At 41.1% G+C, this 230,686-nt stretch carries 212 protein-coding genes, 21 tRNA genes, 1 other RNA gene, 2 pseudogenes, 2 riboswitches and 5 other annotated features; of the genes and pseudogenes, 186 read left to right on the forward strand and 50 right to left on the reverse strand.

Annotated elements, in window-relative coordinates:
- The first annotated feature begins 3 nt into the window (after positions 1-3).
- From KHA99_RS22775 to KHA99_RS22895, 25 genes are all read left to right on the forward strand, one after another.
- Positions 4-79, forward strand: a tRNA-Thr gene (locus KHA99_RS22775).
- Between the two features lie 104 nt (positions 80-183).
- A tRNA-Lys gene (locus KHA99_RS22780) sits at positions 184-259 on the forward strand.
- A gap of 9 nt (positions 260-268) precedes the next feature.
- Positions 269-353, forward strand: a tRNA-Leu gene (locus KHA99_RS22785).
- A gap of 10 nt (positions 354-363) precedes the next feature.
- A tRNA-Gly gene (locus KHA99_RS22790) sits at positions 364-438 on the forward strand.
- A 5-nt stretch (positions 439-443) separates the two neighbouring features.
- Positions 444-532 (forward strand) — tRNA-Leu (locus KHA99_RS22795).
- 14 nt (positions 533-546) lie between these two features.
- Positions 547-623, forward strand: a tRNA-Arg gene (locus tag KHA99_RS22800).
- Between the two features lie 15 nt (positions 624-638).
- Positions 639-715, forward strand: a tRNA-Pro gene (locus tag KHA99_RS22805).
- A 16-nt stretch (positions 716-731) separates the two neighbouring features.
- A tRNA-Ala gene (locus tag KHA99_RS22810) sits at positions 732-807 on the forward strand.
- 21 nt (positions 808-828) lie between these two features.
- A tRNA-Met gene (locus KHA99_RS22815) sits at positions 829-905 on the forward strand.
- A gap of 25 nt (positions 906-930) precedes the next feature.
- A tRNA-Ile gene (locus KHA99_RS22820) sits at positions 931-1,007 on the forward strand.
- Between the two features lie 17 nt (positions 1,008-1,024).
- Positions 1,025-1,117: transfer RNA gene (locus KHA99_RS22825), tRNA-Ser, on the forward strand.
- 169 nt (positions 1,118-1,286) lie between these two features.
- Positions 1,287-1,360: transfer RNA gene (locus tag KHA99_RS22830), tRNA-Met, on the forward strand.
- A gap of 3 nt (positions 1,361-1,363) precedes the next feature.
- Positions 1,364-1,440 (forward strand) — tRNA-Asp (locus KHA99_RS22835).
- A 37-nt stretch (positions 1,441-1,477) separates the two neighbouring features.
- A tRNA-Phe gene (locus tag KHA99_RS22840) sits at positions 1,478-1,550 on the forward strand.
- A 24-nt stretch (positions 1,551-1,574) separates the two neighbouring features.
- Positions 1,575-1,650: transfer RNA gene (locus KHA99_RS22845), tRNA-His, on the forward strand.
- Between the two features lie 7 nt (positions 1,651-1,657).
- A tRNA-Gly gene (locus KHA99_RS22850) sits at positions 1,658-1,731 on the forward strand.
- 4 nt (positions 1,732-1,735) lie between these two features.
- A tRNA-Ile gene (locus KHA99_RS22855) sits at positions 1,736-1,812 on the forward strand.
- A gap of 9 nt (positions 1,813-1,821) precedes the next feature.
- Positions 1,822-1,896 (forward strand) — tRNA-Asn (locus tag KHA99_RS22860).
- Positions 1,897-1,899: 3 nt separating this feature from the next.
- Positions 1,900-1,990, forward strand: a tRNA-Ser gene (locus KHA99_RS22865).
- Between the two features lie 3 nt (positions 1,991-1,993).
- Positions 1,994-2,065 (forward strand) — tRNA-Glu (locus KHA99_RS22870).
- Positions 2,066-2,469: 404 nt separating this feature from the next.
- On the forward strand, positions 2,470-4,419 hold the full coding sequence (glgB, locus tag KHA99_RS22875; protein WP_213119808.1) for a 1,4-alpha-glucan branching protein GlgB: 1,950 nt from the start codon (positions 2,470-2,472) through the stop codon (positions 4,417-4,419).
- A complete protein-coding gene (locus KHA99_RS22880; protein WP_213119809.1) occupies positions 4,361-5,506 on the forward strand; it encodes a glucose-1-phosphate adenylyltransferase in 1,146 nt (381 codons plus the stop codon). Before glgB ends, KHA99_RS22880 begins: the two co-directional genes overlap by 59 nt.
- A gap of 75 nt (positions 5,507-5,581) precedes the next feature.
- Positions 5,582-6,613: a GlgC family sugar phosphate nucleotidyltransferase gene (locus KHA99_RS22885; protein ID WP_213119810.1), complete on the forward strand. Its 1,032-nt coding sequence runs from the start codon at positions 5,582-5,584 to the stop codon at positions 6,611-6,613.
- Entirely contained in the window at positions 6,610-8,061 is a 1,452-nt protein-coding gene (glgA, locus tag KHA99_RS22890) for a glycogen synthase GlgA (RefSeq protein WP_213119811.1), read from the forward strand. The genes KHA99_RS22885 and glgA overlap by 4 nt, the downstream gene beginning before the upstream one ends.
- A complete protein-coding gene (locus KHA99_RS22895) occupies positions 8,051-10,447 on the forward strand; it encodes a glycogen/starch/alpha-glucan phosphorylase (protein WP_213119812.1) in 2,397 nt (798 codons plus the stop codon). The genes glgA and KHA99_RS22895 overlap by 11 nt, the downstream gene beginning before the upstream one ends.
- Before the next feature lie 130 nt (positions 10,448-10,577).
- Here KHA99_RS22895 and KHA99_RS22900 read toward each other — a convergent pair whose 3' ends face one another.
- Positions 10,578-11,516 (reverse strand): 1,4-dihydroxy-2-naphthoate polyprenyltransferase, encoded by a 939-nt coding sequence (locus KHA99_RS22900; RefSeq protein WP_213119813.1) that lies wholly within the window; start codon positions 11,514-11,516, stop codon positions 10,578-10,580.
- 347 nt (positions 11,517-11,863) lie between these two features.
- On the opposite strand from KHA99_RS22900, the gene KHA99_RS22905 reads away from it, so the two are divergent.
- The 5 genes from KHA99_RS22905 to KHA99_RS22925 all read left to right on the forward strand — a co-directional run bounded on the left by KHA99_RS22905 (position 11,864) and on the right by KHA99_RS22925 (position 18,209).
- Complete coding sequence (locus KHA99_RS22905; RefSeq protein WP_249366874.1) at positions 11,864-13,264, forward strand: isochorismate synthase; 1,401 nt, start codon at positions 11,864-11,866, stop codon at positions 13,262-13,264.
- 1 nt (position 13,265) lies between these two features.
- Positions 13,266-15,017: a 2-succinyl-5-enolpyruvyl-6-hydroxy-3-cyclohexene-1-carboxylic-acid synthase gene (menD, locus tag KHA99_RS22910; protein WP_213119815.1), complete on the forward strand. Its 1,752-nt coding sequence runs from the start codon at positions 13,266-13,268 to the stop codon at positions 15,015-15,017.
- The gene (menH, locus tag KHA99_RS22915) at positions 15,014-15,850 is read left to right on the forward strand and encodes a 2-succinyl-6-hydroxy-2,4-cyclohexadiene-1-carboxylate synthase (RefSeq protein WP_213119816.1); all 837 of its coding nucleotides are present in this window, start codon (positions 15,014-15,016) and stop codon (positions 15,848-15,850) included. The genes menD and menH overlap by 4 nt, the downstream gene beginning before the upstream one ends.
- Positions 15,840-16,658 carry a 1,4-dihydroxy-2-naphthoyl-CoA synthase gene (menB, locus tag KHA99_RS22920; RefSeq protein WP_213119817.1) on the forward strand — a complete coding sequence of 273 codons (819 nt, stop codon included), beginning with the start codon at positions 15,840-15,842 and terminating at the stop codon, positions 16,656-16,658. The genes menH and menB overlap by 11 nt, the downstream gene beginning before the upstream one ends.
- 63 nt (positions 16,659-16,721) lie before the next feature.
- Positions 16,722-18,209 carry an o-succinylbenzoate--CoA ligase gene (locus KHA99_RS22925; RefSeq protein WP_213119818.1) on the forward strand — a complete coding sequence of 496 codons (1,488 nt, stop codon included), beginning with the start codon at positions 16,722-16,724 and terminating at the stop codon, positions 18,207-18,209.
- A gap of 30 nt (positions 18,210-18,239) precedes the next feature.
- Here KHA99_RS22925 and KHA99_RS22930 read toward each other — a convergent pair whose 3' ends face one another.
- A complete protein-coding gene (locus KHA99_RS22930; protein WP_213119819.1) occupies positions 18,240-18,398 on the reverse strand; it encodes a DUF1540 domain-containing protein in 159 nt (52 codons plus the stop codon).
- Between the two features lie 122 nt (positions 18,399-18,520).
- Positions 18,521-19,456 (reverse strand): metal ABC transporter solute-binding protein, Zn/Mn family, encoded by a 936-nt coding sequence (locus tag KHA99_RS22935; RefSeq protein ID WP_213119820.1) that lies wholly within the window; start codon positions 19,454-19,456, stop codon positions 18,521-18,523.
- Between the two features lie 196 nt (positions 19,457-19,652).
- Between KHA99_RS22935 and KHA99_RS22940 the strand changes: the two genes are divergently transcribed.
- Positions 19,653-20,225: a beta-class carbonic anhydrase gene (locus KHA99_RS22940; protein WP_213119821.1), complete on the forward strand. Its 573-nt coding sequence runs from the start codon at positions 19,653-19,655 to the stop codon at positions 20,223-20,225.
- Here KHA99_RS22940 and yidD read toward each other — a convergent pair.
- Complete coding sequence (yidD, locus tag KHA99_RS22945; protein ID WP_213119822.1) at positions 20,222-20,461, reverse strand: membrane protein insertion efficiency factor YidD; 240 nt, start codon at positions 20,459-20,461, stop codon at positions 20,222-20,224. The genes KHA99_RS22940 and yidD overlap by 4 nt on opposite strands.
- Before the next feature lie 140 nt (positions 20,462-20,601).
- Between yidD and KHA99_RS22950 the strand changes: the two genes are divergently transcribed.
- Entirely contained in the window at positions 20,602-21,075 is a 474-nt protein-coding gene (locus KHA99_RS22950) for an S-ribosylhomocysteine lyase (protein ID WP_213119823.1), read from the forward strand.
- Between the two features lie 38 nt (positions 21,076-21,113).
- Here the strand turns inward: KHA99_RS22950 and ytzI are convergent, their stop codons facing one another.
- A complete protein-coding gene (gene ytzI, locus KHA99_RS22955) occupies positions 21,114-21,272 on the reverse strand; it encodes a YtzI protein (RefSeq protein WP_307852198.1) in 159 nt (52 codons plus the stop codon).
- A gap of 117 nt (positions 21,273-21,389) precedes the next feature.
- The gene (locus tag KHA99_RS22960) at positions 21,390-21,647 is read right to left on the reverse strand and encodes a DUF6154 family protein (protein ID WP_213119825.1); all 258 of its coding nucleotides are present in this window, start codon (positions 21,645-21,647) and stop codon (positions 21,390-21,392) included.
- A gap of 223 nt (positions 21,648-21,870) precedes the next feature.
- On the opposite strand from KHA99_RS22960, the gene KHA99_RS22965 reads away from it, so the two are divergent.
- On the forward strand, positions 21,871-22,191 hold the full coding sequence (locus KHA99_RS22965) for a hydrolase (protein ID WP_213119826.1): 321 nt from the start codon (positions 21,871-21,873) through the stop codon (positions 22,189-22,191).
- A gap of 81 nt (positions 22,192-22,272) precedes the next feature.
- Positions 22,273-22,752, forward strand: coding sequence for an RNA deprotection pyrophosphohydrolase (gene ytkD / locus KHA99_RS22970; protein WP_213119827.1), 480 nt, complete (start codon positions 22,273-22,275; stop codon positions 22,750-22,752).
- Positions 22,753-22,774: 22 nt separating this feature from the next.
- Here ytkD and KHA99_RS22975 read toward each other — a convergent pair whose 3' ends face one another.
- The 3 genes from KHA99_RS22975 to KHA99_RS22985 are packed head-to-tail and all read right to left on the reverse strand — an operon-like array spanning position 22,775 to position 25,376.
- Positions 22,775-23,581, reverse strand: a complete 807-nt coding sequence (locus KHA99_RS22975) for an ABC transporter permease (protein ID WP_249366875.1) — start codon at positions 23,579-23,581, stop codon at positions 22,775-22,777.
- The gene (locus KHA99_RS22980) at positions 23,562-24,338 is read right to left on the reverse strand and encodes an ABC transporter ATP-binding protein (protein WP_213119829.1); all 777 of its coding nucleotides are present in this window, start codon (positions 24,336-24,338) and stop codon (positions 23,562-23,564) included. The genes KHA99_RS22975 and KHA99_RS22980 overlap by 20 nt, the downstream gene beginning before the upstream one ends.
- A gap of 21 nt (positions 24,339-24,359) precedes the next feature.
- Positions 24,360-25,376, reverse strand: coding sequence for an ABC transporter substrate-binding protein (locus KHA99_RS22985; protein ID WP_213119830.1), 1,017 nt, complete (start codon positions 25,374-25,376; stop codon positions 24,360-24,362).
- Between the two features lie 106 nt (positions 25,377-25,482).
- Here KHA99_RS22985 and KHA99_RS22990 point away from each other — a divergent pair, with 106 nt between their 5' ends.
- The 4 genes from KHA99_RS22990 to KHA99_RS23005 all read left to right on the forward strand — a co-directional run bounded on the left by KHA99_RS22990 (position 25,483) and on the right by KHA99_RS23005 (position 28,110).
- Positions 25,483-26,271, forward strand: a complete 789-nt coding sequence (locus KHA99_RS22990) for an alpha/beta hydrolase family protein (RefSeq protein ID WP_213119831.1) — start codon at positions 25,483-25,485, stop codon at positions 26,269-26,271.
- A gap of 41 nt (positions 26,272-26,312) precedes the next feature.
- Positions 26,313-26,555, forward strand: coding sequence for a DUF2584 domain-containing protein (locus KHA99_RS22995; RefSeq protein WP_213119832.1), 243 nt, complete (start codon positions 26,313-26,315; stop codon positions 26,553-26,555).
- A 99-nt stretch (positions 26,556-26,654) separates the two neighbouring features.
- Positions 26,655-27,179 carry an RNA polymerase sigma factor gene (locus KHA99_RS23000; protein ID WP_213119833.1) on the forward strand — a complete coding sequence of 175 codons (525 nt, stop codon included), beginning with the start codon at positions 26,655-26,657 and terminating at the stop codon, positions 27,177-27,179.
- Positions 27,160-28,110: a hypothetical protein gene (locus tag KHA99_RS23005; protein ID WP_213119834.1), complete on the forward strand. Its 951-nt coding sequence runs from the start codon at positions 27,160-27,162 to the stop codon at positions 28,108-28,110. The genes KHA99_RS23000 and KHA99_RS23005 overlap by 20 nt, the downstream gene beginning before the upstream one ends.
- 48 nt (positions 28,111-28,158) lie before the next feature.
- Here the strand turns inward: KHA99_RS23005 and pckA are convergent, their stop codons facing one another.
- Positions 28,159-29,745, reverse strand: coding sequence for a phosphoenolpyruvate carboxykinase (ATP) (gene pckA / locus KHA99_RS23010; protein ID WP_213119835.1), 1,587 nt, complete (start codon positions 29,743-29,745; stop codon positions 28,159-28,161).
- A gap of 263 nt (positions 29,746-30,008) precedes the next feature.
- Positions 30,009-30,141, forward strand: a riboswitch (SAM riboswitch).
- Between the two features lie 265 nt (positions 30,142-30,406).
- Here pckA and metK point away from each other — a divergent pair.
- On the forward strand, positions 30,407-31,609 hold the full coding sequence (gene metK, locus KHA99_RS23015; protein WP_213119836.1) for a methionine adenosyltransferase: 1,203 nt from the start codon (positions 30,407-30,409) through the stop codon (positions 31,607-31,609).
- A gap of 232 nt (positions 31,610-31,841) precedes the next feature.
- The gene (gene asnB, locus KHA99_RS23020) at positions 31,842-33,740 is read left to right on the forward strand and encodes an asparagine synthase (glutamine-hydrolyzing) (protein WP_213119837.1); all 1,899 of its coding nucleotides are present in this window, start codon (positions 31,842-31,844) and stop codon (positions 33,738-33,740) included.
- A 25-nt stretch (positions 33,741-33,765) separates the two neighbouring features.
- Here asnB and KHA99_RS23025 read toward each other — a convergent pair whose 3' ends face one another.
- Complete coding sequence (locus KHA99_RS23025) at positions 33,766-34,290, reverse strand: gamma carbonic anhydrase (RefSeq protein WP_213119838.1); 525 nt, start codon at positions 34,288-34,290, stop codon at positions 33,766-33,768.
- Between the two features lie 153 nt (positions 34,291-34,443).
- Between KHA99_RS23025 and KHA99_RS23030 the strand changes: the two genes are divergently transcribed.
- Both KHA99_RS23030 and tbcS read left to right on the forward strand, forming a co-directional pair.
- Positions 34,444-35,247 carry an alpha/beta hydrolase gene (locus KHA99_RS23030; protein WP_213119839.1) on the forward strand — a complete coding sequence of 268 codons (804 nt, stop codon included), beginning with the start codon at positions 34,444-34,446 and terminating at the stop codon, positions 35,245-35,247.
- Positions 35,248-35,264: 17 nt separating this feature from the next.
- A complete protein-coding gene (gene tbcS / locus KHA99_RS23035) occupies positions 35,265-36,350 on the forward strand; it encodes a tetraprenyl-beta-curcumene synthase (protein ID WP_213119840.1) in 1,086 nt (361 codons plus the stop codon).
- 32 nt (positions 36,351-36,382) lie between these two features.
- Here tbcS and mnmM read toward each other — a convergent pair whose 3' ends face one another.
- Together mnmM and mnmL are read right to left on the reverse strand one after the other, a co-directional pair.
- Positions 36,383-36,955, reverse strand: a complete 573-nt coding sequence (mnmM, locus tag KHA99_RS23040; protein WP_213119841.1) for a tRNA 5-(aminomethyl)-2-thiouridylate-methyltransferase MnmM — start codon at positions 36,953-36,955, stop codon at positions 36,383-36,385.
- Complete coding sequence (gene mnmL, locus KHA99_RS23045; protein ID WP_213119842.1) at positions 36,952-37,914, reverse strand: tRNA modification radical SAM protein MnmL/YtqA; 963 nt, start codon at positions 37,912-37,914, stop codon at positions 36,952-36,954. Before mnmL ends, mnmM begins: the two co-directional genes overlap by 4 nt.
- Positions 37,915-38,113: 199 nt before the next feature.
- Between mnmL and KHA99_RS23050 the strand changes: the two genes are divergently transcribed.
- From KHA99_RS23050 to KHA99_RS23070, 5 genes are all read left to right on the forward strand, one after another.
- Positions 38,114-38,395 carry a YtzC family protein gene (locus tag KHA99_RS23050; protein WP_213119843.1) on the forward strand — a complete coding sequence of 94 codons (282 nt, stop codon included), beginning with the start codon at positions 38,114-38,116 and terminating at the stop codon, positions 38,393-38,395.
- Positions 38,392-38,571 carry a glycogen biosynthesis protein GlgD gene (locus KHA99_RS23055; protein ID WP_213119844.1) on the forward strand — a complete coding sequence of 60 codons (180 nt, stop codon included), beginning with the start codon at positions 38,392-38,394 and terminating at the stop codon, positions 38,569-38,571. The genes KHA99_RS23050 and KHA99_RS23055 overlap by 4 nt, the downstream gene beginning before the upstream one ends.
- Positions 38,572-38,756: 185 nt before the next feature.
- Positions 38,757-39,944, forward strand: coding sequence for an MDR family MFS transporter (locus tag KHA99_RS23060; protein ID WP_213119845.1), 1,188 nt, complete (start codon positions 38,757-38,759; stop codon positions 39,942-39,944).
- A 141-nt stretch (positions 39,945-40,085) separates the two neighbouring features.
- Positions 40,086-40,306, forward strand: a binding site (T-box leader).
- Positions 40,307-40,347: 41 nt separating this feature from the next.
- Entirely contained in the window at positions 40,348-42,765 is a 2,418-nt protein-coding gene (gene leuS / locus KHA99_RS23065; protein WP_213119846.1) for a leucine--tRNA ligase, read from the forward strand.
- 51 nt (positions 42,766-42,816) lie between these two features.
- Positions 42,817-43,122 carry a rhodanese-like domain-containing protein gene (locus tag KHA99_RS23070; RefSeq protein ID WP_213120635.1) on the forward strand — a complete coding sequence of 102 codons (306 nt, stop codon included), beginning with the start codon at positions 42,817-42,819 and terminating at the stop codon, positions 43,120-43,122.
- A gap of 26 nt (positions 43,123-43,148) precedes the next feature.
- Here the strand turns inward: KHA99_RS23070 and KHA99_RS23075 are convergent, their stop codons facing one another.
- Positions 43,149-43,673 carry a ferric reductase-like transmembrane domain-containing protein gene (locus KHA99_RS23075; protein WP_213119847.1) on the reverse strand — a complete coding sequence of 175 codons (525 nt, stop codon included), beginning with the start codon at positions 43,671-43,673 and terminating at the stop codon, positions 43,149-43,151.
- A gap of 210 nt (positions 43,674-43,883) precedes the next feature.
- Between KHA99_RS23075 and KHA99_RS23080 the strand changes: the two genes are divergently transcribed.
- Positions 43,884-44,069: a sporulation protein Cse60 gene (locus KHA99_RS23080; RefSeq protein WP_213119848.1), complete on the forward strand. Its 186-nt coding sequence runs from the start codon at positions 43,884-43,886 to the stop codon at positions 44,067-44,069.
- A 21-nt stretch (positions 44,070-44,090) separates the two neighbouring features.
- On the opposite strand, the gene KHA99_RS23085 is transcribed toward KHA99_RS23080, so the two are convergent.
- Positions 44,091-45,353, reverse strand: a complete 1,263-nt coding sequence (locus KHA99_RS23085) for a BaiN/RdsA family NAD(P)/FAD-dependent oxidoreductase (protein WP_213119849.1) — start codon at positions 45,351-45,353, stop codon at positions 44,091-44,093.
- A gap of 205 nt (positions 45,354-45,558) precedes the next feature.
- On the opposite strand from KHA99_RS23085, the gene KHA99_RS23090 reads away from it, so the two are divergent.
- The 5 genes from KHA99_RS23090 to KHA99_RS23110 all read left to right on the forward strand — a co-directional run bounded on the left by KHA99_RS23090 (position 45,559) and on the right by KHA99_RS23110 (position 49,812).
- Positions 45,559-47,190, forward strand: coding sequence for a putative polysaccharide biosynthesis protein (locus tag KHA99_RS23090; RefSeq protein ID WP_213119850.1), 1,632 nt, complete (start codon positions 45,559-45,561; stop codon positions 47,188-47,190).
- Positions 47,180-47,899: a pseudouridine synthase gene (locus KHA99_RS23095; RefSeq protein WP_213119851.1), complete on the forward strand. Its 720-nt coding sequence runs from the start codon at positions 47,180-47,182 to the stop codon at positions 47,897-47,899. Before KHA99_RS23090 ends, KHA99_RS23095 begins: the two co-directional genes overlap by 11 nt.
- Positions 47,900-48,009: 110 nt before the next feature.
- Complete coding sequence (locus KHA99_RS23100; protein WP_213119852.1) at positions 48,010-48,492, forward strand: sigma-70 family RNA polymerase sigma factor; 483 nt, start codon at positions 48,010-48,012, stop codon at positions 48,490-48,492.
- A 4-nt stretch (positions 48,493-48,496) separates the two neighbouring features.
- Positions 48,497-49,519 carry an anti-sigma factor gene (locus KHA99_RS23105; protein ID WP_213119853.1) on the forward strand — a complete coding sequence of 341 codons (1,023 nt, stop codon included), beginning with the start codon at positions 48,497-48,499 and terminating at the stop codon, positions 49,517-49,519.
- Positions 49,504-49,812 carry a hypothetical protein gene (locus tag KHA99_RS23110; protein ID WP_213119854.1) on the forward strand — a complete coding sequence of 103 codons (309 nt, stop codon included), beginning with the start codon at positions 49,504-49,506 and terminating at the stop codon, positions 49,810-49,812. The genes KHA99_RS23105 and KHA99_RS23110 overlap by 16 nt, the downstream gene beginning before the upstream one ends.
- Before the next feature lie 44 nt (positions 49,813-49,856).
- Here the strand turns inward: KHA99_RS23110 and KHA99_RS23115 are convergent, their stop codons facing one another.
- Positions 49,857-50,291: a Dps family protein gene (locus tag KHA99_RS23115; RefSeq protein WP_213119855.1), complete on the reverse strand. Its 435-nt coding sequence runs from the start codon at positions 50,289-50,291 to the stop codon at positions 49,857-49,859.
- Between the two features lie 92 nt (positions 50,292-50,383).
- Positions 50,384-51,637 carry a TolB family protein gene (locus KHA99_RS23120; RefSeq protein WP_213119856.1) on the reverse strand — a complete coding sequence of 418 codons (1,254 nt, stop codon included), beginning with the start codon at positions 51,635-51,637 and terminating at the stop codon, positions 50,384-50,386.
- A gap of 190 nt (positions 51,638-51,827) precedes the next feature.
- Between KHA99_RS23120 and speD the strand changes: the two genes are divergently transcribed.
- Together speD and KHA99_RS31275 are read left to right on the forward strand one after the other, a co-directional pair.
- Positions 51,828-52,634 carry an adenosylmethionine decarboxylase gene (speD, locus tag KHA99_RS23125; RefSeq protein ID WP_213119857.1) on the forward strand — a complete coding sequence of 269 codons (807 nt, stop codon included), beginning with the start codon at positions 51,828-51,830 and terminating at the stop codon, positions 52,632-52,634.
- Between the two features lie 398 nt (positions 52,635-53,032).
- Entirely contained in the window at positions 53,033-53,155 is a 123-nt protein-coding gene (locus KHA99_RS31275; RefSeq protein WP_261363826.1) for a hypothetical protein, read from the forward strand.
- Positions 53,156-53,318: 163 nt separating this feature from the next.
- On the opposite strand, the gene KHA99_RS23130 is transcribed toward KHA99_RS31275, so the two are convergent.
- Entirely contained in the window at positions 53,319-54,071 is a 753-nt protein-coding gene (locus tag KHA99_RS23130) for an AAA family ATPase (RefSeq protein ID WP_213119858.1), read from the reverse strand.
- 105 nt (positions 54,072-54,176) lie between these two features.
- On the opposite strand from KHA99_RS23130, the gene KHA99_RS23135 reads away from it, so the two are divergent.
- On the forward strand, positions 54,177-54,614 hold the full coding sequence (locus KHA99_RS23135) for a DUF2935 domain-containing protein (protein ID WP_213119859.1): 438 nt from the start codon (positions 54,177-54,179) through the stop codon (positions 54,612-54,614).
- A gap of 62 nt (positions 54,615-54,676) precedes the next feature.
- On the opposite strand, the gene KHA99_RS23140 is transcribed toward KHA99_RS23135, so the two are convergent.
- Positions 54,677-56,047, reverse strand: coding sequence for an amino acid permease (locus KHA99_RS23140; protein ID WP_213119860.1), 1,371 nt, complete (start codon positions 56,045-56,047; stop codon positions 54,677-54,679).
- Positions 56,048-56,267: 220 nt separating this feature from the next.
- Entirely contained in the window at positions 56,268-56,489 is a 222-nt protein-coding gene (locus KHA99_RS23145; protein ID WP_173058944.1) for a DeoR family transcriptional regulator, read from the reverse strand.
- 456 nt (positions 56,490-56,945) lie between these two features.
- On the opposite strand from KHA99_RS23145, the gene dat reads away from it, so the two are divergent.
- The gene (gene dat, locus KHA99_RS23150) at positions 56,946-57,800 is read left to right on the forward strand and encodes a D-amino-acid transaminase (RefSeq protein ID WP_213119861.1); all 855 of its coding nucleotides are present in this window, start codon (positions 56,946-56,948) and stop codon (positions 57,798-57,800) included.
- A 220-nt stretch (positions 57,801-58,020) separates the two neighbouring features.
- On the opposite strand, the gene cysK is transcribed toward dat, so the two are convergent.
- Positions 58,021-58,950, reverse strand: coding sequence for a cysteine synthase A (gene cysK, locus KHA99_RS23155; RefSeq protein ID WP_307852145.1), 930 nt, complete (start codon positions 58,948-58,950; stop codon positions 58,021-58,023).
- Between the two features lie 147 nt (positions 58,951-59,097).
- On the opposite strand from cysK, the gene thpR reads away from it, so the two are divergent.
- From thpR to KHA99_RS23175, 4 genes are all read left to right on the forward strand, one after another.
- A complete protein-coding gene (thpR, locus tag KHA99_RS23160) occupies positions 59,098-59,667 on the forward strand; it encodes an RNA 2',3'-cyclic phosphodiesterase (RefSeq protein ID WP_213119862.1) in 570 nt (189 codons plus the stop codon).
- Positions 59,668-59,684: 17 nt separating this feature from the next.
- The gene (locus KHA99_RS23165) at positions 59,685-60,668 is read left to right on the forward strand and encodes a diacylglycerol/lipid kinase family protein (protein WP_213119863.1); all 984 of its coding nucleotides are present in this window, start codon (positions 59,685-59,687) and stop codon (positions 60,666-60,668) included.
- Positions 60,655-62,790 (forward strand): type I pullulanase, encoded by a 2,136-nt coding sequence (gene pulA, locus KHA99_RS23170; protein ID WP_213119864.1) that lies wholly within the window; start codon positions 60,655-60,657, stop codon positions 62,788-62,790. The genes KHA99_RS23165 and pulA overlap by 14 nt, the downstream gene beginning before the upstream one ends.
- 192 nt (positions 62,791-62,982) lie before the next feature.
- Positions 62,983-63,756, forward strand: a complete 774-nt coding sequence (locus KHA99_RS23175) for a phosphotransferase family protein (RefSeq protein ID WP_213119865.1) — start codon at positions 62,983-62,985, stop codon at positions 63,754-63,756.
- Here KHA99_RS23175 and KHA99_RS23180 read toward each other — a convergent pair.
- Positions 63,753-64,031, reverse strand: coding sequence for a YtzH-like family protein (locus KHA99_RS23180; RefSeq protein WP_213119866.1), 279 nt, complete (start codon positions 64,029-64,031; stop codon positions 63,753-63,755). The genes KHA99_RS23175 and KHA99_RS23180 overlap by 4 nt on opposite strands.
- Positions 64,032-64,187: 156 nt before the next feature.
- Between KHA99_RS23180 and trmB the strand changes: the two genes are divergently transcribed.
- Positions 64,188-64,847, forward strand: a complete 660-nt coding sequence (gene trmB, locus KHA99_RS23185) for a tRNA (guanosine(46)-N7)-methyltransferase TrmB (protein ID WP_213119867.1) — start codon at positions 64,188-64,190, stop codon at positions 64,845-64,847.
- A gap of 72 nt (positions 64,848-64,919) precedes the next feature.
- Complete coding sequence (locus KHA99_RS23190) at positions 64,920-65,759, forward strand: YtnP family quorum-quenching lactonase (protein WP_213119868.1); 840 nt, start codon at positions 64,920-64,922, stop codon at positions 65,757-65,759.
- 46 nt (positions 65,760-65,805) lie between these two features.
- Here the strand turns inward: KHA99_RS23190 and KHA99_RS23195 are convergent, their stop codons facing one another.
- A complete protein-coding gene (locus tag KHA99_RS23195; RefSeq protein ID WP_213119869.1) occupies positions 65,806-66,135 on the reverse strand; it encodes a PepSY domain-containing protein in 330 nt (109 codons plus the stop codon).
- Between the two features lie 182 nt (positions 66,136-66,317).
- Here KHA99_RS23195 and KHA99_RS23200 point away from each other — a divergent pair, with 182 nt between their 5' ends.
- The 12 genes from KHA99_RS23200 to ccpA all read left to right on the forward strand — a co-directional run bounded on the left by KHA99_RS23200 (position 66,318) and on the right by ccpA (position 78,771).
- On the forward strand, positions 66,318-67,391 hold the full coding sequence (locus KHA99_RS23200) for a M42 family metallopeptidase (protein ID WP_213119870.1): 1,074 nt from the start codon (positions 66,318-66,320) through the stop codon (positions 67,389-67,391).
- A 64-nt stretch (positions 67,392-67,455) separates the two neighbouring features.
- Positions 67,456-67,977, forward strand: coding sequence for a DUF84 family protein (locus tag KHA99_RS23205; RefSeq protein WP_213119871.1), 522 nt, complete (start codon positions 67,456-67,458; stop codon positions 67,975-67,977).
- A gap of 163 nt (positions 67,978-68,140) precedes the next feature.
- Positions 68,141-68,716 (forward strand): hypothetical protein, encoded by a 576-nt coding sequence (locus KHA99_RS23210; RefSeq protein ID WP_213119872.1) that lies wholly within the window; start codon positions 68,141-68,143, stop codon positions 68,714-68,716.
- 221 nt (positions 68,717-68,937) lie between these two features.
- Positions 68,938-69,252, forward strand: a complete 315-nt coding sequence (locus KHA99_RS23215) for a thioredoxin family protein (protein ID WP_213119873.1) — start codon at positions 68,938-68,940, stop codon at positions 69,250-69,252.
- Positions 69,253-69,339: 87 nt separating this feature from the next.
- Entirely contained in the window at positions 69,340-70,134 is a 795-nt protein-coding gene (locus tag KHA99_RS23220; RefSeq protein WP_249366877.1) for a DUF1444 domain-containing protein, read from the forward strand.
- 509 nt (positions 70,135-70,643) lie between these two features.
- A complete protein-coding gene (locus KHA99_RS23225) occupies positions 70,644-72,863 on the forward strand; it encodes a DNA translocase FtsK (RefSeq protein ID WP_443677945.1) in 2,220 nt (739 codons plus the stop codon).
- Positions 72,864-73,348: 485 nt separating this feature from the next.
- Complete coding sequence (gene murC, locus KHA99_RS23230) at positions 73,349-74,650, forward strand: UDP-N-acetylmuramate--L-alanine ligase (RefSeq protein ID WP_213119875.1); 1,302 nt, start codon at positions 73,349-73,351, stop codon at positions 74,648-74,650.
- Between the two features lie 177 nt (positions 74,651-74,827).
- Positions 74,828-75,289 (forward strand): DUF948 domain-containing protein, encoded by a 462-nt coding sequence (locus KHA99_RS23235; protein WP_213119876.1) that lies wholly within the window; start codon positions 74,828-74,830, stop codon positions 75,287-75,289.
- Positions 75,290-75,309: 20 nt separating this feature from the next.
- A complete protein-coding gene (locus tag KHA99_RS23240; RefSeq protein ID WP_213119877.1) occupies positions 75,310-75,774 on the forward strand; it encodes a YtxH domain-containing protein in 465 nt (154 codons plus the stop codon).
- Positions 75,775-75,860: 86 nt separating this feature from the next.
- Positions 75,861-76,193 (forward strand): bacillithiol system redox-active protein YtxJ, encoded by a 333-nt coding sequence (gene ytxJ, locus KHA99_RS23245; protein WP_213119878.1) that lies wholly within the window; start codon positions 75,861-75,863, stop codon positions 76,191-76,193.
- Positions 76,194-76,481: 288 nt separating this feature from the next.
- Positions 76,482-77,558, forward strand: coding sequence for a bifunctional 3-deoxy-7-phosphoheptulonate synthase/chorismate mutase (locus KHA99_RS23250; RefSeq protein WP_213119879.1), 1,077 nt, complete (start codon positions 76,482-76,484; stop codon positions 77,556-77,558).
- A gap of 208 nt (positions 77,559-77,766) precedes the next feature.
- Complete coding sequence (gene ccpA / locus KHA99_RS23255) at positions 77,767-78,771, forward strand: catabolite control protein A (protein ID WP_213119880.1); 1,005 nt, start codon at positions 77,767-77,769, stop codon at positions 78,769-78,771.
- Positions 78,772-79,269: 498 nt separating this feature from the next.
- On the opposite strand, the gene KHA99_RS23260 is transcribed toward ccpA, so the two are convergent.
- The 3 genes from KHA99_RS23260 to KHA99_RS23270 are packed head-to-tail and all read right to left on the reverse strand — an operon-like array spanning position 79,270 to position 81,761.
- The gene (locus KHA99_RS23260; RefSeq protein WP_213119881.1) at positions 79,270-80,442 is read right to left on the reverse strand and encodes an acetoin utilization protein AcuC; all 1,173 of its coding nucleotides are present in this window, start codon (positions 80,440-80,442) and stop codon (positions 79,270-79,272) included.
- Positions 80,439-81,086, reverse strand: a complete 648-nt coding sequence (locus KHA99_RS23265) for an acetoin utilization AcuB family protein (RefSeq protein ID WP_213119882.1) — start codon at positions 81,084-81,086, stop codon at positions 80,439-80,441. The genes KHA99_RS23260 and KHA99_RS23265 overlap by 4 nt, the downstream gene beginning before the upstream one ends.
- Before the next feature lie 42 nt (positions 81,087-81,128).
- Positions 81,129-81,761 carry a GNAT family N-acetyltransferase gene (locus KHA99_RS23270; RefSeq protein ID WP_213119883.1) on the reverse strand — a complete coding sequence of 211 codons (633 nt, stop codon included), beginning with the start codon at positions 81,759-81,761 and terminating at the stop codon, positions 81,129-81,131.
- Positions 81,762-81,956: 195 nt separating this feature from the next.
- On the opposite strand from KHA99_RS23270, the gene acsA reads away from it, so the two are divergent.
- Positions 81,957-83,675, forward strand: coding sequence for an acetate--CoA ligase (gene acsA / locus KHA99_RS23275; RefSeq protein WP_213119884.1), 1,719 nt, complete (start codon positions 81,957-81,959; stop codon positions 83,673-83,675).
- Positions 83,676-83,732: 57 nt separating this feature from the next.
- Here acsA and KHA99_RS23280 read toward each other — a convergent pair whose 3' ends face one another.
- Together KHA99_RS23280 and tyrS are read right to left on the reverse strand one after the other, a co-directional pair.
- On the reverse strand, positions 83,733-83,927 hold the full coding sequence (locus KHA99_RS23280) for a DUF6954 family protein (RefSeq protein ID WP_213119885.1): 195 nt from the start codon (positions 83,925-83,927) through the stop codon (positions 83,733-83,735).
- A gap of 106 nt (positions 83,928-84,033) precedes the next feature.
- Positions 84,034-85,293, reverse strand: coding sequence for a tyrosine--tRNA ligase (gene tyrS, locus KHA99_RS23285; RefSeq protein ID WP_213119886.1), 1,260 nt, complete (start codon positions 85,291-85,293; stop codon positions 84,034-84,036).
- A 43-nt stretch (positions 85,294-85,336) separates the two neighbouring features.
- Positions 85,337-85,550, reverse strand: a binding site (T-box leader).
- 146 nt (positions 85,551-85,696) lie between these two features.
- Here tyrS and KHA99_RS23290 point away from each other — a divergent pair.
- The gene (locus KHA99_RS23290) at positions 85,697-88,444 is read left to right on the forward strand and encodes a transglycosylase domain-containing protein (RefSeq protein WP_213119887.1); all 2,748 of its coding nucleotides are present in this window, start codon (positions 85,697-85,699) and stop codon (positions 88,442-88,444) included.
- Between the two features lie 188 nt (positions 88,445-88,632).
- Here KHA99_RS23290 and rpsD read toward each other — a convergent pair whose 3' ends face one another.
- A complete protein-coding gene (gene rpsD, locus KHA99_RS23295; protein WP_213119888.1) occupies positions 88,633-89,235 on the reverse strand; it encodes a 30S ribosomal protein S4 in 603 nt (200 codons plus the stop codon).
- A 453-nt stretch (positions 89,236-89,688) separates the two neighbouring features.
- On the opposite strand from rpsD, the pseudogene KHA99_RS23300 reads away from it, so the two are divergent.
- Positions 89,689-89,889 (forward strand): annotated as a pseudogene (locus KHA99_RS23300) (PLP-dependent transferase); the annotation flags it as partial.
- A gap of 25 nt (positions 89,890-89,914) precedes the next feature.
- Here KHA99_RS23300 and msrC read toward each other — a convergent pair.
- The gene (gene msrC / locus KHA99_RS23305; protein ID WP_213119889.1) at positions 89,915-90,394 is read right to left on the reverse strand and encodes a free L-methionine (R)-S-oxide reductase MsrC; all 480 of its coding nucleotides are present in this window, start codon (positions 90,392-90,394) and stop codon (positions 89,915-89,917) included.
- A gap of 153 nt (positions 90,395-90,547) precedes the next feature.
- Between msrC and refZ the strand changes: the two genes are divergently transcribed.
- From refZ to rarD, 7 genes are all read left to right on the forward strand, one after another.
- On the forward strand, positions 90,548-91,180 hold the full coding sequence (gene refZ, locus KHA99_RS23310; RefSeq protein ID WP_213119890.1) for a forespore capture DNA-binding protein RefZ: 633 nt from the start codon (positions 90,548-90,550) through the stop codon (positions 91,178-91,180).
- Between the two features lie 247 nt (positions 91,181-91,427).
- Positions 91,428-93,116 (forward strand): septation ring formation regulator EzrA, encoded by a 1,689-nt coding sequence (gene ezrA / locus KHA99_RS23315; protein WP_213119891.1) that lies wholly within the window; start codon positions 91,428-91,430, stop codon positions 93,114-93,116.
- A 218-nt stretch (positions 93,117-93,334) separates the two neighbouring features.
- On the forward strand, positions 93,335-94,480 hold the full coding sequence (locus tag KHA99_RS23320) for a cysteine desulfurase family protein (protein WP_213119892.1): 1,146 nt from the start codon (positions 93,335-93,337) through the stop codon (positions 94,478-94,480).
- Positions 94,477-95,685 (forward strand): tRNA uracil 4-sulfurtransferase ThiI, encoded by a 1,209-nt coding sequence (gene thiI / locus KHA99_RS23325; RefSeq protein ID WP_213119893.1) that lies wholly within the window; start codon positions 94,477-94,479, stop codon positions 95,683-95,685. Before KHA99_RS23320 ends, thiI begins: the two co-directional genes overlap by 4 nt.
- A 97-nt stretch (positions 95,686-95,782) precedes the next feature.
- Positions 95,783-95,989, forward strand: a complete 207-nt coding sequence (locus KHA99_RS23330) for an alpha/beta-type small acid-soluble spore protein (protein ID WP_213119894.1) — start codon at positions 95,783-95,785, stop codon at positions 95,987-95,989.
- A 137-nt stretch (positions 95,990-96,126) separates the two neighbouring features.
- A complete protein-coding gene (mbcS, locus tag KHA99_RS23335) occupies positions 96,127-97,710 on the forward strand; it encodes an acyl-CoA synthetase MbcS (protein ID WP_213119895.1) in 1,584 nt (527 codons plus the stop codon).
- 150 nt (positions 97,711-97,860) lie between these two features.
- Positions 97,861-98,790: an EamA family transporter RarD gene (rarD, locus tag KHA99_RS23340; protein ID WP_213119896.1), complete on the forward strand. Its 930-nt coding sequence runs from the start codon at positions 97,861-97,863 to the stop codon at positions 98,788-98,790.
- 791 nt (positions 98,791-99,581) lie between these two features.
- On the opposite strand, the gene KHA99_RS23345 is transcribed toward rarD, so the two are convergent.
- The gene (locus KHA99_RS23345; RefSeq protein ID WP_213119897.1) at positions 99,582-100,382 is read right to left on the reverse strand and encodes an NAD kinase; all 801 of its coding nucleotides are present in this window, start codon (positions 100,380-100,382) and stop codon (positions 99,582-99,584) included.
- Positions 100,383-100,538: 156 nt separating this feature from the next.
- Here KHA99_RS23345 and sppA point away from each other — a divergent pair, with 156 nt between their 5' ends.
- The 9 genes from sppA to KHA99_RS23390 all read left to right on the forward strand — a co-directional run bounded on the left by sppA (position 100,539) and on the right by KHA99_RS23390 (position 108,742).
- Entirely contained in the window at positions 100,539-101,549 is a 1,011-nt protein-coding gene (gene sppA / locus KHA99_RS23350) for a signal peptide peptidase SppA (protein WP_213119898.1), read from the forward strand.
- A gap of 11 nt (positions 101,550-101,560) precedes the next feature.
- Positions 101,561-101,998: an RDD family protein gene (locus KHA99_RS23355; RefSeq protein WP_213119899.1), complete on the forward strand. Its 438-nt coding sequence runs from the start codon at positions 101,561-101,563 to the stop codon at positions 101,996-101,998.
- Between the two features lie 70 nt (positions 101,999-102,068).
- The gene (locus tag KHA99_RS23360; RefSeq protein WP_307852149.1) at positions 102,069-102,764 is read left to right on the forward strand and encodes a DUF2953 domain-containing protein; all 696 of its coding nucleotides are present in this window, start codon (positions 102,069-102,071) and stop codon (positions 102,762-102,764) included.
- Between the two features lie 17 nt (positions 102,765-102,781).
- Entirely contained in the window at positions 102,782-103,261 is a 480-nt protein-coding gene (ytfJ, locus tag KHA99_RS23365; RefSeq protein WP_213119900.1) for a GerW family sporulation protein, read from the forward strand.
- Positions 103,262-103,455: 194 nt separating this feature from the next.
- Positions 103,456-103,956: a thiol peroxidase gene (gene tpx, locus KHA99_RS23370; RefSeq protein WP_213119901.1), complete on the forward strand. Its 501-nt coding sequence runs from the start codon at positions 103,456-103,458 to the stop codon at positions 103,954-103,956.
- 310 nt (positions 103,957-104,266) lie between these two features.
- Positions 104,267-105,250, forward strand: coding sequence for a class I SAM-dependent methyltransferase (locus tag KHA99_RS23375; protein WP_213119902.1), 984 nt, complete (start codon positions 104,267-104,269; stop codon positions 105,248-105,250).
- Positions 105,251-106,091: 841 nt separating this feature from the next.
- Positions 106,092-107,285 carry an acetate kinase gene (locus tag KHA99_RS23380; protein ID WP_213119903.1) on the forward strand — a complete coding sequence of 398 codons (1,194 nt, stop codon included), beginning with the start codon at positions 106,092-106,094 and terminating at the stop codon, positions 107,283-107,285.
- 105 nt (positions 107,286-107,390) lie between these two features.
- On the forward strand, positions 107,391-108,233 hold the full coding sequence (locus tag KHA99_RS23385) for an EcsC family protein (protein WP_213119904.1): 843 nt from the start codon (positions 107,391-107,393) through the stop codon (positions 108,231-108,233).
- Positions 108,230-108,742, forward strand: a complete 513-nt coding sequence (locus KHA99_RS23390) for a MogA/MoaB family molybdenum cofactor biosynthesis protein (RefSeq protein ID WP_213119905.1) — start codon at positions 108,230-108,232, stop codon at positions 108,740-108,742. Before KHA99_RS23385 ends, KHA99_RS23390 begins: the two co-directional genes overlap by 4 nt.
- Positions 108,743-108,812: 70 nt before the next feature.
- On the opposite strand, the gene KHA99_RS23395 is transcribed toward KHA99_RS23390, so the two are convergent.
- Together KHA99_RS23395 and KHA99_RS23400 are read right to left on the reverse strand one after the other, a co-directional pair.
- A complete protein-coding gene (locus KHA99_RS23395) occupies positions 108,813-109,127 on the reverse strand; it encodes a hypothetical protein (protein WP_213119906.1) in 315 nt (104 codons plus the stop codon).
- A 117-nt stretch (positions 109,128-109,244) separates the two neighbouring features.
- On the reverse strand, positions 109,245-109,697 hold the full coding sequence (locus KHA99_RS23400; RefSeq protein WP_213119907.1) for a universal stress protein: 453 nt from the start codon (positions 109,695-109,697) through the stop codon (positions 109,245-109,247).
- A gap of 103 nt (positions 109,698-109,800) precedes the next feature.
- Here KHA99_RS23400 and KHA99_RS23405 point away from each other — a divergent pair, with 103 nt between their 5' ends.
- Both KHA99_RS23405 and ald read left to right on the forward strand, forming a co-directional pair.
- Entirely contained in the window at positions 109,801-109,959 is a 159-nt protein-coding gene (locus tag KHA99_RS23405; protein WP_213119908.1) for a hypothetical protein, read from the forward strand.
- A gap of 1,187 nt (positions 109,960-111,146) precedes the next feature.
- The gene (gene ald / locus KHA99_RS23410; RefSeq protein ID WP_213119909.1) at positions 111,147-112,265 is read left to right on the forward strand and encodes an alanine dehydrogenase; all 1,119 of its coding nucleotides are present in this window, start codon (positions 111,147-111,149) and stop codon (positions 112,263-112,265) included.
- A 98-nt stretch (positions 112,266-112,363) separates the two neighbouring features.
- On the opposite strand, the gene ssrS is transcribed toward ald, so the two are convergent.
- Positions 112,364-112,560, reverse strand: a non-coding RNA gene (gene ssrS / locus KHA99_RS23415) — 6S RNA.
- 55 nt (positions 112,561-112,615) lie between these two features.
- Positions 112,616-113,713 (reverse strand): M24 family metallopeptidase, encoded by a 1,098-nt coding sequence (locus KHA99_RS23420; protein WP_213119910.1) that lies wholly within the window; start codon positions 113,711-113,713, stop codon positions 112,616-112,618.
- A gap of 174 nt (positions 113,714-113,887) precedes the next feature.
- Between KHA99_RS23420 and KHA99_RS23425 the strand changes: the two genes are divergently transcribed.
- The 3 genes from KHA99_RS23425 (at position 113,888) to KHA99_RS23435 (ending at position 116,303) form a co-directional block, all read left to right on the forward strand.
- Complete coding sequence (locus tag KHA99_RS23425) at positions 113,888-114,568, forward strand: metal-dependent hydrolase (protein WP_213119911.1); 681 nt, start codon at positions 113,888-113,890, stop codon at positions 114,566-114,568.
- Positions 114,569-114,630: 62 nt separating this feature from the next.
- Positions 114,631-114,867: a hypothetical protein gene (locus KHA99_RS23430; protein WP_213119912.1), complete on the forward strand. Its 237-nt coding sequence runs from the start codon at positions 114,631-114,633 to the stop codon at positions 114,865-114,867.
- Between the two features lie 119 nt (positions 114,868-114,986).
- On the forward strand, positions 114,987-116,303 hold the full coding sequence (locus KHA99_RS23435) for a CBS domain-containing protein (RefSeq protein ID WP_213119913.1): 1,317 nt from the start codon (positions 114,987-114,989) through the stop codon (positions 116,301-116,303).
- 49 nt (positions 116,304-116,352) lie between these two features.
- Here KHA99_RS23435 and KHA99_RS23440 read toward each other — a convergent pair whose 3' ends face one another.
- A complete protein-coding gene (locus KHA99_RS23440; protein WP_213119914.1) occupies positions 116,353-116,661 on the reverse strand; it encodes a YtpI family protein in 309 nt (102 codons plus the stop codon).
- Positions 116,662-116,759: 98 nt separating this feature from the next.
- Here KHA99_RS23440 and KHA99_RS23445 point away from each other — a divergent pair, with 98 nt between their 5' ends.
- Positions 116,760-117,692, forward strand: coding sequence for a DHH family phosphoesterase (locus tag KHA99_RS23445; protein ID WP_213119915.1), 933 nt, complete (start codon positions 116,760-116,762; stop codon positions 117,690-117,692).
- A gap of 144 nt (positions 117,693-117,836) precedes the next feature.
- On the opposite strand, the gene ytrI is transcribed toward KHA99_RS23445, so the two are convergent.
- Together ytrI and ytrH are read right to left on the reverse strand one after the other, a co-directional pair.
- Entirely contained in the window at positions 117,837-118,340 is a 504-nt protein-coding gene (gene ytrI / locus KHA99_RS23450) for a sporulation membrane protein YtrI (RefSeq protein WP_213119916.1), read from the reverse strand.
- A complete protein-coding gene (gene ytrH / locus KHA99_RS23455) occupies positions 118,337-118,675 on the reverse strand; it encodes a sporulation membrane protein YtrH (protein WP_213119917.1) in 339 nt (112 codons plus the stop codon). Before ytrH ends, ytrI begins: the two co-directional genes overlap by 4 nt.
- Positions 118,676-118,835: 160 nt before the next feature.
- Here ytrH and dnaE point away from each other — a divergent pair, with 160 nt between their 5' ends.
- The 7 genes from dnaE (at position 118,836) to pyk (ending at position 129,261) form a co-directional block, all read left to right on the forward strand.
- The gene (gene dnaE / locus KHA99_RS23460) at positions 118,836-122,201 is read left to right on the forward strand and encodes a DNA polymerase III subunit alpha (RefSeq protein WP_213119918.1); all 3,366 of its coding nucleotides are present in this window, start codon (positions 118,836-118,838) and stop codon (positions 122,199-122,201) included.
- Positions 122,202-122,316: 115 nt separating this feature from the next.
- Positions 122,317-123,555 (forward strand): NADP-dependent malic enzyme, encoded by a 1,239-nt coding sequence (ystJ, locus tag KHA99_RS23465; RefSeq protein ID WP_213119919.1) that lies wholly within the window; start codon positions 122,317-122,319, stop codon positions 123,553-123,555.
- A gap of 55 nt (positions 123,556-123,610) precedes the next feature.
- Positions 123,611-124,177 (forward strand): FadR/GntR family transcriptional regulator, encoded by a 567-nt coding sequence (locus KHA99_RS23470; RefSeq protein ID WP_249366923.1) that lies wholly within the window; start codon positions 123,611-123,613, stop codon positions 124,175-124,177.
- Between the two features lie 190 nt (positions 124,178-124,367).
- The gene (gene accD, locus KHA99_RS23475) at positions 124,368-125,255 is read left to right on the forward strand and encodes an acetyl-CoA carboxylase, carboxyltransferase subunit beta (RefSeq protein ID WP_213119920.1); all 888 of its coding nucleotides are present in this window, start codon (positions 124,368-124,370) and stop codon (positions 125,253-125,255) included.
- Positions 125,240-126,217 (forward strand): acetyl-CoA carboxylase carboxyl transferase subunit alpha, encoded by a 978-nt coding sequence (gene accA / locus KHA99_RS23480; protein WP_213119921.1) that lies wholly within the window; start codon positions 125,240-125,242, stop codon positions 126,215-126,217. Before accD ends, accA begins: the two co-directional genes overlap by 16 nt.
- Positions 126,218-126,520: 303 nt before the next feature.
- Complete coding sequence (gene pfkA, locus KHA99_RS23485; RefSeq protein ID WP_213119922.1) at positions 126,521-127,480, forward strand: 6-phosphofructokinase; 960 nt, start codon at positions 126,521-126,523, stop codon at positions 127,478-127,480.
- A 20-nt stretch (positions 127,481-127,500) separates the two neighbouring features.
- Positions 127,501-129,261, forward strand: coding sequence for a pyruvate kinase (pyk, locus tag KHA99_RS23490; protein ID WP_213120640.1), 1,761 nt, complete (start codon positions 127,501-127,503; stop codon positions 129,259-129,261).
- 243 nt (positions 129,262-129,504) lie between these two features.
- Here pyk and ytvI read toward each other — a convergent pair whose 3' ends face one another.
- Positions 129,505-130,608 (reverse strand): sporulation integral membrane protein YtvI, encoded by a 1,104-nt coding sequence (gene ytvI, locus KHA99_RS23495; RefSeq protein ID WP_213119923.1) that lies wholly within the window; start codon positions 130,606-130,608, stop codon positions 129,505-129,507.
- Positions 130,609-131,236: 628 nt separating this feature from the next.
- Between ytvI and citZ the strand changes: the two genes are divergently transcribed.
- From citZ to thrS, 17 genes are all read left to right on the forward strand, one after another.
- A complete protein-coding gene (citZ, locus tag KHA99_RS23500; RefSeq protein ID WP_213119924.1) occupies positions 131,237-132,355 on the forward strand; it encodes a citrate synthase in 1,119 nt (372 codons plus the stop codon).
- 136 nt (positions 132,356-132,491) lie between these two features.
- Positions 132,492-133,760: an NADP-dependent isocitrate dehydrogenase gene (gene icd / locus KHA99_RS23505; protein ID WP_213119925.1), complete on the forward strand. Its 1,269-nt coding sequence runs from the start codon at positions 132,492-132,494 to the stop codon at positions 133,758-133,760.
- Positions 133,761-133,852: 92 nt separating this feature from the next.
- Positions 133,853-134,791: a malate dehydrogenase gene (gene mdh / locus KHA99_RS23510; RefSeq protein ID WP_213119926.1), complete on the forward strand. Its 939-nt coding sequence runs from the start codon at positions 133,853-133,855 to the stop codon at positions 134,789-134,791.
- An 87-nt stretch (positions 134,792-134,878) separates the two neighbouring features.
- Positions 134,879-135,355 carry a MaoC/PaaZ C-terminal domain-containing protein gene (locus KHA99_RS23515; protein ID WP_213119927.1) on the forward strand — a complete coding sequence of 159 codons (477 nt, stop codon included), beginning with the start codon at positions 134,879-134,881 and terminating at the stop codon, positions 135,353-135,355.
- 728 nt (positions 135,356-136,083) lie between these two features.
- Positions 136,084-136,800 (forward strand): response regulator transcription factor, encoded by a 717-nt coding sequence (locus tag KHA99_RS23520; RefSeq protein WP_213119928.1) that lies wholly within the window; start codon positions 136,084-136,086, stop codon positions 136,798-136,800.
- Positions 136,797-138,221, forward strand: coding sequence for a two-component system histidine kinase PnpS (pnpS, locus tag KHA99_RS23525; RefSeq protein WP_213119929.1), 1,425 nt, complete (start codon positions 136,797-136,799; stop codon positions 138,219-138,221). Before KHA99_RS23520 ends, pnpS begins: the two co-directional genes overlap by 4 nt.
- Positions 138,222-138,225: 4 nt before the next feature.
- Positions 138,226-140,862 (forward strand): DNA polymerase I, encoded by a 2,637-nt coding sequence (gene polA, locus KHA99_RS23530; RefSeq protein ID WP_213119930.1) that lies wholly within the window; start codon positions 138,226-138,228, stop codon positions 140,860-140,862.
- Positions 140,863-140,889: 27 nt separating this feature from the next.
- Positions 140,890-141,747, forward strand: coding sequence for a DNA-formamidopyrimidine glycosylase (mutM, locus tag KHA99_RS23535; RefSeq protein WP_213119931.1), 858 nt, complete (start codon positions 140,890-140,892; stop codon positions 141,745-141,747).
- Between the two features lie 75 nt (positions 141,748-141,822).
- Positions 141,823-142,458 (forward strand): sporulation membrane protein YtaF, encoded by a 636-nt coding sequence (gene ytaF / locus KHA99_RS23540; RefSeq protein WP_213119932.1) that lies wholly within the window; start codon positions 141,823-141,825, stop codon positions 142,456-142,458.
- 26 nt (positions 142,459-142,484) lie between these two features.
- Complete coding sequence (gene coaE / locus KHA99_RS23545) at positions 142,485-143,096, forward strand: dephospho-CoA kinase (RefSeq protein ID WP_213119933.1); 612 nt, start codon at positions 142,485-142,487, stop codon at positions 143,094-143,096.
- Between the two features lie 168 nt (positions 143,097-143,264).
- The gene (locus KHA99_RS23550) at positions 143,265-144,296 is read left to right on the forward strand and encodes a glyceraldehyde-3-phosphate dehydrogenase (protein ID WP_213119934.1); all 1,032 of its coding nucleotides are present in this window, start codon (positions 143,265-143,267) and stop codon (positions 144,294-144,296) included.
- 100 nt (positions 144,297-144,396) lie between these two features.
- The gene (locus KHA99_RS23555; RefSeq protein WP_213119935.1) at positions 144,397-144,795 is read left to right on the forward strand and encodes a hypothetical protein; all 399 of its coding nucleotides are present in this window, start codon (positions 144,397-144,399) and stop codon (positions 144,793-144,795) included.
- Positions 144,796-144,897: 102 nt separating this feature from the next.
- Positions 144,898-145,359, forward strand: a complete 462-nt coding sequence (gene nrdR, locus KHA99_RS23560) for a transcriptional regulator NrdR (protein ID WP_213119936.1) — start codon at positions 144,898-144,900, stop codon at positions 145,357-145,359.
- A gap of 48 nt (positions 145,360-145,407) precedes the next feature.
- Positions 145,408-146,796 (forward strand): replication initiation and membrane attachment family protein, encoded by a 1,389-nt coding sequence (locus tag KHA99_RS23565; RefSeq protein ID WP_213120641.1) that lies wholly within the window; start codon positions 145,408-145,410, stop codon positions 146,794-146,796.
- A gap of 16 nt (positions 146,797-146,812) precedes the next feature.
- The gene (gene dnaI / locus KHA99_RS23570) at positions 146,813-147,742 is read left to right on the forward strand and encodes a primosomal protein DnaI (RefSeq protein ID WP_213119937.1); all 930 of its coding nucleotides are present in this window, start codon (positions 146,813-146,815) and stop codon (positions 147,740-147,742) included.
- 115 nt (positions 147,743-147,857) lie between these two features.
- The gene (ytxC, locus tag KHA99_RS23575; protein ID WP_213119938.1) at positions 147,858-148,736 is read left to right on the forward strand and encodes a putative sporulation protein YtxC; all 879 of its coding nucleotides are present in this window, start codon (positions 147,858-147,860) and stop codon (positions 148,734-148,736) included.
- Positions 148,737-148,823: 87 nt separating this feature from the next.
- Positions 148,824-149,083: a binding site (T-box leader), on the forward strand.
- Between the two features lie 47 nt (positions 149,084-149,130).
- On the forward strand, positions 149,131-151,062 hold the full coding sequence (thrS, locus tag KHA99_RS23580; RefSeq protein ID WP_213119939.1) for a threonine--tRNA ligase: 1,932 nt from the start codon (positions 149,131-149,133) through the stop codon (positions 151,060-151,062).
- Positions 151,063-151,615: 553 nt separating this feature from the next.
- On the opposite strand, the gene KHA99_RS23585 is transcribed toward thrS, so the two are convergent.
- A complete protein-coding gene (locus tag KHA99_RS23585) occupies positions 151,616-152,524 on the reverse strand; it encodes a nuclease-related domain-containing protein (protein ID WP_372447634.1) in 909 nt (302 codons plus the stop codon).
- A gap of 237 nt (positions 152,525-152,761) precedes the next feature.
- Positions 152,762-152,893: a sequence feature (ribosomal protein L20 leader region), on the forward strand.
- A gap of 109 nt (positions 152,894-153,002) precedes the next feature.
- Here KHA99_RS23585 and infC point away from each other — a divergent pair.
- The 6 genes from infC (at position 153,003) to KHA99_RS23615 (ending at position 156,085) form a co-directional block, all read left to right on the forward strand.
- A complete protein-coding gene (gene infC, locus KHA99_RS23590; protein WP_261363831.1) occupies positions 153,003-153,506 on the forward strand; it encodes a translation initiation factor IF-3 in 504 nt (167 codons plus the stop codon).
- A 16-nt stretch (positions 153,507-153,522) separates the two neighbouring features.
- Positions 153,523-153,723: a 50S ribosomal protein L35 gene (gene rpmI, locus KHA99_RS23595; protein ID WP_213119942.1), complete on the forward strand. Its 201-nt coding sequence runs from the start codon at positions 153,523-153,525 to the stop codon at positions 153,721-153,723.
- Between the two features lie 38 nt (positions 153,724-153,761).
- Entirely contained in the window at positions 153,762-154,121 is a 360-nt protein-coding gene (gene rplT / locus KHA99_RS23600; protein WP_213119943.1) for a 50S ribosomal protein L20, read from the forward strand.
- Positions 154,122-154,179: 58 nt separating this feature from the next.
- Positions 154,180-154,440 (forward strand): DUF1294 domain-containing protein, encoded by a 261-nt coding sequence (locus KHA99_RS23605; protein WP_213119944.1) that lies wholly within the window; start codon positions 154,180-154,182, stop codon positions 154,438-154,440.
- Between the two features lie 2 nt (positions 154,441-154,442).
- The gene (locus KHA99_RS23610; protein WP_213119945.1) at positions 154,443-154,934 is read left to right on the forward strand and encodes a dUTP diphosphatase; all 492 of its coding nucleotides are present in this window, start codon (positions 154,443-154,445) and stop codon (positions 154,932-154,934) included.
- Positions 154,935-154,999: 65 nt separating this feature from the next.
- Entirely contained in the window at positions 155,000-156,085 is a 1,086-nt protein-coding gene (locus KHA99_RS23615; protein WP_213119946.1) for a M42 family metallopeptidase, read from the forward strand.
- A gap of 57 nt (positions 156,086-156,142) precedes the next feature.
- Here KHA99_RS23615 and KHA99_RS23620 read toward each other — a convergent pair whose 3' ends face one another.
- Entirely contained in the window at positions 156,143-156,286 is a 144-nt protein-coding gene (locus tag KHA99_RS23620) for a hypothetical protein (protein WP_213119947.1), read from the reverse strand.
- 2 nt (positions 156,287-156,288) lie between these two features.
- Entirely contained in the window at positions 156,289-156,498 is a 210-nt protein-coding gene (sspI, locus tag KHA99_RS23625) for a small acid-soluble spore protein SspI (RefSeq protein WP_213119948.1), read from the reverse strand.
- A 229-nt stretch (positions 156,499-156,727) separates the two neighbouring features.
- Here sspI and KHA99_RS23630 point away from each other — a divergent pair, with 229 nt between their 5' ends.
- The 3 genes from KHA99_RS23630 to pheT all read left to right on the forward strand — a co-directional run bounded on the left by KHA99_RS23630 (position 156,728) and on the right by pheT (position 161,296).
- A complete protein-coding gene (locus KHA99_RS23630) occupies positions 156,728-157,483 on the forward strand; it encodes a TrmH family RNA methyltransferase (RefSeq protein WP_213119949.1) in 756 nt (251 codons plus the stop codon).
- 348 nt (positions 157,484-157,831) lie between these two features.
- Complete coding sequence (gene pheS / locus KHA99_RS23635) at positions 157,832-158,869, forward strand: phenylalanine--tRNA ligase subunit alpha (RefSeq protein ID WP_213119950.1); 1,038 nt, start codon at positions 157,832-157,834, stop codon at positions 158,867-158,869.
- 12 nt (positions 158,870-158,881) lie between these two features.
- Complete coding sequence (gene pheT, locus KHA99_RS23640) at positions 158,882-161,296, forward strand: phenylalanine--tRNA ligase subunit beta (protein WP_213119951.1); 2,415 nt, start codon at positions 158,882-158,884, stop codon at positions 161,294-161,296.
- A 44-nt stretch (positions 161,297-161,340) separates the two neighbouring features.
- Here pheT and KHA99_RS23645 read toward each other — a convergent pair whose 3' ends face one another.
- Positions 161,341-161,631, reverse strand: coding sequence for a 4a-hydroxytetrahydrobiopterin dehydratase (locus KHA99_RS23645; protein WP_249366879.1), 291 nt, complete (start codon positions 161,629-161,631; stop codon positions 161,341-161,343).
- Positions 161,632-161,651: 20 nt separating this feature from the next.
- On the reverse strand, positions 161,652-162,620 hold the full coding sequence (gene rnhC, locus KHA99_RS23650; RefSeq protein ID WP_213119952.1) for a ribonuclease HIII: 969 nt from the start codon (positions 162,618-162,620) through the stop codon (positions 161,652-161,654).
- Between the two features lie 104 nt (positions 162,621-162,724).
- On the opposite strand from rnhC, the gene zapA reads away from it, so the two are divergent.
- The 15 genes from zapA to KHA99_RS23725 all read left to right on the forward strand — a co-directional run bounded on the left by zapA (position 162,725) and on the right by KHA99_RS23725 (position 179,816).
- Positions 162,725-162,985 (forward strand): cell division protein ZapA, encoded by a 261-nt coding sequence (zapA, locus tag KHA99_RS23655; RefSeq protein ID WP_213119953.1) that lies wholly within the window; start codon positions 162,725-162,727, stop codon positions 162,983-162,985.
- 4 nt (positions 162,986-162,989) lie between these two features.
- Positions 162,990-163,526, forward strand: coding sequence for a CvpA family protein (locus KHA99_RS23660; RefSeq protein WP_213119954.1), 537 nt, complete (start codon positions 162,990-162,992; stop codon positions 163,524-163,526).
- Between the two features lie 278 nt (positions 163,527-163,804).
- A complete protein-coding gene (locus KHA99_RS23665; RefSeq protein ID WP_213119955.1) occupies positions 163,805-164,791 on the forward strand; it encodes an SSO2105 N-terminal domain-containing protein in 987 nt (328 codons plus the stop codon).
- A gap of 118 nt (positions 164,792-164,909) precedes the next feature.
- Complete coding sequence (locus tag KHA99_RS23670; protein ID WP_213119956.1) at positions 164,910-165,260, forward strand: hypothetical protein; 351 nt, start codon at positions 164,910-164,912, stop codon at positions 165,258-165,260.
- A 357-nt stretch (positions 165,261-165,617) separates the two neighbouring features.
- Positions 165,618-167,333 carry a DNA polymerase/3'-5' exonuclease PolX gene (gene polX, locus KHA99_RS23675; RefSeq protein ID WP_213119957.1) on the forward strand — a complete coding sequence of 572 codons (1,716 nt, stop codon included), beginning with the start codon at positions 165,618-165,620 and terminating at the stop codon, positions 167,331-167,333.
- A gap of 18 nt (positions 167,334-167,351) precedes the next feature.
- Positions 167,352-169,715, forward strand: coding sequence for an endonuclease MutS2 (locus tag KHA99_RS23680; protein ID WP_213119958.1), 2,364 nt, complete (start codon positions 167,352-167,354; stop codon positions 169,713-169,715).
- Positions 169,716-169,827: 112 nt separating this feature from the next.
- Entirely contained in the window at positions 169,828-170,235 is a 408-nt protein-coding gene (locus KHA99_RS23685) for a DUF350 domain-containing protein (RefSeq protein ID WP_213119959.1), read from the forward strand.
- 340 nt (positions 170,236-170,575) lie between these two features.
- A complete protein-coding gene (locus KHA99_RS23690) occupies positions 170,576-172,282 on the forward strand; it encodes an AMP-binding protein (RefSeq protein WP_213119960.1) in 1,707 nt (568 codons plus the stop codon).
- Positions 172,283-172,446: 164 nt separating this feature from the next.
- Positions 172,447-173,031 carry a fatty acid metabolism transcriptional regulator FadR gene (fadR, locus tag KHA99_RS23695; RefSeq protein ID WP_213119961.1) on the forward strand — a complete coding sequence of 195 codons (585 nt, stop codon included), beginning with the start codon at positions 172,447-172,449 and terminating at the stop codon, positions 173,029-173,031.
- 24 nt (positions 173,032-173,055) lie between these two features.
- Positions 173,056-173,829, forward strand: a complete 774-nt coding sequence (locus tag KHA99_RS23700) for an enoyl-CoA hydratase (RefSeq protein ID WP_213119962.1) — start codon at positions 173,056-173,058, stop codon at positions 173,827-173,829.
- A 113-nt stretch (positions 173,830-173,942) separates the two neighbouring features.
- Positions 173,943-174,716, forward strand: a complete 774-nt coding sequence (locus tag KHA99_RS23705) for an electron transfer flavoprotein subunit beta/FixA family protein (protein ID WP_213119963.1) — start codon at positions 173,943-173,945, stop codon at positions 174,714-174,716.
- Positions 174,717-174,757: 41 nt separating this feature from the next.
- On the forward strand, positions 174,758-175,735 hold the full coding sequence (locus tag KHA99_RS23710) for an electron transfer flavoprotein subunit alpha/FixB family protein (RefSeq protein WP_213119964.1): 978 nt from the start codon (positions 174,758-174,760) through the stop codon (positions 175,733-175,735).
- 295 nt (positions 175,736-176,030) lie between these two features.
- Entirely contained in the window at positions 176,031-176,345 is a 315-nt protein-coding gene (gene trxA / locus KHA99_RS23715) for a thioredoxin (RefSeq protein ID WP_213119965.1), read from the forward strand.
- A 130-nt stretch (positions 176,346-176,475) separates the two neighbouring features.
- Positions 176,476-178,251, forward strand: coding sequence for an excinuclease ABC subunit UvrC (gene uvrC, locus KHA99_RS23720; RefSeq protein WP_213119966.1), 1,776 nt, complete (start codon positions 176,476-176,478; stop codon positions 178,249-178,251).
- Positions 178,252-178,317: 66 nt separating this feature from the next.
- A riboswitch (Lysine riboswitch) is annotated at positions 178,318-178,495 on the forward strand.
- 103 nt (positions 178,496-178,598) lie between these two features.
- On the forward strand, positions 178,599-179,816 hold the full coding sequence (locus KHA99_RS23725) for an aspartate kinase (protein ID WP_213119967.1): 1,218 nt from the start codon (positions 178,599-178,601) through the stop codon (positions 179,814-179,816).
- Between the two features lie 95 nt (positions 179,817-179,911).
- Here the strand turns inward: KHA99_RS23725 and KHA99_RS23730 are convergent, their stop codons facing one another.
- Positions 179,912-180,358, reverse strand: a complete 447-nt coding sequence (locus KHA99_RS23730; protein ID WP_213119968.1) for a YslB family protein — start codon at positions 180,356-180,358, stop codon at positions 179,912-179,914.
- A gap of 420 nt (positions 180,359-180,778) precedes the next feature.
- Between KHA99_RS23730 and KHA99_RS23735 the strand changes: the two genes are divergently transcribed.
- From KHA99_RS23735 to yihA, 20 genes and pseudogenes are all read left to right on the forward strand, one after another.
- Positions 180,779-181,387 carry a succinate dehydrogenase cytochrome b558 subunit gene (locus KHA99_RS23735; RefSeq protein WP_213119969.1) on the forward strand — a complete coding sequence of 203 codons (609 nt, stop codon included), beginning with the start codon at positions 180,779-180,781 and terminating at the stop codon, positions 181,385-181,387.
- A 59-nt stretch (positions 181,388-181,446) separates the two neighbouring features.
- On the forward strand, positions 181,447-183,198 hold the full coding sequence (gene sdhA, locus KHA99_RS23740; RefSeq protein ID WP_213119970.1) for a succinate dehydrogenase flavoprotein subunit: 1,752 nt from the start codon (positions 181,447-181,449) through the stop codon (positions 183,196-183,198).
- A 21-nt stretch (positions 183,199-183,219) separates the two neighbouring features.
- A complete protein-coding gene (gene sdhB, locus KHA99_RS23745) occupies positions 183,220-183,981 on the forward strand; it encodes a succinate dehydrogenase iron-sulfur subunit (protein WP_213119971.1) in 762 nt (253 codons plus the stop codon).
- A gap of 478 nt (positions 183,982-184,459) precedes the next feature.
- The gene (locus KHA99_RS23750) at positions 184,460-186,757 is read left to right on the forward strand and encodes a glycoside hydrolase family 3 protein (protein ID WP_213119972.1); all 2,298 of its coding nucleotides are present in this window, start codon (positions 184,460-184,462) and stop codon (positions 186,755-186,757) included.
- A 164-nt stretch (positions 186,758-186,921) separates the two neighbouring features.
- Positions 186,922-187,518, forward strand: a complete 597-nt coding sequence (srtD, locus tag KHA99_RS23755; protein WP_504740126.1) for a class D sortase, LPxTATN-specific — start codon at positions 186,922-186,924, stop codon at positions 187,516-187,518.
- Between the two features lie 174 nt (positions 187,519-187,692).
- On the forward strand, positions 187,693-187,917 hold the full coding sequence (gene gerE, locus KHA99_RS23760; protein ID WP_019154738.1) for a spore germination transcription factor GerE: 225 nt from the start codon (positions 187,693-187,695) through the stop codon (positions 187,915-187,917).
- Positions 187,918-188,062: 145 nt separating this feature from the next.
- Positions 188,063-189,353 (forward strand): annotated as a pseudogene (hmpA, locus tag KHA99_RS23765) (NO-inducible flavohemoprotein).
- Positions 189,354-189,523: 170 nt separating this feature from the next.
- Positions 189,524-189,973, forward strand: a complete 450-nt coding sequence (locus KHA99_RS23770) for a MarR family winged helix-turn-helix transcriptional regulator (protein ID WP_213119974.1) — start codon at positions 189,524-189,526, stop codon at positions 189,971-189,973.
- A 105-nt stretch (positions 189,974-190,078) separates the two neighbouring features.
- A complete protein-coding gene (gene racE / locus KHA99_RS23775) occupies positions 190,079-190,873 on the forward strand; it encodes a glutamate racemase (RefSeq protein WP_213119975.1) in 795 nt (264 codons plus the stop codon).
- Positions 190,874-191,017: 144 nt separating this feature from the next.
- The gene (locus tag KHA99_RS23780) at positions 191,018-192,070 is read left to right on the forward strand and encodes a GerMN domain-containing protein (protein ID WP_213119976.1); all 1,053 of its coding nucleotides are present in this window, start codon (positions 191,018-191,020) and stop codon (positions 192,068-192,070) included.
- A 131-nt stretch (positions 192,071-192,201) separates the two neighbouring features.
- Positions 192,202-192,960 carry a ribonuclease PH gene (gene rph / locus KHA99_RS23785; protein ID WP_213119977.1) on the forward strand — a complete coding sequence of 253 codons (759 nt, stop codon included), beginning with the start codon at positions 192,202-192,204 and terminating at the stop codon, positions 192,958-192,960.
- Positions 192,961-192,971: 11 nt separating this feature from the next.
- The gene (locus tag KHA99_RS23790; protein WP_213119978.1) at positions 192,972-193,583 is read left to right on the forward strand and encodes an XTP/dITP diphosphatase; all 612 of its coding nucleotides are present in this window, start codon (positions 192,972-192,974) and stop codon (positions 193,581-193,583) included.
- The gene (locus KHA99_RS23795; RefSeq protein ID WP_213119979.1) at positions 193,580-194,092 is read left to right on the forward strand and encodes a metallophosphoesterase family protein; all 513 of its coding nucleotides are present in this window, start codon (positions 193,580-193,582) and stop codon (positions 194,090-194,092) included. Before KHA99_RS23790 ends, KHA99_RS23795 begins: the two co-directional genes overlap by 4 nt.
- Before the next feature lie 103 nt (positions 194,093-194,195).
- Positions 194,196-194,272: transfer RNA gene (locus tag KHA99_RS23800), tRNA-Arg, on the forward strand.
- A 103-nt stretch (positions 194,273-194,375) separates the two neighbouring features.
- A complete protein-coding gene (locus KHA99_RS23805; protein WP_213119980.1) occupies positions 194,376-195,404 on the forward strand; it encodes a tetratricopeptide repeat protein in 1,029 nt (342 codons plus the stop codon).
- Between the two features lie 165 nt (positions 195,405-195,569).
- Complete coding sequence (gene tig / locus KHA99_RS23810) at positions 195,570-196,856, forward strand: trigger factor (protein WP_213119981.1); 1,287 nt, start codon at positions 195,570-195,572, stop codon at positions 196,854-196,856.
- A gap of 376 nt (positions 196,857-197,232) precedes the next feature.
- The gene (gene clpX / locus KHA99_RS23815) at positions 197,233-198,495 is read left to right on the forward strand and encodes an ATP-dependent protease ATP-binding subunit ClpX (protein ID WP_213119982.1); all 1,263 of its coding nucleotides are present in this window, start codon (positions 197,233-197,235) and stop codon (positions 198,493-198,495) included.
- 369 nt (positions 198,496-198,864) lie between these two features.
- Positions 198,865-200,532, forward strand: coding sequence for an ATP-dependent protease LonB (gene lonB, locus KHA99_RS23820; protein ID WP_213119983.1), 1,668 nt, complete (start codon positions 198,865-198,867; stop codon positions 200,530-200,532).
- 240 nt (positions 200,533-200,772) lie between these two features.
- Positions 200,773-203,100, forward strand: a complete 2,328-nt coding sequence (lon, locus tag KHA99_RS23825) for an endopeptidase La (RefSeq protein ID WP_213119984.1) — start codon at positions 200,773-200,775, stop codon at positions 203,098-203,100.
- Complete coding sequence (gene yihA / locus KHA99_RS23830; protein ID WP_213119985.1) at positions 203,097-203,678, forward strand: ribosome biogenesis GTP-binding protein YihA/YsxC; 582 nt, start codon at positions 203,097-203,099, stop codon at positions 203,676-203,678. The genes lon and yihA overlap by 4 nt, the downstream gene beginning before the upstream one ends.
- 39 nt (positions 203,679-203,717) lie before the next feature.
- On the opposite strand, the gene KHA99_RS23835 is transcribed toward yihA, so the two are convergent.
- Positions 203,718-204,206 (reverse strand): LiaF transmembrane domain-containing protein, encoded by a 489-nt coding sequence (locus KHA99_RS23835; protein WP_213119986.1) that lies wholly within the window; start codon positions 204,204-204,206, stop codon positions 203,718-203,720.
- A gap of 214 nt (positions 204,207-204,420) precedes the next feature.
- On the opposite strand from KHA99_RS23835, the gene hemA reads away from it, so the two are divergent.
- The 9 genes from hemA (at position 204,421) to ysxE (ending at position 214,150) form a co-directional block, all read left to right on the forward strand.
- On the forward strand, positions 204,421-205,755 hold the full coding sequence (hemA, locus tag KHA99_RS23840) for a glutamyl-tRNA reductase (RefSeq protein WP_213119987.1): 1,335 nt from the start codon (positions 204,421-204,423) through the stop codon (positions 205,753-205,755).
- A gap of 15 nt (positions 205,756-205,770) precedes the next feature.
- A complete protein-coding gene (locus KHA99_RS23845) occupies positions 205,771-206,604 on the forward strand; it encodes a cytochrome c biogenesis protein (RefSeq protein WP_213119988.1) in 834 nt (277 codons plus the stop codon).
- A 14-nt stretch (positions 206,605-206,618) separates the two neighbouring features.
- Positions 206,619-207,554 (forward strand): hydroxymethylbilane synthase, encoded by a 936-nt coding sequence (gene hemC, locus KHA99_RS23850; RefSeq protein WP_213119989.1) that lies wholly within the window; start codon positions 206,619-206,621, stop codon positions 207,552-207,554.
- On the forward strand, positions 207,551-208,330 hold the full coding sequence (locus KHA99_RS23855; RefSeq protein WP_213119990.1) for a uroporphyrinogen-III synthase: 780 nt from the start codon (positions 207,551-207,553) through the stop codon (positions 208,328-208,330). Before hemC ends, KHA99_RS23855 begins: the two co-directional genes overlap by 4 nt.
- Positions 208,331-208,420: 90 nt before the next feature.
- Positions 208,421-209,401 (forward strand): porphobilinogen synthase, encoded by a 981-nt coding sequence (gene hemB / locus KHA99_RS23860; RefSeq protein ID WP_213119991.1) that lies wholly within the window; start codon positions 208,421-208,423, stop codon positions 209,399-209,401.
- A gap of 24 nt (positions 209,402-209,425) precedes the next feature.
- Positions 209,426-210,712 carry a glutamate-1-semialdehyde 2,1-aminomutase gene (hemL, locus tag KHA99_RS23865; protein ID WP_213119992.1) on the forward strand — a complete coding sequence of 429 codons (1,287 nt, stop codon included), beginning with the start codon at positions 209,426-209,428 and terminating at the stop codon, positions 210,710-210,712.
- A 258-nt stretch (positions 210,713-210,970) separates the two neighbouring features.
- Positions 210,971-211,735 (forward strand): ribonuclease H family protein, encoded by a 765-nt coding sequence (locus KHA99_RS23870; protein ID WP_213119993.1) that lies wholly within the window; start codon positions 210,971-210,973, stop codon positions 211,733-211,735.
- 147 nt (positions 211,736-211,882) lie between these two features.
- Positions 211,883-213,004: a stage VI sporulation protein D gene (spoVID, locus tag KHA99_RS23875; protein ID WP_213119994.1), complete on the forward strand. Its 1,122-nt coding sequence runs from the start codon at positions 211,883-211,885 to the stop codon at positions 213,002-213,004.
- 93 nt (positions 213,005-213,097) lie between these two features.
- Complete coding sequence (gene ysxE / locus KHA99_RS23880) at positions 213,098-214,150, forward strand: spore coat protein YsxE (RefSeq protein ID WP_213119995.1); 1,053 nt, start codon at positions 213,098-213,100, stop codon at positions 214,148-214,150.
- A gap of 26 nt (positions 214,151-214,176) precedes the next feature.
- On the opposite strand, the gene KHA99_RS23885 is transcribed toward ysxE, so the two are convergent.
- Positions 214,177-214,365: a YszA family small membrane protein gene (locus KHA99_RS23885; protein WP_213119996.1), complete on the reverse strand. Its 189-nt coding sequence runs from the start codon at positions 214,363-214,365 to the stop codon at positions 214,177-214,179.
- Between the two features lie 191 nt (positions 214,366-214,556).
- Here KHA99_RS23885 and KHA99_RS23890 point away from each other — a divergent pair, with 191 nt between their 5' ends.
- The 4 genes from KHA99_RS23890 (at position 214,557) to KHA99_RS23905 (ending at position 222,106) form a co-directional block, all read left to right on the forward strand.
- Positions 214,557-215,882 (forward strand): O-antigen ligase family protein, encoded by a 1,326-nt coding sequence (locus KHA99_RS23890; protein ID WP_213119997.1) that lies wholly within the window; start codon positions 214,557-214,559, stop codon positions 215,880-215,882.
- A 113-nt stretch (positions 215,883-215,995) separates the two neighbouring features.
- Positions 215,996-216,228 (forward strand) — a binding site (T-box leader).
- A gap of 52 nt (positions 216,229-216,280) precedes the next feature.
- Positions 216,281-218,923 carry a valine--tRNA ligase gene (locus KHA99_RS23895; protein ID WP_213119998.1) on the forward strand — a complete coding sequence of 881 codons (2,643 nt, stop codon included), beginning with the start codon at positions 216,281-216,283 and terminating at the stop codon, positions 218,921-218,923.
- A gap of 67 nt (positions 218,924-218,990) precedes the next feature.
- Entirely contained in the window at positions 218,991-220,313 is a 1,323-nt protein-coding gene (locus tag KHA99_RS23900) for a bifunctional folylpolyglutamate synthase/dihydrofolate synthase (protein WP_213119999.1), read from the forward strand.
- A 71-nt stretch (positions 220,314-220,384) separates the two neighbouring features.
- A complete protein-coding gene (locus KHA99_RS23905) occupies positions 220,385-222,106 on the forward strand; it encodes a sensor domain-containing diguanylate cyclase (protein ID WP_213120000.1) in 1,722 nt (573 codons plus the stop codon).
- A 60-nt stretch (positions 222,107-222,166) separates the two neighbouring features.
- On the opposite strand, the gene KHA99_RS23910 is transcribed toward KHA99_RS23905, so the two are convergent.
- Genes KHA99_RS23910 through KHA99_RS23920 form a run of 3 tightly spaced genes read right to left on the reverse strand, consistent with a single transcriptional unit; the run spans position 222,167 to position 224,326 of the window.
- On the reverse strand, positions 222,167-223,414 hold the full coding sequence (locus KHA99_RS23910) for a type II secretion system GspH family protein (RefSeq protein WP_213120001.1): 1,248 nt from the start codon (positions 223,412-223,414) through the stop codon (positions 222,167-222,169).
- On the reverse strand, positions 223,407-223,850 hold the full coding sequence (locus tag KHA99_RS23915; protein WP_213120002.1) for a prepilin-type N-terminal cleavage/methylation domain-containing protein: 444 nt from the start codon (positions 223,848-223,850) through the stop codon (positions 223,407-223,409). Before KHA99_RS23915 ends, KHA99_RS23910 begins: the two co-directional genes overlap by 8 nt.
- 2 nt (positions 223,851-223,852) lie before the next feature.
- Complete coding sequence (locus KHA99_RS23920) at positions 223,853-224,326, reverse strand: type IV pilus modification PilV family protein (RefSeq protein ID WP_213120003.1); 474 nt, start codon at positions 224,324-224,326, stop codon at positions 223,853-223,855.
- A 161-nt stretch (positions 224,327-224,487) separates the two neighbouring features.
- Between KHA99_RS23920 and KHA99_RS23925 the strand changes: the two genes are divergently transcribed.
- From KHA99_RS23925 to KHA99_RS23945, 5 genes are read left to right on the forward strand one after another with little or no spacing between them, the layout of a single operon-like run.
- On the forward strand, positions 224,488-225,273 hold the full coding sequence (locus KHA99_RS23925) for a YbaN family protein (RefSeq protein ID WP_213120004.1): 786 nt from the start codon (positions 224,488-224,490) through the stop codon (positions 225,271-225,273).
- Between the two features lie 23 nt (positions 225,274-225,296).
- Complete coding sequence (locus KHA99_RS23930; RefSeq protein ID WP_213120005.1) at positions 225,297-226,613, forward strand: VanW family protein; 1,317 nt, start codon at positions 225,297-225,299, stop codon at positions 226,611-226,613.
- A complete protein-coding gene (locus tag KHA99_RS23935; RefSeq protein WP_213120006.1) occupies positions 226,597-228,291 on the forward strand; it encodes a GspE/PulE family protein in 1,695 nt (564 codons plus the stop codon). Before KHA99_RS23930 ends, KHA99_RS23935 begins: the two co-directional genes overlap by 17 nt.
- A 12-nt stretch (positions 228,292-228,303) precedes the next feature.
- Positions 228,304-229,353 carry a type IV pilus twitching motility protein PilT gene (locus KHA99_RS23940; RefSeq protein ID WP_213120007.1) on the forward strand — a complete coding sequence of 350 codons (1,050 nt, stop codon included), beginning with the start codon at positions 228,304-228,306 and terminating at the stop codon, positions 229,351-229,353.
- A complete protein-coding gene (locus tag KHA99_RS23945; protein WP_213120008.1) occupies positions 229,346-230,551 on the forward strand; it encodes a type II secretion system F family protein in 1,206 nt (401 codons plus the stop codon). Before KHA99_RS23940 ends, KHA99_RS23945 begins: the two co-directional genes overlap by 8 nt.
- Positions 230,552-230,686: the final 135 nt, after the last annotated feature.

Raw genomic sequence — 230,686 nt, forward strand, 5'->3', positions numbered from 1 at the left:
TATGCCGGCTTAGCTCAATTGGTAGAGCAACTGACTTGTAATCAGTAGGTTGAGGGTTCAAGTCCTTTAGCCGGCACCATGCTTCTTACTTCCTTGAGTTACATCAGCGGAAGCATGCGAGAAATCCCGAAGGGATTTTAAGCAGAAATAACTAAGTTGTCTTTGGATAGACTTTATTATTTTGAGCCATTAGCTCAGTCGGTAGAGCATCTGACTTTTAATCAGAGGGTCGAAGGTTCGAGTCCTTCATGGCTCACCATTTTAATATGCGGGTGTGGCGGAATTGGCAGACGCACCAGACTTAGGATCTGGCGCCGCAAGGCGTGGGGGTTCGACTCCCTTCACCCGCACCATTTAAATATTGCGGAAGTAGTTCAGTGGTAGAACACCACCTTGCCAAGGTGGGGGTCGCGGGTTCGAATCCCGTCTTCCGCTCCAAAATTGCCGGGGTGGCGGAACTGGCAGACGCACAGGACTTAAAATCCTGCGGTAGGTGACTACCGTACCGGTTCGATTCCGGTCCTCGGCACCATTTAAAATTAAGATGCGCCCGTAGCTCAATTGGATAGAGCGTCTGACTACGGATCAGAAGGTTATGGGTTCGACTCCTGTCGGGCGCGCCATTAAATTTAATAGTACGGGAAATAGCTCAGCTTGGTAGAGCACTTGGTTTGGGACCAAGGGGTCGCAGGTTCGAATCCTGTTTTCCCGACCATTCTCACTAAAATCATGGGGCCTTAGCTCAGCTGGGAGAGCGCCTGCTTTGCACGCAGGAGGTCAGCGGTTCGATCCCGCTAGGCTCCACCATTAGATTTAAATATGTAATTTGGCGGTGTAGCTCAGCTGGCTAGAGCGTACGGTTCATACCCGTAAGGTCGGGGGTTCGATCCCCTCCGCCGCTACCAAATTATCTTTTGAGAACCTTAACTTGGACCTTTAGCTCAGCTGGTTAGAGCAGACGGCTCATAACCGTCCGGTCGTAGGTTCGAGTCCTACAAGGTCCACCATTAGTTTCATATTTTATGGAGGAATACCCAAGTTTGGCTGAAGGGATCGGTCTTGAAAACCGACAGGCGGGTTAAACCGCGCGGGGGTTCGAATCCCTCTTCCTCCGCCATAAAGTTCAATTTTATATTTCTTATTATCGCGGGGTGGAGCAACGAGCGTTGCTTCGATGAATAATCTGCGAGTTGTATCAATCGAGCTGCTGTTTGAATAAGCTTTCTGAGATTGATACAGTCCTACGTTAGCTTTTAGCATGACGTAAATTTAATACTTCTTATTATCGCGGGGTGGAGCAGTCCGGTAGCTCGTCGGGCTCATAACCCGAAGGTCGCAGGTTCAAATCCTGCCCCCGCAATCCGGTCTGGTAGTTCAGTTGGTTAGAATGCCTGCCTGTCACGCAGGAGGTCGCGGGTTCGAGTCCCGTCCAGACCGCCATTTATCTTTGGCTCAATAGAAAAAATGATTTAATAATGGCTCAGTAGCTCAGTCGGTAGAGCAAAGGACTGAAAATCCTTGTGTCGGCGGTTCGATTCCGTCCTGAGCCACCTTTCATTTTAAAAAACATCACGGCGGTTGTGGCGAAGTGGTTAACGCATCGGATTGTGGTTCCGACATTCGTGGGTTCGATTCCCATCAGCCGCCCCATTATAATGCGGGTGTAGTTTAGTGGTAAAACCACAGCCTTCCAAGCTGTTGTTGTGGGTTCGATTCCCATCACCCGCTCCATTATGGGCCTATAGCTCAGCTGGTTAGAGCGCACGCCTGATAAGCGTGAGGTCGATGGTTCAAGTCCATTTAGGCCCACCATAGTATTATTCCGCAGTAGCTCAGTGGTAGAGCTATCGGCTGTTAACCGATCGGTCGTAGGTTCGAGTCCTACCTGCGGAGCCAAATAGAGAAGTACCCAAGTGGCTCAAGGGGCTCCCCTGCTAAGGGAGTAGGTCGCGTAAGCGGCGCGAGGGTTCGAATCCCTTCTTCTCTGCCATTTGGCCCCTTGGTCAAGCGGTTAAGACACCGCCCTTTCACGGCGGTAACACGGGTTCGAATCCCGTAGGGGTCATACAAAAAAGCTGATGACATATAGTCATCAGCTTTTTTGTTGTTTTTGAACATGCAAATCATTATATTAATATAACCTTTTTTCTATTCCTGCAATGCAATAAAGTGTTGAAATCGCTTGCAAATCTCCTATTCTCCGTAAATGTTGGTATCTAACTTTTCAAAAATTGAATAACTTTTCAAACTATTTTTACAATAAAATTACAAAAAAACTTAATAGAATCATGTCGAAAATTGAATGATTTTTTGTCGTATTACGAAGATTTGTGTCAAAAAAACAGATTTTTTAGAATCATTCCCCGCTTGCTGTCAGAAAAGATAAAAAAGTTTTACAAGGATTATTTGTTATTTGCACTTATAATTGGTTTTTGAAATACATATTTTCAGGTGAGGATGAGGAGAGCCATGGCAGTGAATACATTTTTTCCGACTGATTACCAGCTTCACTTATTTCACGAGGGAAATCTTTTTCAAAGTCATCAGCTTTTTGGCGCTCATATCTTTAAGGATTCCGCAGAGACTTATACACGATTTTGCGTTTGGGCTCCGAATGCCCTCCAAGTAAGGCTAGTGGGGGATTTTAATCACTGGAATGGTGATGGATATGAATTACAAAAAGTAAATGGTGAGGGTGTATGGATTATTGTCATCAAGCAAAATTTAGATGGCTGCAATTATAAATATGAAATCACCACAAAATCAAAGAAACGACTGTTAAAAGCAGATCCTTATGCTTTTTACTCAGAATTAAGGCCAAATACAGCCTCTGTCGTTTATTCGCTGGGGGACTATAAATGGCGTGACACTCAATGGATGAGTCGCAAAGCACAATCGAACTTCCTGGCAGAACCAGCCGTCATTTATGAGGTTCATGCGGGCTCATGGAAGACCAAGGATAATGGTGATTTTTTAACCTATCGAGAACTGGCGGAAGAACTTGTCCCTTATGTATTGGAGCATGGCTTTACGCATATTGAACTGCTGCCGCTGGTTGAACACCCACTTGACGCTTCTTGGGGGTACCAAGGGACTGGTTATTTCTCCGTAACATCGCGGTACGGGACTCCGGATGATTTCCGCTATTTCGTCGAACAGTGCCATCAGCATGGCATAGGGGTCATCCTTGACTGGGTACCTGGGCATTTCTGCAAGGACGCTCATGGGTTATATAATTTTGACGGTACACATCTTTATTCCTATTCCCATCTAAATGATAGGGAAAACCACATCTGGGGCACAGCCAATTTTGACCTTGGAAAAGGAGAAGTGCAAAGTTTCCTCATTTCAAACGCCCTATTTTGGATGGAAAATTACCATATCGATGGCTTCAGAATGGATGCTGTTGCCAATATCATTTATTGGCCGAATGCCTCAAATAGAAAAAGTGAAAACCCCTTCGGCATTGCTTTCTTAAAAAAACTTAATCAAGCAATAAACGACTATAATCCATATTTTTTAATGATAGGGGAAGACTCTACCGATTTTTCGAAGGTAACGACCCCAGTCCGTTATGGCGGTCTTGGATTTGATTACAAATGGAATATGGGTTGGATGAATGACATGCTTGAATACATGGAAACGCCGCCGTTTGCAAGGTCACAGGCCCATTCAAAGGTCACTTTTTCACTTTTATATGCGTTCTCAGAAAACTTTATGCTCCCGTTTTCACACGATGAGGTTGTCCATGGGAAAAAATCATTATTGGATAAGATGCCCGGCGATTATTGGGAAAAATTTGCCCAGCTAAGGCTTTTACTGGGCTATATGTTTGCCCATCCCGGGAAGAAGCTGCTATTTATGGGATTTGAACTGGGACAGTTCGCGGAATGGAAAGATAAAGAACAGCTAGATTGGCATCTTTTGGACTACGAGCTGCACCGAAAACTGAATGCCTATGTGAAAGTCTTAACGAAAGTTTACAAACGCACGAAAGCCCTCTACGAACTCGATCATCTGTGGGATGGATTTGAGTGGATGGATGTTAATAACAACGAGCAGTCTATGTTTTCCTTTATTCGAAAAGGGAAGAAGGAAGAGGATGCGATAATCATCATTTGCAATTTTACGGGCATCAGCTATCAGGATTATCAGATAGGCGTGCCAAACCCTGGTGAATACCGGGAAATTCTTAATAATGATGACTTAGAATTTGGTGGTGCCGGCCACATTAATAAGCACACCATTCCGGCTTCAGATGAGTCCTTCCACGGAAGACCGTATTCTATTAAGCTCACAATTGCCCCGTATGGGTTTCAAATGATAAGACAAGTGAAAAAACGGAAGGAGAGAAAAGGCAATGGAAAAGAAAAGGTGCGTAGCCATGCTGCTGGCAGGAGGGAAAGGGAGCAGGCTTAATGCTCTTACAAAGGACCTCGCAAAACCGGCAGTGCCATTCGGAGGGAAGTATCGGATCATAGATTTTACCTTAAGCAATTGTGCAAATTCCGGAATTGATACTGTCGGCGTCTTAACGCAATATCAGCCGCTCTTGTTAAATTCATATATTGGAATAGGCAGTGCATGGGATCTTGACAGTAAAAATGGCGGGGTAACCGTTTTACCCCCTTACAGTGAATCCTCAGAAGTGAAGTGGTACACCGGTACGGCAAGCGCCATCTATCAAAACCTTAATTACTTAAAGCAGTACCAGCCGGATTACGTTTTAATCCTTTCTGGTGACCATATTTATAAAATGAATTACGAATCCATGCTTGAATACCATATTGAAAAACGAGCAGATGTAACAATCTCCCTGATCGAGGTACCTTGGGCGGAAGCCAGCCGGTTTGGGATTATGAATACAAACGATGAACTGAGAATTCTGGAATTTGAGGAAAAGCCAAGTGAGCCTAAAAATAATCTTGCATCGATGGGCATATATATTTTTAGTTGGAATATATTGAAAGAATATTTGGAAATGGATGCACGCAATCCGGACTCCAGTCACGATTTTGGGAAAGATGTCATTCCAAGACTTCTTGAAGAAAATAAAAAATTATATGCCTATCCGTTCAAAGGCTATTGGAAAGACGTTGGCACTGTAAAGAGTCTTTGGGAGGCCAATATGGATTTATTGGAGGAAGATTGCGAATTAGATCTATTTGACCATGACTGGAGAATTTATTCTGTTAATCCTAATCGTCCTCCGCAATATATTTCCCCGGATGCCAGAGTAATGGAATCACTCATTAATGAAGGGTGTACGATTGAAGGGAAAATTGATAAATCAGTTCTCTTCCATGGCGTAACGGTAGGAAAAGATTCCACTGTTAAGGAGTCTGTGATCATGCCGGATGCAACAATTGGCAGCAATTGTTTTATTGAAAAAGCGATTGTGCCGTGTGACGTGAAAATACCGGACGGAACGGTCATTCGTTCCTTCGATGATGAAATCATCCTAGTCACAGAGGAAATGTTAAAAGCATTGTACTCTGCCTATTAAAAATAGAATGAAAGTCCAGTCGGACTGGGTGCTACAAATATTAGGTGATAAGAGGAAACTGGAGGGGACTTTGGCGTGAAAAGAAAGCTTTTAGGTATTATTGATGCAACTACCTATCATGAGGATTTGGATGACCTATTAACACATCGTTCTTTGGCGGCGCTGCCTTACGCAGGCCGTTATCGTATTATTGACTTTGTCCTTTCAAATATGGTGAATTCCGGCATTCGCAGTGTCGCAATTTTTCCAAAAATGCAGTATCGTTCCTTGATGGACCACTTAGGGTCAGGGAAGAATTGGGATCTAAATCGGAAAAGGGATGGCCTTTTCTTTTTTCCTTCTCCAGTCGTAGGCAGCTATCCTAAAGGGATAGGTTCCTTTGATCTTTTCGCGGCAAATATGGATTATTTTTATCGCAGCACTCAGGAATATGCGATTATCACAAATTGTTACACTATTTTAAATATGAATTTTAAACCCATGCTAGAATGGCATATGCATGCAAACTGCGATATTACCGAAATCCATCATCAGGATGGAAGATCATTAGAAATGTATTTAATCAAAACCTCTCTGTTGATGAAGCTGATTGAAACTAGATTTGAGACTGGGTACAGCTGTATGAAAGATGTCGTCAGCGATATCCATAATGATTACACAGTTTGCCAATATGATTATGATGGATATGCCGTCAAGATAGATTCAATTGAAAGTTATTACTCGACCAGCATGAATTTGCTAAAGCCTAACGTTTGGCAAAATCTTTTTAATAATGACCAGCCTATTTTAACAAAGGTTAAGGATGAGCCGCCTGCTAAGTATTTAAAAGGATCATCGGTAAAAAATTCAATGATTGCAAACGGCTGTTTAATTAGCGGCGCTGTTGAAAACAGTATTGTCTCGCGTGGAGTAAAAATCGGAAAAGGGACAGTCATTAAGAACTGTGTCATCATGCAAAAATGCCAAATTGAGGACAATTGTTACTTGGATTCGGTTATTTTGGATAAAGATGTCCGGGTTGAATCAGGGACACATTTAACTGGCACAGCGGGGGCACCGTTTGTAATCAGAAAAGGTACGAGGCAAGGAGCGTTGATGAATTCGTGAAAGTATTATTTGCTGTGTCAGAGTGTGGACCATTTGCAAAGTCGGGAGGCCTTGCTGATGTAGCCGGATCTCTGCCAAAAGAATTAAAAAGTCTGGGTACTGATGTGAGGGTCATTCTTCCCAAATATGGAACCATTTCGGACGAATATAAAAAAAGAATGAAGAAGATAAAGGAATTTTCCGTTTCTGTCGGCTGGAGAAAGCAGTATTGCGGGATTGAGGAACTAGTCCATCAAGGTGTAACGTTTTATTTTGTCGATAACGAATATTATTTTAAACGTGAAGGATTTTACGGTTATTACGATGATGGAGAAAGATTTGCCTTTTTTAACCGTGCGGTGCTAGAGGTCATAGAAGGGTTGAACTTTTATCCCGACGTACTGCATTGCCATGATTGGCATACGGCCATGATTCCCTACCTGCTTCGAAAAGAATATTACAAGAAGACAGGATATGGTCAGATAAAAACTGTATTTACCATTCATAATCTGCAATTTCAAGGAATTTTTTCAAAAGAGGTCTTGAGAGACCTGTTCGATCTTGATGAACAATCCTTCCATTCTGGACATTTAGAGTTTTTCGGAAATGTCAATTTCATGAAGGGTGCGCTTGTTGCAGCAGACACCATCACAACCGTGAGTCCAACCTATCGAAATGAAATTCAAACAGCTAACTACGGGGAAAAGCTTGACGGCTTGTTGAAGACAAGAGATGAAGATCTTTTGGGAATTTTAAACGGAATTGATGATGACTTTTATAACCCTGAACATGACCACTTTCTTTTACAAACCTATTCAAGCCAAGACATTAAGAAGAAATCCGTTAATAAAAAGGAAATTCAAAAGCAATTTGGCCTAAAGCAAACCGCTGCTGTACCGTTAATGGTGATGATTTCGAGGCTGACTAGACAAAAGGGACTTGATCTCATCAAATGTGTCCTTCGGGAGATTTTACAGGAGGATATCCAAGTTATTATCCTTGGAACCGGGGATTATGAATATGAAGAATATTTACGGCAGGCAGCCCGGATTTATCCGGAAAAATTGAAGGTTCATACCGGCTTTGATGAGGGACTTGCGCATAGATTATACGCAGCGGCAGACCTATTCTTGATGCCATCCCTGTTTGAACCGTGCGGCCTTTCCCAGTTGATAGCCATGAAATACGGAGCCATCCCAATTGTTCGGGAGACGGGCGGTTTAAATGATACGGTGAAGGCATGGAATGAGTTCACAAAAGAGGGAAATGGGTTTTCCTTCCGTAACTTCAATGCTCACGATATGCTTTATACGATACAGCGGGCAATTAACTTCTATCATGATAAAAAAACATGGGGATCAATCGTAAAACAGGCAATGGAAATGGATTATAGCTGGGCTCAATCAGCTTTCCGCTATAACCAGCTGTATGCTGAACTAACCACAAGGAGTGAAACCCATGTTTTCTAATAAAGAACGGTTTAAGGAAGACTTTTTAAAAAGGCTTGAGATGCTCTGCGGGAAAAGCTTTTCAGAAAGCACTCCAAGAGATCATTACCAAACCCTTGGCAACATGATCAGAGAATTTGTTAGTAATGATTGGATTGCCACCAATGAACGTTACATGGCAGTTAGAGAGAAACAGGTATATTATTTATCGATTGAATATTTGCTAGGCAAGCTCCTCCGGCAGAATCTGCTTAATCTGGGCGTGGAGGAAACCGTTGCGGAAGGCCTAAGTGACTTAGGAATTGAATTGGCAGACCTTGAAGAATTGGAACCGGATGCAGGTTTAGGAAACGGCGGCTTGGGCAGACTAGCCGCTTGTTTTTTGGACTCACTTGCCTCCACTGACCTGCCAGGACATGGCCATGGAATCCGCTATAAACATGGGTTATTTGAACAGAAGATAGTCGATGGCTATCAGGTCGAATTGCCGGAGCAATGGCTAAGAAGCGGAAATGTTTGGGAAATACGCAAGGCCGATTTGGCGGTCAGTATCCCGTTTTGGGGGAAAGTTGAAACCCGACAGGAAAATGGAAGGCTTGTTTTTCAACATATAAACACGGAAGTAGTTACTGCTGTTCCATATGATATGCCTGTTGTCGGCTTTCAGACAAAGACAGTTAATACCTTAAGGCTTTGGAGTTCAGAGCCCGCCCAGTTTCCAGTTCATAAAGATATTTTACAATATAAGCGGAGGACAGAAGCCATTTCCGAATTCCTTTATCCGGATGATACCCATGATGAAGGCAAGACGCTAAGGCTAAAGCAGCAATACTTTTTAGTGTCGGCAAGCCTCCAGTCAATTTTAAGGTCCTATAAAAAGCAGCATGGCAGCCTTGAAGAGCTGAATCATCATGTTTGTATTCATATTAATGATACCCATCCTGTTCTAGCCATTCCGGAACTGATGAGGATTCTGATGGATGAGGAAGGCTTTTCTTGGGAACAAGCATGGGAGATTACAACTAATACGATCTCTTATACCAATCATACCACCTTATCAGAAGCCTTGGAGAAATGGCCGATTCATATCTTCCAGCCGCTCCTGCCGAGAATTTACATGATTGTTGAGGAAATAAATGAAAGATTCTGCAAGGAACGTTGGAAAGAGACCCCAGGCGATTGGGAGCGAATTGCGGGACTAGCAATAATAGCAGATGGGTATGTCAAAATGGCCCATTTAGCGATTGTTGGCAGCTTTAGTGTAAATGGTGTGGCAAGATTACATACCGAAATCTTAAAGGAACGTGAGATGCGGCCTTTCTTTCAGCTATTCCCTGAGAAATTCAACAATAAGACGAACGGCATTGCCCACCGCCGCTGGCTGTTAAAGGCAAACCCAAAATTGTCCTCGCTCCTATGCGAAACAATAGGGGATGGGTGGACTCACTCCGCACATGAACTGATGCAGTTCCTTAAATATCAAGACGATTACTCGATTTTAGGGAAATTAGCAGCAATCAAGCAGGAGAATAAGCAAAATATGGCTGAAGTGATTTATAAGCACAACGGTATTTCCGTCAATCCTGATGCCATCTTTGATGTCCAGGTGAAGCGTCTGCACGCTTATAAAAGACAGCTTCTAAATGTTCTGCATATCATGCACCTATATAATCGAATTTTGGAAGATTCCAGTTTTTCCATGGTGCCGAGGGTATTTATTTTTGGAGCAAAAGCATCTCCTGGATATTATTACGCGAAGAAGATTATTAAATTAATCAATACAGTAGCTGAGAAAGTTAATCATGATCCAAAAGTCGGCGATAAGATGAAGGTTGTGTTTTTGGAAAATTACCGCGTTTCATTGGCGGAGAAAATATTTCCTGCTGCAGATATAAGCGAGCAGATTTCAACGGCCAGCAAGGAAGCATCAGGTACGGGGAATATGAAGTTTATGATTAATGGGGCATTGACGTTAGGGACTTTGGACGGGGCAAATGTAGAAATTCATGAAAGGGTAGGGGACGATAATATTTTTATCTTTGGTCTAACGGCCGAGGAGGTCCTCCATTATTATCGGCACGGCGGATATGAATCAGTTGAATATTATCATCATGATAACCGGATACAGCAGGCTGTCAATCAGCTGGTAAACGGATTTTTCCCGGGCGTCCATAACGAGTTTGAACCAATCTTTGACTCTCTGCTTGAAGAAAACGATCAATATTTTGTCTTAAAGGATTTCGCTTCCTATGTAGATACCCAGCGGAGGGTAGGAGAAGCCTATGCGGATTCACTAAAATGGCAGAAAATGTGCCTGACTAACATTGCCCATGCAGGCTACTTCTCGAGCGACCGAACGATAAAGGAATACGCCAAAGATATATGGGGAATTCACCCTGTAAAATAGAAAGAAGGGCCTGACTCCCGGCGATTTTAAAGCGCCGGGGGCAGGCCCCCTTTTTTCGCTAATAGGAAAGTATAAATTCAACTACGCCTCTGTCTTCGCCCTTAGGGGCTCGCCAATCGGCGAGTTTTCTTTATGAGAAAAAGTGACCGGCAAAGATGCCGATGGCTAATAAGAAGCCGAAGATGGTGTTCGTTTGGGCGGTAGCTTTCATCGCTGGTGCCATTTGAATTGGCACAGTACCCTTAATAAAGCCTTTAACTGATTTAATCGGTTTGGGTGTGCTTATTAAAACGAGTGCCGTCCAAATTGGGGCAATATCCGCAATTATCAGCCCCAAAATCCAGACATACGAAAAAGCAAACATCCCTGCCAATAGGTAGATGGCCTTTTCTTTGCCTAGGAGAATGGCCAATGTTTTCCGGCCGAATTCTTTGTCACCGTCAAGGTCGCGGATATTATTGGACAAAAGAATTCCACCGACCAAAATAAAACTTGGCACTGATACAAGAATACTTGTGCTGTCCACTGTCCCTGTTTGGATAAAGAATGAGATTAAAATAATCATCATCCCCATAAAGAAACCGGCAAACAATTCTCCGAAAGGTGTGTAGGCGATTGGCAGCGGCCCGCCTGTATATAAATATCCAATCAACATACATACCAAGCCCACTAAAGCTAACCACCAACTGCTGTTTGCACATATATAAACTCCCAATAATAAAGCAATTCCATAGAGTCCTAATGCCAGCTGCATCACAGTCTTTGGCTTTATTCCGTCCCGGACAATACTGCCGCCAATCCCGACAGAGTCCTCTGTATCGAGTCCTCGTTTAAAATCATAATATTCATTAAACATATTTGTGGCGGCCTGGATTAACAGGCTTGCAATCAGCATGGCGAAGAAAAGACCGAAATGAATTTTCCCGTGCCGAAGTGCCAGTGCAGTGCCTAGCAATACAGGAACAAACGCTGCTGTTAAAGTATGGGGGCGGGTCATTTGCCACCAAACCTGGAAGCCGCGGTTTGAGTCAACAACAGGTTTAGAACCTTCCCGTAAATTTGGCTGCATATTTTTTCTCCTCCCTTTTAAATGCATGATCTATCTGTACAAAACGTATTTATAAAGAATGGTTATTACCCAAACCTAAGTGTAGGAAATATCAAGTGGAGTGTCAATTATATTTTACTTTCAAAACTAGAAGATAATCCCTTCTCGAGTAATATCCATATTTAGTGGGAAAATGAGTGTATCGAAGCCTTTTGCAACCGATTTTCGGAAATTTGACATATAATAAGGAAATGAATCAGGAGAAGTAGTGACAACCATTATTGACTTCTTTACAATGGGAGTAGTATCTTTAAAAAGGTTTAAAATGAATGGAGACAGCCCTAATTGGCTGTTTTGGAGGGATTTGCTTGATTACCATTCAGGAAATCGAAACGAAGGAAAGAAGTCTTTTGGCGATGAAGCGAGCAAAAGAACTTGGCCGTCCCATTTTAATGAGTGAAGTTGAAAAAATGAATCATATCGACCCCCTTTTATTCTTTTCTAGTGGGAATGAACACTATTCGGGCGAACGGTTTTTTTGGAAGGATCCAAAAGACGAATTTATTTTAGCGGGACTAGGAATTTCTAAGCAATTCCAAATAGATCAGTCAGATGACCGTTTTGGCCTTATTGAAAGAGAATGGAAGGAATTTTTAAAAGACAGCCTTATTTCCAATCCATTTTCCCAAATTGGAATAGGCCCGCTGATATTTGGAGGATTTTCTTTTGATCCATACAAAGAAAAGACAGTGCTCTGGTCTAAATTTGATGATTCTTTATTTTATCTGCCAAAATATCTTTTGAGTGTTATTAAGGGACAAGTCTATTTTACAACTAATTTTATCTTTACACCGAACGATGATGAATTGTTATATAAACATATAATCGATGAACGGAATAAACTTTTTCAGTCTCTTCAGAAACACCACCACACAGCTCTGCCTGCCCTTCTGGAAACAAAGGAAATTTCACCTGAGAAGTGGAAAAATACAGTTGATGCAATGGTAAAGGAATTAATCAGAGGCCCGCTTAAAAAAGTAGTTCTTGCCAGGGAACTTCGGTTAAATTTTAATGACCTTGTTGCTTCAGAGGCAGTCATGCAACATTTAAATGAACAACAGCATGAAAGCTTTATCTTTGCTCTTGAATCGAGTGGCGATTGTTTTCTTGGAGCATCTCCAGAGAGACTGGTGAAAAAGAATGGCACCGAACTTTTCTCTACCTGCCTTGCTGGTTCCATCTCACGGGGACATACCCCGGAGGAGGATCGAATACTGGGAGAAAAATTGCTTTCTGACCAGAAAAACTTGCTTGAACATCAATATGTTGTGGAAATGATAAAGGAAGCACTAGAGGAATCATGTGAAGAAATCATCCTTCCTGATAAACCGCAGCTAATGAAAATCAGGGACATACAGCATTTGTATACACCGGTAATCGGAAAATGCAGTGGTGATAGTTCACTATTGCATTTGGTCGAAAGATTGCATCCAACCCCTGCTCTTGGCGGACTTCCGAAGAAAGAAGCGGTTGAAAAAATCCGTCAAGTTGAGGAGCTTGACCGCGGCTTTTATGCAGCCCCTGTAGGTTGGCTGGATTACGAAGGAAATGGGGAATTTGCAGTAGCCATTCGCTCGGGCCTCTTACAAGGCAAGGAAGCATCCTTATTTGCCGGATGCGGGGTTGTTGCTGATTCTGATTCCGAAAGTGAATATTTAGAGACAAGCTTGAAGTTTAGGCCAATGCTTCGGGCACTTGGGGGAAAATAGTATGAATCATCAAGAATCATTAACTGCTTATATCGCTGCATTTGTCGGGGAGCTGGTTCTTTCCGGGATTACCGATGTGGTGGTCAGTCCCGGGTCAAGATCCACCCCAATGGCATTGGTAATGGCAGAACATCCGGATTTAAACGTCCACATCCACGTGGATGAGCGCTCTGCCGCCTTTTTTGCATTGGGAATCTCCAAGGCGACAAATCGAACCGTTGCTATTCTTTGCACATCAGGTACAGCCGCTGCCAATTACTTTCCGGCTATTGTCGAAGCGCGTTATTCACGAGTCCCATTGCTGGTTTTGACAGCAGACCGGCCGCATGAGTTGCGCGAGGTAGGGGCACCGCAGGCGATTGACCAAATTCATTTGTACGGAAAACACGTCAAATGGTTTGCAGAAATGGCACTGCCTGAGAAAAATGATGAGATGATCCGCTACGTGCGGACAGTCTGCTCCCGTGCTGCCTCATATGCAGCCAGCGCTCCAGCTGGTCCGGTTCATTTGAACTTTCCTTTTAGAGAACCACTTATTCCTAAAATGGATGAGAAACTCTTTGCAGTGAGTGAGCGTCCGAAAGGATATGTGCAGGTACATAATGGTGAACTAAACATAAACGACATGGAGTATCAAGAAATCGCCGGGCGGTTGGCAGGCAAAGCGAAGGGGATCATTGTTTGCGGAAATATTGCCGATGAACGTTTCGCAATTGCTGTAGCGAAGCTCGCTAATCAATTAAAGTTTCCAATCTTAGCAGACCCGCTATCACAGCTTAGAAGTGGGCAGCATGCAAATGATCAAATTATTGATACTTACGACACATTTTTAAGAAATGAAGATGCGAAATCTTACCTTAAACCGGACGTGATTATCCGCATTGGTTCGATGCCGGTGTCTAAAGCGTTAACCAATTTTATCAAAGGAAATCCGAATGCAGATCAATTTGTGGTCGATGGAGGAGGAGGCTGGCGGGATCCTGCTATCTTGTCGACCAATATGATTTTTTGTAATGAAGCAATTTTTTGTGAAAAAGTTTCAGCATATTCCAAACCTCGGGTGGAGACGGGATATTTAGACGCTTGGAAAAAAGTAAATGACCTTACAAAAGAAAATATGTCCTCAATCCGGGATATTACCGAATTAAGTGAAGGAAAGCTATTTTATCAGCTTGCTGAGATGCTGCCGGACGGTGCGCACCTTTTTGTTGGGAACAGTATGCCAATTCGTGATTTGGACAGCTTTTTTTTAACAAATGGCAAGTCAATTAAGATTATGGCTAACAGGGGTGCGAACGGCATCGACGGGACTGTATCCACCGCCTTAGGTGCGGCGATGTACTCAAAGCCATTATATTTGGTCCTTGGAGACTTAACATTTTTCCATGATTTAAATGGACTTTGGGCGGCTATGAAGCATCAAATTAATATAAACATTATCCTTATAAACAATAATGGCGGCGGGATTTTCTCCTTCCTTCCGCAATCGGAACATCCGAAGCATTTCGAGCTTCTTTTCGGTACACCATTAAACATTGAATTTGAACATGCCGTCAAAATGTTTAACGGACAATTTACGAAAATTAAGGATTGGGACCATTTCCAAATTGAAATGGAAAAATCAAGAGATGCGGCAGGCATAAATGTCTATGAAATTGTCACAAATAGAGACAAAAATCGAGACGAGCACCGCGAATTTTGGAGTGGGGTTTCCCAGGCAATATCAAATTTTGTCAAAGGTGAGCAAAAATGAGGATAGTTACCGGCGGAATCCGCTATCATGTCGAGATATGCGGGAAGGGATTCCCCCTCGTTATGCTTCATGGATTTACGGGAGATTCATCAACTTGGACTCCCTTTTGCGAACAACTGGGAAAACACTCGCGGTTAATTATTCCCGATATTATCGGGCATGGAAAAACTGAATCTCCTGAGGATGCGGGCCGATACCGGATGGAGGAGGCAGCTCAAGATTTAATTTCCATTCTTGATGAACTTCAGATGGAGCAAATTGATTTATTAGGTTACTCAATGGGGGGCAGGCTTGCCCTTTCATTTGCCTGTCTATATCCTCAAAGGGTTCGAAAATTGATTTTGGAAAGCGCTTCGCCGGGTCTTGAATTAGAGGACGAAAGAAAACAGCGCCGTATGAAAGATGCCGAATTAGCCCATTTTATTAAGGATAAAGCAATAAAGGAGTTTGTTGAATACTGGGAGAATATCCCTTTATTTTCAACCATGAAGAGGCGAACGGAGAAAGTACAAGGAAAAGTCAGGGAACAGCGCTTAAACAATTCTCCTATTGGTCTTGCCAATAGCTTGCTAGGTATGGGCACAGGTTCTCAGCCTTCTTGGTGGGGGCAATTAGATAAACTGGCCTGTGAAGTTTTGCTGCTCACCGGTGAGGAAGATTTGAAGTTCTGCAGGATTGCTGAAAAAATGGACAAGGAGCTGAAAAATAGTTCTTTGGTAACGATCGCACAATGCGGTCATGCAATTCATGTGGAAGAACCCGAAAAGTTTGGTACAATAGTAAGTGACTTTTTGTCAAATACAAACAAAGGAGGAATTTATAGTGGCAGTTGAATGGATTCCAGGTCGTAAATACGATGAAATCATTTATGAAACGTATAACGGAATAGCCAAAATCACAATTAACCGTCCCCATGTACATAATGCTTTCACACCAAAAACAGTGATGGAGTTAATCGATGCTTTTGCCTATGCCCGTGATGATTCCGAAGTCGGCGTCATTGTTTTAACAGGTGCAGGAGACAAGGCATTCTGTTCCGGCGGCGACCAAAGCGTTCGCGGACATGGCGGCTATGTTGGTGAGGACCAAATTCCGCGCCTAAACGTACTTGATCTTCAGCGCCTTATTCGTGTTATTCCAAAACCGGTTGTGGCAATGGTTAAAGGCTATGCAATCGGTGGAGGTCATGTTCTGCATGTAGTCTGTGATTTAACGATTGCAGCTGATAATGCTGTTTTTGGACAAACAGGTCCTAAGGTAGGCAGCTTTGATGCAGGCTACGGTTCAGGTTATCTTGCCCGTATTATCGGTCATAAAAAGGCACGTGAAATCTGGTATTTATGCCGCCAATACAATGCCCAAGAGGCGCTTGATATGGGCTTAGTCAATACCGTTGTTCCGCTTGAACAGGTAGAAGAAGAAACAATCAAATGGTGCGAGGAAATGCTTGAAAAGAGCCCAACCGCACTTCGTTTCATCAAAGCGGCCATGAATGCAGATACCGATGGATTGGCTGGACTTCAGCAATTTGCCGGTGACGCAACGCTCTTATACTATACAACCGACGAAGCCAAAGAAGGACGCGATGCCTTTAAAGAAAAGCGCAAGCCAGACTTCGGCCAATTCCCGCGTTTCCCTTGATGAAAAAACGTTACAACAGCTTGATGGTCTCCATCAGGCTGTTTTTTATAAAGGATGATAAATATGAATAACGAAACAATGCCAAATTTTTTGATAAAAAGAGCCTTTCTAACACCTGATAGGATTGCAGTTTATTTTCAGGATAAAGCTTTAACATTTAAAGAGCTTTATGATTATTCACTCAATGTAGCAGGGCAACTTCAAGGGCTTGGCGTTCGAAAGGATGATTTTGTAGGTGTTCTGTTGAAAAATCATCTAGATACTGTCATTATATTTTTTGCTCTTCAACTTTTGGGTGTCAAATCAGTCATTTTAAATAATCGCTTAACACCATCAGAGCTTATTTGGCAACTAGAGGACTCAACATCCTCTTTATTGATACTAGAGGATTCATTTACTGACATTAAAATGGTTATTAATCAACAACTTGCATCTCTTGCCACAATTACAAAGAGTGATTTGTTTGCAAAAGAAAATGATTCCGCTGATATTAAAGAAGAAATCAGCCTATCAGATATCTGCACGATCATGTATACCTCAGGAACTACCGGTCATCCCAAGGGTGTCTTGCAAACCTATGGCAACCACTGGTGGAGCGCAACCGGCTCGGCGTTAAATTTAGGCTTCGTAGAAAGTGACTGCTGGCTTTGTTCAGTGCCGCTGTTCCATATCAGCGGATTCTCTATTATAATGCGGAGCATCATTTATGGAATGCCGATTGTCCTTCATGAAAAATTTGATGTGCAGAAGACGATTGAAGATATTAGTGATAAAAAGGTTACGATTATGTCAGTTGTGGGAACGATGCTTACAAGTATTGTTGATGCTTTGACAGTTAGCGGACTTCCGGAACATTTTCGCTGTTTTCTGTTGGGCGGCGGCCCAGCCCCGCTGCCATTGCTAGAGGCGTGTGTTAAAAAAAATTTACCTGTGTTCCAAAGTTATGGAATGACGGAAACCTCATCGCAAATTGTTACCCTTTCTCCGGAATATAGCCTAAGCAAGCTTGGTTCGGCAGGAAAACCGTTATTTCCATCCCAGCTTAGAATTGAACTGGATGACCACACGGCGGCATCGCCCCAACATGCAGGAGAAATTGTAGTGAAGGGACCAAATGTAACCGCAGGATACTTGAACAGGCCGGACGCAACCAAAGAGAAAATCCGTGAAGGATGGCTCCATACAGGCGATATCGGGTACGTTGATGAAGAAGGTTTTTTATATGTATTGGACCGGCGCTCCGATTTAATTATTTCAGGCGGTGAGAATATTTATCCTGCAGAGGTTGAATCCGTGTTGCTATCGCACCCAGACGTAACGGAAGCAGGTGTTACCGGTACAGATGCTGCCAAATGGGGACAAGTGCCAATTGCCTTTATAGTGAAAAGGGAAGGCGCCGCATTGACGCTGGAGGAGATCCATCAATTTTGCCTAACACGGCTGGCAAAATACAAAGTCCCTAAACAATTCTATTTTGCAGAACAACTGCCAAGGAACGCTGCGAAGAAGCTTTTAAGAAGACACCTTCACGAACTTATAAACGAAAAATAAAGAACCAGCCATCGACTGGTTCTTTATCTTTTATAGATTGCTCGCTTCAAACGTTTGACAATCAGTTTCTTTGCTTGTATCAGCCTTTTTCCCAGTGTGGCTGACAACGTAAATTTGGTCTGCGCTGCACTTGTTTCCCTGTGCCCAAAATGTACAGTTATTGACCTCACATAAAACATCCTGTGCCATGTGTATCACTCCTTAACATATTTGGTAATACAGGTATAGCATTTGATGATTGTGTGATATGCATGTCAGTAAGTAATTGGGTGAAAACGTAAATCATTGGCCGGAAATCCAAATTGTTTCAATTAATTATTTAATGCTGTTTCCAATGTTTTTAAGTTTTTATTCATTAATGAAAAATAGGTTTCCTTATTTTTGATGTCGTCCTTTGTCAAAATCGCCAAGTTATGAATTGGCAGCGCACGTGCGCCAATTTCTTTTTGCACGACCTTGCCGAGCTTGGATTTGACATTTTGTTCAAACAGCATATAGTGAAGTCCTTCATGGTCAGCCATGGAAATGATTTTCTCTAATTCTTTTTGGCTTGGTTCGTTGGTTGTGGAAAGTCCAGAAATGCTGATCTGTTCTATTCCATAGCGGGTTTCCCAATAGCTGAAGGCCGCATGGGTGACAATGATTTTTTTATGCTTTGCCTGCGAAATCGTATTGGCAAAATTTGCGTCTAACTCGTCAAGCTCGTCAGCAAGCTTTTGGTAGTTTTCATCAAAGTAAGCCTTTCGCTGTGGGAGTTTTTTAGCTAATTGGTCACGGATTACTGCTGCCATTTCCTTTGAATAAACAGGGTCAAGCCAAACATGAGGATTAACCCCAGCATGATCTTCATGATCCTCCTCTTCAGATGAATGGTGGTCTTTTGGCAGTTTCAGCCCTTCCGCAGCAGGTACTAAGGTAACATTTTCATCTTTTAAGGTACCTTTGGCTTTTTCTACAAATCCCTCAAGGCCAAGGCCAATATAGAAAAATAAGTCTGAATCAGCCAAATTCATCATATCCTTTTGAGAAGGCTCAAAGGTATGTTCATCTGCGCCTGGTGGGTAGATTGTAGCCACTTTTACATATTTACCGCCAATCCGGTCCGTAAAATATTGCAGTGGAAAAACGGTCGTATATATCGTCAATTGATTTTTCTTTTTTGTAGTTTTTTCGGTATTATTTCCACATGCTGATAAAACCAAGCTTAACGGCAGCAGAAAAGAAAGAAAAAGAATTAGTTTTTTCATAAAAGCTCCTTTTTAAATCGTATTTATTCCGATTTAACAACTAAAAAATTTTAAATATTATGAATCTAATACGTAACAATTCCGATTTACTTATGTATCTTACAAAAAATTTGCCGTTTCTGCAAGTGAAAAAATTGTATATTAGAATGAATTTTATGTATCCTTAAAAAAGAGATATATAAAGGAGAGTGAATAAATGGAAAATTCATCATTATTAAATGATATTCTTGACTTCAATAAAAAATTTGTGGAAGAACGCGAGTATGAAAAGTATGAGACAACTAAATATCCGAATAAAAAAGCAGTAATCCTGACTTGTATGGACACAAGGCTGCTAGAACTTTTGCCAAAGGCCTTGAATTTAGGGAATGGGGACGTAAAACTGATTAAAAATGCCGGGGCGATTGTGTCTCATCCGTTTGGAAGTATTATGCGGAGCATTTTAATTGCCCTTTATCAGCTTCAGGCAAAAGAGGTTTTTGTGATCGCACATCATGATTGCGGGATGAGTGGATTGAAAGCAGAACCAGTCGTGGCAGAGATGAAGGAACGGGGTGTCAGTCAGGAAACCCTTGATACACTAGCCTATTCCGGAGTTGATTTTAATCAATGGCTGCATGGCTTTGATAGTGTAACTGACAGTGTAAAGCATAGTGTCGAGATGATTAAAAAGCATCCGCTTATGCCGGGTGGTGTACCTGTTCACGGGCTCGTTATTGATCCAAGGACAGGTAAGCTCGACCTAGTGGTTGACGGTAATCAGGATTAATGTTTTTTGTGGTCCTGCCATTTTTCAGGAACAGGATCGACTCCTCCTGGATGAAAGGGATGGCATTTCAAAATCCTTTTAATAGCCAAATATCCGCCTTTAATAGCCCCGAAACGCTGAACAGCCTCAAGCCCATAATGAGAACAGGTTGGATAAAAGCGGCAGGAAGGAGGTTTTAAAGGCGAGATGGCTATTTGATAAAACCGAATAAGGGCGATGAATAATTTCTTTAACATATAAAGCTGCTCCTTTAATATAATTTCCTTCAAGATATCACAAATCCAATAAAACGTCTAAATTGGTAATTAATATGTTGCAGAAAAAACACGGAATTTATAGTATGATAGAGAATAGATTTATAGAGGAGATGATTAGGATGCCTTCAGTAGAGAGCTTTGATTTAGATCATAATGCCGTGAAAGCTCCTTATGTCAGACACTGTGGTGTGCATAAGGTAGGTTCTGACGGTGTTGTTAATAAATATGATATCCGCTTTTGCCAGCCAAATAAACAGGCGATGAAGCCGGATGCTATTCATAGTCTTGAGCACATGCTTGCCTACACTATCCGCAAGCATGCAGAGAAGTATGACCACTTTGATATAATTGATATTTCTCCAATGGGCTGCCAAACGGGTTTTTATCTAGTCGTCAGCGGAGAGCCGACAGTGGAGGAAGTCATTGACCTTCTTGAGGATACCATGAAGGATGCTTTGGAACTTACCGAGGTTCCTGCGGGAAATGAAAGGCAGTGCGGCCAGGCAAAGATGCATACTTTAGAAGGGGCAAAGCGCCTAATGCGCTATTGGCTTGAGCAGGACAAGGAAGAGCTAAAGCAGATATTTGCATAAAAAGAAAAAATTCCTATTCGGCAAGAATAGGAATTTTTTTATGCGTTCTTTGGCTCATCATCTTTTTCATTGGCTTCGTTTAAATGTTGATTGTTATCCAACGGGTCAACCGTATGTTTGTAAGTGTATGCTTTTGATGTTGTAATGACTGCTAAGAAAAGAACGACAAAAACAATAATGATTGATACGATCATCACAATAGACAAAGATTTCTCCTCCTTTTTCCCCTCTATTGTAACATGTTTTTAATTTTTCGGCTGTAAATAAAAAGGAAACTGATGAATTCAGCTTCCTTTTTGCCATTATGTAGAAAATCAATGAATATTTCGAGGATAGTAAGTATGAGTCCGCTGCCCACCGTATTGTTCCTGAGCAAACTTCCCCTTTAAGCTTTCAATGAGGTAAAGCCCCATCAAATCATATAGTTCCTGCTTATCCATGTCATGAATTAAAGCAATCAAGTCCTCGTGTGACATTTCTTCTAAAAAAGCAAAGGCAAGCATATCAATATCCTCTTCATCGCCGGTCAGTTTGTTCCGGTACATTTCATACAATTCATCGACAAGTTTCATTTCCAGCACCTCCTATGTGCATTCAAAAATTTTCTTCTTACTTAATCCATTCCCATTCAAAGCTAAAAAAATCCATATTTCCAATTGTTGAAATTAACAGAAAACTCTGTCATTTTTATTAGGATTATTATAACGTATTCATTTATAAAAAATAAATCGAATTTTGTAATCGAATAAATTTTTTATTTTTGTGGATTACTAAAGATTAAAAGGGGATGAAATCATGAGTGAACAGAAGAAAACCTATTATATAGATATTGGAACAGGCGAGATTTCACAAAGTGCCACTTCGTCAACTTGGAGCTATCAAATTCAAGCGAATGATGAAGAAATCACTCAGCTGCGTGAGTTATTCGATCAAAATTATTCGACAGAGTGGAAAAACTTTTTTCGAGCACATACACCATATGTTCAGTATCATTATGACCGTGAGAATGATGATTATGACAACACTATGCAGCAAATTTACGGAATGATTCATAAGCTTGGTGACGAGGAAGCAAAAAAGCATATTGAAAGCATGAATATCTTACCCAACTCATAAACAATGAAAGGAAAATCCCTGCCTTTAGGATTTTCCTTTTTTCATTTATACTTAAATCAAAAAATAAAGCGGGGAAGAGGTATGATTCGTTTTTTGGATGATCACGGAAATACCGTGGAAATGGCCTTTAAGAAAGACGCCTTTTCAGATGAAGTAAAACATGTTCTTGTCATCAGTCAGTTCGGTGACGAGTGGATTTTAACGAACCATAAAAAAAGAGGACTCGAATTTCCAGGCGGCAAAAGGGAACCGGGCGAAACTTTGGAGGAAGCAGCTAAACGTGAAGCATATGAAGAAGCCGGAATATTTTTTTCGGATTTAATGTATCTGGCTGAGTATAAGGTGTATGAGGAAAATGGTTCATTTGTTAAAGCTGTGTTCTGGGGGAAAGTCAAAAGGATGGAGGAGACAGGCAGCTATCACGAGACAAACGGACCTGTTAGGATCAAAGGAGACCTCCTTAAGAAGCGGTATGGTGAGGAATACAGCTTTATCATGAAGGACCGAGTTGTAGAGGAATGCCTGAAATTCGTTAAGGTATTTAAGAACGAAAAAGAATAGAAGAATGCCTTGATGCAATCCCCTATTCTTTGATAAGTTTTTTTTCAAGAAAATCAACAAGCTGATACATAATCGTGGCGAACACGGCAATAACCAATAGCGATAAAAAGACAAGGGTAAAATTAAAGACCTGGAAACCGTAAATAATCATATAGCCAAGCCCTTTAGAGGAAACGAGGAATTCCCCTACTATGACGCCAACCCATGAAAGTCCGACATTGACCTTTAAGGTAGAAATGATAGTTGGGAAGCAGGCGGGAATAATGGCTTCCTTAAAACATTGAAATCTGGTCGCCCCAAAGGTTTGCAGCACCTTTAAATAATTGGGGTCTACCTCTTTAAAGGCTGTGTATACAACGATGGTTGTGATGATGACAGAAATAATTGCGCCCATCGCGATGATGGACGGGTACCCCGGGCTTAAAGCAACGATCAAAACGGGGCCAAGCGCCACTTTTGGCATCGCATTTAGGATAACTAGATAGGGGTCAAGGATTTTGGAAATCATCGGTGACCACCACAGGATTGCGGCGAGAAGCACACCTAGAAAGGTTCCCAAGATAAAACCAAATACCGTTTCAGTTAAGGTCACACCCAAATTCGTTAAAAGTGAACCATCCTGTAATTTATTAATAAACAGAATCCAAATTTTCGATGGAGAGCTGAAAATGAGCGGGTCAATCCACTGTTTTGTGCTAAAAAGCTCCCAGCTTGAGAAAAAGACCAGGAAAATGATGGCTTGGTAAAACCGTATCCACCTTTTTTCAACCTGTAATGAACGAATATAATTTTTATGGAGGAGTTCCACCTTATCCGTTTCCTTGTTCAAGAGACTCCAACTCCTTCCATATCGTTTGAAATAAACTTGGATATGCTTCATGGTTTCTGGAATTAAATGGGGATAATGTTTTCAGTTCCTCAGGCATTTCAAACGTTTTGTGAATTCTTCCAGGGCGAGATGACAGTAAGTAAACACGGTCACTCATGGCAATGGCTTCCCCGATATCATGTGTGACCAAAATAGCGGTCTTTCCAAACTCATCCAATGTTTGCGAAACAAGATCCTCAAGCTTAAGCTTCGTTTGATAATCGAGTGCGGAAAAAGGCTCATCAAGCATCAAAAGCTTTGGCTCAGTTGCCAGCGTCCTTACAAGAGCAACTCGCTGCCTCATGCCGCCGGACAGTTGTTTAGGCAGTTGTTTTTCAACATCGCTCAAGCCCATTTGCTGGAGCAGGTTTAAAGCAGCTGACTTGTTTTTTTCAGTCAGCTGTTTTGATAATTTAAGGCCTAAAAGGATATTTTCTTCGATTGTTTTCCAAGGAAACAGATAGTCCTGTTGAAGCATGTAGCCAATATCGTTATTTGCGGTCGATACAGGCTTATTTTCCAGCAAAACAGTCCCCTGAGTTGGTTTAATCAAGCTTGAAATAATGGATAGCAAAGTCGTCTTTCCACAGCCGCTAGGGCCGAGGATGGAGACAAATTCTCCCTCCTCAACCGTAAGCGAAATATCGGAGAGGGCCGTAGTTCTCGAGTCTTTGGTAAAATACGTGTGTTGTATATTCTGAACCTTTAAGAAGCTCATGTGCCGGCCTCCCTTTCGGAGTTATTTTTTCATGACTTTTTCGGCAATCTCTGTATTGACCAGCGTGTCATGTTTTACTTCTTTTGGAAGCTCCCCGGCTTCCTTCATGATGTTTTGCAGATTATTCCATTCTTCTTCATCAAGAATTGGATTTGTGGCAAAGGACCCCTGGCCCTTATAACGATCGACAACAGTTTTCATAATTTCAGGGTCTGTATCAGGGAAGAATGGTTCTACGGCTTTAGCAATTTCCTCAGCACTGTGGGACTGAACCCATTGCTGAGCTTTATAGACTGCTCTTGTGAATTTTTCGATAACGCCTTTGTTATCTTTTATATAGCTCTGTTTAGCCATGAAGGTTGTATACGGAACATGCCCAGATTCCTTTCCGAAGGAGGCAACAATATAACCTTTACCTTCTTTTTCAAAAATGCTGGCAGTTGGTTCAAATAATTGAACAAATTCTCCACTTCCTGAAGCAAAAGCATTGGCGATGTTTGCGAAGTCAATATTTTGGATTAGGTTTAAATCCTTATGCGGGTCAATTCCATGCTTCTTTAACACGAATTCGCCAACCATTTGCGGCATGCCGCCTTTACGCTGGCCAAGGAAGGTCGTACCTTTTAATAGATCCCATGAGAAATTGTCATTTTTTTCTCTTGAAACAAGGAAGGTGCCGTCAGTCTGGGTGAGCTGCGCAAAATTGATGACCGGATCGTTTGCCCCTTGAGCATATACGTAAATGGAAGTTTCCGAGCCGACCAGAGCCACATCTGCGCCGCCCGAGATGAGGGCAGTCATTGTCTTGTCACCGCCTGGTGTGGTCGTTAGTGTGACATCAAGACCTTCATCCTTGAAGAATCCCTTTGATAAAGCAACATATTGAGGGGCATAGAAGATTGACCTGGTAACTTCTGCAATACGGACCTTTTCCAGTTTCTTCGGTTCTTTCGCGGTATCTTTATTACAAGCAATTAGGGAAAACATAAGTATACTGATGAGGAGAAAGGAGAAACTGATTTTTGACCATTTTTTCATAAAATTAACCTCCTTATCTGGGCTGATTGCCTAGAATATCGTATGAAAAAGAAAAAAATGTGTGAATGCCCAGTTCGGGAATTTTTTTATAAAGGATTAGATACAAATGATTGAATTTAACGGTAAAATTATTGAGATGAAGCGGTTTCCATCCCCAAATCCAAACGTTGCTTTGAAGGAGATTACCTACTTTTCAAATGGATTAAGCGTGAAGGGGATGCTGGCAGAACCCATAAATGAACAGGTACATGACGGATTTCTTTATTTGCGGGGAGGAATCAAAAGCGTCGGCAAAGTTCGGCCGGCACGGATTGCCCAGTTTGCTCAGGAAGGTTTTATCGTTTTCGCTCCTTACTATCGTGGAAACCAAGGTGGGGAGGGGAATGAAGATTTTGCAGGGGAGGACCGTGAAGATGCTTACTCCGCCTATCTATTGTTAAAATCATTGCCCCAAGTGAAACATATACATATTTTTGGTTTTTCACGAGGCGGGGTAATGGCGCTTTTGACGGGGATTGAATTCCCAGATGCATCATCCTTAGTCACCTGGGGCGGTGTTAGTGACATGAGCTTGACCTACTATGAGCGGAAGGATTTACGAAGGATGATGAAACGGGTCATCGGCGGGACACCGGAGAAATTCCCGGACCGATATCAAGAAAGAACGCCTTTATTCGAGCTTGAAAGGCTGGCTGCCCCGGTCCTGATTATTCATGGAGCAAACGACCAAAATGTATCTGTTGAACACGCCTATCGTCTTGAAAGAAGGCTGCGAAGTCTGGACAAGCCAGTCGAATGCTGGTATTTTGATCATTTCACACATTATTTTCCGCCTGCAATTAACCGAAAAGTAGTGGAAGATTTGACGAAGTGGATGAAAATGCAGAACAAATAATGGTAATATATAGATATAAATAGCAGAGGAGCGGATATGTTATGGGTATGCCTCTTGAATTAAATACATTAATCGTCACAAAAGGGAATGAAAAAAGGATTGGAGAAAATCTGTTTGTACTTGTGAAAGAAGGATACAGATTATACCCGATTGAAATCCCTGTGGATGTCAGAAAAACACTGGACACAATCTCAAATGGGACAGCTTTAATAAAAAAAGTCGAATGGGAAAACAGCCGCACAACGCTAACATATCAATTAATATCCTTAAACTCAACGAACTAGCAGGTGTTATCACCTGCTTTTTTTCTTTTGGAAACGTGTAAGATTTGCCAAACAATAGCGTCTTATATATAGATTAACAAATAGAGAGGGGGGCTAAGGTTGGAAGGGATTCAGCAAATAGAGAAATGGTTTATTCATTATGAGAAGGACGTCACCAATTTTCTTGTTTACTATACCGGAACGACAGATGTTGAGGATTTGGTACAAGAAACTTTTCTACGTGCACTTCAAGCCTATTCCCGGTTTAAAAATGAAGCAAGTCCCAAAACATGGCTTATTTCCATTGCAAGAAATACAGCCATTGATTTATATCGAAAAAAATCTGTATGGCAAAAGCTGAAGGAACGATTAAATCAAGAATCACCTGATCAAAAAGAACATCAAACAGAAGAGAAAATCTTAAAAAAGCAGGAGTATGCCCGCTTATATGAAGCGATTAATGAACTAAAGCCAAATTATCGGGATGTAATTTTACTTAAGGGCATTGCAGAGCTTTCTTCACAGGAAACTGGCCACATTCTTGGCTGGTCAGAAAATAAAGTGAATGTTACCTTTTTTCGGGCTGTGAAAAAACTAAATGAGCAGTTAAAGGAGGGTGAATATTTTGAGCAATTTATCGGATAAAGAGCTACTGGAAATGATGGCGGATTTTCCGAAACATGAGCTTTCTACAAAACAGAGAACGGACATGTTAAAAAGGATTAGTGAAGCAGGCACAGTCAAGCCAAGAAAGCCGTTTAACATCCAAAGACTGGGGGCTGTGGCAGCATTGTTCATTCTTGCTCTTATTGCCCCGATTTTCTATTTTACGAATACAGCGGAGGAAAAGAATCTCGGCAGCAGCAGTTCCGTTATAACTAAAGCCCAAGAGGGTGATTATTTTGCATTAATGAATGAAGAGGGGAAACCTATTTATGCAGATAGTAATTTTGGTATCCCAAACAAGGTGAGCCTGCTTGCACCTCTGGACTGGATTGCAAAAGATAAAGGCACCGTTGCTAAGATGATGATTTTTTTATGGGGAAAATATGATTATTCGAAATCTCTCAAGGTCGATGCGGTCCACGTTAAAACAGGAGTGAAAGAGCACCTTGCCGAAACTCCTTTATCTGGAGGAATCTACGGTACGGATGCCCACACTGTAACAAGCTTCGAGCCATTGCCTTTTTCAGGAGTTTGGAATCTTCAATTCACAGTTGGCGGCAAGCAAATCGGTGAATTTTCCATATATGTAAAGGAGCCATATATCTCAATTGGGAAATCGACACTAATGATTTCTGCGGAGGACCTTTATGCAGGCTTTTATGAACACGAGGTTATCGAAGTCGAAGGCAGCAATCTTCCTGACGAAATAGAATTGGAGATATTTCAATTAGAAACTGCTGAGGCAACGACATTTACTTTTAAGAAGGCTGCAGACTATACAACCACTGATGGAAAGCATATTACTGATTATGGCGGCGGGTTTACAATTAAAAAAAGCGGCAAATATCGCTTTACTGTCCTCCAGCAATCACAGGCTGTTGAAGTGAGGAAACCAACCGATGGAAAATAAAGAAAGAGGCTGACCGAATTACGGTACAGCCTCTTTTTCCTTAGGCATTTATGCAATTGGTCCGCCTTTTTCTTCAATCTCCAAAGCAACGTTAGCAAACTTTTTAAAGTTCTCACGGAATTGACCTGCTAATTCCTTTGCCTTCATTTCATAGGCCTTAGGATCCGCCCATGTTTTAATCGGCTGTAGCACTTCATCAGGGACCCCCGCAATATGGAGCGGGATATTTAGGCCAAAGAATGTATCCTTAACGGTTTCTACGTGATTAAGTTCTCCTTCAAGAGCTGCCTGCACCATTGCTCTTGTATATGATAGTTTCATACGATTGCCGACGCCGTATTCCCCGCCAGTCCAGCCAGTATTAACCAAGAACACATTAACGTTATGCTCAAGGATTTTTTCTCCTAGCATTTCGGCATAGCGTGTAGCCGGCAGCGGCAGGAATGGTGCACCAAAACAGGTCGAGAAGGTTGCCTGTGGTGAAGTAATGCCGCGCTCTGTGCCAGCAAGTTTTGATGTAAATCCGCTTAAGAAATGGTACATCGCTTGTTCTCTTGTTAATTTCGCGATTGGCGGAAGAACGCCAAATGCATCTGCAGTTAAAAACACAATGGTATTTGGGTGGCCGGCAATGCTAGGCTGGACAATATTATCAATTGCCTCCATTGGATATGCGGCCCGAGTGTTTTCTGTTAATGTTCCATCGTCGTAATCCGGAATTCTTGATTCCTGGTTGATCACAACATTTTCGAGAACGGTTCCGAAGCGAATGGCATCAAAGATTTGCGGTTCCTTTTCACGTGATAGATTGATACATTTTGCATAGCAGCCGCCTTCAATATTAAAGACGCCATTTGATGACCAGCCGTGCTCATCATCACCGATTAGACGGCGATTAGGGTCTGCGGAAAGAGTTGTTTTTCCAGTTCCGGATAAACCGAAGAATAATGCTACATCCCCTTCAATGCCGACATTCGCTGAACAGTGCATAGAGAAAATATTGTTTTCAGGCAGTAAATAGTTCATGACAGAGAAAATCGATTTTTTCATTTCCCCCGCATATTCAGTTCCTCCAATTAGAACTACGCGGCGTTCAAATGATATAATAATGAAGGTTTCAGAATTCGTACCGTCGACTGCCGGGTCTGCTTTGAAATTAGGGGCAGAAATTACTGTAAATTCAGCTTCATGAGTCAGAAGTTCATCTTCCGAAGGCCGAATGAACAACTGGTGGGCAAAAAGATTATGCCAAGCAAATTCATTTATGACTTGAATCGGCAGTTGTGATTTCTTATCAGCACCAGCAAAGCCTTTAAATACATAAACTTCTTCTTGCTGTTTTAAGTATTCTAATACCTTATTATAAAGATGATCGAAAGTCTCTTGTGAGATTGGCTGATTTAAGGAGCCCCAGGCAATTTTATCTTTGGTTGACTCCTCCAAAACAGTGAATTTGTCTTCTGGAGACCGCCCAGTATATTTTCCTGTTGAAACACGAACCGCTCCGGTGGAAGTGAGTGTCCCTTCTTTTCTGCTGAGGATTTTTTCAACTAGCTGCGGCACAGATAATTGGACTTGGACATTACTTTCATTAAGTAATTCCTTTAATTCATTCGGGATATGAACAGAATTCATTTAATGAACCTTCCTTTTTATGGTTTTTTTAATTTGGTATATTAATATTGAATAGTATAACACAATTAAAATAATAGTCTATACTAATTGACGAAATTATGCTGTATTTTATACCTTATTCTAAAGGTGATTAAAAAGTCATGAAAAAAACAGTTTAAGCATATTTTGTATCATACTCCATTGTATATTTTGGTTAATGTTGCTAAAAAATACATTGACATACTTTAAGAATCTGAGGTATGATTTAAGCTTGAACGGATACTCTCTTATCCCGAGCTGGTGGAGGGACAGGCCCTATGAAACCCAGCAACCTGCAACTAGGAAAATGCCTATATTGGTCATTTTTCGGGCAAAGGTGCTCAACCTGATGCAAGGCTTGTCCTTGAACGATAAGAGTGAAAGGCACGCAAAATGTTTGCATTCAACCTTTCCTCATGGAAAGGTTTTTTGTATGTTTGGCGAACGCACGTGCCGTTTGAATCGCTTTACTAATCTTCTAAAGAATTTCGTTTGGGTATTTTTCGGTAGTATTTCATAAAAACCTGATGTTTATTTCATACTATTAGGGATGAGTTCCGTATCAAAATGGAGGTTTTTTGGAAAGGGTGTTAACCTTTGAAAAAAGCAGCCTCATTATTTCATTATTATAGGAGGAATTCAGATGTCAACAAAACGCCATTTGTTCACTTCCGAATCAGTAACTGAGGGTCATCCTGATAAGATTTGTGACCAGATTTCTGATTCTATTTTAGACGCCATTTTAGCAAAGGATGCAAATGCCCGTGTGGCTGCTGAAACATCAGTAACGACAGGCTTAGTCCTGGTTGCCGGCGAAATTACCACTTCCACATATGTAGATATTCCCAAAATTGTTCGTGAAACGATTAAAGAAATTGGCTACGTACGTGCGAAATATGGCTTTGATTTTGAAACCTGTGCCGTTTTAACCTCTATTGATGAACAGTCTCCTGATATTGCCATGGGTGTCAATCAAGCCCTTGAAGCGCGTGAAGGTCAAATGTCAGATAAAGAAATTGAAGCAATTGGTGCAGGTGACCAAGGCTTAATGTTCGGCTTCGCCTGTAACGAAACAAAAGAGCTGATGCCACTGCCCATTTCATTGGCCCATAAGCTTGCCCGCAGGTTGACAGAAGTTAGAAAAGACGATATCCTTCCATACCTTCGTCCGGACGGAAAAACACAAGTAACAGTGGAATATGATGAGAACAACAAACCGGTTCGGATTGATACAATTGTTATTTCCACCCAGCACCATCCGGAAATCGGACTTGAGCAAATTCAGCGTAATGTCAAGGAACATGTCATTAATCCGGTTGTTCCAAAAGAATTAATCGATGAAAATACAAAATATTTTATAAATCCAACCGGCCGCTTCGTAATCGGCGGACCGCAGGGAGATGCAGGGTTGACAGGCCGCAAAATTATCGTGGATACTTACGGAGGCTATGCCCGTCACGGCGGCGGCGCCTTCTCCGGTAAGGATCCGACAAAGGTTGACCGGTCTGCCGCTTATGCTGCACGTTATGTTGCAAAAAATATTGTCGCAGCAGGTTTAGCTGAAAAATGTGAAGTACAGCTTGCCTACGCGATTGGTGTAGCAAGACCGGTATCGATTTCCATCGATACTTTTGGCACAGGCACAGTCAGCGAAGAGGTATTGGTTGACTTAGTAAGTAAAAACTTCGACCTTCGCCCTGCTGGAATCATTAAAATGCTGGATTTACGCCGCCCAATCTATAAGCAAACAGCAGCTTACGGACATTTTGGACGTACGGATGTTGATCTTCCATGGGAACGCACTGATAAGGCAGATGCATTACGTGAGAAGGCAGCAGGAAAATAATAGGGAGTGGGAGTTGCATTAAGGTGTAACTCCCATTTTTCATTAATCGTCTAATTTCTTGTTCAGTGTTTTAAAAACTGGAATAAAATGTTTAAGTAGGACTATTGAAGTGAAAAATGATGATACATGATTTTCCTTTTGTTCACAGTGCCATTTTTGAAAAAAAAGTGGTAGTATTAGAGAGTATGTTTTTACAAAAGGATATTTTGAAATAGAGTAGGTGAGGTACATAATGTGCGGTTTTATCGGTTGTGTACATGACAAAACGCAAAATTATCGTGACGAAGAAAAGCAGCTTTTTAAAAATATGAACGATATTATAACCCATCGTGGACCAGATGATGATGGTTATTATTATGATGATCATATTCAATTTGGTTTCCGCCGGTTAAGTATCATTGATATTGAATCCGGGCACCAGCCGCTAACGTATGAAAACGAACGGTACTGGATTATTTTTAACGGTGAAATTTATAACTATGTCGAGCTACGTGAAGAGTTGCTAAAAGAAGGACTAACTTTTTCCACAAGCTCTGATACAGAGGTTATCATTGCCCTCTACAGCCATCTAAAGGAAAAAGCAGTTGAACGCTTGCGCGGCATGTTTGCTTTTGTTATCTGGGATAAGCAGGAACAAACACTTTATGGGGCACGAGATCCGTTTGGAATTAAACCATTCTTTTATATGGAGGATGGTGACAGAACCTTCTTTGCTTCTGAGAAAAAGAGCATTTTGCTGGCTCTTAAAAATGATGTGCTGGATTATGATTCCTTGCAGCATTATTTAACCTATCAGTTTGTTCCAGAACCTGATACCCTATCTGAAGGAATTAAAAAGCTTGAACCAGGCCATTATTTTACAAAAAAAATAGGCTCGAAGATGGAAATGAACCGCTACTGGAAGGCACATTTTCACCCGGTACTAAAATCGGAAGATGATTTCGTAAAGGAAATCCGTGATATTCTGTTTGATTCGGTTGAAAAGCATATGCGCAGTGATGTTCCGGTTGGATCCTTCTTATCAGGTGGGATTGACTCTTCCATCATTGCCTCGATTGCAAAGCAATTCCATCCGGCTATTAAAACGTTTTCCGTCGGATTTGAGCACAATGGCTTCAGCGAAATTGATGTCGCCAAGGAAACAGCTGAAAAGCTTGGCGTGGAAAACATCAGTTATATCATTACGCCTGAGGAATATATGAAAGAAGTTCCTAAAATTATTTGGCATATGGATGACCCACTTGCCGACCCAGCATGTGTTCCATTATATTTTGTCGCCCGTGAAGCGAGAAAGCATGTTACGGTTGTTCTTTCAGGCGAAGGCGCTGATGAATTGTTTGGCGGCTATAATATTTACCGCGAACCTGGCGATTTGGAGATTTTTAATAAAATTCCTAGAGTCGGAAAGGTCCTTCTAAAAGGAATTGCCGATATGCTTCCGGAAGGGATGAAAGGAAAGAGCTTTATTGAACGCGGGGTGACACCGATGGAGCAGCGCTACATTGGTAATGCCAAGATGTTCGACGAAGCGGAAAAACGTGAGCTATTGAGTGTCTATCGTGAGGGCTTGAACTATACCGATATCACCAAGCCTCTTTATGAGGAATCAAGAGGCTATGATCCGGTTGACCGGATGCAATATATCGATATCCATACTTGGATGCGCGGCGATATTTTGCTAAAGGCTGATAAAATGACGATGGCTCATTCATTGGAACTGCGCGTGCCGTTCTTAGATAAGGCAGTATTTGAAACGGCCTCGAAAATCCCAACTAGCTTGAAAACAGCTAACGGCACTACTAAGTACGTTTTGCGGAAGGCTGCCGAAGGGGTCGTTCCTGATCATGTTCTAAACCGGAAGAAGCTTGGCTTCCCTGTTCCTATCCGCCACTGGCTAAAGGCTGAGATGAATGATTGGGCAAAAAATATCATTCGTGAAAGCCAGACAGACCATTTAATCAATAAGACGTACCTGTTAAAGCTTCTTGATGACCATTGTCAGGATAAAGCTGACAACAGCCGAAAGATTTGGACTGTTCTTATGTTTATGGTTTGGCATCAGGTGTATGTTGAAGGAGTGTACTCCTTTCAAAGCGAGTATAAAAAAGATTCAGTATTAGCGAGTAGATAAATGGAAAAGAAAAGGCACCCATCGTTTAAGATTGGGTGCCTTTTTGTAGGGATTTATAAAATTGACCCTTTTCCGCATATTCTCTTGTTATTCTTTCCATTTCCTTAATGTCTTCAGGAGAGATTTCCCTAATAACTTTAGCTGGTCTTCCAAATGCTAATGTATTAGGAGGGATTTTTTTGCCTTGCGGAACAAGACTGCCAGCACCAATAAAGGCACCTTCGCCAATTTCCGCCTGATCCAAAATAATCGATCCCATTCCGATAAGTGCCCCTTTTCGGATGATGCAGCTATGTAATATGACCTGATGGCCAACTGTCACTTCATCCTCTAATATTAGAGGGTTATTTGGGCTTTGATGGAGTACTGAATTGTCCTGGATGTTTACTTTCTTACCGATTCTAGTCGGCGCTACATCGCCTCTAATAACGGAATTAAACCAGACGCTGGATTCATCGCCGATTTCAACATCCCCTGTAATAGTTACAAAATCTGCAATATAGGCAGTGTCGGCAATGACAGGGTATTTATCTTTAAAAGGGTAAATCATCATACTCGCTCCTTTTTGAATGATAATTCTATTTTAACGAATCAATACAAGGAATTACAAAAAATATTGCAATTAAAAAATTCATTTAGATTCTTATTCGTCTTTCCTATATGGTAAAATACAAAAAATGATAACGTTTTAGGGGGATCAGTTATGTGGAAGTGGGAAGCAGAAGGGGAAGCGAAGGCTGTTATTGTCATGGTTCATGGCGCCATGGAGCACCATCGCCGCTACGGATGGCTGATTGAGATGTGGCGCACGTCCGGCTTTCATGTCATTATGGCCGACCTTCCCGGACAGGGAATGACAACACGATCGCGCCGAGGACATATCGATTCCTTTGATGAATACATATTTGAAGTAAAGGATTGGGTTCAAGCAGCCTATCGTTATGAATTGCCTGTTTTTCTACTGGGACATAGTATGGGCGGGTTAATTACTATTCGACTCCTTCAAGAAGAAAGAGTAAACATTGCTGGCGTGATATTGTCCTCTCCATGTTTAGGCTTGATTAAGCCGCCATCCAAATTGTTAAACTTTCTTTCATATGCCTTAAATGTGGTTTTTCCGTCCTTTAGAATGAATTCAGGGCTGACAGTACAAATGGCAACGAGGAATGAGGATGTCAGGGAAGCGGATTCGAATGATACTCTATACGTGACAAAAGTTTCAGTAAGATGGTATCGTGAACTTGCGGATGGTATTAAACAAGCCTTCGAGAGCCTCGGAAAAACACGGGATGTCCCCATGCTGGTGATGCAGGGCGGGGATGACAAAATTGTTAATAAAGTCAGAGTGAAAGAATGGTTTAATCATGCGCCATTATCGGAAAAAAGATTTAAAGAATGGCCGAAATGTTACCATGAAATTTTTAATGAACCGGAACGGGAAGAAGTATTTGAATACGCTAAGGATTTTGTCCACAGCCAGCTAAAAGCTATTGGTTATATTGTTTAGAAAGGGGGACTTTTTCCATGAAGCCAATCACCCTTATGTCGAGGGTCTATCGCAAAATCATTCCGACTGTCCATCAAGAATTGGCGTATTGGAAAAATCGCGCCGAAAAAATTCCTAATCCGGAACTAAGGAAGCAGGCACTTGCTAGCATCGAGCACAAGACATTTCATTGTGAAGGCGGTGCCATAATGGCTTTGACCGCAAATGAGCACTATAAAAATGCGGTCAAGTTTATCGTCGCCTACCAAACGATTAGCGATTACTTGGACAATCTTTGTGACCGGAGCACATCACTTGATCCAAATGATTTTGCGGCTCTTCATGAATCGATGTCGGATGCCCTTATATTACATGCGGATCGGAAAAACTATTACCGCCTTCGCGAGGACCAGGATGACGGCGGTTATTTAAATGATTTATCAGAGACATGCCGCAGTGTTTTAAGGGAATTGAAGCATTATGAATTTATAAAGAAATATCTGCTTGAACTTTGCGAATACTATTGTGATTTGCAAATTCACAAGCATGTAAAAAAGGAAGAACGGGTGCCTAGGCTTGAAAATTGGTTTGAACGCCATCAAAGTCACTTGCCGAAAATGGAGTGGTACGAGTTCTCAGCCTGCTCGGGTTCAACATTAGGAATATTTTGCCTAGTGTCTTACGCGATGCGCGATGATTTTACAGCTAGCGATGCTGAAAATATCCGCAATGGCTATTTCCCTTATATACAAGGCCTGCATATTCTTTTGGATTATTTTATTGACCAAGAGGAGGATATGGCCGGAGGCGACCTAAATTTCTGCTTTTATTATGAAAACCAGGAAACCCTGTTTAATCGTTTAAAGCATTTTGTCGTGGAAGCGGACAGGCATACCGAGTTTCTTCCCCACAAAGGATTTCATCAGCTTATCAATCGCGGCTTGCTTGGCATCTATTTATCCGATTCCAAGGTCCGCAAGCAGAGGGATGTCAGGAAGCTTGCCAAAAAAGTCATCAAAGCAGGCGGCTGGATCAGCTATTTCTTTTATTTCAATGGACTAATGTACCGATCTTTGCAAAAAGCGATGCCATCATTTGTGACTCGGTTGCTTTTGAAAATGTAATAATAAAAAACCAGGCCTCCGCCTGGTTTTTCCTATTTTTTTTCAATCGCAACAATAAATGGCGGATTGTTTTTTTGATTGATGAATTGATATTGCAGGACATTGGCTATATTTTGGTCCAGGCTGCGGCAGTACTCCAAAAGGGCATCGCGCTCAATCGCGCCTCCTTCATGACCATGGTATATAACAAGAACGATAATTCCTTCAGGAGCCATCAGTTCAAGCAATTGTTCAATTGCGGTGAGGGTTGTTTCGGGCTGAGTGACAATCGTTTTGTCGCTGCCAGGCAAGTAGCCGAGGTTAAAAACAGCACCCGTAATCTTACTGTGATAAACCGCTGGTATTAGCTCGGCGGATTTTTCATGACCGGCGTGAAAAAGAGTGGCACTTTCTGACAGCCCTTGCTTTTTTAATCGTTCTTGAGCAGCCTGGACTGCCTGTTCCTGAACATCAAAACCGAAAACATGGCCACTTTCTCCAACCAGGTTAGCGAGAAATACAGTATCATGCCCATTCCCTAATGTCGCATCCACAACTATATCACCTTCGCTAACTGCTTTTTGAAGTAGTTTTCTGGCATAGGGAAGAATTCTTTCCATTTTCATCGGTCAACAAACTCCTGTTGAAAAAACTTTCCTTGCCAGCTGTCCCGTCTTTTTAATTCTGCATCAATACTGTTTAAGACTTCCCACTTATTAACGCTCCACATCGGTCCAACCATTAAATCAATTGGTCCATCACCGGTAATTCGGTGAACAATCATTTCCGGCGGTAAAATTTCCAATTGGTCACATACTAAGTTTACATAGTCTTCTTTTGATAAAAACTCGAGCATTCCTTTTTCATATTGCTTTACCATTGGTGTTCCTTTTAACAGATGCAGAAGGTGGATTTTAATGCCCTGCACATCCAACTTTGTGACCTCTCGCGTGGTTTCCATCATCATGTCATAGGTTTCAAGAGGGAGTCCGTTGATAATATGGGTGCAAATTCTAATGCCATGCTTTCTTAATTTGGCCACACCATCAACATAACACTGAAAATCATGGGCACGATTGATGAGCCCGGCGGTTCGTTCGTGAACAGTTTGCAGCCCAAGCTCAACCCACAGATAAGTTCTTTCATTTAGTTCGGCCAAGTATTCCACAACATCATCTGGAAGGCAGTCAGGCCGTGTAGCAATCGACAAACCTACCACTCCTTCCTGCTTAAGAACCGTTTCGTATTTTTCACGAAGGACCTCGACAGGAGCATGGGTGTTAGTGAATGCTTGGAAGTAGGCCATATATTTGCCGTCTTTCCATTTCGTGTGCATTTTTGTTTTTATATCGTTGAATTGTTTCTCCAAGCTTTCGATCCGGTTTCCTGCAAAATCGCCTGAACCTGCGGCGCTGCAAAACGTACAACCGCCGTGGGCAACAGTACCGTCACGATTCGGGCAGTCAAAGCCGCCGTCTAAGGCTACTTTAAACACCTTGTGCCCAAATTGCTGGCGCAGGTGATAGTTCCATGTATGGTAACGCTTATCATCAGTTGCATATGGAAAAGGTTTTGTCTGAAGCATTCAGTAAAACTCCTTTATATTTTTTGCATAAAGTAAATTTTATCATGAAGATAATGCTTATCCAACTGTATTTATCACTGCCAGGATTTATCAATTCAATCGTGTAATAGGAAAAAGATTGAGGAACAAAATAAGAAATGAAGCAGTGCGCTTCAATTAGTGATTTTAGGTTGCGCCATATCAAGAAGGGGGTTCTTACATGGCTACTCGCGATTCAATGGAAAACCTAACACAGCAGGTGGAGGATTGTCTTCGCCACGCCGAGGAGCAGTATAAGCAAAGCAGTCTTCAGGAACATTACAATGATAATGATTATACGACGGCGCTGCAAAATCTTGAGCAGACGTATCAGGATATTTGTACAATGGCTCATAGCGCTAATGGGCAACAGCGGGAACAGTTGCACAGAATGAGACTGCAGGTTCAGCAGCTGCAAAATAGTTTGATTTTACAAGGGACCCGAGGAGGAGAACAGTTTTGAAAAAACGTTCAAAACAGCAAAACCCTGAACAAAAAACGCGGAACGGAATTAACAATCAGGATATTGAGTTTGGACAAGATGCAGACATCATTAAACAAGCTAAAAAGAAGTATGAACAAACTGGCGGCCAGCCTGTAAAATCGAAATTCCACCAGGAAAATAATCAATCTTCATAAATTTGCCAAAATCTCTCAACGTATTGTTGAGGGATTTTTTCCATTTACAAAAACCTCTACGAATCAATTTTTTCATAATCTCTTCCATGCGAAAAATGGTAATCAAAAATGATTGCGCTACAACTGAAAAAGGGCTAAAATTTACCAAGGATATCGAAATATTTTTAATCAAAGGAGCGTTTTTCATGCCACGTGCCTTATGGCTTTTAATCATTGGGATGGCAGTGAATGTAATAGGCTCTTCTTTTTTATGGCCTTTAAATACAATTTATATTCACGATTATTTAGGTAAGTCCCTTTCGGTTGCCGGAATTGTTCTGATGTTAAATGCAGGCGCCACTGTTATCGGAAATCTGTTTGGCGGAAATTTATATGATAAATTAGGCGGTTATAAATCGATTCTTTTGGGAATTGGAATTTCGCTTCTAGCCTTGGTGGGATTAACCATCTGGCATAGCTGGCCATCCTATGTTTTCTTTTTGACCATTGTTGGATTTGGGACCGGCATTATTTTTCCTTCGATGTATGCCATGGCAGGTTCGGTTTGGAGAGAAGGCGGCCGAAAATCCTTTAATGCCCTCTATGTTGCGCAAAACCTCGGGGTTGCTGTTGGTACTGCTTTAGGCGGCATTGTTGCCGATTATTCCTTCCAACTAATCTTCCTGGCCAATACCATCATGTATGTGATCTTTTTACTTATCGCGGTTTTTGGATATAAAGGAATTGTGGTTGAATCAGTTAAAAAAGAAGCTAACACTGAAACAGTTAAAACCATAAAAAGCAAAGCCAACCTGCAAGCTTTACTTATTATTAGTGCGGGATATTTATTATGCTGGGTTGCGTATGTCCAGTGGACTACAACAATTGCTTCCTATACGCAGGAAATCAATATCACCCTCACACAATATAGCTTGTTATGGACGATAAACGGGGCATTAATCGTATTGGGGCAGCCTGTTTTAAATAGTATTTTAAAACATCTTAGTGCTTCCCTTAAGGTGCAAATCCTGATCGGAATCGCCATCTTTATCATTTCATTTATAGTTGCTGGAAATGCGGGTGCTTTTACCGGCTTCCTAGCCGCGATGATTATTTTGACAATTGGGGAAATGTTCGTTTGGCCGGCGGTGCCGACCTTAGCCTTCGCCCTTGCTCCTAAGGGCCGGGAAGGATTTTATCAAGGCATTGTGAACAGCACCGCGACCGGCGGGAGAATGATTGGACCGCTCCTTGGTGGCATCATTGTTGATTTATACAGCATGTCTGCCCTATTCACAATCTTAATCGGATTATTTATCATCGCAATCGTTACCACGCTAATGTATGACCGTCATTTGAAAACGCAAGAGCAGGTAACTGCAAAAGCTTTATAAATACTTTCCGCAACCAAAACCACAGCAGATTGACTGTGGTTTTGATGTTTAAAATGTAGTTTCCCTGTCAACCATGAAAATGGGCTCAAGTTTACTTGCATACTGTTAGAAAATTTAATACAATTACGTTATATTTATATTTCAATAACAGTGAGTAGGAGTAGTAGTGATTTAAGTCCCGTATTTAGAGAGTTGACGGCTGGTGAAAGTCAACCGGGAGGGTCATGAACTCGCCTAGGAGTTGCAGGCATGAATGAAAAGTAATGTTTGCCGTTTTCCGCGTTAAGGATTAATGAAGCGAGTGCATTGCACTAATGTGGGTGGTACCGCGGGAAGATACATACAGTCCTCTCGTCCCTGTTGGGGATGAGAGGTTTTTTATTTTTTAAGGAGGATTACAGATATGAGTTTCGATCATCAACAAATCGAAAAGAAGTGGCAAAAAAAATGGGAAGAAGAAAAAACATTTAAAACAAGCGAAGATCCGGGAAAACGGAAATTCTACGCTTTAGATATGTTCCCATATCCGTCAGGGGCCGGACTGCATGTGGGGCACCCGGAAGGTTATACTGCAACGGATATTCTTTCACGGATGAAACGGATGCAGGGCTATAATGTCCTTCACCCAATGGGCTGGGATGCATTCGGGCTGCCTGCTGAGCAATACGCTCTAGATACAGGCAATGACCCGGCCGAATTTACTGCGAAAAACATTGACACATTTCGCAGACAAATTAAGTCTCTTGGTTTTTCTTATGACTGGGACCGCGAAGTCAATACTACAGACCCTGAGTACTATAAATGGACACAATGGATTTTCTTGAAGCTATGGGAAAAAGGTCTTGCCTATGTTGATGAAGTACCGGTCAACTGGTGTCCGGCACTTGGAACTGTTTTAGCCAACGAAGAAGTCATTGATGGAAAAAGTGAACGCGGCGGCCATCCGGTTGAGCGCCGTCCAATGAGACAGTGGATTTTAAAAATTACTGCTTATGCAGACCGTCTGCTTGAAGACCTTGAAGAACTTGACTGGCCAGAAAGCTTAAAAGAAATGCAACGCAACTGGATTGGCCGTTCCGAGGGTGCAGAGGTTACGTTCCAAATCGATGGACATAATGAAACTTTCACGGTATTTACTACCCGTCCTGATACACTATTTGGTGCAACTTATGCGGTGCTTGCTCCTGAGCATGCTTTAGTTGATAAGATTACAACAGCTGAACAGCGGGCTGCTGTTGAAGCTTATTTAGATAAAGTAAAATCAAAGAGTGACCTTGAGCGTACCGACCTTGCGAAGGAAAAAACAGGGGTATTCACTGGAGCCTACGCAATCAATCCTACAAATGGTGAGAAAATGCCAATCTGGATTGCCGATTATGTATTAGTCAGCTACGGTACCGGTGCGATTATGGCTGTTCCTGCGCACGACGAACGAGACTATGAATTTGCGAAAAAATTCGACCTGCCAATTAAAGAAGTTGTTGCTGGCGGCGATGTTGAAAAAGAGGCTTATACAGGTGATGGAGATCACGTCAATTCCGACTTTTTAAATGGTTTGAACAAAGTAGATGCGATTAAAAAGATGATTTCCTGGCTTGAGGAAAAGGGAATCGGCACGAAAAAGGTAACCTTCCGTCTACGCGATTGGTTGTTTAGCCGCCAGCGTTATTGGGGTGAACCGATTCCAATTATTCAATGGGAAGACGGCACCATGACAGCCGTACCGGATGAAGAGCTTCCATTAATGCTGCCAAAAACAACCGAAATCAGACCGTCCGGAACAGGTGAATCGCCGCTTGCTAATATTGAGGATTGGGTAAATGTAGTTGACCCAGTCACAGGCAAAAAGGGCCGCCGTGAAACCAACACGATGCCGCAGTGGGCTGGCAGCTGCTGGTACTTCTTGCGCTATATTGATCCAGACAATAAGGAAGCTTTGGCTTCACCGGAAAAATTAAAGCAATGGCTTCCAGTTGATATTTACATCGGCGGTGCCGAGCATGCCGTACTTCACTTGCTGTACGCACGCTTCTGGCACAAGTTCTTGTATGATATCGGCGTAGTGTCAACCAAGGAACCATTCCAAAAGCTGTTTAATCAAGGAATGATTCTTGGTGAAAATAATGAAAAAATGAGTAAATCCAAAGGGAACGTCGTCAATCCGGATGACATCGTCAATACCCACGGTGCAGATACGCTTCGCCTATACGAGATGTTTATGGGACCGCTTGATGCTTCAATCGCTTGGTCCACAAACGGTTTGGATGGATCCCGCCGCTTCCTTGATCGAATCTGGCGTTTGCTGGTGGAGGAAAACGGTGAGTTGAATCCGAAAATTCAGCCAAACGAAGAGGCATCCAGCCTTGAAAAAGTCTACCATCAAACAGTGAAGAAAGTGACCGAGGATTACGAAGGATTACGCTTTAACACCGCAATCTCTCAGATGATGGTATTCATTAACGAAGCGTATAAAGCAACTGTTCTGCCAAAGCATTTCATCGAAGGCCTCGTCAAGCTTCTTTCACCAGTGGCACCGCATATTGCTGAGGAACTTTGGGAAAAATTAGGTCATACTAATACAATTTCCTATGAAGCATGGCCTGCATATGATGAAGCGAAGTTAGTGGATAACGAAGTTGAAATCGTGATTCAGGTTAACGGTAAAGTAAAAGCAAAACTGTTAGTTCCAACTGATGCCAGCAAGGAAGCTCTTGAAGGTATCGCAATGGATGATGACCGCGTAAAGGAACAGATTGAAGGAAAAACCGTCCGCAAGGTTATCACGGTACCAGGAAAACTTGTGAACATTGTCGCTAACTAATATTATAGGAGGCTGTCCTTGGGGCAGCCTCTTTTGAAGGGGATGGATAAGATGGAAGAAATCAAAACGATCACTACTGAGGAATTGAAAAAGAAGCTTGAAGCAGGAGAAAAGCCTGAAATGGTGGATGTCAGGGAAGACCACGAGGTTGCTATGGGCATGATTCCAGGTGCCAAGCATATCAAAATGGGCGATATCCCGGCACATCTCGATTATTTTGATAAAGACAAAGAATATATATTTATCTGCCGTTCCAGTGGTCGAAGTGGAAATGTTTGCCATTACCTGCACGAGCAAGGATATAAGGTCCGCAACATGGTGGGCGGCATGCTTGAGTGGACGGGTGAAACAGAATAACCGATTCCTTTTTGGAATCGGTTTTTTTATGAATATGGAGCGTCAAGTTCCTTTTTATCTTTTAATAGCAAAATCCCAAAAACCATAAACGGAAGAAGGTTTACAGCTGCTACAATAACCCCTTGAAAATCGGAACCCATTATGAGTCCATGCATGGTTGTAAAAATATACAGAATCGGGTTTAAAGCATGTACTTTCCGGAAAGCTTGATAGCCGATTGCTTTCCGGGCTTTTGATGTTACTATGGTTAAAATCAAGAAGTAGAGGGCAAGTATGCCTAGTGCCATTGGGATTGGCTGATAGTCTGTTTGAAATGGAATCGGCACTTCGAACCACTGAAATGACATATACTTATCAATAAGTGTAATGACGACATGTCCTAAAGTAAGGATAAAAGCCCAGTTCGACAACGATCCATGCCAGATTAAAGGTACAGCAATTTTTTGCTTTCGTTTTTTCTGTACTTGTGTGTAAAGACCGATCATGACAGATAAGTAAAGCAATACATAGGCAATAGTTCCTGTCGTACGTATTAGGTACCACTCAAACATTTCATTCCTGCTACTAATGCTAAACTCCCAAGCTAACTCCCCAGGAGATCTTTTGTTTTTTATCCATGTGAATCGCTCCTTTCTGAAGTAACCTACAAAAAGAAGTGTATAGGCTTAACCTTAACTTCATCTTAATTTTTGGTCGGGAGTTAATTTTTAAAATTTTGAAAAAATGGTCATAATGATAGAAAAAAAGAAAGGGAGAGTCCAATGATTCAGGTAAAGCTGTTTGACCGTGAACATGAGAAGGATTTGGAGAAGGAAATGAATCGCTTTTTAAGGGGATTGGATGAAAAAAGTCTCTTGGATATTAAATATAATGTCGCTGCTTTCCAGGAAGAAGAAGAAGAGGATCAAATTTATTGTTTTTCGGCGATGATTATTTATCGGGCCTGACATGAAGAATCAGGCCCATTTTTATTTGGCGCAAAGGGCTGCATTGGTCCCGGCCAGTCTTCCAGTAACAAGTGCAGAAGTAATATTGTATCCACCCGTATATCCGTGGATATCAAGGATTTCTCCGCAAAAATATAAACCATTCATAAGCTTGGAACCCATCGTTTTTGGGTCTATTTCTTTGACAGAGACACCGCCGCCTGTAACGAATGCCTTTTCGATTGAGAGCGTTCCATTCACTTTAAATTCGAACTGCTTGCAGCTCTTGGCGAAACTGCGAATTTTTTCGTGAGCAATCGTTCCGCCCTGCGCCGAAGTATCAATCTCGTTTTGTTCGAGCAGAAATAACAGGTACCGTTCGGGTAATAATCCTTTTAACGTATTTTTGATGCTTTTTTTCGGTTCGGCTTTTACAAGCTTCATAATCTCTTGAAAAATCTCTTCCTCGTTGCGGTCAGGGACAGCATCGAGACTCACTGTTACCTGGGTTAAATTCCACTTTTTCATCGCCTTGACAATAAACTGGCTGCAGCGAAGAACGGCCGGCCCACTGATGCCAAAATGGGTAAAAATCATGTCCATTCGGTGGGAAATTAAGGGTTTACCTTTTGGGTTTAAAACACTTAATTCAATATCCCGCAATGACAAACCTTGGAGGGTTTTATTTTTAATAAAAGGCTCAGCAGAAGTTACTGGCACTTCGGTTGGGAATAAATCTGTAATGGTATGGCCGGCTTTCTCTGCCCAGGAATAGCCATCCCCGGTTGACCCTGTATGGGGAACCGATTTGCCTCCAACTGCAATTACAACCGATTTCGCGGTAATCGTTTGTCCGTCCCTTAACAAGACTCCTGCGGTTTGTCCGTTTTCATATAGGACCTCGGCGACAGCGCAGTTTTTAAATATTTTGACCTGTAATTTTTCTAATTGAGTTAACAGTGCATCGACGACTGACTGGGCTTTGTCTGTTACCGGGAACATCCGCCCATGGTCTTCTTCCTTTAAGACAATTCCCAATCCTTCGAAGAAGCGGATGATATCTTCATTATTAAAAATCGAAAAAGCACTATATAAAAACTTGCCGTTTCCTGGAATATGCTTAATGATTTCTTCAACGGGCAGGCGATTCGTGACATTGCAGCGCCCGCCGCCGGAAATGGCAAGCTTTCGGCCAAGTTTGTCCCCTTTATCAATTAACAATACTTTTGCGCCTTTTTCACCTGCAGCGATGGCTGCCATGAGTCCTGATGGCCCGCCGCCTATGACTATACAATCAAATTCCATATATACACCAACTTAAAATATATTCACTTCATTATAAGCATATCATAAGGAAAATAAACGACTTTTCACAAATTTGCTTTGGTTGTGAGTAGCATCGAAGGAGAAGAAGTTGTAAACTATCAATAGTGTGCAAAAAACGTCGAATTTTTTTTTGCCTACATTTAAAAAATATGTGCTCGTATTTCTGCAAGCAGGAAGGGATTCTATGCAATCTAAGCTATTAAGAGGAACCTTTATATTAACGGTTGGAACAATTCTGTCAAAAATTCTCGGACTTATTTATGTTATTCCATTCTTTCAAATAGTTGGCCGGGAAGGGACAGTTCTTTACCAATTTTCGTATGTCCCATATACCATTTTTATTAGTATTGCAACGGCCGGAGTTCCGCTGGCTGTTTCTAAATTTATTTCCAAATATAATGCACTCGAAGAGTATGCGGTTGGCAGGAAGCTGTTTAAATCCGGATTGGTTATAATGCTGACTACCGGTATTGTTGCTTTTTTAATCATGTATCTTGCCGCGCCAATGTTGGCAGAAATGAGTATTGGCGATGAAAAAGCGGATTTAGAAAATGTGACGACCGTCATGCGCGCCGTCAGCTTCGCTTTAATTGTCGTTCCGTTCATGAGTCTGATCAGAGGATACTTTCAGGGACATCAGTCAATGGGACCGTCGGCTCTTTCACAAGTTGTCGAGCAAATTGTCAGGATTACCTTTACGCTTTTGGGGGCCTATATCGTCCTTCAAGTTTTTCATGGAAAAATGGTTACCGCCGTCAGTGTTGCAACTTTTGCTGCCTTTACCGGGGCAATCGGCGGCTTACTTGTTTTATTCTGGTATTGGTATAAGAGAAAGCCCTACTTAGACGAGCTTCTTACCCATGATAAAGGAACAATGGACATCTCCATTAAGGAAATCTATAAGGAAATTTTTATTTCTGCCTTCCCGTTCGTTTTGGTGGGGATTGCCAATCCTTTATTCCAGGCGATCGATCAATTTACTTTTACCCAAGCCATGGAAGCGATTGGGAAAAAGAAAGTGGCAGAAGCATATTTTTCTATTTTGAATTTTGAATCGCATAAAATCGTCATTATCCCTGTTTCTTTGGCAACAGGCTTTTCCTTGGCGCTTGTCCCAAGCATCACAAAGGCATTTGTGGAGGGGAATGGAAAAAGTTTAAATCATCAGTTGAACCAAACCTTTCAAGTGCTTTTGTTTTTGACGTTGCCGGCAGCAATCGGGCTTTCCTTGCTGGCTGAGCCTGTCTATACGGCGTTTTATGAACATAATTTATTGGGCGCGGGAGTTTTAAGCACATATGCGCCCGTTGCGATATTGTTTTCGCTTTACTCTGTAACAGCCGCAATCCTGCAAGGAATCAATGAACAGCGTTTTACGATATTGAGTTTGCTTGTCGGCTTATTAATCAAATTAACCTTAAATATACCACTGATTGAGCTGATGGAAATAAAAGGGGCGGTGTTGGCAACAACGCTTGGCTACTCAGCCTCCATAATCATTAATATCATTGTCATTAAGAAATTTGCCAAATATCCTTTCCGGCTGGTTTGGCGGAGAAGCTTATTGATTGCCATTTTTGCCGGACTGATGTGGGTTGGCACCGAAGTTGTTTATCGAGTTTTATTGTTATTTTTATCACCAGAATCAAAGGTTCAATCTGTGGCCATTATTTTAATAAGTGCAGCCGTTGGCGCTGGTATTTATTTTTACCTTGGATTAAAATCGGGTCTGGCCCGCCGCTTATTTGGAAATAGAGTAGACCGTCTACTATCCAAATTAAAATTATTTGGAAGGAGAAAAGCTGTTGAGAATTGATAAAATGCTCGCCAATCTTGGCTTTGGCAGCCGTAAGGAAGTCAAACAGCTTCTGAAAAATGGCGCAGTTAAAGTAGATGATGTTGTCATCAAGGATGCCAAGCAGCATGTGGATCCAAATACACAAACCGTGACATTAAACGGTGAAGTGATTGAATACAAAGAATTTATCTATTTAATGATGAACAAGCCTCCAGGAGTTATATCTGCAACTGAGGATAACGCTGATGAGACAGTGATTGACTTGTTGGAACTTGAGGATCAGGTGTATGAACCGTTTCCTGTCGGCCGCCTCGACAAGGACACGGAGGGCTTGCTGTTGATTACGAATGACGGTCAATTGGCACACCGGCTATTGTCTCCGAAAAAGCATGTTCCGAAAACTTATTTTGCGGTAATTGATCGTGAGGTAACAGAGGACGATGTGAAGGCCTTCGCAAAAGGTGTGGTCCTAGATGATGGATATTTGACCAAGCCAGGCGAACTGAAAATCATAAAATCCGGTATCCGCTCAGACATCGAGTTGACGATTACCGAAGGGAAGTTTCACCAAGTGAAAAGAATGTTCGAAGCTGTGGGCAAAAGAGTCGTTTATTTACAGCGCATTTCAATGGGACCCTTGCAACTTGATGAAACACTTGAACTCGGAGAATACCGGGAACTGACGGATGAAGAAGTAGAATTATTAAAAAGTTATCAGGTGACATGAAGCAGCTCAATTTGGGCTGCTTTTATTTTTTGTTTGGAAATTAAAAAATTTTCCAAAACTGCAACCTTTTGCTATCGTTAAACGTGGTTATGGTGAAAGGGGGAACAAAGTTGGAGTTAGATCAAGTATACCGCGACAATGTAAATGATTTATACAGATATCTTTACTCCCTTTCAAAGGATCATTTTATCGCTGAGGATTTGGTTCAAGAATCCTTTTACCGGGCCTATTTACATCTAGAGGACTATGAAATCTCGAATATCCGCGCGTGGCTGTTTAAGGTCGCCTACCATGCCTTCATTGATTTGCTAAGGAAAAATAAACGGTTTGTCATTCAGGAACCTAAGGAGGAGCGGCATTCATCTAAAGAAACGCCGGAAAAAAGATTGCTGGAAAAAGAGAGTTTTCAATTATTGATTAATGATATTCACTCATTAAAGGAACAGGAAAAGCATGTTCTGCTGCTATGCGATTTACACCAGCTTTCTTACAGTGAGGCGGCAGAAATTTTGGAAATGAACTTAAATACACTGAAAAGCCATTTACATAGGGGACGGAAAAAAGTTATGGAAAAAGTGAAAGAAAGGAAGTAGTTAGATGAGCGAAGATAAGAATCAATTTGAAGATGATTATCAAAAACTTCTAAACGAAACACTGAATGAAGTAAGTGAAATACAATCTTATTCTAAAAAAAGTCAAACTGAAATTGTGACAATCGGAAAAAATATGGCACGAAGAACAAATATTATGATTAGCCTTGCCATTCTATTACTAATCGTTCCTATCATGACTTTAACAACCTATTTGTATTATGCAATCGGCGGCCGTGCTGATCACCTAATTGATGTGGTCACAAAAACGATATATGTTACTGAACCTAATATGGGTTTGGAGAAATTAAAGCTGGAAGACGAAGTTGGCTTTTTTTCAATGAATATCACTTTTGATGTTTTTAAACGAATCGGCAAAGAGGATTATCGGGCGGGAAACTATAAACTTGATTTTTTTCTAGACCATCCTAATTTTCCAAAGAAGAATATGCTTTTAGACCGTCCACTGCCTGAAATTCCTGACAAGGAAACCGAAGTGTTGTTTCACCCGAAAGCCTCCATTCCATTTAATCAAACAGATCAATGGGACATTTTAAATAAGCTGCCGGACGGAACAGTTGCTGAAGTCTATGTGTCATTAAACGAATTAATGAAGCCGGATGTGTTACAAAAGCAATTGCCAAAAAATATGGAGCTTCGTTGGCTGGCTGTTGATACGGGAATGGAAGCTGCCCAGGTAGATAAAGGAGGGGTGCCAATTACGCCGCTCGGCTACCCAGCACAGTATGATCCAACCATATGGTCTCCATTTAGATCCTATGACCAAACAAATGAAGAAGTGTTCTTGGACATTTTATCACTGCTCGAGAAAAATCAACCGGTTGCTGAAAAAGTGGCTCGTGCCAAATCATTAGCCCTTAAAAGTCGGCTGGCCTATATTAAAAAACAAGGTATAAATGTTTATGGAGCTGTTATCACTGGCCCAACAGAAGAATTAAGAAAACTGCAAAACATAAAGGAAATTCGCGCGTTGAAAGTGGGGGAAGTGAAACTATGGAACTGGGAGTAAAGAAAAAAAGGGGGGATAGACGACTCCCCACCATATCAGGATTTCTTTCTTTTTTGGTTGCACTTATATCATTGGCCGGTTTAAATGTGGCTCTGTTAATAAAAGAAAAAGTATTCCCTGGAGTCTTTATTATTCAGCTGCCGATTGTGGGATTTTTTCTTGGAGTCATTGGTCTATTTACATTAAAAAGATCGAGATTGTATGCCATCTGGGGACTTTCCCTTAACATCTTTCTGCTCATTTTTACATTATTGATGATTATTTCATCGCTGGGAATAAATTATAAACCTTGATAGAAAGAGGACAAAGCAATTATGCCTTGTCCTCTTTTTATTGATTATGCACCTAAATAGGCTTTTAACATCCAGTTATGTTTCTCAAGTTTACCTTTCAGACCTAGGAACATATCGCTGGTTACTTCGTCATTTTTTTGTTCAGCAGTTTCCATTCCATCTTGAAGTTCATCAATGATTTGTGTGAAGTCCTTTACAATTGATTGAACCATTTCTTCAGCATTTAAAGTTTCGGTTGTTTCCTTGATTGTTGCCAATTCCAAGTATTCTTTCAAAGTTGAAACGGGGCTGCCCCCGATGGCTAGTAATTGCTCGGCAAATTCATCAATGGTTGCTGCTGCTTCTTCATATAATTCCTCAAATTTAGCATGCAATGTAAAGAAGTCATGCCCTTTTACATACCAGTGAAAACGATGAAGCTTTGTATATAATACATTCCAGTTTGCGATTTGTTGGTTAAGAACTTTCTCCAGTGTCATTTAGCATTCCTCCTGTTTTTCTATCTGTTTTAATTATAACATATTTAATATTATAATCAATACTAAATTATAATTATTATAAATAAGGTTTTCTATTCGAAAAAAGCATAGCCCCCGACGTTTTTAATCCATACCTTGGCGTTGTTGCCATCAGGGTCTGAAATCCATAAATCTCTTGTTGTCATGGCTATATCTTGATAACGCAGCCAAGTTAGTTTACCAGCTGTCGGAAGATATATTGGATCGTAATCTCCATAGTCCTTTGGCGGATAGGTAATTTGTTTCTGTGATGAATCACCGATTTTTATAATGAATAACGAGGGATCAGGCCGCTGATTTGGATTATTTGACCATTCGCTTTCTTTTACCCTTGATACATAGAGAGAATGATCATCCTTCCAAGTGAAGCCTAATTCTGCAAAATGGGCTGGTGTCAGGCTGGTGGTTTGAAAGGCAGGCAGGTCTGTGACCTTCATATCTTTGTTCTTAAAGCCGGAGACAATTCTCCCGCCTCCCGCAATATATCCAATCCGATTTTGTAGAAACGCCCATTTTGGTGTCCCCACTTCCCAAATAATTTCGTCTAAAACTTCGAACGTTTGCCCATCGGACGAGATAACACAAACCAAATTGCTATCCATTGACCAAGAGGCAGTAGGGCTGACCACAAAGGAAATCCATTTTCCATCAGGAGAAAATTTGAAATCGGTAGCATCAATTGCTAACAAACTGACGTCCCCTTTTTTCAATTCACTGGGAATGGTGTAAAACTTGTTCACATTTTTAGTGAGGCTGGTGATTTTGTCTAAATTCCTTTCAAGCCCAATCTTATAGAGAACAGGGTTGGTCCATCCATCAGGCCTTAGGGAAGCCCCTGAGCTTGTGATGAAGGACCGTCCATCCGGAAACCAATTGTAGTCTCCCACACCTAGGGCAATATTATAAAAAGATTCAAGATTCGAGACATTTAAGACACCGCCGCTTTTAAAAGCAACAAGGTTTTCCACTGGGGACCATTTCGGATTAGTGCCATCTAGAGTTATTCTCTTATGTTTTTTCGTTTCAATATTGTATACCCAAATCTCCGTCTGGAATTCTACATTAGGACTAAGTTTCTCTTTAGGTTCCACTTGATACACAATCCATTTGCCATCATGAGACCATTGGGGCGGATATGGATATTTTGCCGGCTCTTTTGTAATTTTCTCTTCCTTTCCATCTATCTTTGTCCAGAGAAAACCATCCCTTACAAATGCAACCTTCACCTTGTTGCTTATTGGTTCTGCTCTCGCAAGGTTCGGCATTAGTATTAGGAATATCAATACAATCAAAAACCTTTTTTTCATTTCTTCACCTCATTGTCAATCCTTCAATTATTTTCCTCCGAAATTTGAAAAAAATTAGGGTTTTCTTCAAAATAATAAAACAGTGGCAACACTTTGCACCTGTTTCTAATTGATAATTCCCATAAAAATGAGGATTAATGGGTAAATTAATATTATTTATAAGCGAAAAAGGTCTTTAGGGGGAAGTGAAATGAAATTAACACATCAACAACGCATCGAATTACACGGCTTTAATAATTTGACGAAATCATTAAGTTTTAATATGTATGATATTTGTTATACGAGAACAAGAGAAGAGAGGGAAGCATATTTAAAATATATCGATGAGCAATACAGTGCCGAGCGGTTAACTGGGATATTAAAGGATGTAGCAGACATTATAGGAGCACATGTATTAAACATCGCGAGTCAGGATTTCGAGCCTGCGGGAGCAAGTGTCACGATCTTAGTATCGGAAGGCCCGGTTGAAAATGCGCCGTCTGAAATCTTTGAGGAATCACCTGGTCCGTTGATGGAATCTGTAGTCCTCCAATTAGATAAAAGTCATATTACGGTTCATACATACCCTGAATATCATCCTGACGAGGGAATCAGCACATTTCGAGCAGACATAGATGTTTCTACATGCGGAGAGATTTCGCCTCTTAAGGCGCTCCATTATTTAATCCGTTCCTTTGAAACGGACGTGATGACAATCGATTACCGTGTTCGAGGCTTTACGCGTGATAAGGATGGATATAAGCTGTTCATTGATCATGAAATTAGCTCCATCCAAAATTATATTCCTGAGGACGTCGGCGAAATGTTTGATATGATTGACGTGAATGTCTATCAAGAGAACATTTTTCACACCAAATGTAAGCTGAGGGAATTTGACCTTAATCATTATTTATTTGGCTATACAAAAGATAGATTGTCACCTGATGAGGTTATAGAAATTACGGAGCGAATTAAGTTTGAAATGGACGAGATTTTTTATGGGAAAAATATTATTTAAAACTGGAAAAAACAGTCACGTGGAAGGGAGCTACGTGCCCGAAACGGCGGTTGAACTAGAAAAATGGTCACGTAGAAAGGAGCTACGTACCCGAAACGGCGGTTGAACTAGAAAAACGGTCACGTAGAAGGGAGCTACGTGCCCGAAACGGCGGTTGAACTAGAAAAACGGTCACGTAGAAGGGAGCTACGTGCCCGAAACGGCGGTTGAACTAGAAAAATGGTCACGTAGAAAGGAGCTACGTGCCCGAAACGGCGGTTGAACTAGAAAAACGGTCACGTAGAAGGGAGCTACGTGCCCGAAACGGCGGTTGAACTAGAAAAACGGTCACGTAGAAGGGGGCTACGTGACCGAAATTGCGGTTGAACTAGAAAAACGGTCACGTAGAAGGGAGCTACGTGCCCGAAACGGCGGTTGAACTAGAAAACGGTCACGTAGAAGGGAGCTACGTGACCGAAATTGCGGTTGAACTAGAAAAACGGTCACGTAGAAGGGAGCTACGTGCCCGAAACGGCGGTTGAACTAGAAAACGGTCACGTAGAAGGGAGCTACGTGACCGAAATGGCGAGTGAACTGGAAAAACGGTCACGTAGAAAGCAGTCTACGTGACCGAAATGGTAGTGAATTAGAAAAACGGTCACATAGAAGAGGTACGAAACACGGTAAAAGCGAAAAATTTGAAATTTATTTATTTAATAAATGATGCAGCATCCTATTTTTATCCTCAAAAAACTGCTTCATAATCCGGTAATGGTTTGTGTTCTCAAGTCGGCTTTCTGTAATTCCTTCTTCAGTGAACTCGAAAATTTTAGCATCAGGGTATGCCATGATAATTGGTGAATGGGTCGCAATAATAAACTGGGAGTGTTCATTCACCAAATCATGAATCCTTGTCAGCATTGACATTTGCCTCAGGGGTGATAGAGCTGCCTCCGGCTCGTCCAAAATATAGATTCCATTGCCGCGAAAACGATGAAGGAACGTGGCAAAAAAAGCCTCACCATGAGACTGTTCATGCAGAGAAATACCCCCGAAAGAGTCAATCACCCGCCCACCAAGGATTTCACGGTCCATCTCTTCAATATTAGAAGCCACATTATAAAAGCTTTCCGCTCTTAGGAAAAAACCATCCCGCGGTTTTTCTGCGCCTTTAATAACTTTAAGATAATCCCCAAGTTCTGAATGGGAGTCATAGGTGGAAAAATTAAAATTGAAGGAACCGCCTTCCGGATTAAAGCCAAGTGCGACCGCAACGGCCTCTAATAATGTGGATTTACCCATGCCGTTTTCCCCGACAAGAAAAGTAACCTTTGGATGAAAAAATAGTTCATGCCAATTTTTTATGCACGACAGATTAAAAGGGTACCGATTGGATGAGGGTAATTCCTTTCTCATTAATCGAACGCTTCTGAGATATTGACTACCAATTAAACTCATATTTATAACCTCAAAATGACTTTTTCTCATTTTACCATTTTCGTACCAGGAATGTGCGAATAATTTAAAAGCCCATCCCATAGATTGTCAGGGGAGGGGATGTCAATGCAATTTTACTACGGGCAGCAAATGCCGTTAAGAATTTTAGACGAGGCGGAATTTTGGAAGCATCAGGAGGAAGAACATACCGTTGTTATCCGCGAGTTGGTGAGGGGGCTCGAGCCTGAGTTTATGGATGCGTTGAAAAAATGGGAGGCAGCATTAGCTGAAACCCATCAGCAGGTTGTCCGCTACATTGAAACAGTCATTCGTTCAGGTGCCAATGTGACCAATGAATTGCACCAGCATGTCATCCAGCTGGTATCGTACTGCCTGCAGGAGAGCCTGTCCTTTATCAGGCTGTGTGAACAAATCAAAAACGAAAGTGCCGCCGTCAGCGGCAATCCTACCGCGAAGGTGGTCTTAGTCCATATTATCAGAGAATCGGAATACTTTACCGGGATTGCCCAGGCTTTACTTTATAATACTCAAAACGCAACTTAATCATATAAAGAAAAAGGCAGCCCCAATTGAGTCATCATTCAACGACCTTTTGGGGCTGCCTTTTAAAATGTGCTAGATGGCTTTATGTTTAGATTAGTTCCTTTGTTTTGTGTAAAAAATGAAAGGATAACCAATACTCCAACAGTAATTACACAAACACTTGATCCAATTAAATTGTTAGGGTTAAGCAAAAATATAATAAAAATGGTACTTAGAGAAATAACAGCGAAAATGGTAGTGTATGGGAACCATTTTACTAGAAATCTCGGTTTTTCGTTATAATATGGACGGAGCTTTAGTTGCGCAAGGCAAATACTAATCCAAATTAACATGATTGTAAATCCGGGAATGGTCATTAGATAACTGATGACCTGGCTGGGTGTTAAATACGCAAGATAAACCCCCGCTGCAATAAAAGCACTTGTAATGGAGATCCCTGCAATAGGAATTCCGTTTGCGGATGTCCTGGCTAGTCCTTTCGGTGCTACACCACTTTGGGCCATTGAAAACAGTGTCCTTGAAGTTGCATAAATGCCAGAATTGGCAGCAGACAAAACGGCTGTTAACAAAACAAAATTCATGATATGGGCCGCACCCGGCAGTCCGGCGCTGCTGAATACTTGAACGAAGGGGCTGTCTTCCCCGGTAACACTATTCCAAGGCATAATCCCGCAAATAATAAGGATTGGAAAAATGTAAAAAATTATTACACGGAAAATGGCACCTTTAATAATTTGCGGCAGAACACGTTCGCTGTCCTTCGTTTCTGTAACGGCAACTCCAATTAGCTCTGCGCCTCCATATGAAAACATAACAACTAAAAAGGCGCTCATTATCCCGCCAATACCATTTGGAATAAATCCTCCGTTTGCTGTATAATTTGCTAACGGTTCATGTACCGTGCTTGGAATAAACCCAAATATCAGCAACGCTCCTAATATAATAAATGCTACTAAGGCAAGGATTTTGATTCCGGCAAACCAAAATTCAAGTTCACCATAATATTTTACTTGAAAAAGATTGATCCCGACTATTACCGCTGCGCATATAAAACTTAGTAGCCATAGTGGGGCAGCCGGAAACCAAAATTGCAAGAAGCTTCCTGCTGCCAGCAATTCAACTATGGTCACAAGAATCCAGTTAATCCAATAAAGCCAGCCGACAATAAATGAAAAGCGGAATCCAAAGGCTTTATGGACAAGATGCTGGACATTGTGATTGGGATTTGCCAGCGCCATTTCCCCCAAAGCCGCCATAACGATAAATAATAGCAGACCGCCAATTAAATAGGTGATCACAACACTCGGCCCGGCAATATGCAACGTATCAGAGCTTCCTTTAAAAATACCCGTTCCAATCATTCCTGCTAATGCCATAAACTGTACATGCCTCGGCAGCAGCCCTTTTTTTAAATCCTGTTGACTTTTTTTCACAATAATCCGACCTACTTTTTCTTTTTTACTTAAACGCTTTTAAGTGTTAAAGTATTTTATACTAATATATCATTTTTTCTCATTTTGTCAAAATAAAATTATTCTAGTAGAGTAATTTTAGTGCGAATTCTAGACCGAAAGTGATGAAAAAATAAAACAGCACAAGGGTATTTTTTCCCCTGTGCTGTTTTTATGATCATATAGAATTTTAGTTGATAATTTAAGATGACATCTTCACTTTCTTTTCTGTTGTTGTCCATTTTCCGCGGCTTGGGCTGATTACCAAGTCATTGTAGGCTAAGACATTTAAATCTCGTTGTATGGTGCGAGGAGTGATACCAAATTCCTCTACAAGTTCCTGCGTTGTTACAGTGCCGTTATTGCGGATAAACATGTAGATACATTTGATGCGGTTTAACATCCGGTTAGTTGAAGGTTTCAAAGAACCACTCCCTATCCTTTTTTCAAACCTATGGCTTAATCCCTCTACCGACAGCCTCTTTGAAGAAGATTCTTCAACATATGTAGTTTTCTTTTCCGCGCAGACATCTCCTTTTTTGGAATCATTGAAGTGGTACTTAGATGTCATACATCTAACCATATTGTACCCATAATTTCAGAAAATTTCTACCACAATAGTAAAGTTTACGTAAAAATGCATACAAGGTTTCAAATTTTTAAGATTTTCTGCCTCCTTTTTTATTTTCATACTATAAGTTATGGGTATACATGTTTAGATTATGATAATTTTTTGAATTTTTAGTAAAAACACCTCAAGAAAAAAGGTAAATAGGATGTCCGTGACTTCGTTTTTTACGAAAATATTGGTAAGATATTTTCAGGAAGAATAATTAGGAATGAAAACATTAGTAAAATAGTATAAAAAGGAGTATTGGATATGACTTATACAATTTTAAATGGTACGCTGATAGACCGGTCAGAAGCTAAGGTCGACATTGAAGACCGCGGCTATCAATTTGGCGATGGAGTATATGAGGTCATTCGCGTCTATAACGGAAAAATGTTTACCATTAAGGAGCACTTGGCACGCTTCGAAAAAAGTTCAGAAAGTATTGGCATAACGCTCCCATACTCTACAGAACAATTATCAGAAATGCTGGAGGAATTGGTTGGAAAGAATAGGCTGCATACCGGCATCGTTTATATGCAGGTTACTAGGGGTGTGGCACCTCGTAATCATTCTTTTCCGGCAAAAGAAGTGGTACCGGCCCTGACTGCATATACGAAGGAGCTTCCAAGGCCGGCTGAGAATTTGAAAAATGGTGTGAAAACGATACTTACAGAGGATATCCGCTGGCTTCGCTGTGACATAAAAAGCTTAAATTTACTTGGCAGTATCCTTGCCAAACAACAGGCCGCTGAGAAGGGCTGCTTTGAGGCAATCCTGCATCGTGGACAGGATGTGACTGAAGGAAGCTCTACTAATATTTTTATTGTGAAAAATGGCGTGATTATCACGCATCAATCGGATAATTTGATTTTAAAAGGGATTACCAAGGACGTTGTTTTACAGGTCTGTGCTGCCAACAATATCTCGGTTAAGGAACAGACATTTACGCTGGATGAATTGGCTGCTGCTGATGAAGTGTTCTTATCAAGTACAACAGGTGAGGTTATGCCAATCATTGAAGTGGCGGGTAAAAAGGTTGGAAACGGGGTTCCCGGCCCGTTAACGAGCAGATTACAGGATTTATTTACTCAAGAAATTGAAAAACAATGCGGTGAGTTATAAGGGAAAGACGTGGAAATAGGGTCCACGTCTTTTTAAATTAGAGAAAAATCTGCTTTCGAGAATAAATTTGATTTATCCGAGAGTAAATCAGCATTATGCGAGAGTAAAATCGACTTATACGAGCGTAAAACCGGCTTCCGAGAGTAAATCAGGCTTATGCGAGAGTAAACCCGTCTCATCCGATAGTAAACCGGGTTGTCCAATCATGAGGCCGTAGGGATTAAAACTGAAACAAGTCACTCGATAAATACCGTTCTCCTGTATCACATGCGATGCAGATAACGATTTCATCAGGAGTTAAACGCTTGGCAACCTGTAGAGCGGCAAAGCAGGCTCCGCCTGATGACGGGCCGACGAGTATTCCTTCCTCCGTCGCTAATCTCCGCGCAATATCGTAGGCATCTTCATCGCTAATTTGATGAATTTCATCATAAACATCTTGATTCAGAATCTCCGGAATAAATCCTGGACTTGTTCCGACAAGCTTGTGTTTTCCTGGTTTGCCCCCTGATAAAACAGGCGAACCCTTTGGTTCGACGACGTGAACGGTTATACTAGCAAAATGCTCCTTTAACACTTCACCAGTCCCGGTAATCGTACCACCTGTTCCTGCTGTTGCAACAAACGCACCAAGCGGCTTGCCAATTTCTTTAACAGCATTGACAATCTCCAAAGCCGTGGAAGTCCGATGTGCATTGGGATTTGCTTCATTCTCAAACTGCATCGGAATAAAACTGTTTGGTATTTCAGCGGCAAGCTCTTGCGCCTTCCTGATGGCACCTTGCATTTTTTCATCTCCTGGGGTAAGCACAACCTCAGCCCCGTAAGCTTTTAAGATATTAATGCGTTCCTGGGTCATAGTATCAGGCATGATAATAATGGCTTTATATCCGCGTGCCGCTGCATTCATGGCCAGCCCAATTCCTGTGTTGCCGCTTGTCGGCTCAATGATTGTTGCACCCGGAGTTAACTTTCCTGCCTTCTCTGCTTCTGCAATCATATTGAAAGCAGCTCGGTCCTTTACACTTTTACTTGGATTAAAATACTCCAGCTTCAAATAAACTGAGGCCCCGTCTCTAGGAGCAATCCGATTGAGTTTGACTAATGGTGTTTCTCCAATTAAATCTGCAATATTATTGACAACTTTCACTATAGGGACCATCCTTTCCTTTACTTCTAATTTCTATAATAAATAAAAATAATTTCAATGTAAAAAATATCGGATAATCTTTGTTGCAAAATAGATATAATGAGAAGAAAAAATACTAAAATGGAAATAAAGGAATGAAAAAAGCCAGTGGAATATCAAACTCACTTTTTCTATGCTATAAGGATTCCTGAAGAAACGAAAGGAATTCTGAAAAATCACATAGAACAATTAAGGACAGCGCTTCCTTTCCAGCGTTGGGTGCACCATCTGGACATGCACATCACAATGGCGTTTCTTGGGTCTGCTCCAGCTGACAAGCTTGAAGCTTCCGTAAACAATGTCAAATCAGCCATAAAATCTGAACAAGCATTTACGCTTAAAATTAATGACCTGGGGATATTCGGTGCGAAAGATTCCCCGCGAGTGTTTTGGGCGGACACAGAAGAAAGCCCCGAGCTGCAAGCCCTTCGAAATAAAGTATTCCAAGCATGTGAGGAAGCTGGATTTGCGCTTGAAAAAAGGCCGTTTCGCCCACATATCACAATGGCAAGAAAATGGCGTGGAGACGTTCCCTTCCAAAAAGAGCAGCTCACAATTTGGAAAGAGCTTCAGCCCGAACCACTCCCTTTTCTAGCTGGAGAAGTGGTGTTATATCAAACCCATCTCAACCAAACACCGAAATATGAAGCCATTAAACTTTTTCCTTTACAAACATAAAAAAAGGTTGGTTATATATGAAAGAATTATACTTTGTGATAAATCCTAAAGCCGGCAATGGCCATTGTTATAAAATTTGGCGTAAAATTGAGCTGAAGTTGAAGTCAGAGGAAATTTCTTATTTGGCTTTTTTTACGGAGTATTCTGGACATGCTAGAAAACTGGCTGCGCAAATTGCGGCCAAGAATAACCATTCTAAAATGGTCGTTGCCGTCGGAGGTGACGGGACACTTCATGAAGTGTTGAATGGAATCATTAACCATCCAACTATTACGTTGGGATTTATACCCGGCGGATCGGGAAATGATTTTTCTAGAGGATTTCAAATTCCAGCGGACCCAGCTGCCGCCCTAAAAGTGATGCTCCGTCTGATGAAAAGCGATGCTCCATTGATGGATGCCGGGAAAATTACGATGCAGGACAAGTCCGAGCAATATTTTATTAATAATATGGGGGCTGGATTTGATGCATTAATTGCATATCAGGTCAATCATTCGCGGGTAAAAGCCCTGCTAAACAAATTTTCTTTGGGCCGTCTGGTTTATGTTTATTTTCTTCTGAAAGAACTATTTTGTTATAAAACTTCTACAATTGATTTATCAATTGACGGCAAAGAGCATAAATTTAAACAAACATGGTTTGTGACTGTCTCCAACCAGCCCTACTATGGGGGCGGAATGAAAATTGCACCTGCAGCTGAACCACAGGATGGTTTACTTGATATTACAGTGGTTCATGAGTTATCAAGATTGAAGCTTTTAATTGTTTTTATCAGTGTTTTTTGGGGGAAGCATATTTATTTCAAAGAGGTAAAATCATTTCAAGGAAGAGCAATAACAATTCGTTCAGATGTGGAACTCTATGTTCATGGGGACGGGGAGCATGTTGGACATATTCCATTAAAGGCAGAGATTATTCCGAAAGCGTTACAAGTGTTAACGCGAATGCGCTATAAGGACGAAGTTGATTTGAAAGAGAGGGACTCGAATGGAATCCATTAAAAGGATCTTTCAGGCCTACTTGGATGAAATGACCATTATTACGATACTTCTTCCCCTTTCCTACCGCAATGGCCAGTCATCTTCATTTTCTTTAATCTGCGGTGCGGAAAAGAGTCCTTTGAACATCATCGATAAAATCCCTATTGAAAATTATCTGAAATACACTTGCCGGTTAGCTAATGAGACTTGTTTTGGCAAAGAATATGTGATTGCTGATGACCATGGCGGCAGGACGGACCTTCAAATAGGGGCAGTTATTCGGACAGAAGCTTTTGATAATAAGTTTTATTATGAAGGAAATGACTTGGGGGTTACGTATCAACGTGATAGGTCCCAAATTAAATTATGGGCTCCGACTGCCACGCAAGTGAAATTAAAATTACGCCACCCCGCCACCCAGTATGCGGAAATTATAAAAATGAAGCTTGGGGACCGAGGCGTATGGTGTTTAGATATTAATCGCGACTTGGAATTGTATCAATATAGCTTCTTGGTACAGGTTAACAAAACATGGCGGGAAGCAGTGGATCCGTATGCCAAGGCGGTATCAGCCAATGGGGAGCATGGAGTTATTGTTAGTATAGAGAAAACAGGGCGGCCAAAGGTAGAGGTGCCGCCGATGACCAGTCCTGTTGAGACAATCATTTATGAAGCCCATATCCGTGACTTTACGATACACCCTCAAAGTGGTGCGAAAAATAAAGGACTATATCTTGGTGCTGGTGAACTAAATACCAAAGGGGTGGATGGAGAATCCACAGGACTATCCTATGTAAAGGAATTGGGCATTACCCATCTTGAACTCCTTCCTTTCCACGATTTCGCAGGAGTTGATGAATGGAATCCAGACAAAGAGTATAACTGGGGTTATAACCCGCTCCATTTTAATGCTCCGGAAGGCAGCTATTCCACCAATCCCTCTGACCCGTATTCTCGGATATCCGAATTAAAAGATTTAATTGACCAAATTCACCGAATTGGCCTCAGGGTCATTATGGATGTTGTTTATAATCATGTCTATATTCGTGAAGAATCCTCTTTTGAAAAAATTGTTCCCGGCTACTACTTCCGGCACAACGAAATCGGCCTTCCTGCCAATGGAACAGGTGTGGGAAATGACATTGCCTCAGAGAGGAAAATGGTGCGGAAATTTATTGTTGACTCCATCCGCTACTGGCTGAAGGAATATCATGTTGACGGTTTCCGCTTTGATTTAATGGGAATTTTGGACATTGAAACGATGAACGAGGTTAGGAAAGTATGTGACAGCTATGCAAATGGCATTATCATCCTCGGTGAGGGATGGAACTTAAATACCCCGCTTCCTTTTCAGAAAAAGGCAATTATCCCAAATCAGGCAAAGCTGCCCGAAATTGCGCAGTTCAATGACCAGTTTCGCGATACCATCAAGGGGAGTACCTTTAATATATTGGATAAAGGATATGCTTTAGGGAATAAACAATATCTTGAAGCGGCCTTTGAAATGATTACTGGAAGTATTGGATTTAGGGCCAAAGGGGCAGGAATCTTTAATGAACCAGTCCAATCTGTCAATTATGTGGAATGCCATGATAATCATACCCTATGGGATAAGCTACAATCTTGTCTGCCGGATGTCGATGATGCTGTAAGAATGAGGTATCATCGTCTTGCCACAGGGATCGTTCTTCTCGCGCAGGGAATTCCTTTCCTTCACAGCGGTCAGGAATTTTTTCGAACAAAACAAGGTGATGGTAACAGTTACCGATCTCCAGATACCATAAACCAACTGGATTGGAATCGCAAAAGTCAATTTAAAGAAAATGTAGATTATATAAAAGGGCTTATTCAAATCAGAAAAGAATACCCTTGTTTCCGGTTAAGAACAGCAGCAGAAATTCGCAATCAAGTAAGCAGGTTGCCACTTCCATCGCCGATTTTGGGATGCTCTTTTCAACAGGGAGATTCTGTTGTTATTGTAATCACAAATCCTTCATTATCTTCTCATAAGGTTAGTATTCTAAACGGGGAATGGAGCGTTTTAGCCGACAGAGATACTGCCGGTATTATAGCAAAAAAAGTTTTTCAAGGCGGAGAAATTCAGGTAGAACCTATATCGTTAAATGTTTTAGTAAAAAAATAGTTTTCCAGGATTACTTGACGAAAAATAGCAATAGGAGATAAAATTTATTAAGATGGCTATTGTATGCTATTAATCAATAGCTTTTTTTTATTAATAAAACAATTCGTAAAACCTTCGCACGTCTTGGTTTTACTTCTGATTTAGATGAGGGCCCCATCCTCAAAGAACGGCATAAGTTGAAGGTGAACAGTTTTGGAACATATATTAGGACAAGAGTGGGAAATTATTCCTGCCGGCGGGGCCACCGGAGAGGCCTTTTATGCGAGGCATGAGGACCAACGGCTTTTTTTGAAGCGAAATTCGTCTCCATTCCTTGCAGTACTTTCGGCAGAGGGAATTGTCCCAAAGCTTGTTTGGACAAAACGATTGGAAAATGGAGATGTCATTACAGCCCAGCAATGGCTTGAAGGCAGGGAACTGAAATCAACGGAAATGAATCAAGAGGTTGTTGCTAAGCTTCTTAAGAAAATTCATCGTTCTGAGCCCATGCTTGGAATGCTGAGCAGACTGGAAAAATCACCATTGCAGCCTGAAACGATCTTTCAATCGGTGGTCTCTGGACTGGATGAAAAACTATTAATCCTTCCGGAAGTTCAAGAAACACTCAGCTTTTTAAAAAAAGAAGCGAAAAACGTTCATTGTGAGGAAAAGGTCGTTTGCCACGGTGACGTCAATCATAATAACTGGCTTTGGACAGATGACAATCAGTTGTACCTCATTGATTGGGATGGGGCGATGATTGCGGACCCTGCCATTGACTTAGGAATGCTCCTTTATTGGTACATTCCTGAAGAAAATTGGCAGGATTGGCTGAAAATGTACGGGGAAAACTTAACCGACGATTTGAAACTTAGAATGCAATGGTATGTGGCATTGCAGACCTTATCTTCTATCCAATTTAATAAAAATAAACATCGTATGGATGAGATGAATAAGTGGATTCAATTCTTAAGGGACATACTTTAAGAAAATTGCCCAATATCATCTACCCATTGTGACAGGTTTTCTTGATGGGCTGTAATATGCCCGTCTAAATCTGCGGTTTGCGCTCCTGTCTGGCTGTAATGGTAAACTTCCTGTAAGATAGATTTGACATTTTGATCAACCTGATTGTTTACCATTAAGGATTTGATTAATCGTTCCAATTGTTCACATTCCGCAACGGACCCGCAGCAATCTGTTTGATGATTGCTTAATATATCTTTGAGCAAGGTTACTTGGTCATGATGACTTAATGGCATAAAAAGCACACCCTTTCAAGTGGGAATGAAAAAAGAATTCACAGTTAGGTTGTGAATTCTTTTTTTATTTATTCACCAGCATCACGGTTTTACTTGCAAGACAAAAATGAGCATGCTATGTATTAAACGATAATATTTTTTAGGAGTGGCAAATAAATGAGACTCAGAAATAAACCTTGGGCAAAGGATAAAATAGATCAGTATCCGCAATATGCAGTCCCAAATCCGGAATTAAACAAAGGGAAATGGGATGAAGTGTTTGAAAATAACAACCCTCTTCATATAGAAGTTGGCACTGGCAAAGGGCGGTTCATAACTGAAATGGCCAAGGCCCATCCCGATATTAATTATATTGGAATTGAACTATATGATAGTGTGATTGTGGCGGCTTTGGATCGTTTGATTGAAGCGGAATTACCCAATGTAAAGCTTCTTAATATCAATGCTGCAGAATTGGATAAATATTTTGCCAAGAATGATGTGGACCGGGTTTATTTAAATTTTTCAGATCCGTGGCCCAAGACTCGTCATGAAAAAAGAAGATTAACCTACAAGGAATTTCTTAAATCTTATGAGAATATTCTCGTCGATGGCGGGGAAATTCATTTCAAAACGGACAATCAAGGTCTGTTTGAGTATTCCTTAATGAGTTTTTCTGAATATGGATTGTTATTAAAGTTCCTTAGCCTTGACCTTCACAAAAGTGATTTTGAAGGAAATATCATGACCGAGTATGAACAGAAATTTTCCGAAAAAGGCAATCGAATTTATCGCTGTGAAGTGAAATATCAGAATGATACTGAGGGGCAGTCTTAAAAAGGGTGTCCTCTTTTAATTTTCATACAATTCCGGTAATGGTAAACTATAGAAAAGGGAAGGAGAGGAAACATGCAATCATTGAAAATTGGTAATGTTACTTTGACTTGGGTTTCAGGAGGGGTTACGAATTTGGATGGCGGGGCCATGTTTGGTGTGGTTCCAAAACCGTTGTGGTCAAGAAAATACCCTGCGAATGAGAATAACCAAATTGAATTGCCAACAGATCCAATCTTAATTCAATTTGATGGAAAAAATCTGCTGGTGGAATCTGGACTTGGCAGCGGAAAATTGACTGAAAAGCAATTGAGAAACTTTGGCGTTACGAAGGAATCCGAACTTGACGCCTCTTTAGAAAAAATAGGTCTAACCCCGAAAGACATCGATTATGTGTTAATGACCCATCTTCACTTTGATCATGCTGGCGGATTGACTAAGCTTGTCAACGGGGAGTACGTATCAACATTCCCAAATGCCCAGATTATAGCATCGAAGATAGAATGGGATGAAATGAGACAACCCAATATTCGTTCAAAAAATACATACTGGAAGGAAAATTGGGAGGCGGTACAAACGCAGGTTGTTACCTTTGAGGAGACGTGGAGCTTGGGGCCGATTCAAATGTTTCACACCGGAGGGCACAGCAATGGGCATTCGATCCTTATAATTGAGGATGGAGGCGAAACAGCCATTCACATGGCTGACTTAATGGCTACCCACGCACATCAAAATGCTCTATGGGTAATGGCCTATGATGATTATCCAATGGACTCCATCCGGGCGAAGGAAAAATGGCTTCCATATGCACTCGAGAAAAATGCCTGGTTTACCTTTTACCATGATGCCTTTTATCGGGCTGTTAAATGGGGACCGGATCATAAAATAGCGGAAAGCATTAAAAGGGAAGTTTAATGCTTAATGAAAAATAGCCGTATCATTAAGATGCGGCTATTTTTCATTAAGACACCAAGTTCTCAGATAGCTTGCGGATATCCAAAATCGTTCCGGTTAAGGCATCGGCAATAAATTCATATTGTTCGTTGTTTCCATCATTATTTTTTGAAATACCGCCCTTATAGACCTGATATTGCACCTGATGCTGTTCATAAGGCTCCACTTTCATATGTATCCACGACCCATTGATTGGTCCGTTTTGTTTAAATTGTTCCTTCACATACTCTAACACCTTTTCAGGTGAGACCTTGGTTTTTTGAGAAATAATCTGTTTCGCCGCATATCCCCCAACTATACCAACCGATACTCCGATTAAAAAAGACTTCCAGTTCATCACAAAGCCCCCTTTTCTTCAAAAAAATGCCAGAAATATTTCTCCTTTCAGTATATCGTATTTTAAAATAAGAAGATAATAATACCTATAGAAAAATGAAATATTGGAAAGCTGTTTATAACTTCTGTAAAATAAAAATGATACATAGTATGAGATAAAAAGACTAAAGGAGTTTTCTACATATGAATGAACAAACCTTGAAGCTTTTTCAAACCTTAACCGAGCTGCCTGGGGCTCCCGGTAATGAACATTTAGTCCGCAAATTTATGAAAGAACAGCTTTCGCAATATGCCGATGAAATAGTTCAGGATAAGCTTGGCAGTGTTTTCGGCGTGAAAAGAGGGAATGAAGCCGGCCCGACAATCATGGTCGCAGGGCATATGGATGAAGTTGGTTTTATGGTTACGGCCATCACCGAAAATGGAATGATCCGTTTCCAGACGCTTGGCGGTTGGTGGAGCCAGGTACTTCTCGCCCAGCGCGTCCAAGTCATGACAAAAAACGGCCCGGTCATCGGTGTTGTAGGATCCATCCCGCCGCATCTGTTGGATGAATCAAAGAAAAACAAACCGATGGAAATTAAGAATATGCTGATTGATATTGGGGCGGATAACCGTGAAGACGCTGAAAGAATCGGCATTAAGCCTGGGCAGGCCATCCTGCCTATTTGCCCGTTCACTCCAATGGCAACTGAAAAGAAAATTTTAGCGAAGGCATGGGACAACCGCTATGGCTGCGGTTTGGCGATTGAACTGCTTCAGGAGCTAAAAGATGAAACATTGCCTAATATTCTTTATTCGGGGGCAACGGTTCAAGAGGAAGTAGGCCTGCGCGGTGCTCAGACTGCCTCTAACATGATTAAGCCGGATCTCTTCTTTGCGCTTGATGCCAGCCCGGCCAATGATATGACTGGCGATAAAAATGAATTTGGTCAATTGGGCAAGGGAACATTATTGCGTATCCTTGATAAGTCAATGGTAACTCACCGTGGGATGAGGGAATTTGTTCTCGATATGGCCGAGACGCATAAGATTCCGTATCAATACTTTGTTTCACAAGGTGGAACAGATGCCGGCCGTGTTCACCTGTCAAATGAAGGGGTACCAAGCGCTGTTATCGGAATTTGCTCCCGTTACATCCATACCCACGCTTCCATCGTCCATATCGATGACTACGCAGCCGCAAAGGAATTATTGGTTAAACTAGTTAAGGCATGTGATAAAACAACTGTGGAAACAATTAAATCAAACAGCTAATTTTGCGGGGGCGTGATGTCACATCATGCCTCCTTTGCTGTATTTCTAAAAAGGAGCAACGAGCATGAAAATTATTATTGGATCAAAAAACCCTACCAAAATTACGGCGGTCAAAAATAGCTTTCAACACCTGGAGTCAGAGTTTATATCCTTAGACGTACAATCAGGGGTTAGCGAGCAGCCCTTCTCCGATGAAGAAACAATAAAAGGGGCGATCAACAGGGCAAAAGGCGCGCTTGAACAAGGAAATGGCGATATCGGCATCGGCCTTGAGGGAGGCGTCCATGAAACTAGCCATGGGCTTTTGCTTTGCAATTGGGGAGCGCTTGCCACCCTCGATATGGAGCCGATTGTAGCTGGCGGCGCAAGGTTTTTATTGCCCGAGGAAGTGGCAGTAAGATTAAGGGCTGGTGAAGAGCTTGGCCCGGTTATGGAGGATTACGCGAAAAAGAAAAACGTCAGCAAGCAGGAAGGTGCTGTCGGGGTCTTTACGAATGGAATGGTCAATCGGGCCGAGGTGTTTACGCATGTTATGAAACTTTTAGTAGGGCAATTTACCTATCAGCAAAAATTAAAAGCACATTGAACTTCGAAAACTATCTAGCTTCAGCGCCTAGGGGCTCGGGGTCATAAGCCAATCCGTCAAGGAGGTTAAAAAGCAACCTCCTCGCCGGCTCGTCTTATGCCTGTCGCCCCTGGTCAAGGCGCTTCCGCTTTTATAATTTTCGACACTATTTTTCGACAAAGTCTTGTCATTTGAATATTCTGGCAGTTATTATGGAGATAGTATACAGTTTCCTAAGGAGGAGTTTAACCTGAGACTCTTTAAAGCCATTACTATTTTCTTATTATCTCTTGGATTATTAACTGCATGTGGAAATGCGAATTATAAAGAAGAAAGTAAAGCCGCAATTAAAACCGTAAACACAACCTTTCATGAGAAAGCAAAGAAGCCGACGAAAAAAAGCGATAAAATTCATTTTTACCTTCCGTTCGGATATGAAATTGATGACACCACACCGAATAATATCATTTTAAAAAATGGCTCGAAAACTTATATTCTGTTTGTGAATCCACAGGAAAGCGCATCTAGTGATGTGGTGTATAAAACGACAGTTGAACAGTATAAAAAACTGGATACAAATGAGAAATTTGTAGACGATAAAATGTTCGGTTATTTGACCGTTAAAAAGCTAAAAGATGACATGAATGAAATGACCGTTGGTGTAGGAGGCGCGAAAATAACCACTCAGGTGAAAACTTCAAGCCTTGAAGAAGAAGCGAAAGCAATGACGCAAATAGTTCATTCGGTTACATACAAATAATAAAACGGAGGTAATCCCTTCGTTTTTTGTTTGGCTAATATGAAAGTATAAGTGCAACTACGCCTCATGAATCGCCCTTAAGGGGTTCGCCAATCGGCGAGTTTTCTTTACCCTGGTTGGTTAAGATAATAGGGGATGTCCGATTGCATATTATTGGACTGCAAACGGGATGGATTGTTATGATTGAAAAAACATTCTTTCAATACGGGGGTCGTTAAATTATGAAACATTTAGAGTCCATGGAGCAATTTGAGCAATTGCGTGACCAGGGAAAAACGATTTTTATGTTCTCAGCTAATTGGTGTGGGGACTGCCGGTTTATTGAACCAGTCTTGCCAGAGATTGAGTCCAAATTCACGGAATATACCTTTATCCATGTAGACCGTGATCAATATATTGATTTATGCCAGCAGCTCGATGTTTTCGGGATCCCAAGTTTTATTGCCTTCGAAAACGGAAAAGAACTGGGCCGCTTTGTTAGTAAAGACCGTAAAACACAAGAGGAAATCGAAAAATTTATTACAGGTTTAAAATAAATCAGCACAAGGCTCCATCTCCTTTTGGAGAAGGAGCCTTTTTATCTAATAAAGAAAACTACTCCTTTTAATGCCGGAGGGATATAAATGAAAATGGACAGTAAAAAGATGAGGCGAGAACTCGAATCGCGTTTAGATAATGAAGATAGAGTAGTAACCTATGATCGCGATAAGGATCAGCTGCGTATTGAAAGCAAACGAACTGGAAAAGGGATTACGGTTGCTCTAGCAGGGATTGTGGCAAAATGGCACGATGAGAAGGATAAAGCGATCGACGAAGTTGTTTATTATGTGGATGAAGGGCTTCGGGCCATGGAGGAAACAATTCAATTAACTGACCATGAGAAAAAAATCTTCCCAGTAATCCGTTCATCCTCTTTTCCGAAGGAAGCCGAAGAAGGCGTTCCATTCCTAATCGACGAACATACGGCGGAGACGAAAATTTATTATGCGTATGATATGGGGAAAACCTACCGCTTAATTGATTCCAGCATTATGCAAAAAGAAGGCTGGGATCCATTGAGGATTAAGGAAATTGCCTTATTTAACGCAAGATCGCTGACTACAACAGTGAAGGAAGACCAAGTAGCCGGAAACATTTTCCATTTTCTTAATACCAATGATGGGTATGATGCAAGCCGGATTTTAAATAAGGGATTCTTGAATGATATGGAGAAGCGGATTACCGGGACAATGGTTGTGGCCGTTCCTCACCAGGATGTCTTGATTATCGCCGATATCCGCAATGACAGAGGCTATGATGTAATGGCACAAATGGCGATGAGCTTTTTTGCCAGCGGCCGCGTTCCAATCACCGCCCTGTCGTTTTTATACGAAAAAGGTGAATTAGAACCAATTTTTATTTTAGGAAAAAATAAATAAAGGTATGGGATCACTTGGTGAGAGTGATCCTTTTTTCTGTGTCTCAAGAACGAAATTTTATATATTTTAGCAGTTTCTATAGAATAATGTCGAAAAAATAAAAAATGCTGATAAAATAGAGTGACAAGTAAATGAAAACTCGATGATAGGACGAAGACAGAGACGTAGTTGAATTTACGCTATTAGCTAAAATAGAAAGAGTGATAGTTTTGAGCTGGATCCAAAACTTTTTTCAAAAATTAAAGAAAGACGAGGAAGGCGAATTTGACAAGCACCCCGTTCATAATAATAAACCGGAAGTTCCAACATTTTTATCTCAAAGTGAAAGCACAAAAGATTTGGATGCAAGAGTTTCTTATCAATATCCTAAAAATACATTAAAGACTTCTTTAGAATTAAAAAAGCCGGTTGAAGAAAAACGGCCGAAAAAAAGGAAGGAAAGGGAGGCAGCCAACAGACAAACACAAGTTCAGAGCCAGGTTGAACTGAGTCCAATAGCACCTTCAAAGATGAAAACGGAACCGCTAAAGATAAAAACGGAACCTACAAAAAGAGCGCGAGGGCCGTTTCACCCAACCGAAATTCCTTCCCCAGTATTTGGCTTCAATCGGCCAAGAAAAACAGGCGCAGTTGTTGAACATGAATTGAGTCATTTTTTCAAGGAAGAAAATACAAGCCAGTCTACTCCGCTGCCGACGGAAGAGAATCCTACAATACCAATTTCAAATTTTGTCACCAAAATATTGGAGACAGAAGATGAACTTAAAGAGACTGTTACCCTTGAGGAAATCCCTCTAGTTGACAATACATACTCCGACGAGATGGATAACAGCCCTGTTCTGAATGAGGAGTTTCAAGCACAAGCAGGCGAGGATGGTGAACTGCCACTTCAGATTGAAGAGAACCAAATTGAAGAATCTGAACTACCGCCACTTCTTATCGAAGAAAACCTAATCGAGGAATCAGAACTAGCACCACTTCGTATCGAAGAAGATCAATTCGAGGAATCTGAACCTCCTAAGCCTAAGCGTTCTCATCTTCCTTTCAACGTCATGATGTTAAAGCAGGATCGGGAAAAATGGGAAGTAAAGAAAAGAAGACTCGACGAAGAACGGCAAAAGCAGGCTTTAATTGCCGCTTCTCAACAAGAGCAAGTCGTGGAAAACAACAGCCTGCTTAAAGTGAACGAGGAACCGCAACAGCAGGAATCAATTAATACACAGCAAAAAGAAATAATCGTTGAAACCAATAGCCGTCGTGAAGAGCATAATGACCACCATATCCAAGAGATTGCCGCAGCAGGCGAATATCAATTCCCAATGGCGGATTTGCTAAATCCCCCTGTTTCCGAAATCATCGATACAAAATGGATGCTTTATCAAGAGGAATTGCTAAACCAAACCTTGCAAAACTTTAATGTTGGCGCAAATGTGGTGAATGTAACGCAAGGTCCGTCTGTTACCCGTTTTGAAGTACAGCCTGAGCCTGGTGTCAAAGTGAACAAGATTACCAATCTAAGTGATGATATCAAATTAAGTCTTGCTGCCAGGGATATCCGGATCGAAGCACCAATTCCGGGGAAACACACGATTGGAATCGAAGTGCCGAACCAACAGTCAAGGCCGGTGAGAATCAGCGAAATTATCGGCAGTGGCGTTTTCAGTGATACAGCATCCCCGTTAACGGTGGTGCTTGGCCTCGATATTGCCGGCAAGCCGATTGTGACAGATTTAAAGAAAATGCCCCACGGTCTGATTGCCGGGGCAACAGGATCCGGAAAAAGTGTCTGCATTAATTCGATTTTAGTTAGCTTATTATATAAAGCCAGTCCTGAAGATGTTAAGCTCATGCTAATTGACCCGAAAATGGTGGAGCTTGCACCATATAATCGGATTCCTCACCTAGTCAGCCCGGTTATTACCGATGTAAAGGCAGCAACCGCTGCGTTAAAATGGGCAGTCGATGAAATGGAAAGACGCTATGAGCTATTTGCCCATACCGGTGTCCGCGATATCAGCCGCTTTAATGAACTGGCCATGGAGCATAAAAGATATTCCGACAAGCTCCCATATATTGTCATTATTATTGATGAGCTGGCTGATTTAATGATGATGTCACCGGCTGATGTTGAGGAAGCCATTTGCCGGATAGCTCAAAAGGCAAGAGCGTGCGGTATCCATTTAATTATCGCAACGCAACGGCCGTCTGTGGATGTCATCACTGGTTTAATAAAAGCAAACGTCCCGACAAGGATTGCCTTTTCGGTCTCATCCCAAGTCGATTCGCGTACAATCATTGATATCAGCGGTGCTGAAAAGCTGCTTGGCCGCGGCGATATGCTCTTTTTGGAAAATGGCTCATCAAAGCCGGTCCGCTTGCAGGGCACATTTGTAACCGATGAAGAAATTGATGTGGTTGTCGCTCATGTAAGAGAACAGCGCGAGCCGGAATACTTATTTGTCCAGGAAGAACTTTTAAAAAAGGCCCAAATAACGGAGGAGGAAGACGAGTTGTTTTATGATGCCTGTGAATTTATCATCGAACAAGGAGCAGCATCCACTTCCAGCTTGCAGCGCCGCTTTAAAATTGGCTATAACCGGGCTGCACGCTTAATGGATATGCTTGAACAGCAGGGATATATTTCAGGTGCAAACGGAAGCAAGCCGCGGGAAGTGTTAATTAACGAAGCAGATTTGGAATCCATCCAGGATGCAAGTCTAAATATGTAAATATAGACAAATAATAAATGAAAACTCAGCGATTGGCGAGTCCGATAGGACGAAGACAGAGGTGTAGTTGAATTTATGCGTTCAGAATTTACGATAGTAAATTCTGATTAGCGAAATGAAAACTCAGCGATTGGCGAGTCCGATAGGACGAAGACAGAGGTGTAGTTGAATTTATGCGTTTAGAATTTACGATAGTAAATTCTGATTAGCGAAATGAAAACTCAGCGATTGGGCGAGTCCGATAGGACGAAGACAGAGTTGTAGTTGAACATATGCGTTCAAATTTACAACAGTAAATTCTAATTAGCGAATAGTACCATTGGAGCAATTCGGGTTCGAAAATAGTTTTTACGGATAAACAGTGATATAATATTGAAATATGTTCAGGAAAAGCAGGTGCGCAATTCCCCTGCTTTTTCAGATTAGCAAATACAGACAGATGTCATATACTGTTTTACAGATAGACGTTGGTTGGAGGTTCTTCTATGACAATTTACCATTTTGTCGGTATAAAGGGGTCTGGTATGAGTGCACTTGCACAAGTGCTCCACGATATGAAATTTCAGGTCCAAGGCTCCGATGTCGAAAAGCGCTTTTTTACTCAACTGGCCCTTGAACAATCGGGGATTAAAATACTCCCGTTCCAAAAAGAAAATATCGAGCCAGGGATGACAATCATTGCCGGGAACGCATTTCCTGATACGCATGAGGAAATTCAAGAGGCCATGAAACTAGGGCTTCCTATTATACGTTACCATCGCTTTTTAGGCGATTTTATGCAAAATTTCACCAGTATAGCCATTACAGGTGCCCATGGCAAAACATCCACCACGGGTCTGCTTTCGCATGTAATCGCAGGCGCGAAGCCTACTTCCTTTTTAATCGGTGACGGTACCGGTAAAGGACAAGAAGGTGCGGAGTATTTTGTTTTCGAGGCATGTGAGTATAGACGGCATTTTCTTTCCTACTTCCCTGATTATGCCATAATGACCAATATTGACTTTGATCATCCTGATTATTTTGCCAATATCGATGATGTATTTTCGGCTTTTCAGGAGTTGGCCTTCCAAGTGAAAAAAGGGATATTTGCTTATGGTGATGATGAGCAGCTTCAAAAAATTCAGGCAAAGGTTCCTGTCTTGTTTTATGGATTTGCGGAGGAAAATGACTATCAGGCCGCAAATATTGTGAAAACGACAGAAGGAACAAGCTTTGATGTATTTATTCGCAATACGTATTATGACACCTTTTCTATTCCAACATTCGGTGACCATAGTGTTCTAAATGCTCTAGCTGTCATTGGCGTTTGCCATTATGAAGATATTAATGTTGAAGTAGTGAAAGATCTTTTAACGACCTTCCAGGGAGTTAAGCGAAGATTTACGGAAAAAAGGATGGGTAACCAAATTTTAATTGACGATTATGCCCACCATCCGACAGAAATCAAAGCAACCATTGATGCAGCCATGCAAAAATATCCTGATCGTGAAATTGTTGCCGTGTTCCAGCCGCATACCTTTACAAGGACGCAGGCATTTTTAGAAGATTTTGCTGAGAGCCTAAGGCTGGCGGATAAAACTTATTTGTGTGAAATTTTTGGGTCAGCTCGTGAAAAACAAGGAAAGCTTTCTATTCACGACCTTGAGGAAAAAATCCCTGGTGCTGAAATTCTCACTGAAGAGACCACATATTTATTAGGGAACCATGATAATAGTGTCATCCTCTTTATGGGGGCTGGAGACATTCAGAAATTCCAGGAATCTTATGAAAAACAAATTGCTAAATAAGAAAAGGATTCCGCCAAGTGCGGCATCCTTTTTTCATATCAATAATATAAGGAAATTTTTTTAACAAATTGCAGGAAAACAAGACAAATCACTGGAAGTAGTATAAGATATGAACGAGGTTTAAACCAGAGTTTGAACGGCAATACATAATTAATAGGATATATCGGAGGTTTTACTATGATTTTGATTTTATACATAAGCGTGGCCTTGATTTCAGTAGCTTTTTTAGTGCTGGTTTTCTATTTATCAGCGACACTTAAATCCCTGAAAATTACCCTTACGAGTGTTTCGGACACTTTAAAGGGACTGGAAAAACAGGTTGAAGGTGTAACAAGTGAAACAACTCAGCTCTTACAAAAAACAAATGCCCTTGCCGAAGATTTGAAAGATAAATCTGTGCGCTTAAATAGTGTCGTCGATTCTGTTAAAGAGGTTGGAACCTCAGTCAGGAAATTTAACGGAACATTAAAGAATATTACGAATACAATTGACGAGCAAGTAGAAGAGAGCAAAGAAAAAGTTTCGCAAATTATTCAGTGGAGTAATGTATTTTTTGAATTAAAAGACATGTGGCAGGCTCGTAAGGAAGCCAAAAATGAAGAAACCATTTATGAAAGGCAAAAGGAACGTTCACATTAAAAAGGAGGAGTGAAGGGATTATGACAAAAAGAGAGTATGAATCACGTGAAACCAATCAAGTTCGAAGCGACGAATCTGGCGGCAGCAGTTTTCTGCTGGGCGTTATCGTTGGCGGTCTGGCGGGTGCGGCAGCGGCGCTGCTCTTAGGTACAAAAAAGGGACAGGAATTTCGCCACACACTTTCTGACCAAACGGGATCTCTTCTTGAAAAGTCTTCACCGCTAAGGGAAAATGTAAAGTCCAAAACCATCTCACTTACCCAGGGGCTTGCCCAGCAATCCTCTAATCTAGTGAATAAAGTGAAAGGGAAATCAGATAGCACATTTGAGCAGCATGAGGATTCCGAAACCACCTATATTTCGATTAAAGGTTTAAACGAAAAAACGGCATCAACAAAAGCTTCTGCAAATAGCGATGAAATTCGAAAAAAATTAGAGGAAGCTCAAAAAGCACTAGAGGAAGAAGAAAGCAGGGTTAGGATTTAAAGGGAATGTAAGTCATACTGTTTGTGAAACATTACGGTGAAGTGTTAAAATTACTTCACCGTTTATTACTTTCTGGAGGTAAAATTATGCTGAAAAAAATTGATTCAATTGAAGAGTTTACGGAATTACTAAATAAAGAAAATTCATTTTATCTATTAAAGCACAGCTTAACTTGCCCAATCAGCCAAGCAGCCTACAATGAATACGAGAAATTTTCGAATGAACATGAAAATATCCCAACTTACTATTTGGCAGTCCAAGATTCCCGCCCATTATCAAACGAAATCGCTGAACAATTTCAAATTAAGCACGAATCTCCACAAGCCATTCTTTTTGCTAATGGGAAACCATCGTGGAGTGCTTCACACTGGAAAATAACAAATCGTTCTTTGGCACAAGCTATTCCCGTGCAGGAATAAAAAATAGTTCCATGTTGCCACAAAACAGTCACCTTTTTTCAAAAAACACATATATTACTTTAATATATATCAAAAAATACTTTAATGCATAAAAGCTTAAAAGCGTTTAATCATTAAAGAAAAAAGTGATGACAAAGAAATTTATTTCGGCTATAATAAACCCTAATTATAAAAAAGTTTATAATTTTTAAAAATCTTTGATTGTGAGGCAGTAAACTTAATCCTATTTAAAAAAGATAACTTTACTTAGGAATAAATGCCGACAAAAGAAAGGACGGGGACGAAAAGATGGGCAATAATGAATTGGATCAGTTAAGAGACCGTGTAGACGAGTTAAACTTGGAATTGTTGAGGTTAATAAATGAAAGAGCTCGACTCGTCCAAGAGATCGGGCAGGTTAAAGGAAGTCAAGGCGTTTTCCGCTTCGATCCAGTCCGTGAAAGAATGATGCTCGATAAAATTAAAGATAATAATGATGGTCCATTTGAAAATTCAACAATTGATCACCTGTTTAAGGAAATTTTCAAAGCGGGGCTTGACCTCCAAAAGGACGACCATAAGAAAGCTTTGTTAGTTTCTAGAAAGAAACAGCCAGAAAATACAATTGTAGACTTAAAAGGCGAAAAAATTGGCGATGGCAAGCAGCATTTTGTCTTTGGTCCATGTGCGGTTGAATCCTATGAGCAGGTGGCGACTGTTGCAAAAGCTATGAAGGAAAAAGGCTTAAAGCTTTTGCGCGGTGGTGCTTACAAGCCAAGAACGTCACCATATGATTTCCAAGGATTAGGTGTAGAAGGACTGAAAATATTAAAACGTGTTGCAAATGAATTTGATATGGCTGTCATTAGTGAAATTGTCAGTCCTGCCGATATTGAAATGGCTATTGATTACATCGATGTCATCCAAATTGGTGCACGTAATATGCAAAACTTCGAATTATTAAAGGCTGCTGGTGCAGTGAATAAACCAGTTCTATTAAAGAGAGGGTTAGCTGCAACCATCGAGGAATTCATCAATGCTGCCGAATATATCATGGCGCAAGGAAATGGACAAATTATCCTTTGCGAGCGTGGAATTCGGACCTACGAAAAGGCAACTAGAAATACCTTAGACATTTCTGCTGTTCCTATCTTAAAGCAAGAAACACATTTACCAGTTATGGTGGATGTTACCCACTCAACTGGAAGAAGAGATTTACTGCTTCCATGCGCGAAGGCTGCAATTGCGATTGGGGCAGACGGCGTTATGGCTGAAGTACACCCAGACCCGGCTGTAGCACTTTCTGATGCGCAACAGCAAATGAACCTTGAGCAATTTGATCACTTCTACAATGAACTCCTTGCATCCAACTTTGTAAGAGTATAATGAACAAGAACCTTCTGCCATGATAGCAGGAGGTTTTTTCCTGCTTTTAAAAAAATATTGACAATATAATTGCGGCTTTTTTCTTCTTGTCGTATCATAAATACATACTTAAAGATTGTTTACTTTATCACATAAGCAATTATGACTAGATTTTAGCTAAATGCTATAAAATAAAGAAAACAATGTACGTTTTAGGAGAGTGTTACAAGTGAATAATATTACAATTTATGACGTAGCCCGTGAAGCGAATGTTTCCATGGCAACAGTATCCCGCGTTGTTAACGGGAATCCAAATGTTAAACCGGTTACCCGGAAAAAGGTCCAGGAAGTAATCGAGAGATTAGGGTACCGTCCAAATGCGGTTGCCAGGGGATTGGCAAGTAAAAAAACAACGACAGTCGGAGTGATCATTCCTGATATTTCCAACATCTTCTTTGCAGAGCTGGCTCGCGGGATTGAAGATATTGCCACCATGTATAAATACAACATTATTTTAAGTAATTCAGATCAAAACAAAGATAAGGAATTACATTTATTTAACACAATGTTAGGTAAACAGGTAGACGGGATTGTCTTTATGGGAGGACATATTACACCTGATCATGTAGATGAGTTTGAAAGGTCACCAGTTCCAGTCGTACTAGCGGGATCTATCGAAGAATCTGAAAAAATTCCATCTGTTAACATTGATTATGAACAGGCTGCCTACGATTGTGTGAAAGAGTTTATCGGCAGAGGGCATAAAGATATTGCTTTTGTAATTGGACCGCTATATGAACCGGATATCACCGTTAAAAAGCTGAATGGCTATAAGAGAGCCTTGGAAGATGCAAATATTCCATTTAATGAAGAGTTAATTATTGAAGGAGATTATACGTACGATTCTGGTATTGAAGCTTTTGAAAAAATGCTGGAACTATCTGAAAAACCCACTGCCATTTTGGTTGGTGCGGATGAAATGGCACTTGGCGTCGTCCATGGTGCTGAGGATAAGGGCTACAGTATTCCAGAGGATTTTGAGGTTATTACTTCTGACAATACGAGACTGTCGCTGATGGTCCGTCCGCAGCTTACGACAATTGTTCAACCTCTTTATGATATTGGGGCTGTTGCAATGCGCTTGTTAACCAAATTAATGAACAAAGAAAAAGTAAGTGAACAAAAAGTGGTTCTTCCACATCGTATTGAACATCGGCAATCTACAAGAGAATAGTAAAAAAGGCGGTTAAATATCCGCCTTTTTTATTTTGTCTAAACCCTGCTAACGGGCCTGTTAATTGCCGCTCCGGGCACTCGCTTTCCTGCGGGGAGGTCCTAGAGCCTCCTCGGCGCTGGAAGCGCCTGCGGGGTCTCCAGTGACCTCTCTATCCCGCAGGAGTCGAGTGCCCTCCGCTACAATCAACTGGGAGTCAAATATCCTAAAGTATTGCAACACACATTTTCTCCTCCTGGTAAGTGTGCTGCTTTATGAGGACATTCCATACAGGAAATGCCCTAACCTGCGCAGCCTTCGGACAAAATCGATTGGAAAAGAGGAGGAAGTGTCCGAACCTCGCGGAAATCGAAGCGCCTGGGGCGCAAATCAACAAACATGTTAAAAAGGCTTTGTATTAATATTTTTATAAATAAATCAACGTGGTAAATCGAGTAAAATAAAAGGCTATCGGAAGTTTTTCGATAGCCTGAGGCGGCTAAAGAGCCGCTACTTTCATTATCTAGATTCACTTTTTTGATGATTACGAATTGGATATAGTGCTTTTTCAAGTGTGATTAAGTTCTTTTCCGTTATTTCTGCTTTTCTTGGGATTGGAGGATAAATACCCTCAGAATCATCCCACTCCCTTGGCAGTGTCACCGGGGACTCCTTTTGCCACTGTTCAATCCAGTCTTCCGGCAAACCTCCAAAACAATTAGGATTTTCTGTCATCTCCATCCAAATAAATGCCCAAGCCCTTGGGACAACACGCCAAATATCATATCCGCCGCCGCCCACGGCAATCCATTTGCCGCCGCAATATTGATGCGCAATTTCATGGGCAAGCCTTGGGATTTCCCGATATATTTTCATCGTTGCCGACAAATGGGTTAATGGGTCATAATAATGCGAGTCTGCTCCGTTTTGCGTAAGGATGACATCAGGCTTAAAAAACTCGGCCACATCCCTGATTGCGTTTTTATAGGCATGCAGCCACGAATCATCTTCTGTAAAGGCATCAACAGGGATGTTGAATGAATAGCCGTATCCCGCTCCCTGTCCTCTTTCGTTAATATTGCCCGTACCCGGAAATAGATATCGGCCTGTCTCATGAATCGAAAGTGTACAGACATTTGGGTCATCGTAAAAGGACCATTGAACTCCGTCACCATGATGGGCGTCTGTATCTACGTATAAAACGCGGGCATTATATTTTTGCTGGATATATTTAATCGCAACAGAACTATCATTGTAAATACAAAATCCGGAGGCTTTCCCACGAAATCCGTGATGCAGACCGCCGCCAAGGTGCAGGGCATGAAGTGTTTTTCCGGTCATTACCTCATCGACAGCCGTTAAGGTACCCCCTACCATCAAAGAACTAGCCTCATGCATATTAGGGAAAATAGGGGTATCTTCAGTACCTAAACCATAGTTTTCAGCTATTTCTTTCGGAAGAAGCCCCTGGCCGGCCTTTTTTACTGCTTCTACGTAGCTTGGGTCATGGATTAAAGTTAATTCCTCTTCTGTCGCCATTCTTGGCTTAACAATCTGATTGGGGTCTAAGGCATTTATTCTATTTAATAAATCTACTGTGAGTTTAAGCCGGAATTGATTGAAAGGATGATGGCTGTTGAATCGATAATTCAGAAGGTCTTCTGAGTAAATAAAGGAACAGCGATCATTCATATAGACATCCCCGGCAAATTTGGCCATAACACCTGGTGGCCAGCTTCTTTAAGGTCTTGAATCAATCCGGTAGGGTTCATTAATTGAACTCTGATAACAAGTATTTTATATTGTTCATCCTGTTTATCTGGGTAAACGAGTACACTTAAGATGTTTGCCTTCCGTTTTCGGATAATTTCTGCGATTTCACTGAGAATTCCGGAGATATTCGGCACTTTTATTTCAATTTGCGAGCCAGGCTGGTGAACACCTGTTAACTCAATCATTGTTCTTAATAAATCCGTTTCTGTCACAATTCCCACTAATTTTCGATTATTGATGACCGGAAGGCAGCTTATTTTATGTTCATAGAAAAGAGCGGCGGTCTCTTCAACAAAATCCAGGGGATGGCTTGTGATGACGTTTTTTTCCATTATCGTATCTAGGGGTTTTTTCAAAATTTCCGGGTGTTCATTTGCATGGAAAATGGACGGTGTAGCCTCTCTTATTTTAGCAACGGTAACAAGACCAACCAGGTGCCCATCTTTATCAATAATTGGGATGTGGCGAATTTTCCTTAATTCCATTAATGCCATGGCGTCTGCAATGGTATCAGTGGGAGAGAGGGCAGCTACATCCGATTGCATAATTTCTTCCACGATCATAGGATTTCCCCCAATTCTCTAAAATTCTAGAATGTTTCCTCGTTAGTACATAAACCGATTCATAAAACGCAGCCGGTCAAATCGTTGGACGGATTCGTTATCGATTCGTTTGCCGATTTTGGCCATCAAACAGTTGGCTGGGTGGGAGCAGATCTCCGGGTCATCAGTCGCATACCATTCCAAACCGCCGGCATTCATCATTTTCTCCATGATCTTTCGATATTCCCAAACATTGAGTTTGGTTCCTTTTAAATCCCAATGCCAATAATACTCTGTTGTGATAATAATATAGTTTTCCATGGCATCATCCATCATCGAAACAATCAGGAGGTTTTTACCAACGGCACAGCCTCTAAATTGAGGGATCACCTCGATTGCACCCAATTCTATTAAATTATCCATCTTTCCTTCCGACCAGCGTTCGAGAGGGTCCGGGTATAAATAGGTAACATAACCGACGATTGTATTTTGATGCCGGGCAATAATAATTCTTCCTTCCGGTAAATCGGCGATCCCGATTAATGCCTCGTGCTGCTGGGCAGGGGGGCGAAACGCAACAAGGTCTTCGTGAAAATCATAGCCTGCTAATTTTTCTGCAGTGACAGGGCCTTCAATAATTAATTTTCCGTGAGGAGTTTTTAATTCCTTAGCATTATAGGTTTTTTTGTGCTCCATTTGGTCACCCCTGGAAAAAATCTAGGTATTTCAATTCTATTATACATGAAATTTTTATCTTTAAAGATTTTTCACTAAATTTTCGAAAAATTAAACACTAGGTTTATATTTTTTTAAAAAAATGTTTTTTTAAAATTGTGAATAGTTATTATTTGTACTATAATTATCTCAAATACTTCAGAGGGGGAGATAGGAATGAAAGTGGAAGCGCTGCCAGTAGTCCAAGGGAATTTCAATTTGCGAAACTATGAAGAAACATATAAGAATTTTGACTGGAAATATACAGAAAAGGAATTCTCTTGGAGTGAAACAGGCCTTGTTAATATGGCTTACGAGGCGATTGACCGCCACGCGGGTACGTTCAGAAAAAATAAGGTGGCATTATACTATCGTGATGCTTCGAGAAATGAAAAATATACCTTTAAGGAAATGAAGGAGCTTTCCAATAAGGCTGGGAATGTGCTGAAAAATTACGGCGATGTCGAAAAAGGCGACCGTGTCTTTATTTTCATGCCGCGTTCTCCAGAACTTTACTTTACTGTTTTAGGAGCAATTAAGCTTGGTGCGATTGTTGGTCCATTGTTTGAAGCTTTCATGGAAGGGGCTGTCAGGGACCGTCTGCAAGACAGTGAAGCAAAAGTATTGGTAACCACTCCAGAATTGTTAAGCCGTGTACCTGTTCAGGATTTACCAGCATTAAAGCATATTTTCCTCGTTGGAAAAAATGTGGAGGAACAAGGGAATTGCATTAACTTTTTAGAAAAATTTGAGAGTGCCAGCAAAGATCTGAAGATTGAGTGGGTTGAGCGGACAGATGGATTAATCCTCCATTACACATCTGGATCCACTGGAAAGCCAAAGGGCGTACTGCATGTACATAATGCGATGATTCAGCATTATCAAACAGCTAAATGGGTTCTTGATTTAAAAGAGGATGATGTTTACTGGTGTACAGCAGACCCAGGCTGGGTGACAGGAACTTCCTACGGTATCTTTGGACCATGGCTGACTGGTACTTCGAATGTTATTGTCGGCGGACGTTTCAGCCCAGAATCCTGGTATCAAATGATTGAAGACTTTGGTGTTACGGTTTGGTACAGTGCACCAACAGCATTCCGGATGCTGATGGGAGCGGGGGACGAGCTGGTTAAGAAATTTAATTTAAGCAGCCTTCGTCATGTCTTGAGTGTAGGTGAGCCATTAAACCCAGAGGTGGTAAAATGGGGTGCCAAGGTATTCAATAAGAGAATCCATGATAACTGGTGGATGACTGAAACCGGTGCTCAGTTAATTAGTAACTATCCTTGCATGGAAATCAAGCCTGGTTCGATGGGTAAGCCAATCCCTGGCGTTGAGGCGGCGATTGTTGATAATCAAGGTAACGAGCTTCCTCCATACAGAATGGGGAACCTTGCAATTAAAAAAGGCTGGCCTTCGATGATGCATACGATCTGGAACAATCCTGAGAAATACGAGTCGTATTTCATGCCGGGTGACTGGTACGTCTCCGGAGACTCTGCGTACATGGATGAGGATGGCTACTTCTGGTTCCAAGGCCGCGTCGATGATGTCATCATGACATCTGGAGAGCGAGTTGGCCCGTTTGAAGTGGAAAGCAAGCTTGTTGAACACCCAGCTGTTGCTGAAGCAGGAGTTATCGGAAAACCGGATCCGGTGCGCGGGGAAATTATTAAAGCCTTCATCGCGTTAAGGGATGGTTATGTGGCAACTGAAGAGCTTAAAGAGGAAATCAGACAGTTCGTCAAAAAAGGTCTGGCAGCACACGCCGCACCTCGTGAAATTGATTTCCGCGACAAGCTGCCAAAAACACGAAGCGGTAAGATCATGAGACGTGTTCTGAAAGCATGGGAGTTAAACCTGCCGACAGGTGATTTATCGACAATGGAAGATTAACTTTTGAAAATACAAAAGAGGCCGACTCCAATAAATTTTGGGCGGCCTCTTTATATGCTATTTCCGTTTGCGCTCGGCCCAGCCAATTCCCTTTCGATAGCCAAATCCCAAGATTAGATAGATTACCAAAACAATTACTCCCGTAACCAATCTTTCCTGCATGCTTCCATCTGCCATAAGAACCGGTCCAAGGCCAAAAAACGTTACCAAGCCAATGAGAAGGATAAAAACAGCGTGTACTAAAACTCTCACTACTTTCACCTCCAAATTTCTTTATATATATTTGACGATTAAAAGAAAAAAGCTGTTACATATAGAAAGGACTTTGGGTTGCAGTCCCAAAGCCCCTTTAAAGCAATTAATACTTAATTAACGTATACTTCTTTTTTCCTCTTCGTACAATAGTAAACTGGCCTTCAATTTTGTCAGTTTCCAGCAAAGAGTAAGCTGTATCGGTTACCTTTTCCCCATTAATGGCAATGGCACCGTTTGTAATATCTTCACGAGCCTGACGCTTCGAAGGAGATATCTTGGCAGCTACTAAAAGTTCAACTAAGTTATTTTCCTCTTCATTTTGCAGCGCGTAAGACGGAACATCTTTAAAGCCCTGCTTGATTTCGGCAGCCGTTAAACTGCGAACGTCCCCGCTAAATAATGCTTCGGAAATCTTGATGGCCTGCATTAGTGCATCCTCTCCGTGAATCAGGCGTGTCATCTCTTCCGCCAGTGTCTTTTGGGCTTTACGGAGATGCGGCTCTTCCTGGACACTGGCTTCCAATTGTTCAATTTCCTCTCGAGAAAGGTAAGTAAACAGTTTCAAGTATTTCACCACATCAGCATCGGCTGTGTTAATCCAGAACTGGTAGAACTCGTAAGGAGTGGTTCTTTCCGGATCAAGCCAGACAGCGCCGCCTTCTGATTTTCCAAACTTGGTACCATCGGATTTGGTTACAAGCGGAATCGTCAGCCCAAAGGCTTTCGTCTCTTCATCGTGCATTTTTCGAATTAGCTCAAGACCTGAGGTAATGTTCCCCCACTGGTCGCTGCCGCCAACCTGCAATTTGCAATTATAATGATCATATAAATGGTTGAAATCCATCGCCTGTAAAATCGTGTAGGTGAACTCAGTAAACGATATCCCTGTTTCAAGCCGGGAGGCAATCGTATCCTTTGCAAGCAGGTAGTTGACACCGATATGCTTACCGATATCACGCAGGAAGGCAATGACGCTCATGGGCTTTGTCCAGTCGTAGTTGTTGACCATAACCGCGCCATTTTCCCCTTCAAACTCAAAAATCGCCGCTAATTGCTTTTTAATACCCTCAACGTTTTTCTGAACCGCTTCGATTGTTTGTAGTTTTCGCTCTTCGCTTTTGCCGCTCGGGTCGCCAATTAAGCCAGTTGCGCCCCCGACCAATACTAGCGGCCGGTGTCCATGCTGCTGGAATCTTCTTAGTGTTAAAAATGGCACCAAGTGGCCGATATGCAGACTGTCAGCAGTTGGGTCCGTTCCGCAATAGAGCGAAATTTTTTCGTTATCTAAAAGATTCTGCAACCCTTCTTCATCTGTTTGCTGATAAATAATGCCCCGCCATTTCAAATCCTCTAATAAGTTCATTACACAAAACCTCCAATAAAAAATAAAAACGCCCCTGCAATTATGCAGGGACGTAAAATATACGCGGTACCACCCAGCTTGAGGAAATTCCTCCAACTTGATAAAATAACGGTTTGAACCGTTCTCCGCTACTGTTTCTTCACAGAGAAAGCTCCAGGATGTAATTCACTCTTCTATATGTGGCAACTTTCACCGGCCGCTGCCTCTCTAATTACAGGGATAGAAGAACTACAGTTGATTCCCTTCAAAGCTTGTTATTATAAAAAAATGCTTAATGATTTTTTAACATATATTAAAGATAAAGTCAAACGGTAAAATCGAAATTTCAGAAAAATGTAGAAGCTTGTCAAATTTTATACCACCGATATGCTATAATGGATGTGATTTTATTAGAGGTGATGCTATGAAAGAAAAGTGGCAAATTTGGAAGGAAAAAGCTGATTCCCTCCTTAGTTATATTACTCATAAAAAAACCGTCAAAGGTGCCAGGATTACGTATCAGGTGTTCTGGAACCTGTTTCTGCTTTTATTAACGGTTGTGGTCCTTGGAGGGGCTTTTGCAACAGGTGTTGGCGCAGGTTATTTTGCCTCGCTCGTCAAGGATGAGCCCGTACGTTCATACGAAAGTATGAAAAAAGATATTTACAATTATACAGATACATCGGACTTATATTTTGCTGATAATGTTTATCTTGGAACACTGCGGTCGGACCTGGTCCGTGATGAGGTTAAATTGGAGCAGGTTTCCGATTACGTGATCAATGCTGTAATTGCTACGGAGGACGAATATTTTTACAAGCACAATGGGGTCGTCCCTAAGGCCGTTTTTCGTGCCCTTTTTCAGGAAGTAACCAATTCTCCTATCCAATCAGGTGGGAGCACGCTGACACAGCAATTAATTAAAAACCAAATTCTAACCAATGAGGTTTCCTTCCAAAGAAAAGCAAATGAAATTTTGCTGGCCCTTCGTTTGGAGAAATTTTTCAATAAAAAAGAAATTCTTGAAGCGTATTTAAATATGGCGACTCTTGGTAGAAATTCATCAGGGCAGAACATTGCCGGAGTACAGGCCGCTGCAAAAGGGATTTTTGGAAAAAATGCAAGCGAGCTTACACTGCCGGAGGCTGCCTTTATTGCCGGACTGCCGCAAAGTCCGTTTGGCTATACCCCATTCACACGGGAAGGCACAGTGAAGAATAATCTTGAGCCTGGCATAACAAGAATGAAAACAGTTTTAAAAAGAATGTACGATGGCGGATACATTAATGAAAAGCAATACGCAGAAGCATCTGCCTATGACATTACAAAGGATTTTACTCCACCAGTACCGAATCCTCTTGATAACTATCCTTGGCTGACATTCGAAATCGAGAAGCGGGCCATTGATGTTCTGACAACGGTATTGGCTAAGAAAGATGGCCATACCGAAAAAGATCTAAAACAAGATGAAAACCTTTATTATAAGTATAAGACGATGGCCAGCCATGACCTGCGGCAAGATGGCTATCAAATTCATACAACCATAAACAAAGATATCTATGATGCAATGCAGGTGGTAAAAGATAACTACAAATATTATGGACCAGATAAACCGGAGGAAAAAGAAGACCCGGAAACTGGTGAAAAGAAAACCGTAATGGAACCTGTTGAGGTCGGTGCAGAACTGATCGAAAATAGTACCGGCAAAATCATCAGCTTTGTTGGCGGCAGAGATTATAATAAACAGCAGCTCAATCACGCTACCAGTGCAGTCCGCCAGAACGGTTCGACGATGAAGCCGCTGCTCGTCTACGGGCCGGCTATTGAGCTCGGAAAAGCGGCGCCCGGAACCCCGCTTCCGGATGTCGAACTGAGACTGGATAAAAGCAAAAGTACACCATGGCCTCATAACTACGACAAAAGATATAGCGGATTAGTATCAGCACGGTATGCTTTGGCCAAATCCTATAACGTGCCGGCTGTAAAGCTATACTCTGAAATCGTGGACCAGCGTCCAGCACAATATCTGGAAAAGATGGGCTTTACCTCGCTAACAAAAGGGGATTACACGAATCTGGCTACCTCAATAGGGTCCATGGATAACGGCGTGACTGTTGAAGAAAATACAAATGCCTTCAGTACCTTTGCCAATGGCGGGAAATTTATCGATGCTTATCTGATCGATAAAATTGTCGACAAGAACGGAAAGATTATTTATCAGCATGAAGTAAAGCCTGTTGATGTCTTTAAACCGCAGACTGCTTATCTGACCTTAGATATGATGCGGGATGTCATTAATAGTGGAACAGCAGCAGGTGTAAAAAGCAAACTGAATTTCAGCTCTGATTGGGCAGGCAAAACCGGTACTGGTAACAATTATTTTGATTCGTGGTTTGTTGCCTTCAACCCGAATGTAACACTTGGAATTTGGACTGGATATGATACGCAGAAATCGTTAAAAACTAGCGGAATGTCATACAGTCAGCGGACCAATAATCTTTGGGCTGAACTGATGAATGCGGCTTATAAAATTAAACCGGATTTAGTTGCTCCAAAAGAGAGTTTCCAAATGCCTGAAGGAATAGTTAAAAAGTCGTATTGTGCCGTTTCTGGCCTGCTTCCGTCAGCTGCTTGCTCAAAGGCAGGCTTAGTTGAAAGTGATTATTTCAATGCCAAAGATGCTCCTACGAAAGTCGATGATAGTTTAATCGAAGGAAATTATGTAACCATAGGGGATAAAAAATATCTGGCACTTGATTCCACACCAAAAGAGTTTACCCAGTATGGAACAATCTTAAACCCAGACTTTATCACCAGAATGGTAGGCAATGACTTTAAAAATATCAGCCAGCTTATACCAAATAGGGGCAGATGGGACAATGTGCTTGTCTCAAGCGCTAAAATGGCCGATAACGGCAAGAAACCGGATAGTGTCAACTTGACCGCATCCGGCAATACCCTCACATGGAGCGCACCGGCAGACAATGATATCGTCGGCTACCGCGTCTATCAGGGTGGATTTTTTGGAGCGAAGATCGCCAGCATCAACAGCGGCTCATCACTATCCTATAATGTTGGAAGTGGAAGCTTCTATGTAACGGCAGTTGATATTGCAGGAAATGAATCCGCACCTTCAAATGTAGTGGAAGTAGGAGTTTTAACTCAACAATAGTATTTAATGGGGGTCTCAAAATTAGATTTTGGGACTCCTATTTTTTATCTAATAGGAAAGCCTAAATTCAACTACGCCTCATGAACCGTCCTATCGGACTCGCCAATCGGCGAGTTTTTATTTATTCCCAGAAACACAAAAAAGCCCCAGAGTTGAAATTCTGGGGCTTTACGAATGCTAAATACAAATTAACGAGAATAGAACTCGACGATAAGAGTTTCGTTAATTTCAGCAGGTAATTCAGAACGCTCTGGCAAGCGAGTGAAAGTACCTTCTAATTTGTCAGCATCGAAAGTTAAATAATCAGGAACGAAGTTAGTTGCTTCGATTGCTTCTTTGATTACATCTAGGTTGCGAGATTTTTCACGAACGCTGATAGTTTGGCCAGCAGCAACGCGGTATGATGGAATATCAACGCGAGCGCCATCAACTAGGATGTGGCCATGGTTAACTAACTGACGAGCCGCACGGCGAGTGCGTGCAAGACCTAAACGATAAACTACGTTATCAAGACGAGATTCAAGAAGAACCATGAAGTTTTCGCCATGAACGCCGCCTAATTTGCCAGCTTTGTCGAATAGGTTGCGGAATTGACGCTCATTAACTCCGTACATATGACGAAGCTTTTGCTTCTCTTGTAACTGCAATCCATATTCAGAAAGCTTTTTGCGTTGGTTTGGACCATGTGGTCCAGGAGCGTAAGGACGCTTTTCTAATTCTTTACCTGTGCCGCTTAGAGAGATTCCAAGACGACGGGATAATTTCCAGCTTGGGCCGGTATATCGAGCCATGAATGACTCCTCCTTTAAGTTTTTATTTTGGTAAAATAAAAACCGTAACGAAACATCGATAACAGCCATTTTGTTTTCATGCACCATCGCCCTAGCAGCTAAGGGTTACGCGATGCACCTTCGCAAGAAGCTCTTGCGAGGAACAAAATGGAACAGCTAATGTCGTTTCATAGGCTGCAATATTTTACACAAAGAGTATTATATAATTTTTATTCGTGGTAAGTCAAGCTAATTTTTATTATACACTGGATTCGGCCAAATTAGGTGTTTAACAGACTTCTCTTAATAAACATATACTAAAGAAAATTGAAATCGGTTTCATTCGGGAGGGGACCTGTATTTTGGAAATGAAGAAAGCCCGTTTTGAAACGGATGTGATTCATGCCGGTTATTGACCAAATGTACAGCCATACAACCCTTTGGAACAAAGAATATGACCGCCCGACTTTGTAATTGGAATTAATTAAAATTGCGGTAAGTTTGGGAGATACGGAAACATTAATCCAACATCCAGCGACAATGACTCACGCGGTCGTACCGGAAGAAGAGCGGCTGAAAATGGGAATTGATAATACACTACTCCGCCTTTCTGTCGGCCTAGAAGCATGGGAGGATTTGAAAGAGGATTTAGAACAAGCGCTTGATAAAATATAAAACTCGCCGGCTGGCGAGTTTTCATTTATAAATGCTCGTTTAGGATAGCGACGAATTCCTCCAGCTTTTTTTGGTCCATTTCATCAAAACGGTTTTTTTCTGGTGAATCAATATCTAGGACACCTATAACCTGATCACCTTTTACAAGTGGAATGACAATCTCTGACTGGGAGGCAGCATCACAGGCGATATGGCCTGGGAATTGATGCACGTCTGCGACCCGAAGCGTTTCTCCTTTCCTGACTGCTGTCCCGCATACACCTTTTCCAACCGGAATACGGACACAGGCAGGCAGGCCTTGAAATGGTCCAAGCACTAATTCCCCGTCCTCCATCAAATAAAAGCCCACCCAGTTAATCCGGTCTAAAAATTGGTTTAACAAAGCGGAAGCATTGCTCAAATTGGCAATTTGATTTTTTTCATCGTGGATGAGGGCATGCAATTGCTTCTTTACTAATTCGTAATTTTCTTCACGGGTCCCTTTGTACATTTCGACGTTAAACATCCTTTTTCCCCCTATTTCTTAAAGTTTTATAGTCTATTTTAGCAGATTGAAAAGAAAAAAAGCAGACTTTGTCGATTTTTTCATAAAGGAATCCTTATCAAGGTAAAGAACAATTATATTAGGGGATTTTGTGTTCGAAAAGGGGGAAAAGGGATGAAGAAAAGTTCAAAGGATTCGGTCGTCACAGCTGCTATTTTGTTGTTCAATTCCAAAGGCTACTCAGGTACGTCGATAAGGGATATCGCTGATGCCGCGAAAGTAAATACGGCCACCATTGCTTACTACTTTGGCAACAAAGAGGGGCTTTTGGAATATTGTTTTACCTATTTTTTTGAACAGTACATCAATAAAATGGAAGCTTCTTTTGCCACCATTGAAAAAGGGGCAGCAATTTGTCTGAAGCGTGTTGTAGCGGATTTGCTCCATTATCAATGGGAAAACATTCAGCTTGCCAGCTTTGTGTACAGGGAAATGTCAATTGATTCGCAAATGGTAAGAGAAATCATGGCCACCTATTCGTTGAAGGAAAAGTACTATCTTCAAAAGATATTTGAAAGAGGCTTTGAGTGGAATGAATTTCGGCCGCATTCGATTCCTTATTTAATTATCCAGCTAAAGGGTCTCTTAATGATGCCGTTTATGAATACTCATTACATGAGAGAAGTGCTGTATGTTTTCCCAAATGAAAAGTTTTTCGAGCAAAAATATTTAAAGGATCTTTATCAATGGATTGACAAAACTCTTTGTTCCGATATTCAAATAAAAAAAGAAGCGATTATAAAGTAGAGTCCAGGATTTGAATCAAAGCCCTTAGCTGAAAAGTTCCCTCGAAATTATCTAAAAAAAGCTAAAGCACTGGCTGTCTTGATGAATTTATGCAGCAGAGTGCTTTTTTTGTTTTTCTTTTACAAAAAAATTGAAATTACTAGTCAAAAATTGTCGTATACATGGTATCATTAAGGCATCGAATTTAATCATTAACGGATTTTTAAATAGATGAGAATGACAGCTGTTCGGAACAGGAGGCTTGCAAGTGAAATATATAATAGGGTTATTTATCCTTATCCTTGCGATATTTGTATTAGGATATCTAATAAAGAAAAAGCACTTTAAAGAAATGGACCATCTCGAGGCCTGGAAAATTGATTTGTTCAATAGACCAATTCCTGATGAAATGGCTAAAGTAAAACAGCTTAATATGACCGGACAAACAGAGGAGCTTTTTGAGCGCTGGCGGAATGAATGGGACGATATTGTGACTGTCAAACTGCCGGATTTGGAAGAAATGCTGTTTGATGCAGAAGAATACATAGACCGCTATAGATTCAAAAAAGCAAAAGAGGCTCAAAGCAAAATCACGGAAAAATTGCAAGAAACTGAAAATCAAGTAAACAAAATTATCGAAGAGCTTCATGAATTGGTCGGCAGTGAGGAAAAGAACCGTGTAGAAATTGAAGAATTGAAGGAGCTGTATCGAGAGACAAAGAAAACCTTGCTCGCGCATCGCCATAGCTTTGGCAATTCTGAGAAACATCTGGAAGCGGCGCTAACTGAGGTCATGGGGAAATTTCATGAATTCGATGAAAAGACAGAGCAAGGAAATTACTTGGAGGCACGTGAAGTCGTCCTATTCATTCACGATAAACTAACTGGTATAAAGAATAATATGGATTTAATTCCGCAACTTTTAATTGAATGTCAGTCGCTGATTCCAAACCAGTTGGCCGAGGTAAGGTCTGGTTTACGGGAAATGTTGGAACAAGGGTATTATTTAGAACATGTCCATGTGGAAACAGAAATAGAGCGTCTAGAGGAAAAAATCAGAGAAAATTTAGCTTTAGTTGAAAAAAGCGAAGTTGATCAGGCTCAGGACGGAAATAAAGAAATAAAACAGCGGGTCGATATTCTTTTGGACCTTTTAGAAAAAGAGGTACATGCGAAGCATTTTGTGAAGAAAAATGAACAGGCAGCCAGTAGTCTGCTTGCTGATGCGGAAGAAGTGAATAAATATCTCGCATCGGAAGTCCTTCATGTACAGGCTACCTACCAATTGGCTGATCAGGATTTGGAAACACTGAACAATTTGGAAAGAGAGCTTGCTGCTGTTTATAAACGCTATGAAATATTAACAGAGAAAATAAAGCAAAACCAAACAGCTCAGTCCATCATGGGTGACGAATTAAATGAAATAAAGGAACACTTAGACCTCATACGTGAGGAGCAGCAAACCTTTGTCTTTAAACTTCAAGCCCTTAGGAAGGACGAACTGGAAGCAAGAGACAAAGTCAAAGAATTGGCAAAAAAGGTTGGAGAAACCTTCCGCCTTGTTCAAAAACAAAATGTTCCAGGACTGCCTGAAGAATATCGGTATTTATTGGAGGATACGAACGAGAGCATCCAAAATGTCAGATACCAGCTCGAGGAAAAGCCTCTTAATATAGCGGCACTTAATCAGTATTTAGAGATTGCTGTTCTATCAGTTGATAAATTGGTAAATACTACTTTGGAATTGATAGAAAATGTTACGCTTGCTGAGAAGGCAATCCAATACGGGAATCGATACCGGAGTCAGTATCCTTCTGTTGCAAATGGATTAAGAAATGCAGAAGAGGCTTTTCGCCGTTATGATTATCAAGAGGCATTAGAGCAGGCTGCTGCTACGATCGAGGGGATCGACCCGGACGCATTGAAAAAAATAAAGACACCTGTAGCTATTGATTAGGAAAAACCGATTGTCATATCGGTTTTTTTCTTTGGCTAATAAGAAAGCATAAACTTTCTGTCGAAAGCTTTATACTATCTTTACGCATAAATTCAACTACGCCTCATGAACCGTCCTATCGGACTCGCCAATCGGCTAGTTTTCATTTGCTTTTTCAAAATAATAATTTATGGTAAGATTTATTTCGGCAAAGTGGTGTTAAAGGAAGGTTGTAAACCATGATTTATTTTGATAATAGTGCAACGACTAAACCATATAAGGAAGTATTAAACTCATTTCTAACTGTTTCAAGTGAATATTTTGGGAATCCCTCATCATTGCACAGTTTCGGGGGACAGGCAGAAAAGCTTCTTTCCCAGGCAAGAGAACAATCAGCCAAGCTTATTGGGGTTAAACCGAACGAATTATATTTTACCTCAGGTGGTACAGAAAGCAATAATCTTGCCATTAAAGGAGCAGCTTTAGGTAACCGAAACAGGGGGCGCCACCTGATTACATCAAGCGTGGAACATCCATCCGTTCTAACTGCAATGGAGCAGCTTGAGCAGGAAGGCTTTGAAATAACCCGCCTCCCTGTAGATAAGGCTGGGCGTGTATCTGTTGAGGATGTAAAAAGCTCGATTAGAAAAGATACCATTTTGGTTTCTATCATGCAGGTCAATAATGAGGTTGGCACCATTCAGCCCATTAAGGAAATAGGCCACATGTTAAAAAGCCACCCATCCGTTATATTCCACGTCGATGCGGTTCAGGGAATCGGCAAGGTTCATTTAGACATATACGAAAGCAGGATAGATTTATTATCCATATCGGCTCATAAAATCCACGGATTGAAGGGGACTGGTGCCCTTTTTATTCGTGAAGGAGTCAGGATAGCACCGCTTTTTTCCGGAGGAAATCAGGAACGGAAGATCCGCAGTGGTACGGAAAATGTCGCCGGTGCGGTTGCCATGGCAAAAGCACTCAGGATGACACTGGATAAAAGTGCTGAAGCAATGAAGAACATGGTTGAGCTTAAAAACTTGTTAAGAAATAAGTTAAATGAAATTGAAGAGATTCAAATCAATACTCCGATAGAAAACTCAGCGCAGCATATTTTAAATTTTTCTTTAAAAGGGATCAAATCAGAAGTGTTCATTCATGCTCTTGAGCAGAAAAACATTTTTGTATCAACCACGAGTGCATGCTCTTCAAAAAAGAAGGCACCTAGCAATACTTTGCTTCAAATGGGAGTGCCTGAAGAACTTGCTGAAAGTGCAATAAGAATCAGCCTTTCCTTTGACAATACAGAAGAAGAAGCAAGGAAGGCAATCTTAGAGATAGAAAAAACAGTAAAACATTTAGGAAGGGTAATGAATAAATGAATTATGACCGTATATTAATCCGCTACGGGGAGATATCTACTAAGGGACGAAATCGCAATAAGTTTGTTGATAAACTTAGAAAAAGTGTGAGAATTGCCCTGACCCCGTTTCCAAATATCAAAATTGAAGCTAGCCGCGACCGGATGTATGTCCTATTAAATGGAGAAAACGGGATCGAAATCATCAAAAAATTAAAGAATATATTTGGGATTCAGTCCTTCAGCCCGGCCATAAAGGTCGAGCGGGAAATGGAGTCCATTAAAGAAGCGTCTTTAACATTAGTAAAGTCTCTCTATTTAGAGGGGCAAACCTTTAAGGTAACAGCCAAAAGATCAGATAAAACCTTTGATCTGAATACAGATGAAATCAATAATGCCATAGGCGGCCATTTATTAACAAACATAGCAGGGATTAAGGTGGATGTTCGAAATCCGGATATTAATTTACGGGTAGAGGTACGTAAAGAGGCCGTTTATTTGTCCTGCGAAACGATAAAGGGAGCGGGCGGACTTCCTTCAGAATCAAGCGGAAAAGCCATGTTGATGCTTTCCGGAGGAATTGATAGCCCGGTAGCGGGATATATGGCAATGAAGCGGGGCCTGGAAATTGAAGCAGTTCATTTTTTCAGTCCGCCGTTTACTAGTGAACGAGCAAAAGAAAAAGTTATTGACCTTTCAAAAAAACTGGCCGAGATGGCAGGCGGCTCAATAAAGCTTCATATTGTGCCATTTACTGATGTTCAGCAGGCCATCCGCGAACAGGTGCCTGAAAATTATACGATGACTTCGACAAGAAGAATGATGCTCCGCATTACGGATGAAATACGCAAAAAACAAGAGGGGTTGGCCATAATTACTGGCGAAAGCCTTGGCCAGGTTGCCAGCCAAACACTTGAGAGCATGTATGCGATTAATGAAGTGACAAATACACCGATTTTACGTCCCTTGATTTCGATGGACAAAACGGATATTATTAAAATCGCGAGTGAAATTGATACACTTGAAATTTCAAATCGGCCGTATGAAGATTGCTGCACTATTTTTGTGCCAGCTTCACCAAAAACAAAGCCAAAAAGAGAAAAAGTGAATCAATACGAAAGTTATTTCGATTTTGAACCATTAATCCAAGAGGCTGTACAGGAAGTTGAAACGCTTGTCATAAAACCTGACCGTGAACCTCACTCGGAATTCAGTGAATTATTTTAAACGTATTTAAGAATATTTTGTGAACATTTACCAATTCTAAATTTGCATGAAGCTTAGGGGTTCTACACATTCTATACTCACAAGGAGGTGAGTATAGATGGCTAACAATAACAGCTCTAACCAATTGCTAGTAAATGGAGCTCAACAGGCTCTAGACCAAATGAAGTATGAAATCGCTCAAGAATTTGGCGTAAACCTTGGTGCAGACACTACTTCACGCGCTAACGGATCTGTTGGTGGTGAAATCACTAAGCGTCTTGTATCAATGGCTGAATCACAATTAGGCGGCGGATTTGCTCGTTAATTAAAAAAGAATATAATGGCTACAGAGAGCGGGATTTTTTCTCGCTCTCTCTTTTTATTTTTCAGAAAAGGGCGTATAATTAGGACTAGGTAATAACATCAAATATAATACATTGTTACCAAGTGGAGGGGATATTAATGAAGCGTGAAGATTTAATTGCACCGGAGAAATACAATCTTGTAGCCGAGGTTGAGCGGTTTGCGAAGGACCCACACAAATTAGCTCTTAAATGGGAAAATGAATCAGGTGAAACCAAAGAGATTACATATGAAAATTTAATGAAGCAAGTAAATCAAGCCGGCAATGTCTTTGCCCAGAATGGATTACAAAAAGGTGATGTAGTTCTTGTCATAGTCCCGCGGCTGATTGAAGCATACGTTGTCTATCTGGCTGCATTAAAAGCAGGTATGGTTGTAATCCCAAGCTCGGAAATGCTAAGGGAAAAGGACCTTCAGTACCGTATTACCCATGGAGATGTAAAAGCAATCATTAGCTATTTTCCATATGTCGATCAATTTATAGACATTGCAGAAGTACAAAAACTAGTCAGGTTTACAATCGGGGCCGACGTGGATGGGTGGAAACGATTGGATGCTGAAATGAAAGAAGCATCAGATGAACTTCCACTTGCGGAAACCAACCGTGATGATATGGCTTTCTTATCCTATACCTCTGGTACAACAGGCAACCCTAAAGGGGTTGTTCACACGCATGGATGGGCTTTTGCACACTTACGGACAGCAGCAGCCAAATGGCTTTGCATAGAAGAAAGCGATACTGTTTGGGCGACTGCCGGCCCTGGGTGGCAAAAGTGGATTTGGAGTCCATTCCTGTCGGTATTAGGGTCAGGGGCAACAGGATTCGTTTACAACGGCAAATTTGAGCCGAAAAAATATTTAAGCCTTCTTCAGAGATATGACGTCAATGTACTATGCTGTACACCAACTGAATATCGTTTAATGGCGAAGGTTGATAATTTAGCAGACTATCAGCTGCCAAATCTTCATAGTGCTGTATCTGCTGGCGAACCACTAAATCGTGAGGTTATTGATACATTCCGTAAATATTTCCATTTGGATGTTCGAGATGGCTACGGTCAAACAGAAAATACATTGCTTGTTGGAGTTACAAAAGGTATGGAGTTGAAACCTGGTTCCATGGGCAAACCAACGCCTGGCAATCGCGTTGAAATCATTAATGAAGAAGGTCAAGTTTGCGGCGTCGGTGAAGTAGGCGATATTGCTGTACACGTCGAAACCCCTGCCCTGTTTAAAAACTACTATAAAGATCCAGAAAGAACAGCCATGCAGTTCCGCGGTGATTATTATGTCACCGGAGATAAAGCGAAAATGGATGAAGACGGCTATTTTTGGTTTGAAGGACGAGGCGATGATATCATTATCAGCTCCGGCTATACGATTGGACCATTCGAAGTGGAGGATGCCCTTGTTAAGCACCCGTTTGTTAAAGAATGTGCAGTTGTGGCAAGTCCAGATGAAGTCCGTGGAAATATCGTTAAAGCCTTTGTCGTTCTAACAGAGAATGTGAACCAAGCTGATCCTGAATTGACAAAAACCCTTCAGGAGCATGTCAAAACGCTGACAGCACCATATAAGTATCCAAGAAAAATAGAGTATATACCAGAACTTCCAAAGACCACTTCTGGAAAAATTCGAAGAGTCGAGCTGCGTCAAAAAGAATTTGAAGCAGCCCAAAATTAATAAAATTTTATTACTTCCAGGCACACGGTTTGACCGTGTGCCTTTATAATGCATGAAAAATTTGTCAGGCATAAAAATCCCCAATCACTCCTAAATCAAGTTATAATAAAGAGTATTTCGAGAATAGAAAGAATTGGGGATGCGGAATTAATGAATAAGAATGAAACGCAGCAAGGGGTTATCTATGCCGTTGTTTCCTATTTGCTTTGGGGATTGCTGCCAATATATTGGAAACTTTTAGGGGACGTGCAAGCGGAAGAAATACTGGCCAGCCGTGTTGTTTGGTCGTTTGTTTTTATGCTTGTTATTCTTATTTTTACTAGGAAAATTGGGCTGTTTACTGAGACATTAAGGGGATTTGCAAAAAGGAAAAAGCAAATGTATGCTTTAATTGCAGCTTCCTTGTTAATAAGCGTAAACTGGTTTACTTACATTTGGGCGGTAAATAATGGCCATATGATTGAAACAAGCCTTGGATATTATATAAACCCACTAGTTAGTATTTTATTGGGAATGATTGTCCTGAAGGAAAAGCTATCATTTTATCAATATATATCATTTGGGCTGGCAGCCATTGGCGTATTAATCATCAGCATTTCCCATGGCACATTCCCGTGGGTTGCCATTGTTTTGGCGCTGACGTTTGGATTATACGGGCTTGTAAAAAAGCTTGTTAACGTTGAATCATCCGTTGGATTGACTTTAGAGACGCTGGTAGTAACTCCGCTTGCAGTTATTTATATAGGATATTTGTTTATCAATGGGTCCATGGCGTTTTTGCATAAAGGAATTGGCACGGATTTGCTCTTAATAGGGGCAGGTGTCGCAACAGCGGTTCCTCTTTTATATTTTGCAAAGGGAGCGCAAAAAATTCCATTATCATTACTTGGTTTTTTACAATATATCTCCCCGACTTTAACTTTACTATTAGGGATATTTGTATATCATGAACATTTTTCAAAAGTGCAATTGTTATCCTTCATCTTCATTTGGTCAGCATTAACCATCTACTCTCTATCCAAAACAAAGCTATTGCCCGGAAAACAGTTTAAATGGAGAAAAGAAAAAAGAGCAATATAATAGATGAGAGCGCCTGACTTTAGTCAGACGCTCAGCTTGTCGAGAAAGGGTATTTTTCTCGGCAATTTTTTTTGTCCAAACCTAAATTACCAACTTTTATTGTTTATCCCTGCTAACTGGGCCTGTTGATTTCCGCTCCGGGCACTCGCTTTCCGCGGGGAGCTCCTGGAGCCTCCTCGGCGCTTTGGCGCCTGCGGGGTCTCCAGTGACCTCTATTTCCCGCAGGAGTCGAGTACCCTCCGCTCCAATCAACAGGGAGGCAATTCAACCTAAGTATTGCAACACACATTTTCCATCCTTGATAAGTGAGTTGCAATCTTTTTCATATGCTGGCAGGCTTCAGTAAGAAGAGCCTGTTCTCTTAAATTAGTTAATCCCCGAAATCGGCAATTGCGAAGCCTATGTTAATAAGGTGGTCATTTGAAACCAGAAACAAATTCATATTCACTTTGGATATACTCTTTTGGCTTAAATATAAATTCACCACTTATTTTATTGGAGTTGAAGGATTTAATTGAATACACCTGTTGATTAGCGCGGAAGGCACGAAGACTCCTGCGGGAGTACGGGGCAGGGGAGACCCCGCAGGAGCGAAGCGTCGAGGAGGCTCCCCGGCACGCCCGCGGAAAGCGAAGTGCCTGGAGCGCCAATCAACAGACTTGTTGAAAAGCCTTAAATTAATTAATTTATAACAAATTAACGGGGTAAATCGTTAAGGAAAATAAGTAAAATAAAAGGCTGTAGATAGTTACACGACAGCCTGAACGCCTGACTTAGTCAGCCGCTCTTTTTTATAAGAAGGTTCTCTTTACCTTTTCAAAGAAGGAGTTATCCTTTAATTTCAGCGTTTTTAATTTTTTTTTACTTAACTGAATTTTGATTTTATCAACATGGCGAATGCTAAGTGCTTCATTATCCATCCCCATTGTCGGGTAATCATTTTCCTCTGAAACAACTTTAAGTGTAAGAGCCCTTTCTGCGCTCAAAATAAACGATGCGCCAAGTGTTCGGTAATTGTTGTTGTTAATTGAAGCAACCTCGCTTACCTGCATGCAGGAGAGAAGCGGATCAACGACCGCCCCCCGCACTGATTTATTGTAGGCAGTGCTTCCCGTTGGTGTCGCAACAATCAGCCCATCCCCACGGAAGGTTTCAAAATGCACATCATCCACAAAAACATCAATGACAAGAGTTTTAATAATTGACGAGCGGATGCTGAATTCGTTGAGACACGTAAAAGTTCCTTGCCCATCTACAGAAACGTCGATAAGCGGGTACCGGCGGACCTCCAACTGTTCTTTCAGCATGGCATTAATCATGTTAGAGGCTTCGCCAATACGAAAATCACAATACATATTTAAATTGTTTTTTGTGGATATCCCCATATATAGGCAATCTTCACGAAAGCCGGTTTTTCTGACGGCCTGAAGAAAAGCTCCGTCATCCCCGATACTGGCAATAATATTTGCTTTACGATAATCATTGACAATCGTAAATCCATAGCGCTCAGTGGCCTCAAAAAGAGGGGCGGCTTTAATGAGGGTATCGTTATCGTGTTTATAATCATAATAAATCATTTGCCTTTCTGGCATATATCGGTCCTCCTGGAAAAAATTAAAACATATTAGCCCTGTTAAAATCCAAATTTTGATAAAATAATAGTAATCTCAAATTAGTTTAGCATTTTTTTGAAACAATATGAGAACAGCTAGGGAAATTTAACAAAATCGTTAAAAAGGGGGATACATATGAGTGGTAAGCGCTGGGCCGCACTTGGAATTGCGGCGGCATTATTTATTTTTTCAATTCTAATTAACTTTTTGTCAGCATTTGCTTTTAAAGGTATCAAAACAGATTTTAGTGAATTGATGGCCGCAGGGGAAGAACCCTTTACGGAAGAAGTTGTGGATGCTGGAAGCGAATTAAAGAAAATAGTCATCCTCGATGTGGATGGGGTCATTCAGGATACAGGAGAAACGGGCTCGCTCTTGCAAAGCTCAGGCTATAATCATCAGGGCTTTATGAAAAAACTGAACCATATTAAAGAGGATGATTCCGTGAAGGGGGTCATTATCAGGGTCAACTCCCCAGGTGGCGGCGTCGTTGAAAGTGCGGAAATTCACGATAAGCTGAAGGAAATTCAGAAAGAAACGAAAAAGCCGGTTTATATTTCAATGGGGTCCATGGCCGCTTCGGGAGGCTATTATATTTCAACCGCTGCTAAGAAAATCTATGCCAGTCCCGAGACTTTGACAGGGAGCCTCGGGGTAATCATGGAAGGAATCAATTATAAGGGGTTAGCAGATAAATACGGAGTTGATTTTGTCACGATAAAGAGCGGTAAGTATAAGGATATTATGAGTCCGACAAGAGAAATGACCGAGGAAGAGCGGCAAATCCTACAAAAGATGATTGATAACTCTTATGACGGATTTGTTAAAGTCATTTCAGATGGCAGGGGGATGACTATCGACCAGGTTAAACAGATTGCTGATGGCCGTGTTTACGACGGACATCAGGCAAAGGAATTGAAACTGATTGATGGGTTTGGATACCTAGATGATGTTATTTCGGAAATGAAGAAAAATGAAAAGCTAAAAGGTGCAAAAGTAGTCCGTTATACGGATGACCTTGGCTTTGCCTCCATGTTTCAATTTCAAGCACAAAAATGGCTAGGCGACAGTGCGGAAATGGCCGGTTTGATGAAAATCCTTTCCAAACCAAATTCACCGCGTCTCATGTATCTATATGCGGAATAGGGGGAAAGCAGATGGACACGAATGAAGTAAGGCCTGTTCGATACGCCGGTTTTTGGATGCGCTTTTGGGCATTTCTGCTCGACTTGATAGTTGTAGGCAGTATAGAACGAATATTAATTAATCCTCTTTTCCGCTTATTGGATACATCTTTATCTGAATTTAATATGTTTTCACCTGTTTCTATCTCATCAGCAGTGATCTTTTATTTATATTTTGTATTGATGACCAAGTTTTTTAACCAAACGCTCGGAAAAATGGTATTTGGACTGAAAGTCATAAACCTTGATCAGGAAAAGCTTACATGGGGGACGGTTTTGTTTAGGGAATGGATTGGCCGCTTTATTTCTGCTACGATCTTTATCGGCTATATAACCGTCGCCTTTTTACCTAAAAAACAAGGTTTGCACGACCTTTTTACTGATACGACCGTTATTCATACTGAATCATAATACAGCCTGCCGAATCAATTCGGCAGGTTTATTTTTTCTCCTATGGGAAATAATAGCAGGTTGAAAGGTTGTGAAAACGTTGATCTGGCTGTTGGCATCCCTGATAATTCTTTTTCTCTTATTTATTCTCATCCTTTTCACTAAACTGACGATTCTGCTGACTTATTTCCATCACAATGATAATGATGACTTAAAGGTAGAGTTTAGGATTTGGTTTGGGCTTATTAGGTATAAGAAAAGCATCCCATTAATCAAGGTAGATGAAGATTCCCCGAGCATTGTTGTTAAAAGCAGCACCGAAACAGGAAATGCCGAAAGTTCCAAACCGAAGGTGACCCAAATTACAAATAAAGACGTGAAGTCCTACTGGAAACGTACCCAGGATCTCTTAAAAAACGTAAAGGGTCTTCAAATTATCATCAGGAAATTTTCACAAAAAATAAGTATTAAAGAATTTGAATGGCAGACTATGATTGGTATAGGTGATGCAGCACATACAGCCATTTTGACAGGAGCTCTTTGGACATTGAAAGGATCGGTTATCGGGGTTCTCAGTCAATATTTAAAACTCAAAACATCGCCAAAATTAAGCATAACTCCTCAATTTCAAGGAAGCGTAGTCCAAACTTATTTTCAATGTATTTTTCAGTTTCGAATCGGGTATGCTATTTTAGCAGGATTAAAACTGATTAAATTTTGGAAGGGGGGAAAACCGCCTTTCAAAAATAAATCTAATTTTTCAAATGATAGAACCAAATCAATTTGAAAGAGGAGGAGACAGCTATGTCTGATCATCCAATTCAAGGTTTAATGACAACAGCGATGGAAAGCTTAAAGGAAATGATTGATGTGAACACCATCATCGGAGATCCTGTGGAAACTCCGGATGGAAGTGTCATCCTGACTGTTTCCAGGGTAGGCTTTGGATTTGCAGCGGGAGGCAGCGAGTTCAAAATGGATACATCACAAGGCCAAGGACAAGGCGGTCAAGGGGGCCAAAGCCAGGGCGGGCTGAAGCTTCCATTTGGCGGTGGTAGTGGTGCCGGTGTATCGATTACCCCAATTGCCTTTTTAATTGTCAATTCACAAGGGGTTAAGATGCTTCATTTAGACGAAAGCACACACTTATATGAGAAAATCCTTGAGCTTGCGCCTCAGGCAGTTGACAAGATTCAGCAGATGTTCGCGAAAAAGGATGAGGCAAAACAGCAGAGCAGCCCGCAATATCAAAATAACCAGGCAAAGCATGATTTTGATATATAAGTTGAAAGGTTAATCTTCCAAACCACTTTAGGAAGGTTAACTTTTTTCATGATGGAGGCTCTACCAATGTGTTCTTTCTAAAAGTCTTAATAATTGCAAAAATAGTATTGAAAGGATATATTTACTCTGTACATATTCAAAGTGAGCAGGTTTTATTGCCTGATTTACTTGAACAGACAAAGGAGGATGTAAAGATGGCAAATGTTACATTTAAGGGAAATCCGGTTACTCTATTAGGCAATGAGGTAAAAGTAGGAGACAAAGCTCCTAATTTCACAGTACTTGCCAATGACTTATCAGAAGTTACTTTAGACAACACCAAGGGGCAGGTTCGTTTAATCACTTCCGTTCCATCATTGGATACTGGGGTTTGTGATGCAGAAACACGCCGCTTTAACGAAGAAGCAAACAGTTTAGGTAATGTTAAAATTTTAACTGTAAGCGTGGACCTTCCATTTGCTCAAAAACGCTGGTGTGCAGCAGCTGGCATCGAAAATGTCCAAACCTTATCTGACCACCGTGACCTTTCTTTTGGAGAAGCTTACGGAGTAGCAATTGAAGGCTTAAGATTATTAACTCGTGCTGTATTTGTAGTTGATTCAAGCGATACTGTAACATATGTTGAGTATGTAAGCGAAGCTACGAATCATCCAAATTACGAAGCGGCTCTTGAAGCAGCAAAAAGCGCTAAGTAATAAGAAAAGCGGAAGCGCCTTCGGAACAAGCACAGCTTGTTCCTGCGAGGATTATTCGAAGGAGCTTTCCTTAGTGTACAGGGGCGACAGGCATAAGACGAGCCGGCGAGAAGGCTGTTTTTTAGCCTTCTTGACCGATTGGCTTATGACCCCGAGCCCCTAGGCGCTGGAGCTGGACAGTAATTAAATGAAGGCCTCCGCCGCGGCGGGGCCTTTTTAGCTAATAGGAAAGTATAAATTCAACTACGCCTCTGTCTTCGTCCTATCGGACTCGCCAGTCGGCAAGTTTACATTTATAGTGAGGTGTAATATGAATATTTCTTCAACTGAAAAATTGTTTACAATTTTTAATGAAACAGCTTTAGTCTTACAGGAAGAATTAGATTGTTCTTTTTTGGAAGCTTTAGCGGAGACCGGTGAGAATCTTTTCCAAGCCTCTATCCTTCAGGAAGAACTAAGTGAATTAACGCTAAAAAGACTGAAAAAGCAATATGAAGAGATAGATTTGGAGAAATACTCAAATGAGGATATTCGTAAGGCATTTCAGCTGGTTATTCTGAAAGGCATGAAAGAAAATGTTCAGCCCAACCATCAAATGACTCCTGATTCCGTTGGGATGCTCATTGCGTATTTGGTTGAGCGTTTTATTAAGATACCATCCTTCCGTTTGCTTGACCCTGCAGTTGGTACCGGGAATTTATTAATGACGATACTAAACCATGTTCATAAAGAAATTGCGGCTGTTGGGGTAGAGATTGATGATCTTTTAATAAAGCTTGCTTATGTAAATGCAAATTTACAAGAACATCCGGTCCAGTTCTTTAATCAGGATAGCCTTGAACCATTATTTATTGAATCAGTTGATGCAGTAGTGGCGGATTTGCCGATTGGATTTTATCCAAATGATATTCGAGCAGCAGATTACCAGCTAAAAGCGAAAGAGGGTCATTCCTATTCGCATCATTTGTTTATTGAGCAAAGCGTCCGCCATACGAAACCGGGGGGCTATTTATTCTTCCTCATCCCTAATGGGCTTTTTGAGAGCCCCCAAGCTGGACAACTCCATGAGTTTTTAAAGGAAGAGGTAATCATTCAAGGGCTAATGCAGCTGCCAAACAGCATGTTCCGTGATAAAAATGACGCAAAAAGCATTTTGGTTGTGCAGAAAAAAGGTGAGGAGGTAAAGCCGCCAAAACAGGCGTTGCTTGTCAATCTTCCAAGTCTATCCAATCGTCAGGAAATGGATAAAATTTTAGTGAATATCGAAAAATGGTTCCAGGAAAACAAAGGGTGATGTTAAAAGTCACCTCAGATTGTCGAGAAAGGGTATTTTTCTCGGCATTTTTTTATTTTGTCTAAATCTAGATTACGGCTTTTTAAATTAATTGATTATTTCTGCATAGGGGCCTGTTGATTTCCGCTCCGGGCACTCGCTTTCCGCGGGGAGTTCCTGGAGCCTCCTCGGCGCAATAGCGCCTGTGGGGTCTCCAGTGACCTCTATATCCCGCAGGAGTCGAGTGCCCTCCGCTCCAATCAACAGGGAGGCAAACAACCTAATGTATTGCAACACACTTTTCTAAACCTGCTAGGTGTGTTGTGAAGGTGGACATCTGGAACTAATCTTCAATAGACAAAATTAATTATTTACTCGGCTAGACTCTTTTGGCTTAAACATTTAATTCATCACTTATTTTTAATTAATTATTGTGGGTAATGGTCTTTATTGGAAACACCTGTTGATTGGCGCGGAAGGCACGAAGACTCCTGCGGGAGTACGGGGCAGGGGAGACCCCGCAGGAGTGAAGCGACGAGGAGACTCCGCGGCACGCCCGCGGAAAGCGAAGTGCCTGGAGCGCTAAATCAACAGACTTGTTGAAAGCCTAAAACTAGTGAATAAAAGGCTATCAAAAGTTGTTCGACAGCCTGGGGTGATGTTAAAATAACCTTTTTTCTATTTTAAGAAAAATGGGAATTTAATTATTATTTGCCGAAAACGCTGCCACTTTAAATTGACCTTGAAATGTATGTTCTTCAGTGTTTAAATGTGAAGTTGAGGGAGATAAACAAGAACGGTTTGCACAAAATAAAAGTGGGTATATGTCTATAGTTCGGTTTAAAAAAGGAGCGTTTAGCAAATGGCAAAAATAATCGCAATTAATGCAGGTAGTTCCTCTTTAAAATTTCAATTATTTGAAATGCCGGAAGAGGAAGTCATTACAAAAGGGTTAATTGAAAGAATCGGATTGAATGATTCGATTTTCAATATCACTGCTAACGGTGAAAAAATTCAAGAGACACTTGATATCCCAAATCATGGAGTAGCAGTTAAAATGCTGCTAGATAAACTGACATCACTTGGTATTATCCAATCCTTAAACAAAATCGACGGAGTTGGCCACCGCGTCGTCCATGGAGGAGAAGAATTTAACGATTCTGTTATCATTACGGATGAGGTATTAAATAAAATAGAAGCATTATCGGAGCTAGCCCCATTACACAATCCGGCGAATGTTACCGGAATTAAGGCATTCAAACAGGCGCTTCCAAATGTTCCGGCAGTGGCGGTGTTTGATACCGCATTTCACCAAACTATGCCTGCGAGCTCTTACCTTTATAGTCTTCCATATGAATATTACAAAAAATATGGCATTCGTAAGTACGGATTCCATGGAACCAGCCATAAATATGTTTCACAGCGGGCTGCTGAATTATTAGGCCGTCCGATTGAACAGCTGCGGTTAATTTCCTGCCACTTGGGGAATGGAGCAAGTATTACGGCCATTCAAGGAGGTAAGTCGATTGATACCTCCATGGGCTTTACACCGCTTGCCGGTGTTACGATGGGGACCCGCTCAGGAAATATTGACCCTGCTCTTATTCCATATATCATGGAGAAAACAGGGAAAACGGCTGAAGAAGTATTGGATGTTTTAAATAAAAAGAGTGGGATGCTGGCCGTGTCCGGTTTTTCAAGTGACCTCCGCGATATAGAAATCGAGGCAAAGCAAGGAAATGAACGAGCGAAGCTTGCGTTGAACGTGTTTTCAAATCGAATTCATAAATACCTAGGCTCCTATGCGGCCCGTATGTACGGTGTAGATGCGATTATTTTTACAGCAGGTATCGGAGAAAATAGCGATGTGATTCGTGAAAATGTTTTAAAAGGTCTGGAGTTTATGGGAGTTTACTGGGACCCTGCTCTCAACAAGGTAAGAGGCAAAGAAGCGTTTATCAACTATCCGCATTCACCTGTTAAAGTATTGGTCATCCCAACTAACGAAGAAGTTATGATAGCTAGGGACGTGCAGCGCTTAGCGGCATCTCATTAATTAATAAAAAGGCAAAGGCTAAAATAATGCGGCTTTTGCCTTTTTATCATTAAATTTTAATATGATATACTGAATAAAAAGGTTTTCAAAGGGTGGGATGGAAGCATGCCGTTAACAGACCAGGAAAGAAAAAAATTAGCCGAAATCCGGCATTGGGAAAGAAACTTATTAAGCTATGAAGCAAACGACTTTCAACTAACCTATGAAAAATATTTGGACCGGTCCTTCTCCATGTTGCCAGAGAATCTTCAAAGGCAGTTTTTTTCGGGTCTTGACAGCTGGCTGTTTCATTTGCACGGAATTATCCAAGGCTCCCAGCTTCAAATGGATGCAAAGGATAGAATCATCACCACCGCGAGGATTTTTAACAAGAATGCAGAAAAAATAGAAAACCTAAGGCAATTGGATTTCGATCAATTGCAGTACATAGCTGAACAGCAAATTGCCAAGCATCGTCTATATTCGTTTATCCAGGGTGGTTTGGCAGGAACCGGCGGGAAACTTTTGCTTGGGACGGATATTCCGGCCATTGCAGTAATTAATTTAAGAGTCGTTCAATTAATTGCCATGTCCTATGGTTTTGAAGTAAACACTCCCTATGAATTGATGACTTCTTTAAAGGTATTTCATACAGCGACGCTGCCGCCAAGTATGAAAAAAGATGCCTGGGGCTCTTTAATGACCGAATTGGAGCAGAATGAAAATCCTTATTTTTATGAAGGAACAGAAGAGATAACAGATATCACCTGGCTTGAGCAGCCACTTCAGCAGCTGTTTAAAGCGGTGGTCATTACATTATTCAGAAAAAAACTTGTTCAAGGGGTTCCGCTTATCAGTATGGCAATTGGAGCAGGTGCCAATTATCAACTGACGAGAAAGGTGACGGAATTGGCTCAGAAATACTATCAGCTTCGTTATTTAAAAGAAAAAGAGGAGTTTGGCGAATGAGTATTCAGGAACATAGAAAATCTGCCCAGGTTCAAGTGAATTGCAAAGTAATTACAGTTAGTGATACACGGGACAAAGAGACGGATAAAAGCGGCAGATTGATGAGGGATTTGCTAGAAGAAGCAGGGCACAAGGTTGTTGAATACTGTATTGTAAAGGACGAGGCTCTGCCCATTCAGGAGGAAATACTGAAAGGCTGTGAGCGTAGTGATATTGATGTGATCCTGACAAATGGCGGAACAGGTATTGCCAAACGAGATGTAACAATTGAAACGGTTCAAAGTCTGTTGGAAAAGGAAATGACCGGATTCGGTGAAATCTTTCGCATCCTGAGCTATCAAGAAGATATTGGTTCTGCGGCCATACTTTCAAGGGCAGTTGCAGGCGTTATTAAAAATAAAGCTGTTTTCTCAACACCAGGCTCCTCCGGCGCTGTAAAACTCGCTATGAACAAACTGATCTTGCCCGAAATCGGCCATGTCGTAAAAGAAATTAAAAAAGATTTATAGAAATGATAAGGGGCCATTACCCAGCACTGCTTTAATACTACGCAGCAGTGAGGTTATGGCCCTTATCTTTTTAGTGATGAACTTTTCCAGAAACTCTTTGGTCTGCCCGGTACCAAAGCCATAAATCATTGATGATGGAAGCCAGTTCGGAAATTTCCGTGTTTAATTGACAAGAGCGGGGGAAGTCATTTTCATCTGCAAGCTGTGCTTGCTTATGATTGATTTCCTGTTCCAGGTCCGCGATTCGGTCGGGAATCGAACCTCGTATCCGTTCCCAATGATAGAGAATAGCTTCTTGATTTGCTTTGCTGTACTGATCCCAATCCGCTCGTAAATCAGGTATATAAATGCCAAGACGTGAGTCGAATGTAAAGTCCTCTTTCATAGAAGCCTCCAAAAATCAATTATAGGTTGATTTTATTTTACTATACATCTATGGTGCATTCACGCAAAAAAGTTCAAAATTAAGCACGAAGCCTATCTAGCTTCGTGCAGTATGTCTTTATTCTATATCTTTTGAGGTACGGACGATGAGAACATCACATGGCGCGTAACGGGTAATATGTTCAGAAACGCTGCCAATAAAGAATCTTTCCACCAAATTCATTCCAGTTGCACCGCAAATAATTAAATCTACATTATGCTTCATAGCCAAATCCCTAGGAATTCTTACTTTAGGAGAACCGAAATCAATTTCATACTGAACATTAGAGAGACCTGCATCCTCTGCCTGTTTTTGGTAGTTTTCGAGCATATCCTTGGCTAGTTTCTCTGCTCTTTCTCCAACAACCGTGTCATAGGCTTCAATTAAGGCAAATGATCTAGTATCAATGACATGAACTAATAGAAGGCTGGAATTGTTCCTTTTTGCGACTTCAATCCCCTTTTTAAAAGCCCAATCTGCTTCCTTCGACCCGTCTATCGCTACTAAAATATGTTGATATTTAAGTCCCATGATTATCATCTCCTCACCTTGATTATACAATATTTAACAACGAATAATTGTTGCAATTTTTCGAACAATAATGAAGTAACTAACATAAAAAGAGGTGGGGTAAATGACTAAATTTGATCCGAATAAGCAATTTTCATTTGAGTTTGATGAAAATGGGGCAATTGAGGTAAGTGAACAAATTATGAATTCTTATAACAGCGGTTTTATTGGCGAAGGAACGGCGTTAGCGACAAAAGAAGATTTTTCAGCAATTGATGAATAGGAAAATGGCGGAGGCACTTTTTTGTCTAAATCTAAATTATCGTTTCTTTTAAATTGATTGTCTCTGCTAACTGGCCTGTTGATTTCCTCTCCGGGCACTCGCTTTCCGCGGGGAGGTCCTGGAGCCTCCTCGGCGCTATAAAGCGCCTGCGGGGTCTCCAGTGACCTCTCGATCCCGCAGGAGTCGAGTGCCCTCCGCTCCAATCAACAGGGTGGCGGATTAACCTAAATTATCGCCACACACTTTTTCGAACCTTGCTAAGTGTGTCGCCTTTATGAGGGACATATTTAATTCTTGGGTTTCTTCGATTTTGTCCCTCCTCAGCCTTATGAGGGATATTTAATTCTTGGGTTCCTTCGATTTTGTCCTTCATCGGCCTTATGAGGGAGATTTCCTGCTTGGGTTCCTTCGATTTGTCCTTCATTGTTCTTCGGGCAAGAAAATAGCTGCTTAATCTTGTGAGTTGAAGTTTTTATTCAATACACCTGTTGATTGGAGCGGAAGGGGCGAGACTCCTGCGGGAGTACGGTGCAGGAGAGACCCCGCAGGCGCTTCAGCGCCGAGGAGGCTCCCCGCAACGCCCGCGGAAAGCGAGCCCCTGGAGCGCAAATCAACAGACCTGTCTATTAGCCTTTATATTAATAGTCATATAACAAATTAACACAGTGAATTGTTAAAGAAAATAACTAAAATAAAAGGCTAATGAAAGTTTTAGGCAGCCCTTATTAATGTACATTAGTCTATGAAATTCTTCCGGAAAGGGCATTTACCCAAGAATTTACCTCCGCGTACGCATATTCTTTAGTGAATTATGAGAAAGAAATTTAAAAAATGGGGAGAGAAGCAGCGTATCACGTCATGAATATTATGCCCAATCATACCATAGTAGATATAAACCATCATATAACAGACCCAAGTGACCCGAGGATTCACCTTGGCTTTGGGTACGGAGGATTTCACCATGGTAGCTTTGGTCATATGGCGGTTTTGGAGTTGGACGCCCTTACGGTTTCGGCTTTGGTGCCCCGTTCTTGACGTGGGTGGCCCCAGGAGCCTTGTTATCACTGTATGGATACAGTTATGGATACCCATACTATGGATATCCATCTGGCTATTACTATTAAAATATGAATGCCTTGCCTAATATGGCAGGGCATCTTTAACAAATAGATTGGGAGGTATGGAAAATGCTAATTGGAGTACCTAAAGAAGTGAAAAACAATGAAAATCGTGTGGCCATGACTCCAGCAGGAGTAAGCAATTTGGTAAACTACGGCCATGAGGTTTACATTGAAAAAGGAGCCGGACTGGGGTCTGGATTCACCAATGATGATTATTTGGCGGCTGGGGCTAAATTAACTGAATCTGCAGACAAAGCTTGGTCAATGGATTTGGTTATGAAGGTGAAAGAACCGATTCCAAGTGAATATAAATATTTTCGGGAAGGTCTGATCCTGTTTACATATTTGCATCTAGCGCCTGAACCCGATTTAACAAAGGCTTTAATCGAAAACAAAGTGGTTGGTATCGCATATGAAACGGTCCAGCTGGCAAACGGAAGCCTTCCATTGTTAACACCAATGAGTGAGGTTGCAGGAAGAATGGCGGCCCAAGTTGGTGCGCAATTTTTAGAAAAGGTTTATGGCGGCAAGGGAATCCTTCTGTCCGGTGTACCTGGTGTCCAAAGAGGAACGGTGACAATTATTGGCGGTGGCGTTGCGGGGACAAATGCAGCCAAAATGGCGATTGGTTTGGGAGCAAAAGTGACAATCATTGATTTGAATCCAGACCGCCTTCGCCAATTAGATGATATTTTTGGCTCAGAAGTCACAACGTTAATGTCAAACCCTTATAATATTGCTGAAGCAGTAAAGGAATCAGATTTAGTAATTGGGGCGGTATTAATACCCGGTGCGAGAGCCCCGAGGCTAGTAACGGAAGAAATGATTAAGACAATGAAATCAGGGAGTGTCGTGGTGGACATCGCGATCGACCAAGGCGGAATTTTTGAAACAACCGACAAAATCACCACCCACGATAATCCGACTTATATTAAACATGGTGTTGTCCATTATGCTGTTGCCAACATGCCGGGAGCTGTTCCGAGAACTTCGACCATTGCTTTAACAAATGTAACCGTTCCTTATGCCGTTCAGATTGCCAATAAAGGCTACCGACAGGCCAGTTTAGAAAATGAAGCATTATTAAAAGGTATCAATACACTAGACGGATATGTAACCTATAAGGCGGTTGCCGAGGCTCAAGGGCTGGAATACAAAGAAGCAAAAGGCTTACTTGGCCAGTAAGGAACATGAAAAAAGGGAGGCCGCCAAAGCGCGTTCTCCCTTTTGTATTGAAAAGTAAAAACCAGCTTCATATGGAAGCTGGTGAGAAAGACCCAAATTAAAAAGCCGCATTTGCCGTACCTCATATAAGAAAGTTTTAAACCACCACTCCTCAAAGTGGGTGTTTTCAGAAGCTTTTCTGCGTGTCCTCCACGTCATATAGACAGAGGCTTGTCATTCCAGCTTCGATGTTTAAACTCCCTATAACAGCTTAAAGGTTAAAACTTTATTATTGTTACGTACAACGCAGCCTGTATTTGTATGTTACATCAAATCATTCTACAGTTCAATGTTAAAAAAATCCAAACTGGTTAATTTATTATTTGTAACTCTTTCGGAAATTTTGTTAATGCTCTCGCTCCATCGGCTGTAACATACACATCATCTTCAATGCGTACGCCCGCAATACCAGGAACGTAGATGCCCGGTTCAATAGTGTATACCATCCCTTCTTGAAGAACAAGCTTGTTTGTTTCCTTTATGGAAGGATATTCATGGATGCTAATTCCCAGCCCATGGCCAAGCCGATGTGGAAAATATTCTCCATAGCCTGCATCTGCGATGATTCTTCGGGCAGTCAAATCAACTTCCGCTGCTGTTACACCAGGCCTGCTTGCCTCTAATGCGGCTAACTGCGCTTTTAATACCGTATCATAGATTTCCTTTTGCTTATCGTTAATATCCCCGTAAGCAACTGTTCTTGTAATATCAGAACAATAGCGGTCGACGACAACGCCCAAATCAAATAAGATGAAATCGCCTTTTTTAATTTTGGTCATGCCTGGATTGCCGTGTGGAGAGGCGGCGTTCGCACCAGTTAACACCATAGTTGAAAACGACATTTCTTTTACGCCTTTTTGCTTTAGTGCGTATTCAAGGGCGTTAAGAACATCAAGCTCGGTTTTCCCTTCTTTAATTTCACTGGCGCCAAACTGAACTGCGTAATCTGCAAGGGCGCACGCCTCTTCAATCGCTTTTAATTCTTTTGCATCCTTAATCATGCGGAGAAGTCTTAATTTTTCTTCGGCAGAAATGAACGCTGCATTTGGGAATAATTCCGAAAGCTGTTCATAGCGTTCCACATTCATGTGTTCTTTTTCGATTGCTGCCTTTCCAACAGCAATTCCGCGCTTCTTAATCGCATTTACAATCATATCCCATGGATTGACAATGTCGTTAAAGCCAATGATTTCATGCTGCCAGCCGGCATTTTTTGCATTGTAAATCTCCATTTCCGGACAAACCAAAAACGGCTCTTCTTCTTGAAAGACAGCAAGAGCAAGCAATCGTTCATGCGGGTCTGTATAGTAGCCGCTTAAGTAAAATACATTTTCCGATGAAGTAACAAAGCTTACTTGAATATCATTTTCCTTCATCCAGATTTGCAGCTTTTCAATTCGTTGATTCATTAATAGTGCCTCCCTTAAAAAATCATTTTCTATTTGAGAGTAACAATTGAAAAATTAATTGTAAACAATCTGAACTTATGATGTGCTAAATCAGAAAAGATATGGGTATATTGTGGAAGGATTTCCTAAACTTTTATGGAAGTAGTTAATATAATTTTGAAAGGGGTAATGGAAATGAAAATTTCTTATCACGGCCATTCTGTCGTCCAAATTAACACGAATGGAAAAACGATTTTAATTGATCCGTTTATTACAGGAAATAGCTTAACAGATTTAAAGGCCGAGGAAGTGCATGCAGATGTGATTATTTTAACGCATGGACATAATGACCATGTCGGTGATACTGTGGCTATCGCCAAAAGATGCAGGTCACTTGTTGTTGCTAATGCCGACCTGACTACATATCTTAGCTGGCAGGGCGTTGAAACACATGGAATGAATATCGGCGGTGCGTATCATTTTGATTTTGGAACAGTTAAACTGACCCAGGCCTTTCATGGTTCAGGCTACGCAACACACAACAATGAAATCATTTATTGCGGCATGCCGACAGGAGTTTTATTTAGCAGTGAAGGAAAAACCATTTACCATGCAGGCGATACCGGATTGTTTTCCGACATGAAGTTGATTGGCGAACGTCATCCGATTGATGTTGCCTTCTTGCCGATTGGCGATAATTTTACAATGGGACCCGAGGATGCTGCCTATGCGGCTAAGCTATTGCAGGCAAAAACAGTGGTGCCAATTCACTACAATACATTCCCGCCAATCAAGCAGGATCCTAATCGATTCATTGAATTACTTGAAGAGAAAAATGGAAAAGTGTTAAACCCGGGTGAAGCAATCGAAATTTAACTACTTTTTTTCCTCCTTATAGCATAAAAATGAAACAAGCAGTCTGTTAAGGAGGAAGGAAGATGAAAAAGAATAGATATTTACTATGTATTTTACTGGCAGCACTTATGCTGTATTTTGCGGTTCCTAGGCTTTCGGTAACTGCTGGGGGGACGCAAGGAATCTTTTCAATCGCTTGGCTAGGATTTGCTCTAATGGTCATTGCCGGAAATCTTACCGCACTTCTTTATACACCAAAAAGGCAAATCTTAAAGCAGCAATTGGGGCAATTAAAGAAGAAATCCCGCTCTTTTCATTAAAGAGCGGGATTTCTATTTAGAGAATCCGCATTGAATCAGGACTTTTTTAACTCTATAATGAAATTGGAGACATTTTCGGATACGGTTAGATTGGAATTTGATTATAAAGGGTGAAGGTCTTGGCGACAAAGCATGAACAAATTTTAGAATATATTGATGGACTGCCAATCGGGGAGAAAATCTCTGTCAGGCAAATTGCCAAAGCAATGAGTGTCAGCGAAGGAACTGCTTATCGTGCCATTAAAGAAGCCGAGAATAAAGGCTATGTCAGTACGATAGAACGGGTTGGCACGATTCGGATTGAACGGAAGAAAAAGGAAAATATTGAAAAACTCACCTTTGCGGAAGTGGTCAACATTGTCGACGGTCAAGTATTGGGCGGAAGAACGGGACTGCATAAAACGCTCAATAAATTTGTGATCGGTGCTATGAAATTGGAAGCGATGATGCGCTACACTGAGGCAGGAAATCTGTTAATCGTCGGAAATCGGACACAGGCCCATGAGCTTGCGTTGAAAGCTGGAGCAGCCGTACTCGTTACCGGAGGCTTTGACACGGAGGAGCAAGTTAAACGACTAGCAGACGAACTTGAGCTTCCGGTAATCTCTTCAAGCTACGACACTTTTACTGTTGCTACGATGATAAATCGGGCGATTTACGACCAATTAATTAAAAAAGAAATAATTTTAGTAGAAGATATCTTAACACCTTTATCGGAGACTTATTATTTAAAATCAACCGATAAGGTTTCAAGGTGGCATGAATTAAACCAGCAAACTACACATAGCCGCTACCCTGTTGTTGACCATAACATGAGAATTCAGGGGATGGTAACAAGCAAAGATGTTTTGGGTCAGGATATGGATATAACGATTGATAAAATAATGACAAGGCAGCCTATGACTGTAAACGGTAAAACAAGTATTGCTTCAACGGCGCATATGATGGTCTGGGAAGGGATAGAGGTACTTCCTGTAGCGGACGACTCCAATCACCTAGACGGTCTGATCAGCAGGCAGGATGTCCTGAAGGCACTGCAAATGAACCAGCGGCAGCCACAGGTGGGGGTAACTCTTGATGATATTGTCACCAATCAAATAGGAATTTTACAGGGGAAAGATAAAGGGGAAGATGCATTTACCTGTGAAGTGACCCCGCAAATGACAAATCACCTTGGAACCATTTCCTATGGTGTATTTACGACCATCGTCTCCGACGCCGCTAACCGAGTGCTGAGAAGCTATAAAAAAGGCGATCTTGTCGTCGAAAATATGACAATTTACTTTATTAAACCCGTTCAAATGGAAAGTACATTGGAAATCTATCCAAGAGTGCTGGAAGTAGGTCGAAAGTTTGGAAAGGTAGACGTGGAAGTATTTAATGAAGGCGTTCTTGTCGGAAAAGCAATGATGATGTGCCAATTGATTGACAGATAACATGACAAATAGCCGCTTCCTTCGTATTTAGGGAGCGGCTATAATTATATTATTTTTCTGCCTCAAGCATTTCAGCTTCTTCAATAGCAAACCGATGGTAATGCTTATACTTTTTGAATCCTACCCAACTAAATAAGACTCCATATATAATGAATATGGCTGCAACGATATAAGACGCAGTTGAGGTGGAAAGAAAGATGGTATTAATCCCAAACATAAGGACAAAAAGTCCGAGGGCAATATTGGACTTAGCGGAAAGCCATTTCTTTTCAACAGGACGGTTGCTCCGGATATATTTTGTTTTATAAAATAAATAAAAAGCAAATAAAATAACGATAAGAAAAACCAAACCTAGCATCTAATGTTCCTCCAATTTTAAAAATCACCTAATATTTTACCTGTATTTGAAGGGAAATGCTACAATGTTTATAAAAGGATGGTTGAAAAGGAGAATATATGAAAGAGAAAATACTGGAAACAATCAAACAATATGACACGATTATTATCCATCGCCACGTTCGTCCTGATCCTGATGCCTATGGTTCACAGGGCGGACTGGCAGCTATCTTAAAGGCGTCTTTTCCGGAGAAGAATATTTATGCGGTAGGGCAGGAGGAGCCGACTCTTCACTTTATGAGAAGGTTGGATGAAATCGCAGAAGAAGTTTATGAGGGCGCACTGGTGATCGTCTGCGATACAGCCAATCAAGAAAGGATTGACGATAAGCGCTATACTAAGGGGGATATGCTGATTAAAATCGATCATCACCCAAATGAAGATCCGTATGGCGATTTACTCTGGGTCGATACGGCTGCTAGTTCTTGCAGCGAAATGATTTATGAATTTTATTTAGATGGAAAAGAAAAAGGGCTAAAAATAAATGATGAAGCAGCAAGGCTGTTATTCGGCGGCATCGTCGGGGATACCGGAAGATTTCTGTTTCCGAGTACAACGGACAAGACATTTGCCTATGCGGGAGAGTTGATCCACTTTAATTTCTCGCGTACAGAGTTGTTTGACAGAATGTATGAACTAGAACCAAATATTATTAAGTTAAATGGGTACATATTGCAGAACTTTGAAATGCAAGAAAACGGAGTTGCAGCAGTGAGACTGACAAAGGAATTGCTTGAGGAATACCAGGCAAGACCTGCGGAAGCGTCATTATTAGTCAGTACCTTAGGCGATGTAAAAGGGATTAAAGCATGGGTTTTCTTCATTGAGGAAAGCGACCAAATAAGGGTGCGGCTGCGTTCAAAGGGACCGGTCATCAATGTGGTCGCTAGGAAGTTTAACGGAGGAGGCCATCCGTTAGCGGCAGGTGCCTCCATCTATTCTTGGGATGAAGTAGATAATGTGCTTAGAGAACTACATGCGGTTTGTAAATAATACACAAAGAAACGGCCTGGCAGCGGCCGTTTCTTTATTCGGTTAATAGGAAATAATAAATTTTCACAAATTTATTATTTCCTAACGCATGAATTCAACTACGTCCCTGTATTCGTCCTATCGGACTCGCCAATCGACGAGTTTTCATTCAGCAAATTCCATTTCCAATTGAATGGTCAGTGTCGTATAGATAACCATTTCCTTTACCTTAAGCCGGTAGCGCTTTTCGTTTAATTCATATGGTTTGTTTTCGATGATTTTTTTCAGCATGTCTTTGCTCTTAGCGACTGTTTCCAAATCTTTGGCCAGCACTATTTTGATATCATCTCTGACTGCTTCCTCTGTTTGAAAAACACTGAATTGATCTAGTTTGTATTTCTCCCAGTTGGTTATTCGGATATTTATTTTTTCAATCGTGATTTTTCCTAAATTTTTATTATTCAATTCAGCGTAATCTTGCTGCCAAATTTTAACGTCGTCTTTTAACTCTGCTATATCCTTCTGCTGCTTTCTGATTAATTTTGCATTGTCCTCTTGAAAAACTCCATAAATATATAAAAATATGCACCAGCTGATGGCACCGCCAACGGCCATTCCGGAAATAAAACGCTGCCACGAAGGTCTGCGGTAATAAGGCGGAATTCTCATGACGAAATATGCTCCTGGGTCAGCCAGTTAATGATCAGTGCACCTGTCTGGGCACCGCCCAAGGCCGAAAGAATTAATAGAAATTGCTTAAATAGGTCTTTCGTATCGGCGTTTAAAAAACCGCGTTCAAATGTATAAACCGCATCAAAAGTTCCTCCTATCGCCGCTACAATCGCCCAAATTCTAAGGGCGGATGATAATCGGTAAACTGTTGTTAATGGAGGCTGTCCAGTTATAAAGGAGGCAATCCCCCCAATAAGCGAACCTCCCAGCACAACTCCCAAGGCAATAAAATAGCTTTCGATAAAAGCTGGAAAAAAACCAAGTTCTTTCATTCCTTCAACCGCCTTTGTCTAGCCAAATGATCTTTATACATTTATATGGACAAGTGCAATTTAATATGAGTTGGCAGTGAAAAATAGAACATATTTTCTTTTTTTCATATCAAGTTTTATAATGGAAGTAAGATAAAAGTAGAATGAGAGGTGTGACCGGATGTCTTTTATTCACCTTCATGTATATAGTGCGTATAGTTTATTGACCAGCACGGCGTCTGTATCCGATTTAGTGGAGAATGCCCGAAACAAAGGATTTCGAACGCTGGCATTAACCGACCGGAATGTTATGTACGGGACGATTGAATTTTATAAGCTTTGCAAAAAACAGCAAATAAAACCAATTATCGGACTGACGGTGGATATCGAAAGTGAACGGATGGAAGAAGAAACGTATCCACTTGTGTTGTTAGCGGAAAATGACGCAGGCTATAAGAATCTATTAAAAATATCCAGTGCCGTGCAAACAAAGGCTGAAAATGGAATTCCTCACAAATGGCTCAAGGCTTATTCTAAGGGGCTCATTGCCATTACACCGGGAATAGAAGGCGAGATTGAGCAGGCTTTATTAACAAACGAAGTGGCTTTGGCCAAAGATCTTGCTCTTGAACTTTCCGGTATTTTTGGCTGCGGCAATTTTTATCTTGCCCTTCAAGACCATCAGCTTGAACAGGAAAAAACACTTAGGGAACCGCTTCTCCGGCTTTCAAAAGAATGGAATATCCCGCTCGCAGCCACCAATCAAGTCTATTATTTGGAAAAAGAAGATATGTTTGCTCATGAATGTCTGTTAGCCATTAAGAATGGCGACAAATTGCAGGACGACCATCGGCAGCAGCTGGGCAGTGACCAATTCTATTTAAAAAGTTCCGCTGAAATGGCTGAGTGCTTTGCGGATTTCCCGGAGGCGCTGGAAAATACGCTTAGGATTGCTGAACGTTGTAATATAAACATAAATTTAGACAAAACATACCTGCCTTCCTTTCCAACGGAAAACGGCATACCTGCCGAAGAGTATCTGGAAAAACTTTGTCAAAAAGGTTTAAAGGAAAGAATTTCGGAGGAACCATCAACGAAGTACTTGGACCGCTTGGCCTATGAATTGAATGTAATTAAGCGGATGCAGTTCAGCAATTATTTTTTAATTGTTTGGGATTTTATGAGATACGCACGGGAAAAGGGGATTTTAACCGGACCGGGCAGGGGATCTGCTGCTGGGTCCCTGGTCGCCTATGTGTTATACATAACCGATGTTGACCCGCTTGAGCATAATCTGTTATTTGAGAGATTTTTAAATCCTGAACGGATTTCCATGCCTGATATTGATATCGATTTTCCCGACCATCGCCGGGATGAGGTCATTGAATATGTGGCACAAAAATATGGAGAGCTGCATGTTGCACAAATTGCTACATTCGGTACACTTGCTGCGAAAGCGGCCTTAAGGGATGTCGGCAGGGTGTTTGGTCTAAATACGAAAGAGTTGGATTATATGTCAAGGCTTATTCCTTCTCGCCCGGGTCTAACCTTAAAGGATGCCTATAAGGAATCGGAAGGTTTACGGAAATTCATCCAGGAGACTCCTTTAAATAGCCGATTGTTTAATACAGCGCTGAAACTGGAAGGGCTGCCCCGTCACACCTCAACGCATGCTGCAGGTGTTGTCATCAGTGAGAAGCCGTTAATCGACTTAATTCCGATTCAGCAAGGATCAGGTGAGATTTTTTTAACCCAGTTTTCTATGGAATACTTAGAGGAACTGGGCCTGCTCAAAATGGACTTCTTGGGGCTTAGAAATTTATCGTTAATTGAAACGATCCTATCTTCCATCTATCGCCACACAGGAAGGAGATTGGATATTGGCTCTATTCCGCTTGATGATGCAAAAACCTTCAATCTATTAGCTCAAGGCGAAACAACAGGTATTTTTCAGCTTGAATCAGAGGGAATGAGGAAGGTGTTAACACGCCTGAAGCCGACTCGTTTTGAGGATATTGTCGCTGTCAATGCTTTGTACAGGCCGGGTCCGATGGAAAATATCCCGCTTTTTATTGACAGGAAGCATGGCCTGCAGAAAATTGATTATCCGCATCCTGACCTTCAGACAATCCTTGAGAATACGTACGGGGTCATTGTCTATCAAGAACAAATTATGCAGATTGCTTCCATCATGGCAGGATTTTCCCTTGGTGAAGCAGATCTGTTAAGAAGAGCGGTCGGGAAGAAACAAAAAGAAGTGTTGGATAAAGAGCGTCAGCATTTTGTCCGAGGCGCGCTGAAGAAGGGATACAGCGAAGCTTTGGCGAATGAAATATATGATTTGATTGTCCGATTCGCCAATTATGGGTTTAATCGCAGCCATGCGGTGGCTTATAGCTTAATTGCCTATCAGCTCGCCTTTTTAAAAGCCAATTATCAGGTTCACTTTATGGCTGGCCTGCTTACCTCCGCCATCGGAAACGAAGCGAAAATCGGCCAGTATATTTTAGAAGCAAAACAAAAGGAAATCGCTATTCTGTCTCCTTCCATTAATTTGAGTACTTATTTATTTCAAGTGGAGAAAGGGAAAATCCGCTATAGTCTGGGGGCCATCCGCGGGGTCGGGGCGGCTGCTTTGAAGGAAATTTTTCAAGCGAGAAAACGAAAGAAGTTTAGCGATTTATTTGATTTTTGTATCAGGGTATCGGGAAAGGCAATCAATCGCAAAACACTTGAATATCTGGTCTATTCCGGCAGTTTTGATGAATTTGGGGAGGACCGGGCCGTGCTCTTGGCCAGTCTGGATGTTGCGATTGAGCATGCGCAAATATTTAAAATGGATGACACAAATCAAATTGATATGTTCGAGGATGAAATGATTCCGAAACCGAAATATGTGCAGGTTGATGAAATGACCCAACAAATAAAGCTTTCCTATGAAAAAGAGGCGCTTGGTTTATATCTTTCTGATCACCCAATCTCTATTTATGAAAAAAAGCTTAGACGGGCAGGTGCTCAAGCCTTATTTCAATTAAATAGCCAGGGCAGGAAGGCGGCAGCAGGAGTCTACATTACATCCAAAAAATCAATCCGGACGAAAAAAGGGGAATCAATGGCCTTTTTAACTATAAGTGATCCAACCGGTGAAATGGAGGCGGTCGTTTTTCCTGATGCATACCGAAAATTTTCCCAATACTTAGGGGAAGGATGCTTTGCCCTGCTTGAAGGGAAAGTCGAAGAACGTGATGGAAAGCAGCAATTGATTATTCAACAAGTTACAGAAATCGAGAAATGGCTGGATGCGCATGCAGACAGACAGCCTGTGCTGTATTTAAAAATCACCCAAGACAAGGAAAATGAAAGGACTCTCCAAGAATTAAACAAGCTTCTAAGTAGAAATAAGGGTAATGCAACGGTAGTCATGCATTATGAAACCACAAAGAAAACTGTAAGATTAGGCGCGGAAATAAATATTAACCCCCATCCGGAAATCATCCAATCCTTAAAGGATTTATTGGGTGGTCATAATGTAGTCCTGAAAGATTAAATCTTTACAACTTTCGAAGATATGTTATAGTGGTAAGGAGACATGTGTGGTCTGACCACCAATGTTAAAACGGGGAATTTATTTTATTTTTTTATTCATTTGCGGGGTGACAGTCTTGACTTTAAGAGAAGAAGCATTACATATGCATCGAATTAATAAAGGGAAATTAGAGTCGAAATCGAAGGTGCCAGTAAGAAATGCACAGGATTTAAGCTTAGCCTATTCTCCAGGTGTAGCGGAACCTTGTAAGGATATTTATGAAAAACCGGAAACTGTCTACGACTATACAATGAAAGGGAATATGGTTGCAGTTGTTTCTGACGGAACAGCCGTACTTGGACTTGGCAATATTGGCCCTGAAGCAGCGCTGCCGGTAATGGAGGGTAAAGCGGTCTTGTTTAAGAGCTTTGCTGGCGTTGATGCCTTTCCAATTTGTTTAAACACCACCGATGTAGACAAAATTGTTGAGACTGTTAAGCTTTTAGAACCTACCTTTGGTGGGGTAAATCTTGAAGATATTGCCGCCCCAAATTGCTTTGTCATTGAGGAAAGACTAAAGAAGGAAGCGAATATTCCAGTGTTCCATGATGACCAGCATGGGACAGCTATTGTAACCGTGGCAGGACTTGTCAATGCTTTAAAGCTGACAGGCAAGAAAATGACGGAGATTAAAGTCGTTGCTAATGGTGCAGGAGCTGCAGGGATTGCCATTATAAAATTGTTATTTAGCTATGGTGTAAGAGACATCATCATGTGTGACACTAAAGGTGCGATATACGAAGGCCGTCCTGAAGGCATGAACAATGTGAAGGCTGAAGTGGCGAAGTATACGAACCGCGACAGCTTGGCAGGAAGCCTGAAGGATGTAATTAAGGGTGCCGATGTATTCATCGGAGTTTCCGCTGCGGGTTCATTAACGAAAGAAATGGTTGCATCCATGAATACTGATCCGATTATTTTTGCGATGGCAAACCCGGTTCCGGAAATTATGCCTGATGAAGCGAAAGAAGCAGGGGCAAAAGTGGTGGGAACTGGACGTTCTGATTTTCCAAATCAGGTAAACAATGTTCTTGCATTCCCTGGGATTTTCCGCGGAGCACTTGATGTTCGGGCTACCCATATTAATGAAAAAATGAAAATTGCTGCTGTTGAAGCCATTGCTGGTTTGATTAAGGAAGAGGAAATCAATGCAGACTATGTCATTCCGGGGCCATTTGACCCGCGGGTTGCTCCTAATGTTGCCGCTGCAGTAGCAAAAGCTGCTATGGAAACAGGTGTAGCACGGATAAAAGTAGATCCTGAAGAAATAAAGGAAAAAACAAAAAGGCTCGCTCTAATTGGCAAAAGTGAGTGATTCTTTCGTGAGCAATTCTAAAGTGTACCTAGAGATTTTAAAACAGCTAAGAGAAATGATAACGGATGATGGACTAAAGCAGGGGGATAAAATTCCTTCGGAACGTGAACTGTCTGAGCGCCTGAATGTCGGGCGCTCTTCCGTTAGAGAAGCACTGAGAGCTTTGGAACTGTTAGGTTTAATTGAAACACGCCGGGGGGAGGGTACTTATCTTCGTGACTTCCGGGGTAATCAATTGGTCCAGCTTCTCAGCACGTTTATTTTGCAGGATGAAAAAGCAAAACTGGATGTCTTCGAAACAAAAAACTTTATTGAAATGGATGGTCTGCGCCTCGCACTGAAAAGAATGGACCGATTGAATATCGCTGCCGTGAAAGATTGGGTGACGGAGTCAGAAGGATTCCAGGATGATGAATTTTTTTATCAGATTTTTGAAGCCGCAGACAACCATCTTTTTTTTAAGATTTGGGAAATCTTAAAGGATTACTATCATTCGTTATCTTCTTCTCCTGTAGAGTACAAGCGTGAAGACTATCTATATTTATTGGATGCAATGGCTGATAAAGACGAAATGAAGGTCTTTTTGGCATACGGCCAACTACGAAAATTGTCATCTGTCTAACGACAGAAAGCAACAGATTTTGAACTTTTTTTATTTTATAGTAAATTATACAAGCCCCCTACATAGGGCATTTTTAAATCCTTCAGTGGTCTGGCCACCTATCGGTATATGTATGAGAAAGACAATTGTTAGAAAGACTGCTGATAGATTATCGTCATCAGCCAAAATTCCATACAAGGAGGTTTAATTTTTGGCGCTTAAAGATTTATTTTCCAAAAACCAGACAAAAAAGAAGAAATACGCAACCATTCCTACAGAAGCGGCGAAAAGCGACGTTCCTGAAGGAATAATGACAAAATGTCCTTCATGCAAAAAAATTATGTATACAAAAGAACTTTCAAAAAACTTAAAGGTTTGTCTTCATTGCGGACATCATTTTCCCATGAATTCAAAGGAGCGTATTGAAAGTTTTCTTGATGAAGGAAGCTTCGAGGAATTCAACGAAAATATGATTTCAAAGAATCCTTTGAATTTTCCCGACTATCTAGAAAAGGTTGAAAAGGACCGCAAAAAAACCAATATAAATGAAGCGGTTGTCACTGGGGTTGGTACAGTTAACGGCCATAAAATCGTTTTGTCCGTTATGGATTCAACCTTCCGAATGGGCAGTATGGGATCGGTTGTCGGCGAAAAAATTACCTTAGCGATTGAAAAAGCGGATGAATTGTCCGTTCCATTTGTTATTTTTACAGCATCGGGCGGAGCTAGAATGCAGGAAGGTGCACTAAGTTTGATGCAAATGGCGAAAACAAGTGTTGCTTTAAAGAAATTCAGCGACAATGGCGGTTTAATCATTTCAATTATGACCCATCCGACAACTGGCGGGGTGTCTGCAAGCTTTGCATCATTGGGTGATTATAACCTTGCCGAACCTGGAGCATTAATCGGTTTTGCGGGACGCAGGGTGATTGAGCAGTCAATCCGCGAAAAATTGCCGGAAGACTTTCAAACGGCAGAGTTTTTGTTAAAACATGGGCAGCTTGATGCCATCATTTCCCGACTAGAATTGGCAGAGAAAATTGCAACGATACTTGATATTCATCAGCCAGGGGGTGTGTTTGAATGGCAAGCGAATTAGAATTTGAACGCCCGATCAATGAACTGAGGAAAAAAATAGCTGAGCTTAAGGAATTTACAGATACTACTGATGTGGATTTAAGTTCGGAAATCAATAAATTAGAGGCCCGATTGGAGAAGCTGGAACGGGATATATATGAAAATATTAAACCGTGGGACCGGGTGCAAATAGCCCGCCATCCTAACAGGCCAACAACCTTGGATTACATTTCCTATCTCTTTGACGATTTCTTTGAATGCCATGGGGACAGGACTTTTGGCGATGATGAAGCGATTGTTGGCGGGATTGCCAAATTTAAAGGGTTGCCTGTAACAGTAATAGGCCATCAGCGGGGAAAGGATACGAAAGAAAATATCCGCAGAAACTTTGGAATGCCACATCCTGAGGGCTACAGAAAGGCTTTACGGCTTATGAATCAGGCAAATAAATTCAATCGTCCAATTATTTGTTTTATTGATACGAAAGGGGCATACCCTGGTAAAGCAGCAGAAGAGCGGGGACAGAGTGAAGCAATTGCCCGTAACCTTTTCGAAATGGCAGGATTGAAAGTACCAGTTATCTGTATTGTCATTGGTGAAGGCGGAAGCGGCGGCGCGCTTGGACTAGGTGTAGGCAACCGGATTTACATGCTTGAAAACTCCACCTACTCAGTCATTTCACCTGAGGGAGCGGCGGCAATTTTATGGAAGGACGCTGCCTACGCTAAAAATGCTGCAGAATCTATGAAAATCACGGCGCCTGACCTCAAGGAACTAGGTGTTATCGATGATATCGTTCCAGAAATTAAGGGCGGTGCCCACAAGAATGTGCAAGGACAAGCTGCGGAAATTGAACCTGTCCTAATCAAATCTTTGGAGGAGCTTTTGAAGCTTTCTGCTGACCAATTAATTGCTGATCGATACAAGCGTTTTAGAACAATTGGAGAGTTTGGATTGATAAATGAATACATTGGAGTAAATTAAGGAAAATGCGTGCTCATTTGGGCACGTTTTTTCGTTGGGCATTCACAAAAAGTTCATAAAAAAATGGCTGCAAAACCCATGACAACGTTCTCATTATGATATGAAACGCTTTCAGTTAACGAACTATTCCGTCTATTATAAAATGGCTAGTGACATAGTTGTTATGGCTATTTCTTCGTGATATTTTATTAATATTCAAGGGTTTTATGTTAATAATAGAAGAAGGAAAACAAATGTAATTATAAACCATTCTTCTTAATGAGGCTTACATAGTACCTTTATCCTATTAATGAGGTGATTACCATGAAAAAAATTGGGGTGCTGACAAGCGGCGGGGATTCACCGGGAATGAACCCAGCAATCCGCGCTGTTGTTCGAAAAGCCATTTATCACAATGTTGAAGTTTATGGCATCTACGGTGGTTACTCAGGGTTAATTTGCGGAAATATAAAAAAGCTTGAGCTCGGTTCAGTTGGAGATATCATTCATCGCGGAGGAACGATGCTTCAATCGGCCCGCTGCCCGGAATTTAAAACAACAGGGGGCCAGCAAAAAGGAATTGAACAGTTAAAGGCCCATGGTATTGAAGGACTTGTCGTCATTGGCGGTGACGGATCATATCGTGGTGCGAAGGCATTGACAGAGCTTGGCTATCCTTGTGTTGGTGTACCGGGTACGATCGATAATGACATTCCGGGAACTGATATGACAATCGGTTTTGACACGGCATTAAATACAGTCATTGATGCAATAGATAAAATTCGCGACACGGCTACCTCGCACGAAAGAACTTTTATTATTGAGGTAATGGGGCGAGATGCCGGTGATATTGCATTGTGGGCAGGGCTTGCCGGAGGAGCGGAAACGATTCTAATTCCAGAAGAGAATTACAACATGGACGAAATTGCTGATCGTTTAAGAAAAGGACAAGAGCGCGGGAAAAAGCATAGTATTATTGTGGTCGCAGAGGGTGTATGCAGCGGTGGTGAGTTTGCTAAGCAGCTAAAGGATGCCACCAACCTCGACACAAGAGTTTCAGTATTGGGACATATTCAACGGGGGGGGTCGCCATCTGCCGCAGATCGGGTGCTTGCCAGCAGATTGGGTGCGAGAGCAGTGGAACTTCTAATTGAGGGCAAAGGCGGCCGTGCTGTCGGCGTGGAGAATAACAAGCTTGTCGACTACGACATTATTGACGCTCTTGCCAAAAAACATACATTGGATCTTGAACTATTTAATCTTTCAAAAGAACTTTCGATTTAAAAAAGGGAGGGCAAGAAATGTTGCGCAAAACAAAAATTGTTTGTACGATTGGCCCTGCAAGTGAAAGTGTTGACAATTTAACACAATTAATGAATGCAGGAATGAATGTAGCACGATTAAATTTTTCTCATGGGAATTTTGAAGAACACGGCGGCAGAATCAAGAATATCCGTGAAGCAGCCGGTTTAACAGGAAAAACAGTTGCCATTTTGCTTGATACAAAGGGGCCTGAAATTCGTACCCACAATATGCAAAACGGAGCAATTGAACTGAAGTCCGGAGAAGAAATCATTGTATCCATGACCGAAGTGGAAGGAACCACAGAGAAGTTTTCCGTTACATACCAAGGTTTAATTGATGATGTACAAGCTGGCTCCAAAATTCTGTTGGATGACGGGCTAATTGGGCTGGAAGTTATCAACATTGATCATTCTAAGGGCGAAATTAAGACGAAAATTTTAAACAGTGGTACATTGAAAAATAAAAAAGGTGTTAATGTGCCGGGAGTTTCAGTTAACCTGCCTGGTATTACAGAGAAGGATAAACAGGATATTTTATTTGGAATTGAACAGGGCGTTGATTTTATCGCGGCCTCATTTGTTCGCCGTTCCAAGGATGTCTTGGAAATTCGCCAGCTATTAGAAGAAAACCAGGCAACACATATCCAAATTATCCCTAAAATTGAAAACCAAGAAGGCGTCGATAATATTGATGAAATTCTTGAGGTTTCAGACGGTCTGATGGTAGCACGTGGTGACCTTGGTGTAGAAATTCCTGCAGAAGAGGTTCCATTGGTGCAAAAATCGTTGATTAAGAAATGTAATGCGCTGGGTAAACCGGTCATTACTGCAACACAAATGCTTGATTCAATGCAAAGAAATCCAAGGCCAACTCGTGCGGAAGCAAGTGACGTGGCCAATGCCATTTTTGATGGAACAGACGCTATTATGCTTTCTGGAGAAACTGCTGCAGGGCTATATCCGGTTGAAGCAGTGCAAACGATGCATAATATTGCTTCACGGGCTGAGCAGGCTCTGAACCATAAAGAAATCCTTTCACATCGCAGCAAGAATACAGAACACAACCTAACTGATGCGATTGGTCAATCGGTTGCTCATACAGCATTAAATTTAGGGGTAAAGTCAATTATCACTCCAACTGAGAGTGGACATACCGCAAGGATGATTTCCAAATACCGTCCAAAGGCTGCTATTGTGGCAGTTACCGCAAATGAATCAGTCAGCCGCCGTTTATCACTTGTCTGGGGAGTGTACCCTCTGCTGGGCAGAATGTGTACTACTACTGATGAAATGCTTGAAGCAGCAGTTGAGGAAAGCTTAAACAGTGGAATGGTCAAACACGGTGAATTAGTGGTGATCACTGCCGGTGTTCCAGTAGGAGAAGCAGGCACAACAAACCTAATGAAAATCCATGTTGTCGGTGATGTTATTACGAAAGGTCAAGGAATTGGCCGAAGATCCGCATTTGGAAAAGTCGTCATTGCCCATGATGCAAATGAAGCTATAGAGAATGTAAAACAGGGTTCTATTCTTGTAACCATCGGCTCCGACCGGGAAATGGTTCCGGCCCTCGAGAAATGTGCCGCGCTTATTACAGAGGAAGGCGGCTTAACAAGCCATGCTGCTGTTGTTGGTTTAAACTTAGGTATTCCTGTTATTGTGGGAGTTGAAAATGCCCTCAAACTGTTTAAGGAAGGCCAAGAAATCACGGTTGACGCATCAAGAGGCATTATTTATAACGGACATGCTAGTGTACTATAATAAAAAAACTCGCCAACCGGCGAGTTTTTTTATGGTCTAGGAAAGTATACATTAAATCATTGTGGATAACTTGTTACCAGGATTGACACGTCCAGCTCCAGCGCCCTAGCGGCTAGTGTCCTTCGCTCTCCGCGCTACGATAAGTCAAGCACGAATGCGCTTGCGCTCTTCGTGTTTCCTTTATCTCAGTTGGAGAGCTCCAGGCCATACGCCGCTGACCAGGGCGCTTACGCTTTTGTTCCTTTAAGCTTCTTTTCCCACGATAAACTTCCATAAATCATGAAAAACATTGGCCCTGTACAGCGTGCTTATGATGACAAGAGTTACGGGACCGGCAATTAATCCAAGAAAGCCGATTAGTTTAAAACCTACGAAAAGTGCAATTAGTGTTGCCAAAGGGTCTAGTCCAATGTTTGAAGAAAGGATTTTTGGCTCCATGATCTGTCTTTGAACCAAAACGATTATGTAAAGGACACCAAGCCCAATGGCAAGCCCAACATCGCCGCTTATAACTTCATAGACAATCCAAGGGACGAATACCGCTCCTGTACCAAGGTAGGGAATAATGTCGACCAGACCAGTCAAGAGGGCAATGGTAATGGCATAGTCCACACGAAGAATAAGCAAACCAACTAGAATGATAACTGTTGTTATGGAAATCAGCGTCAACTGGGCTCTTATAAAGCCGAAAAGCGCCTTTTTCAAATCAACAAATACCGTTTTGCCACTTGTTCTGGCTTTTTGTGGTAATAGCCTAACGCCCATCGCCTTTAAACGGTACCAATCCTTGCTTATGAAAAAGGTTGCTAACAAGGAGAAAATCAATACAGTTGCAGCATTTGGGATCCATGAAATAACATTAGGAATGCTGCCAAAAAAGCCTTGAATAAAATTTCCGACAGTTGACCCTACCCTTTTACCGATATTTTGAATATTGGTAATGATCGTGTCTTTCTGCCCGGGATTCAACTTATTAAAGACGCTAGTTAATTGATTGTACAAATCTGTAAAATAGTCTTCTAGGAATTTAATTAAAGTGTTTAAATGCTCTGGAATAACATTAGCTAAGTAAGTGGCTCCGGTAACGATTTCGACTACTAGCAATGTAATCAAGCCGGCAAAGATGGCAAATATTATAATAAGAGCAACAAAAACAGCAAGTACTCTTGGCATTTTTGTTTTATTTTCAAAAAGATTGACAAGCGGGTTTATGGCTAGGGCTATAATAAGGCCGATTAAAAATGGATAGGTTATTTTTGATAAATAGTAAAAGGAAAGCAGCCCTAAAACAACAACGCCGATAACAATTAAAAACCTAATGCTCCGGTTTATGTATTTGGGATTCAAAGGTAATAGACCTCCATTTTTTTAAAATCGCTTACTCTATTTTACCATTTTATAAATTTTTCTGCATATTTTTCCATTGCTTAAAAATACCTCATAAATTTATACGTTTAGTTATTAAAATTAGTTTCAGAAGATTATTGAAAAAAACTATTGGAGTTTATCGTATTACACACTAGTGATAATGTTATGGTAAAATAATTTTGAAGGAGTTTGGGTGAAAATATAAGCTGAAAACAAGTGAAATTGCTCGCGTTTTTAGCACCGTTTTTTTTGAAATAATATTTTTTTGCTATTTTCAATTCCTTTTCATTCACAAAAATCTGATTATTGTTTATAATAGGCTTGTAAGCATTATCTTTTTTTACATAAACCATATAGGAATACTGGAATACTTGAAAAATAATTTATTCCTGTGAATGAAAGGGCATACAGACTTTTTGGTTTTAATCCGAGCAATCGCTCAGTCACCTAGGGTAATGATCAGTTTATCGGCGATGATTTTGCAGTGGAAATCTTCAAATTACTTTATGCCGTTTCTTTTTATCCTAGACTGGGGATTTTCCGGTTTAAAAGAATTAATGAAGCAGTGGGTAATGGGGAATTTTACAATGTAAAGGAGAGATTTTTGATGACAGTAACACGTGGTCTCGAAGGGATTGTGGCAACTACTTCTTCCATTAGTTCAATTATTGATGATACGCTGACATATGTCGGCTTTAACATCGATGATTTGGCTGAAAATGCAAGCTTTGAAGAGGTTATTTATCTATTATGGCATCGCAAGCTGCCTAATTCAGAACAATTGGCTGAATTAAAGCAACAGCTTGCTGAAAGTGCTGAACTTCCACAGGAAGTAATTGAGCACTTTAAATTGTTCCCGGTTCAGACAGTACATCCAATGGCAGCACTTCGTTCAGCTGTTTCTTTATTAGGACTTTACGATACGGAAGCAGATGTAATGGAGAAGGAAGCTAATTATCGTAAAGCGATTCGTCTCCAAGCTAAAATGCCTTCTATCGTGGCAGCTTTTGCACGTATCAGAAAAGGACTTGACCCAGTTGCACCTAGACAGGATTTGAGCTTTGCAGCGAATTTCTTATATATGCTTTCCGGTAAAGAGCCGGAAAAAATTGCAGTAGAGGCAATTGATAAAGCCTTGGTTCTACATGCCGACCACGAATTAAACGCTTCTACATTCACAGCCCGTGTCTGTGTTGCTACATTATCCGATGTTTATTCTGGTATCACAGCAGCAATCGGAGCGTTAAAAGGACCTCTTCACGGAGGAGCAAATGAAGCTGTTATGAAAATGCTTACCGATATTGGCACACTTGAAAACGTTGAGCCATATATCCGTGGCAAACTTGAGAATAAGGAAAAAATCATGGGCTTTGGCCATAGGGTATACCGCCAAGGAGATCCCCGTGCCAAGCATTTAAAAGCAATGTCCAAGAAATTAACAGAACTTACTGGCGAACCACAATGGTACGATATGTCAGTGCAAATTGAGAGCATCGTAACTGGTGAAAAGAACCTGCCGCCAAACGTTGATTTCTATTCTGCATCTGTATATCACAGCTTAGGTGTTGATCATGACCTAATGACACCAATTTTCGCTGTCAGCCGTGTATCCGGATGGCTTGCTCATATTTTAGAGCAATATGACAACAACCGTCTGATCCGCCCGCGTGCTGAATACACAGGTCCTGGAATGCAGAAATATATTCCAATCGAACAAAGAGGATAACATTTTACTTTTTTTCGAAAAATTGGTTAAATAAGATTTGGTAGAGGTTAGGGGTGGATACCTGCTAACCTTTACTTAAGTCTTTATCATATCATCAGGTTTTCACGTTTTTTACATACTAGGAGGGAGAACTACAATGCAAGGTGAAAAAATCACGGTAACAAATGGAGTCTTAAACGTACCAAACAATCCAATTATCCCATTCATTGAGGGAGACGGTATCGGTCCAGATATTTGGGCTGCATCTGAGAGAGTTTTAAATGCAGCTGTTGAAAAAGCCTATAAAGGCGAGCGTAAATTAGTTTGGAAGGAAGTTCTTGCTGGAGAAAAAGCATTCAATCAAACTGGCGAATGGCTTCCAAAAGAAACTTTAGATGTAATTAATGAGTACCTAATTGCCATCAAAGGTCCACTAACAACTCCTGTTGGCGGAGGAATTCGTTCGTTAAACGTAGCTTTACGCCAAGAGTTAGATTTGTTTGTGTGCTTACGCCCTGTAAGATGGTTTGAAGGTGTTCCTTCACCAGTTAAGCGTCCGCAAGATACAGATATGGTTATCTTCCGTGAAAACACTGAAGATATTTATGCTGGTATCGAGTATGAAAAAGGAACTGAAGCAGCTAAAAAGGTAATCGACTTCCTTCAAAACGAAATGGGCGTAAACAAAATCAGATTCCCTGAAACTTCTGGTATCGGTATTAAGCCTGTTTCTCAAGAAGGTACAACACGTCTTGTCCGTGCTGCGATTAACTATGCAATTAAAGAAGGTCGTAAATCCGTTACACTCGTGCACAAAGGCAATATCATGAAATTTACAGAAGGCGCGTTTAAAAACTGGGGTTATGAGCTTGCAGAAAAGGAATTTGGCGATAAAGTCTTTACCTGGGCTCAATATGATCGCATTAAAGCTGAGCAAGGTGCAGATGCTGCTAACAAGGCACAGGCTGATGCTGAAGCTACTGGCAAGATCATCGTGAAAGATGCGATTGCTGATATCTTCTTACAACAAATCCTAACTCGTCCACGTGAGTTCGATGTTGTGGCTACAATGAACTTAAACGGCGACTTCATTTCAGATGCACTTGCAGCACAAGTTGGCGGTATCGGGATTGCTCCAGGAGCTAACATCAACTATGAAACTGGACACGCAATCTTCGAAGCAACACACGGTACTGCACCGAAGTACGCAGGTCTTGATAAGGTAAATCCGTCATCTGTCATTTTATCAGGTGTACTACTGCTTGAACACTTAGGCTGGACTGAAGCAGCTACAATGGTCATTAAATCAGTGGAAAAAACTATTGCTTCAAAAGTAGTTACTTATGACTTCGCTCGTTTAATGGAAGGCGCAACTGAAGTTAAAACTTCTGAATTTGGTGATGAACTAATTAAGAACATGGAATAAGAAAAGCTAATGTGATAACAACAAAGTGTATTTAGGGCTGTTTTTTAACAGCCCTTTATTTAAAAAGTTCATTCAAAAAGGGGAGAAAGAGTATGTCATTAAAACGTAAAAAGGTTTCTGTAATCGGTGGCGGTTTTACTGGAGCAACTACTGCATTTTTACTTGCCCAAAAAGAACTTGGTGATGTTGTGTTAGTTGATATTCCGCAAATGGAAAACCCCACTAAAGGGAAAGCCTTAGATATGCTTGAAGCAAGCCCTGTTCAAGGATTTGATGCCAATATTACTGGAACATCAAATTATGAAGATACGAAAGACTCAGACATCGTTGTTATCACTGCAGGTATCGCACGCAAACCGGGCATGAGCCGTGATGATTTAGTGCAAACAAACCAAAAAGTAATGAAAGCTGTTACCTCTGAAATCGCAAAATATTCTCCAAACTGTACCATCCTTGTATTAACGAACCCGGTTGATGCTATGACCTACACTGTATTTAAGGAATCTGGTTTCCCTAAAAACCGTGTAATCGGTCAATCTGGTGTACTTGACACAGCTCGTTTCCGCACATTTATTGCACAAGAATTAAATATTTCTGTAAAAGATATTACAGGCTTCGTACTAGGCGGCCATGGTGATGACATGGTTCCGCTTGTACGGTATTCTTATGCCGGCGGTATCCCATTAGAAACTCTAATTCCAAAAGATCGGTTAGAAGCAATTGTTGAACGCACAAGAAAAGGCGGCGGTGAAATCGTTAACCTTCTTGGTAACGGAAGTGCCTACTATGCCCCTGCAGCCTCATTGGTTGAAATGTGTGAAGCGATTTTAAAAGACCAACGCCGTGTATTACCTTCTATCGCTTACCTTGAAGGTGAATATGGTTATGAAGGCATTTATTTGGGTGTGCCGACTATCCTAGGTGCGAATGGTATTGAAAAAGTAATCGAGCTTGACTTGACTGCAGAAGAGAAAACGGCATTAGATAAATCAGTTGAATCTGTACGTAATGTCATGAATGTTTTAGTTTAATAATGATGCTTTATATTCGGGAAGGACGAAAAACCCTTCCCGAATTTTTCTTGAGGAAGTGAAATCGTTTTCAAATGGAGGTTCGTGATGCTTTTAGGAAAAAAACGTAAGCTAGGAAGAAGAATTGAGGAAATAACCGTTGGGGAAAAGCTTTCCTTCTCGGAGAAGGTGGAGGATAAAGATCTTCTCTTATATTTGGGAATAACCGACGATGCGAATCCGCTCTACATACAGCACGACTATGCTTCACAGACCCCTTTTGAAAAGCCGATTGTTCCGAGCGTTATGCTGACAGGTATGATGACTTCAGCCATCTCAAAATACCTCCCTGGCCCGGGAAGTCATATTGTGAGCCAAACGATCGAATTTACAAAGCCTGTTTACCATTACTCAACAGTTGAATTTCTATTTGAAGTAATCGAAGTAAATCGTGAGGGGCATTTTGTTGCTATTCGTGTTTCGGCATTCAATGAAAAAAATGAAACGGTTATCACAGGTGTGCTTAAAGTCTGTCCGCCATATCGCCTGGAAGAAATCCATGCTAGAGCATTAGATAATTTTTAATAGGAACAGCTTTATTTTTCCTAAATATAAATTGCTGGTTTTTATTAATAGATTGTCTCTGCTGACGGGCCTGTTGATTTCCGCTCCGGGCACTCGTTTTCCGCGGGGAGGTCCTGGAGCCTCCTCGGCGCTTTGGCGCCTGTGGGGTCTCCAGTGACCTCTATTTCCCGCAGGAGTCGAGTGCCCTCCGCTCCAATCAACAGGGAGGCAAATCAACTAAAAGTATTGCAACAAACTTTTTCTAAGATTGCTAAGTGTGTTGCAATCTTTTTTTTATTTTGTCAAGCAGAGTATGGAGTGCAGGATTACTTGCATTCTTCAATCTCCCTTACCAGCATTAACAAATCCCATCCAGCCATATTGTCTCCGAAGCCTCGGTCAAGATAACAGAATAACCTCTTTTTTTATTTTTTATTGTGAGTTTAAGGTCTTTATTAAATACACCTGTTGATTGGAGAGGAAAGCGAAGCGCCTGGAGCGCAAATCAACAGAACTGTTGAAAAGCCTTTAAACTAATAAAATCATAACAAATTAACGCGTTGAAATTGTTAAAGATTGAGGTGAAATAAAAGGCTATCGAAAGTTTTTCAACAGCTTGAGGAATGTGCAGATACACATTCCTTTTCGTATTTTCAGTGTGAGTTATCCGATAAAGGTTTTCTTTCCGGATTTATATTATAATAATGTTAAATGAAGTAAAGAGAGAAGCGGAATCGGAGGGCCTTACGATGAAAACAAAGGTATTGGTAGTTGATGACGAACACTCTATTGTGACACTTCTAAAATACAATTTGGAACAGGCGGGATATGAAGTAATTACCGCAATGGATGGGGAAGAAGGGCGGCAGCTAGCTGTACAGGAATCACCAGACATCATCCTGCTGGATTTAATGCTTCCAAAAATGGATGGTATGGAAGTGTGCAAGCAGCTTCGGCAAGAGCGTATAATGACACCTATATTGATGTTAACGGCAAAAGATGAAGAGCTTGATAAAATCTTGGGCTTGGAGCTTGGCGCGGATGACTATATGGTTAAGCCTTTCAGTCCAAGGGAAGTGATTGCACGTGTTAAGGCAATTCTCAGAAGGACTTATTTACAGACGGATGCGGGAGACCAAAGCCCGAAAGAAGATTCATTGATTACAATCGGGAAAATAACCATTTTTCCGGGAAAATATGAAGCATTTATTGAGGGGAATTTGCTTGAGCTAACTCTTAAAGAATTTGAATTGCTGCACTACCTTGCCCAAAACAAAGGAAATGTTTTAACCCGGGATCAATTATTAAGTGCTGTTTGGAATTATGACTTTGCTGGCGATACTAGAATTGTCGATGTACATATTTCTCATTTAAGAGAAAAAATTGAAAAAGATACCAGAAAACCGGCCTATATAAAAACTATTCGCGGACTTGGTTACAAATTGGAGGAGCCAAAAGAAGAATGACAAAGTTTCGAACTAAACTTTTGTTTTCTTTAATTATATTAATTTTTTCAGAGTTAATCGGATTGGGAATTCTGTTTGGCCAGTTGTTCCATAGCTATTTTGTACATTCATTTAATGAAAGGCAAATATGGTGGATCCTATCCGTCAGTCTTTTAATTGACCTTATCATCATTGTTTATCTCGGAATTCGAATTTCCGCCAGATATATAAAGCCGATAAAGGCTGTGACAAATGTAGCGGTTGAACTCTCAAAGGGAAATTACCGTGCCAGGACAACTGTTGACAGAAATGATGAAGCAGGGATGCTAGCTGTCACCATTAACCGGCTGGCAGAAAATCTTCAGGAATTCAAAAAAATGCAGGAAATGCAGCAGGACCGTTTGAAGGCATTGATTGAGAACATGGGAGCAGGTTTAATTCTTATTGACAGCCGAGGGTATATTAATTTAATTAATAAAGGCTATATCGAACTATTCCAAGTAGATCCATCTGATTATTTAAATAAGCTTTATTATGAAGTTCTTCAAGAAAAAGAACTATGCCAGATCATAGCTGAGGTTTTCCGGACAGAACAAAAAGCAAGAAAGCAGTTGCTTATCCCATTGCAAATTGAAAGAAGATATTTTGATGTTTACGGTGTTCCAATCATTGGGAAAAACAATGTCTGGAAAGGAATTTTACTCGTTTTTCATGACATTACGGAAATGAAAAAGCTCGAACAAATGCGAAAAGACTTTGTCGCCAACGTTTCGCACGAACTAAAAACACCAGTCACATCAATTAAAGGTTTTTCAGAAACTCTTCTTGATGGAGCAATGAATGACAAAGAGACAATGGAATCGTTTCTTTCTATTATTTTAAAAGAAAGTGATCGGCTTCAATCCCTAATCCATGACCTGCTAGAACTTTCAAAAATTGAGCAGCATAACTTCCTGTTAAACATTAATCAATTAGATTTATTTGAGCTGCTAGAGGACGTCATTACTCTATTATCCGGTAAAGCATATGCGAAAAACATTCAGTTTGAGCTTGTCAGCGAGCAAAAAAGTGTCAGCCTTAAAGGTGATATTGACCGATTAAAGCAAGTTTTTATTAATCTTATAGGGAACGCCATTACTTACACACCTTCAGAAGGAGTGGTAAAGGTAATACTCGTTGAAGAGGAAGAAGTTGTCCGTGTTCATGTTAAGGACTCCGGTGTGGGGATAAAGAAGGAAGAAATTCCTCGGATTTTTGAACGTTTTTACCGGGTCGACCGGGCCAGAGATCGAAATTCGGGCGGGACAGGCCTTGGTTTGGCCATCGTTAAACATTTGATTGAGGCACACCATGGAAATATAAGAGTAAAAAGTGATTTAGGAAGCGGCAGCGAGTTTATAATCGAACTGCCGAAGAACGTGAACTATTTTTTAGGAAGGTGATTGAATGGAAAACAAAAAGCTTGTGCTGATTGATGGCAATAGTATTGCATACCGGGCCTTTTTTGCATTGCCGCTTTTGAACAATGACAAAGGTATTCACACTAATGCTGTCTACGGCTTTACAATGATGCTGATGAAGATTTTGGAGGAAGAAAAGCCGACCCATATACTTGTGGCCTTTGATGCCGGCAAAACAACCTTCCGCCACAAAACCTTTGAAGAATACAAAGGCGGCAGACAGAAAACACCGCCGGAATTATCAGAGCAATTTCCTTTTATTAGGGAGCTATTAGATGCTTACGGAATCTCAAGATATGAATTGGAGAATTACGAAGCGGACGATATTATTGGGACGCTTTCGTCTACAGCTGAAAAAGACGGATTTGAAGTAAAGGTTATCTCCGGCGATAAGGATTTAACACAGCTTGCTTCACCGCATACTACCGTGGGGATTACCCGAAAAGGGATTACTGATATAGAGGTGTACACTCCGGAGCATGTCCAGGAAAAGTATGGTTTAATCCCTGACCAAATTATTGATATGAAAGGTCTGATGGGGGACGCATCCGATAATATCCCTGGCGTACCAGGTGTAGGCGAAAAAACTGCCATCAAGCTGCTGAAGGAATTTTCCACCCTTGAACAATTATTAGAATCAATTGACAAGGTTAGTGGAAACAAGCTGAAGGAAAAGCTTACAGAGTTTAAAGAGCAGGCGGTAATGAGTAAGCAGCTTGCAACGATTGAAAGACATGCGCCTGTAGAGGTAGCCTTAGAGGATATCTCATATGATGGGTTTACGAGAGAAAAATTAATAGGTTTGTTTAAGGAATTAGGATTTTCATCGTTATTGGATAAACTTGGTGAAGATTCGGCAGTAGATGTGATACAAGAGCTTTGTGAGGTTGAATACATAATTCCATCCGAAATTAGCAGCGATTTATTTGCAAATACCAATTATTTTTATGTGGAAATGCTAGAGGATAACTATCATCAAGCGGAAATCATTGGATTTTCAATCGTTAACGACAATGGACATTTCTTTCTTCCGACGGAACAAGCGCTAAATTCGGAATCGTTTAAGAGCTGGGCTGAGAATGAAGGGAAGAAGAAAACGGTATATGACGCAAAACGCACCGAAGTTTCCTTAAGAAGACAGGGAATTCATTTAAAAGGGGCGGATTTTGATATTTTAATGGCTTCTTATATTTTGAATCCATCAGAAACGGGTGAGGATTTAGCGGCAATTGCGGGTAAGTATGGCATTCGTAATATTCAATCTGATGAATCATTTTATGGAAAAGGGGCTAAACAAAGGATACCTGAAACAGACCGGCTTGCCGAGCACCTTGTCCGCAAGGGGATGGCTATGGCCGAATTAAAAGACAAATTAGAAGATGACCTAAAGAAAAATGAACAATACAGTTTATTTACGGAACTTGAAATGCCATTATCACTCATCTTAGCTGATATGGAATCATGCGGCATTAAGGTGGAGCGGCAGCGCCTTGAGTCAATGGGTCGTGAGCTAAACGAACGGCTAATTGAAATCGAGGAGAAAATCTGTGAATTAGCCGGTGAAAAATTTAATATTAATTCTCCGAAACAATTAGGCGTCATTCTATTTGAAAAATTGCAGCTCACTTCGTTTAAGAAAACGAAAACCGGGTATTCGACCTCTGCCGATGTTTTAGAAAAGCTGGCTGGTGAACATGAGATTATTGAACATATTCTTCTTTACCGCCAATTAGGCAAGCTGCAATCCACTTATATTGAAGGATTGCTAAAGGTAATCGAACCGAAGACCGATAAGGTTCATACAAGATTCCAGCAAACCTTAACGGCTACTGGGAGGTTAAGCTCCATAGATCCCAATCTGCAAAATATCCCAATCCGTCTCGAGGAAGGAAGAAGAATCAGACAGGCCTTCGTTCCGTCCGAAAAAGACTGGTTGATTTTTGCTGCGGACTATTCACAAATTGAGCTGCGGGTTCTTGCTCATATTTCCGGTGATGAAAAGCTAATCCAAGCTTTTAAAGAGGATATGGATATTCATACACGCACAGCCATGGAGGTATTCCATGTTGATTCAGACCAAGTTACCTCCAATATGAGACGGCAGGCAAAGGCTGTAAACTTCGGAATCGTATATGGAATCAGCGATTATGGACTCTCCCAGTCGCTCGGGATTACGAGGAAGGATGCAGGACAGTTCATCGAGCGTTATTTGAACAGTTATCCGCGTGTAAAGGAATATATGGAGACAATCGTCCATTCAGCAAAGCAGAAAGGATATGTCTCTACATTGCTTCATAGGAGAAGATACCTTCCGGAAATAACCGCCCGAAATTTTAACTTGAGAAGCTTTGCCGAAAGAACGGCAATGAATACGCCCATTCAGGGAAGTGCCGCAGATATCATAAAAAAAGCGATGATTGATATGGATGAGGCATTAAAAGATAAAGGGTTGAAATCGCGATTACTCTTGCAAGTACATGACGAATTGATTTTTGAAGCTCCGGAGGAGGAAGTGGAAATTCTTAAGCAATTAGTGCCGTTAGTAATGGAAAATGCGATTGAGCTATCCGTCCCGTTAAAAGTAGATTATGCTTACGGACCAACATGGTTTGATGCAAAGTAAATACACCAGCAAAGGGGGCTGCATTATATGCCAGAGCTTCCAGAAGTAGAAACAGTCAGGAGAACCCTGGAAAAGCTTGTTCTTCAAAAAACTATCGAAGATGTAACCGTATATTGGCCGAAAATCATTAAAAATCCTGCTGAAGCGGAACAATTCATCGATGCTTTAAAAGGTGAGACTTTTGCTGCGATCGGAAGAAGAGGGAAATTTCTAATTCTTTATACAGAGAATTTCGCATTAGTTTCCCATTTGCGTATGGAGGGCAGGTACGGATTATACCCGAAGGAAGAGCCTTTCGATAAGCACACCCATGTGATTTTTCATTTTACAGATGGGACTGAACTGCGCTACCGGGATGTCCGAAAATTTGGAACCATGCATCTATACAAAAAGGGTGAGGAATTTACTAAGCCTCCCCTTATCCAGCTTGGTCCTGAACCTTTTTCTGAAGAGTTTACCAAAGAGTACTTAGCGAAAATGCTTAAAAAAACGAATCGAAAAATTAAAACGGCTTTATTGGACCAAAACCTATTTGTTGGTCTGGGCAATATATATGTTGATGAAGCGTTATTTCGTTCAGGCATCCACCCCGAAAGGCAGGCGGCTTCACTGAAGAAAAAAGAAATTGAGTTGCTGCATAAGGAAATTGTTGAAACTTTAAGTGAAGCAGTCGAAAAAGGCGGCAGCACGATTCGCTCCTATGTGAATTCCCAAGGGGAAATAGGCATGTTTCAATTAGAGTTATATGCCTATGGCCGAAAAGGGGAACCTTGTAAGAACTGCGGAACGCCTCTTGAAAAAACGACCGTAGGGGGAAGGGGCACCCATTATTGCCCGAAATGCCAAAGGCTTAAAGTTAAAAGAGCAAAGAATGAATCTGTTTAAATTCCAGTTTTAACACTGGATAGGCTCCTGCCATATACTATCGTAGTATTTGCAGGAAGGAGTCCTAGACACATCATGGTTCAGTTGTTCTCACTTCTCGTACTCGCCCTCGCACTTAGTCTTGACAGCTTTAGCGTAGGGTTTACGTATGGATTAAGAAAAATGGTTATGCCGTTTAAGTCCATTCTCATCATTGCATGCTGCTCCGCCGTTTCATTGATGATTGCGGTATCAATTGGACATGGACTTGAAAAAGTATTATCGCCGAGTATTACAGCAAGACTTGGGGGATTTATTTTAATCGGGCTAGGAGCTTGGGTATTATACCAGTTTTTCCGCCCTGAGAAAGAAAAAGAACCGCTTGAACATGAAAAAACAATTGTAAACTTTGAAATTCGGTCATTGGGGCTGGCAATCAATATCTTAAGAAAACCGATGTCGGCCGATTTTGACAAATCTGGGACGATTACCGGGATAGAAGCATTAATGCTAGGCTTCGCGCTCTCACTAGATGCCTTTGGTGCAGGAATTGGAGCAGCGATGCTTGGATTCCCTCCCATTTATTTAGCCTTGACCGTTGCGGTTATGAGTTCATTATTTGTGTTATTGGGAATTAAATTTGGGTCCTTTTTTTACCGGTTTGACTGGGTTCAAAAGTTTACGTTTATTCCGGGAATCTTATTAATTATCATAGGAATATGGAAGATATAACAATAGGAAAGGGAAAGGGCAGGGGTATGTCACTTGTTATCGGTTTAACAGGCGGAATCGCCAGTGGAAAAAGCACAGTATCTAATATGTTAAAAGAAATGGATATAACAGTCGTTGATGCAGATGTCGAAGCGCGTCTCGCGGTAGACAAAGGAGAACCTGCCTACCTGAAAATCATTGCCGAATTTGGTCAAGAAATTTTATTAGAAAATGGGGACATAGACAGACAAAAACTCGGCGCGATTATTTTTTACCAAGAAGAAAAAAGGCAGCTGTTGAATCAAATTGTTCATCCCGAAGTTAGAAAAAGAATGATGGAGAAGATTCAAAAGGCTACAGAGAATCAAGAGGAATTAATTATTCTTGATATTCCTTTGTTATTTGAAAGCAAGCTGACCTTCATGGTCGAAAAAACTATTCTTGTTTATGTAGACAGAGAAACGCAGCTGAAACGGCTGATGCAGAGAAACCAGCTATCAGCAGCGGATGCACTGGCCAGGGTCAACTCACAAATGCCGCTTGCTGAAAAGGTTAAGCTGGCCGATGCGGTCATTGATAATAATGGATCAATCGAAGATGCAAAAAAGCAGCTCATTGAAATATTAGCAGGATGGGGAATTCAAAAAACATATCAATAACCTGTGGAAGGGGGGCATTCTCCCTTCTTTTTTTTTGCGCGGAGTTATCTGAATTATAAAACTTTTAAAAAATACGCTTTTTATTCATCACAAATAAAACTAAATGTGTTATACTAATACCATCAGATGGAGATAAAAGTATAACATTAATGCGGAAGGGGCCGTAAAATGAGAGCAAGAATTGCCATTAACGGGTTTGGAAGAATTGGAAGGATGGTTTTTAGACAAGCAATCCTTGAGAAAAAGCTGGATGTTGTCGCAATCAACGCAAGCTATCCTGCTGAAACGTTAGCACATTTAATTAAATATGATACCAATCATGGTACATTTCAGGGAGAAGTAATCCCTTTAGATAATGAACTGCTTGTAAATGGAAAAAGAGTCAAGCTTTTAAGTAATCGTAATCCTGAAGAACTTCCATGGAGAGAATTGGGAATTGATATTGTCATTGAAGCAACTGGAAAGTTTAACTCTAGGGAAAAGGCTGCGCTGCATTTAGAAGCGGGAGCGAAGAAGGTAATCCTGACTGCTCCGGGTAAGAATGAAGACGTTACGATTGTTATGGGTGTAAATGAAGAAATGCTCGATATTGAACAACATGAAGTGATTTCCAATGCATCTTGTACAACAAACTGCCTTGCACCAGTTGCGAAGGTTTTAGATGATAAATTTGGAATTGAATGTGGATTAATGACCACCGTTCATGCTTACACAAATGATCAAAAAAATATCGATAATCCACACAAGGATTTACGACGAGCTCGTGCTTGCGGACAATCTATCATTCCGACTACCACAGGAGCAGCGAAAGCATTATCCCTTGTTCTGCCGCAATTGAAGGGTAAACTGCATGGTATGTCACTACGCGTTCCAACGCCAAATGTTTCCCTTGTTGATTTAGTTGTAGACCTTAAGCAAGATGTAACAGTGGATGATGTTAACAAAGCGTTTAGAGAAGCTGCCGGAGGTCCGTTAAAAGGAATTTTAGACTTTACGATGGAACCATTAGTTTCAGTCGATTTTAATACGAATGAACATTCCGCCATTATCGATGGACTTTCCACGATGGTAATGGGGACAAGAAAAGTAAAAGTATTGGCTTGGTATGATAATGAATGGGGCTATTCTTCACGTGTAGTCGACCTAAGTTTATTTGTCGCCGAAGAAATGGCGAAAATGTCGCAGGTAAAGGTTAGCTAAATAATATAAGATTAAAAAGAGGTTGCTTACAGGCACCTCTTTTTATATTTTCCGGATATTGATATACACTAGAAACAAAGGTTTACAAGGAGGAACGCAAATGGCGATTTTATTGGGGCTCTTTACCCGTTTTAAAAGACAAATTGAAACAACAGATAAACAAACTGATGATTCCTTAAAAACTCATTATTATAAAGGGACATTTAATCAGGTTTTCGATTCAGTTGAACAAATTTTTAAAGAAGATGCTGATTGCCACGTGACAACGGTTTCTAAGGAGCACGGCGAGATTGCTGTTGAAATCCAGAAGCCCTTTCCATGTTTTCTAATTGCCACAATTGTCTCTGTTAAACCTATCGAAACAGCTGTGGATTTCACTATTTCATCCGAAAAATTCGCAATGCTTGGGACCTACCCGGAATTAAAAAAACGTATTGTCGCCTACTATAAGCGAATTAGCCAAATACATACCAATATTGGAACAGGAAAAAACTATTAATACTTTTACTTGTGAAAAGGTGTTCTTTTTTATAAGATAATAGTAAGAATTGTTGCGGAAAATGTTCGGATTTACCTATTAGATTTGGAGTTGGTTTAGGAGATGAAATGCCCTTCATGTCAGAATTATGGCACACGCGTACTTGATTCCCGGCCCGTGGATGAGGGACGTGCAACACGAAGAAGACGAGAATGCGAAGAATGCGGGTACCGTTTTACTACATTTGAGAAAATCGAAGAGATTCCTTTAATTGTCGTCAAAAAGGAAGGAACGAGGGAAGAATTCAGCCGCGATAAAATCCTGCGCGGGCTTATTAAGGCATGTGAAAAGCGCCCTGTTGCTTTAAAGGAATTAGAGGACATTACACATGGTGTAGAGAAAGCTCTTCGGAGTCAGGGTGTTTCTGAAATTAAAAGCGGTGAGATAGGCGAAATGGTAATGGATAGGCTGGCAAAAGTAGATGAGGTTGCATATGTCCGCTTTGCATCAGTTTACCGCCAATTTAAAGATATCAATGTTTTTATCGAAGAATTAAAAGAATTAATGAACAAAGAGAAATTATAAAGAGCTGTTTCGGCTCTTTTTTAGCTAATAGGAAAGGTTTGAATGAAAATGGCGCAGCATTGGCAGGAAATACTTCCAATCGATCGTTATATTGTTACCGCTGATGGACTGCTGCATGAGTATGACCGAAAAGTGCTGACATTTTTATACCAGCCTTTAATTGGGTCAACTTGCTTTAGCTTGTTTATGACACTCTGGGCCGAACTGGAAGAAAATCGATTATGGTCGGAATCATCCACACACCATTTATTAATGAATCTACTAGGTCGTAATCTAAATGAAATCTATGAAGCACGCCTAAAACTTGAAGGAATCGGCTTGGTGAAGACTTATGTTAAAACGGAGGATGAGGTGCGTTCCTTTATTTATGAACTCCACCCCCCTTTAAGTCCTGACCAGTTTTTTTTGGATGGTATGCTTAACATTTATCTTTATCGTAAAATTGGAAAAAATCATTTTTCCCGTTTAAAACGTTTTTTCTCGGAACAGCAAATCCCAAAAGGTACAGGATATCAGGAAACCACTAAGGCGTTTCAGGAAGTGTTTATGTCAGCAACACCCGGTACTATCCAATATATGCAGGATATCTCTGAAGATCTTGCTGCCGATACAGATCAGCACTTTATAGGGCGCCACGATTCAAGTGGTGTGGAAATTGATATCGGTACGTTTGATTTTGATCTGCTTATCGCCGGTTTAAATGAATCACTTGTGCCAAAAAAAGCTTTAAACCAAAAGGTAAAAGAGGTTATTAGTAAACTCGCATTTCTTTATAATATCGATGCTATTCAAATGAAAAACATTATTCTCAGTGCTGTTAATGAGGCAAATGAAATTGATTTGGAAGAGTTGAGAAAGGCTGCGCGTGATTGGTATCAATTTGTTAACTATGACCAGCTGCCGACACTTATCGAACGTACCCAGCCGGCTGCCCATCGGGTTCAAACGGAAGAGCCAAAAACAAAGGAAGAGAAGCTCATTCATTATTTGGAAACAACGTCCCCTTTGCAGTTTTTAAAAGACCTGTCAGGAGGGGCAGAACCATCAAAATCGGAAATTGAGCTGATTGAAGAGATCATGTTCAATCAAAAGCTTCTTCCAGGTGTTTTAAATGTGCTGATGCATTTTGTGATGCTAAAGACCGATATGAAACTGACAAAGGGGTACACCGGGACAATTGCCAGCAACTGGGCACGGCTGCAAATAAAGACGGTCAAAGAAGCGATGGAGCAAGCCAAGAAGGAATCACAAAACATGGTCAAAAGTAAGAAACAGACTGGAAAAACATCGAAGCAAAAGCCAATCCGGACGGAGTTTCTTCCAGAATGGTTTGACGAAGAACCATCCAAAAAGGTTGAGCCGCACAAGGAAACGACCAAAGATTTAGAAGCAAAAAAACGTGAAATAGAAGAAATGCTTAAGGCGTTTGATGACTAGATGCTGGAGGTGAATTATGGAAAAGATCAACCACACTCTAAAACGGTTAGCCTCACATGAGAATTTTCAAAAACGATTTGCGCAAATGCGTGAGGACACATTGGCCAATCCTGATGTCAGGGATTTTTTAAGGAAGCATCAGCAGGACATCACGGAGGAGATTATTGAGAAGAGCCTGATGAAGCTTTATGAATATACGCAGCAAAGCAGGTACTGTCACAAGTGTGAAAGTCTTGAGGCATGTACCAACATGATGAAGGGGTATCATCCTGAATTAATTTTAACGAGGAGTTCTATCGATTTGAGGTACGACCGCTGTCCGAGAAAAATTATGGAAGATGAGAAGCGGAAAAATGAGAAACTCATTAAAAGTTTACATGTGCCGAAGGATATCCTGAATGCCTCGTTCGAGGAACTTGAACATGATGAGGAACGGATCGATGCCGTTCAAAAAGCTGCCGCTTTTTTACTGAAATATGAGCAGGGCAAGCCGGTGAAGGGACTTTATTTCTACGGGAAGTTTGGCGTTGGAAAATCCTATTTATTAGGTGCCATTGCCAATAAACTCGCCAAAAAGCAGATTTCTTCAATGGTTGTCTATGTTCCGGAGTTGCTGCGGGAGATGAAAAGCTCCATCGCCGATTCGACTTTAAACGAAAAAATCGATGCGTTAAAAAAAGAGCCGATTTTAATGCTTGATGATATTGGGGCTGAGGCGATGTCCAGCTGGACCCGCGATGAAGTTCTTGGACCTATCCTGCAATTTCGCATGCTCGAGAGCCTGCCGACCTTCTTTACCTCAAATTTTGATTTTCAAGGGCTTGAGCACCATTTAACCTACAGCCAACGCGGCGAAGAGGAAAAAATGAAGGCCCGCCGCATAATGGAGAGAATTCGTTCTTTGAGCGAACCCGTAATGGTGGGCGGTTCCAACCGCAGAAATTAATGTTATAAGGGATTCCGGTATTTGCCGGAGTCCTTTTTTGCATTTGAAAACTTCTATTTTGGCCAAGTCCCCCATATATATTAAAACAGAGATTCGGTTTTTAGGGGGGATTTGGTTGGCAGAGATCATCTTCCAAAATAGGATGGATGCAATCCGTTTTTATAATCATTTGCAAAAAGTATTAAATAATCTTCCTGATTATGAAAATATTCTTCTTTTTGAAGATCGACATATAGTGAAAATAATTGATGGCTCTTGTTCTTCCCATTTATTTACCAAGGTTAAAGACGCTTTTTATGAGTTTATTACATGTATCAAACGCGATGACTGGTTTATGGATATTTTGGAGCAGCAATTTTTTTACGAAGACCCGGAGGAACGGCAGCAAATTTTGGAGATTCTTTATTCCATTTTAGAAGGACATCGCTTTGAACTGTCTTCTTTTTTACAGGAAAATAATGAGGAACCTAATATTAAGGAAGCCATTCATCATGTTTTTCAGGAAAATATTTCGTTCTCGTTTGATTCGTTTGCGAAATTTAGGTTGCGCTCGTATCTCCAGCTCCTTGAAAGCTATGTGGAGCTTTCAATTGATGAATATAAAATGGAGCAGGAATACCAAATGTTTGTGAATATGCTGAGAGATTTTTTGGCAAATAGGGAACCGAAAATTGAAGTGCTGCATCTATTATTTGATGATGAAATCACCTTTTACAATGACCATTTTGAAGAAATGAAACGAAGCGAATTGATTCGTCTGATTGACCGAAAACTGTTGGTGAATCATCCAGTTTACGTCGATTCAGCCTCGATTGCCCCGCTTTTGTCACTGGCGCCGACATCTATTTTTCTTTATACAAATGATCCGGAGGCACCGCTTGTCAGAACGATTAAGAATATTTTTGAGGAAAGAGTAACGATCAAACGATTCGAGGCGCTCCGGGAAGTAAAAAATTGGGTAGGAAAAGCAGCTTCCTCCGAAAACCATGGATAAAAGATACAAATTGTTGAAATAATTTGTTTTATGAAGTTGATTTTTTAAAACTAAATCATTATAATAACGTACATAGCTTATATCATAGTAAATGTAATGATAAGGACAACAGTATTTTTTTACGGTTTTTAGAGAGGGAGGACATGGCTGGAAGCCTCCTAACACGAAAGAAATACTTACCACCTTTAAACTTCACCAGTGAACACTTCATTTTTCATGAAGCTAGTAATTGTTGACGGCAATCAGCCGTTACCCTGACCTAAAGTCATTTTCAGTATGCTTTGTTGTTGGATTCTGGAAATGGAAAATTGGGTGGAACCACGTGTTAATCAAAACTCGTCCCTATTCCTAGGGACGGGTTTTTTATTTTTTATTTTAAAAGGAGGAATTGATGATGTCAGATGTTGTAAAAATTGCATTTCCTGATGGGGCAGTAAAGGAGTTCCCAAAAGGAACGACAACAGAAGATATTGCGGCATCCATCAGCCCTGGTCTGAAGAAAAAGGCTATTGCCGGCAAACTAAACGGTCAAATGTATGATCTTCGCCGTCCAATTCAAGAAGACGGTTCAATAGAAATCGTGACACCAGAATCAGCTGATGCACTAGAGGTATTACGTCATAGTACGGCCCACTTAATGGCACAGGCTGTAAAACGTTTGTACCCGGGAGCGAAGCTTGGTGTCGGCCCTGTTATTGAAGGTGGATTTTATTACGATATGGATTTAGAGGAATCTTTAACACCTGAAGATCTTCCTAAAATCGAAAAGGAAATGGCTAAAATCGTTAGCGAGAACATTGAAGTTGTTCGCAAGGAAGTCAGCCGTTCCGAAGCGGTTCAGCTTTTTAAAGAAATCAACGATGAGTATAAGCTTGAGTTGATTGAAGCTATTCCCGATGAGGAACAAGTAACGATCTATGAGCAGGGTGATTTCTTTGACCTATGCCGGGGGATCCATGTTCCATCAACTGGGAAAATTAAAGAATTTAAGCTGTTAAGCATTGCGGGTGCCTACTGGCGCGGCGACAGCAACAATAAAATGCTGCAGCGCGTATACGGTACTGCCTTTTTCAAAAAGGAAGATTTAGCTGAGCATCTTCGTCTGCTTGAAGAAGCAAAAGAGCGTGACCACCGCAAGCTAGGTAAGGAGCTTAACTTATTTACTAATTCCCAAAAGGTAGGGCAAGGTTTGCCGCTTTGGCTGCCAAAGGGTGCAACAATCCGTCGTATCGTTGAGCGCTATATCGTGGACAAAGAGGTCAGCTTAGGCTATGACCACGTTTATACACCGATTATGGCAAACGTGGAGTTATATAAAACTTCCGGCCACTGGGATCATTACCATGAAGATATGTTCCCAGTAATGGAAATGGACAATGAGCAATTGGTGCTCCGTCCAATGAACTGCCCGCACCATATGATGGTGTACAAAAATGCGATGCACAGCTACCGTGAGCTTCCAATTCGGATTGCCGAGTTAGGAACAATGCACCGTTATGAAATGTCTGGTGCTTTATCCGGATTGCAGCGTGTCCGCGGGATGACTTTGAATGATGCGCATATCTTTGTTCGTCCGGATCAAATTAAGGAAGAATTCCAGCGAGTTGTTCGGCTGATTCTAGAGGTTTATAAAGATTTCGATATTAAGGAATATTCATTCCGATTATCGTATCGTGATCCTCAAGATAAGGAAAAGTACTTCGATGACGATGCGATGTGGGAAAAAGCACAAAGCATGTTAAAAGAAGCGATGGATGACCTTGGACTTGATTATTTCGAAGCAGAGGGAGAAGCCGCTTTCTACGGTCCTAAATTGGATGTTCAAGTCAGAACTGCTTTAGGTAAGGACGAAACTTTGTCGACTGTGCAATTAGATTTCTTGCTGCCTGAACGTTTTGATTTAACTTATGTTGGTGAAGATGGCAAGCAGCACCGTCCAGTTGTTATCCACCGTGGCGTAGTTTCCACAATGGAACGTTTTGTTGCTTACTTGATTGAAGAATACAAGGGTGCGTTTCCAACTTGGCTGGCGCCTGTACAGGTTCAAGTTATTCCTGTTTCGCCAGAAGCGCATTTTGATTATGCTCGAAAGGTACAGGAACAACTTAAAGCTGCAGGCTTCCGCGTTGAATTGGACGGCCGTGATGAAAAAATCGGCTATAAGATCCGCGAAGCGCAAATGCAGAAAATCCCTTATATGCTGGTTGTCGGTGATAAGGAAGTCGAGGAAAACGCTGTTAACGTACGTAAATATGGCGAGCAGAAGTCTGAGACTAAGGCGTTTGAAGAGTTCTTGGCTGGGCTTAAGGCGGAAGTGCAGAAATAATCAGCAATTTTAAAAAAAGGGAGAGAGATCTCCCTTTTTGGTTTTTACAAAATAAACTCGGTATATGAAAGATGCAAAAATATCCTTAATTTGGCTTATTAAAGACAAAATAGCCTGGAAAAGAGGCGAAAATGTCTTTGATTCAACTTATCATAGACAAAACAGTCTAAGAAAGAGGCGAAAATGTCTTTGATTCAACTTATCAAAGACAAAACAGTCTAAGAAAGAAGCGAAAATGTCTTTGATTCAACTTATCAAAGACAAAACAGTCTAAGAAAGAGGCGAAAATGTCTTTGATTCAGCTTATTAAAGACAAAACAGCCTAAGAAAGAGGCGAAAATGTCTTTGATTCAACTTATCAAAGACAAAGCAGCCTAAGAAAGAGGCGAAAATGTCTTTGATTCAGCTTATCAAAGACAAAACAGCCTAAGAAAGAGGCAATAATGTCTTTGATTCAGCTTATTAAAGACAAAACAGCCTAAGAAAGAGGCAATAATGTCTTTGATTCAACTTATCAAAGACAAAACACCCTAGGAAAGTGGTAAAAATGTCATTATTCATAATATGCCCATGGGCCAACTCCGATAATTTTATAGTTTTCATTTAAAATTCGGCTAATTCTCTTTTTAGATTCAATCACCCCGCACCATTCATAAACAATATTAGTTGTTATTTTCATTCCAGGAAAAAGCAGCTTAATTTCCCTCACACATCGCAAAACAGCGTCTGTCACCAATTCTTCATGTCCGCAATCCAAGCAAATACAATTTTTCCCTTCAACAGAAATCGAAAACGAGTTGCAGATTTTACAGGTATGTCCTTTTCTTAGTTGATCATACCGATAAGGAGGCAATTGTGTATAAGGTGATTTCTTAATATGGAGAGAAACAAGTTTATCTGCAAGCCTCTTGTGATAGTCATTTAGCTTTAATGGGGACTTGTCCAATTTTTCTAAATAACTGGATACCTGTGTTGGAAAAATAAAGGGCTTGGTGAGGGGAGCTTGGTATAGTGTGAACTTGGGATTGATGAAAATTACTTTGGCTTCAATCGGCAGATTTACGCCTAGGGTTTGGAGCAATTGGCGGAGCAAAGATTCACTCCGAATTAACTGGTAAAGTGGATTAGTATATTCAGTCTTGGGCAGCTTATATAATCTATCTGATTCTGGTTCGGATTCTGGCCCTAACTCGTAAAAATAATTACCTTCATTATTTTTTACTTCATACAAATAAATCTGTCCAGGCACAATAATCAATGAGTCAATTTGAAAAGTTTGATTGTTTACTGTAAACAACAAATCGTTTAAAATAATGCTTTCGCATCTGAGCTGTTCGGTCAGCTTATCGAACATTATCTCTCCTTCATATCCTTTTTTTAGCCGTAAATAACGATGTCTGTCACCATCTGATAAAGTCATCCGAGAATTTAACACTCCTAAAATGAGTAATTCTTCAGACACGGTTCGCGGTTTATACGCCACAGGCCACATCCTTTCTCCAAATTTATTTTAATAAAAAATGATAACAACGTTTCCTCCTAGGAATGAATGTTTTGTTAACTTTTACCTGTAATAAAAAAATGTTGAATAATTTCCGCTTTCCTGCTAAAATAAATTTCGTTGTCACAAAAGGAGTTCATTTGACATCGCTCTTTGCTTGTGTTATAGTATCTAAGGTATGAATTGAATACTTGTTTTTAGGAAAAGAAGAAGCACCCGCTTCTCACCTGATTGACGCAGTTTGGCAGTTGGCAGGTTTTACGAGGACTTTTAGTTATTTTAACTTTGTTCGTAAAGTGTGGGTGTGTACATCCACACTTTTTTTATTTGTACTTCTCATGGACTGCCAAACTATATAGAAATCTTGGTGGGAAGTATGTATTTTCCAAACGTTGTATTCTTGATTAAACCTTGGAGGTGGCTAACTATTAGCAAAGACATGTTAGTAAATGATGGGATTCGCGCTCGTGAAGTTCGCTTGATTGATCAAAATGGCGAGCAGTTAGGAATTAAATCCAAAATCGAAGCGCTGGAGATTGCCGGACGAGTGAATTTAGATTTAGTGCTTGTAGCACCAAACGCTAAGCCTCCGGTAGCCCGGATTATGGACTACGGCAAATTTAAATTCGAGAATCAAAAGAAAGAAAAAGAAGCTCGAAAGAACCAAAAGATTATCACGACAAAAGAAGTTCGTTTAAGTCCAACAATTGATGAGCACGACTTTAATACAAAGCTTCGCAATGCTATTAAGTTCTTGGAAAAAGGCGACAAGGTAAAAGCTTCTATCCGATTTAAGGGCCGGGCGATTACCCATAAAGAAATCGGTCAAAAAGTATTAGACCGTTTTGCAGCAGAGTGTAAGGAAGTAGCTACGATTGAGTCTCATCCAAAAATGGATGGTCGCAGCATGTTCCTGGTTTTAGCACCTAAAATCGAAAAGTAATAAGGAGGACATCCCAATGCCAAAAATGAAAACTCACAGAGGCGCGGCAAAGCGTTTTAAGAAAACTGGAAGTGGTCAATTAAAGCGTGACCACGCTTATACAAGCCACTTATTTGCAAACAAATCAACTAAAGCAAAGCGTAAGCTTCGCAAATCATCACTTGTTTCTAAAGGTGATTTCAAACGCATTCGTCAACTATTAACTAACGTAAAGTAATCGATATAAGCATTGATTTAATCTAGGAGGGAAATTACATGCCACGTGTAAAAGGCGGTACAGTTACTCGCAAACGTCGTAAAAAAGTTCTTAAATTAGCTAAAGGTTATTTTGGTTCAAAACATACATTATATAAAGTTGCTAACCAACAGGTTATGAAATCATTAATGTATGCATTCCGTGACCGTCGCCAAAAGAAGCGCGACTTCCGCAAACTTTGGATTACTCGTATCAACGCAGCAGCTCGCATCAACGGTCTTTCTTACAGCCGTTTAATGCATGGCTTAAAGCTTGCTGGTATCGAAGTAAACCGCAAAATGCTTGCTGAATTAGCAATCAGCGATGCAAACGCATTTGCTGAATTAGCAAACGCTGCTAAAGCTCAATTAAATAAATAATTAAACATATGGCCATTCTCTATGATGAGGATGGCCTTTTCTGTAGAGGAGATTGTTTATGGTAGGATTATGGGCAGCTATTATGGCTATAAACATAGTATCATTCTGCTTAATGGGTGTTGATAAAAGCAGAGCGAAAAAACATCAATACCGGATTAGGGAAAGAACGTTGTGGCTTGCAGCGTTATTTGGCGGTGCTGTTGGCGCTACAGTTGGTATGTACTTCTTCCGGCATAAAACAAAGCATCTCCAGTTCAAGATTGGCTTTCCTATTCTGGCAATCATCGATGTGATACTTTATATAAAGGGAGTGTTTTAATAATGAACCTTGTGAAGTTGTTTCAAATGCAAAAGGCATTAGATTCGCATATTGAGAAAAAGCATCAGCTTCAGAACGAGGATTTATTCAGCCGAAAAATTCTCGCCTTATTAGTTGAGCTGGGCGAGCTCGCTAACGAAACTCGCTGCTTTAAATTTTGGAGCGTTAAGCCTTCATCACCAAAAGATGTGATTCTTGAGGAGTTCGTTGATGGGGTGCATTTTATTTTATCGCTGGGGATTGAGTGCGGATTTGATCAAAAGGGAATGGGAATAAAGGCTGCACAGCCTGAGTGTAGCGCGACAGAACAGTTCTTAAGTGTTTATGAAGGGGTCACCATTTTTCAAAAAACAAAAAGCTTTGAGGATTACCTGCGATTATTCGAAGCCTATTTGCAGCTGGCAGTCCTGCTTGGGATATCTTATGAAGATATGGAACAGGCATATTTTTCAAAAAACGAAGTAAATTATCTAAGACAGCAAAACAACTATTAATTTGTTAATTGTCAGATACTTTCGTTATAATGAAAATGAACGTACATATAAAAGGGGGCTAAATAATGGCAAAAATGGATGAAACATTAACCATGCTGAAGGATCTAACCGATGCCAATGGGATTCCCGGCAATGAGCGTGAAGTGCGCGAAGTCATGAAAAAATACATAGCACCATACGCAGACGAAATCACGACAGATGGATTAGGCAGTTTAATTGCAAAGAAAGTCGGCAAGGAGGGCGGGCCTAAAATCATGGTAGCCGGCCACTTGGACGAAGTTGGCTTTATGGTGACGGCGATTGATGACAAAGGCTTCCTGCGCTTTCAAACAGTCGGTGGCTGGTGGGGCCAGGTAATGCTTGCTCAGCGCGTGACCATTGTAACAAGGAAGGGCAATGTAACAGGAATTATCGGCTCTAAGCCGCCGCATGTTTTATCCGCGGAAGCCCGCAAGAAGCCAATTGAAATCAAAGACATGTTCATTGATATCGGTGCATCAAGCCGTGAGGAAGCATCTGAGTGGGGCGTCCGACCTGGAGACATGGTCGTGCCATATTTTGAATTCACCGTAATGAACAATGAAAAGATGCTTCTTGCGAAAGCTTGGGATAACCGCATCGGCTGTGCGATTGCGATTGATGTTTTAAAGCAATTGCAAGGTGTTGATCATCCGAATGTTGTTTACGGCGTCGGAAATGTTCAAGAAGAGGTTGGCTTGCGCGGTGCCAAGACAGCTACTTATAAAATCCAGCCTGATATCGGCTTTGCTGTTGATGTAGGTATTGCCGGCGATACACCTGGAATTAGCGAAAAAGAAGCGATGAGCAAAATGGGCAAAGGGCCGCAAGTGGTTGTCTATGATGCTTCAATGGTAGCGCACAAGGGACTGCGTGATTTTGTAACGGATACTGCGGATGAACTCAACATCCCTTACCAATTTGAATCCATCCCAGGCGGTGGAACAGATGCGGGCTCCATCCATTTAACGCATAATGGGGTACCAGCGCTGGCGATTACGATTGCAACTCGTTATATTCATTCACATGCTGCAATGCTTCATCGTGATGACTATGAAAATGCAGTTAAGCTGATTGTAGAGGTCATTAAGCGTTTGGATCGCGAGGCTGTTGATAAGATTACGTTTGAATAAGAATATTGGGGTCCTCGGCTGCTGTGTTTGCGGACGGGGACTTTTATGTTTTGGCAATTAGCCAATAGGATGGGGAAATTCGCCAATAAAATGCGAAGATTCGCCAATAGAACGTGACAATTCGCCAATAGAAGCCTGAAATTCGCCAATAGCGATTAAAAAACAGCCGCCAACCAATCGGCCGGCGGCTAAAAATCCCATTTTTAATGCTTTAACCCGCTTTCAAGCGTGCCAAGCATCTCTTTTTTCTCTTGTTCAGATGAATTTTGCCAAATAACTTCAAATAATACGCCCAATCCCGGCAGCATTTTCTCTTCCCCGCTTTGAATCGCATCGACAATGGTATCCTCTAATTGGTCTTGCGTATTATTGGAAACATTGTGAATAACAGCATTCCGCAAATTGAAATTCATAATGGGCCACTCCTTCTTTAACCTTAAATTCTTTAGCTAATAGGGAATAATAAATTTCCCCAAATTTATTATTCCCTAACGCATAAATTCAACTACGCTTCTGTCTTCGTCCTAACGGACTCGCAATCAGTGAGTTTTCATTTATTATCATTTCTAATTTTTGTTTTAATATGTATTTTAATTGGGCTATAATGTAAAAATCAGAGTAATTTTTAAAGGGGAAACAAAATTGAAATATATCCAATCGCAGCAAAATCCGCAGGTCAAGCAATGGAAAAAGCTTTTAACGAAAAAAGAGCGGGACCGCTCAGATACATTTTTAGTGGAAGGCTTTCATTTAGTGGAAGAAGCACTCAAACAGGATGAACAAGTTTTAGAAATCATTATTTCTGAAAAAATAGGTGTGCCGCCGCGCCTCGATGCAGGGCAGACACCTATTTACATGGTGACGGAGGAAATCGCCGATTCCTTATCGGAAACGGAGACGCCCCAGGGGATTTATGCTGTCTGCCGGCAAACCGATCAAAAAACAGACTTAAAAAATGCAAAAACGTACCTCCTGATCGATGCTGTTCAAGATCCGGGAAATCTCGGCACGATGATTCGGACAGCAGATGCGGCGGGAATTGATGCGGTAATTGTAGGCAAAGGCAGCGTCGATGTTTTTAACGGAAAGGTTCTTCGTTCCGCTCAAGGAAGTCACTTTCACCTTCCAATTATAAGAGGCGACCTTCAAGAATGGACGACAAAACTGAAAGAAAAAAATATACCTGTTTATGGAACAGCACTCGAAGGAGCATCTGCATATACTGATATTTCAACCGGTGAAGCTTTTGCTCTGATTGTCGGTAACGAAGGGAGCGGCATGAATAAAGAACTTCTTTCCCAAACAACTGCCAACCTTTATATTCCGATTTACGGCAAAAGCGAATCGCTGAATGTCGCGGTTGCAGCAGGAATTCTTTTATATTATTTGAAAAAATAAAATTGAAACACTCAAAAAATTAGTATATAATAATGAACAATGTTGATATTTAAAAGACAATGACGGAGAAGAGTATCTTGTCAAATGGCCATTTTTAGGGAGAAAGTGCCGCGACTGAAAGCACTTTTATGGACAGGGCAGGAGAAGTTCACCTCCTGAGTCGGCATCGGGACCATTTCCATTGGAGATGTAAAGATGCGCCCGGCTACAGCCGTTATCTGAATGAAGCGAACACAATATGTGTATACATACGTGTTTACAAGGGTGGTACCGCGATCTAATACCTCGTCCCTTTTTTGGGGGCGGGGTTTTTTTATTTTTTACATAAAAAATAAAGGAGGAAACAAAATGCAAGAGCGTTTAAAAGAATTGCAGGAAGAAGCGATTCAGAAAGTGGAACAGTCTTCAAGCTTAAAAGAATTGAATGACATCCGTGTTGCTTATTTAGGAAAAAAGGGCCCGATTACCGAGGTACTGCGTGGTATGGGCAAATTATCGGCGGAAGAGCGTCCGGTGATTGGAGCTCTAGCTAATGAAGTACGTGAAGCCATCGCTGCTAAAATCGAAGCCAAGCAAAATCAGCTTGAAGAAGCAGCTGTTTTAGAAAAAATGGCTTCTGAAAGCATTGACGTTACCCTTCCAGGGCGTCCTGTTAATGTTGGGAGCCATCATCCATTAACAAAAATCATCGAGGAAATCGAAGACTTGTTTATAGGAATGGGCTATGAAATAGCAGAAGGACCTGAGGTAGAGCAGGATTATTATAACTTCGAAGCGTTGAACCTGCCGAAAGGCCACCCTGCCCGCGACATGCAGGATTCCTTCTACATTACGGAAGAACTCTTGCTTCGCACCCATACATCACCGGTTCAGGCCCGGACGATGGAAAAACACAACGGCAAAGGTCCGATTAAAATCATCTGCCCTGGTAAAGTATACCGCCGCGATAATGATGATGCGACGCACTCACATCAGTTCATGCAAATAGAGGGCTTAGTGGTAGGCGAAAACATCCGTATGAGTGATCTTAAGGGAACATTGGATGTATTTGCGAAAAAAATGTTCGGCCAAGATCGTGAAATCCGTCTTCGCCCAAGCTTTTTCCCATTCACAGAACCTTCCGTGGAGATGGATATTTCCTGTAAAGTATGCGGAGGCCACGGCTGTAATGTTTGTAAGCAGACAGGCTGGATTGAAATCCTTGGCGCCGGAATGGTTCATCCAAACGTACTTGAGATGGCTGGCTATGATTCAAAGAAATACACTGGATTTGCTTTTGGAATGGGACCGGAGCGGATTGCGATGCTGAAATACGGTGTTGATGATATCCGTCATTTCTATACAAATGATGTTCGTTTCTTAAAGCAATTTTCGGTAGAAGAATAGGAGGTTGACGATATGTTCGTTTCATATAAATGGCTCCAGGATTACGTAGACTTAACTGGAGTTTCGGCAAATGAATTAGCTGAAAAAATTACTAAAAGCGGGATTGAAGTAGAAGGCGTTGAAATCCTAAATGAAGGCATTAAAGGTGTTGTGGTTGGTCATGTAGTAGAACGCGTGCAGCATCCAAATGCCGATAAATTAAGCAAGTGTCAGGTTGATATAGGCGAGGGTGAGCCGGTTCAGATTATCTGCGGTGCGCCGAATGTCGCCCAGGGTCAAAAGGTAGCTGTTGCAAAAGTTGGTGCCATCCTTCCAGGCAATTTTAAAATTAAAAAAGCAAAGCTTCGCGGCGAAGAATCAAACGGTATGATTTGTTCTCTACAAGAGCTTGGCATGGAAGGAAAAATTGTTCCTAAAGAATACTCAGAAGGAATCTTTGTTTTTCCAGCAGATGCAGAGGTCGGGGCAGATGCACTTGCCTTGTTGAATCGCGACGACGAAGTTCTTGAACTTGGTTTAACGCCAAACCGTGCTGATTGCTTAAGCATGTTAGGAGTAGCTTATGAAGTGGCAGCGATTCTTGGCAGAGAGGTTAAGCTTCCAGAAACAAGCCTAGAGTCGCTTAGTGAAAAGGCAACGGATTATGTAAAGGTTGTTGTCGAGGCGACTGAGGATAATCCGCTATACGTTGCGAAAATGATTAAAAATGTGAAAATCGGGCCGTCACCACTGTGGATGCAAACCCGCTTAATGTCTGCGGGAATCCGTCCGCACAATAACGTGGTTGATATCACGAACTACATTCTTCTCGAATATGGCCAGCCGCTTCATGCGTTTGACTACGACCGTTTAGGTTCAAAAGAAATCCTTGTACGCCGTGCGAACGATGGCGAGAAATTTGTGACGCTTGATGATGTAGAGCGCACATTAACAGCTGACCATTTAGTGATCACGAACGGAACAGAACCTGTTGCGCTTGCTGGTGTAATGGGCGGTGCCAATTCTGAGGTAACTTCTGATACGACTACTGTGTTATTGGAAGCAGCTTATTTTAACGGAGCAACAGTAAGAAAAGCGTCTAAAGATCACGGCCTGCGCAGTGAAGCCAGTGCCCGCTTTGAAAAAGGGGTAGACCCGAACCGTGTACGTGTTGCTGGTGAACGTGCAGCCTACTTAATGGCTAAGTACGCTGGCGGCGAAGTTTTAGAAGGAGCAGCAGAGGTTGATACATTAACTGTTGAGCCGGCAGTGGTTTCAGTTACTCTTGAAAAAATCAACCGAGTACTGGGAACCGGCCTTGAAATGAAGGATGTGGAAGCCATCTTCGACCGCCTTCAATTTGGGGTTTCTGTTGAAGGGGATACGGTTACTGTAACGGCACCAACACGCCGCGGCGATATCAAAATCGAAGAGGATTTACTCGAAGAGGTTGCCCGCCTATTTGGCTATGACAACATCCCGAAAACCTTGCCGATCGGTTCCACAACACCAGGAAAGCTATCTGAATACCAAAAGAAACGCCGTGTCGTCCGTGCCTATTTAGAAGGAGCAGGCTTGTACCAGGCCGTAACTTATTCTTTAACAAGTGAAGAGAAAGCTTCGCAATTTGCTATGGAAAAACGCGACTTCATTCGCCTGGCGATGCCGATGAGCGAAGACCGCAGTATACTTCGTCTAAGCATCCTGCCACAGCTGCTAGAAGTATTGAAATACAACAGCGCTCGTCAAAATGACAGCCTAGCAGTATACGAAACCGGAAATGTCTTTTTATCCAACGGTGTGGATGTTCTTCCTGAAGAAAAAGAGCATTTGGCCGGAGCTATTACCGGTCTTTGGAACAATCATTCTTGGCAGGGCGAAAAGAAACCTGTTGATTTCTTCGTTTTAAAAGGTATTTTGGAAGGACTATTCGCAAAGCTTGGTCTGACAGAACGTGTCGCATATGTTCAAGCGCAGGTAGAAGGCATGCACCCTGGGCGGACAGCGGAAATCCGGTTAGATGGCTCGAAAATTGGTTTTGCCGGCCAGCTGCATCCAAGCGTCCAAAAAGACCTAGATTTAAAAGATACCTATGTATTTGAATTATCATTAAAAGCAGTTCTTGGTGTAGAAACGGAAGCACTGCAATATCAGTCTATTCCGCGCTACCCATCCATCACAAGAGACATTGCCCTTGTGGTAAACAGAGAAACGGTGTCAGGCACGTTGAAGGATATTATCGTTAAAGCTGGTTCACCTCTTTTGAAAGAGGCTTATGTCTTTGACTTATATGAAGGCGATAAGATGGAAGAAGGCAAGAAGTCGATTGCGTTCTCATTGAAATATGTGGATCCAGAACGTACTCTTACAGATGAAGAGGTAACAAAGGTTCACGATCGCGTGCTTGAGGCATTGAAAGAGCAAGCAGGTGCGGTTTTAAGGGGATAAGTATTAAAAAAGAGTATCCATTGGCGTGGATACTCTTTTTGCATTTATTTGTATTTTTCGTAGAGGGTGTCATATTGTTTTGCAAGGGAGATATCAAGGTCGGTTAAACCTCCAGCATGCCAGGAGGTTATTTTTAAAGTTACCATTTTATAGTCAATCGATATGAATGGATGGTGATTTTTTTCTTCGGATAACTGTGCGATGTCATTAACGAATGCAATCCCTTTTAAAAATTCCTGAAAGCGGTACTTTTTAACAATAAACTTGCCTTCCAATTTCCAGCCGGTTAGACTATTAAGCACTAAAGTAATTTCTTCTTCACCTAATCTCTTCAAGTTAATCCCTCCCTTAATTTTCACTTTCTCTTCTTATTAACTAAGGCCACTGCTTTTTCAGTATTCGCAAAATGCATCTTCACAAACGATGGCAGCACAGCTTGCCCTTTTTTCAAAATTAGCTTGGCAGCGGCCTCATCAACCTGGGCCCCGGCCCCCTTTGGGACTCGAAAACCGGCCGCCTCGCTCAGTTTATCAATATATTGAATAAACGCATACCGGGCCAGAATACTGGCGGCGGCAACCGCCAAATGAATCCCCTCCGCCTTCGTGCTAAAATAAACATTTTCCCTCGCGATAGCTTTTTGTCCTTTTAAATGCTGATAATAGGTGCCAGCTTGCACAAATTGGTCAATCAAAATAGCGTCAGGCTTTTCCGGACTAATCTTCTCTAATACTTTTAATATCGCCTGATTATGAAGCAAAGCCTTCATCTTCCCTTGAGTCATTCCCGCCGCCTGAACTTGATTATACTTTTCATTTTTTAATGTCATCAGGCTAAAGGGGACAACATCCTTAATCACCTTAGCAATTTCAATTATTTTTTCATCATTTAAATCCTTCGAATCCCGTACTCCCAATTCTTTTAATAAAGGAATATCCTTTTTCCGTACATATGCAGCGACAACCGTAATCGGGCCGAAAAAGTCTCCGGTCCCAACTTCATCCGAGCCAATAACAGACCATTCTCTAAATCCGGCCGGAAGCCCAGCCCCTGCGTTAGCAGAGGTTGCTGTCGATTTTCCATTGCCGGCTGCCTTTTTGGCTGGTCCGGATTCTGAAGCGGCCCCGCCCCATCTCCCCGCTTCCTTCTCACAATCATTCCCCTGAAACAACACCTTCCCCGATTTATAAGCGGTAATGGCACAACCGGGAGTTTTCGCCGCAAACACGCTTCCGGGAGGAACCTTATCCGTTAAATACTTGCTGTAATAGTCTTTCATCTTTAAAATTGTATTCATATTACATACCAAAACAACATTTGCCACTAAAAGCACCACATTTCTATTAAATATATTCATTATTACAACTTTTCGACTTTAATCTTTTCATGTTATGATATAGTGTAGGATTCCTGAAAGGGGCATTAACATTGTCGAATACTCAGAAAAATAGAATTACCGTAGATATTTACGGACAACAATACGTGATTTTAGGCACGGAAAGCCCGAGTCATATTCGCTATGTAGCATCGTTGGTCAATGCTAAAATGCGCGAAATCAGTTCTAAGAATCCAGGACTCGAGGTAAATAAACTTGCAGTTTTAACAGCAGTTAACGCAGTCAATGATTATATCAAAATAAAAGAAGAGTTGGAACGACTGACGATAGAACTTCAAAAAGAAAAGGAATAAAAACATGTTAGATTTAGTCATTATTTTATTTTTAATTATTGGTTTTTTTGTCGGCCTAAAAAGAGGCTTTATCCTGCAGCTGGTTCATTTAACCGGTTTTATCATTGCCTATATTGCCGCCTACATTTACTATGATGATCTTGCTCCAAAACTGACCCTTTGGATTCCTTATCCAAACCTTGGCGAGGATACGGCATTAAAAATTATCACCGATGCGGCTAACATGGAGACAGCCTTTTATCGGGCAATTGCATTTGTCATCATCTTCTTTGCCGTAAAAGTGCTCATGCAGATTATTGGATCGATGTTTGACTTTATTGCTCATTTGCCAGTATTAAGACTGTTGAACGTATGGGCTGGAGGAATTTTAGGATTTTTGGAAGTCTATTTAATTATCTTTATTGTATTATATATCGGCGCCTTATTACCAATCGAACTTTTCCAAAATATGCTGGATGGCTCCTTCATGGCAAAGGCGATTGTGAATTACACCCCTGTTCTTTCTCAGCAGATTAAGGACTGGTGGTTAAAACAGTTATAAAAAAATATAAAAAAGCGCCATAAAACGTACAAAATAACGTAATAGATAAAATTCTGAAAAGTAGTAAAATAGACATAGAGGTGATTCTTTATGTCTATTTTTTTATCGCAGAAACTGGGACGTGAATTCTTAAATATTACTCGGACCACAATCCTACGTTGGGAAGAACAAGGCAAAATTAAATCTCGATTATGACCTCATTTTCGGCCAGATTATATGGAAAAAGAGGCGCTAAGAAATGAATAAGACACTTTCCGAACTGGAAAGGGGGGAGCAAGATGTCCAAGAAAAAGACTGAACAGGCGATTACATTTACAGGTGTGGTTATGAGTCCTTCTATCATATACGAGTCAATTATACTGGACGAGCTTATGCGGAAATTTCAGTCAGCTAAACGTTTTCTGCGTGAGCGCATCTTTGAAGGTTTAGACCGTAAAACTGCCGTGGCAAAAGCGAAACCACTTTTTCTGAATAACTCCCGCTATATGAGAGATGCCTTTCTTGAAGCGGAAGCCTCCATATCTTCGCAAAAAGAATTGTTGCCTTTGTATGTTGAGCAATTTAAAACATCAATGCAAAAAATAGAGAAGCAAATAGAAAAAATCCAACAATCCCGGAAGTCCGATAAGGAAGACCTAATCAAGAACAAGCAGTTTCGAATCAAAAAATTAAACAAGAAAATGACCTATTACCAATACCATATTGAAAACGACAGTGTTCCAAAAGTTGTAGATGGTACAAGGAAAAAGTTAATTCTTTTAAACAAACATAAAATTACCAAACAAGAGTGGGTTTATTCACGTACCAACTCCCTTTATTCACGAGGCGAAGCCTCAAAGGGAGGAAATGAGAATATCAAATTGCGTTACCTGCAAGACCGTTCTTTTGAAATGAACGTGTTAAACCCTTTATCCTCCAAAAGAAATGACCGGCTGCGTTTTGAAGTTCACTTCTCCGAAAAACACATCTCGACGATTCTTGCCCATCTATCAACCGGAAATGCCTATAGTATTCGGATTTTGCGTGAAGACGAAAAATACTATGTCCATTTAACCTTTGACCAAAAACTACAGACTTCCTATGATTTCTCAAAAGGATGCGCTGGCATCGATATCAATCCAGATAATTTGTCTGTCACCATCGTCCATCCAAACGGAAATTTTCGAATGAGTAAAGTATTTTGGATGAATGATGTCAATAACGTACGCTCCGACAAACGGAATTGGATCATTGGAAATACCATTGCATCTGTAAGAGTGGGTTAAATCCAATGGAATTGAAGTGATAGCCATTGAAGATTTATATTTCAAAAATGATTTAAGCAAAAATACCAAATTCAATCGCATGAGCAGTAACTTTGTATACAGGAAGATTTTGACCACTTTGATTTCAAAATGCATAAAAGAAGGAATATCGCTTGCCCAAGTTCCGGCTTACTATTCTTCTTTGATCGGACGGGTAAAATATCAAAAACCATACGGGCTTTCCGTTCATCAAAGCGCAGCGCTGGTTTTAGCCCGCCGTGCCATGGGATATGATGAAAAAATCCCAAAACAGATGATGTTAGTCCTTTTTGCCAAGGAAGCAAAAAAGGGACATCAGGTAAGTGATTTATTTAAATATTGGAAGAAAGTGCAGGCCTGGATTACAGCCCTCAAGGAAAAGGCTTATCAAAATCGTGAACCATACAAGCATTGGTATATGGACGACTTTATTGAATATGCAGCATCTTAAAAAAACTGTCTTTTGAAGCCTTTGTTTTAGTACGGACATTCATTTGAATGTGAAAATTCCAGTGGAAGGATTGCCGTAAGAGGATAAAGGCAGCCTAGGTAACTCCTGCCCTATGGTGCGCTCTGTTAAAGAGACCGAAAGACATAGGTGTTCGTATGAAGGTTAAACCCTAAACCAGCGAAGGGTTGGACGAATGTCTTTACTTGAGAATCTAAGGCAAATGTTAAGATTTGTTATGATTTGATAGAGCTGGATTGAATATAATGCCTGAGTGAACTTCTCTGATGCAGAGAAGTTTTTCTATTATGGGAAAAAAGGTTACAATGATAATGTGTAATTTTAAGGCAGGTGGAGTTAATGGAAATGAATAAAAAAGAAGTGATTCGCCTATTAGAGACAATAGCAATTTATATGGAATTAAAGGGTGAAAATCCTTTTAAAATTTCAGCTTTTCGGAAGGCGGCCACAGCCCTTGAGACCGATGACCGAAGTTTAACAGAAATAGACGACTTTACAGCACTATCCGGTATTGGCAAAGGGACTGCTGCTGTTATCGAAGAATACATAAAGGAAGGCTCATCCACTGTATTAAAGGAACTTAAGGAACAAGTTCCGCCAGGTTTGATTCCCCTTCTCCAAATACCAGGTCTTGGAGGCAAAAAAATCTCCAAGCTTTATAAGGAATTGGGGATCACCGATGTAACAAGCTTAAAAGAAGCGTGTGAAGCCGGGAAGGTTCAGGGGCTAGCGGGTTTTGGAAAGAAAACGGAGGAAAAAATCTTAAGTGCTATCTCTAATGTAGGGACAAGACCTGAGCGGCTGCCCCTCGCTTACATGATACCAATCGCGGAATGGATTGAAACAAGCCTTGAAAAATTTTCTGAAATTGAGCGTTTTTCGCGGGCCGGAAGCTTGCGGAGGATGCGGGAAACAATTAAGGACCTTGATTTTATCATCGCAACTAATCAGCCGCAAACCGTCCGCGAACAGCTATTGAAATTACCGAATATTAAAGAGGTGATCGGCGCGGGGGATACAAAGGTATCGGTTACCCTGAAATTTGATTATGATATATCCGTCGATTTCCGCCTGGTGAAGCCTGAAGAATTTGTTACAACACTGCACCATTTTACCGGTTCAAAGGACCATAATGTGCGGATGAGGCAATTGGCTAAGGAGCGCGGTGAAAAAATAAGCGAATACGGCGTTGAAAACGTAGAAACAGGAGAAATCCTCACCTTCTCTTCTGAGGAAGAATTTTTCAAGCATTTCGACCTTCCATTTATCCCTCCTGAAGTGAGAGAGGATGGCAGGGAAGTAGATACATTCAAAGCCGATGAGGAATTAATCGACATTGAAGACATCAAAGGCGACCTGCACATGCATTCGACCTGGAGTGATGGGGCCCATACCATCGGCCAAATGGCGGAAGCCTGCCGAGCCAGGGGTTATCAATACATGGCTATTACCGACCATTCCCAGTATTTAAAGGTGGCAAATGGATTAACTCGGGAAAGACTGCTGCAGCAAAAAGAAGAAATTAAGAAGCTAAATGAAAAATATGATGACTTTTTGATTTTATCAGGTGTGGAAATGGACATTTTACCGGACGGCAGTCTGGATTACGAGGATGACCTGCTAGCGGAAATGGATTTTGTGATCGCCTCCATCCATTCAGCTTTTTCCCAACCAAAGGAAAAAATCATGGAGCGCCTAAAGAACGCGCTGCAAAATGCCCATGTCGATTTAATCGCCCATCCGACCGGCCGGAAAATCGGCCGCCGCGAGGGCTATGAAGTGGATATGGACTTACTGATCCAATTGGCGAAAGAAACAAATACAGCATTAGAGTTGAACGCGAATCCAAACCGGCTTGACCTTGCCGCAGAGCATTTACGGAAAGCCCAGGAGGCTGGCGTCAAAATATTAATCAACACCGATGCCCATCAATTGGATACATTAAAGCATATGGAAATCGGGGTATCCGCGGCTAAAAAAGGCTGGATTAAAAAATCAACTGTAATTAATGCATTGGATAAAAAGGACTTGCTTAATTTTCTGCATAATAGATAAAAAAGGAGGCTCGCCCTCATGAAAGATAGAGTTTTAAAAGTTTTAGAGTTCACAAAGGTCAGGGAGCAGCTATTAGAGCACGCTTCCTCCTCGCTTGGAAGAGACAAAATAAAAAATTTGGTGCCGTCGACAGACTATGATGAGGTTGTTAAGCTGCAGGCAGAAACAGATGAAGCGGCTACCGTCTTACGTATTAAAGGCAATGTGCCGCTGTCAGGCATTCATGATATCCGGCCGCATATAAAACGCTCTGTGATTGGTGGTGTATTGAGTCCGCATGAGTTGGTGCAGATTTCCAGTACGATTCATACAAGCCGCCAAATGAAGCGTTTTTTGGAGGAAATTGCTGAGGAACGGACAGAAATTCCGATTTTATTAGAACAAGTGGATCAAATCATCCCATTGACAAACCTCGAGCAGGCCATCAAAATGGCCATCGACGAAAGCGGCGAAGTCCTTGATGGCGCGAGCGAGCTGCTTCGTTCATTAAGACATCAGCTTCGTACCAGTGAAGCTCGGGTCCGTGAGAAATTGGAAAGCATGATTCGCTCATCCAGTGCCCAAAAAATGCTGTCGGACGCGATTGTTACCATCCGCAATGACCGCTTTGTCATTCCTGTAAAGCAGGAATATCGCGGGCATTATGGCGGGATTATTCATGATCAAAGTTCATCGGGGCAGACGCTATTTATCGAACCCCAAGTGATTGTGCAGCTGAACAACCAGCTCCAGGATATCCGAGTGAAAGAGCAGCTGGAGATTGAGCGGATTTTAATAGAACTTTCCGCAAAGGCAGCAGAATACGAAAGTGAACTTCAGGTCATTGTAAAGATTTTGGCTAATTTGGACTTTGTTTTTGCAAAGGTTCGCTATGGGCGAAAGATAAAAGCGTCAATGCCGGCGATGAACAATGAGGGCAGAATCTCCTTATATAAGGCAAGACACCCCTTAATTCCTATCGATGAAGTGGTCGCAAACGATATTATGCTTGGCAAAGACTATTCGACCATTGTCATTACCGGTCCAAATACCGGGGGAAAAACGGTTACCTTAAAAACACTCGGCCTATGCACCTTGATGGCACAGGCGGGCCTGCAGGTACCAGCCCTGGATGGTTCTGAGCTGGCTGTGTTCGGGGCTGTCTACGCCGATATTGGTGATGAGCAATCGATTGAACAGAGCTTGAGTACATTTTCCTCTCATATGGTGAACATTGTCGACATTTTAGATAGGGTTGATTTCAACAGTCTTGTCCTGTTTGATGAACTGGGGGCTGGTACGGACCCGCAGGAAGGGGCTGCATTGGCCATTTCCATTCTAGACGAAGTTCATAATAGAGGAGCGAGGGTAGTAGCCACAACCCACTACCCGGAATTAAAAGCATACGGCTATAACCGTGAAGGTGTGTTAAATGCAAGTGTGGAGTTTGATGTAGAAACATTAAGCCCAACCTATAAGCTGCTCTTAGGCGTCCCTGGCCGGAGCAATGCTTTTGAAATCTCGAAACGACTCGGCCTGAATGAGCGGGTCATTGGGGCCGCACGATCACATGTAAGCGAGGATACAAATCAAATTGATAAGATGATTGCCTCTCTTGAAGAAAGCAGACGTCAGGCTGAAAACGACCGTGATGAGGCTCTTGATTATTTAAAGCAGGCTGAAAAGCTGCACAAAGACTTGCAACAGCAAATGATAGAGTTTTATGAGAAGAAGGACTCGATGCTTGAGAAAGCCGCGGAAAAGGCGGAGGAAATCGTCGTAGAGGCGAAAAGAGAAGCGGAGCAAGTAATTCGTGAACTACGCAAGATGCGGACCGAAAAGCATGCTGATATCAAAGAACACGAATTAATTGAAGCAAAAAGGCGCCTAGAAGGCGCGGCACCGGAAATCAAGAAATCGGATAAGCTCATTAATAAGAAAACGAAAAAGTATACATTCACACCAGGGGATGAGGTAAAGGTGCTTACGTTTAACCAAAACGGAATTCTGGTGGATAAAGTCTCGGGTGACGAATGGCAGGTTCAGATAGGCATCTTAAAAATGAAGGTAAGAGAAAAGGATTTAGAATATATCGGTGCCTCTCAAACAAAACAAACGGAAATGAAGCCGCTGGCGATTGTAAGAGGGCGAGATTCCAATGTGAAGCTTGAACTGGACCTAAGGGGAGAACGGTATGAGGATGCTCTCTTAAAAGTGGAAAAATATATTGATGATGCCCTGCTGGCAAATTATCCGCGTGTTTCCATAATCCATGGAAAAGGAACAGGTGCATTAAGACAAGGAGTTCAGGAGTATTTGCGGAACCATCGCTCCGTCAAGAAAATCCGCTTTGGAGAAGCCGGTGAAGGCGGTTCAGGTGTCACCGTCGTTGAATTTAAATAAAACTCGCCGATTGACAAGTCCGTTAGGATGAAGGCAGAGGAGTAGTTGAATTTATGCGTTCGGAATTTGAACAAATTCCGATTAGCAAAATAGATTCAGGGGAGAGTAGGCAATGGACCAGTTCTGGGAAAACGAATATATTCAAATAGCGGCCTATTACAGTGTTGTCATTTTATGTATGATTGTATTTTTAGCTGTTTTCGAAATGGTTACGAAATACAAAAATTGGGAGGAAATAAAGAAGGGAAATTTGGCTGTGGCAATGGCAACCGGCGGTAAAATTTTTGGCGTTGCCAATATTTTTAGGCATACCATTGAAGACCACAGTTCATTGCTTTCCATGATTGGCTGGGGCATATACGGCTTTGTACTACTACTGGCCGGTTACTTTATCTTTGAATTTTTAACTCCAAAGTTTAAAATTGATGAAGAAATTCAAAATGATAATCGGGCTGTAGGCTTGATTTCGATGATTATTTCCATTGGGCTATCCTATGTCATCGGGGCAGGAATATCATAAGGGGAGAGAGTTTGTGGAAACATTAGCAAAAGTACTAATAGGATTATGCGGACTATTCGTGGTGCTGGGCGTTATCTATCTCTTATTTTAAATTATGGAAAATCACCGTGTGAAATTATTGCACGGTGATTTTTTTATTTTATAAACATAATGATTACGAAAAAAATCATGAATTTCAAACGTGAATAGACTAGATAAACTATTGCTTATATAGTTGATAGACAAAAGGTTGTAATTATTTCAAGATATGGAAATGGAAATTGTTTATTGAGAAAATTTGTTCTATAATAGGTTTAGATGTTGGAATTTTCATAATTTAATAAACATAAGGGGGCTTATTATGTCGGAGTTAAAACCGTGGTTGAAAAATTATCCTAAAGAAGTACCTGCCACACTGGAATACTCCACAGAACCAGTACACAAATACTTGGAAGTAACAGTCAAGAAGTTTCCGGATAAAGTGGCACTCCACTTTATGGGGAAGGAGCTTACCTTTAAACAGCTCTATGAAGATGCCCAAAGCTTTGCCGGCTATCTGCAGGCGAATCTTGGAGTTCAAAAGGGTGACCGCGTTGCAATTATGCTTCCGAATAGCCCGCAAAATGTTATCTGCTTCTTCGGAATTCTGATCGCCGGCGGGGTAGTCGTGGAAACAAATCCATTATACACAGAACGAGAGCTTGAACACCAAATGAATGATTCTGGCGCAAAGGTCATTGTCACAATGGATATCCTTTACCCGCGCGTCGCAAAAGTAATGCCACGCACTGATTTAAAACACATCATTGTTACCGCTATCAAAGACTTCCTCCCATTTCCTAAAAACTTAGTTTACCCTTACATCCAGAAAAAACAATACGGAATTGTTGTAAATGTAAAACATGAGGGCAGCACCCATTTGCTGACAGAGGTTTTAAAACAAAAGAAGAAAAAATTAATGGAATATGACATCAATATTGATGAAGATATTGCCTTGCTTCAATATACCGGTGGAACGACCGGTGTGGCGAAAGGTGTCATGCTAACCCATAAAAATGTGAATGCCAATACCACGATGAACCAGGCCTGGGTCTTTAAAGCCCAGCCAGCAAAAGAAGTCATCTTGGGAATATTGCCGTTCTTCCATGTCTTTGGCTTAACCACGGTTATGATTTTGTCCGTAAAGATGGCCGCTAAATTGATTTTAATGCCTAAATTTGATGCGCTTGAGACGTTGAAAGCGATACAAAAACACCGAGTAACGCTTTTTCCGGGAGCACCAACTATTTTTATCGGCCTGTTAAAACATCCAGATTTGAAAAAATATGATTTATCATCAATTGAGGCATGTATCAGCGGCTCGGCTCCGCTTCCGCATGAAGTTCAGGAAAAATTCGAGGCAATTACAGGCGGGAAACTTGTCGAGGGCTATGGTCTTTCAGAAGCATCACCAGTTACTCACTCCAACTTCTTATGGGGGGCAGTAAGAGTTAAGGGCAGCATCGGCGTACCGTATCCTGATACGGATTCCAAAATTGTATCTTCTGAAACGGAAGAAGAGATGCCTGCTGGAGAAATTGGCGAACTCATCATTAAAGGCCCGCAGGTAATGAAGGGCTACTGGAACCGGCCTGAGGAGACAGCGCAAACAATAAAAGACGGCTGGCTGCATACAGGTGATCTGGGATACATGGATGAAAACGGTTATTTTTATGTGGTTGACCGGAAGAAAGACTTGATTATCGCAGGCGGATTTAATATTTATCCGCGTGAAATAGAAGAAGTTTTATATCAACATCCCGATGTGGTCGAAGCTGTCGTCGCGGGTGTGCCTGACCCTTATCGGGGTGAAACGGTTAAGGCGTACATTGTTTTAAAAGAGGGCGTAACGGTTACTGCAGAGGAAATGAACAAGTATGCCAGAAAATTCCTTACTGCTTATAAAGTGCCAAGACTATACGAATTCAGAAGTGAACTTCCGAAAACCGCTGTAGGGAAAATTTTAAGAAGAATGCTTGTAGACGAAGAAATTAAAAAATTAGAAGAAGAGGCTAAAAAGCACGCGTAACTTGTCAAATATTAATTTTTAAAATATTATGAAGAAAATAGCTTGTCTTTCTTGACAGAAAGATATATAAAAACTATTATAAAAATATGAATGATGATTCATTCATATTTTTTCCTTTTAATTTTGATTGGTTTGTAAATTTTTCTTCAAAGGGGGGAATGTATATGAAAAAAATGAAGCCAAAATATATGCAAATTATCGATGCTGCGGTAGTTGTGATCGCTGAAAACGGTTATCACCAAGCTCAGGTTTCCAAGATTGCTAAACAGGCTGGAGTGGCTGACGGCACGATTTATTTGTATTTTAAAAACAAAGAAGACATCCTTATCTCACTCTTTGAAGAAAAAATGGGAAGCTTCATAGAAAAAATAGATGAAGAAATTGCAGGAAAAGAGACGGCGGCAGAGAAGTTATTAGTGTTGGTTGAAACTCATTTTCAGCTTCTTTCAGAAGACTATCGATATGCAGTCGTCACACAGTTGGAATTGCGCCAATCCAACAAGGAGCTGCGCATGAGAATAAATAATGTTCTAAAAGGCTATCTGCAGGTGATTGATAAGATTATAATGGAAGGTAAAGAAACTGGTGAGTTTTCTGACGACCTCGATGTTCGGCTTGCCCGTCAAATGGTCTTTGGTACCATTGATGAGATTGTCACATCCTGGGTTTTAAAAGAGGAAAAATTTAACTTGGCAGCGCTCGCACCTAAAGTCCATCGTCTATTAATCAACGGGTTTGCAGGCTGCTAGATCACAAATTAGGGGAGGGATACTATGGAATATTTAAAATGGTCAGTGGAGGACTCCATCGCAACCATTACGTTGCAGCGTCCTCCAGCAAATGCGCTTTCATCAGGCCTTTTACGGGAATTATCCGCAGTGTTAGATGAAATTGAACCAAGCCGCGAGATTAGAGTAGTAGTTATCCATGGTGATGGCCGCTTTTTCTCGGCAGGTGCCGATATTAAAGAATTTACGACAGTAAGTTCTTCAGAAGGTTTTTCAAACCTTGGCAAATTTGGCCAAGATTTGTTTGACCGGATGGAGAAATTTCCAAAACCTATTATTGCCGCTATTCACGGTGCAGCACTAGGTGGCGGGCTGGAACTGGCAATGGCATGCCATATCCGTCTTGTCAGCGAAACTGCGAAACTAGGGCTTCCTGAACTGCAGCTTGGTATCATTCCAGGCTTTGCTGGTACCCAGCGTCTGCCAAAATATGTTGGAACCGCTAGAGCGGCGGAGATGATGTTAACATCCGAGCCAATCACTGGATTGGAAGCGGTTCAATATGGACTGGCTAACCATGCTTATCCGGAAAATGAAGTCTTGGAACAAGCTTATAAACTGGCTGGAAAAATTGCCAAGAAGAGCCCTGGCTCTGTCAAAGCCGCTATTGAACTGTTAAACTATTCAAAAACGAAAGAATTTTATGAAGGTGTAAAGCGGGAATCAGAACTATTTGGTGAAGTATTTGTTTCTAAAGATGCCAAAGAAGGCATTCAAGCCTTTATTGAAAAAAGAGAACCTCATTTTAAAGGTGAATAAACTTTCCTAGTCCTCCGAGCGAGTGCTCGCTAGGAAGCTTATTATATTTTTTTATAAAAAATTTTCTCAATCTTTCAAACTAAACAAATGTTTGAATATTTAGGAGGGTAACCATGAACATTTTTGTGTTAATGAAAAGAACCTTTGATACAGAGGAAAAGATTGCGATTTCCGGCGGCAAAATCAATGAAGATGGTGCTGAATTCATCATTAACCCTTATGATGAATACGCCATCGAAGAAGCGATTCAGGTCCGTGATGCAAACGGTGGCGAAGTAACCGTTATTTCTGTCGGCAACGAAGAAGCTGAAAAGCAATTGCGTACTGCGCTTGCCATGGGTGCAGATAAGGCTGTTCTCATCAATACTGAAGATGACGTTGAAAATGGCGACCAATTTACAACTGCCAAAATTCTTGCTGAATACTTAAAAGATAAAAATGCTGACTTAATCCTTGGCGGAAACGTAGCGATTGATGGCGGTTCAGGCCAGGTTGGACCACGTGTTGCTGAACTTCTAAACATTCCTTATGTTACCACGATTACAAAGCTTGAAATCGATGGAACTAAGGCAACTGTTACTCGTGACGTTGAAGGGGATTCTGAAGTAATCGAAACAAGCCTTCCACTTTTAGTAACTGCTCAGCAAGGCTTGAACGAGCCGCGCTATCCATCATTGCCAGGGATCATGAAGGCAAAGAAAAAGCCTCTTGATGAGCTGGAATTAGATGATCTCGATCTAGAAGAAGAAGATGTTGAAGCAAAAACAAAAACAATTGAAATTTACCTGCCGCCAAAGAAAGAAGCAGGCAAGGTTTTATCTGGCGATTTAGCCGACCAAGTAAAAGAACTTGTTCAACTGCTCCACACTGAAGCAAAAGTAGTCTAATCGGTTTATCATAAAAATTGATTTGCAGGAGGTAAACACTAATGTCTAAAAAAGTATTAGTTTTAGGAGAAGTTCGCGACGGATCCTTACGTAATGTATCTTTTGAAGCAGTTGCTGCAGCTAAAACTGTTGCTGAAGGCGGAGAAGTAGTAGGAGTATTGCTTGGAGAAGCAGTACAAAGCCTTGGTGCAGAATTAATTCAATCCGGTGCAGACCGCGTCGTTGTTGTTGAAAATGAAAAATTAAAGCAGTATACATCAGATGGCTATTCTCAAGCACTATTAGCTGTCATTGACCAAGAAAAGCCTGAAAGTCTTGTTTTCGGTCATACAGCACTTGGAAAAGACCTTTCTCCAAGAATTGCTGCTAAGCTGTCATCCGGTCTAATTTCTGATGCTACAGCTGTTGAAGTGGCAGGCGGAAACGTTGTCTTTACAAGACCAATCTATTCCGGTAAAGCTTTCGAAAAGAAAATTGTGACTGACGGTTTAATCTTTGCTACTGTTCGTCCAAATAACATTGCTCCACTAGAAAAAGATGAGTCAAGAAGCGGTGAAGTTTCTTCCCTTTCTGTAGAAATCAAAGACCTTCGTGCCATCGTTAAAGAGGTAGTCAGAAAAGCTAGTGAAGGTGTAGACCTAAGCGAAGCAAAAGTCGTTATTTCCGGCGGACGCGGCGTGAAGAGCGCAGAAGGCTTCGCACCTCTAAAAGAATTGGCTGCTGTCTTAGGCGGAGCAATAGGAGCTTCCCGCGGGGCATGTGACGCTGAATACTGCGATTACTCCCTGCAAATTGGCCAAACTGGTAAGGTTGTAACTCCAGACCTATACATTGCCTGCGGTATTTCCGGAGCTATCCAGCATCTTGCAGGTATGTCCAACTCTAAAGTTATTGTGGCCATTAACAAAGATCCTGAAGCAAACATCTTCAAAGTGGCAGACTACGGTATCGTTGGTGACTTGTTCGAAGTTGTTCCACTTTTAACTGAAGAGTTTAAAAAGCTTAAAGTTCATTCATAATAAGAAGAGCGGAAGCGCCTTGACCAGGGGCGACAGGCATAAGACGAGCCGTCTAGAAGGCTGCTTTTTAGCCTTCTAGACGGATTGGCTGTAGACCTGCGAGCCCCTAGGCGCTGGAGCTGGCCAAAAATTATGAGGGCGAGCGGGATGTTCCGCTCGCCTTTATCATGAGTTTGCATAGAATACTTATTAGGCAAAAAGGGTAAATTACCTGCGAAACAGATTATTAGCGTGATTTTCCATTCGATGTTATACTTTCGTTAGATTTAAGTATTAATTAGGGAGGCAATGAAAAATGGCTATTGCACACGTAACAGATCAAAACTTTGCGACTGAAACAGGTTCAGGTCTTGTTCTTGTAGATTTCTGGGCACCATGGTGCGGACCTTGCAAAATGATTGCGCCAGTTTTAGAAGAGCTTGATGCTGAAATGGGAGATAAAGTAAAAATCACGAAACTTGACGTGGATGAAAATCCGCAAACGGCTTCTAATTTTGGAGTAATGAGCATTCCAACTTTACTAGTGTTGAAAAACGGTGAAGTTGTTGATAAAACTGTCGGCTTCCAACCAAAAGAAGCTTTAGCTGGCTTACTTCAAAAGCATCTATAAGCCCTCAATTAAAATAACCTTAACCGGTACTTCGGTTAAGGTTTTCTTTTTTCTAAAGACTCCCTCTTTAATTTGCGGGCAGATTGATTTAAAATTTGAAGAGAAACTCTGAGTGGGAGGAGCGGCCGGAATGAATGAAACCATTAAACAAAAGTTAACGCTGCTGCCGGACCAGCCCGGCTGCTACTTGATGAAGGATCGTCAAGGATCGATTATCTACGTTGGTAAGGCGAAAGTATTAAAGAACCGTGTTCGGTCTTATTTTACCGGTTCGCATGATGGGAAAACCCTTCGCTTGGTAAACGAGATTGAAGACTTTGAGTATATCGTGACCTCATCCAATATTGAAGCACTTCTGCTTGAATTAAATTTAATAAAAAAATATGATCCGAAATATAATGTCATGCTTAGGGATGATAAGACTTATCCATTTATTAAGCTGACTGCGGAAAGACACCCAAAGCTAATTATTACAAGAAAAGTAAAAAAGGATAAAGGTAAGTATTTTGGTCCATATCCCAACGTAGGGGCTGCCAACGAAACAAAGAAACTGCTTGACCGGATTTATCCGCTCCGCAAATGTTCTACGCTTCCTGACCGAGTCTGCCTCTATTATCACTTGGGGCAGTGCCTGGCGCCTTGTGTAAATGAGGTTTCAGAAGAACAGTATAAACAAATGACCGATGAAATTACCCGCTTTTTAAATGGCGGTTATAAGGAAATAAAAAAGGATCTGACAGAAAAAATGCAGGCTGCCGCGGAAGAGCTTGATTTTGAAAGAGCAAAGGAATTCCGTGACAAAATCATTCATATTGAAACAATCATGGAAAAACAAAAGATCACGATGACGGATTTTACTGACCGTGACGTATTCGGCTATGCCGTTGACAAAGGCTGGATGTGTGTTCAAGTATTTTTTGTGCGCCAAGGGAAGCTGATTGAACGAGACGTTTCGATGTTCCCTATTTATAATGAGCCGGAAGAAGAAATCCTCACATTCCTCGGCCAATTTTATCAGAAGACGAACCATTTTAAACCGAAGGAAATTCTCATCCAGGACGATGTGGATTTGCAGATGGCTGAGCAGTTATTGGAAGTAAAAGTCATTAAGCCGCAGCGGGGCCAGAAGAAGGACCTTGTCAAAATGGCAATTAAAAATGCGAAAATCGCCTTGAATGAAAAGTTCTCTCTTATTGAAAAAGATGAGGAAAGAACGATCAAAGCCGTTGAAAACCTCGGAGAAATGCTTGGCATTTATACGCCCCACCGGATCGAAGCCTTTGATAACTCTAACATTCAAGGAACAGACCCAGTTTCAGCGATGATTGTTTTTACAGACGGCAAAGCAAACAAGCGGGAATATCGGAAATATAAAATTAAGTCTGTTGAAGGCCCGGATGATTATGAATCAATGAGAGAGGTAACGAGACGAAGATACTCGAGGGCTCTAAAGGAAGAGCTTCCGCTGCCTGACTTGATCATCATTGACGGTGGAAAGGGACATGTGGAAGCTGTCCGCGATGTGCTAGAAAATGAATTGGGGCTGGACATACCTCTCGCTGGACTAGTGAAGGATGAGAAGCACCGCACATCACAGCTTATGTATGGGAATCCATTAGAAATTGTAGCGCTCGCCCGGAATAGCCAGGAATTTTATTTACTCCAGCGAATCCAGGATGAAGTTCACCGCTTTGCGATTACCTTCCACCGGCAGACACGCGGTAAAACCGCATTCCAATCCCTACTTGACGATATTCCTGGGATTGGCGAAAAACGCAAGAAGCAGCTATTAAAGGAATTTGGCTCTGTTAAGAAAATGAAAGAGGCAACCCTTGAGGAATTTAGAGGGATTGGAATCCCCCAAAATGTGGCAGAAGAATTAATAAAAAAACTTCAGTCACAATAATTGTCACTCTAATATTACTATGCTATAATGAATAAAAATTTAATAGACTATCACTTTTATAAGTAAAGTGAAGGTAGAGGTGCGAGCTTCAAGAGTAAAGGCCCGGAGAAGGATGAGCTTCAACGATGGGCTTTGAAAGGGAATGTTCGCCGAAGTAGGGAAACACTCATTATTTTCCTTGCTGGTTCGTCATTGAAAAAATGCCGGATTGTCAAGACCGTTGTCTTGGAGCGCTATCTTTCATTGTCTACTAACGCGAAAATTTTAATTTTGTGTTTTCAAAGCAATGGGATATGCTCCCATTGCTTTTTATTTTTTTACAAGAATGACTGAGAGAAGGGGAAGACATGGGTTTAATAGTACAGAAATTTGGCGGGACCTCCGTTGGCAGCATTGAAAAAATTCTAAATGTCGCTGAATGTGTACGGGGGGAAAAGGAACGTGGAAACCAAGTAGTGGTCGTTGTTTCGGCAATGGGAAAATCGACGGACCAGCTTGTTAATATGGCAAAGGAAATATCCGAGCAGCCGAATAAGCGGGAAATGGATATGCTTCTCTCAACAGGTGAGCAGGTGACGATCGCATTGCTTTCGATGGCCTTAAACCAAAAAGGGCTGGAGGCCGTTTCCTTTACAGGCTGGCAGGCTGGAATCATGACAGAGCCTGTTCACGGCAATGCAAGGATTTCGAAAATAAACACTGATGCTGTTCAAAAACAGCTTCATGCGGGAAAAGTCGTCATCGTGGCTGGATTCCAAGGGGTTACCGAAGACGGGGAAATCACTACGCTCGGACGTGGGGGCTCTGATACAACTGCAGTTGCGTTGGCTGCTGCTCTAAATGCGGATAAATGTGATATTTATACCGATGTAACCGGGGTATTTACAACGGATCCCCGTTATGTCAAGAACGCTCGGAAATTATTATCGGTATCGTATGACGAAATGCTTGAACTGGCCAATTTGGGTGCGGGAGTTCTACATCCAAGAGCGGTCGAGTTTGCAAAAAATTATAATGTAAGGCTTGAGGTCCGCTCTAGCATGGAGAAGGTTGAAGGAACTGTAATTGAGGGGGAAGCAACGATGGAACAAAATTTAGTCGTACGCGGAGTCGCGTTTGAAGATGGAATCACACGTGTTACTGTTTTAGGGCTTAGAAATTCATTAACAAGCTTATCAACTATTTTTACGACATTGGCCAAAAATCAAATTAACGTGGATATTATTATTCAAAGCACAACAGAAGAGGGAGCTGCCAATCTCTCCTTTTCCATCCATACCGATGATTGGATCCCAACCTTAAATGTGCTTGAAAACAATAAAGAAACACTTGCCTATGACCAGCTTGATGCTGAGAATAAACTGGCAAAGGTATCAATTGTTGGTTCCGGAATGATTTCTAATCCTGGTGTGGCTGCGAAAATGTTTGAGGTTCTTGCGAACAGCAATATTCCTGTAAAGATGGTCAGCACCTCAGAAATCAAAGTATCAGCTGTAGTAGAAGAAAAAAATATGCTCAAAGCAGTAGAAGCCTTGCACGAGGCATTTGAACTTGGGCAAAATTAAATGAAAACTCGCCGATTGGCGAGTCCGGCAGGACGGTTCATGAGGCGTAGCTGAATTTATGCCTTAAGAAAGGGGGCCTGTGGCCCCCTTTTCTTTTAGTCTAGTTTATCCCATTTGACGGTGAAGCAAACTTTGTTCGATTTTTTGACCGGGTGTTCGAAGGTTTCCGCAATAGCCCCTTTTTGGACTTCGATTTGCTGAGCAAGGAAGCCGGCTTCAAGTTGAAAGAAGTTTTCCGCTTTTGATTTAACACGCGATACAATCATTGGACTTGCCAACTCGAATTCCAACTCATTTTTTGCTTCCTTCTTAATTTCTAACTCACCCCAAGAAGCTTTTGCAAAAAAATCTATCAGGCTTTCGTAGCTTTCCAAAGGAAATTTTCGGGCGAGACGTTTCCCTGCCCAGTAAAGAATTTCAGGAGTGTCCTTGCCGAAAATTTCAGGAAGAAGAACTTCTCTAATTAATTCATAGCCAAATATAGAGATTGTCCTTGGTTCCGGCGTTTGTAGATCTTGGTCCATTACTGCACTATCTTTCATTTACTTCCCCTCTTTCTATCATTCTATTATATACAAATCGAGTTCTGTTTCAGTACAGTTTTCTAATAATGTAAAGAAGTCGCAAAGAAATTTATTATTTTACAATATTTGTTCTTGTTTCTTATCATAATTATCGTTTCCGATATAGGAAAAAAATTCTCCCGTAAGATGTTGGTAATTACAAGCAAAAATAAAGCGCTTACAAAATGATAACATGTCGAAATTCATATCTATCATAATATCAATATATTTTAAAAATTTTATTTTTCATCGCTTTTTTATGTATCCGTTTCCTTGACGCTCTATGATGTTGGGAGTAAAATGGACATGTCACATAATTGTCACAGTGATGCTAGGTTATATTAATGAAGGAAGTAAAAACTTAACATCATTTTTTAAAATTTAAAAGGGGGTAAATCAATGGCGGGGAATCGCGAATTTTTCAATCGGAGACTGCACTCGTTGCTTGGGGTTATCCCAATCGGGGTATTCATTGTACAGCACCTGATTGTCAACCACTTTGCAACAGAAGGAGTGGAATCCTTCAACAAAGCAGCAAATTTCATGGGGACTCTTCCGTTCCGTATTGTCCTTGAAACAGTAGTAATTTATTTACCTTTGCTGTTCCATGCAATCTATGGATTGTACATTGCATTTACAGCAAAAAACAATGTTTCAAGATTTGGTTTCTTTAGAAACTGGATGTTCATGCTTCAGCGTGTATCAGGGGTAATCACTCTTATTTTTATCGCATGGCATGTTTGGGAAACACGTATTGCCGCTGCATTCGGTGCTGAGGTTAACTTCCAAATGATGCATGATATTCTTTCTTCACCAATCATGTTTGCATTTTATGTAATTGGTATTATTTCAGCTATTTTCCACTTTGCGAACGGATTATGGTCATTCATGGTAAGCTGGGGTATTACGCAATCCCCAAGGTCACAAACTATTGCTACATATTTTACGATGGTAGTTTTCGTACTTCTATCTATCGTAGCCGTTCAAACTCTATTAGCTTTTGTTTGATAAATTAATGATTTCTTGATTGGAAAAATATTGGATTTGGATTAAGGGAGTGAGTCACGATGAGTAAAGGTAAGGTGATCATTGTCGGTGGCGGATTGGCCGGCTTGATGGCGACTATTAAAGTTGCAGAACACGGAACTCCTGTAGAATTATTTTCTCTTGTTCCTGTTAAACGCTCTCACTCTGTTTGTGCCCAAGGCGGTATTAATGGAGCAGTAAATACTAAAGGTGAAGGGGATTCCCCATGGATTCACTTTGATGATACGGTTTACGGCGGAGATTTCTTGGCTAACCAGCCTCCGGTTAAGGCAATGTGTGATGCCGCGCCTGGTATTATCAATTTATTTGACCGGATGGGTGTTATGTTTAACCGTACTCCGGAAGGTCTATTAGACTTCCGCCGTTTCGGGGGAACTCAACACCACAGAACTGCATTTGCTGGTGCTACAACTGGTCAGCAGCTTTTATATGCATTAGATGAGCAGGTTCGCCGCCACGAGGTAGCAGGGCTTGTTACTAAATATGAAGGCTGGGAGTTTTTGGGTGCAGTCGTTGACGAGGAAGGCGTTTGCCGTGGAATCGTTGCCCAAGACTTAAAAACAATGGAAATCAAATCATTCGTTGCGGATGCTGTTATTATGGCAACTGGCGGACCTGGTATTATCTTTGGTAAATCTACAAACTCAGTAATTAACACTGGTTCTGCAGCATCGATTGTTTATCAGCAGGGTGCATATTATGCGAACGGTGAAATGATTCAGATTCACCCAACTGCCATCCCTGGTGACGATAAACTTCGCTTAATGAGTGAATCTGCACGTGGTGAAGGCGGCCGTGTTTGGACATACAAAGACGGAAAGCCTTGGTACTTCCTAGAGGAAAAATATCCTGCATACGGAAACCTGGTACCACGTGATATCGCAACACGTGAAATTTTTGATGTCTGCGTTAATCAAAAATTGGGTGTTAACGGTGAAAACATGGTATTCCTTGACCTATCTCATAAGGATCCTCATGAATTGGATGTTAAACTTGGCGGTATCATTGAAATTTATGAAAAATTCGTTGGTGATGACCCGCGTAAAGTTCCAATGAAAATTTTCCCTGCCGTTCACTATTCAATGGGCGGACTTTGGGTTAATTATGACCAAATGACTAGCATTCCAGGCCTATTTGCTGCTGGAGAATGTGATTATTCTCAGCATGGTGCGAACCGTCTTGGCGCAAACTCACTGCTTTCTGCCGTTTTTGGCGGTATGGTTGCAGGACCAAATGCGGTTAGCTATATTGAAGGACTTGAGAAAAGCTCGGATGCTGTTTCTTCTACTGTCTTTGACCGTCATGTTAAAGAGCAGGAAGAAAAGTGGAACAATATTATGTCATTGGATGGCAATGAAAATGCCTACATTCTTCATAAAGAGCTTGGCGAGTGGATGACTGATAATGTAACAGTTGTTCGTTACAATGACAAACTGTTGAAAACAGACGAAAAGATCCAAGAACTGTTAGAGCGTTACCAAAAAATCAATATTAATGATACATCTAAATGGAGCAACCAAGGAGCAGCCTTTACAAGACAACTTCAAAACATGCTGCAATTGGCTCGCGTTATTACGCTTGGTGCGTACAACCGTAATGAAAGCCGCGGCGCCCATTATAAGCCTGAATTCCCTGAACGGAATGATGAGGAATTCATGAAGACAACAATGGCTAAATTTACAGATGCGAAAACTGCCCCAGCTTTCCATTATGAAGATATTGATGTGTCTTTAATTCAACCACGGAAGCGCGACTATACAACAAAACACTAATAGGAAAGGGGAGAAGATAAAATGGCTGAAACTAAGACTGTAAAATTTATTATTCAACGTCAGGATAATGAAAATTCTGCCCCTTATGAGGAAGAATTTGAAGTTCCATACCGCCCGGGGATGAACGTTATCTCGGCGTTAATGGAAGTTCGGAGAAACCCTGTTAATGCAAAAGGACAAGCTACAAGCCCAATCACATGGGATATGAACTGTCTTGAAGAGGTATGTGGTGCCTGTTCGATGATTATCAACGGAAAGCCGCGCCAATCCTGTTCGGCGTTAGTCGATCAGTTGGAGCAGCCGATCCGCTTAGCTCCTATGCGGACATTCCCTGTAGTGCGCGACCTTCAGGTTGACCGCAGCAGAATGTTTGATGCGTTAAAGAGAGTTAAAGCATGGATTCCAATTGATGGAACCTATGATCTAGGACCAGGACCTCGTATGCCTGAGAACAAACGTCAATGGGCATATGAGCTGTCTAAGTGTATGACATGCGGTGTCTGCCTTGAGGCATGTCCGAATGTTAACAGTAAGTCAAGCTTTATCGGACCGCAGCCATTATCACAGGTTCGTCTTTTCAATGCTCATCCAACAGGTGAGATGAATAAGGCGGAGCGTCTTGAAACCATCATGGGTGAGGGCGGTCTTACGAACTGCGGTAACTCACAAAACTGTGTTCAATCCTGTCCAAAAGGTATTCCATTGACTACCTCCATTGCAGCATTGAATCGTGAAACAACATTCCAAGCATTTAGAAACTTCTTCGGAAGCGACAGAAGCTAACTACAAAAGTAGAAGCGGCTAGATACGAAAAAACCTTCTTTTCATAGTGAAAAGAAGGTTTTTTTATTGGCATAAGAGCATTTTACCAGTCTTAAAGTCCTAATAATAAGAAAATTCAGAATAGGTAAAAAGTATGATGACGGATAAATAAAAAAAATTCATAATAAAAATATAATTAGTTTGTTTAGTATCCTTATTAATAGACTTTCGTGAATAGTTTTTGGCGGGATTTTATGAAACCGCATTCTGAAAGCGTATTCCAATCCAAGTAAATCCAATTTAATAGTCAAGCATTCGATTATGAATTGGCAGGATTGCTTGAATATACAAGATTATGGGAGGTGATGGAAGGCACTCTAAAAATTATGTTTTTGGTAGTGTCCGGGATTTAAGGAAATTCTGTAAGTTTTTTTGTTTGCATCAGTTATTGAAAGGGAAGCTGCTCAACAATCTTAATTTTGACAGGGGTGGAAGGAAAATGGCATCAGTATCTAAACAAATTAGAAAATCGTCAAAACTAAAAAGAAAACTTTTAGGAAGTATATTCGCACTTTCGCTTGCAGTTCCAACAATCGGCTTTGCAGCAGATGATGTAGGGTACACAGGAGATGAAGTAGAAGCTACCCCATATACTGGCAGAGGTGCAATACCAACCTATAAAATTACAAAAGCCGATGGTCAACCAGAAATTGAAGTAGCAAATCAAAATAGAATTCTTCAAGTTGACGGCAAGTTCTTTAGAGATGCCAATGGCAATAATAGCTTAGATGGTTACGAAGACTGGAGAAAACCAATTCCTGAGCGTGTAGCAGATTTGGTTGGTAAAATGTCTCTTGACCAAAAAGCTGGGATGATGTATATCAATACTCACACTCCAGAACAGGATCCAGCGGATGGGAAATTTGTAACCCCTGAAAACAGCAAAATCGTTACTGAAAAGGGATTGCGCTATGTTATTTACCGTCTTTCTCAAAACTTAGGGGATATCGCTAACTACAATAACCAAATGCAGCAATTAGCAGAAGGTCTACCGTTAGGCATTCCAGTTGTTATTACTTCAAATCCAAGAAACTCCCAATCTACGGATTATACAAATATCACGAATGTTACGGATCAACATACTTTCTGGCCAGGAACTCTAGGTTTAGCGGCAGCACGTGATGTTGCAGCTGTAGGAGAATTTGCAAATATTGCTCGCGAGGAATGGAGAGCTGCTGGTATTCGTAAGGTTTACGGTTATATGGCTGACGTCGCAACAGATCCACTTTGGGCAAGAATTGAGGAGACATTCGGTGAAGATCCAAAAGTTGTTGGTGACATGAATTATCAAATAATTAAAGGATTCCAAACCGATAAACTTGGCCCAGACAGTGTATCTATCACAGTTAAGCACTTCCCTGGCGGTGGTGCACGTATGGATGGCAAGGATCCACACTTTGCAGATGGCAGTTTTAATATTTATCCTACAGAAGGAAGCTTGTTAAAATATCACATTCCTCCTTTCCAAAAAGCAATCAGTGCTGGAGTTACATCCGTCATGCCTTACTACGCATATCCAGAGAATGATAGTGCTGAACAAGGGCTGAAACATTACAGTGATATTGAGCAGTTTGAAGAAGTTGCAATGGGCTTAAATGCAGGGATCTTAAATTTCTTACGTTCTCCTAAGAGTGAGGGCGGGCTTGGTTTTACAGGATATGTGAACTCTGACTCAGGTGCAATTAGTAGTCGTGCATTTGGTTACTTAGATAAAACAGAACCGGAAAAAGTTGCAAAAGCAATCAAGGCTGGAACCAATATCATTTCAGGTGGTTCAACACCAGAGTACGTAATTGAGGCAGTTAACAGCGGTTTATTAGATGAATCAAAAGTTAACGAATCCATTACTTATACGCTTTCTGAAATGATGACCTTAGGCTTGTTTGAGGATCCATATGTAGATCCTGCGGAAGCCATTGCTGTAGCGAACAATGCTGAACACAGAGCCAAAGCTTATAAAGCCCATCAAAAATCAGTTGTTCTTATGCGTAATGATAAAATCAAAGGTGAAAAACTATTACCGTTAAAAGAAAATAAGTTAAAAGACGTTAAACTGTATGTTGAAGGTTTTGTCGGAGTTGCAGCGCCAAACGGGAATAAAGATCCTAATTATGTTAAAGACAATTCAGCTAAGCAATCTGTTGCATTTACTGCGGACTTAAAGAACACAATTAAAGAAAAATTCCCTAACATCACTTTAGTTGATAATATTGATGAAGCAACACTAGCTTATGTATATGTTAAACCAACTCAATCCAACTGGGATAATAATCCACGAATCGGAATTGATGAAACAACTGGTATAACTGAAGTAGATCGAATCGTTGAAATTCAAAAAACTGTTCCAACAATCACTGCAATAAACTTTACTAACCAATGGCTTATTAACAAAATTGAACCTAATGCTGCTGCCGTAATCGGTACTTTTGGAACGCAACAAGAAGCAGTATTTGATGTCATCACTGGAAAGTTTAATCCTGTTGGTAAACTTCCATTCGCAATCGTAGCAAGTGAGGATGCTTTGAGCAGAGAAGTTGGGGATGTTCCAAGCTTTGCGCCTGAAGAAATTTCAGATTTCGCCTATGTTAATAAATCAGGTAACAAATACGAATACGGTTTTGGTCTTTCTTACAATCAAGGAAAAGCTGTCGGAAAACCCGACCATGCAGGTGAAACAGGAAAGCCCGGCCATGCAGATGAAACAGGAACACCTGATCATGCTAACAAAAATAAATAATGAATAATTAAAATAGAGCCGGCCCATTAAGTTTTGGGCGGCTCTTTTTATTGTAAATAATTTTAAAAATTCTTATCTCTATTTATTGTGAAAATATAGTTGATTCCTGACTTGTTTGTTATACTTGGAATTAAAATGAGGAGCTTTTTCAAAAGGCGGTATTGATGTTGAAATCAAAGATTCCACTTCTAATAATTGTTGCAGGGTTAATAGTGTTGGGTGTCGGGGTATGGCAGATTGCTGATACAAAAATGCAAACAAAAGCCTCACTTCAAGAAGCAAAAAAATTGATTCGGGAACGACCCGAAAAGGCTTCAGCAAATCAAACAGCCACGCGTGATGATTCAGTTCCGCTTCCGGATATGGGAGATACAGTCGGCATTCTTGCTATTCCAAAAATTAATGCAGAACTCGCCATTGTGGAAGGCACCAATCCGGATGATTTAGAAAGAGGAGTAGGCCATTATAAAGGATCTTATTTTCCCGGCGACAAGGGGCAAATTGTTTTATCGGGACATCGCGATACCGTTTTTCGCCACTTAGGTGAACTGAAAGTTGGCGACTCGTTAAATATGCAAGTGCCCTATGGTAACTTCAATTACGAAATAACCCATACGAAAATCGTAAAGTCAGACGATACCAGTATCATCACCTTGCAAAACAAGGAAGAAGAATTAATTCTAACAACATGCTACCCCTTCCGTTACGTCGGAAACGCCCCAAAACGATATATTATATATGCAAAGCTAAAGAGCTCATAAAAGAAGGGCTCTTGTCTTTTTTTTTTAGAAAGTTTTTTGGGAAATTTTTTCATAAAATTCATATCTAACGAGTAAATATAGTCACTCCCCCTGACCAGTTCACATAAGATATGGTGACTAAATATATACCCACCCCCGGTGCATAACTGGCGAAGGCAAGGAGGGTTACAATACTTGAAGGAGAATGAATATACTCACAAGCCATTACTCACCAAACGAGAAAGAGAAGTATTCGAACTGTTAGTACAGGACAAAACAACAAAAGAAATCGCTAGTGAATTATTTATCAGCGAAAAAACAGTTCGGAATCATATTTCGAATGCCATGCAAAAGCTTGGTGTGAAAGGGCGATCACAGGCAGTTGTAGAACTCCTTCGTATGGGAGAGCTAGAACTTTAAACATGACCGGCATCCTTATGGGACGCCGGTTCATACATTTATATGGACAATTTTTTTGTAATGTCATAACAATACTTTCCTTCTTTATCATCTTCAAAGCAGGAGATACTTTAGTTGTAAAGCTAAAGGAGGTAAGAAATACATTATGTCTATTACGAATATTAAAGAAAAAAGGTCTTGGCAAGAGGTCGTAAAGACAGTCAAAACTCTTAATCCGCAAAAGCTTGAAATCATAAAAGCCACACTTCCGATTGTGAAGGATCATGGTGAACAAATAACTAAGCATTTTTATAAGCGTATGTTTAAGCAGCATCCGGAGCTTCTTAATATTTTCAATCAAACGCATCAAATAACAGGCCACCAGCCTAAAGCGCTGGCAGATGCTGTTTACGGGGCAGCGGCAAATATTGAAGATTTCAGCCAAATTATGCCCATTCTCGAGCGAATTGGTGAAAAACATCGAAGCCTGCAAATTAAGCCGGAGCACTATCCGATAGTTGGTGAAAATTTGCTGGGAGCCATCAAAGAAGTATTAGGCGATGCGGCAACACCTGAAATTATAGATGCATGGGCGGACGCATATGGGGTCATTGCAGATGTGTTTATTAGAATGGAAAATAACATGTATAAAACGGCGGAGACTATGCCTGGCGGCTGGGCAGGCTACCGGAATTTTGTTGTGGAAAAAAAGGTGAAAGAAAGCGATGTTATCACGTCGTTTTACTTAAAGCCGCAAGACGGTAAGGAGATTGCAAGCTATATACCCGGGCAATACATTACTGTAAAACTGGAGATTCCCGGTGAACAATACACCCATTTACGCCAATATAGTTTATCCAATCGTCCCGGTCAAAATTATTACCGAATCAGCGTAAAACGGGAAGACCCAAAAGTGGATAACATTCCTGCTGGGATTGTTTCCACCTTTTTGCATGCCCATGTAAAAAGAGGGAGATACGATTCCGATTACTGCACCTGCCGGTGATTTTTATTTAGATTTGGAAACGAGTCTTCCATTAGTATTAATTAGCGGCGGGGTTGGTCTTACTCCGATGATGGCCATGTTAAACACAACCGTAAACGAAAGCCCGAATCGGGAAATTTATTATATCCATGCAGCCATAAACAGCCAACTGCATGCCTTCAGAGCCCATGTAAATGACCTGGCAGCGGGACATAAAAATGTCCACTCCTTCGTTATTTATGAAAAACCATCCGAAGATGATAAAGAAATGAAAAATTATGATAAAGAAGGATTTTTTAGCTTGGATTGGCTGCAGCAAAGTTTACCCACCAAGGATGCCGATTTTTATTTCTGCGGACCGGAGCCTTTCATGAAAGTGGTTAATAAAGCTTTAAAACAATGGGGAGTACCAGAAGAACGGATCCATTACGAATTTTTTGGCTCCTTTGGAAAGCTGGAAGAGATCGAATAATCCAACTGGCAGGATGAATCACAGTTCATCTTGCCAGTTTTTTTGAGAAGCTGACAAAACAGTTCCGGCTTGAAATTTTCCTGAAAAAAGTAGACAATAAGTACAAGCTGCAAAGTATTATTTATTTGGTCATGTCATGAGGAGAAGCCTATTTTAGGAGTGTAGAACAAATGAAACTCGAAAATTCCCAAAAAATGACTGGGGACGTTGTCGCAAATATCGAAAAAGAACTACGGTATATATCAGGCATAATTAAGCAAAAGGGAAGAGAGATGTTAAGTAATTATAAAATTACTCCTCCCCAATTCGTTGCCCTGCAATGGCTCTTTGAAGACGGTGATATGACAATTGGCGAGCTCTCTACTAAAATGTATTTAGCCTGCAGTACTACCACTGATCTGGTCGACCGTATGGAGAGAAATCTTTTGGTAGAGCGGGTGAAAGATACAAACGATCGCCGTGTTGTGAGAATCCATCTTCTCGAAGAAGGAAAGAGAATCATTGATGAAGTGATTAAAAAGAGGCAAGTCTATCTTGAAGAAGTCTTAAAAAACTTCAATAAGGAAGAAATTCAACTCTTGCAAAACAACTTAATAAAACTTCATCAGGAAATGAAGTAAGTCCAGTAGACGGATTGGCGAGCAAGTGGTTCGTTTATGAACTCAGTTGATATCCATACGTTCAATATATTAAGAAGTTGCTAATAGCAAAATGAGGCGAAAAGTTTGAAGCAAGCAATCGGTGTTATAGATTCTGGTGTCGGCGGCCTGACCGTTGCTAAGGAGGTCATGAGGCAGCTGCCAAACGAGAAAATCATCTATCTGGGTGATACCGCGCGCTGTCCCTACGGCCCAAGAACGACGAAAGAAGTAAAAAGATTTACATGGGAATTGACCCATTTTTTATTAGAAAAAAATATAAAAATGCTGGTAATTGCCTGCAATACGGCGACAGCAGCTGCGCTCGATGACATCCGCAGGGAATTATCGATTCCCGTTCTAGGGGTCATCAACCCGGGAGCAAGAGCGGCGATAAAACGGACAAAAAACTATCGTGTCGGAATTATTGGGACAGATGGAACTGTTAAAAGCGGTGCCTACGAAAAGGCATTAAAATCGCTTAACAGTCGTCTTTTTGTCAAAAGTCAATCCTGCCCCAAGTTTGTGCCGCTAGTGGAAAGCGGTGAATACGATGGGACGATTGCTGCGAAAATTGTGGATGAAGCGCTGCAGCCTTTATTGAATCAAAACTTGGATACGCTTATTTTGGGGTGCACCCACTATCCACTGCTCGAACCGTTGATCAAAAAATTCATGGGTGAAAAGGTTAGTGTCATCAGTTCAGGTGATGAAACGGCCAGGGAGATTAGCGCCATTCTCCAATATAAAGGACTCCTTGAATCAGGCGAGCAGGAACCAGAGCATGAATTCTATACGACTGGCTCCACTTGGATTTTTTCAAAAATAGCATCGCAATGGCTCGGCATCCCTATTGAAACCGTGAAAAAAATAAAATTGTAAAATAGAGTCTCTAGTGGGCTCTATTTTTTTTTTTTTTTTTTGAAAAAAATTTAATAAATTTGTCCTATTTTTCTTTTCGAGGCGGTCTAATTTTTTCATAGGCTCGTATACATGATAGTACAAACAGTCTTAGGGGGGAAAAATATGTTCAAAAATAAAGCAAAAATTCTTGGCCTGGCTGTGCTCACTTCCACAGTTGTGCTATCCGGTTGCGGCCTATTTGGCAGTGAAACACAAAAGAAAATTGATCCGCCAAAAACGGTGACGACAACGAGTGAGAAGAACACCAATAAGGAAACAGCGGCCGTAAAGAAGGAAAAAGCAGAGAATGCCATGAAAACGGAGCTATATCTCATTGACAAGAATGGTTATGTTGTCCCGCAAACATTAAATCTTCCAAAAACAAAATCAGTCGCTAAACAGGCGCTGGATTACTTAGTGGTGAACGGACCTGTAACGGACATGCTGCCGAATGATTTTAGAGCCGTTCTGCCTGAGGATACAAAACCATCGGTTAATATTAAAGATGGGGTTGCAGTCGTTGATTTTTCAAAGGAATTCAAAAACTATCAGCCTGAGGATGAATTGAAAATTCTTCAGTCAGTCACCTGGACCCTGACGCAGTTTGCTGGTGTCAATTCTGTTAAGCTGAAAATGAACGGCCATGAATTAACGGAAATGCCTGTGAAAGGAACGCCAATCAGCGAAAAGCTTTCCAGGGCAACAGGCATCAACTTAGATACAAAGGATGTAGTGGATATCACGAATACGAAACCAATTACCGTATACTTTATTGGCGGTGAAGAAGGCTCCTACTATTATGTGCCAGTTACCCGAAGGGTGAAAGCAAGTGAGAAGGATCCAATCACAGCGGCAGTCAATGAATTAATCAAGGGCCCAAGTGAAAAATCGAACCTTGTATCCCAATTTATGTCTGACGTTAAACTAAATGAAGCACCGAAATATCAGGACGGAACTGTAACCTTAAACTTTAACAAAAATATTTACGGCAGCTTTGAAGAGAAAGTGATTTCGCAGAACCTTTTGGATACTCTTGTGCTATCCTTGACTGAACAGAAGGGCGTGGAAAAGGTAGCTGTTTTAGTTGACGGTAAAGCGGAATTGAAGAATGACAAGGGTAAGAAGCTTTCTGCACCGGTTACCCGCCCAGAAAAAGTCAATACAGGTAGTTTTTAAAAAATAATATTTGTTATACTATATAATGACAATCAAAGAGGTTGGCTGACTGCCGCCTCTTTCTATTTTGTATTTAGCGTTTTGTAAGGGGGAGAGCCCCTTACGACAACCATGGAGGAGGAGTTTGGGATATGGCGCGTGCAGACGGAAGAGAGCCATTGCAATTAAGGCCCGTACATATTGAAACAAATTATTTAATGCATCCGGAAGGCTCGGTCCTTATTTCAGTAGGAAATACAAAGGTGATTTGTACCGCTAGCATTGAGGATAAGGTCCCACCGTTTATGAGAGGGCAAGGCAAGGGCTGGATTACCGCGGAATATGCGATGCTTCCCCGGGCAACGGAAACAAGGAATATCCGGGAGTCCTCGAAAGGCAAGGTTACCGGCCGGACGATGGAAATCCAGCGTTTAATCGGCCGTGCTTTGAGAGCGGTAGTTGATCTTGAAGCGCTGGGAGAGCGAACTGTTTGGATTGACTGTGATGTCATTCAGGCTGACGGCGGAACAAGAACTGCTTCGATAACGGGGGCTTTTGTGGCTATGTCTCTCGCCTTACAATCGCTTTCCGGGAAAAAATCATTATCGAAGTTTCCGATTACTGATTATTTAGCAGCAACGAGTGTCGGAATTTTAGAGGGCGGTCAAGTAGTGTTAGATTTGAATTACATAGAGGATTCCAAGGCACAGGTCGATATGAATGTTGTCATGACAGGCAGCGGCGAATTTGTTGAGCTGCAGGGAACGGGTGAGGAAGCAACGTTTTCCTACAATGATCTCCAAGGGTTGCTTGGTGCTGCTCAAGAGGGGCTCATGGAGCTGTTTGAACAGCAAAAGGCGGCCCTTGGCGAGGAAGTCATGCAAAAAATTGAAAATCGCAGAAAGAAATAGAGGAGATTCACATGAATGAAGTTATCATTGCCACGAAAAATCCTGGAAAAGCCAGGGAGTTTGAGCATATCTTTGCAAGCAGAGGAATTACAGTGCGGACGTTGCTGGACTTTCCGGAACTTCCGGAGGTAGAAGAAACCGGTACAACCTTTGAGGAAAATGCCACATTAAAGGCGGAAACCATTTCGAAGGCACTTGGGAAAATGGTAATTGGCGATGATTCCGGACTAATCGTTGACGCGCTTGAAGGCCGTCCGGGCATCTATTCCGCCCGCTATGCTGGGGAACCGAAAAATGACTTGAATAACACGAATAAGGTACTGAGAGAGCTAGAGGGTGTTCCTGAGGAGCAGAGAACAGCACGCTTCTATTGTGCTTTAGCAGTTGCCATCCCTGGTCAGGAGACGTTTACAGTGTCAGGTACCTGTGAAGGCCGGATATTGGAAGATCCAAGAGGTACCAACGGTTTCGGCTATGACCCGGTCTTTTTTGTACCGGAAAAGGGAGTGGCTATGGCAGAGCTATCTGCTGATGAAAAAAATAAAATCAGCCATCGGGCGAATGCGTTAAGAAAACTGGATTCGGTGCTAGATTCGAAGCTGGAAAGCGCTGAAGGCAAATGAGCAAGGTATTGGTCGTCAGCGACAGCCACGGTATGACGAAAGAGCTTGAGGTAATTAGGGAAAGGCACTTGGACGATGTCGATTTAATGATCCATTGTGGTGATTCTCAGTTAGACCCGGATCACAAGTCCTTAACGGGGTATTTTACGGTTGGCGGAAATTGTGATTTTGGCGGATTCCCGCTGGAGCTGGTAACGGATGTCTCTGGAAAAAAGATTTTCATTACCCATGGCCATCGATATTCGGTTAAAACTTCGTTGATGAAATTAACATACAAAGCTCAAGAATCTGGAGCTGATATTGTCTGTTTTGGGCATTCGCATATCTTGGGGGCAGAGGTGATCGACGGTACCTTGTACCTGAACCCAGGCAGCATCCGCCTCCCGCGCCATCGTGTTGAAAAAACATACGTGATCCTTGACTTGCAAGAGAATGTCGTTAGGATGACTGTGTATGAACTAAACGGCATAGAAATATCTGGATTGGCTCGCGAATTCAAGTTTAATTAATATTGGGGGGGATCCCCCAATATTTCTTAGAAAAAAATTTATAATCTATTGACAATAAAATAATACGGTAATATAATAAAACTTGTCTTTGATAACTGACTATGTCCCAGTAGCTCAGCTGGATAGAGCACACGCCTTCTAAGCGTGCGGTCGGGAGTTCGAATCTCTCCTGGGACGCCACTACTACATACCAAAATATATACTCACCTCATAAGGTGAGTTTTTTTTGTGCTTTAATTATGTTACACTATTTTCCATTGATAACCTACAAGGATGGATTCTTATGAAAAAGCGGGAAAAAGTGAGAAAAATAGATAACGTGATTTTTTTTCCCGGAATGGAAAAAAGATTAACGGACAAAGGCTTAGAAAGCCTGCACAATAAAAAATATGCTGATGCCATCGAGCTTCTCGAAGAAGCGAAAGAACTGGATCAGGATAACGATGATGTTTTAATCGGCCTGGTCCTTGCCTATTTTGAGGCTGGGAATTTTCAAAAGGCAAAAGTCCTTGCAAAGGAAATGCTCCATAAAGGAATTGGCGACTATTTTCAATTGGTGGATTTATTCGTAACAGTGCTTATTCAACTTCATGAATATCAGGAAATTGTCTCAACTATTGAGGCGCTCTTGGAGGAAAAAGAGATTCCGCCGGAAAGACTGGAACATTTCTTAACACTTCTCCAATTCAGCCGGAAAATGGCAGAGAACAAAAGCCTTGATCTTAGGAGTGAAGAGCCTGAGGAGGATATCGATCCGGCTTCATTAAATCTATTATCCTTAACCAGCCTGAACGAGCAAATGCTGTCCATCTCAAGACTCTCAGATAAAAACATCAGGCCTTATGTCCCCGAAATAGAAGACTACTTAAAAGCGGAAATAGGCCATCCCTTTTTAAAAACAATCCTATTAACTCTTTTAAAAGAGCAGGAAGTCGACAAAGACATAAAAATGGTTAAATTTTCGGAAGAAATAACCATAAATCCGACAGGAATACCAGATGTAAGACATCAGCCGAAAATGACCTCTATTAAAGAATTGCTTGAGAATCGGCTTGAAAGCAGCAATCCTGTTCTCTTTGCCAGCATCAGTGAAATGGTAGAGCGCATTTTCTTTATCAGCTACCCATTCGAATTGGAGCCAGAGAACCCGGCTGCCTGGGCTGCTGGCTTTCAATATTTGGCGCAGGAATATATGGGGATAAACTCGGAAATAAATGAATTATCTAAAGACTATGACGTATCGCCGGTTGAAATCACCCTTACTATACAAGTAATAGAAGAAATTGAGAAAATTTCTTATCCTAATCTATAGCCTTCGCTGTTGAAAGAAACAAATCCTGTGTTATAATGTAAGGGTTGCATTGTGTAAAAAACTATTTTACAGCAAAAAAAGTGGAAAATGGCTTCGTGGACAAGACATATTCCGAATTTAAATTCGTTACGAATGAAATGAGTAATAGATGTTGGAGGGAAAAGAATGACTGCAAAATGGGAAAAGTTAGAAGGAAACCGCGGTGTCCTTACAATTGAAGTAAGTGCAGATAAAGTAAACGAAGGTTTAGACGCGGCTTTCAAAAAAGTAGTAAAACAAATTAATGTTCCAGGCTTCCGTAAAGGTAAAATGCCTCGTGGAATGTTTGAAAAGCGCTTTGGTGTAGAAGCTCTATACCAAGATGCATTAGATTTTATTTTTCCAGATGCATACATGACTGCAATCGATGAAACTGGAATCGAGCCAATTGCTCAGCCTGAAAATGTTGATTTTGATCTTGAGGAAATGGGCAAAGACAAAGACTTTACTTTCAAGGCAACTGTTCAAGTAAAACCTGAAGTAACTTTAGGCGAATACAAAGGCCTAGAAATTGAAGAACTTGACACAACTGTAACTGACGAAGATGTTCAAAAAGAACTAGAAGCTCTTCAAAACCGTCATGCTGAGCTTGTTGTGAAAGAAGAAGGAACTGCTGTACTTGGCGACACAGTTGTGATAGACTTTGAAGGCTTTGTTGATGGCGAAGCATTCGAAGGCGGCAAAGGTGAAAACTACTCTCTTGATCTAGGTTCAGGTTCTTTCATTCCTGGCTTTGAAGAACAACTTGTTGGCGTTGCTGCCGGCGAATCTAAAGAAGTAGAAGTAACTTTCCCTGAAGAATACCATGCAGCAGAGCTTGCAGGTAAACCAGCTGTGTTCAAAACAACTGTTCACGAAATCAAAGGTAAAGAACTTCCTGCTTTAGATGACGAGTTTGCTAAAGACGTAGATGATGAAGTTGAAACTTTAGATGCATTAAAAGAAAAAATCAAAACTCGTTTAGAAGATAGCAAAAAGCATGAAGCAGAACACCACCTACAAGATACTGTAGTGGAAAAAGCTGCTGAAAATACTCAAGTTGAACTTCCTGAAGTGATGATTGACAACGAAGTAAATCGTCTTCTTCAAGATTTTGAACAACGTCTGCAAATGCAAGGCATGAACCTTCAGCTTTACTATCAATTCTCTGGCCAAGACGAAGAAGCTCTTCGCGAACAAATGAAGGCTGATGCTGAGAAAAATGTTCGTGTAAGATTAACTTTAGAAGCTATTGCTAAGGCTGAAAACCTTGAAGTGTCTGAGGAAGATGTAACTGCTGAGCTTGAAAAAATGGCAGGAATGTACAACATGTCTGTTGACAACATCAAAAAAGCTCTTGGTGGAACAGAAGGCATTAAAGATGAACTTAAATACAAAAAAGCAATCGACTTTCTTGTTGAAAACAAGAAGTAATACGTAAATAGTTCCAAGGCACGATTTTTATCGTGCCTTGTTTTATACATTTTTTCAATTACATATTATAATAAGGACAGGGTAACCTTTTTTATAAACGGGTGGCAGGAATAAAATTTTTGCCGGCGAATTAATTAAATCCAAGATTGATTTTTAAAAATTATGGTTAAGCTGTTTGAGGTACATATTTCATTTTTTAAGCGAAGTCCAGACAAATAAAAAACATATTTTGAGAAAAGCTTTTTAGTTCCAGTCCGCCCGCTAAATGTGTTACAATGCAAAATACATACCTAATGAATTGTAGAAAAACTCGGATTTGTTTGGAATTTTCGCGAGCTTTAAATAAAGAAATAAGTCGTCTTAAGGGGTGAAAGGGTTGTTTAAATTTAATGATGAAAAAGGACAACTGAAGTGTTCATTCTGTGGAAAAACACAGGATCAAGTCCGCAAGCTTGTTGCCGGACCTGGAGTCTATATATGTGACGAATGTATTGAACTCTGCACAGAGATTGTCGAAGAAGAGCTAGGAACAGAGGAAGAAGTAGAATTTAAAGATGTTCCGAAGCCAAAGGAAATTTGTGAAATCCTTGATGAATATGTGATCGGTCAGGATAAAGCAAAGAAATCATTATCGGTTGCTGTTTACAACCATTACAAGCGTATCAATTCAAACAGCAAAATCGATGACGTCGAGCTTTCAAAAAGTAACATTTGTATGATTGGACCGACTGGTAGCGGAAAAACATTATTGGCGCAGACATTGGCACGGATTTTGAATGTGCCGTTTGCGATTGCAGATGCCACATCGCTGACAGAAGCCGGCTACGTTGGCGAAGATGTTGAAAACATCTTATTAAAATTAATCCAAGCTGCTGATTACGATGTGGAGAAGGCAGAAAAAGGGATTATTTATATTGATGAAATTGATAAAATTGCCCGCAAATCCGAGAATCCTTCGATTACCCGTGATGTTTCCGGTGAAGGCGTTCAACAGGCATTATTAAAAATTCTTGAAGGCACAGTTGCCAGCGTTCCTCCTCAAGGTGGAAGAAAGCATCCGCATCAGGAATTTATCCAAATTGATACAACAAACATTTTATTTATCTGCGGCGGAGCCTTTGACGGCATCGAGCCAATCATCAAGCGCCGGTTAGGACAAAAGGTTATCGGCTTTGGTGCTGATCCGAAACAACAGCAGGAAATCAGTTCAAAAGAATTGCTTTCCAAGGTTCTTCCTGAAGACCTTTTACGCTTCGGCTTGATTCCTGAATTCATCGGCCGTCTGCCAGTTATTGCAAGCCTTGAGCAGCTTGACGAAGCAGCGTTAATTGAAATTTTAACGAAGCCAAAGAATGCACTTGTAAAGCAATATCAAAAAATGCTTGAAATCGATGCTGTCGAGCTTGAGTTTGAAGAAGGCGCGCTAGAAGAAATCGCGAAAAAGGCGATTGAGCGTAAAACAGGTGCCCGCGGCTTACGTTCCATCATTGAAGGCATCATGCTTGATGTCATGTTCGACCTTCCATCCCGTGATGATATTACGAAATGTATCATCACAAAGGATACAGTCGTGGACAACAGCGTTCCAAAGCTGATCCTTGAAGATGGTACGGTTGTTAAAGAAGAGAAATCTGCATAATAGGTGTGAACCCGGACTAATTTGTTCGGGTTCTTTTTATTGGACGACGTTTTTCGGTTTACTCTCAGATAAGAGCCGAATACTCTCGGATAACGAGGAAATACTCTTGGATAAGTTCAAAATACTCTCGGATAAGCGCATATTACTCTCGAATCATGGATTTACTCTCGGACACGGTCAAAATCCTCTCGGATAAGAACTGAATACTCTCGCATACCCCCGATCTACTCTCGCGTAACTGAATTTTACTCACATCTTCATTTTTCCCACCCCCCCTTCAGTTTTTTCAATTCATGGTTTATTCCGCCAGTCAGCAGGAAATACTTATTAATATCTACAGGAGTTAATTAGATACTGGAGGGAAACGAAATGAGTTGGACGGGGATAGCCTTATTTATACAATTGTTTTTTGGAATAATCATTGGTCTTTATTTTTGGAATTTGCTCAAGAATCAGCGCACGCAAAAGGTGTCAATTGACCGGGAATCCCGGAAGGAAATGGAACAGCTTCGCAAAATGAGATCCATTTCATTAACCGAACCGCTTTCTGAAAAAGTACGTCCGACAAGCTTTCAGGATATTGTCGGCCAGGAGGATGGCATTAAATCTTTAAAAGCGGCCCTTTGTGGTCCGAATCCGCAGCATGTGATCATCTACGGACCGCCCGGTGTCGGTAAAACGGCGGCAGCAAGGCTCGTTCTCGAAGAAGCCAAAAAGAATGCAAAGTCACCATTTAAAAAAGATTCAGTTTTTATAGAATTAGATGCCACAACGGCCCGCTTTGATGAAAGAGGAATTGCTGACCCGCTAATTGGATCGGTTCATGACCCAATTTATCAGGGAGCAGGAGCAATGGGTCAAGCGGGGATTCCGCAGCCAAAACAAGGGGCAGTTACAAATGCTCATGGCGGTGTCCTATTTATTGATGAAATTGGCGAACTGCACCCGATTCAGATGAATAAGCTGCTCAAGGTACTGGAGGATCGCAAGGTATATTTAGAAAGCGCCTATTATCACGAGGAAAATACACAAATACCTACCCATATTCATGATATTTTTAAAAATGGACTTCCCGCCGATTTCCGCTTAATCGGGGCGACAACGCGGACACCAAGCGAAATTCCGCCTGCCATCCGGTCGCGCTGCATGGAAGTGTTCTTTCGCGATTTAAACCAAGAGGAAATTGTGAAAGTAGCACGAAAGGCTGCGGAAAAAGTCAATATGGAAATTAATGATACCGGAGTCCATACTCTTTCTACATACGCAAGAAATGGCCGGGAAACCGTTAACATGATTCAGATTGCGGCGGGGCTGGCCATAACTGAAGATCGGCAATATATTAAGGACGAAGATATTGAATGGGTGATTCATTCCAGTCAAATGACACCGCGAATGGAACGGATGATTAATGATGCTGCGCAGGTCGGGCTTGTTAATGGCTTGGCTGTTTATGGACCGAATTCCGGCGCTCTTCTCGAAATTGAAGTGACTGTTATTCCTGCAAAGGAGAAAGGTTCCATCAACATTACCGGAATTGTCGAGGAAGAAAGTATCGGTGGACAAGGGAAATCGATTCGCCGCAAAAGCATGGCGCGCGGCTCGATTGAAAATGTGATCACTGTTCTCCGGTCCATGGGTGTTCCGGCGAATGATTATGATATTCATGTTAATTTCCCTGGGGGTGTGCCGATTGATGGACCGTCCGCAGGTATCGCAATGGCGACTGGGATTTACTCCGCTATTTATAATATTCCAATTGACAACACGGTTGCGATGACAGGTGAAATCAGCATCCATGGAAACGTTAAGCCAATTGGCGGGGTCTATCCAAAGATAAAAGCAGCCAAAAAAGCAGGAGCGAAAACAGTCATTATTCCACAGGAAAATACCCAGACGATTTTAAATGAAATCGGCGGAATCCGAATTGTGCCAGTTACCCATCTTCATGAAGTATTTGAGATTGCGTTTGTGAACGAATTTAAGAAAAATCAAGCCGTTCCGGCTTCCATTGAATTAACGAAAAAAGAATCTATCTAGATTTCCCACTTCGGTTTGTCCTTAAAAGCAAACCGAAGTTTTTATTTGCGAATTCTACAAATTACTTTTTCATAACTAATATTGAAGTAATTTTTTAAGTTAGGGAGAAACTAACGTATATTGAAAAAAGCGCTGTCTATAAAAATAGACACGTTAATTCAAATAAGATAGAATTGTACAAAGACTTATTCTGCATAAGCAGTATAAATTCATGTTTTTTGCATGTGGAGGTGCTGTATTTTGGCGAAAAAGAAAGAATTGATCGTCCCCCTCCTGCCGCTTCGGGGATTGCTCGTATATCCAACCATGGTTCTTCATTTAGATGTAGGCCGTGAAAAATCGGTTGAGGCACTCGAAAAAGCGATGGTTGATGACCATATCATTTTTTTAACCACCCAAAAGGATGTTTCCATTGATGAGCCTGCCGAGGAGGATCTTTACCGTTTTGGAACGTTAACAAAAGTGAAGCAAATGTTGAAGCTTCCAAATGGTACGATTCGCGTTTTGGTGGAAGGGTTAAGCAGGGCAGAAATCGTAACATTTCACGATGAGGACGATTATTATGCTGTCAGCGTTGTCACCTATGAAGACTCTGACGCTAAAGATGTAGAAGACCAGGCTCTAATGAGGACCATGCTGGAATATTTTGAACAATACATAAAATTATCCAAAAAAATCTCGGCGGAGACATTTGCTTCCGTTGCCGATATTGAAGAACCCGGAAGAATGGCGGACATTATCGCCTCCCATTTGCCGATCAAGCTGAAGGAGAAACAAGAAATCCTTGAGACAATCGAGATAAAGCTAAGAATGAACCGGGTGATTGACCGAATTTTTAACGAAAAAGAAGTCCTTAATCTTGAAAAGAAAATCGGCCAGCGGGTTAAGCGCTCGATGGAAAGAACGCAAAAGGAATACTATTTGCGCGAACAGATGAAGGCGATCCAGAAAGAATTAGGGGATAAGGAAGGCAAGACTGGCGAAATTGCCGACCTCACCAAAAAAATCGAAGAAGCGGGAATGCCGGAGCACGTTTATAATGCGGCCATGAAGGAACTTGACCGTTATGAAAAAGTGCCAACAAGCTCCGCGGAAAGTGCGGTCATTCGCAATTATATTGAGTGGCTGATTTCCCTGCCTTGGTCGAAAAAGACGGAAGACGATATTGACATTCATCGGGCAGAAAAAATTCTCAACCAGGATCATTACGGTCTCGAAAAGGTTAAGGAGCGTGTCCTTGAATATTTAGCTGTCCAAAAGCTGACGAATTCCTTAAAAGGGCCGATTCTCTGCCTTGCCGGACCTCCGGGGGTGGGAAAAACAAGCCTTGCCCGTTCGATAGCGACCTCGCTTAACCGGAATTTTGTCCGTGTCTCGCTTGGAGGCGTCCGTGATGAATCCGAGATTCGCGGCCATCGCAGAACGTACGTCGGCGCGATGCCAGGACGAATTATTCAAGGCATGAAAAAAGCGGGAACAATTAACCCTGTCTTTTTGCTTGATGAAATCGATAAAATGTCGAGTGATTTCCGCGGCGATCCATCTGCCGCACTTCTAGAGGTGTTGGATCCGGAGCAAAACCATAATTTTAGCGATCACTATATAGAAGAAACCTACGATTTATCGAAGGTCATGTTTATAGCCACCGCCAATAACCTTAGCACCATCCCAGGACCGCTGTTAGACCGGATGGAGATCATTACAATTGCGGGCTATACGGAATTGGAAAAGGTTCATATTACAAGGGACCATTTGCTTCCTAAGCAGATTAAGGAAAATGGACTTTCCAAGAGTACCCTGCAGGTTCGTGACGATGCGATTTTAAAGGTCGTTCGTTACTACACTCGTGAAGCTGGGGTTAGAAGCATGGAACGCCAGATGGCCACTATCTGCCGGAAAACAGCAAAAATTATTGTTTCAGGAGAAAAGAAACGGGTTGTCATTACGGATAAAAATGTTGAAGAATTTTTAGGAAAACCAAGGTTCCGTTATGGCCAGGCTGAAGCAGAGGACCAGGTAGGAGTAGCGACCGGACTCGCTTACACAACTGTTGGCGGGGACACCCTGCAAATAGAAGTTTCGCTTGCTCCGGGTAAAGGCAAGCTTGTCCTAACTGGTAAGCTTGGAGATGTCATGAAGGAATCAGCACAGGCTGCATTCAGTTATGTACGCTCTAAAGCAAAGGAACTTGGCATTGAAGAAGACTTTCACGAGAAACACGATATTCATATTCACGTACCGGAAGGAGCCGTTCCAAAAGACGGACCATCTGCAGGAATTACCATCGCTACGGCTTTGGTATCGGCGCTGACCGGCAGACCAATCCGACGAGAAGTGGGGATGACAGGTGAAATCACCCTCCGCGGCAGAGTCCTCCCGATTGGCGGACTTAAAGAGAAAACGTTAAGTGCTCACCGCGCTGGTCTGACAAAAGTTATTTTACCGAAGGATAATGAGAAGGATATTGATGATATTCCGGAAAGCGTCCGCGGCGAATTGGAATTTGTCCCGGTTTCCCATGTCGATGAAGTATTGAAGCATGCCCTTCTTGAAGGTGGAGCACGATGAAGGTAACAAGTTCAGATATCGTCATTAGTGCGGTAAAGCCTGAGCAGTACCCGGACACGGATTTGCCCGAGTTTGCTCTGGCCGGCCGCTCGAATGTTGGAAAGTCTTCTTTTATTAATAAAATGCTAAATCGTAAAGGGCTGGCAAGAATCTCTTCCAAGCCCGGAAAAACACAGACACTTAACTTTTTTCTAATAAACGAAATCCTCCATTTTGTGGATGTTCCTGGCTACGGCTATGCAAAGGTTTCAAAAACGGAACGGGCCGCATGGGGGAAAATGATTGAAACCTATTTTACAATGCGAGAGCAATTAAGGGCCGTTGTCCTGATTGTCGACCTAAGACATCCGCCGACCGAAGATGATGTGATGATGTATGATTTTTTAAAGCATTATGAAATCCCGTGCATTGTCATTGCCACAAAAGCGGATAAAATTCCGAAAGGAAAATGGCAGAAGCATGCCAAGGTTACCCGCGAAACATTAGATCTTGACGAAAACGACCAAATTGTCATTTTCTCTTCTGAAACAGGTGAGGGGAAAGATAAAGCTTGGTCCATACTTGAGAGTTATATGTAGAAAAATAAAACGCCCTGCGGTTCATATCACCGCGGGGCGTTATTTTTTCTTTTTGAAAAGGAAGTATATACCAATGAGAATTAGAAGGACAGGCCAAAATTTCCAAACTAGACTCATCCCGTTCTGCAATAATCCGAAATACCCGGCAATCTTATCATAAAAAAGCAGCAATACAGCAACAATAAGAAAAAGGAAGGCTTGAAATAACCCTGATCCTGTTTTTTGAAAACGCAAGAAGAAGCCAATTGAAATGATCAGGATTAACATACCAATCGTGTTTTGGGGCCAAAAGGAAACGTGACCGACGAGATGAAAATGAAGGCCGAACCCAGTCATAATGACTCCCGGAAGAACCGCTTCGGAATCATTGCCGGAATAGCTTTGGCCTAAAAAGGCAATCCCGACAATGATCATTAGCGTAGGCCAGGTAAAAAATGCAGGAAACAAAGTCATTCCTATTTGCTGTAATAAAAAGTAAGCACCAAAACCGATTAATATGATTCCAGGAAAAATTCTTTGACTTTTCATTGAAAAACACCACTTCCAGTAAGGTTCACTTGAAACTAGTCTGTTTTTTTGATACTGTACATAAGGAAGTATTCCTATTTAACCAACTTATTTATTTTTCTATATTAACATATAGTGTCGTTTTATGTTCACATTTTTCGTGTTCTGACGGAAAATGTTCATGATATAATCAGTCTAGTTATTACTGTAAACATATTGGGGGTGTCCAAAACAAATGCATATTCTAGCGATCGGTCTAAATTATAAAACTGCCCCTGTTGAAATCCGCGAGCGGTTAACTTTTAATGAAACTGATGTTATGGATGCCGTCAAAAAATTAAGCACAAAGAAAAGCATCCTGGAAAATGTTATTTTATCAACATGCAATCGGACAGAAATCTACGCGGTCGTTGATCAATTGCATACAGGCCGTTACTATATTAAAGAGTTTCTTGCTGAATGGTTCGGAATGGAACAGGCGGAGTTCTCTCCGTTTCTTTTCGTTTATGAAGAGGATGGTGCGGTCGAGCATTTATTTAATGTAACCTGTGGATTGAATTCCATGGTTTTAGGGGAAACACAAATCCTTGGACAGGTTCGCACAAGCTTTATGAGTGCCCAAGAGCATGGGGCAACAGGTTCGGTCTTTAACCATTTGTTTAAGCAGGCCATTACCTTGGCAAAGCGTGCGCATTCTGAGACAGAAATCGGTGCTAACGCTGTATCTGTCAGCTATGCGGCGGTTGAACTGGCCAAGAAAATTTTTGGCTCTCTAGCCAATAAGCATGTGTTGATTTTTGGTGCCGGAAAAATGGGCGAATTGGCTGTTCAAAACCTGCACGGCAATGGTGTAAGAAAGGTTACGGTTATTAACCGGACCTATGAAAAAGCGAAGGATCTTGCCGGACGTTTCGACGGTGAAGCAAGAACCATCGATGAATTGCAGAAATTGCTTGTCGAGGCCGACATCCTAATCAGCTCAACAGGTGCGAAGGATTTTGTCATTACAAAAGAGATGATGGCAGCGGTTGAGAAAAAGCGGAAAGGCAAGCCACTGTTTATGGTCGATATTGCCGTGCCGCGCGACTTGGATCCGCAAATCGCAGAACTTGAAAACGTCTTTTTATATGATATTGACGATCTAGAGGGAATTGTTGAGGCCAATCTTCAAGAGCGGAAGAAAGCAGCTGAAAAAATCATGTTGATGATTGAAAAGGAAGCGGTCGATTTCAAACAATGGCTTGGCATGCTTGGTGTCATTCCGGTTATTTCAGCACTTCGGGAAAAAGCACTCGCCATTCAAGCGGAAACAATGGAAAGTATTGAACGAAAGCTTCCAAATTTAACAGACCGCGATAAAAAGGTCTTAAATAAACATACAAAGAGCATCATTAACCAGCTTTTAAAAGATCCAATTTTACAGGCGAAGGAATTGGCGGCAAGACCGGATGCCGAACAGGTAATGGACTTATTCATGAAAATCTTTAATATCGAAGAGCTGGCAAAGGAACACCATTCAAATACAGCCGAAACGAATAAATTAACGGTTGCAGAAGCACGGGCTTTTTAAATGGGGGCCTCGGCTATGTATGATGTCTTGATGACGAGGCTGCACGAATTTACGGTTGTTCTTTATGCCTTCAGTGTTCTTTTATATTTTTTCGACTTTATTCATCATAACCGGAAGGCAAATCGGATTGCCTTCTGGTTACTTGCATTTGTATGGGTTTCGCAAACTGTATTTCTTTTTTTCTATATGATGAAAACAGGAAGGTTCCCTGTCTTAACCATCTTTGAGGGACTCTATTTTTATGCCTGGGTATTAATAACATTGTCAATTGTTATAAATCATTTATTACGAGTTGACTTTATTGTGTTTTTCACTAATATCCTTGGTTTTACGATCATGACGATTCATACGTTTGCACCTATGCAATATCATTCCCATGTCATGGCTAAACAGCTGATATCTGAGCTGCTATTAATTCATATCACAATGGCAATACTGTCCTATGGGGCCTTTTCATTATCATTTGTTTTTTCGTTGTTGTATCTTCTTCAATATGATTTATTAAAAAGGAAGAAATGGGGTACGAGACTTATCCGTCTTGCCGATTTAGACAAACTTGAAAAATCATCTTACATATTAGCGATTATCGGCGTTCCAATGCTTCTGTTAAGTTTAATTTTGGGCTTGCAATGGGCGTTTCTGAAACTTCCGGGAATGCCTTGGTATGACATCAAAATTGTCGGTTCCTTTATTTTACTCACAGCATATAGCATTTATTTATATTTGCGGACAGTGAAAAATCTCTCAGGAAAGAAATTGGCGATTTGGAATGCCGGTTCTTTTCTAATTGTATTAATTAACTTTTTCTTATTTGGGCAACTATCATCATTCCATCTATGGTACTCGTAAATTAGGAGGCAGTCATGAGAAAAATTATCGTAGGATCCAGACGCAGCAAATTAGCTTTAACGCAAACTAATTGGGTGATTGACCAGCTAAAAAAAATTGACCCCCGCTATGAATTCGAGGTCAAGGAAATCGTCACCAAGGGTGATAAAATTCTAGACGTTACCCTTTCCAAGGTCGGCGGTAAAGGTCTTTTTGTAAAAGAAATCGAACAGGCGATGCTGAATAAAGAGATTGATATGGCTGTTCACAGTATGAAGGATATGCCGGCTGTATTGCCTGAAGGACTAACTATCGGCTGTATTCCGTTCCGTGAAGACCATCGCGACGCGCTGATTTCCAGGGACCATGTGAAATTAGATGATTTAAAACCAGGTGCGATTATCGGAACAAGCAGTCTTCGCCGCAGTTCCCAGCTTTTGGCGAAACGCCCTGATTTAGAGATTAAATGGATCCGCGGCAATGTCGATACTAGATTGGCAAAATTAAAAGAAGAAGAGTACGACGCCATCATTTTGGCGGCAGCAGGCCTATCCCGCCTCGGCTGGGCATCTGATGTTGTCACCGAGTTTTTAGATGCTGAGATCTGCATTCCTGCGGTTGGTCAGGGAGCTCTATCTATCGAGTGCCGTGAAGATGACCGTGAACTTCATGATCTGTTTGAAAAATTCACTTGTAAGAAAACTGAAAGAGCGGTCCGGGCAGAGCGTGCCTTCCTGCAAAAAATGGAAGGTGGCTGTCAGGTGCCGATTGCCGGCTTTGCGCGTGTCGAGGATAACGATGAAATTGTCTTAAATGTGCTTGTAGGCACTCCAGAAGGCCAGGAAATTTTTAAAGAAGAAGTACGCGGACAAAATCCGGAAGAACTCGGAATTAAGGCGGCAGACCTTTTGATTGAAAAAGGAGCGAAGGACCTGATTGACAGGGTAAAACGGGAGCTGGAGGGTCAATGAGCCCCTCCCTGCCTTTATTAAATAAAAAGGTACTTGTTCCTAGGGGGGAAGGTCAAGCGAAGTCTTTTTCTGAGCTTGTTGAGAGGTATGGCGGGATTCCCATTGAAATTCCGCTGATTGCCTTCCGCCCGATTGAAAAAAACCAGCGCCTTCAGGAAAGCCTAATGGTGCTGGATACATATGACTGGATTATATTTACGAGCAGTGTCACGGTGGAGACGTTTTTTTCGTTTGTTGATCGTGTTGGGGAGGGGTTCCCAAGGGTTGCGGTTATCGGCAAAAAGACTGAAAAGGTACTGAGAGAAAGAGGCATACGGGTAGATTTCGTTCCCTCTGTCTACGTGGCTGAAGAGTTTGTTGCAGAATTTTTGCCTTATGTTAAGCCGGGCATCCGGGTTTTGTTGCCAAAGGGAAACCTTGCCCGTGAATACATCGCAACTGGTTTACGAAAGGCCGGTGCCGTGGTGGACGAGCTGATTATTTACGAAAACTACATGCCTGAGGAAAGCCGAGAGAAACTTGCAAAGATGCTGTCCGAGCGGGAGCTGGAAATCTTAACCTTTACGAGCCCATCGACGGTGGACCACCTGATGGACGTGGTTGGGGAGTATGGGCTGACCGACCATCTGAATGAGTGTATCATCGCCTGCATCGGACCAGTTACCGAGAAGAGACTACTCGAATATGGGCTGCCCATTCATGCCTCTCCTGAGGAGTATACCGTTGATGAGATGGTTAAGAGCGTTATTGATTTTTTGGAAAAGATTAATGGCTGATTCGCAAGTTGAGGCTGGTTATCCGCAAGTTGGAGCAAGCCATCCGCAAGTTACATATTAAAATAGTTAAATTTAATGGAGGTATACACAATGGAACTTCAATTTTCACGTCATCGTCGTTTACGTTCAAGCGCGAGCATGCGTGCGCTTGTTAGGGAAAATCATTTAAAGGCGGACGATTTCATCTATCCGCTGTTTATTTATGAAGGCGAAAACATCCGCAACGAGGTATCTTCCATGCCTGGAGTATACCAAGTATCGATGGACCACCTCCATGCAGAAATGGAAGACATCGTCAAACACGGCATCAAGGCTGTATTATTATTCGGCATCCCAGAGACAAAGGATGAGTGCGGCGGCGGTGCATACCATGACCACGGTATTGTTCAAGTGGCTACTCGCTATATTAAAGAACACTTCCCTGAAGTGTTAGTTGTTGCAGATACCTGCTTATGTGAATACACAAGCCACGGTCACTGCGGCGTTGTTGAAGGCGAAAAAATCCTTAATGACCAATCGTTAGACCTTCTTGTAAAAACAGCCATCGCTCAGGCTAAAGCAGGCGCAGATATCATTGCACCATCCAACATGATGGATGGTTTCGTGGCTGCGATTCGTGCAGGTTTAGATGAGGCTGGTTATACAGAAATTCCAATCATGTCATACGCTGTAAAATATGCATCTGCTTTCTACGGACCGTTCCGTGAAGCGGCTGAAGGTGCACCGCAATTCGGTGACCGCAAGACCTATCAAATGGACCCTGCCAACCGTATGGAGGCATTCAGAGAGGCCGAATCAGATGTAGCGGAAGGGGCAGACTTTTTAATAGTGAAGCCGGGAATGCCATATCTTGACATTGTCCGCGATATTAAAAATAACTTCAATTTACCGGTTGTTGTTTATAACGTCAGTGGTGAATATGCGATGATTAAAGCAGCTGCGCAAAATGGCTGGGTAGACGAGAAAAATACAGTTCTAGAAATGTTAGTGGGCATGAAGCGCGCCGGTGCTGATTTAATCATTACTTACCATGCAAAAGATGCGATTCGTTGGTTGAAGGAAGAGCAATAAAATTTTTCGAAATGAGGGAAAAGGATGCGTTCGTATACAAAATCGATTGAAGCATTTAAAGAAGCCCAGAAACTTATGCCTGGTGGTGTAAACAGCCCGGTCCGCGCCTTTAAATCCGTAAATATGGACCCGATTTTCATGGAACGAGGCAAGGGTTCGAAAATCTATGATATCGATGGCAATGAATATATTGATTACGTTCTTTCATGGGGACCGCTTATCCTCGGTCATTCCAATGACCAAGTAGTCGAAGCGTTGAAAAGAACTGCCGAGTCAGGAACAAGCTTCGGAGCGCCGACGCTATTGGAAAACAAACTGGCCAAGCTTGTGCAAGATCGTGTGCCATCAATTGAAATTATCAGAATGGTCAACTCGGGTACGGAAGCTACGATGAGTGCCTTAAGGGTAGCACGAGGATTTACAGGCCGAAATAAGATTTTAAAATTCGAGGGCTGCTACCACGGCCATGGTGATTCATTATTAATTAAAGCAGGATCCGGAGTTGCTACACTTGGTTTGCCTGATAGCCCAGGTGTACCTGAAGGTGTGGCTTCAAATACAATCACAGTACAATACAATGACCTTGAAGGGGTAAAATACGCTTTTGAACAATTTGGCGAAGATATTGCTTGTATCATTGTTGAACCAGTTGCGGGCAACATGGGGCTTGTTCCACCTCTGCCAAGGTTCCTGCAAGGACTACGGGATATTACCACTCAATACGGAGCTCTTCTGATTTTTGATGAAGTCATGACTGGTTTCCGTGTCGGTTACAATTGTGCTCAAGGTTACTTCGGTATCACTCCGGACTTGACCTGTTTAGGAAAAGTAATCGGCGGCGGTCTTCCTGTCGGCGCTTATGGCGGCCGTGCGGATATTATGGAGCGCATCGCACCAAGCGGCCCGATTTACCAGGCGGGTACGTTATCTGGAAATCCGCTTGCGATGACGGCGGGCTATGAAACCTTAAGCCAGTTGACACCAGAGCACTACAATGAGTTTATTCGCAAGGGAGATATCCTTGAAAAAGGTATTAAAGCTGCGGGTGAGAAGTACGGGGTTCCAGTTACCTTTAACCGCGCTGGATCCATGATTGGTTTCTTCTTCACGAATGAAGATGTCATCAATTATGAAACAGCCAAAACATCAAATTTGGAATTCTTTGCAGAGTACTATCGCCAAATGGCCGACCAAGGCGTATTCCTGCCGCCGTCCCAGTTTGAAGGATTATTCCTATCAACCGAGCATTCGGATGAGGATATTGAAAAGACGGTTAAGGCTGTTGAGGTTGCTTTTTCGAAGCTTAAATAAAATTTTTATCTATAGAAGGCAGTGGATTTAAAATTAGTCCACTGCCTTTTTTATGGTAAAATATGTAACAATAAATCGTTTTTTGGTAAAGTATAGTAATCACAAGACAATATAGCTGTGGGACAAGAGGTTTAATAGTAATTTAAAAGTTTCATAAGACCAAATCGAATCGAGAGCAAATGGTTAAGTAGTCGTAAAAAAGGTTCATAAAACCAAATTGTCGTAGAAAAAGTCGAGGGAGAAGCAGGTGCACTAAAAATGATAGAATACTATATTGACGGATCCACCAAGGACCACACAATTGGTGTTGGCATCGTAAGGATAAACGAATACGGCTTCATAGATAAACACCATTTTAAAACTGAGCATATCAATCCTACCTCAAATATCGCAGAAGGCTACGCATTAGAAAAAACATTTGAATTAATAAAAGAAAACGACATACATAAACATGAAATCATAAATATTTACACCGACAGTTTAAAAATTCATCAAACACTCATGTACAACGAAAATACCGAGTTTAATAGAGGTAATTTTTTCGTTAAACAAGAGTCTAATAGCTACCTCCAACATTTAAGAAGCCTGTACATAGCATTGGTATCGAGAAACGCCCAGTATCCTTTATATTACTGCGACAAAACAAAAGCGCCCCGGCCACTTATTAAAATATTTTTTAAAGACCAAGCAGAAGATAAAAAATATTTACAGGAGGCCCACTCATTAAGCCGGACTTATATTAAGGAAAAACCCGTCCCAATTAAGGTAGAATATAAAGCGGTTAAAGAGAGTAACAAGTGGGTCATAGTAAAGAACAATAAAGATGTTGTAGCGGAAAATAAACGGCCAATAATTGCCCTTTCAGATGCTTTGAAAAAAATCGATGCACACACAATACAAATCAAATTGTGTCCTCAATTAGAAACTATTTTAAAAAATACAATTAAAAACAGGTTATCCAATGAATCAATGAAATCAGCCATCAAAACAATTGAAGATTATAAATCATTGATAAACCTTTAGAACAATCCTGCTCCCCAATTTAGGGGAGTTTATTTTTTTGCCTCTTTTCCGCACAATCCCGCTTTTTTATTCATAAATAAAAATTTTCCCTCATAAAGTGTAAGTGACATAGTGATTTTGCATTAGGAAACGAAAGGAGGAGTCGCTTTGTCCCAGGAGAATCAATCGTACCTTAGATTTTCTGTGGAGGAGTCCCTGTGGTTTAGAAAAGGACAGGAAGTCGAGGAGCTTATTTCCATTTCCTTAGACCCGGATATTACCATCCAGGAAAACGATCAGTACGTCACCATACGCGGTTCGCTGGAGCTTTCCGGCGAATATAAATGCTACAAGGACCAAGAGGAAGGAAATGAAGAGAGTGTTGTCTCACAGAAGTTTGTGGAACGGGTGGCCGAGCGTGAAGAGGGAGTAGCTGAATTTTCACATCGATTCCCGGTTGATATCACGATTCCTAACAATCGAATTCAAAGTGTGTATGATATCGATGTCCTTGTGGAAACGTTTGATTATTCCATGCCCGAGCGCAGCTGCTTAAAGCTGTCAGCAGAGCTGACCATCAGTGGCCTCTATGGAAACGAGCAGCAACAACAGCAGGAGGAAGAACCTGAACTTGAACTCCTGCACCGCGCTGGATCGGAGGAAGAGGAGGAAGAATTCGAATTCCCTCAACCAACAGAACAAAGCCCTTATCAAAATAATTATCTATTCCAGACGGAAGCACGTAAACCGCAGGAAGAAGAACAGAGCGCAGAGGCATTTCCAAAGTTCCCAAACTTTAATTATCAACCGCAGGAACAAACTCAAGAGCAGCAGGAATATCGGCCGCCTTGGCAGTACCAGGAGTATAATGCCGAAGCAAATGAACCTGCATGGCGTTATCAGGAGAGAAAGGAAGAAAAACAGCCTCTAGAGGTTCAAGTTGAGTTTGAGGAAGAAATCATTGTGGAGGAATCCCCAGCAGTAGTCGTGGAATATGAAGAGGAAAGCTCTTCATCTTCATCTGAAGAGGAACCAAAGCATAAGAAGAAGCTGTTTGGAGCTAAAAAGAAATCGATGACCCTGACAGAATTCTTTGCTCGAAAGGACGAAGGTTCTTCGCAAACAAGGGTAAAGGTTTGTATTGTTCAAAGAGGGGATACAGTAGAAAGTTTGTCTAAACGTTATGATGTTTCTGTTCAGAATCTCCTTCGTGTTAACAATCTGGAACTGAATCAGGATGTTTATGAAGGTCAAGTATTGTATGTTCCGGCAGCCTTTGCAAAAAAATAACCAGACCTAAGAAGGTGAGCGGGTTCGTACGGGGCCTGCTCTGCTTTCTTTTTATGCCCTTTTGCTTTTCTAAATGAAAGAGAGTGAATTCTCATGAATGACTCGAATAGGCAGGAGACCCTTACGCCGATTTTGGAGAACTACCAGGTAGAGCCGTATTTTGTAGAGGATTTTGGGGGAATTCAAAAAATTTATTCTAACAAAGGTACCTTTGCCCTGAAAAAAATTCCCCCAGCCTTAGGGACAGATTTCATTCGGCATGTCCATTATCTCTATCAAAGAGGCTTTAACAGGATTGTTCCAATATATCCTACCATGGATGGCAGATATGCGGTATTGCATGATAATAATCTTTACTATCTCATGCCTTGGATGGCAAACGACCAAAGAGAAGACCACCAGTACAAAAGCCAGCAGCTTTTTCGCGAATTGGCCCGGCTTCATACGCTTTCCTCAAAGGAAATCGAAGTAAACAAGGAGGAGCGGGCCGAGCATTACGAAAAAACCTTGCAGCTGCTTGATAAAAACCAGGAATTTCTTGATGGCTACATTGATAATTGTGAGAAGAAGACCTATATGTCACCATTCGAACTGTTGTTTTGCCTATATTACAATGAAATCAGCCAGGCGCTCCGATTTTCAAAAGCAAAATTTGAAGAATGGTATGAGAGCACAAAGGAAAATGAGAAAGCCCGAATGGTGGTTGTCCACGGGAAGCTTTCATCCGATCATTTTCTTTATGATGAACGGGGATACGGCTATTTTATTAATTTTGAAAATGCCCGTTACGGCTCGCCAATCCATGACCTGCTCCCGTATGTGTCAAGGACTTTAAACACAAGTCCGAAGCGAAATGATGATGCGATCAGTTTGGTGTATCATTATTTTAAATACTTTCCGTTTAAGCAGGAGGAAAAATTATTATTCAACAGCTACTTGGCCTACCCAATACCCATCATCCAAATGGCAGAAAAGTATTATCGGAAGCCACGTCCGAAAAATGAGTTAAAATATGTCCGCCAGCTGCAGAATCGCTATTGGCATTTAAAAAATACCGAATATATTGTTATGCGAATGACGGAAATCGAGAACCAGCAAAAAGCAGCCCAAGAGGCAGCCCAGCAGGCAAAAGAAGGAGCCCAATAGCAGGATTTATCTGCAAATAGGGCTCCTTAAATAATTTCGAAATAAATGGAAATGGCAATGACGATAAAAAGGGATAATAACAAGACATCAAAAATGGTTGGCAGAAAAATAGTTCGTATAAACTGAAAGATAATAAATGGGACGACCAGCTGTCCGGACAATCTCCGAAACGTTCTAAACCAGGGACGGTGTTTATATTTGTGGAAATTCTTCACCCCTAACCCCCCCTTTCCCAATTTACCCTTATCATATGTATATTCGAGAATTTGTGTGTATGCCCCAAAATTCATCTAAAACTTACCGCTTTAAATTCAGATTGAATAAATTGAAAAGAAATGGAATAATTAGAAGTAATTGAAATACTAGGTGTTTTTACACAGGACTTGTGACATAAGGGGTAATTTGAATGTTTTGGTTTCTTTTGCTGTTTCCATTGATGATTTATCCTTGGGGCTACGACCCATATTATACAACCATAAAGACAGATTATTTGTATCTATTTGTAATCGGCACATGGGTTTATATTATTTTTAAACGAAAATACTATAGTTTAATTCCTGAAAAAAATAACCGCACTATTTTATATATTATAATTCTATTTTTAAGTTTAATAGAGATATCGACAGCTTTTTCAAAATATAGTTACACAGCGGTGTATGGTACAATAGACCGCTGTGAAGGTTTGATTACTTTCTTTTGTTACATTAGTGTATTTCTATTTTGCTATAGGCTCTTGGATACTCGGAAAATAACGAAACTACTTTCGGGAATGGCAGTAGTTTCGTTAATAGTTTCTCTTTATGGAATATTGCAGCATTATTCCTTGGATTTTTTGCCTAGAAACAGTGCTATGCGTCATTATTCTGGAACCTATACCTTTTTCGATAATCCTAACTTTTTTGGGTCTTATCTTGTTTTAGTTTTGCTTTTAAGCATGACCCTATATATTACTATTCATGATAAAAATTTAACCAAGCTATATTATATTTCTGTCTCGTTATCATTTATCTCAATGCTTTTTTCAAATACTAGAAGTGCATATTTAGGTGTTTTTAGCGGAATGGTGTTTCTAACTGTATTTGTGATCTTTAAAAGAAAAAATCTTTGGAGGAAATGGGCAGTCTTATTAATAACCTTAATTCTGCTAGCCGTGGGAATTAATACATTGGAGAAGAACCATTATTCATTTAGGGCATATTCGATTATTTCCGATTCTTATAAAGTTGTAACAAATCAAAGTAATGGACATGAAGGGTCATCCCGTTTTTTTATATGGAAAAAATCGCTTCCACTTGTAAAGGAATACCTCTGGATTGGGTCGGGTCCAGATACTTTTGAGTTTATTTTCCCAGCTACCCCTAAGGAACGAAAGGAATTTTTAGGTAACCCTAATACGGTAGTAGATAAGGCACACAATGAGTATTTACAAATTGCAATCACTTTAGGGATTCCTGCACTATTAACCTATTTACTATTTTTAATATTTGTTATAAGAAAAGCAATTCGAGCAGTTCAAATAGTTGAAGGGGATGATAAAATCATTCTTTATGGATTACTGTCAACCGTTTTAGGATATTTAATTCAGGCATTTTTTAATATCAGTACTGTACCAGTTGCACCGATGTTTTGGGGGATTCTTGGAATTACCCTTGCGAAAGCTGACTCCATTCTAAAAAATAAATTAGGACTTAACTCATCAAGAGAAACTATGGAAAAATATAAGTCAGCTTAAAAACCTGTAAGCAAATAGCAACCTTTTGGCATATAGTATAAATTATAAAAAATAAGGTTAACCTGATTGACGTGAACCCCGTTTTTTGGGTAGTATAACTATATAATTAAAAAATCAAAGCTTTGACAGGGAAGAGTACGGTGAAAGCCAGCTTTTAGAGAGGGGAATCAGCAGCTGAAAGATTTCCTAAGCGGAACATCGGAAGGTCGCCCAAGAGCTTCTTCTGTGAACAGGCCAAAGGCCCCAGTAGTCGAAGACGGATGAAATCCGTTATCCGATGAAGTGCCAATCATAAATATGATTGGAAAAAAGGTGGTACCGCGAAGCAACTCCATTCGTCCTTTTATGACGAATGGGGTTTTTTGTTGTTTCTAAAAGATAAAAAGGAGGCAATTCAGTTGGAAACAAAAGAAATTACGATGCCAACCAAATACGACCCGCAAACAATTGAAAAAGGTCGTTATGAATGGTGGCTGCAAGGAAAATTTTTCGAAGCAAAAGATGATGAGGGAAAACAGCCATATACAATCGTGATCCCGCCGCCTAACGTTACAGGAAAACTCCATTTAGGGCATGCATGGGATACGACTCTCCAAGATATCATGACACGCATGAAGCGGATGCAGGGCTATGATGTTCTTTGGCTTCCTGGCATGGACCATGCTGGAATCGCGACCCAGGCAAAGGTTGAACAAAAGCTTAAAAGCGAAGGCAAAAGCCGTTATGACCTCGGCAGGGAAAAGTTTGTTGAGGAAACATGGAAGTGGAAGGAAGAATATGCTTCCCATATCCGCCAGCAGTGGGCAAAGTTAGGTTTAGGACTTGATTATACCCGTGAGCGTTTCACTCTTGATGAGGGACTTTCAAAGGCGGTTCGCGAAGTATTCGTTACCCTTTACAACAAAGGCCTGATCTATCGTGGCGAATATATCATTAACTGGGACCCATCCACAAAAACAGCCCTTTCCGATATTGAAGTTATTTATAAGGATGTTCAAGGTGCATTCTATCATTTGAAATATCCGCTGGCAGACGGCTCCGGTTATATTGAAGTAGCGACTACCCGTCCTGAAACGATGCTTGGGGATTCCGCCGTAGCTGTTCATCCGGAAGATGACCGTTATAAGCACCTAATCGGTAAAACAGTTATCCTGCCAATTGTTGGCCGGGAAATCCCGATCGTTGGCGATGATTATGTCGATATGGAATTTGGTTCAGGTGCGGTTAAAATTACTCCTGCCCATGACCCGAACGACTTTGAACTCGGAAATCGCCATAATCTTGAGCGTATTCTTGTTATGAATGAAGATGGAAGCATGAACGAAAAGGCCGGTAAATACCAAGGGCTTGACCGGTTCGAATGCCGTAAGCAAATTGTTAAAGACCTTCAAGAACAAGGCGTTCTGTTTAAAATTGAAGATCACCTGCATTCCGTTGGCCACTCTGAGCGGAGCGGAGCAGTAGTAGAGCCTTATCTATCTACACAATGGTTTGTTAAAATGCAGCCATTGGCAGATCAAGCAATTGCGCTTCAAAGCAAGGAGGAAAAAGTTCACTTTGTTCCAGACCGCTTTGAAAAAACGTATCTGCACTGGATGGAAAATATCCGCGACTGGTGTATTTCCCGTCAGTTATGGTGGGGACACCGCATCCCGGCTTGGTATCATAAAGAGACTGGTGAAGTATATGTTGGCCACGAGGCACCTGCAGACATTGAAAACTGGGAACAGGACAAAGATGTATTAGATACATGGTTCAGTTCAGCATTATGGCCGTTCTCTACTATGGGCTGGCCTGACACAGAATCAGCCGATTTCAAACGTTACTTCTCAACGGATGTTCTGGTAACAGGCTACGACATTATCTTCTTCTGGGTTTCAAGGATGATTTTCCAAAGCCTTGAATTTACCGGCAAGCGTCCATTTAAAGATGTTCTGATTCACGGGCTTGTTCGTGATGAGCAGGGCCGGAAAATGAGTAAGTCACTTGGAAACGGCGTTGACCCAATGGAGGTAATCGACAAGTACGGTGCGGATGCACTTCGCTACTTCCTATCAACAGGATCTTCACCAGGTCAAGATTTGCGTTACAGTACAGAAAAGGTTGAAGCAACCTGGAACTTTGCCAATAAAATTTGGAATGCTTCCCGTTTTGCCTTAATGAATATGAATGGTCTTACCTATGAAGAGATTGATTTCAGCGGAGAAAAGTCAGTTGCTGATAAATGGATTCTAACACGCTTAAATGAAACAATTGAACATGTGACAAAGCTGTCAGAGCGCTACGAATTCGGTGAAGTTGGCCGTGCCCTATATAACTTTATCTGGGATGACTTCTGCGACTGGTATATCGAAATGGCGAAGCTTCCATTATACGGTGAAGATGAAGCAGCTAAGAAAACAACCCGTTCAATCTTAGCTTACGTTTTAGATCAAACAATGAGACTTTTACATCCGTTCATGCCATTTATCACCGAGGAAATTTGGCAGAACCTGCCTCATTCCGGTGAATCGATTACGGAAGCAAAATGGCCGGAGGTAAAACCTGAGTATACAGATGAAGAAGCGGCGCAGGAAATGAAGCTTCTGATGGAAATGATCCGCTCTGTACGAAACATTCGTGCTGAAGTTAACACACCAATGAGCAAGAAAATCAAAATGTTGGTGAAAGCTAAGGATGAAAAAATCTTAACAGCTCTAGAGAATAACCGGAGCTATATTGAAAAGTTCTGTAACCCAGAAGAACTGCAAATGGGACTGAACATCGAAACCCCTGAAAAAGCAATGACTGCAGTTATTACGGGTGTCGAGATTATCCTTCCACTTCAAGGCCTGATCAATATTGATGAAGAAATTGCCCGCCTAGAGAAGGAATTGGATAAATTAAATAAAGAGGTAGAGCGTGTTCAAAAGAAATTAAGCAATGAAGGCTTTATGAAAAAAGCACCTGAAAGTGTTGTAGCCGAAGAACGTGCCAAAGAACAAGACTATCTGGAAAAACGAAACATTGTAGAAGCTCGTATTAAAGAGTTAAGAGGTTAATGAAGCTGAAGGCGAATCCATTTTGGATTCGTCTTGGCTTATTTTTTTAACAAAAGGGGTGTCAGACATGTTTACTACTTATAAAGAAGCCCTTGATTGGATTCATGCAAGGCTCAGGCTCGGCATTAAACCAGGGTTAAAACGGATGGAATGGATCATGGACAGGCTCGGCCACCCGGAAACAAAAATCAAAACTGTGCATATAGGCGGGACAAATGGAAAAGGCTCAACCGTTACTTATTTGCGTTCCATTCTGCAGGAAGCAGGGTATACAGTCGGTACGTTTACATCTCCCTATATTGAACAATTCAACGAGCGAATTAGTGTTAACGGCAAGCCTGTCACAGATCAAGAAATACTAGATTTAACAAATGTCATTCTTCCTTTAGCGAATGAATTAGAGGAAACAGACCTTGGCGGACCGACAGAATTTGAAGTTATCACGGCAATGTCCTTCTATTATTTTGCAAATAACCCTGAAATCGATATCGTCCTTTACGAGGTCGGGCTTGGCGGACGATTTGATTCCACGAATATTGTGCAGCCTATGGCTTCGATTATCACAAATATTGGTCTAGATCATACCAATATACTTGGTAACACCCATGAAGAAATTGCGTTTGAGAAGGCGGGAATCATCAAAGAAATGACGCCGATTTTTACAGCGGTCAAACACCCTGGGGCACTTAAGGTAATCGACGAACAGGCGGAGAAAAAAGAGGCACCAATTTATCGATTAGAACAGGAGTTTTCGATCGGTGCTCATGAATCCATATCAAAGGGTGAAATATTTACTTTACGAACAAACGGTGACATCTTAGAAAAACTTGAAATCAGTATGATTGGTCAGCACCAAACCGAAAATGCAGCACTTGCAATTAGTACAGTTCTTTATTTAATCCAACATGCCAGCATTTCAGTTCCTGAACAGGCCATCAGGAATGGATTAAAAAAGGCCTATTGGCCGGGCCGCTTCGAGGTTTTATCTGAAAACCCTCTAGTCATCATCGATGGCGCGCATAATGATGAGGGAATTACGGCATTGGTTCATGAATTGTCAACCCGATATGCTAATCGCAATATATATATAATATTTGCGGCGTTAAAAGATAAGAAGCTAGACAAAATGATAGCCAAGCTTGACGGAATTGCTGCTCAGATTTCTTTTGTCAGCTTTGATTTCCCAAGGGCGGCTAATGCTGAAGATTTGCTGAAAATCAGTCAATCTGCAAATAAATTCGCAGTCGAAGATTGGCAGCCTTATATAAAAGAAGAAATTTCTCACCTGCCTCCCAATGACCTGCTTGTCATCACGGGCTCTCTTTATTTTATTTCAGAAGCAAAGCCAATTATTTGTCAATATTTGAAAAATATGACGATTTCTCTGTGACAGATTGGCTATTTTTTGGTAAAATAAAATTATCTTGAATTAATAATAATTAGGTGAGGAGGGGAAGGAAGATGGGTGTTAAACCGCATGTCCAAACAGCAATTTATCTGATCTGGATTATGTTAGTACCAGCTGGAATGTGGTTTACCTATCAAACTTTTCCCCCGCACCTCTCAGGAAATTGGCATGAACTTATTGCTTTTTTAGCCCTTATGGCAATTGTGGCCAGTATGCCAATTATCATCAACAATGTGCCCATTTTTCTCATTCAATGGGTGTCTTTTACCGTTTTTTTAATTTTCGGGTTGTTTGTGGAAATGGTATTTGCTCAGATAGCCGTCCTTGTTTTACTAGTTAAACTAAGAGTTCCAAAAGACCAATTATTTCGTATACCGCTAAATTTAATCATGTTCTTTCTTGTTTCGTTCTTTAGCGGTACGTTCTATTATCTTATTGGCGGCCAAACGGCCCCACGCCTTACTGAAAATAGCGAAGCTTTTTTGCTGGCTATTTTGTATGCGGTGTTAAATTATTTTATTAATCAAGTCATTGTTTCTTTCAATCTATTTTTTATCTATAAGCGTAAGAACGCTTACTTTGGAAAAGATTTATTGGTAGAGACTTTAACGACAATTATTACCATTCCAGTCGGTGTTGTGTTATACATTCTTTATAATGAATTAGGGTTATTGTCGCTTCTTTTTGTAGGGATTCCGTTCGTCAGCTTATCGGTTATTTTTAATCTCTATTACTCTAGTGAAAAAATTAATCAGTATCTGCAAAAAACGGGTGAAATTGGCCATCAAATGGCAGAACGCCTCCAAGTGGATGATGTCGTAACATTGTTTATTCAAAAACTCGGTGGAATGCTCCCGGTGGATTATGCCTATGTCTTTGAAGTTTCCGGTGATGAACTGAAATTGATCCGCTATGTTGAAGAAGGAAGGGTAGATCCATACAATAGACCGCCTTTGAAAAAAAATGAAGGAATCTCCGGGATGGTGTGGGCTAAGCAAAAGGCCTGTTTTTTTTCACGGAAAAAGGAATGGACACATATTACGAGTGGTGGGTATCTGCCAAAGGATGCCAGAAGTATTTTAAGCGTCCCGATTATGCGCAATAAAATGGTTATTGGTGTGCTGCTGCTTGCTTCAAAGCAGGAACGAGCCTATGAAAAATATCAGTTGACCATTGTCGATATTCTCTGCTCATATTTCGCTGTCGCTATGGAAAATGCCAAGCATTACGAACGAACAAAAATGCAGAGCGAACGCTGTTCACTCACCAAATTATTTAATTACCGCTACTTTGAAAACGCATTAATGAAGGAGTTTGAGCAGCTTAAGCGCTATGAGCGAGATGTGATTTCCTTAATCATTCTTGACATTGATCATTTTAAAACGGTTAATGATACATACGGTCATCAAAGCGGTAATGAAATTCTGATTGATATTGCAGGAAGAATTAGTAAACTAGTAGGAAGCCGGGGCACTGTTGCCCGTTATGGCGGTGAGGAATTCGTTGTTCTCTTACCTGATGTTTCGAAAGGGGAGGCTTATCAAACGGCTGAATTAATCAGGGAGTCCATCGCCAATTGGCCATTTACCCTCTATGAAACAATTGATCAGGATCAAAAGAAACAGCAGGTGAAAATAACTGCCTCGATTGGAGTGGCGACCGCACCAGAGGATGCCGAGGATGCGCTTGCCCTGATAAGACATGCGGACCGGGCACTGTATGTGGGAGCGAAAAGGGCTGGTCGAAATCGGGTGGCGGAGTATTCGTCGTGTTAAAAAAGGTGTGTCCCTATCTTATGATTTGAATGGGACATACCTAAAATTTTTTTTTAAGGATTAGTCGTAATCAACATCACTAACATTAGTATATATATTATTCCCCCAATTAATAGATAGATTAGGTGGAAGTTTAGATCCACACTCTCTATTAAATTCATCTTGACTGACTTTTCCACCGGATACTTCCCTATATATGCCTTTGTCCAATAGAAAGATTGTGCCTAGTACTAATAATTTACTAGAACTATCAACATATTTACTTTTATCAATATACAAATTTCTATGAACGCACATCGTAGAATGAGATAAAACATCTAAAGAAGTAAGGTAGGCATCTTCACCAATATAGGTATAGGAATTATCAAGAGTTAAGTGGTTTCCATTATTTTTATCACTATTATTCAATAAACTTTTTGCAATATAAAGTTTTGATTCGGTATCGACTTTTAATTGACCTTCAAATTTTGCGTTGCTGTTAGTTTCAATAATAAGTGAGGAAGAACTATTCATATTACTATCTACGATGATAGGTCCCTCAGAATGAACATGTAGTTTACTGGAATTATTGGCATTACTATTTAAAGTTAAAGAACCAGATGTATCATTTGAATAAATAATTTTGTCGCTTATCTTAGTACCATTTATTTTAGGTACCTCGTAATTTCCGTTTACAACTATTCCATTACATCCCGTTGAGGTTAGTGATAAGCACTTAATTTCAGGTTCTGAAACTGTATTATACGTTGGTAGTAAGTAACCACTAGGTGGTGCAGATAATCCATCATTACTAATACTTCCTAAGTCAAGAGCCATTTCTGCAAAAAGCTTGGTGCTCTTAATAGTTCCTGAATTTTCTGTACCAACAACATTAAAAGTAATTTTAACCTTGTGTTCGTTCGGACTTGGATATGGTGCAGCACTGAAATTACTAAGTGTAAAATTAGCTGGAATACCTTCAACTGGTTGAGTATCACCAGCCTGAAATACACTTTGGAGCAAAGAAGCTACTGTCTTAGCGGCTTCCTTTCTCACTGTCTCATTACTTGAATTACCATTCAATGATCCACTTAAGATTCGAGTAACATCATCCTGTTGGGATTCAAAAGCATCTTGGATGGCAACTTGATAATAAGTAATCCCCATTTCAGCAGCAGCAACAGAATTCGATTTTTCCTCCACAATCTTATTTTGTTTTATACTATTAGCGGCCTGTCCCATGAAAGTAAGAGAGAGTATCATAAATATTGTTATAATAGCTAAAACTGCTACAAGTGCATAACCTTGTTCGCTTCTATATTTATTCATAATTGACACCACCTTTAATTCGATAAAGCTTTGAACTTACTGATACTTCGTTTCTAGGGTTATTTTTCTCATAAATAGTAATAGTTAATTGAAGATTTCCGCCATTTTGCTTAGGAAAAATGGTTATGCTTGAAATATTTGTTTTATAACATAAATTTTGATGTTCGAATACTTTTGATGGTAGTTTATCGTCAACTGTTACTGTAATTTTACAATCTAAACTTTCAAATACATACTTATCAGATGATTGATGTATACTTGTTAATTCTGTGATTAAAAGGTTTGCTTCCTGTATCATTGAATTCTTTGAAATTGCTTTTTTCGAATAGTTGTAGCCTTGAAAAAAAACACTCCAAATACTAATGCTTATAATCGATAGAATTACAAGTGTTGCTAGAACTTCTACTAATGTTAAACCTTGTTCACCTCTTTTCAATTTTATCTTCCCCTTTTTTTTATGTAGCCATAGGTTTCACTCATAGGCTTTCCTTTTGTATTTAATATTTGTACAACAATAAGATGGATGCTTGAAGCATCTGAAGCTTTAGCCGTAGTTTTTTTAATTTTAATGTTTACATTATAATTATTTCTTGTTGTTTTAAAATTGTAATAGGTAGAATCAGAAAAATCATAGTTAATATAAAATACATTTTCATTTACGGTATTTGGCAAAAAATCTGATTCTGGTTGCTTATTAATAAGAAAATTTTTTACTTTATCGGAACCTTTCCAGTCAATAAGTATTTCTTTTGCGGTATTTACTGCTTTTGTCTTGTCTTCGTTTTGCTTATTTATGAAACCCATTTGTGGAAAAAAACTCATCGTTGTCATGAGAATAATAGATAATATAACAATTGAGACAAGGACTTCCACTAAAGTTAGGCCTTTTTGACTATGGAAATTTCCCTTCATAAAAATTTTCCACCTTCTTTTAAAATATATAAGAGTATTATACAATATTTAGTAGGCGAAATTTGTCTATTTCTTGGATAAAATAAATTAATCTAAGTTAATTTGAAAAAAATTGTAGATTAATAGGATAAAAGTTCAGTAAAGAGAGAGGAAGTAATTGTATGCAAACAATCATTTGGGCTTTTGGGGCTATGTTAATCTTGATGTTAATAGTAGCCTTTATACCTATTGGCATAACGTTAAGAGGAAAAACTCTTGTTGTCATAACTAGTTTCGTGCTGGCCCTAGGAGGACTTGCAGCTGTTACGACTTTCTCACTATGGCAAACGGCCTTAATTATTTTATTACTGAGCTTAGTTACGGCATACATAATGAACAGTCGTCTTGAGAAGATGATTTTTAATCAGCAAGTAGACTCAGTTGAAGATGAGAATGACGAAAGTCCAGTATCATTGGACATTGTCAATCAGTCAGAAAAAACTGCAGACTTAGACTTTTTGGATTTAGGAGAAATTGAAATAAAAGAACCGTCCATAAAGGCAAACGATATTCAGGAGGGTCTTTCTTTAGAACCACAACCACAATTGTCCAACGAAAATGATGATTTTATTGAACAGACTGTTGATGAAGACATTTCATTTCTACATGACAGAACTGAAACGGACCTTGTTGAAATCAATGAAGAACCTGAAACGGAATCTAGTTATTTGGCTGATATTGAAAGTTTAATCTTTAATGATCCAGTTAAATCGACAACTCCAGAAGACGACTACTTACTTGAGGAAATAGTTGATAAAAAAGATGTTAAGATTCAAGAAGAAAAAGTAGATTATGATGATGAAACTGACTTGGAAGAGTTGTTTTTTGCGATAAAAGAAGCTGCTGCTAGTAATGAAGATTCAGGAGAAGAAAGTAATATAAAAAAACCGGTGGACTTGCAAAAGTAATTTAAAGGAAAGGAGGAATAAGAATGAGAAAGAATCAACAGTTTATTAAGCTCTTTGTTGTACTTTTTTTCGGCACCGCCTTTATTTTTACTTTTTCTCATTTTGGGGCAAGTGCATTCGGAAAGTTAGGAAATGCAGATGGGAAATATTCAGATGGAACGACAATTGGAAGTTTAGATATTTCCGGAAAAACGGATAGTGAAGCGGCTAATATGCTAGAACAAAAATATGTCGATTGGCTGAAAGACACAAAGTTTGAACTTCAATATAGTGAGTTAAGTGTGCCTTTTGACCTAAATATTTTACAACCAGATAAAGAAACTACAATTAATTCAATCAAGGACGGTCAGCAAAACCCAGTTTATATTCGTATCAATCAAACGGATGTAGAGGATCAGTTAAAAATCCTCATGCCTCAGATAAATAGTAAGGAAATAGATTTAAATAAACTAAAAACCGATATTGAAAAGACTGCGGCAAAATTTACGACAGGAACATTTACATTTAATCTAGCTAATGATTATCTACTTGGGGGTAAAAAAGATCTTATCGTAAGCGAATCACTGCTTAATTTAAAGGACATTCCTGCAGACCTGCAAACGTTTGTGGAGAAAAATCCTGAAATCAAAATTGCTGATGGCGCCACTTTTTCTATGCTTGAATTTGCCAAGAATCAAAAGATTGAAAAATCAACTGTGCTTAGTGTAATTGCTACGGGTATTTATCAGACAGTCTTACCAACCAACTTTTCGATTATTGATCGGAATATTAGCAGTTCATTACCAGATTATGCAGTATTAGGATTTGAAGCGATGGTCAGCCCTTCACAAAATACAGATTTTGAGTTCACTAATCCAAATAAATCCAGCTATACGATTCATCTTGAATTAAATAACAATCAGCTTAAAGTAAGCCTAATCGGTGAAAAACTGCTATATAATTATAAGATTACTAAAAAGGACCAGCAGCAATTAAAACCGAAAACAATTGTCCAATACAGTCCACTCCTTAAAACAGGGAAAACGATGGTTAAAACCGAAGGAGCAGATGGCATCTTTGTACATGTATATCGGGATATCTACCAAGGGGAGCAGTACTTGAAAAGTGACCTGATAGCTAAAGATTACTATCCACCTGTTTATCGGGTAGAGGTTCATTCTTTAACTGGAACACAACAAGGTACGCCAAATTCAACTACTGGAAGCCAAACTAACACTACATTGAATTCTTCAACTCCAACTAATCCTGATGGAAGTCAAACTACTTCAACATCTATTACCACACAACAAGATTCTGATGTTGAAGACCTTTGGGGGAAGCCAAATGAACAGCCAAAATAGTACTGAAATAAATAAAAAGAAGCAAGGTAGAACACGTCTTGGTGATTTGTTAATTGAAGAAGGACTCATTACTGTCGAACAGCTGGATACTGTCTTAGATGAAAAAGGGGCAAACCAAAAAATTGGCGAAGCCTTGCTGCAAAGAGGATACATTACGGACCAGCAGCTGGCTGAGGTGCTTCAGCGCCAGCTTGGTATTCCGCATGTAAATCTTTTTCAGTATCCTTTTGATGCCAATCTCTTTTCGATCATTTCCAAGGATACGGCAAGACGGAATTTAATTGTGCCGCTCAAAAAAGAGGGCAACAAGTTATACGTTGCTATGGTTAATCCGATGGATTTTATCATTATTGATGATTTGCGTTTATCAACTGGATTCCAAATCGAACCTGCAATTTCAACAAAAGATGATATTTTACGCACTATTAATAAATATTATGATGATGACGATGCCTTGGAAGAGCTTTTCGATGATTTGTTGCCAAGTGAGCGCGGCCGGGATGAAGATGTCACATACCAGGACTCGCCGGTTGTTCGGTTGGTCAATCAAATTCTTACAAATGCTGTTATCCAAAAGGCTAGTGATATTCATATTGACCCGCAGGAAACAAAGATTGTTGTCCGTTACAGGGTCGACGGAGTATTAAGGGTTGACCGTGTTTTACCACGTCAAATGTTAAGTGTGTTAACAGCAAGAATTAAAATAATGTCGAATCTTGATATTACTGAACACAGGATACCCCAAGATGGCAGGATTAAGCTGCACCTTGATTTCCATCCGATTGATCTTCGTGTCTCAACACTGCCAACCGTATACGGAGAGAAAATCGTTATGCGTCTTTTGGATATGGGGGCAGCCCTCAATGACTTAAATAAGATTGGTTTTAATGCGCTTAATTTTAAGAGGTTCAATGACATGATTGAACAGCCAACCGGAATTGTTCTAATTACCGGACCGACCGGGTCAGGGAAATCATCGACATTATATGCTGCTCTTAACAAGCTAAATAGTGAAGCGGTTAATATTATCACCATTGAGGATCCTGTTGAGTATCAATTGGAAGGGATTAATCAAATTCAGGTTAACACTAATGTCGGGATGACGTTTGCTGCAGGACTTCGTTCAATACTCCGTCAAGATCCTAATATTATCATGGTTGGAGAAATTCGTGATAAAGAAACAGCAGAAGTTGCCATTCGTGCATCATTGACCGGGCACTTAGTCTTAAGCACACTCCACACGAATGATTCATTGGGCACAGTAACGCGCTTAATAGATATGGGAGTCGAACCGTTTTTACTTGCCTCTTCACTTACTGGAATTGTCGCTCAGCGCTTAGTCCGAAAAGTCTGCAAGGATTGTGCTGAGGTTCAGGAGCCTTCATTGCGGGAAAAGGATATTTTTGCAAAACGCGGCTTGAAAATAGATAAGGTAAAGCGAGGAAAGGGATGCCCTTCTTGCAATATGACAGGTTACAAAGGAAGGATAGCCCTTCATGAAGTATTGGTGCTTAATGATGATATGCGAAGAGTCATTATGAATGAAAATTCCTTTCAAAAGCTTAAGGAACATGCGATTAAAAATAAAACCATCTTCTTGATCGATGATGGCTTATTAAAAGTAAAACAAGGCTTAACAACAACTGAAGAAGTATTACGTGTAGCCATTCTGGAGTAGGAGTTCGAACATATGAAAGAAAGAATCGACAATATATTACGAGCCGCACTTGAATTTAAAGCATCTGATATCCATTTAACCGTGGGAGTGCCCCCTGTTTTCCGTATTAATGGAGATATTAAGCGCTATGGGAAGGACATGTTGTTACCTGCGGATACAGAAGCAATTGCCAAAGCGATTGTCCCTGAAAACATGTATGACTTATTTAAGGAAAAGGGAGAACTGGATTTCTCATATGGGATTCCTGGCGTATCACGTTTCCGTGTCAATGCCTACCATCAACGGAAGAGTGTTGCTCTTGCGCTTCGTGTGGTCGCGTCAAAAACGCCAACGATTGAAGAGTTAGATTTGCCTGACATTGTTCCTAAGCTAATGGAAAAGCCTCAAGGATTGATTCTCGTAACAGGACCTACTGGAAGTGGTAAATCAACGACCCTAGCATCGATGATTGATTATATGAATCGAACAATGCGAAAGCATATCATTACCCTGGAAGATCCAATCGAGTATCTTCATAAACATGGCAATTCCATTATTGACCAGCGTGAGGTTGGGTTTGATACGAAATCCTATGCCAATGGTTTAAAAGGGGCACTCCGTCAGGACCCGGATGTGATCTTAGTTGGGGAAATGCGTGACTTAGAAACGATCGGTATTGCCATTACGGCAGCAGAAACAGGGCACTTAGTCCTAGGGACCCTTCATACCTCAAGTGCTCCGGCAACAATTAACCGGATTATTGACGTTTTCCCTCCGGCGCAGCAACCGCAAATAAGAGTACAGCTTGCATCCGTTTTAGTAGGCGTTATTTCTCAGCGCTTATTTCCGACGGTTGGTAAAAAGGGACGGAAAGCGGCAACGGAGATTTTAGTAAATAATCCGGCAATTGCCAACCTCATTCGGGCTGAAAAAATTCACCAAATTTCAAGTACAATGCAAACCTCTCGTGCCCAGGGAATGCATACACTTGAAATGAGCATTCGAGACTTGCTTGACCGTAATTTAATTGAAAAAGAAGCTGCAACAAAATACCTCCACGAAAAGATGATGCAGGATGCCTAGGTTTAAATATTCAGGCCGTGATAAGCGTGGCAAAAAGCAGGGCACTGTTACTGCCGCTTCTAGACGGGAGGCGATGGTTAAGCTTAAAGATGATGGTATAAGGGTTGTCGAAATGAAGGAAGTGCCTGAAACTCTTATGACTATGGAACTAACGATTGGTAATCCTGTCAAACTTCAGGACTTTGTCATATATATCCGGCAATTTGCCACCTTATTAAAGGCTGGAGTTACTATCGTTGAAGCCACATCCGTACTTGCTGCGCAAACAGAAAGTAAAGCATTAAAGCGAATTTTACTGGATGTAGAGCAGGAACTTCGTGAAGGGAACCCGTTTTCTGATGCTGTTTCTAAGCATAAGAAGGTATTTAATTCGATGTTTGTTAATATGGTAAAAGCAGGAGAAGTTAGTGGTAATATAGATGAGACTCTCGAGCGACTCGCAGAAGATTTTGAAAAACAGCATCACACAAGGCAAAAGGTTGTTTCAGCACTTACTTATCCGCTTGTAATAGGTATTATAGCTATCTTTGCAGTTATCTTCTTGCTAGTAGGAGTTGTCCCTAAATTTGTAACCATGTTTGCAGACATGCACGCAGAGCTTCCCGGAATCACGAAGTTCGTTTTAGCGTCAAGCGAATTTATGAAATCCTATTGGTGGATTGTTTTACTCTTATTTATTGCTATTTACCTATTCTTTACGTTTATGAGAAAAAATAAGCAGACTAAATACTATTTAGATTATGCTCTTTTAAGAATGCCGGTTTTCGGCAAAATGATGCAAAAAGCCCAATTAGCGAGAATGATGCGGACACTAAGCACTCTATTTTCTAGCTCTGTTCCTATTCTTCAATCAATGGCAATTGTAGAAAAAGTAGTTGAAAATGAAGTGATTTCAAGGGTTATTCGTGAATCTAGAAACTCTCTTGAGAAGGGCCGCTCCATGACAGAGCCAATGAATGATCACTGGGCCTTTCCTCCTCTTGTGACACAAATGATTTCGATTGGAGAGGGAACTGGGGCTTTAGACGCAATGCTGTCAAAAATTGCTGATTTCTATGAACAAGAAGTCGAAGCCGGAACAGATCGGCTTAAGTCATTAATTGAACCAATCATGATTGTCTTTCTAGCAGGGATTGTCGGGGTAATTGTTCTATCGATTATGATGCCGATGTTCTCAATGTTCGACCAAATGAGCTAAGAAATGTAAATTTTCTGTTAAACATTACAATATTCCATATTTTGAGACAAAATTTGATAAAAAATCTCTTTTTTATTCCTGTCATATATTGTATACTCATAGAGAAATATTACTAGGTTCATAGAACCAGAGGGA

Origin of the sequence: Neobacillus rhizophilus (genome assembly GCF_018343535.1) — a bacterium.
Classification (GTDB): domain Bacteria; phylum Bacillota; class Bacilli; order Bacillales; family Cytobacillaceae; genus Neobacillus; species Neobacillus rhizophilus.

Coding starts and splice junctions, on each gene's coding strand:
- KHA99_RS23195 (WP_213119869.1), bottom strand. CDS start 66,135: ATGAACTGGAAGTCTTTTTTAATCGGAGTATCGGTTGGTATAGTTGGG.
- tpx (WP_213119901.1), top strand. CDS start 103,456: ATGGCAAATGTTACATTTAAGGGAAATCCGGTTACTCTATTAGGCAAT.
- yihA (WP_213119985.1), top strand. CDS start 203,097: ATGAAGGTAACAAGTTCAGATATCGTCATTAGTGCGGTAAAGCCTGAG.
- KHA99_RS23070 (WP_213120635.1), top strand. CDS start 42,817: ATGGAAGAAATCAAAACGATCACTACTGAGGAATTGAAAAAGAAGCTT.
- KHA99_RS23420 (WP_213119910.1), bottom strand. CDS start 113,713: ATGAATCAACGAATTGAAAAGCTGCAAATCTGGATGAAGGAAAATGAT.
- KHA99_RS23615 (WP_213119946.1), top strand. CDS start 155,000: ATGGCAAAAATGGATGAAACATTAACCATGCTGAAGGATCTAACCGAT.
- KHA99_RS23940 (WP_213120007.1), top strand. CDS start 228,304: ATGAAAGAAAGAATCGACAATATATTACGAGCCGCACTTGAATTTAAA.
- tbcS (WP_213119840.1), top strand. CDS start 35,265: ATGAAGCCAATCACCCTTATGTCGAGGGTCTATCGCAAAATCATTCCG.
- leuS (WP_213119846.1), top strand. CDS start 40,348: ATGAGTTTCGATCATCAACAAATCGAAAAGAAGTGGCAAAAAAAATGG.
- rpmI (WP_213119942.1), top strand. CDS start 153,523: ATGCCAAAAATGAAAACTCACAGAGGCGCGGCAAAGCGTTTTAAGAAA.
- metK (WP_213119836.1), top strand. CDS start 30,407: ATGTCAACAAAACGCCATTTGTTCACTTCCGAATCAGTAACTGAGGGT.
- rplT (WP_213119943.1), top strand. CDS start 153,762: ATGCCACGTGTAAAAGGCGGTACAGTTACTCGCAAACGTCGTAAAAAA.
- mbcS (WP_213119895.1), top strand. CDS start 96,127: ATGAAGCGTGAAGATTTAATTGCACCGGAGAAATACAATCTTGTAGCC.
- KHA99_RS23660 (WP_213119954.1), top strand. CDS start 162,990: ATGTTAGATTTAGTCATTATTTTATTTTTAATTATTGGTTTTTTTGTC.
- msrC (WP_213119889.1), bottom strand. CDS start 90,394: ATGTTTAACGTCGAAATGTACAAAGGGACCCGTGAAGAAAATTACGAA.
- KHA99_RS23605 (WP_213119944.1), top strand. CDS start 154,180: ATGGTAGGATTATGGGCAGCTATTATGGCTATAAACATAGTATCATTC.
- KHA99_RS23440 (WP_213119914.1), bottom strand. CDS start 116,661: ATGCTAGGTTTGGTTTTTCTTATCGTTATTTTATTTGCTTTTTATTTA.
- KHA99_RS22950 (WP_213119823.1), top strand. CDS start 20,602: ATGCCTTCAGTAGAGAGCTTTGATTTAGATCATAATGCCGTGAAAGCT.
- citZ (WP_213119924.1), top strand. CDS start 131,237: ATGACAGTAACACGTGGTCTCGAAGGGATTGTGGCAACTACTTCTTCC.
- dnaE (WP_213119918.1), top strand. CDS start 118,836: ATGTCTTTTATTCACCTTCATGTATATAGTGCGTATAGTTTATTGACC.
- KHA99_RS23565 (WP_213120641.1), top strand. CDS start 145,408: ATGGCGCAGCATTGGCAGGAAATACTTCCAATCGATCGTTATATTGTT.
- KHA99_RS23795 (WP_213119979.1), top strand. CDS start 193,580: ATGAGCAAGGTATTGGTCGTCAGCGACAGCCACGGTATGACGAAAGAG.
- dat (WP_213119861.1), top strand. CDS start 56,946: ATGACTTATACAATTTTAAATGGTACGCTGATAGACCGGTCAGAAGCT.
- rpsD (WP_213119888.1), bottom strand. CDS start 89,235: ATGGCTCGATATACCGGCCCAAGCTGGAAATTATCCCGTCGTCTTGGA.
- KHA99_RS23550 (WP_213119934.1), top strand. CDS start 143,265: ATGAGAGCAAGAATTGCCATTAACGGGTTTGGAAGAATTGGAAGGATG.
- ytfJ (WP_213119900.1), top strand. CDS start 102,782: ATGTCTGATCATCCAATTCAAGGTTTAATGACAACAGCGATGGAAAGC.
- ytrH (WP_213119917.1), bottom strand. CDS start 118,675: ATGAAAGAACTTGGTTTTTTTCCAGCTTTTATCGAAAGCTATTTTATT.
- ytrI (WP_213119916.1), bottom strand. CDS start 118,340: ATGAGAATTCCGCCTTATTACCGCAGACCTTCGTGGCAGCGTTTTATT.
- KHA99_RS23910 (WP_213120001.1), bottom strand. CDS start 223,414: ATGAATAAATATAGAAGCGAACAAGGTTATGCACTTGTAGCAGTTTTA.
- KHA99_RS23835 (WP_213119986.1), bottom strand. CDS start 204,206: ATGAAAAGTCAAAGAATTTTTCCTGGAATCATATTAATCGGTTTTGGT.
- murC (WP_213119875.1), top strand. CDS start 73,349: ATGACAATTTACCATTTTGTCGGTATAAAGGGGTCTGGTATGAGTGCA.
- KHA99_RS23105 (WP_213119853.1), top strand. CDS start 48,497: ATGAGCGAAGATAAGAATCAATTTGAAGATGATTATCAAAAACTTCTA.
- KHA99_RS23945 (WP_213120008.1), top strand. CDS start 229,346: ATGCCTAGGTTTAAATATTCAGGCCGTGATAAGCGTGGCAAAAAGCAG.
- ytaF (WP_213119932.1), top strand. CDS start 141,823: ATGGTTCAGTTGTTCTCACTTCTCGTACTCGCCCTCGCACTTAGTCTT.
- KHA99_RS23190 (WP_213119868.1), top strand. CDS start 64,920: ATGCAATCATTGAAAATTGGTAATGTTACTTTGACTTGGGTTTCAGGA.
- polA (WP_213119930.1), top strand. CDS start 138,226: ATGGAAAACAAAAAGCTTGTGCTGATTGATGGCAATAGTATTGCATAC.
- hemL (WP_213119992.1), top strand. CDS start 209,426: ATGCGTTCGTATACAAAATCGATTGAAGCATTTAAAGAAGCCCAGAAA.
- KHA99_RS23345 (WP_213119897.1), bottom strand. CDS start 100,382: ATGCCAGAAAGGCAAATGATTTATTATGATTATAAACACGATAACGAT.
- sspI (WP_213119948.1), bottom strand. CDS start 156,498: ATGAATTTCAATTTGCGGAATGCTGTTATTCACAATGTTTCCAATAAT.
- KHA99_RS23710 (WP_213119964.1), top strand. CDS start 174,758: ATGTCTAAAAAAGTATTAGTTTTAGGAGAAGTTCGCGACGGATCCTTA.
- KHA99_RS23555 (WP_213119935.1), top strand. CDS start 144,397: ATGGCGATTTTATTGGGGCTCTTTACCCGTTTTAAAAGACAAATTGAA.
- KHA99_RS23700 (WP_213119962.1), top strand. CDS start 173,056: ATGGAATATTTAAAATGGTCAGTGGAGGACTCCATCGCAACCATTACG.
- hemA (WP_213119987.1), top strand. CDS start 204,421: ATGCATATTCTAGCGATCGGTCTAAATTATAAAACTGCCCCTGTTGAA.
- KHA99_RS23425 (WP_213119911.1), top strand. CDS start 113,888: ATGAAAATTTCTTATCACGGCCATTCTGTCGTCCAAATTAACACGAAT.
- rarD (WP_213119896.1), top strand. CDS start 97,861: ATGAATAAGAATGAAACGCAGCAAGGGGTTATCTATGCCGTTGTTTCC.
- KHA99_RS23075 (WP_213119847.1), bottom strand. CDS start 43,673: ATGTTTGAGTGGTACCTAATACGTACGACAGGAACTATTGCCTATGTA.
- KHA99_RS22930 (WP_213119819.1), bottom strand. CDS start 18,398: ATGGCACAGGATGTTTTATGTGAGGTCAATAACTGTACATTTTGGGCA.
- KHA99_RS23725 (WP_213119967.1), top strand. CDS start 178,599: ATGGGTTTAATAGTACAGAAATTTGGCGGGACCTCCGTTGGCAGCATT.
- KHA99_RS23930 (WP_213120005.1), top strand. CDS start 225,297: ATGAGAAAGAATCAACAGTTTATTAAGCTCTTTGTTGTACTTTTTTTC.
- KHA99_RS23680 (WP_213119958.1), top strand. CDS start 167,352: ATGAAAGATAGAGTTTTAAAAGTTTTAGAGTTCACAAAGGTCAGGGAG.
- thrS (WP_213119939.1), top strand. CDS start 149,131: ATGTCAGATGTTGTAAAAATTGCATTTCCTGATGGGGCAGTAAAGGAG.
- KHA99_RS22895 (WP_213119812.1), top strand. CDS start 8,051: ATGTTTTCTAATAAAGAACGGTTTAAGGAAGACTTTTTAAAAAGGCTT.
- refZ (WP_213119890.1), top strand. CDS start 90,548: ATGAAGAAAAGTTCAAAGGATTCGGTCGTCACAGCTGCTATTTTGTTG.
- KHA99_RS23180 (WP_213119866.1), bottom strand. CDS start 64,031: ATGCCATTAAGTCATCATGACCAAGTAACCTTGCTCAAAGATATATTA.
- KHA99_RS23890 (WP_213119997.1), top strand. CDS start 214,557: ATGTTTTGGTTTCTTTTGCTGTTTCCATTGATGATTTATCCTTGGGGC.
- pheS (WP_213119950.1), top strand. CDS start 157,832: ATGCAAGAGCGTTTAAAAGAATTGCAGGAAGAAGCGATTCAGAAAGTG.
- KHA99_RS22940 (WP_213119821.1), top strand. CDS start 19,653: ATGGAAAATTCATCATTATTAAATGATATTCTTGACTTCAATAAAAAA.
- KHA99_RS23225 (WP_443677945.1), top strand. CDS start 70,644: ATGAAAACGGAACCGCTAAAGATAAAAACGGAACCTACAAAAAGAGCG.
- KHA99_RS23520 (WP_213119928.1), top strand. CDS start 136,084: ATGAAAACAAAGGTATTGGTAGTTGATGACGAACACTCTATTGTGACA.
- KHA99_RS23050 (WP_213119843.1), top strand. CDS start 38,114: ATGGCTACTCGCGATTCAATGGAAAACCTAACACAGCAGGTGGAGGAT.
- tig (WP_213119981.1), top strand. CDS start 195,570: ATGACTGCAAAATGGGAAAAGTTAGAAGGAAACCGCGGTGTCCTTACA.
- KHA99_RS23620 (WP_213119947.1), bottom strand. CDS start 156,286: ATGGGATTTTTAGCCGCCGGCCGATTGGTTGGCGGCTGTTTTTTAATC.
- KHA99_RS23030 (WP_213119839.1), top strand. CDS start 34,444: ATGTGGAAGTGGGAAGCAGAAGGGGAAGCGAAGGCTGTTATTGTCATG.
- mnmM (WP_213119841.1), bottom strand. CDS start 36,955: ATGAAAATGGAAAGAATTCTTCCCTATGCCAGAAAACTACTTCAAAAA.
- asnB (WP_213119837.1), top strand. CDS start 31,842: ATGTGCGGTTTTATCGGTTGTGTACATGACAAAACGCAAAATTATCGT.
- KHA99_RS23235 (WP_213119876.1), top strand. CDS start 74,828: ATGATTTTGATTTTATACATAAGCGTGGCCTTGATTTCAGTAGCTTTT.
- fadR (WP_213119961.1), top strand. CDS start 172,447: ATGAAAAAAATGAAGCCAAAATATATGCAAATTATCGATGCTGCGGTA.
- pnpS (WP_213119929.1), top strand. CDS start 136,797: ATGACAAAGTTTCGAACTAAACTTTTGTTTTCTTTAATTATATTAATT.
- KHA99_RS23805 (WP_213119980.1), top strand. CDS start 194,376: ATGAAAAAGCGGGAAAAAGTGAGAAAAATAGATAACGTGATTTTTTTT.
- infC (WP_261363831.1), top strand. CDS start 153,003: ATGTTAGTAAATGATGGGATTCGCGCTCGTGAAGTTCGCTTGATTGAT.
- KHA99_RS23240 (WP_213119877.1), top strand. CDS start 75,310: ATGACAAAAAGAGAGTATGAATCACGTGAAACCAATCAAGTTCGAAGC.
- KHA99_RS23935 (WP_213120006.1), top strand. CDS start 226,597: ATGAACAGCCAAAATAGTACTGAAATAAATAAAAAGAAGCAAGGTAGA.
- KHA99_RS23200 (WP_213119870.1), top strand. CDS start 66,318: ATGAATGAACAAACCTTGAAGCTTTTTCAAACCTTAACCGAGCTGCCT.
- KHA99_RS23270 (WP_213119883.1), bottom strand. CDS start 81,761: ATGGAGCACAAAAAAACCTATAATGCTAAGGAATTAAAAACTCCTCAC.
- KHA99_RS23920 (WP_213120003.1), bottom strand. CDS start 224,326: ATGAAGGGAAATTTCCATAGTCAAAAAGGCCTAACTTTAGTGGAAGTC.
- speD (WP_213119857.1), top strand. CDS start 51,828: ATGAAATTAACACATCAACAACGCATCGAATTACACGGCTTTAATAAT.
- ytxJ (WP_213119878.1), top strand. CDS start 75,861: ATGCTGAAAAAAATTGATTCAATTGAAGAGTTTACGGAATTACTAAAT.
- KHA99_RS22985 (WP_213119830.1), bottom strand. CDS start 25,376: ATGAAAAAATGGTCAAAAATCAGTTTCTCCTTTCTCCTCATCAGTATA.
- KHA99_RS23130 (WP_213119858.1), bottom strand. CDS start 54,071: ATGAGTTTAATTGGTAGTCAATATCTCAGAAGCGTTCGATTAATGAGA.
- uvrC (WP_213119966.1), top strand. CDS start 176,476: ATGAATGAAACCATTAAACAAAAGTTAACGCTGCTGCCGGACCAGCCC.
- KHA99_RS22960 (WP_213119825.1), bottom strand. CDS start 21,647: ATGAAACTTGTCGATGAATTGTATGAAATGTACCGGAACAAACTGACC.
- KHA99_RS23770 (WP_213119974.1), top strand. CDS start 189,524: ATGAAACTCGAAAATTCCCAAAAAATGACTGGGGACGTTGTCGCAAAT.
- tyrS (WP_213119886.1), bottom strand. CDS start 85,293: ATGAACTTATTAGAGGATTTGAAATGGCGGGGCATTATTTATCAGCAA.
- KHA99_RS23110 (WP_213119854.1), top strand. CDS start 49,504: ATGGAACTGGGAGTAAAGAAAAAAAGGGGGGATAGACGACTCCCCACC.
- KHA99_RS23390 (WP_213119905.1), top strand. CDS start 108,230: ATGAGTATTCAGGAACATAGAAAATCTGCCCAGGTTCAAGTGAATTGC.
- srtD (WP_504740126.1), top strand. CDS start 186,922: ATGTTGAAATCAAAGATTCCACTTCTAATAATTGTTGCAGGGTTAATA.
- KHA99_RS23165 (WP_213119863.1), top strand. CDS start 59,685: ATGAAAGAATTATACTTTGTGATAAATCCTAAAGCCGGCAATGGCCAT.
- KHA99_RS23690 (WP_213119960.1), top strand. CDS start 170,576: ATGTCGGAGTTAAAACCGTGGTTGAAAAATTATCCTAAAGAAGTACCT.
- dnaI (WP_213119937.1), top strand. CDS start 146,813: ATGGAAAAGATCAACCACACTCTAAAACGGTTAGCCTCACATGAGAAT.
- KHA99_RS23870 (WP_213119993.1), top strand. CDS start 210,971: ATGATAGAATACTATATTGACGGATCCACCAAGGACCACACAATTGGT.
- KHA99_RS23445 (WP_213119915.1), top strand. CDS start 116,760: ATGAAAGAGAAAATACTGGAAACAATCAAACAATATGACACGATTATT.
- nrdR (WP_213119936.1), top strand. CDS start 144,898: ATGAAATGCCCTTCATGTCAGAATTATGGCACACGCGTACTTGATTCC.
- KHA99_RS23355 (WP_213119899.1), top strand. CDS start 101,561: ATGGACACGAATGAAGTAAGGCCTGTTCGATACGCCGGTTTTTGGATG.
- KHA99_RS23090 (WP_213119850.1), top strand. CDS start 45,559: ATGCAATCTAAGCTATTAAGAGGAACCTTTATATTAACGGTTGGAACA.
- mnmL (WP_213119842.1), bottom strand. CDS start 37,914: ATGCTTCAGACAAAACCTTTTCCATATGCAACTGATGATAAGCGTTAC.
- glgB (WP_213119808.1), top strand. CDS start 2,470: ATGGCAGTGAATACATTTTTTCCGACTGATTACCAGCTTCACTTATTT.
- KHA99_RS23780 (WP_213119976.1), top strand. CDS start 191,018: ATGTTCAAAAATAAAGCAAAAATTCTTGGCCTGGCTGTGCTCACTTCC.
- polX (WP_213119957.1), top strand. CDS start 165,618: ATGGAAATGAATAAAAAAGAAGTGATTCGCCTATTAGAGACAATAGCA.
- KHA99_RS23320 (WP_213119892.1), top strand. CDS start 93,335: ATGATTTATTTTGATAATAGTGCAACGACTAAACCATATAAGGAAGTA.
- menD (WP_213119815.1), top strand. CDS start 13,266: ATGAATCATCAAGAATCATTAACTGCTTATATCGCTGCATTTGTCGGG.
- KHA99_RS23430 (WP_213119912.1), top strand. CDS start 114,631: ATGAAAAAGAATAGATATTTACTATGTATTTTACTGGCAGCACTTATG.
- accA (WP_213119921.1), top strand. CDS start 125,240: ATGGCAAGCGAATTAGAATTTGAACGCCCGATCAATGAACTGAGGAAA.
- KHA99_RS23025 (WP_213119838.1), bottom strand. CDS start 34,290: ATGATTTACCCTTTTAAAGATAAATACCCTGTCATTGCCGACACTGCC.
- sdhA (WP_213119970.1), top strand. CDS start 181,447: ATGAGTAAAGGTAAGGTGATCATTGTCGGTGGCGGATTGGCCGGCTTG.
- KHA99_RS23705 (WP_213119963.1), top strand. CDS start 173,943: ATGAACATTTTTGTGTTAATGAAAAGAACCTTTGATACAGAGGAAAAG.
- KHA99_RS23135 (WP_213119859.1), top strand. CDS start 54,177: ATGCAATTTTACTACGGGCAGCAAATGCCGTTAAGAATTTTAGACGAG.
- KHA99_RS23330 (WP_213119894.1), top strand. CDS start 95,783: ATGGCTAACAATAACAGCTCTAACCAATTGCTAGTAAATGGAGCTCAA.
- coaE (WP_213119933.1), top strand. CDS start 142,485: ATGTCACTTGTTATCGGTTTAACAGGCGGAATCGCCAGTGGAAAAAGC.
- KHA99_RS22995 (WP_213119832.1), top strand. CDS start 26,313: ATGGGTATGCCTCTTGAATTAAATACATTAATCGTCACAAAAGGGAAT.
- mdh (WP_213119926.1), top strand. CDS start 133,853: ATGTCATTAAAACGTAAAAAGGTTTCTGTAATCGGTGGCGGTTTTACT.
- pheT (WP_213119951.1), top strand. CDS start 158,882: ATGTTCGTTTCATATAAATGGCTCCAGGATTACGTAGACTTAACTGGA.
- KHA99_RS23085 (WP_213119849.1), bottom strand. CDS start 45,353: ATGGAATTTGATTGTATAGTCATAGGCGGCGGGCCATCAGGACTCATG.
- KHA99_RS23515 (WP_213119927.1), top strand. CDS start 134,879: ATGCTTTTAGGAAAAAAACGTAAGCTAGGAAGAAGAATTGAGGAAATA.
- ysxE (WP_213119995.1), top strand. CDS start 213,098: ATGAATGACTCGAATAGGCAGGAGACCCTTACGCCGATTTTGGAGAAC.
- KHA99_RS22980 (WP_213119829.1), bottom strand. CDS start 24,338: ATGAGCTTCTTAAAGGTTCAGAATATACAACACACGTATTTTACCAAA.
- sdhB (WP_213119971.1), top strand. CDS start 183,220: ATGGCTGAAACTAAGACTGTAAAATTTATTATTCAACGTCAGGATAAT.
- KHA99_RS23395 (WP_213119906.1), bottom strand. CDS start 109,127: ATGAAAGAGGACTTTACATTCGACTCACGTCTTGGCATTTATATACCT.
- KHA99_RS23265 (WP_213119882.1), bottom strand. CDS start 81,086: ATGATCGTGGAAGAAATTATGCAATCGGATGTAGCTGCCCTCTCTCCC.
- KHA99_RS23400 (WP_213119907.1), bottom strand. CDS start 109,697: ATGGGACTTAAATATCAACATATTTTAGTAGCGATAGACGGGTCGAAG.
- KHA99_RS22990 (WP_213119831.1), top strand. CDS start 25,483: ATGATTGAATTTAACGGTAAAATTATTGAGATGAAGCGGTTTCCATCC.
- KHA99_RS23925 (WP_213120004.1), top strand. CDS start 224,488: ATGCAAACAATCATTTGGGCTTTTGGGGCTATGTTAATCTTGATGTTA.
- KHA99_RS23665 (WP_213119955.1), top strand. CDS start 163,805: ATGTCCAAGAAAAAGACTGAACAGGCGATTACATTTACAGGTGTGGTT.
- KHA99_RS23470 (WP_249366923.1), top strand. CDS start 123,611: ATGATAACGGATGATGGACTAAAGCAGGGGGATAAAATTCCTTCGGAA.
- KHA99_RS23060 (WP_213119845.1), top strand. CDS start 38,757: ATGCCACGTGCCTTATGGCTTTTAATCATTGGGATGGCAGTGAATGTA.
- KHA99_RS22900 (WP_213119813.1), bottom strand. CDS start 11,516: ATGCAGCCAAATTTACGGGAAGGTTCTAAACCTGTTGTTGACTCAAAC.
- KHA99_RS22965 (WP_213119826.1), top strand. CDS start 21,871: ATGAGTGAACAGAAGAAAACCTATTATATAGATATTGGAACAGGCGAG.
- KHA99_RS23375 (WP_213119902.1), top strand. CDS start 104,267: ATGAATATTTCTTCAACTGAAAAATTGTTTACAATTTTTAATGAAACA.
- KHA99_RS23380 (WP_213119903.1), top strand. CDS start 106,092: ATGGCAAAAATAATCGCAATTAATGCAGGTAGTTCCTCTTTAAAATTT.
- rph (WP_213119977.1), top strand. CDS start 192,202: ATGGCGCGTGCAGACGGAAGAGAGCCATTGCAATTAAGGCCCGTACAT.
- KHA99_RS23790 (WP_213119978.1), top strand. CDS start 192,972: ATGAATGAAGTTATCATTGCCACGAAAAATCCTGGAAAAGCCAGGGAG.
- KHA99_RS23115 (WP_213119855.1), bottom strand. CDS start 50,291: ATGACACTGGAGAAAGTTCTTAACCAACAAATCGCAAACTGGAATGTA.
- ytkD (WP_213119827.1), top strand. CDS start 22,273: ATGATTCGTTTTTTGGATGATCACGGAAATACCGTGGAAATGGCCTTT.
- hemB (WP_213119991.1), top strand. CDS start 208,421: ATGGAACTTCAATTTTCACGTCATCGTCGTTTACGTTCAAGCGCGAGC.
- lonB (WP_213119983.1), top strand. CDS start 198,865: ATGAGTTGGACGGGGATAGCCTTATTTATACAATTGTTTTTTGGAATA.
- pckA (WP_213119835.1), bottom strand. CDS start 29,745: ATGAATTCTGTTCATATCCCGAATGAATTAAAGGAATTACTTAATGAA.
- KHA99_RS23215 (WP_213119873.1), top strand. CDS start 68,938: ATGAAACATTTAGAGTCCATGGAGCAATTTGAGCAATTGCGTGACCAG.
- KHA99_RS23730 (WP_213119968.1), bottom strand. CDS start 180,358: ATGAAAGATAGTGCAGTAATGGACCAAGATCTACAAACGCCGGAACCA.
- pfkA (WP_213119922.1), top strand. CDS start 126,521: ATGAAAAAAATTGGGGTGCTGACAAGCGGCGGGGATTCACCGGGAATG.
- KHA99_RS23080 (WP_213119848.1), top strand. CDS start 43,884: ATGATTCAGGTAAAGCTGTTTGACCGTGAACATGAGAAGGATTTGGAG.
- hemC (WP_213119989.1), top strand. CDS start 206,619: ATGAGAAAAATTATCGTAGGATCCAGACGCAGCAAATTAGCTTTAACG.
- KHA99_RS23855 (WP_213119990.1), top strand. CDS start 207,551: ATGAGCCCCTCCCTGCCTTTATTAAATAAAAAGGTACTTGTTCCTAGG.
- KHA99_RS22935 (WP_213119820.1), bottom strand. CDS start 19,456: ATGAAAAAACTAATTCTTTTTCTTTCTTTTCTGCTGCCGTTAAGCTTG.
- KHA99_RS23685 (WP_213119959.1), top strand. CDS start 169,828: ATGGACCAGTTCTGGGAAAACGAATATATTCAAATAGCGGCCTATTAC.
- KHA99_RS22880 (WP_213119809.1), top strand. CDS start 4,361: ATGGAAAAGAAAAGGTGCGTAGCCATGCTGCTGGCAGGAGGGAAAGGG.
- KHA99_RS23750 (WP_213119972.1), top strand. CDS start 184,460: ATGGCATCAGTATCTAAACAAATTAGAAAATCGTCAAAACTAAAAAGA.
- KHA99_RS22925 (WP_213119818.1), top strand. CDS start 16,722: ATGAATAACGAAACAATGCCAAATTTTTTGATAAAAAGAGCCTTTCTA.
- acsA (WP_213119884.1), top strand. CDS start 81,957: ATGAAAGTGGAAGCGCTGCCAGTAGTCCAAGGGAATTTCAATTTGCGA.
- icd (WP_213119925.1), top strand. CDS start 132,492: ATGCAAGGTGAAAAAATCACGGTAACAAATGGAGTCTTAAACGTACCA.
- KHA99_RS23385 (WP_213119904.1), top strand. CDS start 107,391: ATGCCGTTAACAGACCAGGAAAGAAAAAAATTAGCCGAAATCCGGCAT.
- thiI (WP_213119893.1), top strand. CDS start 94,477: ATGAATTATGACCGTATATTAATCCGCTACGGGGAGATATCTACTAAG.
- KHA99_RS23900 (WP_213119999.1), top strand. CDS start 218,991: ATGTTTACTACTTATAAAGAAGCCCTTGATTGGATTCATGCAAGGCTC.
- KHA99_RS23735 (WP_213119969.1), top strand. CDS start 180,779: ATGGCGGGGAATCGCGAATTTTTCAATCGGAGACTGCACTCGTTGCTT.
- KHA99_RS23845 (WP_213119988.1), top strand. CDS start 205,771: ATGTATGATGTCTTGATGACGAGGCTGCACGAATTTACGGTTGTTCTT.
- menH (WP_213119816.1), top strand. CDS start 15,014: ATGAGGATAGTTACCGGCGGAATCCGCTATCATGTCGAGATATGCGGG.
- KHA99_RS23610 (WP_213119945.1), top strand. CDS start 154,443: ATGAACCTTGTGAAGTTGTTTCAAATGCAAAAGGCATTAGATTCGCAT.
- KHA99_RS23905 (WP_213120000.1), top strand. CDS start 220,385: ATGGGTGTTAAACCGCATGTCCAAACAGCAATTTATCTGATCTGGATT.
- KHA99_RS23205 (WP_213119871.1), top strand. CDS start 67,456: ATGAAAATTATTATTGGATCAAAAAACCCTACCAAAATTACGGCGGTC.
- KHA99_RS23260 (WP_213119881.1), bottom strand. CDS start 80,442: ATGAATGATCGCTGTTCCTTTATTTACTCAGAAGACCTTCTGAATTAT.
- trxA (WP_213119965.1), top strand. CDS start 176,031: ATGGCTATTGCACACGTAACAGATCAAAACTTTGCGACTGAAACAGGT.
- sppA (WP_213119898.1), top strand. CDS start 100,539: ATGAGTGGTAAGCGCTGGGCCGCACTTGGAATTGCGGCGGCATTATTT.
- yidD (WP_213119822.1), bottom strand. CDS start 20,461: ATGTTAAAGAAATTATTCATCGCCCTTATTCGGTTTTATCAAATAGCC.
- ald (WP_213119909.1), top strand. CDS start 111,147: ATGCTAATTGGAGTACCTAAAGAAGTGAAAAACAATGAAAATCGTGTG.
- KHA99_RS23120 (WP_213119856.1), bottom strand. CDS start 51,637: ATGAAAAAAAGGTTTTTGATTGTATTGATATTCCTAATACTAATGCCG.
- KHA99_RS23405 (WP_213119908.1), top strand. CDS start 109,801: ATGACTAAATTTGATCCGAATAAGCAATTTTCATTTGAGTTTGATGAA.
- mutM (WP_213119931.1), top strand. CDS start 140,890: ATGCCAGAGCTTCCAGAAGTAGAAACAGTCAGGAGAACCCTGGAAAAG.
- pulA (WP_213119864.1), top strand. CDS start 60,655: ATGGAATCCATTAAAAGGATCTTTCAGGCCTACTTGGATGAAATGACC.
- trmB (WP_213119867.1), top strand. CDS start 64,188: ATGAGACTCAGAAATAAACCTTGGGCAAAGGATAAAATAGATCAGTAT.
- KHA99_RS23250 (WP_213119879.1), top strand. CDS start 76,482: ATGGGCAATAATGAATTGGATCAGTTAAGAGACCGTGTAGACGAGTTA.
- KHA99_RS23220 (WP_249366877.1), top strand. CDS start 69,340: ATGAAAATGGACAGTAAAAAGATGAGGCGAGAACTCGAATCGCGTTTA.
- KHA99_RS23290 (WP_213119887.1), top strand. CDS start 85,697: ATGAAAGAAAAGTGGCAAATTTGGAAGGAAAAAGCTGATTCCCTCCTT.